154 protein-coding genes and 2 pseudogenes (1 of these 156 running past the window's edge) are annotated in these 216,511 nt (G+C 60.2%); 48 read left to right on the top strand and 108 right to left on the bottom strand.

Features of this window, described 5'->3' with window-relative positions; all coding sequences use genetic code 11:
- Positions 1 to 124: 124 nt before the first annotated feature.
- Positions 125 to 880 carry a type I methionyl aminopeptidase gene (gene map / locus GNF76_RS08660; RefSeq protein ID WP_155582756.1) on the bottom strand — a complete coding sequence of 252 codons (756 nt, stop codon included), beginning with the start codon at positions 878 to 880 and terminating at the stop codon, positions 125 to 127.
- Complete coding sequence (locus GNF76_RS08655; protein ID WP_155582755.1) at positions 880 to 1,080, bottom strand: ParD-like family protein; 201 nt, start codon at positions 1,078 to 1,080, stop codon at positions 880 to 882. The genes map and GNF76_RS08655 overlap by 1 nt, the downstream gene beginning before the upstream one ends.
- Positions 1,081 to 1,349: 269 nt before the next feature.
- On the opposite strand from GNF76_RS08655, the gene ilvA reads away from it, so the two are divergent.
- Positions 1,350 to 2,381 carry a threonine ammonia-lyase, biosynthetic gene (ilvA, locus tag GNF76_RS08650; protein ID WP_155582754.1) on the top strand — a complete coding sequence of 344 codons (1,032 nt, stop codon included), beginning with the start codon at positions 1,350 to 1,352 and terminating at the stop codon, positions 2,379 to 2,381.
- 25 nt (positions 2,382 to 2,406) lie between these two features.
- Here ilvA and eco read toward each other — a convergent pair whose 3' ends face one another.
- Positions 2,407 to 2,889, bottom strand: coding sequence for a serine protease inhibitor ecotin (gene eco, locus GNF76_RS08645; RefSeq protein ID WP_155582753.1), 483 nt, complete (start codon positions 2,887 to 2,889; stop codon positions 2,407 to 2,409).
- A 230-nt stretch (positions 2,890 to 3,119) separates the two neighbouring features.
- Between eco and GNF76_RS08640 the strand changes: the two genes are divergently transcribed.
- Positions 3,120 to 3,389 carry a DUF1652 domain-containing protein gene (locus GNF76_RS08640; protein WP_155582752.1) on the top strand — a complete coding sequence of 90 codons (270 nt, stop codon included), beginning with the start codon at positions 3,120 to 3,122 and terminating at the stop codon, positions 3,387 to 3,389.
- 79 nt (positions 3,390 to 3,468) lie between these two features.
- On the opposite strand, the gene GNF76_RS08635 is transcribed toward GNF76_RS08640, so the two are convergent.
- The gene (locus tag GNF76_RS08635; protein ID WP_155582751.1) at positions 3,469 to 3,726 is read right to left on the bottom strand and encodes a DUF2790 domain-containing protein; all 258 of its coding nucleotides are present in this window, start codon (positions 3,724 to 3,726) and stop codon (positions 3,469 to 3,471) included.
- 306 nt (positions 3,727 to 4,032) lie between these two features.
- Here GNF76_RS08635 and aqpZ point away from each other — a divergent pair, with 306 nt between their 5' ends.
- A complete protein-coding gene (gene aqpZ, locus GNF76_RS08630; protein ID WP_178123235.1) occupies positions 4,033 to 4,716 on the top strand; it encodes an aquaporin Z in 684 nt (227 codons plus the stop codon).
- Positions 4,717 to 4,723: 7 nt separating this feature from the next.
- On the opposite strand, the gene GNF76_RS08625 is transcribed toward aqpZ, so the two are convergent.
- The 9 genes from GNF76_RS08625 to GNF76_RS08585 all read right to left on the bottom strand — a co-directional run bounded on the left by GNF76_RS08625 (position 4,724) and on the right by GNF76_RS08585 (position 15,651).
- Entirely contained in the window at positions 4,724 to 5,662 is a 939-nt protein-coding gene (locus GNF76_RS08625) for a carbohydrate kinase family protein (protein WP_155582749.1), read from the bottom strand.
- 12 nt (positions 5,663 to 5,674) lie between these two features.
- Positions 5,675 to 7,156 carry a xylulokinase gene (xylB, locus tag GNF76_RS08620; protein WP_155582748.1) on the bottom strand — a complete coding sequence of 494 codons (1,482 nt, stop codon included), beginning with the start codon at positions 7,154 to 7,156 and terminating at the stop codon, positions 5,675 to 5,677.
- Positions 7,157 to 7,305: 149 nt separating this feature from the next.
- Positions 7,306 to 8,787, bottom strand: a complete 1,482-nt coding sequence (locus GNF76_RS08615; RefSeq protein WP_155582747.1) for a mannitol dehydrogenase family protein — start codon at positions 8,785 to 8,787, stop codon at positions 7,306 to 7,308.
- Between the two features lie 18 nt (positions 8,788 to 8,805).
- On the bottom strand, positions 8,806 to 9,909 hold the full coding sequence (locus GNF76_RS08610; RefSeq protein ID WP_155582746.1) for an ABC transporter ATP-binding protein: 1,104 nt from the start codon (positions 9,907 to 9,909) through the stop codon (positions 8,806 to 8,808).
- Between the two features lie 37 nt (positions 9,910 to 9,946).
- Positions 9,947 to 10,777 carry a carbohydrate ABC transporter permease gene (locus tag GNF76_RS08605; RefSeq protein WP_003215312.1) on the bottom strand — a complete coding sequence of 277 codons (831 nt, stop codon included), beginning with the start codon at positions 10,775 to 10,777 and terminating at the stop codon, positions 9,947 to 9,949.
- Between the two features lie 10 nt (positions 10,778 to 10,787).
- Positions 10,788 to 11,714: a carbohydrate ABC transporter permease gene (locus GNF76_RS08600; protein WP_155582745.1), complete on the bottom strand. Its 927-nt coding sequence runs from the start codon at positions 11,712 to 11,714 to the stop codon at positions 10,788 to 10,790.
- Between the two features lie 178 nt (positions 11,715 to 11,892).
- A complete protein-coding gene (locus GNF76_RS08595; RefSeq protein ID WP_155582744.1) occupies positions 11,893 to 13,215 on the bottom strand; it encodes an ABC transporter substrate-binding protein in 1,323 nt (440 codons plus the stop codon).
- 161 nt (positions 13,216 to 13,376) lie between these two features.
- Positions 13,377 to 14,282: an AraC family transcriptional regulator gene (locus GNF76_RS08590; RefSeq protein WP_155582743.1), complete on the bottom strand. Its 906-nt coding sequence runs from the start codon at positions 14,280 to 14,282 to the stop codon at positions 13,377 to 13,379.
- 79 nt (positions 14,283 to 14,361) lie between these two features.
- Positions 14,362 to 15,651, bottom strand: coding sequence for a glycosyltransferase (locus GNF76_RS08585; RefSeq protein WP_155582742.1), 1,290 nt, complete (start codon positions 15,649 to 15,651; stop codon positions 14,362 to 14,364).
- Between the two features lie 181 nt (positions 15,652 to 15,832).
- Here GNF76_RS08585 and tpx point away from each other — a divergent pair, with 181 nt between their 5' ends.
- From tpx to GNF76_RS08550, 7 genes are all read left to right on the top strand, one after another.
- Positions 15,833 to 16,333, top strand: coding sequence for a thiol peroxidase (gene tpx / locus GNF76_RS08580; protein WP_155582741.1), 501 nt, complete (start codon positions 15,833 to 15,835; stop codon positions 16,331 to 16,333).
- Between the two features lie 232 nt (positions 16,334 to 16,565).
- Entirely contained in the window at positions 16,566 to 17,873 is a 1,308-nt protein-coding gene (locus tag GNF76_RS08575) for an MdtA/MuxA family multidrug efflux RND transporter periplasmic adaptor subunit (RefSeq protein ID WP_155582740.1), read from the top strand.
- Positions 17,870 to 20,971: an MdtB/MuxB family multidrug efflux RND transporter permease subunit gene (locus tag GNF76_RS08570; protein WP_155582739.1), complete on the top strand. Its 3,102-nt coding sequence runs from the start codon at positions 17,870 to 17,872 to the stop codon at positions 20,969 to 20,971. The genes GNF76_RS08575 and GNF76_RS08570 overlap by 4 nt, the downstream gene beginning before the upstream one ends.
- Entirely contained in the window at positions 20,968 to 24,075 is a 3,108-nt protein-coding gene (locus tag GNF76_RS08565) for an efflux RND transporter permease subunit (protein ID WP_155582738.1), read from the top strand. The genes GNF76_RS08570 and GNF76_RS08565 overlap by 4 nt, the downstream gene beginning before the upstream one ends.
- On the top strand, positions 24,072 to 25,667 hold the full coding sequence (locus GNF76_RS08560; RefSeq protein WP_281354890.1) for an efflux transporter outer membrane subunit: 1,596 nt from the start codon (positions 24,072 to 24,074) through the stop codon (positions 25,665 to 25,667). Before GNF76_RS08565 ends, GNF76_RS08560 begins: the two co-directional genes overlap by 4 nt.
- On the top strand, positions 25,631 to 27,718 hold the full coding sequence (locus tag GNF76_RS08555; RefSeq protein WP_155582737.1) for a putative bifunctional diguanylate cyclase/phosphodiesterase: 2,088 nt from the start codon (positions 25,631 to 25,633) through the stop codon (positions 27,716 to 27,718). Before GNF76_RS08560 ends, GNF76_RS08555 begins: the two co-directional genes overlap by 37 nt.
- 78 nt (positions 27,719 to 27,796) lie before the next feature.
- Positions 27,797 to 28,543, top strand: a complete 747-nt coding sequence (locus GNF76_RS08550; protein ID WP_155582736.1) for an SDR family oxidoreductase — start codon at positions 27,797 to 27,799, stop codon at positions 28,541 to 28,543.
- 48 nt (positions 28,544 to 28,591) lie between these two features.
- On the opposite strand, the gene mapR is transcribed toward GNF76_RS08550, so the two are convergent.
- Positions 28,592 to 30,001 carry a GntR family transcriptional regulator MpaR gene (gene mapR, locus GNF76_RS08545; protein ID WP_155582735.1) on the bottom strand — a complete coding sequence of 470 codons (1,410 nt, stop codon included), beginning with the start codon at positions 29,999 to 30,001 and terminating at the stop codon, positions 28,592 to 28,594.
- Between the two features lie 118 nt (positions 30,002 to 30,119).
- Positions 30,120 to 31,529, bottom strand: a complete 1,410-nt coding sequence (ccoG, locus tag GNF76_RS08540) for a cytochrome c oxidase accessory protein CcoG (protein WP_155582734.1) — start codon at positions 31,527 to 31,529, stop codon at positions 30,120 to 30,122.
- 403 nt (positions 31,530 to 31,932) lie between these two features.
- Between ccoG and GNF76_RS08535 the strand changes: the two genes are divergently transcribed.
- The 3 genes from GNF76_RS08535 (at position 31,933) to glgB (ending at position 39,620) form a co-directional block, all read left to right on the top strand.
- On the top strand, positions 31,933 to 33,933 hold the full coding sequence (locus tag GNF76_RS08535) for an alpha-1,4-glucan--maltose-1-phosphate maltosyltransferase (protein ID WP_155582733.1): 2,001 nt from the start codon (positions 31,933 to 31,935) through the stop codon (positions 33,931 to 33,933).
- A 111-nt stretch (positions 33,934 to 34,044) separates the two neighbouring features.
- The gene (gene treS / locus GNF76_RS08530) at positions 34,045 to 37,392 is read left to right on the top strand and encodes a maltose alpha-D-glucosyltransferase (protein WP_155582732.1); all 3,348 of its coding nucleotides are present in this window, start codon (positions 34,045 to 34,047) and stop codon (positions 37,390 to 37,392) included.
- A complete protein-coding gene (glgB, locus tag GNF76_RS08525) occupies positions 37,389 to 39,620 on the top strand; it encodes a 1,4-alpha-glucan branching protein GlgB (RefSeq protein WP_155582731.1) in 2,232 nt (743 codons plus the stop codon). The genes treS and glgB overlap by 4 nt, the downstream gene beginning before the upstream one ends.
- Before the next feature lie 48 nt (positions 39,621 to 39,668).
- Here glgB and GNF76_RS08520 read toward each other — a convergent pair whose 3' ends face one another.
- The 16 genes from GNF76_RS08520 to GNF76_RS08445 all read right to left on the bottom strand — a co-directional run bounded on the left by GNF76_RS08520 (position 39,669) and on the right by GNF76_RS08445 (position 59,447).
- Positions 39,669 to 40,430, bottom strand: coding sequence for a PIG-L deacetylase family protein (locus GNF76_RS08520; protein ID WP_155582730.1), 762 nt, complete (start codon positions 40,428 to 40,430; stop codon positions 39,669 to 39,671).
- 483 nt (positions 40,431 to 40,913) lie between these two features.
- Positions 40,914 to 43,094, bottom strand: a complete 2,181-nt coding sequence (gene glgX, locus GNF76_RS08515; protein WP_155582729.1) for a glycogen debranching protein GlgX — start codon at positions 43,092 to 43,094, stop codon at positions 40,914 to 40,916.
- A gap of 113 nt (positions 43,095 to 43,207) precedes the next feature.
- Positions 43,208 to 43,465 (bottom strand): DUF2934 domain-containing protein, encoded by a 258-nt coding sequence (locus GNF76_RS08510; protein ID WP_155582728.1) that lies wholly within the window; start codon positions 43,463 to 43,465, stop codon positions 43,208 to 43,210.
- 23 nt (positions 43,466 to 43,488) lie between these two features.
- Positions 43,489 to 46,257: a malto-oligosyltrehalose synthase gene (locus tag GNF76_RS08505; protein ID WP_155582727.1), complete on the bottom strand. Its 2,769-nt coding sequence runs from the start codon at positions 46,255 to 46,257 to the stop codon at positions 43,489 to 43,491.
- Positions 46,254 to 48,335, bottom strand: a complete 2,082-nt coding sequence (malQ, locus tag GNF76_RS08500; protein WP_155582726.1) for a 4-alpha-glucanotransferase — start codon at positions 48,333 to 48,335, stop codon at positions 46,254 to 46,256. The genes GNF76_RS08505 and malQ overlap by 4 nt, the downstream gene beginning before the upstream one ends.
- Entirely contained in the window at positions 48,332 to 50,080 is a 1,749-nt protein-coding gene (gene treZ / locus GNF76_RS08495; protein ID WP_155582725.1) for a malto-oligosyltrehalose trehalohydrolase, read from the bottom strand. The genes malQ and treZ overlap by 4 nt, the downstream gene beginning before the upstream one ends.
- An 18-nt stretch (positions 50,081 to 50,098) precedes the next feature.
- Positions 50,099 to 51,655 carry a glycogen synthase GlgA gene (gene glgA, locus GNF76_RS08490; RefSeq protein ID WP_155582724.1) on the bottom strand — a complete coding sequence of 519 codons (1,557 nt, stop codon included), beginning with the start codon at positions 51,653 to 51,655 and terminating at the stop codon, positions 50,099 to 50,101.
- 605 nt (positions 51,656 to 52,260) lie between these two features.
- Positions 52,261 to 53,214 carry a D-2-hydroxyacid dehydrogenase family protein gene (locus tag GNF76_RS08485; RefSeq protein WP_155582723.1) on the bottom strand — a complete coding sequence of 318 codons (954 nt, stop codon included), beginning with the start codon at positions 53,212 to 53,214 and terminating at the stop codon, positions 52,261 to 52,263.
- A gap of 25 nt (positions 53,215 to 53,239) precedes the next feature.
- Entirely contained in the window at positions 53,240 to 54,253 is a 1,014-nt protein-coding gene (locus GNF76_RS08480) for an alpha/beta fold hydrolase (protein WP_155582722.1), read from the bottom strand.
- Positions 54,254 to 54,319: 66 nt separating this feature from the next.
- Complete coding sequence (locus GNF76_RS08475; protein WP_155582721.1) at positions 54,320 to 54,751, bottom strand: YqaA family protein; 432 nt, start codon at positions 54,749 to 54,751, stop codon at positions 54,320 to 54,322.
- Positions 54,752 to 54,754: 3 nt separating this feature from the next.
- Positions 54,755 to 55,201: a DUF411 domain-containing protein gene (locus GNF76_RS08470; protein WP_155582720.1), complete on the bottom strand. Its 447-nt coding sequence runs from the start codon at positions 55,199 to 55,201 to the stop codon at positions 54,755 to 54,757.
- Positions 55,202 to 55,365: 164 nt separating this feature from the next.
- On the bottom strand, positions 55,366 to 55,821 hold the full coding sequence (locus GNF76_RS08465; protein ID WP_155582719.1) for an SRPBCC family protein: 456 nt from the start codon (positions 55,819 to 55,821) through the stop codon (positions 55,366 to 55,368).
- Positions 55,822 to 55,923: 102 nt separating this feature from the next.
- A complete protein-coding gene (locus GNF76_RS08460; protein WP_155582718.1) occupies positions 55,924 to 57,075 on the bottom strand; it encodes an acyl-CoA dehydrogenase family protein in 1,152 nt (383 codons plus the stop codon).
- A gap of 3 nt (positions 57,076 to 57,078) precedes the next feature.
- The gene (locus tag GNF76_RS08455) at positions 57,079 to 58,185 is read right to left on the bottom strand and encodes an enoyl-CoA hydratase/isomerase family protein (protein WP_155582717.1); all 1,107 of its coding nucleotides are present in this window, start codon (positions 58,183 to 58,185) and stop codon (positions 57,079 to 57,081) included.
- Between the two features lie 151 nt (positions 58,186 to 58,336).
- Entirely contained in the window at positions 58,337 to 59,050 is a 714-nt protein-coding gene (locus GNF76_RS08450) for an HPP family protein (protein ID WP_155582716.1), read from the bottom strand.
- 172 nt (positions 59,051 to 59,222) lie between these two features.
- Complete coding sequence (locus GNF76_RS08445) at positions 59,223 to 59,447, bottom strand: type VI secretion system contractile sheath small subunit (protein WP_343037809.1); 225 nt, start codon at positions 59,445 to 59,447, stop codon at positions 59,223 to 59,225.
- A gap of 541 nt (positions 59,448 to 59,988) precedes the next feature.
- Between GNF76_RS08445 and GNF76_RS08440 the strand changes: the two genes are divergently transcribed.
- Both GNF76_RS08440 and GNF76_RS08435 read left to right on the top strand, forming a co-directional pair.
- Complete coding sequence (locus tag GNF76_RS08440; protein WP_155582715.1) at positions 59,989 to 60,270, top strand: CopG family ribbon-helix-helix protein; 282 nt, start codon at positions 59,989 to 59,991, stop codon at positions 60,268 to 60,270.
- On the top strand, positions 60,261 to 60,536 hold the full coding sequence (locus tag GNF76_RS08435; RefSeq protein ID WP_155582714.1) for a type II toxin-antitoxin system RelE/ParE family toxin: 276 nt from the start codon (positions 60,261 to 60,263) through the stop codon (positions 60,534 to 60,536). Before GNF76_RS08440 ends, GNF76_RS08435 begins: the two co-directional genes overlap by 10 nt.
- Before the next feature lie 168 nt (positions 60,537 to 60,704).
- Here GNF76_RS08435 and GNF76_RS08430 read toward each other — a convergent pair whose 3' ends face one another.
- The 12 genes from GNF76_RS08430 to GNF76_RS08375 form a co-directional block, all read right to left on the bottom strand.
- The gene (locus GNF76_RS08430) at positions 60,705 to 62,327 is read right to left on the bottom strand and encodes a glycosyltransferase family 39 protein (protein ID WP_178123234.1); all 1,623 of its coding nucleotides are present in this window, start codon (positions 62,325 to 62,327) and stop codon (positions 60,705 to 60,707) included.
- A 3-nt stretch (positions 62,328 to 62,330) separates the two neighbouring features.
- Positions 62,331 to 63,710: a UDP-glucose dehydrogenase family protein gene (locus GNF76_RS08425; RefSeq protein WP_155582713.1), complete on the bottom strand. Its 1,380-nt coding sequence runs from the start codon at positions 63,708 to 63,710 to the stop codon at positions 62,331 to 62,333.
- The gene (gene arnF / locus GNF76_RS08420; protein ID WP_155582712.1) at positions 63,707 to 64,120 is read right to left on the bottom strand and encodes a 4-amino-4-deoxy-L-arabinose-phosphoundecaprenol flippase subunit ArnF; all 414 of its coding nucleotides are present in this window, start codon (positions 64,118 to 64,120) and stop codon (positions 63,707 to 63,709) included. The genes GNF76_RS08425 and arnF overlap by 4 nt, the downstream gene beginning before the upstream one ends.
- Positions 64,117 to 64,464: a 4-amino-4-deoxy-L-arabinose-phosphoundecaprenol flippase subunit ArnE gene (gene arnE / locus GNF76_RS08415; RefSeq protein WP_155582711.1), complete on the bottom strand. Its 348-nt coding sequence runs from the start codon at positions 64,462 to 64,464 to the stop codon at positions 64,117 to 64,119. The genes arnF and arnE overlap by 4 nt, the downstream gene beginning before the upstream one ends.
- Positions 64,461 to 66,116: a lipid IV(A) 4-amino-4-deoxy-L-arabinosyltransferase gene (arnT, locus tag GNF76_RS08410; RefSeq protein ID WP_155582710.1), complete on the bottom strand. Its 1,656-nt coding sequence runs from the start codon at positions 66,114 to 66,116 to the stop codon at positions 64,461 to 64,463. The genes arnE and arnT overlap by 4 nt, the downstream gene beginning before the upstream one ends.
- On the bottom strand, positions 66,113 to 66,997 hold the full coding sequence (gene arnD / locus GNF76_RS08405) for a 4-deoxy-4-formamido-L-arabinose-phosphoundecaprenol deformylase (protein ID WP_155582709.1): 885 nt from the start codon (positions 66,995 to 66,997) through the stop codon (positions 66,113 to 66,115). Before arnD ends, arnT begins: the two co-directional genes overlap by 4 nt.
- Positions 66,997 to 68,988, bottom strand: coding sequence for a bifunctional UDP-4-amino-4-deoxy-L-arabinose formyltransferase/UDP-glucuronic acid oxidase ArnA (arnA, locus tag GNF76_RS08400; protein ID WP_155582708.1), 1,992 nt, complete (start codon positions 68,986 to 68,988; stop codon positions 66,997 to 66,999). Before arnA ends, arnD begins: the two co-directional genes overlap by 1 nt.
- Positions 68,985 to 70,019, bottom strand: coding sequence for an undecaprenyl-phosphate 4-deoxy-4-formamido-L-arabinose transferase (arnC, locus tag GNF76_RS08395; RefSeq protein ID WP_155582707.1), 1,035 nt, complete (start codon positions 70,017 to 70,019; stop codon positions 68,985 to 68,987). The genes arnA and arnC overlap by 4 nt, the downstream gene beginning before the upstream one ends.
- A 397-nt stretch (positions 70,020 to 70,416) precedes the next feature.
- Positions 70,417 to 71,763, bottom strand: coding sequence for a coiled-coil domain-containing protein (locus tag GNF76_RS08390; RefSeq protein WP_155582706.1), 1,347 nt, complete (start codon positions 71,761 to 71,763; stop codon positions 70,417 to 70,419).
- Positions 71,760 to 78,035: an AAA domain-containing protein gene (locus tag GNF76_RS08385; RefSeq protein ID WP_155582705.1), complete on the bottom strand. Its 6,276-nt coding sequence runs from the start codon at positions 78,033 to 78,035 to the stop codon at positions 71,760 to 71,762. The genes GNF76_RS08390 and GNF76_RS08385 overlap by 4 nt, the downstream gene beginning before the upstream one ends.
- Complete coding sequence (locus GNF76_RS08380; protein WP_155582704.1) at positions 78,035 to 78,688, bottom strand: 4Fe-4S cluster-binding domain-containing protein; 654 nt, start codon at positions 78,686 to 78,688, stop codon at positions 78,035 to 78,037. Before GNF76_RS08380 ends, GNF76_RS08385 begins: the two co-directional genes overlap by 1 nt.
- Complete coding sequence (locus GNF76_RS08375; RefSeq protein ID WP_178123233.1) at positions 78,685 to 80,559, bottom strand: AAA family ATPase; 1,875 nt, start codon at positions 80,557 to 80,559, stop codon at positions 78,685 to 78,687. Before GNF76_RS08375 ends, GNF76_RS08380 begins: the two co-directional genes overlap by 4 nt.
- 82 nt (positions 80,560 to 80,641) lie before the next feature.
- Between GNF76_RS08375 and GNF76_RS08370 the strand changes: the two genes are divergently transcribed.
- Both GNF76_RS08370 and GNF76_RS08365 read left to right on the top strand, forming a co-directional pair.
- Positions 80,642 to 81,442: a M949_RS01915 family surface polysaccharide biosynthesis protein gene (locus tag GNF76_RS08370; RefSeq protein ID WP_155582702.1), complete on the top strand. Its 801-nt coding sequence runs from the start codon at positions 80,642 to 80,644 to the stop codon at positions 81,440 to 81,442.
- A 119-nt stretch (positions 81,443 to 81,561) separates the two neighbouring features.
- Positions 81,562 to 82,476 carry a site-specific integrase gene (locus GNF76_RS08365; protein ID WP_155582701.1) on the top strand — a complete coding sequence of 305 codons (915 nt, stop codon included), beginning with the start codon at positions 81,562 to 81,564 and terminating at the stop codon, positions 82,474 to 82,476.
- 168 nt (positions 82,477 to 82,644) lie between these two features.
- Here the strand turns inward: GNF76_RS08365 and GNF76_RS08360 are convergent, their stop codons facing one another.
- Positions 82,645 to 82,917 (bottom strand): DUF2790 domain-containing protein, encoded by a 273-nt coding sequence (locus GNF76_RS08360; protein ID WP_155582700.1) that lies wholly within the window; start codon positions 82,915 to 82,917, stop codon positions 82,645 to 82,647.
- 277 nt (positions 82,918 to 83,194) lie between these two features.
- Between GNF76_RS08360 and GNF76_RS08355 the strand changes: the two genes are divergently transcribed.
- The 11 genes from GNF76_RS08355 to GNF76_RS08305 all read left to right on the top strand — a co-directional run bounded on the left by GNF76_RS08355 (position 83,195) and on the right by GNF76_RS08305 (position 99,566).
- Positions 83,195 to 83,707 carry a sigma-70 family RNA polymerase sigma factor gene (locus GNF76_RS08355; RefSeq protein WP_155582699.1) on the top strand — a complete coding sequence of 171 codons (513 nt, stop codon included), beginning with the start codon at positions 83,195 to 83,197 and terminating at the stop codon, positions 83,705 to 83,707.
- Positions 83,704 to 84,648, top strand: coding sequence for a FecR domain-containing protein (locus tag GNF76_RS08350; RefSeq protein ID WP_155582698.1), 945 nt, complete (start codon positions 83,704 to 83,706; stop codon positions 84,646 to 84,648). The genes GNF76_RS08355 and GNF76_RS08350 overlap by 4 nt, the downstream gene beginning before the upstream one ends.
- A gap of 101 nt (positions 84,649 to 84,749) precedes the next feature.
- Positions 84,750 to 87,659 carry a TonB-dependent receptor gene (locus GNF76_RS08345; protein ID WP_155582697.1) on the top strand — a complete coding sequence of 970 codons (2,910 nt, stop codon included), beginning with the start codon at positions 84,750 to 84,752 and terminating at the stop codon, positions 87,657 to 87,659.
- 113 nt (positions 87,660 to 87,772) lie between these two features.
- Complete coding sequence (locus tag GNF76_RS08340; RefSeq protein WP_155582696.1) at positions 87,773 to 90,421, top strand: TonB-dependent receptor; 2,649 nt, start codon at positions 87,773 to 87,775, stop codon at positions 90,419 to 90,421.
- A gap of 103 nt (positions 90,422 to 90,524) precedes the next feature.
- Positions 90,525 to 92,375, top strand: a complete 1,851-nt coding sequence (locus GNF76_RS08335; RefSeq protein WP_155582695.1) for an extracellular solute-binding protein — start codon at positions 90,525 to 90,527, stop codon at positions 92,373 to 92,375.
- Complete coding sequence (locus GNF76_RS08330; protein ID WP_155582694.1) at positions 92,362 to 93,426, top strand: microcin C ABC transporter permease YejB; 1,065 nt, start codon at positions 92,362 to 92,364, stop codon at positions 93,424 to 93,426. Before GNF76_RS08335 ends, GNF76_RS08330 begins: the two co-directional genes overlap by 14 nt.
- A complete protein-coding gene (locus GNF76_RS08325; RefSeq protein ID WP_155582693.1) occupies positions 93,426 to 94,448 on the top strand; it encodes an ABC transporter permease in 1,023 nt (340 codons plus the stop codon). Before GNF76_RS08330 ends, GNF76_RS08325 begins: the two co-directional genes overlap by 1 nt.
- A gap of 1 nt (position 94,449) precedes the next feature.
- The gene (locus tag GNF76_RS08320) at positions 94,450 to 96,015 is read left to right on the top strand and encodes an ABC transporter ATP-binding protein (protein WP_155582692.1); all 1,566 of its coding nucleotides are present in this window, start codon (positions 94,450 to 94,452) and stop codon (positions 96,013 to 96,015) included.
- 231 nt (positions 96,016 to 96,246) lie between these two features.
- Positions 96,247 to 97,167, top strand: a complete 921-nt coding sequence (gene rbsK, locus GNF76_RS08315) for a ribokinase (RefSeq protein WP_155582691.1) — start codon at positions 96,247 to 96,249, stop codon at positions 97,165 to 97,167.
- Between the two features lie 27 nt (positions 97,168 to 97,194).
- Positions 97,195 to 98,523 (top strand): L-fucose:H+ symporter permease, encoded by a 1,329-nt coding sequence (fucP, locus tag GNF76_RS08310; protein WP_155582690.1) that lies wholly within the window; start codon positions 97,195 to 97,197, stop codon positions 98,521 to 98,523.
- Positions 98,520 to 99,566 carry an aldose 1-epimerase family protein gene (locus tag GNF76_RS08305; RefSeq protein ID WP_155582689.1) on the top strand — a complete coding sequence of 349 codons (1,047 nt, stop codon included), beginning with the start codon at positions 98,520 to 98,522 and terminating at the stop codon, positions 99,564 to 99,566. The genes fucP and GNF76_RS08305 overlap by 4 nt, the downstream gene beginning before the upstream one ends.
- Here GNF76_RS08305 and deoR read toward each other — a convergent pair.
- Positions 99,563 to 100,321, bottom strand: coding sequence for a DNA-binding transcriptional repressor DeoR (deoR, locus tag GNF76_RS08300; RefSeq protein ID WP_178123232.1), 759 nt, complete (start codon positions 100,319 to 100,321; stop codon positions 99,563 to 99,565). The two genes, GNF76_RS08305 and deoR, sit on opposite strands and share 4 nt — an antisense overlap.
- Positions 100,322 to 100,449: 128 nt before the next feature.
- Here deoR and deoC point away from each other — a divergent pair, with 128 nt between their 5' ends.
- The 5 genes from deoC (at position 100,450) to GNF76_RS08275 (ending at position 104,725) form a co-directional block, all read left to right on the top strand.
- Entirely contained in the window at positions 100,450 to 101,133 is a 684-nt protein-coding gene (gene deoC / locus GNF76_RS08295; RefSeq protein WP_155582687.1) for a deoxyribose-phosphate aldolase, read from the top strand.
- A gap of 122 nt (positions 101,134 to 101,255) precedes the next feature.
- Positions 101,256 to 101,864 (top strand): paraquat-inducible protein A, encoded by a 609-nt coding sequence (locus GNF76_RS08290; RefSeq protein WP_155582686.1) that lies wholly within the window; start codon positions 101,256 to 101,258, stop codon positions 101,862 to 101,864.
- Positions 101,861 to 102,475, top strand: a complete 615-nt coding sequence (locus GNF76_RS08285) for a paraquat-inducible protein A (protein ID WP_155582685.1) — start codon at positions 101,861 to 101,863, stop codon at positions 102,473 to 102,475. The genes GNF76_RS08290 and GNF76_RS08285 overlap by 4 nt, the downstream gene beginning before the upstream one ends.
- Entirely contained in the window at positions 102,468 to 104,132 is a 1,665-nt protein-coding gene (locus tag GNF76_RS08280) for a PqiB family protein (RefSeq protein ID WP_155582684.1), read from the top strand. The genes GNF76_RS08285 and GNF76_RS08280 overlap by 8 nt, the downstream gene beginning before the upstream one ends.
- A gap of 5 nt (positions 104,133 to 104,137) precedes the next feature.
- On the top strand, positions 104,138 to 104,725 hold the full coding sequence (locus GNF76_RS08275) for a PqiC family protein (protein ID WP_155582683.1): 588 nt from the start codon (positions 104,138 to 104,140) through the stop codon (positions 104,723 to 104,725).
- Between the two features lie 141 nt (positions 104,726 to 104,866).
- Here GNF76_RS08275 and GNF76_RS08270 read toward each other — a convergent pair whose 3' ends face one another.
- From GNF76_RS08270 to GNF76_RS08165, 22 genes are all read right to left on the bottom strand, one after another.
- On the bottom strand, positions 104,867 to 107,929 hold the full coding sequence (locus GNF76_RS08270; protein WP_155582682.1) for an efflux RND transporter permease subunit: 3,063 nt from the start codon (positions 107,927 to 107,929) through the stop codon (positions 104,867 to 104,869).
- Between the two features lie 8 nt (positions 107,930 to 107,937).
- Positions 107,938 to 109,122, bottom strand: coding sequence for an efflux RND transporter periplasmic adaptor subunit (locus GNF76_RS08265; protein WP_155582681.1), 1,185 nt, complete (start codon positions 109,120 to 109,122; stop codon positions 107,938 to 107,940).
- Between the two features lie 29 nt (positions 109,123 to 109,151).
- Positions 109,152 to 110,708: an efflux transporter outer membrane subunit gene (locus GNF76_RS08260; RefSeq protein ID WP_155582680.1), complete on the bottom strand. Its 1,557-nt coding sequence runs from the start codon at positions 110,706 to 110,708 to the stop codon at positions 109,152 to 109,154.
- Between the two features lie 288 nt (positions 110,709 to 110,996).
- Entirely contained in the window at positions 110,997 to 122,645 is an 11,649-nt protein-coding gene (locus GNF76_RS08255) for a LysM peptidoglycan-binding domain-containing protein (RefSeq protein WP_155582679.1), read from the bottom strand.
- Positions 122,642 to 126,175 (bottom strand): hypothetical protein, encoded by a 3,534-nt coding sequence (locus GNF76_RS08250; RefSeq protein WP_155582678.1) that lies wholly within the window; start codon positions 126,173 to 126,175, stop codon positions 122,642 to 122,644. Before GNF76_RS08250 ends, GNF76_RS08255 begins: the two co-directional genes overlap by 4 nt.
- Before the next feature lie 80 nt (positions 126,176 to 126,255).
- Positions 126,256 to 126,915 (bottom strand): hypothetical protein, encoded by a 660-nt coding sequence (locus GNF76_RS08245; protein ID WP_155582677.1) that lies wholly within the window; start codon positions 126,913 to 126,915, stop codon positions 126,256 to 126,258.
- Between the two features lie 649 nt (positions 126,916 to 127,564).
- Entirely contained in the window at positions 127,565 to 128,962 is a 1,398-nt protein-coding gene (gene abaF, locus GNF76_RS08240) for a fosfomycin efflux MFS transporter AbaF (RefSeq protein ID WP_155582676.1), read from the bottom strand.
- 70 nt (positions 128,963 to 129,032) lie between these two features.
- The gene (locus tag GNF76_RS08235) at positions 129,033 to 129,950 is read right to left on the bottom strand and encodes a dihydrodipicolinate synthase family protein (RefSeq protein WP_155582675.1); all 918 of its coding nucleotides are present in this window, start codon (positions 129,948 to 129,950) and stop codon (positions 129,033 to 129,035) included.
- A gap of 126 nt (positions 129,951 to 130,076) precedes the next feature.
- Entirely contained in the window at positions 130,077 to 131,105 is a 1,029-nt protein-coding gene (locus GNF76_RS08230; RefSeq protein WP_155582674.1) for a trans-3-hydroxy-L-proline dehydratase, read from the bottom strand.
- A 37-nt stretch (positions 131,106 to 131,142) separates the two neighbouring features.
- Positions 131,143 to 131,865, bottom strand: coding sequence for an amino acid ABC transporter ATP-binding protein (locus GNF76_RS08225; protein ID WP_155582673.1), 723 nt, complete (start codon positions 131,863 to 131,865; stop codon positions 131,143 to 131,145).
- Positions 131,858 to 132,508 carry an amino acid ABC transporter permease gene (locus GNF76_RS08220; protein ID WP_155582672.1) on the bottom strand — a complete coding sequence of 217 codons (651 nt, stop codon included), beginning with the start codon at positions 132,506 to 132,508 and terminating at the stop codon, positions 131,858 to 131,860. The genes GNF76_RS08225 and GNF76_RS08220 overlap by 8 nt, the downstream gene beginning before the upstream one ends.
- Positions 132,509 to 132,518: 10 nt before the next feature.
- Positions 132,519 to 133,184: an amino acid ABC transporter permease gene (locus tag GNF76_RS08215; RefSeq protein WP_155582671.1), complete on the bottom strand. Its 666-nt coding sequence runs from the start codon at positions 133,182 to 133,184 to the stop codon at positions 132,519 to 132,521.
- Entirely contained in the window at positions 133,177 to 134,955 is a 1,779-nt protein-coding gene (gene lhpI, locus GNF76_RS08210; protein WP_155582670.1) for a cis-3-hydroxy-L-proline dehydratase, read from the bottom strand. The genes GNF76_RS08215 and lhpI overlap by 8 nt, the downstream gene beginning before the upstream one ends.
- A gap of 10 nt (positions 134,956 to 134,965) precedes the next feature.
- Positions 134,966 to 135,784, bottom strand: coding sequence for an ABC transporter substrate-binding protein (locus tag GNF76_RS08205; RefSeq protein WP_155582669.1), 819 nt, complete (start codon positions 135,782 to 135,784; stop codon positions 134,966 to 134,968).
- A 249-nt stretch (positions 135,785 to 136,033) separates the two neighbouring features.
- Complete coding sequence (locus GNF76_RS08200; protein WP_178123231.1) at positions 136,034 to 136,705, bottom strand: FCD domain-containing protein; 672 nt, start codon at positions 136,703 to 136,705, stop codon at positions 136,034 to 136,036.
- 125 nt (positions 136,706 to 136,830) lie between these two features.
- On the bottom strand, positions 136,831 to 138,087 hold the full coding sequence (locus GNF76_RS08195) for a TIGR02270 family protein (RefSeq protein WP_155582668.1): 1,257 nt from the start codon (positions 138,085 to 138,087) through the stop codon (positions 136,831 to 136,833).
- Between the two features lie 23 nt (positions 138,088 to 138,110).
- Complete coding sequence (locus GNF76_RS08190) at positions 138,111 to 138,977, bottom strand: hypothetical protein (RefSeq protein ID WP_178123230.1); 867 nt, start codon at positions 138,975 to 138,977, stop codon at positions 138,111 to 138,113.
- Between the two features lie 2 nt (positions 138,978 to 138,979).
- Positions 138,980 to 139,891 (bottom strand): DUF4150 domain-containing protein, encoded by a 912-nt coding sequence (locus GNF76_RS08185; RefSeq protein WP_155582667.1) that lies wholly within the window; start codon positions 139,889 to 139,891, stop codon positions 138,980 to 138,982.
- Positions 139,888 to 140,736 (bottom strand): beta-ketoacyl synthase N-terminal-like domain-containing protein, encoded by an 849-nt coding sequence (locus tag GNF76_RS08180; protein WP_246211887.1) that lies wholly within the window; start codon positions 140,734 to 140,736, stop codon positions 139,888 to 139,890. Before GNF76_RS08180 ends, GNF76_RS08185 begins: the two co-directional genes overlap by 4 nt.
- A 212-nt stretch (positions 140,737 to 140,948) precedes the next feature.
- Positions 140,949 to 142,091, bottom strand: coding sequence for a DUF2169 family type VI secretion system accessory protein (locus tag GNF76_RS08175; protein ID WP_155582665.1), 1,143 nt, complete (start codon positions 142,089 to 142,091; stop codon positions 140,949 to 140,951).
- A 12-nt stretch (positions 142,092 to 142,103) separates the two neighbouring features.
- Positions 142,104 to 142,547: a DUF6484 domain-containing protein gene (locus GNF76_RS08170; protein WP_155582664.1), complete on the bottom strand. Its 444-nt coding sequence runs from the start codon at positions 142,545 to 142,547 to the stop codon at positions 142,104 to 142,106.
- Between the two features lie 16 nt (positions 142,548 to 142,563).
- Positions 142,564 to 144,741 (bottom strand): type VI secretion system Vgr family protein, encoded by a 2,178-nt coding sequence (locus GNF76_RS08165; protein WP_155582663.1) that lies wholly within the window; start codon positions 144,739 to 144,741, stop codon positions 142,564 to 142,566.
- A 325-nt stretch (positions 144,742 to 145,066) separates the two neighbouring features.
- Here GNF76_RS08165 and GNF76_RS08160 point away from each other — a divergent pair, with 325 nt between their 5' ends.
- Positions 145,067 to 145,393, top strand: coding sequence for an FKBP-type peptidyl-prolyl cis-trans isomerase (locus GNF76_RS08160; protein WP_155582662.1), 327 nt, complete (start codon positions 145,067 to 145,069; stop codon positions 145,391 to 145,393).
- Positions 145,394 to 145,664: 271 nt separating this feature from the next.
- On the opposite strand, the gene GNF76_RS08155 is transcribed toward GNF76_RS08160, so the two are convergent.
- Positions 145,665 to 146,141 carry a hypothetical protein gene (locus tag GNF76_RS08155; RefSeq protein ID WP_218585283.1) on the bottom strand — a complete coding sequence of 159 codons (477 nt, stop codon included), beginning with the start codon at positions 146,139 to 146,141 and terminating at the stop codon, positions 145,665 to 145,667.
- 384 nt (positions 146,142 to 146,525) lie between these two features.
- Between GNF76_RS08155 and GNF76_RS08150 the strand changes: the two genes are divergently transcribed.
- The 3 genes from GNF76_RS08150 to GNF76_RS08140 all read left to right on the top strand — a co-directional run bounded on the left by GNF76_RS08150 (position 146,526) and on the right by GNF76_RS08140 (position 149,539).
- Positions 146,526 to 146,948, top strand: a complete 423-nt coding sequence (locus GNF76_RS08150; protein ID WP_155582661.1) for a hypothetical protein — start codon at positions 146,526 to 146,528, stop codon at positions 146,946 to 146,948.
- Positions 146,949 to 147,090: 142 nt separating this feature from the next.
- Positions 147,091 to 147,471 (top strand): RidA family protein, encoded by a 381-nt coding sequence (locus GNF76_RS08145; protein ID WP_155582660.1) that lies wholly within the window; start codon positions 147,091 to 147,093, stop codon positions 147,469 to 147,471.
- A gap of 67 nt (positions 147,472 to 147,538) precedes the next feature.
- Positions 147,539 to 149,539 (top strand): peptidase U32 family protein, encoded by a 2,001-nt coding sequence (locus GNF76_RS08140; RefSeq protein WP_155582659.1) that lies wholly within the window; start codon positions 147,539 to 147,541, stop codon positions 149,537 to 149,539.
- An 18-nt stretch (positions 149,540 to 149,557) separates the two neighbouring features.
- Here the strand turns inward: GNF76_RS08140 and ptrR are convergent, their stop codons facing one another.
- Positions 149,558 to 150,436, bottom strand: a complete 879-nt coding sequence (gene ptrR, locus GNF76_RS08135) for a putrescine utilization regulator PtrR (RefSeq protein ID WP_155582658.1) — start codon at positions 150,434 to 150,436, stop codon at positions 149,558 to 149,560.
- A 101-nt stretch (positions 150,437 to 150,537) separates the two neighbouring features.
- Here ptrR and GNF76_RS08130 point away from each other — a divergent pair, with 101 nt between their 5' ends.
- Positions 150,538 to 151,920, top strand: a complete 1,383-nt coding sequence (locus tag GNF76_RS08130; protein WP_155582657.1) for an aldehyde dehydrogenase family protein — start codon at positions 150,538 to 150,540, stop codon at positions 151,918 to 151,920.
- Positions 151,921 to 151,986: 66 nt separating this feature from the next.
- On the opposite strand, the gene GNF76_RS08125 is transcribed toward GNF76_RS08130, so the two are convergent.
- From GNF76_RS08125 to GNF76_RS08085, 9 genes are all read right to left on the bottom strand, one after another.
- Positions 151,987 to 153,243, bottom strand: a complete 1,257-nt coding sequence (locus GNF76_RS08125) for a phospholipase D-like domain-containing protein (protein WP_155582656.1) — start codon at positions 153,241 to 153,243, stop codon at positions 151,987 to 151,989.
- Between the two features lie 64 nt (positions 153,244 to 153,307).
- Positions 153,308 to 154,792, bottom strand: coding sequence for a xylulokinase (gene xylB, locus GNF76_RS08120; protein ID WP_155582655.1), 1,485 nt, complete (start codon positions 154,790 to 154,792; stop codon positions 153,308 to 153,310).
- A 16-nt stretch (positions 154,793 to 154,808) separates the two neighbouring features.
- Positions 154,809 to 155,801: a LacI family DNA-binding transcriptional regulator gene (locus GNF76_RS08115; protein ID WP_178123229.1), complete on the bottom strand. Its 993-nt coding sequence runs from the start codon at positions 155,799 to 155,801 to the stop codon at positions 154,809 to 154,811.
- A 20-nt stretch (positions 155,802 to 155,821) separates the two neighbouring features.
- Positions 155,822 to 156,763 carry an ABC transporter substrate-binding protein gene (locus tag GNF76_RS08110; RefSeq protein WP_155582654.1) on the bottom strand — a complete coding sequence of 314 codons (942 nt, stop codon included), beginning with the start codon at positions 156,761 to 156,763 and terminating at the stop codon, positions 155,822 to 155,824.
- A 42-nt stretch (positions 156,764 to 156,805) separates the two neighbouring features.
- The gene (locus GNF76_RS08105) at positions 156,806 to 157,816 is read right to left on the bottom strand and encodes an ABC transporter permease subunit (RefSeq protein WP_246211886.1); all 1,011 of its coding nucleotides are present in this window, start codon (positions 157,814 to 157,816) and stop codon (positions 156,806 to 156,808) included.
- Positions 157,809 to 159,353 carry a sugar ABC transporter ATP-binding protein gene (locus GNF76_RS08100; protein WP_155582653.1) on the bottom strand — a complete coding sequence of 515 codons (1,545 nt, stop codon included), beginning with the start codon at positions 159,351 to 159,353 and terminating at the stop codon, positions 157,809 to 157,811. Before GNF76_RS08100 ends, GNF76_RS08105 begins: the two co-directional genes overlap by 8 nt.
- Before the next feature lie 178 nt (positions 159,354 to 159,531).
- Complete coding sequence (locus GNF76_RS29890) at positions 159,532 to 160,167, bottom strand: methyl-accepting chemotaxis protein (RefSeq protein WP_425502807.1); 636 nt, start codon at positions 160,165 to 160,167, stop codon at positions 159,532 to 159,534.
- A gap of 1,712 nt (positions 160,168 to 161,879) precedes the next feature.
- The gene (locus GNF76_RS08090; protein WP_155582651.1) at positions 161,880 to 164,228 is read right to left on the bottom strand and encodes a KAP family P-loop NTPase fold protein; all 2,349 of its coding nucleotides are present in this window, start codon (positions 164,226 to 164,228) and stop codon (positions 161,880 to 161,882) included.
- A gap of 94 nt (positions 164,229 to 164,322) precedes the next feature.
- Positions 164,323 to 165,318, bottom strand: coding sequence for a M14 family metallopeptidase (locus GNF76_RS08085; protein WP_155582650.1), 996 nt, complete (start codon positions 165,316 to 165,318; stop codon positions 164,323 to 164,325).
- Positions 165,319 to 165,407: 89 nt separating this feature from the next.
- On the opposite strand from GNF76_RS08085, the pseudogene GNF76_RS08080 reads away from it, so the two are divergent.
- Positions 165,408 to 165,947: pseudogene (locus GNF76_RS08080) on the top strand (TetR family transcriptional regulator C-terminal domain-containing protein); the annotation flags it as partial.
- On the opposite strand, the gene GNF76_RS29555 reads toward GNF76_RS08080, so the two are convergent.
- The 6 genes from GNF76_RS29555 to GNF76_RS29770 all read right to left on the bottom strand — a co-directional run bounded on the left by GNF76_RS29555 (position 165,903) and on the right by GNF76_RS29770 (position 171,492).
- On the bottom strand, positions 165,903 to 166,904 hold the full coding sequence (locus GNF76_RS29555) for a DMT family transporter (protein WP_155582648.1): 1,002 nt from the start codon (positions 166,902 to 166,904) through the stop codon (positions 165,903 to 165,905). The pseudogene GNF76_RS08080 and the gene GNF76_RS29555 sit on opposite strands and share 45 nt — an antisense overlap.
- Positions 166,901 to 167,599 (bottom strand): ABC transporter permease, encoded by a 699-nt coding sequence (locus GNF76_RS08070; RefSeq protein WP_155582647.1) that lies wholly within the window; start codon positions 167,597 to 167,599, stop codon positions 166,901 to 166,903. Before GNF76_RS08070 ends, GNF76_RS29555 begins: the two co-directional genes overlap by 4 nt.
- A gap of 5 nt (positions 167,600 to 167,604) precedes the next feature.
- Entirely contained in the window at positions 167,605 to 168,318 is a 714-nt protein-coding gene (locus tag GNF76_RS08065) for an ABC transporter permease (protein WP_155582646.1), read from the bottom strand.
- An 11-nt stretch (positions 168,319 to 168,329) separates the two neighbouring features.
- Positions 168,330 to 169,166, bottom strand: coding sequence for a transporter substrate-binding domain-containing protein (locus GNF76_RS08060; RefSeq protein ID WP_155582645.1), 837 nt, complete (start codon positions 169,164 to 169,166; stop codon positions 168,330 to 168,332).
- Between the two features lie 28 nt (positions 169,167 to 169,194).
- Positions 169,195 to 171,189, bottom strand: a complete 1,995-nt coding sequence (locus GNF76_RS29775) for an aminotransferase class I/II-fold pyridoxal phosphate-dependent enzyme (protein ID WP_155582644.1) — start codon at positions 171,187 to 171,189, stop codon at positions 169,195 to 169,197.
- Between the two features lie 168 nt (positions 171,190 to 171,357).
- Positions 171,358 to 171,492, bottom strand: coding sequence for a hypothetical protein (locus tag GNF76_RS29770; RefSeq protein WP_281354889.1), 135 nt, complete (start codon positions 171,490 to 171,492; stop codon positions 171,358 to 171,360).
- Positions 171,493 to 171,889: 397 nt separating this feature from the next.
- Between GNF76_RS29770 and GNF76_RS08050 the strand changes: the two genes are divergently transcribed.
- The 3 genes from GNF76_RS08050 (at position 171,890) to GNF76_RS08040 (ending at position 174,975) form a co-directional block, all read left to right on the top strand.
- Positions 171,890 to 173,299, top strand: a complete 1,410-nt coding sequence (locus tag GNF76_RS08050) for a circularly permuted type 2 ATP-grasp protein (RefSeq protein ID WP_155582643.1) — start codon at positions 171,890 to 171,892, stop codon at positions 173,297 to 173,299.
- A gap of 2 nt (positions 173,300 to 173,301) precedes the next feature.
- Positions 173,302 to 174,252: an alpha-E domain-containing protein gene (locus tag GNF76_RS08045; RefSeq protein WP_155582642.1), complete on the top strand. Its 951-nt coding sequence runs from the start codon at positions 173,302 to 173,304 to the stop codon at positions 174,250 to 174,252.
- Between the two features lie 294 nt (positions 174,253 to 174,546).
- Positions 174,547 to 174,975: a nuclear transport factor 2 family protein gene (locus tag GNF76_RS08040; protein ID WP_155582641.1), complete on the top strand. Its 429-nt coding sequence runs from the start codon at positions 174,547 to 174,549 to the stop codon at positions 174,973 to 174,975.
- Between the two features lie 3 nt (positions 174,976 to 174,978).
- Here the strand turns inward: GNF76_RS08040 and msrA are convergent, their stop codons facing one another.
- The 3 genes and pseudogenes from msrA to GNF76_RS29810 all read right to left on the bottom strand — a co-directional run.
- Positions 174,979 to 175,674 carry a peptide-methionine (S)-S-oxide reductase MsrA gene (gene msrA, locus GNF76_RS08035; RefSeq protein ID WP_155582640.1) on the bottom strand — a complete coding sequence of 232 codons (696 nt, stop codon included), beginning with the start codon at positions 175,672 to 175,674 and terminating at the stop codon, positions 174,979 to 174,981.
- A 15-nt stretch (positions 175,675 to 175,689) separates the two neighbouring features.
- Positions 175,690 to 177,432 (bottom strand): cytochrome c biogenesis protein DipZ, encoded by a 1,743-nt coding sequence (locus tag GNF76_RS08030; RefSeq protein WP_155582639.1) that lies wholly within the window; start codon positions 177,430 to 177,432, stop codon positions 175,690 to 175,692.
- Positions 177,433 to 177,461: 29 nt separating this feature from the next.
- Positions 177,462 to 177,553: pseudogene (locus GNF76_RS29810) on the bottom strand (peptide-methionine (R)-S-oxide reductase); the annotation flags it as partial.
- 197 nt (positions 177,554 to 177,750) lie between these two features.
- On the opposite strand from GNF76_RS29810, the gene GNF76_RS08020 reads away from it, so the two are divergent.
- Positions 177,751 to 178,461, top strand: coding sequence for a response regulator transcription factor (locus tag GNF76_RS08020; protein ID WP_155582638.1), 711 nt, complete (start codon positions 177,751 to 177,753; stop codon positions 178,459 to 178,461).
- Positions 178,458 to 179,954: a sensor histidine kinase gene (locus GNF76_RS08015; protein WP_246211885.1), complete on the top strand. Its 1,497-nt coding sequence runs from the start codon at positions 178,458 to 178,460 to the stop codon at positions 179,952 to 179,954. The genes GNF76_RS08020 and GNF76_RS08015 overlap by 4 nt, the downstream gene beginning before the upstream one ends.
- A 147-nt stretch (positions 179,955 to 180,101) precedes the next feature.
- Here the strand turns inward: GNF76_RS08015 and GNF76_RS08010 are convergent, their stop codons facing one another.
- Genes GNF76_RS08010 through GNF76_RS08000 form a run of 3 tightly spaced genes read right to left on the bottom strand, consistent with a single transcriptional unit; the run spans position 180,102 to position 185,056 of the window.
- Positions 180,102 to 181,097 carry an alpha/beta fold hydrolase gene (locus tag GNF76_RS08010; RefSeq protein WP_155582637.1) on the bottom strand — a complete coding sequence of 332 codons (996 nt, stop codon included), beginning with the start codon at positions 181,095 to 181,097 and terminating at the stop codon, positions 180,102 to 180,104.
- A gap of 57 nt (positions 181,098 to 181,154) precedes the next feature.
- On the bottom strand, positions 181,155 to 183,410 hold the full coding sequence (locus GNF76_RS08005; protein WP_155582636.1) for an ATP-dependent DNA helicase: 2,256 nt from the start codon (positions 183,408 to 183,410) through the stop codon (positions 181,155 to 181,157).
- A complete protein-coding gene (locus GNF76_RS08000) occupies positions 183,407 to 185,056 on the bottom strand; it encodes a VRR-NUC domain-containing protein (RefSeq protein ID WP_155582635.1) in 1,650 nt (549 codons plus the stop codon). Before GNF76_RS08000 ends, GNF76_RS08005 begins: the two co-directional genes overlap by 4 nt.
- A gap of 186 nt (positions 185,057 to 185,242) precedes the next feature.
- Between GNF76_RS08000 and GNF76_RS07995 the strand changes: the two genes are divergently transcribed.
- Positions 185,243 to 185,467, top strand: a complete 225-nt coding sequence (locus GNF76_RS07995; protein ID WP_155582634.1) for a YgdI/YgdR family lipoprotein — start codon at positions 185,243 to 185,245, stop codon at positions 185,465 to 185,467.
- 131 nt (positions 185,468 to 185,598) lie between these two features.
- Here GNF76_RS07995 and GNF76_RS07990 read toward each other — a convergent pair whose 3' ends face one another.
- From GNF76_RS07990 to GNF76_RS07945, 10 genes are all read right to left on the bottom strand, one after another.
- The gene (locus GNF76_RS07990) at positions 185,599 to 187,446 is read right to left on the bottom strand and encodes a polyurethane esterase (RefSeq protein ID WP_155582633.1); all 1,848 of its coding nucleotides are present in this window, start codon (positions 187,444 to 187,446) and stop codon (positions 185,599 to 185,601) included.
- 195 nt (positions 187,447 to 187,641) lie between these two features.
- Complete coding sequence (locus GNF76_RS07985) at positions 187,642 to 190,752, bottom strand: autotransporter domain-containing protein (protein ID WP_178123227.1); 3,111 nt, start codon at positions 190,750 to 190,752, stop codon at positions 187,642 to 187,644.
- Positions 190,753 to 190,855: 103 nt separating this feature from the next.
- Positions 190,856 to 193,813 (bottom strand): autotransporter serine peptidase EprS, encoded by a 2,958-nt coding sequence (gene eprS / locus GNF76_RS07980; protein ID WP_155582632.1) that lies wholly within the window; start codon positions 193,811 to 193,813, stop codon positions 190,856 to 190,858.
- A gap of 302 nt (positions 193,814 to 194,115) precedes the next feature.
- Positions 194,116 to 195,456 carry a TolC family outer membrane protein gene (locus tag GNF76_RS07975; RefSeq protein ID WP_155582631.1) on the bottom strand — a complete coding sequence of 447 codons (1,341 nt, stop codon included), beginning with the start codon at positions 195,454 to 195,456 and terminating at the stop codon, positions 194,116 to 194,118.
- Between the two features lie 2 nt (positions 195,457 to 195,458).
- Positions 195,459 to 196,793 (bottom strand): HlyD family type I secretion periplasmic adaptor subunit, encoded by a 1,335-nt coding sequence (locus GNF76_RS07970; protein WP_155582630.1) that lies wholly within the window; start codon positions 196,791 to 196,793, stop codon positions 195,459 to 195,461.
- Positions 196,790 to 198,544 carry a type I secretion system permease/ATPase gene (locus tag GNF76_RS07965; RefSeq protein ID WP_155582629.1) on the bottom strand — a complete coding sequence of 585 codons (1,755 nt, stop codon included), beginning with the start codon at positions 198,542 to 198,544 and terminating at the stop codon, positions 196,790 to 196,792. Before GNF76_RS07965 ends, GNF76_RS07970 begins: the two co-directional genes overlap by 4 nt.
- Positions 198,545 to 198,747: 203 nt before the next feature.
- Positions 198,748 to 199,116, bottom strand: coding sequence for a protease inhibitor Inh/omp19 family protein (locus GNF76_RS07960; RefSeq protein ID WP_155582628.1), 369 nt, complete (start codon positions 199,114 to 199,116; stop codon positions 198,748 to 198,750).
- A gap of 97 nt (positions 199,117 to 199,213) precedes the next feature.
- Entirely contained in the window at positions 199,214 to 200,662 is a 1,449-nt protein-coding gene (locus GNF76_RS07955) for a serralysin family metalloprotease (RefSeq protein WP_155582627.1), read from the bottom strand.
- A 431-nt stretch (positions 200,663 to 201,093) separates the two neighbouring features.
- Positions 201,094 to 202,194: a DmpA family aminopeptidase gene (locus GNF76_RS07950; RefSeq protein ID WP_155582626.1), complete on the bottom strand. Its 1,101-nt coding sequence runs from the start codon at positions 202,192 to 202,194 to the stop codon at positions 201,094 to 201,096.
- Between the two features lie 9 nt (positions 202,195 to 202,203).
- On the bottom strand, positions 202,204 to 203,568 hold the full coding sequence (locus GNF76_RS07945; protein ID WP_155582625.1) for an APC family permease: 1,365 nt from the start codon (positions 203,566 to 203,568) through the stop codon (positions 202,204 to 202,206).
- A gap of 199 nt (positions 203,569 to 203,767) precedes the next feature.
- Here GNF76_RS07945 and GNF76_RS07940 point away from each other — a divergent pair, with 199 nt between their 5' ends.
- Positions 203,768 to 204,562, top strand: a complete 795-nt coding sequence (locus GNF76_RS07940) for a helix-turn-helix transcriptional regulator (RefSeq protein ID WP_155582624.1) — start codon at positions 203,768 to 203,770, stop codon at positions 204,560 to 204,562.
- A gap of 260 nt (positions 204,563 to 204,822) precedes the next feature.
- Here GNF76_RS07940 and GNF76_RS07935 read toward each other — a convergent pair whose 3' ends face one another.
- From GNF76_RS07935 to GNF76_RS07920, 4 genes are read right to left on the bottom strand one after another with little or no spacing between them, the layout of a single operon-like run.
- Complete coding sequence (locus GNF76_RS07935) at positions 204,823 to 205,902, bottom strand: polyamine ABC transporter substrate-binding protein (protein ID WP_155582623.1); 1,080 nt, start codon at positions 205,900 to 205,902, stop codon at positions 204,823 to 204,825.
- A gap of 60 nt (positions 205,903 to 205,962) precedes the next feature.
- Positions 205,963 to 206,304: a cupin domain-containing protein gene (locus GNF76_RS07930; RefSeq protein WP_155582622.1), complete on the bottom strand. Its 342-nt coding sequence runs from the start codon at positions 206,302 to 206,304 to the stop codon at positions 205,963 to 205,965.
- 27 nt (positions 206,305 to 206,331) lie between these two features.
- Positions 206,332 to 207,738 carry an NAD(P)/FAD-dependent oxidoreductase gene (locus GNF76_RS07925; protein ID WP_155582621.1) on the bottom strand — a complete coding sequence of 469 codons (1,407 nt, stop codon included), beginning with the start codon at positions 207,736 to 207,738 and terminating at the stop codon, positions 206,332 to 206,334.
- Positions 207,739 to 207,786: 48 nt separating this feature from the next.
- On the bottom strand, positions 207,787 to 208,611 hold the full coding sequence (locus GNF76_RS07920; RefSeq protein ID WP_155582620.1) for a helix-turn-helix domain-containing protein: 825 nt from the start codon (positions 208,609 to 208,611) through the stop codon (positions 207,787 to 207,789).
- Positions 208,612 to 208,868: 257 nt separating this feature from the next.
- Between GNF76_RS07920 and GNF76_RS07915 the strand changes: the two genes are divergently transcribed.
- Positions 208,869 to 209,141, top strand: coding sequence for a DUF1652 domain-containing protein (locus GNF76_RS07915; RefSeq protein ID WP_155582619.1), 273 nt, complete (start codon positions 208,869 to 208,871; stop codon positions 209,139 to 209,141).
- Between the two features lie 6 nt (positions 209,142 to 209,147).
- Here GNF76_RS07915 and GNF76_RS07910 read toward each other — a convergent pair whose 3' ends face one another.
- Complete coding sequence (locus tag GNF76_RS07910) at positions 209,148 to 211,640, bottom strand: UvrD-helicase domain-containing protein (RefSeq protein WP_178123226.1); 2,493 nt, start codon at positions 211,638 to 211,640, stop codon at positions 209,148 to 209,150.
- Between the two features lie 227 nt (positions 211,641 to 211,867).
- Here GNF76_RS07910 and GNF76_RS07905 point away from each other — a divergent pair, with 227 nt between their 5' ends.
- Positions 211,868 to 212,563: a pirin family protein gene (locus GNF76_RS07905; RefSeq protein WP_155582618.1), complete on the top strand. Its 696-nt coding sequence runs from the start codon at positions 211,868 to 211,870 to the stop codon at positions 212,561 to 212,563.
- Positions 212,564 to 212,764: 201 nt separating this feature from the next.
- Here the strand turns inward: GNF76_RS07905 and pgm are convergent, their stop codons facing one another.
- The 3 genes from pgm to GNF76_RS07890 form a co-directional block, all read right to left on the bottom strand.
- Positions 212,765 to 214,408 (bottom strand): phosphoglucomutase (alpha-D-glucose-1,6-bisphosphate-dependent), encoded by a 1,644-nt coding sequence (gene pgm / locus GNF76_RS07900; protein WP_155582617.1) that lies wholly within the window; start codon positions 214,406 to 214,408, stop codon positions 212,765 to 212,767.
- Between the two features lie 117 nt (positions 214,409 to 214,525).
- Positions 214,526 to 215,929 (bottom strand): aminotransferase-like domain-containing protein, encoded by a 1,404-nt coding sequence (locus tag GNF76_RS07895; protein WP_155582616.1) that lies wholly within the window; start codon positions 215,927 to 215,929, stop codon positions 214,526 to 214,528.
- 36 nt (positions 215,930 to 215,965) lie between these two features.
- Positions 215,966 to 216,511 carry the 3' end of a hypothetical protein gene (locus tag GNF76_RS07890; RefSeq protein ID WP_246211884.1) on the bottom strand. Its footprint extends 876 nt past the window's final position, so only the last 546 of its 1,422 coding nucleotides appear in the window; the start codon falls outside the window, past its right edge; it ends in the stop codon at positions 215,966 to 215,968.

The raw sequence follows: 216,511 nt of genomic DNA, 5'->3' as shown, positions 1-216,511 counted from the left end.
TCAAACTGGATACACATCAATGTGGGAGCGGGCTTGCCCGCGATTGCGGTGGTTCAGTTAAAGATGTATTGACTGACACACCGCAATCGCGGGCAAGCCCGCTCCCACATTTGATGTGTATTGCCTAGGCGCTGGGTTGTAGGGTCAGCACTTCAAAACCATCAGCCGTCACTGCCACCGTATGCTCCCATTGCGCCGACAAACTGTTGTCCCGCGTCACCACCGTCCAGCCATCGTTCAAGCTGCGAACCTTGGCGCTGCCCTGGTTCAACATCGGTTCGATGGTAAACACCATGCCTTCACGCAGTGTCAGGCCAGTGCCCGGGCGGCCGAAGTGCAGGATTTGCGGCTCCTCGTGCATCTCCTTGCCGATGCCGTGCCCGCAGTATTCGCGGACCACGCTGTAGCCGTTGTTCTGAGCATGGGTCTGGATGGCATGACCGATATCCCCCAGGCGCGCGCCTGGTCGGACCTGGTGGATCCCGGCCCACATTGCCTCGAACGTCATCTCTACCAGGCGCCTGGCCTTGGGCGTGACGGTGCCGATCATGTACATCTTGCTGGAGTCGGCGATAAAGCCGCCTTTCTCAAGGGTGATGTCGATATTGACGATATCGCCGTCCTTGAGCACCGCCTTGGCATCCGGCATGCCATGGCACACCACTTCGTTGATGGAGGTGTTGATGCAGAAAGGGTAGTCGTACTGCCCCAGGCTAGCCGGGCGGGCTTGCAGCTCGCCACGGATGAAGGCTTCCACGGCGCTGTCCAGTTCCAGTGTGGACTGGCCGGCGCTGACAAAACCGTCGAGCATGGTGAACACCTTCGCCAGCAGGCGACCCGACTCACGCATCACGGCGAGCTGTTCGGCACTCTTGATCATCAACTGCGCCCCCGAATCAGGTCGGGCTTGTCCAGCAACAGCTTGTTGATCAGGTCGTTGTAGGCCAGGTGGGGATTGAGCTCAGCCAACAGGCCGATCTTGATCCAGAACTCGGCCTGGGCGTTGATGGAGCGGTCCATGGTGGCGCTGGCCAGGCGGACTTGTTCATGCAGTTGGTCGGTGATCTTGACGATGCCCATAAGCTTCACTGTGTCGTTTTATATACGAAGCGTATACGTTTCGTATGTCTCTCGTAAAGTCTTTGGGCCAACAACGCTTGGCCATTGACTTGCCACAGTCCTCCCGGTTAGTTTTGATTCATGACATTTCAAGCCTTCCGTTCCCAGCCAAGCATCATTATTACCGCCATTCCTCATTTGGCGGGATAGCGCACGGCTGTACCCAAACCCGCCCTAGAGGCGGGTTTTGTTTTTCCGTCTCCAGGGCCCTGCAAAGCCAGGAGACATCGATGAGCACTTGCCAGCCGCACACCCTGACCCAGACCTCTGACCTGGGACTGCTTGAGCACTACGTGAAAAAGATCCTGGCCGCGCCGGTCTACGACCTGGCGGTGCGGACTCCGTTGCAGGTGGCACCGGCGCTCTCGGCATTGCTCGGCAACCAAGTCCTGCTCAAGCGCGAAGACTTGCAGCCAACGTTTTCCTTCAAGATTCGCGGGGCCTACAACAAACTGGTACAGCTCACGGAGGCGCAAAAGGCGCGAGGTGTAGTGACCGCCTCGGCGGGCAATCATGCACAAGGCGTGGCACTGGCGGCGCGACAGTTGGGAATCAAGGCCACCATCGTCATGCCCTGTAGTACCCCGGAGCTGAAAGTGGTGGGGGTGCGCTCGCGGGGAGCCGAGGCGGTCCTGCACGGTGTCAGCTTTCCCTTTGCCTTGGCCCACGCATTGCAATTGGCCGAGGCGTCGGGTTGCACCTTTGTCTCTCCATTCGATGACCCGGACGTGATCGCAGGGCAAGGCACCGTGGCCATGGAGGTGTTGCGCCAGCAGCAAGGGCCGTTGGACGCGATCTTCGTGCCGGTGGGCGGTGGGGGCCTGATCGCCGGTATCGCCGCCTACGTCAAATACCTGCGGCCGCAAGTGCGCATCATCGGTGTCGAGCCTGAGGGTTCCAGTTGCCTGTTGGCCGCATTGCAAGCGGGTGAGCGCGTGGTATTACCGAGCGTCGACCCGTTTGCCGATGGCACGGCTGTCGCACAGGTTGGTGCCTACGGTTTTGAAATCTGCCGGCAGTACGTCGATGAGGTGATCACCGTCAGCAACGATCAACTGTGCAGCGCCATCAAACTGATCTACGACGACACCCGTTCCATCACCGAGCCTTCCGGTGCCTTGGCCGTGGCGGGAATCCGCAACTATGTGGCGCAAACCGGTCTCCAGGGCCAGACACTGGTGGCGATTAATTCCGGGGCCAATATCAACTTTGACAGTTTGCGTCACGTCGCCGAACGGGTGGCGGCGCAAGTAGTGTCGTGATAGCGGATTAATCGTTCAAGTCCACTTATTCGGCGACGGCGTTATTGACCGTGGCCGAGGCTGACCAGACCCGATAACGAACTTCGACATCTTTTGGTACATATACAACGATGGGCAACTTGCTGTTGTAGTTCAGCACAAAGCCATCACCGACCACCGGCACGAAGGCTTTTTGGGTCTTGCTGTCAGGGCAGCCCATCATCGTGCTCATGGGGCCGCTGACCTTCTCCAGTCGGTAAAAGGAATAGCCCCAGCCTTCGAGGTTTTTTTCCTCCAGCATGCCACCCAGACGCTGCAGGTTGCAGTCCACATCCAGGGTCTTGCCTGCGAGGATTTCGACCTTGAAGTCCGCTTCGTTGGTTTGCGCCGGCAGATGGATGACCTGGCGGACGAACCCCGCGTCTGCCTTGGGGTAGGGCGCGACATCTTCAAGTTTGGCCGCGTTGGCCTGGGCGCACAGGCCGGTCAATGCAAGGCCTGCGATAGAGAAACGAAGGGAGGAAATCATGATGCATCCTTGTAAGAATTTACGGATAGAACATTAGTACATGACAACAGCAGGGGTATTAGAACTTATATAAGTATCGTTGTCGCTTATGAGAAAAGGGTCCAACGGGTTTAGACGTAGCCGAGTAGGCTTCATGAATGAAGGCGCTTTCCAGGGTAGGCAAACCGCCTCAGGTCACTATCAAACGTTATAAAAACCCATTGGCAGTCTCAAAAAAGGAGAGGTTGGCCATGCTTTCGGATCTAGAGTTACGCAGCATTATTGAAGGAAGTTTCCTGCCTAAGCGTTGTGAGTGCATCAAGGCTGAGGACGCGTCGTTGACGGTCAAGGTCTATGACGAAAAGGACCGTGATCGCGTCGACCTGGAGGTGAAAGGCATTTGCATCGACAAACTCGATAGCAGCCGGGCCCTTTGCAACCTGATTACCGGGTTGCGTGAGGACCTCAAGCATCAACATGCACCGGCGCTTAAACGAGTAGGGGAGCGTCCCTGGCACTAGCTAAAGGGACGGCTGAGGTTGCGTCAACGATGAACTCAGGGCCTGGTAAATTCCAGGCCCACTGTTGTTTCACAGACCCTCAATTCTGAAAATCGCAGGCTTCTGACAGTTTGTGATAACTGACGTCTTCGACTTTCCCGGCCTTGTCCAGGAACTTCATGTCCGCCTTGATCACCTTGCATTCATTGGTCGGGGTTTCGTTCATTGAAATCACCTTGGCGATATTCAACGGCATGCCGTAGTGATAAGGCACTACCGGCGTGGTATCCGCCTGCGCCATCCCCGTTACAGCAGTCAGGGCAAGTGCACCACCGAGCATTAACGTACGCAGTTTCATGGTGTTTCTCCGCGAGTGTTCGGCCATCCATCAACGTGATGGAGGAGCGACCGCCCAAGGCACAGGAGCTGCGCGAGTGCGGTTGATTTCACTTTCTGCGTGGGGGATTAACCATAGATTAAGTCGGGCTTTGCTGACAAAACCTTCATCTCCGGTCAATACCGCACCCATCGCAAGGGCCCGCACTGCTGGTTTGGAAAACCATCGTGCATATCGGAAAGGTCTGATACGTAGAGGGCATTTACGTTGTTAACGTCCCTGCCGGGCCCTTCAGCGAGAGGGCATGGGCAATGCGTGGGGTTGACTGTGCAACAAAAAATCGCAGCAGAGTTTCTCGGAACCTTCTGGCTGACTTTCGGCGGGTGTGGCAGCGCTATTTTGGTGGCGGTGTTGCCTGCGTCAGGAATTGGTTATTTCAGCGTAGCCCTGGCGTTTGGCCTGGCGGTGTTGACGATGTCCTACGCAGTGGGCGGCATTTCCGGGGCGCATTTCAATCCGGCGGTGACCATTGGCCTATGGCTCGAACGAAGGGTTGCAGGGATTGATGTGCTGCCCTACATCATTGCTCAAGTGGCTGGTGCTGTAGTGGCGGCGGCTGTTCTGGCGCTGATTGCCAGTGGTCGACCGGGATTTGAAATGGGCGTGTTCGCGGCGAACGGTTATGGCCCGTTGAGCCTGGACCGCTACAGCCTGTTGGCGGCACTGGTGGTCGAAGTCGTGGCGACGCTTTTTTATGTCTTCATCTACATGCGGGTCACAGCACCGGGCGCACCGGTCGGGTTTGCGCCCATTGCCATGGGCCTGACGCTGATGCTGATCCATCTGGTGGCGACGCCTATCACCAACACGTCAATCAATCCGGCCCGCAGCACGGGGCCGGCGTTATTCGCCGGCACCGCCTACCTGTCACAGCTCTGGCTGTTCTGGTTGGCTCCGCTATTGGGTGGCGCACTGGGGGCCTGTCTGGCCGGGGCGCTCAAGGAGAAATAGGCAGGGTTCAGCCCAATTGATGTCGATACGGCAAGTCTGGCCCAGTCTTGCCACACGTCAGCGCCGCGGCACGGATGGCGAAGTTGAGCAGGCTGTCTATCTGCTCCCGGGAGAGGTTTTGCAACCCGTCGACCGAGTCCAATTGCTGCTCGGTCAACCAGGCAATCAATGCAGCCTGGAATGTGTCGCCGGCGCCTACCGTATCGGCCATCACTACCTTGACCGCCGGCGCCGACCAATTGCCGTATTGACGGCTGAATACTGTAGCGCCGGTACCTCCGCGCGTCAGGAACACCAATTGGCAACGGTGCTGCAACCAGCCTTGCAGGACGCTTTCGGGCGACTGGTCGGGATACAGCAGGTGCAGGTCCTCATCACTGACCTTGATCAGGTCGGCATGTTTGACCAGCTCGGCCACGCGCTGGCGCCACACTTCAATATTCGGCTCAGGGTTCAGGCGTACGTTGGGATCAAGGCTGATCAGGCGTTTGCCACTTTCCCGTCGGATCAGAGCCAGCAAAGTGTCGGCAATCGGTTGCACCACCAGGGAGAACGAGCCGATATGCAGGCCGCGAATGTCGGCGCCAAGGGGCGGCAAATGCTTCAGTTGCAATTGCCGATCCGCGCACCCTTCACCGCGAAAGCTGTACTGCGGTGAACCATTGGCGCCCACCGCGACCATCGCCAGGGTGGTGGGGGCGCTGAACTCCAGCAGGTAGTCCTCACGTACACCTTCGTCCTTGAGTACCTGCCGCAAGCGTCGTCCCAGGTAGTCATCGGACAACCCGGCAAACAGTCCGGCATCGATACCCAGGCGGCGCAGGCCCACCGCCACGTTGAACGGTGAGCCACCGGCAATGGCCTTGTAGTTGACCTTCGATGCCTGACCGCTGGCATCGTCCTCGCTGAAAAAATCAAACAGTGCTTCGCCACATACCAAATACATATTCGTTCGCTCTTAAAGGGATGCCACGTGCTCTTGATAGCGTTCATAGGCCAGCTGGTAGGCGTTGACGCTGGTTGCGTCCGGCAGGGTGCGGCTGGTCGGGTCGACGCTGACACAGCGCAGGCATAGCGCTGCCAGGCTTTCACCAGACTGGCTCCACGCTGCCTGGATCGCCGCGCCCAAGGCTGCGGCTTCGCTTTGTTCGGTACAGATGACCTCGGTGTTCATGATGTCGGCGACCATCTGTCGCCAGACGGGGCTTTTCGAGCCGCCGCCGATCAGGCGGATGCTCTGACTTTGCAGACCGGTCTCGCGCAGCAGGTCCAGGCCATACCGCAAGCCGAAGGTGGTGCCCTCGACCACTGCCCGACAGAGATTGGCGCGTGTCAGGTTGGTCATGGTCAACCCCAACAGGCTGCCGGTGGCGTGGGGCAGGGCAGGCACCCGTTCGCCATTGAGAAACGGCAGCATGCTCACGCCGTCAGCCCCGATGGGCGCTTGGGCGACCAGGGCATTGAAACGGGCCAGGTCGAGTTCGAACAGCTCGCGGATAACTCCGCTGGCGTTGGTCAGGTTCATGGTGCAGATCAGCGGCAGCCAACCGCCGCTGGACGAGCAAAACGTTGCCACCTCAGCCTGGGGGCTGACGTTGGGCTGATCATTGAAGGCATAGACGGTGCCGGATGAGCCCAAACTCATGGTGATCACCCCCGGGGCGATATTGCCGGTACCGATAGCGCCCATCATGTTGTCGCCACCGCCGCTGGAGACTTGGGCGTCAGGGTTGATCCCCAGGCGCTCGGCGATGGCCGGCAGGAGGGTGCCCACGCTTTCGTTAGCCTCGATCAACGTCGGCAACGCCGCTTCCAGGCGTCCATCCGGGTCGATATGACGCAGCAGCGGCAGGTCCCACTCACGGGTTCGTACGTTGAAATAGCCGGTGCCTGACGCGTCACCGTATTCCGCGCAGGCTCGGCCGGTGAGCCAGTAGTTGAGGTAATCATGGGGCAGCAGGATATGGGCGATGCGAGCGAAAACATCCGGGTGCTGTTCGCGGGTCCAGAGCAATTTTGACACAGTGTAGCCGGGTGCAATGGCCACGCCGAGGCGTTCCAGGGAGCCGCTTTCGCCGCCCAGATGCTGTAACAGGCGATCGTTTTCTGGCGTGGTTTCAGTGTCGCACCAGAGTTTGGCCGGGCGCAGGACCTTGCCTTGGTCATCCAGCAGCACCAAGCCGTGTTGCTGGCCGGACACGCCAATGGCGAGGATATCCTGGCCGTCGACCCCGGCCTGTTGCAAGGCGCGGTGGGTGGCCTCGGTAAAGGCGTCCAGCCACTCTTGGGTGTCCTGTTCACGGCGGCCGTTGGCGCCGCTGATCAGTGTGTGGCCGGCGGCGCCGAGGCCCAGGACCTTGCCGGTGGTTGCGTCGAGGACGATAGCCTTGGTGCCTTGGGTGCCGCAGTCGATGCCGAGGTAAAGGTTTTGCTGGGTCATGGTGGGTTGCTCAGCGCATTTATAGATATGGAATGCGGTCAATGTGGGAGCTGGCTTGCCTGCGATAGCGGCCATTCAGTCAGCAAATAGGTGACTGATACACCGATATCGCAGGCAAGCCAGCTCCCACAGTAGAAGGGCCGGTTCCGTCAGTGGAGATTGGCCAACAACCGCTCCAGTGTCTGGCTCACACCCACATCGCGCAAGCTCTCATAGCACCGCTCAAACGCTGCCACAAACGCCGGGGAGTTGGGAATGGCCGTACCAAAAATCTCTTCCACCCCCAGCAACCGTCGACTGAGTACCACTTCGTCAGTCACCAGTCCCTGGCAGAAATCGGCGCGGGGATCCGGAATCCGATAGATCACACCACTCTCATCCACCCCTTTCAAATACAGTGCCCAAGCCGCCACTACCAGCGCTGCACGCTCGGTCTCGCGCCCATCGGCGATCAACCGGTTGATGGTCGGCACGGTGAATTTGGGAAACTTCGACGAGCCATCGGAACACACCCGTTCCAACTGGTCGGCAATCGCCTGGTTGGAGAAGCGATCCACCAGCGTCTGTTTGTACTCAGTCAGGTCTATACCCGGTACCGGTGCCAGATTCGGGGTCACGTCGAGGTCCATGTAAGCCCGCATATAGGCCACGAACAGCGGGTCGTTCATGGTCTCGTGGACAAAGCGATACCCCTTGAGAAACCCCAGGTAGGTCAAGGCCAGGTGACTGCCATTGAGCAACCCGATCTTCATCTCTTCGTAAGGGGTCACGTCGTCGGTGAATTGCACACCGACCTTTTCCCAGGCCGGCCGGCCATTGACGAACTTGTCTTCCAGCACCCACTGCACAAAAGGCTCGCACACCACCGGCCAGGCATCATCGATCCCATGGTCATCGTGCAATTGCAGGCGATGGGCGGTGCTGGTCATCGGTGTGATGCGGTCGACCATCGCGTTGGGGAAGGTGACATTGGCCTTGATCCAATCATGCAGATCGGTGTTGTTCAGTGCGGCGAAGGCCAGCAGGGCCTTGCGGGTAACAGCGCCGTTGTGGGGCAGGTTATCGCAGGACATCACCGTGAAGGCTGGAATGCCCGCAGCCCGACGCTGGGTCAGCGCCGCACAGATAAAACCGAACACGGTTTTCGGTGCGTTGGGGTGCGCCAGGTCATGCTGGATCTGCGGCAGGTGGGCCATGAACTCGCCGTTGCTGTCATCGATGCAGTAGCCGCCCTCGGTAATGGTCAGCGAGACAATGCGGATCTGCGGGCTGGCCAGCTTGTCGATCAGCACCTGGGCGCCGTCTTCGGCCAGCAGCATGTCACTGATGGCGCCAATCACCCGGACTTCAGTGTCGCGGGTATCGCCCAGTTCATACAGGGTGTAGAGATAATCCTGGCCGGCCAGGTCGTCCCGGGCCTTGCGGTCTTCCGCCCGCAGACCGACACCGCAGATGCTCCAGTCGAGGCCTTCGCCCAGGTTCATCAGCGCATCGGTGTAATACGCCTGATGGGCCCGGTGGAAACCACCGACGCCGATATGGGCAATGCCCTGGCGGGTATCGGCAATGGCGTAGGCCGGCAGTTGCACTTCAGGCGCCAGTTGCGTGAGGGTTTGCTTGTTCAGTTTCATTAAAAGGTTCTCGCGAAATCAGGCGGCAGCGCGCAGTGGACGGGCTACGGCCACGCCGTCGGCATCGAACAGGTGGCACTGGGTCGGGTCCAGGTGCAGGTGCAACGTCTCACCGTACTGGCTGGCCATGTCGCCACGGATACGCAGGGTCAACGGCTCGCCGTTCGAGGTGATGACGTGGCAGAAGGTGTCGCTGCCCAGGCGTTCGCCGACGTCGGCGGTGACGGTCAGGCTGGTGTCGCCGGGGGAGGCGATTTCCAGGTGTTCCGGGCGAATGCCCAGGGTCACTTCGCTGCCAACGCTCAAGGTCGCGTTGCTCAAGGGCAGGCTGATACGGGTGCCGGCGTCCAGTTGCACTTCGCAACCCTGGGCCTCAAGACGGGTGACCTTGCCTTTAAGGAAACCCATTTTCGGTGTGCCGAGGAAGCCTGCGACAAACAGATTCGCTGGCTGGTGATACAGCTCCAGCGGCGAGCCGACCTGTTCGATGCGGCCACTGTTAAGTACCACGACCTTGTCGGCCAGGGTCATGGCTTCAACCTGATCGTGGGTCACGTAGATCATGGTCGCTTGCAGTTCTTTATGCAGGCGCGACAGTTCCAGGCGCATCTGCACCCGCAGGGCGGCGTCGAGGTTGGACAGCGGTTCATCGAACAGGAAGATCTTCGGGTTGCGCACGATGGCACGACCGATGGCCACTCGCTGACGCTGGCCGCCCGACAGTTGCTTGGGCTTGCGCTCCAGCAACGGGCCCAGCTCCAGGATGCGTGCCGCTTCGCTGACTTTGCTTTCGACGATTTTTTTGTCGATACCTGCCAGGTCCAGGGCAAACGACATGTTTTTGCGCACGGTCATGTGCGGGTACAGGGCGTAGGTCTGGAACACCATCGCCAGGTCACGCTTGGCCGGAGTCACTTCGGTGATGTCGCGGCCATCCAGTTCGATGGTGCCGTCGGTGACTTCTTCCAGGCCGGCGATCAGCCGCAGCAGGGTGGATTTACCGCAGCCCGAGGGGCCGACGAAGACCACGAATTCCTTATCGTTCACTTCCAGGTCGATGCCCTTGATGATGGAAAAGCCTTCGAAGCCTTTTTGCAGATTCTTGATTTTCAGATTGGCCATGATGGGCCTCCGCTTTCAAAGAGTTAAATAGAGGCCGTTACTTCACGGCGCCGAAGGACAAACCGCGAACCAACTGCTTCTGGCTGATCCAGCCAAAGATCAGGATCGGCGCACAGGCCAGGGTCGACACGGCGGACAATTTGGCCCAGAACAAGCCTTCGGGGCTGGAGTAGGACGCGATCAACGCGGTCAACGGCGCGGCGTTGGAGGAGGTCAGGTTCAGCGACCAGAACGCCTCGTTCCAGCACAGGATCAATGACAGCAGCACCGTGGAAGCCAGGCCGCCCTTGGCAATCGGCAGCAGCACCCGGACCATTTCCTGCCACAGGGTGGCGCCGTCCAGGCGGGCGGCTTCGAGGATGTCCTTGGGGATGTCCTTGAAGTAGGTGTAAACCATCCAGACCACGATCGGCAGGTTGATCAGGGTGTAGATGATGATCAGCGCGATGCGCGTGTCCAGCAGGCCAAAGCTCTTGGCCAGCAGGTAGATCGGCATCAGCACACCGACTGGCGGCAGCATCTTGGTCGACAGCATCCACAACAGCGTGCCTTTGGTGCGTTTGGTCTCGTAGAAGGCCATGGAGTAGGCCGCCGGTACCGAAATCAGCAGGCACAAAGCCGTGGCACTGAAGGAAATCAGCACCGAGTTCCAGGCGTAGCTGAAGTAGTTGCTGCGCTCGTTGATGTGCAGGTAGTTCTCAAGGGTCGGGGTGAAGATGAACTGTGGCGGCGTGGCGAACGCGTCGATTTCGGTCTTGAAGCTGGTCAACACCATCCAGAAGATCGGGAAGAAGATCAGGATCGCGATAGCCCAGGCCAGGGTGCCGAGCAGCACGCTTTGCAGGCGGCGGGATTGTTGAAGCGTCATGGCGCGGCCCTCAAGGCTTGTCAGTCAGGTTTTTGCCGATCATCCGCACCAGGATGATCGCCGCGATATTGGCAATGACCACGGCGATCAAGCCGCCGGCCGACGCCATGCCCACATCGAACTGCACCAGCGCCTGGTTGTAGATCAGGTAGGCGAGGTTGGTCGAGGCGTAACCCGGACCGCCGTTGGTGGTGGTGAAAATCTCCGCGAACACCGACAGCAGGAAGATGGTTTCAATCATCACCACCACCGCAATGGGGCGCGCCAGGTGGGGCAGGGTCAGGTGCCAGAAGATCGCGATGGCGCCGGCACCGTCCAGGCGTGCGGCTTCTTTCTGTTCCTGGTCCAGGGACTGCATGGCGGTCATCAGGATCAGGATCGCGAAGGGCAGCCATTGCCACGACACGATGATGATGATCGACAGCAGCGGATAGTGGGCCAGCCAGTCCACCGGCTGGGCGCCAAATAACTTCCATACGGCTGCGAGAATCCCCGACACCGGATGGAAAATCAGGTTCTTCCAGATCAGCGCACCGACGGTGGGCATGATGAAGAACGGCGAAATCAGCAACACCCGCACCAGGCCTCGACCGAAAAACTCGCTGGCTTCCAGCAGGGCACTGATCAGTACGCCAAACACCACGCTGATCAGCAATACGCTGCCCACCAGCAACAGGGTATTGGTGGCACCGGGCAGGAAGCCTGAATCGGTAATGAAGTAGGTGAAGTTTTCCAGCCCCACGAATTGGTTTTCGCCGGGGTAAAGCAGGTTGTAGCGGATCAATGAAAAATACAGGGTCATGCCCAGTGGCACGATCATCCACAGCAGCAACAAGGCCACTGAGGGGCTGACGAGGAACCAGCCGGGGTTGATCAGGCGGCTTTTACGCGCCTTTTCCGGTTGAGCAGTTTGCACGTGGGCAGTGGAAGTATTCATGGTGATCAGAACCAGTTGGTGACAGGCAGAACGAGGGCCGGAGCGCGGTCAAATGTGGGAGCTGGCTTGCCTGCGATGCAATCGCCTCGGTGTCACTGACAGACCGAGTTGTCTGCATCGCGGGCAAGCCCGGCTCCCACATAAAGCGGGGCCCCACACTCAGTGGGATGAGCCCGTTTTACTTGGGATAACCCGCCCGTTTCATTTCGCGCTCGGTGGTGGTCTGCGCGGCGGCCAGGGCCTGGTCCACCGTTTGCTGGCCGGTCAGCGCACCCGAGAAGAACTTGCCCACTTGCGTACCAATCGCCTGGAATTCAGGAATGGTCACCAACTGGATACCGATATACGGCACGGGCTTGAGGGTAGGCTTGGTCGGGTCTGCGACTTTCAGCGATTCCAGCGTCACCTTGGCGAACGGCGCAGCCTTCATGTATTCATCGCTGTAGGTCGACTTGCGTGTGCCAGGCGGCACGTTGGCGACGCCATCGGTCTTGGCGACCAGGGCGCTGTATTCCTTGGAGGTAGCCCAGGCGCTGAACACCTTGGCGGCGTCCTTGGCCTTGGAGCTGGTTGGGATCGCCAGGGACCAGGAGTACAGCCACGAGGTGCCTTTATCCGTGACCTGATGCGGGGCGAAGGTGAAGCCGACATGCTCGGAAACCTTGCTCTGGGTCTTGTCGGTGACAAACGAGCCGGCAACGCTGGCATCCACCCAGATAGCACACTTGCCGCTGTTGAACAGCGCCAGGTTTTCGTTGAAGCCGTTGCTGGAAGTACCCGGCGGGCCGGATTTTTTCATGTTGTCGACGTAGAAGTTCAGCGCGTCTTTCCACTCAGGGCCGTTGAATTCCGGCTGCCACTTCTCATCGAACCAGCGCGCACCGTAGCCGTTGGCCAGGGTCGTGATCAGCGCCATGTTTTCACCCCAACCGGCTTTGCCTCGCAGACACAGGCCGTATTGTTCCTTGTCCTTGTTGGTAAGCTTTTCGGCGAATTCGCCGATCTGCGTCCAGGTCGGATGTTCAGGCATGCTCAGCCCCGCGTCCTTGAACAGGTCGGTGCGGTAATAGGTGATGGAGCTTTCGGCGTAAAACGGCAGGGCGTAGAGCGAGCCCTTGACCGAAAGGCCGTCACGCACGGAAGGGAACACATCGTCCAGGTCGTAGGACGCAGGCAGATCCTTCATCGGTTCCAGCCAGCCCTTGGCGCCCCAGAGTGCAGCTTCGTACATGCCAATGGTCAATACATCGAACTGTCCGCCTTGGGTGGCGATGTCGGTGGTCAGGCGTTGGCGCAGGACGTTTTCTTCGAGTACCACCCAGTTCAACTTGATCTCCGGGTGCTCGGCCTCGAAGGTTTTCGAGAGCTTTTGCATGCGGATCATGTCGCTGTTGTTCACGGTGGCAATGGTCAGGGTTTGCGCGCCAAGGCTGACGGCGCTGAGGGTCATGCATGCTGTGAAGCAAGTAGAGGCAAGCAGTGCTTTAGCTGTGAACTTCATCGCGCACTCCGTTTCTGCGCCCAAGGGCTACAGAAGGACAGTTATTGTTGTTGTGTCTTCCTAGGGCAACTGGAAGAGTGTGCGTTGATTACAGCCTTCAAATGGCGTGGTGACAAATCCTTGGGAGCACTGGGACTGATACTTTTTTGCACTGCCAACGCCTACGCGAGATTCTGCTCCGTCAATCGCTGTACCGCCAACCGCCGATAATGCGAAGGCGTCATGCCCTTGAGCTGCTGAAAGCGCCGATTGAAATTGGAGATATTGTTGAACCCCGATTCAAAACACACATCGGTCACCGCTTTATCGCCATCGGCCAGCAGCTCGCAGGATTTGCTGATCCGCAGCCGATTGACGAACTCAACAAAGGTGCGCCCGGTTGCCTGCTTGAACACCCGGGAGAAGTAGGTGGGCTTCATCCCCAGATACTCAGCCACTTCCTCCAGGGGCAATTCTCGTGCGTAGTGAGCAAAGATATAGTCCACCGCCCGGTTAGTGCGGTCGATGCTGTGTTCGTCGGCCAGTTGCGGCGTGGTTACGCCGGACAGCAACTGATAATCCTCACAGGCGCTGAGCACTTCCATCAGGATAAAGAAGTGCCCGAGGCGCGCCATGCCCCTGGCGTCCTCAATCTGTTGCATCAAGGTCATGGCCTGGGCGATGGTGCGTTTACAACGAAACTCAATACCGTACTGGGCCCGATCCAGCAGCGGGGCCAAGGTCTTGAGTTCGGTAAAAATATGACTGCCGCCTTCCAGCAACTCATCGGTGAAGTTCACTAACATGTCGCGCTTGGGCACCACTTCATCTTCCGCCACCTGGCTGATCCAGTTGTGGGGAAGGTTGGGGCCGGTGAGAAACAAGCTCTCCGGATAGAAGTTGCCGATGTAGTCGCCGATAAATACCTTGCCCGAGCTGGCAACGATCAAATGCAGCTCGTATTCCTTATGGAAATGCCAGCGCACCAACGGGCATGGGAAGCCATGTTGGCGATAGATGATGGACAAACCGTTGTGATCGTCCATCAACTCGTAGGAAGGATCGGTGATTCTCGCTGCTCGGGTCATGCTGCAGTCGCTTTATGGTGGTTGCAAAAAGAATAATGCCCCCTTTGCCTGCCACCTCGCCAGCGTCGGCTGTTTAAACTTAAACGCTGCGGTTCTTCGCCTCGATCCACTGCGCCATGTACTGGGTGCTTTTGTGCAGGTGATGGCGCAGCATGCTGCCGGTGAAGTTATTGCGTCGGTGTTCGGCCAACTGGCTGCGGCATTGCTCCAGGCGCTCGACCAGCGCCGGGCCATGGATTTCCTGGGCGTAGCGGCGAGCCAACAGGCGGCGGCCGTTTTCCTGGGCCCGGGCCCAGCCTTCCGGATCCTGATACAAGGCCACTGCCGCGGCCGCCAAGGCACTGGCACTCCGTTCGATCACGCCCGGCCATGGCTGGTCATCGCCCATGCCTTCGGCGCCGATCGGTGTCGTGACACTGGGCGTGCCACAGAGCATCGCGTCCACCAGCTTGCCCTTGATTCCAGCCCCAAAGCGCAACGGCGCCAGGCAGATACGTGCAGCGGTCATCACCTGCAGCGCATCTTCAGCCCAGTTCATCACATGAAACCCCTGGGCCGGGTTGTGCAACGCCGTGGCCTTGGGCGGGGTATAGGCCCCATAAACATGTAACTGCGCACCCGGCAGTTGCTGGCGGATCAACGGCCAGACGCTGTTCTTCATCCACAGCACGGCATCCCAGTTGGGGGCGTGGCGAAAGTTGCCGATACTCAGGAAGTGCGCTCGATCCTCAAACGGCGCGAAGGCAGCGGTCGGGGCTTCAACCATCAGCGGGCACCCGTGGAGGAGGGCGGCAGGCACCTTGAAGTGTTCGGTGAGCAACTGGATTTCCACCTCGGAGATCATCAGGCTGATGTCACAGCGATAAATGGCCGCGATCTCGCGTTTGGCCAAATCACTGTCCGCCATCAACTGAAACTCTTCGTCCAAAGCGTCACAAAACACAGCGCCAAAATCATCCGCTTCGGGCTTGCGTTTAAGGTACTCCTTGAGGCGCTGCTGACGGGCATCCCGCAGGCTTTGCAGGTCCGAGGTTTCCAGCACCCTTAACGCGTCAGGGCAGTGTTTTTCCACCCGCCAGCCGAACTGCTCTTCCATCATGAAACGGTCGAACAACACGATGTCCGGGGCCAGTGTGCGGATAAAATCGTCAAAGCTGCTGTTATTAAGCTCGATGGCGCATTCGTGAATGCCCAGCGACGGTAAGTCGGCCTTGTGCTCACCAAGGGTCGCCGGGCTGCTGAAGGTGATGTCCCAGCCTTGGTCCAGGAAGCTCTGCAGGATCTGCATCATATGGCCACCCGCTGCCGAGGAGCGGGGTTCTGGCCAGACATAACCAATAACCAGGACTTTGGTGGCGGGCTGATTCATCAGAAAGCGTTCCTTGATAGGGGCAGGCAAAAAGCGCCGCAATTAAACCACAGCGGCCCGGTCCTCGCCTTGCGTCATAGACCATGACAATTTGTGTTTGACCGTAGGTCCGCGCATTACTTTGTGTTTAACTTCGGCCTCTCGAATTCGTTCTAACAAAACCCATATGAGGAATCCGTCCATGGCTCAAGTCACCCTTAAAGGCAACCCTGTCCAAGTCAACGGCCAACTGCCACAAGCCGGTTCCAAGGCGCCAGCCTTTTCCCTGGTTGCCGGCGATCTGTCCGACGTCACCCTGGCCAGCTTTGCCGGCAAGCGCAAAGTGCTGAACATCTTCCCAAGCGTCGACACCCCGACCTGCGCCACCTCCGTGCGCAAGTTCAACACCCAGGCCAATGACGTGGCCAACACGGTTGTACTGTGCATCTCCGCTGACCTGCCATTCGCCCAGGCGCGCTTCTGCGGTGCCGAAGGCCTGGAAAACGTGAAGAACCTGTCGACCCTGCGTGGCAGCGAGTTCATCGAAAACTACGGCGTGGCCATCGCTGACGGTCCACTCAAGGGCCTGACCGCTCGTGCCGTTGTTGTGCTGGACGAAAATGACAAGGTGCTGCATAGCGAACTGGTCAAGGAAATTGCCGAAGAGCCAAACTACGAAGCGGCCCTGGCTGTTTTGAAGTAACGATTACTGCGCACGACTGTCGTTTTGCAGTAACACGTTTGATGCATGATTGCGGCCTGGCCTAGTCCAGGCCGTTTTTATTTACGGTTCAGCGGCTTAGCCAGGACACTGAAGTTTTAACTGTAAAAGTGAAAAGTTGTAAGTCCAAAGGTAAATAGCCGGTAAAGGCGCTTTTCTTACAGCGCTCCAGTGCTTATCTTTCAGCCTCCCAAAGAAGAAGCTCTCGCGCCCAATGGTTGATCAATCCATGCAATCCACCCCCCGCAACTCCCGCCGCTGGCTGTTCGGCTTGCTCGTTCTGTTGGTTATAGCCGGCCTGTGCTGGAAGTTCTGGCCGGCTAGCCATAAAGAAGGCGCCGAGCAGAAGCCTGCCGGCCGCACAGGAAAGTCGGGAATGATGCGCCCGGGCTTCGGCGGCTCGACCGGCCCGGTGCCGGTGCGCGTGTCGCCCGCAGTGCTGGGGGAGTTTCCGGTCTACTACAAAGCCTTGGGCACCGTGACGGCGTTGAACACCATCAACGTGCGCAGCCGCGTGGCGGGTGAGTTGGTCAAGATTGCCTTCGAGGAAGGGCAGATGGTCAAGGCCGGTGATCTGCTGGCAGAGATCGACCCACGCAGTTACCAGAACGCCTTGCTCCAGGCTCAAGGTACGCTGTTGCAGAACCAGGCCCAGTTGAAAAACGCCCAGGTCGACGTTCAGCGTTACCGCGACCTGTATGCGCAAGACAGTATTGCCAAGCAAACCCTGGACACTGCCGAAGCGTTGGTCCTGCAATACCAGGGCACGGTCAAGACCAACCAGGGCGCGGTGGATGACGCCAAGCTCAACCTCGACTTCACCAAGATCCGCGCGCCGATTTCCGGACGCGTAGGCCTGCGCCAACTGGACGTCGGCAACCTTGTCGCCGCCAATGACACCACAGCCCTGGCCGTGATCACCCAGACCCAGCCGATCAGCGTGGCCTTCACCCTGCCGGAAACCACCCTGGGCGTCGTGCTCGCGCGCTACCGTGGCGGCAACAAGCTGCCGGTGGAAGCGTGGGACCGTGGCGATGTCAAGCGTCAGGCCACTGGCGTGCTGCAAAGCCTGGACAACCAGATCGACGTGACCACCGGCACCCTGAAGTTCAAGGCGCGCTTCGATAACCAGGACCAGGTGCTGTTCCCTAATCAGTTCGTTAATGTGCACCTGCTGGCCGATACCCTGCATAACGTGGTGCTGGCACCTTCAGCGGCGATCCAGTTTGGTAACAGCGGCACCTTCGTCTATGCCCTCGACGGCGACAAGAAGGTCAAGATCCGCCCCTTGGTGATTGGTGACAGCGACGGTGAAAACACCGTGATCAAGGAAGGCCTGGCCGCTGGCGACCGGGTGGTGCTCGAAGGCACCGACCGCTTGAAGGACGGCAGCGATATCGAAGTGGTCAACGACAGCACTGAAGCCCCGACCACGCCGACTGAACACCTGCAGGGCCAACCGGCAGCCAAGGCACCGCAAGGCCCGGCTGATGCCGGCAAGGCGCAAAAGGGCGGCGCATGAACCTTTCGCGGCTGTTCATCCTTCGGCCGGTAGCCACTACCCTGAGCATGCTGGCTATTGTACTGGCCGGTGTGATCGCCTATCGCTTGCTGCCGGTTTCGGCCTTGCCTCAGGTCGACTACCCGACTATCCGGGTCATGACCCTGTACCCCGGCGCCAGCCCGGACGTAATGACCAGTGCCGTAACCGCGCCGCTGGAGCGCCAGTTCGGGCAGATGCCCGGCTTGACCCAGATGGCGTCCACCAGTTCCGGTGGTGCGTCGGTGTTGACCCTGCGCTTCAACCTCGACATCAACATGGATGTCGCCGAGCAACAAGTCCAGGCTGCGATCAACGCCGCCACCAACCTGCTGCCCAAGGATTTGCCGGCGCCGCCGGTGTACAACAAGGTCAACCCGGCGGACACCCCGGTGTTGACCCTGGCCATCACCTCGAAAACCATGCTGTTGCCCAAGCTCAATGACTTGGTCGACACCCGCATGGCGCAGAAAATCGCCCAGATCAGCGGCGTCGGCATGGTCAGCATCGCCGGTGGCCAGCGCCAGGCGGTGCGGATCAAGGTCAACCCCGAGGCCCTGGCGGCCAATGGCTTGAACCTGTCGGATGTGCGCACCTTGATCGGCGCGTCCAACGTCAACCAGCCCAAGGGCAACTTCGACGGCCCGACCCGGGTCTCGATGCTCGACGCCAACGACCAGTTGGTCTCGCCCCAGCAATACGCCGAGCTGATCCTGGCCTACAACAACGGCGCTCCTCTGCGCCTCAAGGATGTGGCGCAGATCGTCGATGGCGCCGAAAACGAACGCCTTGCCGCCTGGGCCAATGAAAATCAGGCCGTGCTGCTGAACATCCAGCGCCAGCCTGGAGCCAACGTGATTGAGGTGGTCGACCGGATCAAGGCTTTGCTGCCGAGCATTACCGACAACCTGCCGGCCGGCCTGGACGTGACGGTTCTCACTGACCGTACCCAGACTATTCGCGCCTCGGTCAAGGACGTCCAACACGAATTGCTGATCGCCATCGCCCTGGTAGTCATGGTGACGTTCCTGTTCCTGCGCCGTTTCAGCGCCACCCTCATTCCGTCCATCGCCGTGCCACTGTCGCTGGTGGGCACCTTTGGCGTGATGTACCTGGCCGGCTTCTCGGTCAACAACCTGACGTTGATGGCCCTGACCATCGCCACCGGTTTTGTGGTGGACGACGCTATCGTGATGCTGGAGAACATCTCGCGCTATATCGAGGAAGGCGAGACACCGCTGAATGCCGCGCTCAAGGGCGCCAAGCAGATCGGTTTCACCCTGATTTCCCTGACCCTGTCGCTGATTGCGGTACTCATTCCGCTGCTGTTCATGGCGGACGTGGTCGGGCGGTTGTTCCGCGAGTTCGCCATCACCCTGGCGGTGGCGATCCTGATTTCCCTGGTGGTGTCACTGACCCTGACGCCGATGATGTGCGCCCGTTTGCTCAAGCGCGAACCCAAGGAAGAAGAACAGGGCCGCTTCTACAAGGCCAGCGGCGCCTGGATCGACTGGCTGATCGAAGCCTACGGACGCAAGCTGCAATGGGTACTCAAGCACCAGCCACTGACCCTGTTCGTGGCCATCGCTACCCTGGGCTTGACGGTGGTGTTGTACCTGGTGGTGCCCAAGGGCTTTTTCCCGGTGCAGGACACCGGAGTGATCCAGGGTATTTCCGAAGCGCCGCAATCGATCTCTTTCGCTGCCATGAGCCAGCGCCAGCAAGAACTGGCGAAGGTGATCCTCGCGGATCCATCGGTGCAGAGCCTGTCGTCCTATATCGGTGTCGACGGCGATAACGCCACCCTCAACAGTGGCCGCTTGCTGATCAACCTCAAACCCCACAACCAGCGGGACTTGAGCGCGGCGCAGATCATCACCCGCCTGCAACCGGAGCTCGACAAACTGGTGGGGATCCGCCTGTTCATGCAGCCGGTGCAGGACCTGACCATCGAAGACCGCGTCAGTCGTACCCAGTACCAGTTCAGCATGTCCTCACCGGATGCCGAACTGCTGGCCCTGTGGAGCGGCAAGCTGGTGCATGCCCTCAGCCAGTTGCCGGAACTCACCGACGTGGCCAGCGACCTGCAAGACAAAGGCCTGCAGGTGTACCTGGTGATCGACCGTGACGCCGCCTCGCGCCTCGGCGTTTCGGTGTCGACCATCACCGATGCGCTGTACGATGCCTTTGGCCAGCGGCAGATTTCCACCATCTACACCCAGGCCAGCCAATACCGCGTGGTGTTGCAGGCCCAGTCCGGGGAAACCCTGGGGCCGGATGCGCTGAACCAGATCCATGTGAAGACCACTGACGGCGGCCAGGTGCGGCTGTCGAGCCTGGCTCACGTGGAACAGCGTCAGGCGCAGTTGGCGATTGCCCACATCGGTCAGTTCCCGGCGGTGATGATGTCATTCAACCTGGCGCCCGGCGTGGCGCTGGGCAAGGGCGTCGAGCTGATCAACCAGACCCAGAAAGACATCGGCATGCCGGTGGGCGTGCAGACCCAGTTCCAGGGCGCGGCCCAGGCATTCGAAGCGTCGCTGTCGAGCACCTTGCTGCTGATCCTCGCAGCGGTGGTGACCATGTACATCGTGCTGGGTGTGCTCTACGAGAGCTACATCCACCCGATCACCATTCTGTCGACCTTGCCATCGGCTGCGGTGGGTGCCTTGCTGGCGTTGCTGCTCAGCGGCAATGACCTGGGGATGATCGCGATTATCGGCATCATCCTGCTGATTGGTATCGTCAAGAAGAACGCGATCATGATGATCGACTTCGCCCTTGACGCCGAACGCAACCAGGGCCTGGACCCGCAAACGGCAATCTACCAAGCGGCGCTGTTGCGCTTCCGGCCGATCCTGATGACCACCCTGGCTGCATTGTTCGGTGCGGTGCCCTTGATGTTGGCCACTGGCTCCGGCGCAGAATTGCGCCAGCCTCTGGGTCTGGTGATGGTCGGCGGGTTGCTGCTGAGCCAAGTCCTGACGCTGTTCACTACCCCGGTGATCTACCTGTACTTCGACCGCCTGGGCCGTCGCTGGGGCAAACAGCCCGAGCGTCTGGAGCCGGTTGAGCCATGAACCTGTCCGGACCTTTCATACGCCGGCCGGTTGCCACGATGCTGCTGAGCCTGGCGATCATGCTGCTGGGGGGCGTCAGCTTCAATTTGCTGCCGGTGTCACCGCTGCCGCAAATCGACTTCCCGGTGATCGTCGTGCAAGCCAGCTTGCCCGGGGCCAGCCCCGAGGTGATGGCGTCCACGGTGGCTACGCCGCTGGAGCGATCCTTCGGCGCAATCGCCGGCATCACCACCATGAGCAGTTCGTCGAGCCAAGGCTCGACCCGGGTCATCCTGGCGTTTGATTCCGGACGGGATATCAACGGTGCCGCGCGGGAAGTGCAGGCTGCGATCAACGCCTCACGCAACCTGTTGCCCAGCGGCATGCGCAGCATGCCCACCTACAAGAAGATCAACCCGTCCCAGGCGCCGATCATGGTGCTGTCGCTGACATCGGACGTGCTGAAGAAGGGTGAGCTCTACGACCTGGCTTCGACCATCCTCTCCCAAAGCTTGTCCCAGGTACCGGGTGTCGGTGAAGTACAGATCGGCGGCAGCTCCCTGCCGGCGGTGCGTATCGAGCTGGAGCCCAAGGCCCTCGACCAATACGGCGTGGCCCTGGATGACGTACGTAATACGATCGCCAACGCCAACGTGCGCAGGCCCAAAGGTTCCCTGGAAGACAGCCAGCGCAACTGGCAGATCCAGGCCAACGACCAGTTGGAAAAGGCCAAGGACTACGAGCCGCTGTTGATTCGTTACCAGAATGGCGCGGCCTTGCGCCTCAGCGATGTGGCGAAGATCAGCGATGGCGTTGAAGACCGCTATAACAGCGGTTTCTTCAACAACGATTCGGCGGTGCTGTTGGTGATCAACCGCCAATCCGGCGCCAACATCATCGAGACCGTCAAGCAGATCAAGGCGCAGTTGCCGGCCTTGCAGGCGGTGTTGCCGTCCAGCGTCAAGTTGAACCTGGCCATGGACCGCTCGCCGGTGATCACCGCCACTTTGCACGAAGCCGAGATGACCCTGCTGATCGCCGTGGCCCTGGTGATTCTGGTGGTCTACCTGTTCCTCGGTAACTTCCGGGCCTCATTGATTCCGACGCTGGCGGTGCCGGTGTCGCTGGTGGGCACTTTCGCGGTGATGTACCTGTTCGGTTTTTCGCTGAACAACCTGTCGCTGATGGCACTGATCCTCGCCACCGGCCTGGTGGTGGACGATGCCATTGTGGTGCTGGAGAACATTTCCCGGCATATCGATGACGGTATTTCGCCGATGAAGGCGGCTTACCTGGGGGCCAAGGAAGTCGGCTTCACCTTGCTGTCGATGAACGTGTCGCTGGTGGCGGTGTTCCTGTCGATCCTGTTCATGGGCGGGATCGTCACGAGCCTGTTCCGCGAGTTTTCCATCACCCTGGCGGCGGCGATCATCGTCTCGCTGATTGTCTCGCTGACCCTGACGCCGATGCTCTGCGCCCGCTGGCTCAAGCCCCACATCAAGGGCGAAGAAACCGGCTTGCAGCGCTGGAGCGAGAAAGTCAATGACCGCATGGTCGCCGGTTATGCCCGTAGCCTGGACTGGGTGCTGCGGCATCGGCGCCTGACCCTGCTCAGCCTGCTGGTGACGGTAGGCGTCAATATCGCGCTGTACGTGGTGGTGCCGAAAACCTTCATGCCGCAGCAGGACACCGGCCAACTGATCGGTTTTGTCCGGGGCGATGACGGCCTGTCGTTCAGCGTCATGCAGCCGAAAATGGAGATCTTCCGCAAAGCCGTGCTGCAAGACCCCGCGGTGGAAAGCGTGGCCGGGTTTATCGGTGGCAACAGTGGCACCAATAACGCGGTGATGCTGGTGCGGCTCAAGCCCATCAGCGAGCGCAAGATTTCTGCCCAGGCGGTGATCGAGCGCATGCGCAAGACCGTGCCACTGGTGCCCGGCGGCCGCCTGATGCTGATGGCCGACCAAGACCTGCAATTTGGCGGTGGCCGCGACCAGACGACCTCGCAATACTCCTACATCCTGCAAAGCGGCGATCTGGCGGCCCTGCGCCTGTGGTACCCGAAAGTGGTTGCCGCGCTGCGTGAGCTGCCGGAGTTGACCGCGATCGACGCCCGCGAAGGCCGTGGTGCGCAACAGGTGACGCTGGTGGTCGACCGCGACCAGGCCAAGCGCCTGGGCGTGGACATGAACATGGTCACGGCGGTATTGAACAACGCCTACAGCCAGCGGCAGATTTCCACCATCTATGACAGCCTCAACCAGTATCAGGTGGTGATGGAGGTCAATCCGAAGTACGCCCAGGACCCGATCACCCTGAATCAGGTGCAGGTCATCACGTCCACCGGCGCGCGGATTCCGCTGTCGGCCATTGCTCACTATGAAAATAGCCTCGCGGACGACCGGGTCAGCCATGAAGGCCAGTTTGCTTCCGAGAACATCGCGTTCGACATGTCCCCCGGGGTAACGGTAGAGCAGGGCACCGCCGCCATCGAACGGGCGATTGCCAAGGTCGGTCTGCCGGAAGACGTGATCGCCAAGATGGCCGGCACCGCAGACGCCTTCGCGGCGACCCAGAAAAGCCAGCCGTTCATGATCCTCGGCGCACTGGTGGCGGTGTACCTGGTGCTGGGGATTCTCTATGAGAGTTACATCCACCCCTTGACCATCCTGTCGACCTTGCCATCTGCCGGGGTCGGCGCCTTGCTGTCGATCTACGTGCTGGGGGGCGAGTTCAGCCTGATCTCGCTGTTGGGGCTGTTCCTGCTGATCGGGGTGGTGAAGAAAAACGCCATCCTGATGATCGACCTGGCGCTGCAACTGGAGCGCAAGGAAGGCATGGATCCACTGGAGTCGATTCGCAGCGCCTGTCTGTTACGGCTGCGGCCGATCCTGATGACCACCCTGGCGGCGATCCTCGGTGCCGTGCCGCTGCTGATCAGCAGCGCCGAAGGCGCGGAAATGCGCCAGCCCCTGGGCCTGACGATTATCGGTGGCTTGGTGTTCAGCCAGATCCTGACCCTTTACACCACGCCTGTGGTTTACCTTTATCTCGACCGCCTACGCCACCGTTTCAACGGCTGGCGCGGGGTGCGTACCGATGCTGCCTTGGACACTGCGCTATGACCGATTCAACGTTTCCTACTGTCCAGCGTCTGGCCATGCCCCGCGGCTCCAAGCTCCTGAGCCTGGTGCTCTGCGGGGTGATGCTCAGCGCCTGCGCCGTCGGCCCGGACTATAAGCGTCCGCAACTGACCGAGCCGGCCCAGTACAAAGAGGCCCAGGGCTGGCGTCAGGCAGCACCCAGCGATTCCCTGGCCCGTGGCGCCTGGTGGGAGCTGTACGGCGACAAGCAACTCAATGAACTGGTAGATAAGCTCAACACTGCCAACCAGACCGTGGCCCAGGCTGAAGCGCGCTTTCGCCAGGCCCAGGCGCTGGTGCGCAGTTCCCGTGGGGCGTTTTTCCCAAGCGTTGACCTGAGTGTCGGGAAAACCCGTGCCAGCCAGGGTACCGGCAGCAGTAACTCTGGGCTGAGTACCTCCAGCAGTGGTATCCGTGACACCCTCAATGCCCAGTTGGGCGTCAGTTGGGAAGCGGACATCTGGGGCAAGTTGCGTCGCGGCCTGGAAGCCAATGAAGCCAGTGCTGAAGCCAGCGCGGCAGATTTGGCGGCCATGCGCTTGAGCCAGCAGTCGGAGCTGGTACAGGACTATCTGCAATTGCGGGTCATGGATGAACAGACCCGCTTGCTGCAAGCCACGGTGGATACCTACCAGCGCTCCTTGCAGATGACCGAAAACCAATACCGCGCCGGTGTGTCGGGTAAAGACGCAATCGCCCAGGCCCAGACTCAGCTGAAAAGCACCCAGGCCAGCATGATCGACCTGATCTGGCAGCGGGCTCAGTTGGAAAATGCCATCGCGGTGTTGGTCGGTGTGCCACCGGCCAACTTCAACCTGGCGGTGAGCAAGGATATTCCGGCGCTGCCACAGATTCCGGTCAGCCTGCCATCACAGTTGCTCGAGCGTCGTCCAGACATTGCCTCGGCGGAGCGGGCCGTCATCGCGGCCAACGCCAATATCGGCGTGGCGAAAACAGCGTATTACCCGGACCTGACCTTGAGCATGGCAGGTGGCTATTCCAGCAGCACGTACGCCGACTGGATCAGCCTGCCCAACCGTTTCTGGTCGGTGGGGCCGAAACTGGCCATGACGCTGTTTGACGGCGGCCAGCGCTCGGCGGAAGTTGATCGCGCCGAAGCGTCCTACGATGAAACTGTGGCCAAGTACCGCCAGACCGTGCTCGATGGTTTCCGCGAAGTGGAAAACTACATGGTTCAGCTCAAGGTCCTGGAGGACGAGGCCGGCGTTACCAATGAGGCCCTGGAAGCCGCGCGGGAATCCTTGCGTCTGACCCAGAACCAATACAAGGCCGGGTTGATTGCCTACCTTGATGTGGTCGTTGTCCAGGCAACCGCCTTGAGCAACGAACGTACTGCCCTGACATTGCTGCAAACACGGCTGGTAGCCAGTGTGCAACTGATCGCGGCACTCGGCAGCGGCTACAAGGGTAGTGGCCTTCTGATAATTTTTCGGTGTCCGAGAATTATTCTCGCTACAATCGCGGACTTTTCCACCCGGCACGGATGCCGTTCGGCCCTCTGGCCACGAGAAGTCCCATGCTCACCGGTAGTTATTCCCCCGTCCTGGTCTTGATCTCGCTGTTTGTCGCGATCCTCGCTTCCTATACCGCACTGGATTTGACTGGGCGTATCGCCACGTCAAAGGGCCGTGCCGTGTACCTCTGGATGAGCGGCGGAGCCCTGGCCATGGGGATCGGCGTCTGGTCCATGCACTTTATCGGGATGTTGGCGTTCCGCTTACCCATCAACCTGGGTTATGACATCGGTATCACGTTCCTGTCGCTGCTGATTGCCGTGTTCTCCTGCGGGTTTGCCTTGTGGCTGGTCAGCCAACCGCGCCTGCCGGCCTGGCAACTGGCGTTTGGTGCGCTGATCATGGGGGGTGGCATCAGCGCCATGCACTACACCGGCATGGCCGCCATGCGCATGACACCGGGCATCGACTACGACCCCACCTTATTTGGCGCATCCTTGCTGATTGCCGTCGGTGCTTCGGCCGCCGCGTTGTGGATCGCCTTCAACCTGCGGCGCAATACGCCTTATGTACGCCTGGCCCGAGGCGGAGCGGCGATTGTCATGGGCGTGGCGATTGTCGGTATGCATTACACCGGCATGGCCGCCGCACGGTTTGCCGATGGCAGTTTCTGTGGCGCCGCGCTGGACGGCCTGAGCGGCAAGGGTCTGGATAATCTGGTGCTGGTTACCAGTCTGGCAGTGTTGACCATCGCACTGCTGACGTCGTTGCTGGATGCTCGCCTGGAAGCGCGCACCGCCGTGCTCGCGGACTCCTTGAGCCTGGCCAATCAGGAACTGACTCACCTGGCCTTGCATGACACCTTGACCGGTCTACCCAATCGAGGTCTGCTTGCCGACCGCATTCAACAGGCCATGCAGGTGGTGACGGAGCAGGGCGGCTGTTTTGCCCTGATGTTTATCGACCTGGATGGTTTCAAGCCCGTCAACGATGCCTTTGGCCATCACATGGGCGATCAGTTGTTGCGCGAAGTGGGCCTGCGCCTGCGGGAAGACCTGCGTAGCCAGGACACCTTGGCCAGAATCGGCGGTGACGAGTTCGTGTTGCTGGTGCAATTGACTCAAGCCGATGACGCGATGCGCCTGGCCGAACGTCAGGTGGGGTTGATCAATCAGGTATTTCACGTTGCCGAACATGAGTTGAAAATCTCTGCCAGCGTGGGCATCGCCATGTTCCCGGGCAACGGCGCTACACCGCAGGAACTGCTGATGAACGCAGACGCCGCGATGTATCACGCCAAAGGCATGGGCAAGAATGGCTACAGCTTTTTCGATGTCTCGATGAACACCAACGCCCGCAAGCAACTGCAGTTGCTCCAGGACTTGCGCAATGCCCTGGAGCAAGGGCAGTTCCAGCTCTATTACCAGCCTAAGTTCGACGCCGGCACGGGGCGACCAGTAGGCGCTGAAGCGCTGTTACGCTGGGAGCACCCGCAACAAGGCTTGTTGATGCCAGACAAATTCATTGAATTGGCGGAAAAAACCGGGCTGATCATTCCCATTGGTGAATGGGTACTCAATGAAGCGTGTCGCCAGATGCAAGTCTGGTACGCCCAGGGTTATCGGGATTGGCGCATTGCCGTGAACCTGTCGGCGTTGCAGTTTTGCCATGCAGGGCTGGTCAAGAGCGTCGCCAGCGCTCTGGAGCGTCATCAGTTACCGGCCAACAGCCTGACCCTGGAAATTACCGAAACCACCGCCATGAGCGACGCCGATGCGAGCATGACGGTGCTGCAGAAGCTCTCGGACATGGGCGTCGACCTGTCCATCGATGATTTTGGTACGGGTTACTCCAGCTTGATGTACCTCAAGCGCCTGCCGGCCAATGAGTTGAAAATCGACCGTGGTTTTGTCCGCGACCTGGAGCATGACAGCGATGACGCCGCCATCGTCTCGGCCATTGTTGCCCTGGGCCAGGCCCTGGGGCTGCGGATTGTGGCGGAAGGCGTTGAGACCGATGTGCAGCAGAGTTTCCTGACACGCTTGGGCTGTGACTCTCTGCAAGGTTACTTGCTGGGGCATCCGATGCCCGCGGATGGCTTTATGGTGGATATCCAGCAGGCCGAACTGAAGCGAGTGATCGGTCCATGACGTGAGTCCATGCAAAACCCGTCCGTCAAAGGTATTCTTGGATCCAACCGTTTTCAGGTGAACCAGGAGACAGCACGCATGGACAAAGTCGTCATCATCACCGGTGGCAGTCGTGGGATCGGTGCCGCCACGGCGTTGTTGGCTGCCCGTCAGGGCTATCGCATCTGCATCAACTTTCAGTCTGACGAAGACGCTGCTCAACAGGTGCTGGATCAAGTCCGCGCCCTCGGTGCCCAGGCTATTGCCGTGCGCGCCGATGTCAGCATCGAGGACGAAGTGATCAGCCTGTTCAACCGCGTCGATGCCGAGCTGGGCCGGGTCACGGCGCTGGTGAACAACGCCGGCACCGTGGGGCACAAATCGCGGGTCGATGAAATGTCCGAATTTCGCATCCTGAAGATTCTCAAGACCAATGTATTGGGGCCTATCCTGTGCGCCAAGCATGCCGTGCTGCGCATGTCGCCCAAACATGGCGGGCAGGGTGGCAGCATCGTCAATGTTTCATCCGCTGCTGCGCGTATCGGTGCGCCAGGAGAATATGTGGACTATGCGGCGTCGAAAGGCGCGCTGGATACCTTCACCATCGGCCTTTCCAAGGAAGTGGCCGGTGAGGGGATCCGTGTCAACGGCGTGCGTCCCGGCTTCATTTTCACCGAATTCCACGCCCTGAGTGGCGACCCTGATCGAGTCAGCAAGCTTGAGCCCGGTATTCCCATGGCCCGTGGCGGGCGGGCGGAGGAAGTGGCGGAGGGGATTATCTGGTTGCTGTCGGACAAGGCGTCCTATGCCACCGGGACCTTTATCGACCTGGCCGGCGGTCGCTAGTGACGAATACCGTGCGGTAAGACGCCAAGCGTCTCACCGCACGCCCGCTCAGAACGAGCGCACAATCTTGCCCAAGGTCTCCATGGCCTTTTCACACGTCTCATCCCATGGACTGCCATAGTTCAAACGGATGCAGTTCCTGAACCGCTGTGTCGGCGAAAAAATTGGCCCCGGGGCGATGCTGATGCCCTGGGCCAATGCCATCTGGAACAACTTCAACGAGTCCATCTGCTCCGGCAACTCCAGCCACAGGAAATAGCCGCCTGCCGGCTGGCTGACCCGGGTCTGCGCCGGGAAGTAGCGGGCGATGGCCGCGAGCATGGCGCTTTGTTGCTCTTCCAGGGCATAGCGCAACTTGCGCAGGTGCCGGTCATAGCCGCCATGTTGCAGGTAGTCGGCAATCGCCGCCTGGGCCGGCATTGAGGCACACAGCGAGGTCATCAATTTCAATCGCTCGATTTTCTGTGCATAACGCCCGGCGGCGACCCAGCCGATGCGGTAGCCGGGGGCCAGGCTTTTGGCGAAGGAACCGCAGTGCATTACCAGGCCTTCGGTGTCGAAGGCCTTGGCCGGTTTTGGCGCCTGCTGGCCGTAATACAGCTCTGCGTAGACGTCATCCTCGATCAGCGGCACCTGATGGCTGCGCAACAGCTCCACCAACTCCTGTTTCTTGGCCTCGGGCATGGTGGCGCCCATGGGATTCTGGAAACTGGTCATGCACCAGCAGGCCTTGATCGGGTAACGCTCCAGGCTTTGGGCCAGCACCTTCAGGTCGATACCGTCCCGTGGGTGTACGGGGATTTCCACGGCCTTGAGCTTGAGACGCTCCAGCACTTGCAGGCTGGCGTAAAACGCCGGGGCTTCGATGGCCACCAGATCGCCAGGTTCGGTCACGGCTTGCAGGCACAGGTTCAGCGCTTCGAGGGCGCCATTGGTGATCAGTAGTTCTTCCATGGGCAACATCAGCCCGCCAACCATGTAGCGCAGGGCGATTTGCCGGCGCAGTTGCGGGTTGCCCGGCGACAGGTCGGTGACCACCATACGCGGGTCCATTTCCCGGCTGGCGCTGGCCAGGGAGCGGGCCAGACGCTGCAGCGGGAACAGTGTCGGGCTGGGGAAGGCCGAGCCGAACGGTACGGTTTGCGGGTCCTTGATCGAATCCAGCACCGAGAACACCAATTCGCTGACATCCACTTCGGTGGACTCATGCACGTGTTCACTGACGGCCGGCTCTGAAAACGGACTCGGTGCGTGGGTGTTGACGAAATACCCGGAGCGGGGACGTGCGCGGATCAGGCCTCGGCGCTCCAGCAGGTAGTACGCCTGGAATACGGTGGACGGGCTCACGCCATAGGTCTGGCTGGCATAACGCACCGACGGCACGCGCTGGCCGGGGCCGAGGACGCCGGAGCGGATCAGTTCTGCGATGTCGTCGGCGAATTTTTCGTAGCGTTTCATCGGGGGCCTAGTGTGTTAAGTACATTGTGTCGCCGCTGCCGAGGTACGAGGCTGCGATGCGTGTCCGTAGGACCGCCGCTCCCACATTTGATTTTCGGTGTTTCTGACATTGTATTTCTCAGCGATTCAACGGCGCCACAAACCGGCTATCCGCCACACTATGAATGCCTGGCTCATCGACATCCGACACCTTGAAACGGATGGTCTGGGAGCTGCTGCCCGGTTTATCCGCCGTCATCGCCACCGACACCGGTACATCCGTAATCTCCCCGGGCGCCAGGCTGATTTCGGTCTTGCCCTGCAACTGGAAGCCATCACCGTCCACCAACGCCAGGCGATAATCCTGACGCTGCTGGGTCTTGTTGATGACCTTGAGGCTGTAGATGTTCTCGATCAACCCTTCACTGTTCTCACGAAACATCCCACGGTCTTTGGTCACGTCCAGCGACACCATCGGCCGCTCTACCAACGCCACCCCTAACGCGCCAATCATCACCAGCAGCACGGCACTGTAGCCGATCAGCCGTGGCCTGAGCAGGTGCGTCTTGCCGCCTTGCAGTTGATGTTCAGAGGTGTAGCTCACCAGGCCACGGGCGTAGCCCATTTTGTCCATGATCGAGTCACAGGCATCGATACAGGCGGCGCAGCCAATGCATTCCATCTGCAAACCGTCGCGGATGTCGATGCCGGTAGGGCAGACCTGCACGCACAACTGGCAGTCGATGCAATCGCCCAGGCCAACTTCAGCGGGCTTCACGTCACGCTTACGTGGGCCACGGTGCTCACCGCGAGCCACATCGTAGGAAATGGTCAGCGTGTCTTTGTCGAACATCACGCTCTGGAACCGCGCATACGGGCACATGTGCATGCACACCGCTTCGCGCAGCCACCCGGCGTTGAGGTAAGTAGCCCCGGTGAAAAACAGCACCCAGAACAGGCTGACACCGCCCATTTGCCAGGTCAGCAGTTCCTCGGCCAAAGGACGGATAGGGGTGAAGTAACCGACAAAGGTCAGCCCCGTCAGGAGGCTGATCGCCAGCCACATCGTGTGCTTGGCCGAACGCCTGATCAGCTTGTTCAGCCCCCAGGGCGCGGCCTGCAGCTTGATGCGCTGGTTGCGCTCGCCCTCGGTGACTTTTTCACACCACATGAACAACCAGGTGAATGAGCTTTGCGGGCAGGTGTAGCCACACCAGACCCGTCCGGCAAACACGGTGATCGCAAACAAGCCGAAGGCACAGATGATCAACAACGCCGACAGCAGGATGAAATCCTGAGGCCAGAAGGTTGCACCGAAGATGTGGAATTTGCTCTCGGCCAGGTCCCATAACACCGCCTGCCGACCACCCCAGTTCAGCCACACGGTGCCGAAGAACGCCAGGAACAGAAACCCAGCACCGCTGAGACGCAAGGTACGAAACAGCCCGGTGAAGCTGCGGGTGTGGATCAGGCTGTTACTGGGTTTGGCCTTCTTCTGTTGAGCAGGCTCGAATGTTTCAACTAATCGGACGGGGATTCTCTCGCTCATGGTCTTTCGCTCATCAGCCTCCATCAGGCGGATGAACTATGCCCGGCGATCTGTTTGCATAACAGACTCAGGTATTGCGATAAAAAGCGGATCAGATGGGCTGCTGAGCCGCGCCTGCGACAATGTGCTGCACCCCATCTCTCTGGGGCTTGCGGCTGTATCAGAGCGCTCTGCGGCGTGCTGACACAGATCAATCAAATCACCGAATCACCCGTGTGGCCTCCTTTATGCTTTGCTGTATCGGTGGGCAACCGCTGGGTGGATTTGCCTCCCCGCTCGACGGCGGCCTATCCACCTGAACTTTTCAGCGGGCATCAGGCTCGGAACTTAAAGGGTCCGCTTCAGGATGGACCTTTGCGTATCAAGCACAAGAGCGTCCATGGGGCGTAGGGGGACATGCTCGATGACTGCTGAATCACCGACGACGCAAGACGAATCAACGCCAGTGTTACCACTGTCCCAGGCACTGTTGCTGCCCAGGATTGCCATTGAAAGCACCACCCCGGTGATTGACGGCGGCGAGTTCGCTGTAAAGGCCGTGGTGGGGCAGCGCATCCACGTCAGCAGCAAGGTATTTGCTGACGGTCACGACAAGCTCGCAGTACTGGTGCGTTGGCGGCCATTGAGCGAAGAGAATTGGCACAGCGTGGCTATGATCGATGTCGGCAACAATGGTTGGGAGAGCGCATTTACGGTCAACGCCCAAGGCCCTCATCAATTTTGTATCGAGTCCTGGGTCGATCACTTCGCCAGCTTTTGCTACGAACTGGGCAAGAAGCATGAGGCCGGCGTGCCGGTCAGCCTTGAACTGCAGGAAGGTCGCAGCCAGGTGCTGCAAGCTGCCGAACGCAGTGAAAATGCATTGCGCGACCGCTTGATACAGTTGCACCACCAGCTCTCAGGGTTGCTGGAAACCGAACAAGTGGCGATGTTTATGCACGAAGAGAGTGCACGCCTGATGGCCCAGGCCGATCATCGACCGTATTTGAGCATCAGCCCGGTGTACCCGATTGATGTGGAGCGCCAGGCTGCGCAATTTGCCAGCTGGTACGAGCTGTTTCCCCGCTCGATCACTGACGATCCGGCTCGTCACGGCACCTTCAACGATGTGCACTCACGCTTGTCGATGATCCATGACATGGGCTTCGACGTACTGTACTTCCCGCCGATCCATCCCATCGGCCGCCGCCACCGCAAGGGCAAGAACAATGCCCTGACGGCCGGGCCCGATGATCCGGGCAGCCCTTACGCCATTGGCAGCGAGGAGGGCGGTCACGACGCCCTTCACTCGCAGTTGGGTACCCGCGAAGACTTCCGGCGCCTGGTGCAGGCCGCCGCCGATCACGGCCTGGAAATCGCTCTGGACTTCGCTATCCAGTGCTCCCAGGACCACCCCTGGCTTGTGCAGCACCCTGGCTGGTTCAACTGGCGCCCCGACGGCAGCATCAAATACGCCGAGAATCCACCGAAGAAATACCAGGACATCGTCAACGTCGACTTCTATGCCGCTGATGCTATTCCAGGCCTGTGGGTCGAGCTGCGGGACATCGTGGTGGGCTGGGTCCTGGAGGGCGTCAAGACCTTTCGGGTCGACAACCCGCACACCAAGCCGCTGCCGTTTTGGCAATGGTTGATCAGCGATGTCCGGGCCAAACACCCGGACGTGATCTTCCTCGCCGAGGCCTTTACCTCCCCGGCGATGATGGCGCGCCTGGGCAAGGTCGGTTACTCCCAGAGCTACACCTATTTCACCTGGCGCAACACCAAGGCCGAGCTGACCGAATACCTGACGCAGTTGAACGAGTCGCCCTGGCGCGAATGCTTTCGCCCCAACTTCTTCGTCAACACGCCGGATATCAACCCAGGGTTTCTCCATGGGTCTGGCCGCGCGGGTTTTTTGATTCGTGCCGCCCTGGCCACTATGGGGTCGGGGCTGTGGGGCATGTATTCGGGCTTCGAATTGTGCGAAGCCGCCGCGATACCCGGCAAGGAAGAATACCTGGACTCGGAGAAGTACGAGATCCGCCCGCGGGACTTCAACGCGCCCGGCAACATCATCGCCGAGATCGCCCAATTCAACCGGATCCGCCGACAGAACCCGGCCCTGCACAGTCACCTGGGCTTGAAGCTCTACAACGCCTGGAACGACAACATCCTGTACTTCGGCAAGCGCAGTGAGGACGGCAATAACTTCATTCTGGTGGCCGTCAGCCTCGATCCGTTCAACGCCCAGGAAGCCCATTTTGAATTGCCGCTGTGGGAGATGGGCCTGCCGGACGACGCCCAGACCCAGGGCGAAGACATGATGAACGGCCACCGCTGGACCTGGTACGGCAAGACCCAGTGGATGCGGATCGAGCCGTGGCACCAGCCGTTCGGGATTTGGCGGATCAGCGTTTCCTGACCGGACCCTGATCTCCAACACACCGGAGATCAAATGTGGGAGCAGGCAAGCCAGCTCCCACATTGATTGTGGTTGTTCAGGCAGATTTTTTGAATTCTCCAGGAGTATCCAATGGCGAAGAAACCCAAGGCTGCCACCTTTATCAAAGACCCGCTCTGGTACAAGGATGCGGTGATTTATCAGGTTCACGTCAAATCCTATTTCGACTCCAATAACGACGGCATCGGTGACTTTCCCGGGCTGATCGCCAAGCTCGACTACATCGCCGACCTGGGCGTGAACACCATCTGGCTGCTGCCGTTCTACCCCTCGCCACGCCGCGATGATGGCTATGACATTGCCGAATACCGTGGCGTGCACAGCGATTACGGAACCATGGCCGACGCCAGGCGTTTTATCGCCGAGGCCCATAAACGCGGGCTGCGGGTCATTACTGAACTGGTGATCAACCACACCTCCGACCAGCACCCGTGGTTTCAGCGCGCGCGCAAGGCCAAGCCAGGTTCCAAGGCCCGGGATTTCTACGTCTGGTCCGATGATGACCAGAAGTATGACGGCACCCGCATCATCTTTCTCGACACCGAAAAATCCAACTGGACCTGGGACCCGGTCGCCGGCCAGTACTTCTGGCACCGTTTCTATTCCCACCAGCCGGACCTGAACTTCGACAACCCGCAGGTCATGAAAGCTGTGCTGTCAGTGATGCGTTACTGGCTGGACATGGGCATCGACGGCCTGCGCCTGGATGCCATTCCCTACCTGATCGAGCGTGACGGCACCAACAACGAAAACCTGCCGGAAACCCATGACGTCCTCAAGCAGATCCGCGCTGAAATCGACGCCAACTACCCGGATCGCATGCTCCTGGCCGAAGCCAACCAATGGCCGGAAGACACGCAGCTGTATTTCGGCGACACGCAGGGCGATGACGGCGATGAATGCCACATGGCCTTTCACTTTCCGCTGATGCCGCGCATGTACATGGCCCTGGCTCAGGAAGATCGCTTCCCGATCACCGATATCCTGCGTCAGACTCCGGAGATCCCCGCCAATTGCCAATGGGCGATCTTCCTGCGCAACCACGATGAACTGACCCTGGAGATGGTCACCGACAAAGAACGCGACTACCTGTGGAATTACTACGCGGCCGACCGTCGCGCGCGGATCAACCTGGGTATTCGTCGTCGCTTGGCACCACTGATGGAGCGCGACCGCCGTCGCGTCGAACTGCTCAACAGCCTGCTGCTGTCGATGCCGGGCACGCCCACCTTGTATTACGGCGATGAAATCGGCATGGGTGACAACATCTACCTCGGCGACCGCGACGGTGTGCGCACGCCCATGCAATGGTCCATCGACCGCAACGGCGGCTTCTCGCGCGCCGACCCGGCGAGTCTGGTACTGCCGCCGATCATGGACCCGCTCTACGGCTATCAGTCAGTCAACGTCGAAACCCAGGCCCAGGACCCGCACTCGCTGCTGAACTGGACCCGGCGCATGCTGGCAATCCGTAAACAGTCCAAGGCATTCGGTCGTGGCAGTCTGAAAATGCTCTCGCCGACCAACCGGAGAATCCTGGCCTATACCCGTGAATACACCGGCGATGATGGCAAGCAGGAAATCATCCTTTGTGTGGCCAACGTCTCACGCAGCGCCCAGGCCGCGGAGCTGGACCTCTCGGCGTTTGCCGGTATGGTCCCGGTGGAGATGCTCGGCGGCAATGCCTTCCCACCCATTGGCCAGCTGACTTTCCTGCTGACCCTGGCGCCGTATGGCTTCTACTGGTTTGTGCTAGCCGCGGAAAACCAGATGCCGAGCTGGCATGTGGAGCCGGCGCAAAGCATTCCGGACTTCACCACCCTGGTGCTGAAAAAGCGCATGGAAGAATTGCTCGAAGCGCCATGTCGCACCACCCTGGAGCAAACCTCGCTTCCGGCCTGGCTGCCCAAGCGCCGCTGGTTCGCCAACAAGGACTCGGTTATCGACGGCGTACACATTGCCTACGGTGTGCGCTTTGGCGACCCGCAGCACCCGGTGTTGCTCAGCGAGATCGAAGTCACCACGGGCGGGCAGGTCAGTCGTTACCAACTGCCGTTCGGCTTCCTGGCCGAAGAGCAGTACACCAGCGCCTTGCCGCAACAACTGGCACTGGCCCGGGTACGCCGGGTGCGCCAGGTGGGCCTGGTGACCGACGCCTTCAGCCTCGACACCTACATCCGCGCGGTGATCCATGGCCTGCAAGCCACGACGGTGCTGCACTCCACCGACGGCGACATTCGCTTCGAGCCCACGGCGCAACTGGCCCAACTGGAACTCACTGACGAATCGGAAGTGCGCTACCTGGCCGCCGAGCAGTCCAACAGCTCCGTGGTGGTGGGCGGTAGTCTGGTGCTCAAGCTGATTCGCAAAGTCAGCGCGGGTGTGCATCCCGAACTGGAGATGGGCGCTTACCTGACCGCCGCCGGTTACGAGCATATTTCGCCGCTGCTGGGCTCGGTGATTCGTCGCGATGCCGAAGGCGAGGACAGTTTGCTGATGATTGCCCAGGGTTACCTGAGTAACCAGGGCGACGCCTGGGGGTGGACCCAGAACAACCTGGAACGGGCGATTCGCGATGAGTTGGCCGAGGCGATTTCCGAACAGGAACAGCACTACAACGCCCTCGGCGAACTGGCGGATTTCGCCGGTTTGCTTGGCCAGCGCCTGGGGGAGATGCATCAGGTGCTGGCGGCGCCCCCCCCCCATAAAGAGTTCAAGCCCGAGGTCACTTCCCTCAAGGACAGTCAGGGTTGGGCCAAGCAGGTCGGCGCACAAGTTGACCGCGCGCTGCAGTTGCTCAAGCACCATCAGAGCCACTTGAGCGCTGCTGATCAAGCGCTGGTCGGTGCTTTGCTCGACCAGAAAAAAGCCATCACCGGTCACGTCCAGGCGCTGGCCAAGGCCACGGTCGGTGGCTTGCGAATTCGCGTGCATGGCGACTTGCACCTGGGCCAGGTGCTGGTGGTCAAGGGCGATGCCTACCTGATCGACTTTGAAGGCGAACCCGCGCGACCACTCCATGAGCGGCGTGGCAAACACAGCCCGTACAAGGATGTAAGTGGCGTGTTACGGTCGTTTGATTACGCCGCCGCCATGGCCCTGAATGTGCAAGGGGTAGATCACTCGGCTGAAGCCCATGCGGCACGGCAACGGGTAGCTGATCGTTACCTGCATGAAGCGCGGCAGGCATTTATCCAAGCCTACCATGAGGCCACGGCTACAATGGCCCATGACTGGCAGGATGCCAAAGGCCAGGACGCCGCGCTGATGCTGTTCAGTCTTGAGAAAGCCGCGTACGAAGTGGCCTACGAAGCGGAAAATCGCCCGACCTGGCTGCCGGTGCCATTGCAAGGTTTGCACGGGCTGCTCAACGGGCTAAAACCTGTATCCAACAGTGCACGCGGTGGGGAGACGTCATGAGTTTTACACACAAAGAACCGCTGCAACCCAAGTTGACGACGATGCCTGCCTCCAAGGATATCGAAGCGCTGGTACGGGCCGAACATCCTGATCCATTCTCGATGCTCGGCCCTCACGATGACGAGGCAGACGGTCAGTTTATCCGCGCCTATTTGCCCGAAGCCCTGAGTGTTCAGGTACTGGCTCGAGACGGTGGAGAACAGATCGGCGACCTGGGTGCGACACACGTACCGGGATTGTTCGTCGGTCACTTCACCACGCGCCAGGGCTATTTGTTGAAGATCCAATGGGCGGGCGGTGAACAGATCACCGAAGATCCCTACAGCTTCGGCCAGTTGCTCGGGGAGATGGACCTTTACCTGTTTGCCGAAGGCAATCACCGTGACCTGAGCAGTTGCCTCGGTGCCCAGGTGATGAGCGTTGACGGTGTACAGGGCGTGCGCTTTGCGGTGTGGGCGCCGAATGCCAAGCGGGTTTCGGTGGTAGGCGACTTCAACATTTGGGACGGTCGGCGGCACCCGATGCGCCTGCGTCATCCCTCAGGCGTCTGGGAGGTTTTCATCCCGCGTCTGCAACCCGGTGCGGCCTACAAATACGAGATTCTTGGGGCCAGTGGCATCTTGCCGCTCAAGGCCGACCCGATGGCCCTGGCCACTCAGTTGCCGCCGGACACCGCGTCAAAAGTCGCCTCACCCCTGCAAGTGGACTGGCAGGACCACGCGTGGATGCAAGCCCGTAGCAAACGGCAAACGCCCAGCGCGCCCTTGTCCATCTACGAGCTGCATGCCGGCTCCTGGCAGTGTGAGCTGGATGAAGTCGGTGAAGTCTTGCGCCAGTACACCTGGCGTGAGTTGGCAGAGCGGTTGATTCCGTATGTGCAGCAGTTGGGGTTTACCCATATCGAACTGATGCCGATCATGGAGCATCCATTCGGTGGTTCCTGGGGCTATCAGGCGCTTTCGCAATTCGCCCCCAGTGCGCGCTTCGGTTCGCCGGAGGATTTCGCGTTCTTCGTCAACGCCTGCCACCAGGCGGATATCGGTGTGATTCTGGATTGGGTGCCCGCACATTTTCCTACCGACGCCCACGGTCTGGCGCAATTCGACGGCACCGCGCTGTACGAATATGGCAACCCGCTGGAAGGCTTTCATCAGGATTGGGACACACTGATCTACAACCTGGGGCGCACTGAAGTCCACGGCTTTATGCTGGCCTCGGCGTTGCACTGGCTCAAGCATTTCCATATTGACGGCCTGCGGGTGGATGCCGTGGCGTCAATGCTGTACCGCGACTATTCACGCAAGGCCGGTGAATGGGTACCGAACCGCCATGGCGGTCGGGAAAACCTGGAAGCCATCGACTTCCTGCGTCACCTCAATGACGTGGTAGCCCTTGAGGCGCCCGGTGCGCTGGTGATTGCCGAGGAGTCCACGGCCTGGCCCGGGGTCAGCCAAAGTACCCAGCAAGGCGGCCTGGGGTTCAACTACAAGTGGAACATGGGCTGGATGCATGATTCGCTGCACTACATCCAGCAGGATCCGGTCTACCGCGCCCATCATCACAATGAGCTGAGCTTCGGCCTGGTCTACGCCTGGTCCGAGCGTTTTATCCTGCCGATTTCCCACGATGAAGTGGTTCACGGCAAGCACTCGTTGATCGACAAGATGCCCGGCGATCGCTGGCAGAAATTCGCCAACCTGCGGGCCTACCTGAGTTTCATGTGGATGCATCCCGGCAAGAAGTTGTTGTTCATGGGCTGTGAATTTGGTCAATGGCGGGAATGGAATCACGATCAACAGCTCGATTGGTACCTGCTGCAATACCCGGAGCACCGGGGTGTGCAAAAGCTGGTGGGCGACCTCAATCGCCTGTACCGCGAAGAGCCGGCCCTGCACGATCAGGACGACGTGCCTCAGGGCTTCCAGTGGCTGATCGGCGATGATGCCATCAACAGCGTCTACGCCTGGCTGCGCTGGAGCAGGGAAGGCCGGCCGGTGTTGGTGGTGGCCAACTTCACGCCGGTGCCACGTCAGGATTACAAGGTCGGCGTACCGTTTGCCGGGCAGTGGAGCGAGGCGATCAATAGCGACTCCGCCACCTATGCCGGGTCCAACTATGGCAACGGTGGCGGGGTATTTACCGAGGATGAGCCGCAACATGGGCAGCCGGTATCGTTGTCGCTGAACCTGCCGCCTCTGGGGGTGCTGATTCTACGGCCGCAGGGCTGAAGCGGCCCCTCAACCCGGCGCCGGCGTTGGGTTGAGGGCTTTCACGGGCTACAAGAAAACAATCTCATACGGCTCTCGCATCCGCTCCAGCAGCACCTGCGCCATCATGGGGGGCAGGCCGATCTCCGGATCCCCCGCCAACTGGCTGGCATAGGCATGGGCAGCATGCAGCTTGCGTGCGACGCTCCAGGTGTCGAGGCGAATCTTGCGTGCCTGCCGCCAGGGGATGTTGATGGCTTCGCGGGCGGGCCAATGCCAGGCCCAGATCGGCAGTTCGTGCAGACGGGCACCTACCAGCAGGCAGGCCTTGGCGGCGGCGCGACCAACAGCGTCGTGATCGTCGTTGCCATCAGAGCGCCAAGTGGTGAACACCACATCACCGGGTTGCAGGTAGCGGGCAATGAATTGGCTCAGTTGCTGCTCCCGAGCCGGCAGCGCGTTATCGGTAAAACCACCGCGAATCCACTTCAGGCTGTGCAGGGGCACGCCCAGGCGTCGCAGCGCTTCGACGCTTTCCTGGGGGCGAACCACGCTCAAGCGTTTGACCGGCCAGACGTTGGAGCCCGGATGGCTGGCACTGCCGTCGGTTACGGAGATCAGTTGCAGGGAGTAATCGAGGGTGCTCAACAATTGCAGTAAACCGCCACAGGCCAGCACTTCATCGCCGGGGTGCGGGGCAATGACCACCACGCGTGTGCCGGGGGGCACCAGGGTGGTCGGATTGATAGCAGGGATTTGCGCCAGTTGCGGCGCACTGTTCCATATTTGCGCAGGGCCACGGCGGCCTTCAACTAAGGGGGCGGGCTTCATGGGTATCACGTCCTTGTTCTGGTAATGCCTGGTCGTACCCCGTTGACGGGACGACTCTTTTTGGTAGCGCGAGAACCGGGTTCGCAGGAACCGTCAACCTGACCCTCGCACCGCGCCGACGCTCCAACCTTGGATTGCCGTGCGAAGAGTATTGATCATAGTCAACGATTCGTCGCGTTTAGGGCGTTGAATCTCGCTATTTTTTACGAGGCCAGCATCAGATGCGTCAAAAATAGTTACTGCCGTTCAGTTAAGGAATGGAGATCCGGCAACCGAAGCAAATTCAGTGTGGGAGTTGTCGAGCCCCAGCGAGGCTACGATGGCGTCGGTACAGCAAACATTGATGTTGCCTGACCCGCCGCCATCGTAGCCTCGCTGGGGCTCGACAACTCCCACAGTTGATCTTTGTAGTCTTGAGCAGTGCGTTCGCTTAACTGAACGGCATTAGGGCCTGTCCCCTCGCCACAGGTTCAGTGCTCGCTCTTAACTATCGGCATTACCCAACCGGCTCTCATTTTCATGCTGCAGTTCAAACAGCAGCAACGAGCGTGCAGTCACCGCGTACTCGTGCCCGAAATCGAAGCGCTCCTGGCCGTGCACTGCTGGCTGATTGGTATCAAGCATGCACGTCCAGAAGCCGCCATCGGGTACTGGCGGCAGACGGAAATTGACCGTGTCGTGGTGGGCGTTCACCACCAGTAGCAAGGTGGCGTCAGCCCCTGGGCGGCGGATGCCGGTTTCCTGGGCTCGGCCATCCATCAACATGCCCAGGCAACGGCCATGGCTGTCTTGCCATTTATCGGTGGTCATTTCATTGCCATCGGGGGCCAGCCAGGTCACGTCTTTGACGCCGATGTCTTCGTTGTAGTCGCCCACCAGGAACCGCCCGCGCCGCAGAATCGGATAGGCCAGGCGCAGCTTGATCAGACGTTTGACGAACTTGAGCAGAGCCTTGCCATCGTCATCCAGGTCCCAGTTGACCCAACCGATCTCGCTGTCCTGGCAATAGGCGTTGTTGTTGCCGTGCTGAGTGCGGGCGAACTCATCCCCGGCTACCAGCATCGGCGTGCCTTGGGCCAACAGCAGAGTGGCGAAGAAGTTACGCATCTGACGCAGGCGCAGGGCATTGATTTGAGGATCGTCGGTGGGGCCTTCGACGCCGTGGTTCCATGACAGGTTGTTATTGCTGCCGTCCTGATTGTTCTCGTCGTTGGCTTCGTTGTGCTTATCGTTGTAGGACACCAGGTCGTGCAGGGTGAAACCGTCGTGGGCGGTGATGAAGTTCACCGAACTGTAAGGCCGCCGTCCACGGTGGTTGAACATCTCGCCCGAGGCGGTCATACGCCCGGCGAAGTCGGCGAGCTGGCCATCATCGCCTTTCCAGAAGGCCCGCACGGTGTCGCGGAAGCGGTCGTTCCATTCCACCCAACCGGGTGGGAAGTTGCCCACTTGATAGCCACCGGGGCCGATGTCCCAGGGCTCGGCAATCATCTTCACCTGGCGCAGCACCGGGTCCTGGCGGCAGGCAACGAGGAAGCTGTGGCGTTCGTCGAAACCGTCGTGGTAACGGCCGAGAATGGTCGCCAGGTCGAAGCGGAATCCATCCACGTGCATTTCCGTCGCCCAATAACGCAAGGAGTCGGTAACCATTTGCAGCACGCAAGGATGGCTCAGGTCCAACGTGTTGCCGGTGCCGGAGTCGTTGATATAGAAGCGTTTGTCATCGGGCATCAGCCGGTAGTACGACGCGTTGTCGATGCCACGCATGGACAGCGTCGGGCCTTGTTCATTGCCTTCGGCAGTGTGGTTGTAGACCACGTCGAGGATCACTTCCAGCTTGGCTTCATGCAGGTGCGCGACCATCTCCTTGAACTCGGCGATCTTGCCGCTGGCCAGGTAGCGCGGGTCCGGTGCGAAGAAGGCAATGCTGTTATAGCCCCAGTAGTTGGTCATGCCTTTTTGCAGCAGGTGCTGGTCGTTGACGAAGGCGTGTACCGGCAGCAACTCGACCGACGACACGCCCAACTGGCGGATGTGTTTGAGCACATCGTCGACCATCAGCCCGGCGCAGGTTCCGCGCACGTCTTCGGGGACCGAAGGATGACGCATGGTGATGCCGCGCAAGTGGGTCTCGTAAATGATTGTGCGGTCCCACGGGGTGCGCACCGGTTGATCGTGGCCCCAGGTGTGCGCCGGGTCGATGACCTTGCACTTGGGGACGAAGGGCGCGCTGTCGCGTTCGTCAAAACTGAGATCGGCGTCGGGGTGGCCGATGGTGTAGCCGAACAGCGCTTCGGACCATTTGAGTGCGCCCACCAGTTGTTTGGCATAGGGATCGATCAGTAGCTTGTTGTGGTTGAAGCGGTGACCATTAGCCGGATCGTAGGGGCCGTACACGCGGTAGCCGTAGATCAGCCCGGGATGAGCATCGGGCAGGTAGCCGTGGAAGGTCTCGTCGGTGTATTCCGGCAGCTCGATGCGTTCGAGTTCTACCTCGCCGCTGTCGTCGAAGATACACAGTTCCACCTGGGTGGCGTTGGCCGAGAACAGGGCGAAATTGACCCCCAGACCGTCCCAGGTCGCGCCAAGGGGGAAGGGCAAACCTTCACGAATCCGCGACGGCTCGTTGTCGAACGTCGGTTTGGCTGGGTCAGGCTTGCTCATGTGGGTGCTCCTGCAATGGTTTTTTCAGGCCGAACGGGGCTGTGCTGAAAAGTGCTCAGTTGAAAGTGTTCATGAGTGACCCGGCAGAAGCGGACTTCTGCTGGGGTACGTGATCAGTTGGCGGGCTTGCGCGGGGCCTTGGGCTTAGGCTTGGCCGCGGACTTTTCCACCGCCGCAGCTTTCGCTGGCGCAGCAGGTTTGGGCTTGGCCTTGGGTTTTGCGGCGGCCTTGGGCTTGCTCGGCGTCAGCGCCTCGGCTTCCGCCAGCTTGCGCGCCATCTCCCAATGGCGGGCTTCTTGCCCTTCGGGTTTGCCTTCGGACTCCCAGATCTGATACGCGAATTCGCGAACGCGTTTGTCTTCGGTACTCATCGCATTGCTCCTCAGAGAAAATTTCAGCTTTCTTGATGATCAGGATTGATAAAGACGTTGACCGGGCAACCCCCCAAGGCAGTACTGATCGTCAGCTCCTTGTTGGGTGTGACTGCGCCTGTCTGGAAAAGTCCCTTCCAGTTTTGCGTTGGTGCGGCGAACGGTAATGTGACCCGGGTATCGCCCCAAATCTGCGCGTTGACCTGCGGATAAACACCGTTATCAAGCAGGTGAAAGGGCCAGCGCGGTACCACCACTAACAAGCGCGTACCCTGATATTCGCGGCAGAAAGCGACCACCCGATCGGCGTGTTCGCCCACCACGTCCAGGGGCTCATAGCTGCCCAGCCGGAACACCTGCGGATGTTCCCTGCGCAGGTTCAGCACCTGGGCGACAAGCGCCTGCTTAATGCGCCCATCACGCCAGTGCAACATCAGTTCGCCGATGTCGGTCGGCGATTCCAGTGCTTGTTGCCGGGCACTGAAATCCACCGCACGCCGGTTGTCCGGATCCACCAGGCTGAAGTCCCAGAACTCATTCCCCTGATACACATCCGGCACCCCCGGCACGGTGAGGCGAAGCAAGGATTGCGCCAGGCCATTCAGCGCGCCCGCCGGGGCGATGGCTTGGACGGCAGCGGCGAGGGCCGTGCGCAACGGCAGGCCTTGCTCGTCGAGTATTAGCCGCGAGAGGAACGCTTGCACACCGTGCTCGTACAGCTCGTTCGGCGCGCTCCAACTGCTGTGCAGCTTGGCTTCGCGCAGGGCCTTTTGTTGCCACTGCCATAGACGCTGGTGATAGTTGCCCAGCGCCTTGGTGTCATCACTGCGCAGGTCCAGCGGCCAACTGCCCAGCAGCACTTGATAGAGGATCAGTTCATCGCCCGCCGAGGGCGTGCTGGCATCACTGCGCAGGAACACGGCCAGGCTACGCCAGTGTTCCACCTGTTTGGCATACCAGTCGGCGCATTCACTGAGTACCGCCAGGCGTGCACGGGTGTCTTCGCCGCGCTTGTGGTCATGGGTGGCGCTGGCCAGCAGGTTGTCGGGAAACGTGCGCAGACGCTGTTGGTTGGCGGCATGGAACTCGGTCAGGGGCGCGCTGAATTGTGCGGTGCTGAAGCCGACATCGTTGCGTGACAGCAACACTGCCGAGCGATAGAGCGCGGTGTCTTCCACCGCTTTGGCCGCCGTCGGGGAGGTCAGTTGCTGGAAGCGCACGCAGGCGTGCTTGAGGATCTTGCGCTCACGGCCCAACGGCCGGTTGCGCCAAGGCTCGCCGCCGAGCCATTGCTCCAGGTAATCGAGCACCGGCCAGTCGGCTTCGCCCAAGGTGCTGCGGGCACCGGCCAGGGCCTGCTGGAAAAACACATCGTCTTGTTCGCTGCGGCCACGGGCGCTGATATAGGTGCGATACACCGGGAAGTGCACGATCAGTTCCTCCAGGGCGCGGCGGATCGCGCCCAGGGTCAGGTCGCGACTCATCACATCGTCACGGGCCACTTGCAGCAGGGCCTGGGCGACGCTTTCAAAGTCACCGGCGAGGGAACCATGGAGGATTTGCTGGCGGGCCAGCCAGGCTTCCTCGATAAAGGCCGACGGGCGTTCGGTATAGCGGGTCCACAGCTCGGCCAGAGGTGCACAACCTGCGGGGTCGTGTTGCAGCAATGACAGCTGGTTCATGAATTCGTAGCCGGTGGTGCCGTCCACCTGCCAGTCTTCGCGCAGGGCTTCGCCTTCACCGAGGATTTTTTCGACGAAGATCGGCAGGTGCCGTCCTTCTGACAGTGAGTCCACCCGACGTCGCAACTTGCGGCAGTAACCTCCAGGGTCGGCCAAACCGTCGATATGGTCGATGCGCAGGCCGTCCACCAGCCCCTCGCTGATCAGCTGGAAGATTTTGCCGTGGGTGGCTTCGAACACCGCACTGCGCTCCACCCGCAGGCCGCCCAGCTCATTGACGTCGAAGAAGCGCCGCCAGTTGATGTCATCTGCCGCCGTGCGCCAGCTGGCCAGGCGGTAGCTTTGTTGCTCCAGCAGGTGATGCAGGCGCGCGAAGCCGTCTGGCTGGCGGGAGTCGTAGAGGCTGAGGTTGTGTTGGATGGCGGCGAAAGTAGCGGGATCTTGTGCCCGTTCAACCAATTGCTGTTTCAGCGCCACGGCCTGGAGGTAGGCGTCCGGATGGTAGGCGAGGCTGCTGAAGTCGTCGGCCAGGGCCTTGAGGGGCGTGTGAGGGCGCAGGATGTCGCCATAGTCGCTGGGGTTGATCGGGAAACGGTGTTCGTAATGCTTGATGAAAAAGCTGCCTTGCTGGGGGTCAGCGCGTAACGCAATGCTGCCGGTTTGCAGCGCTTCACCGTAGTCACTGCCCAGGAAGGGCATCAGTAACTGGCCCTTGAGCAGCGGGTCCGGCGAATGCCACTGGATGTCGAAGAATTCGCTGTAAGGGCTCAAGCGTCCCCACTCCAGCAGGTCCAGCCACCAAGGATTATCGGCGCCGCCCACCGCCATATGGTTGGAGACGATATCGAGGATCAGCCCCATGTCGTGCTCACGCAACGCCGCCACGAGCCGCCGCAAAGCCGCTTCGCCGCCCAGTTCCGGGTTGACGCTGGTGGGGTCGACCACATCGTAGCCGTGCAGGGAGCCGGCGCGAGCGCTGAGCAGCGGCGAGGCATACAGGTGGCTGATGCCTAGCCGGGCAAAGTAGGGCACCCACGGCACTGCGTCATCCAGGGTGAACCCTTGATGAAATTGCAGACGCTGGGTCGCCCTGAGGGTCGACACTTTCATCGGTCACGCTCATGGGCCTGAAGGCGGGCTACCGCCAGCAATTCCAGGCGTCGGGCGGCGTTTTCGTCGTTGAGCAAGGTGCTGGCGTTTCCCGGAAACCGGCGGCGCCAATTCGGGTGAGTGTCGGTGGTGCCCGGGAGGTTGGCCTGTTCTTCTACGCCCAGGGCGTCTTCCAGGGGCAGCAGCACCAGCGGTGCGCGGGTGTGGCCCAGGTAACGGATACTGGCGTCGAGGACGTGGTCGGTTTCGTTACGGATTTCATCGCGAAAGTTCTGCGGGTCCTGGCTCAAGGCCTGGCGCAGTGCCTGGCGTTCCCGCAGGCGATGTTCGCTCCAGTGCTCCACGGTCGGCCCATCAATCAATCCCAGCTGTATGTTCCAGTCGATGTCGCGGCTGTGCCACCAGCCATTGAGGGTGGGCAAGTCATGGGTGCTGGTGGTCGCCAGGGCATTGTCGGGCCAGTCGAGGATCGGCTTGAAATGGCCGTGTTCCTGTTCGAACAACAGCACGCGCATGCCGAGAATCGAGCGGGCGATGAGTTTTTCCCGCAGGCCATCGGGCACCGTGCCCAAGTCTTCGCCCAGCACGATGGCCTGGTGGCGGCTCGACTCCAGGGCCAACAGCCGCAGCAGATCATCCACCGGGTAATACAGGTAGGCACCTTCCCGAGGCGAGGCGCCCATGGGAATCACCCACAGCCGTTGCAGGCCCATCACATGGTCGATGCGCAAGCCGCCGGCATGGGCGAAATTGGCCCGCAGCATTTCGATAAACGCCCGGAAGCCGTTGCGCTGGAGGCCTTCGGGGGAGAACGCGGAAATGCCCCAGCCCTGGCCGGCTCGGTTGAGAATGTCTGGTGGGGCACCCACGGTGAGGTCGGCGAGCAATTCGTCCTGGCGACTCCAGGCCTGGCTGCCGCCGCCATCGGCGCCCACCGCCAGGTCGGCGATAAGACCAACGCCCATGCCACTGCCACGGGCCGCTTGTTGGGCACGTTCCAGGCACCGTGCGATCAACCATTGGCTGAACGCGAAGAAGCCGATTTCCTGCGCGTTGTCCTCGGCAAACTGCACCAGCGCCGGGTTGCTTGGGTCGCGCCAGGCCTCGGGCCAGTGCCGCCAGTCGAGGCTTTCGCCGTTGGCAGCGCGTTCAGCCTGCACGGCTTCAAAGCGGCAGTGGTTTTCCAGGGCTTCGCCACCGGCCTCACGGAAACTCAGGAAGTCGGCGTGTTGCGGGTGATTGCCCTGGCGGAAATCGTCGTACAGCGCTCGCAGCAAGCGTTGTTTGGCTTTGGCGGCGGCAGGCCAGTCGATCAGGCGCAGTTGCTCCAGCGCCCGGCGTTCATCGGCCAGGCCGCAGGCGTCGATGGTGTCCTGTACCAGCCGATCACCGAGGATGCAGCCGGGGGAAGCATAAAGACTGTTGAGGAACAGGCGGCTGGAAGGCGAGTAAGGGCTGTAGCGCTCGGTGTCGGTGCTGAACATCGCGTGCATCGGGCTGATTGCCAAGGCGTCGGCACCACGTTCAGCGGCGGCGCGGGCCAGGTGCTCCAGGGCTTGGGTGTCGCCAAAGCCGCCGTCGCCACTGCGGCGCAAGGCATAGAGCTGGGCGCTCAAGCCCCAGGCGCGGGCGGGTTGACTGTCCACGGCCTCGTCAACGCGGTAGCAATGCGTCGGGGCGACCGCCAACGTGAAATGCTGGTCGGCGATCTGCACCTGCTGGTAACCCACCGGAATCGATCCCGGCAGAGTGGCGCTGGCGTCCAGGCTGAGGTCCAGCACGCTGCCATCTTCCAGGTGGACCTGGCATGGCGTACCGGGCGTGAAAAAGTGCGCCAGGTCCAACCCGGCGCCGTTATCGACGGTCATCAGCGGTGGCAAGTGCTTGTCTTGCTGCACACGCTCAAGGTCTCGCAGGCTGGCCTCGATGGCGGCATCGCTGTCGGCCGGATGGCCCAGGCCTTTAAGCACGGCGCGCAGAGCGTCGGCGTTGACGTGTTGGGGGCGGCCGTTGGCGTCGATCCAGTCGACGGCCAGGCCCGCTCGACTGGCGAGTAGTTCCAATTGCGCTTCGCTCAAGGGTGCTCTCCAGTAGGGGATAGGCTGACGCGGGCGCTGAAGGGCGCCAGGGTCTGGTCGGTATTGGCCGGGGTCACGAAAAGGGTGCGACCGGCTGCCGGGTGGTCAAAGGTGGCGGCACTCAAGTTCAGGTCGATTTGCAGCAGGCTACCGTTGCCCAGCCGCCAGCGGGCAGACACCGCACCGTTACCGAGTACTTGAGCGCCCATCGTCTCGCTGCCAGGCAGATGCGGCACGATGTGCTGATGACGCAGGCTCAGTAGTTGTCGATAGAACGGCGTGTTGCCGCACTCCGCCAGGCTGGGCACCGATCGGCGGAACGTGGCCAGGGCGTTGGGGTCCGGGATGTGCTTGCGCCGCTCGGGGTCGGCAAAGGCGGCAAACTCGGCAAACTCGTTGCGCCGCCCCTCACGTACCGCCTCAGCCAATTCACCGTGGTGGTCGGTAAAGAACAGAAAAGGTTCTTCGGCATTGACTTCATCGCCCATGAACATCAGCGGGATCATGGGCGACAGCAGCAACAAAGTGGTCGCGGCCTTTAAGGCTTCAGGCGAGCAGAGTTGATGCAGGCGTTCGCCGAGGGCTCGGTTGCCGATCTGGTCATGGTTTTGCAGGAACAGTACAAAAGCGCTCGGCGGCAAGTGCCCGCTGGGTTCGCCACGCTCGCGGCCATGGCGGGTGGTGTGGCCCTGGTAGATGAAGCCTTCACTCAGGCAACGGGCCAGTTTGCCGGTGAGGTCTTGTGCAAAATCGGCGTAGTAGGCGTCGGTTTCGCCGGTCAGCAACACGTGCAAGGCGTTGTGCCCGTCGTCGTTCCACTGCGCATCAAAACCTTGTTCCAGGAGGCTGGCCTGGTTGAATTCGTTTTCCAGTACCAGCCAGGTGTGGCGTCCCGGGTCCACCTGTTGGCGCACTCGTTGGGCCAGCGCCTGGAGAAAGTCGGGATCGTTGATGGCGTGGACGGCATCCAGGCGCAGGCCGTCAAAGCGGTAGTCCAGTAGCCACATCAGGGCATTGTCGATAAAAAAGTCCCGAACTTGCCGGCGACGAAAGTCGATGCCGGCGCCCCAGGGCGTGTGGGTGTCTTCACGAAAAAAGCCCTTGGCGTATTGGCCGAGGTAGTTGCCGTCGGGGCCGAAGTGGTTGTAGACCACATCGAGGATCACCGCGAGGCCGTGATGATGGGCGCTGTCGATCAGTTGTTTCAATTGCTCGGGAGCACCATAGCTTGCGTGCGGAGCGTAGGGCAGGACCCCGTCATACCCCCAATTGCGCTCGCCGGGGAATTGCGCCAGAGGCATCAATTCGATCGCCGTGATACCTAACTCCGCCAGGCGCGGCAGTTGCCGTTCGACTTCGGCATAGCCTCCCAGCGCGCCGACATGCAGCTCATAAATCACCGCTTCGTGCCATGGCCGGCCGCGCCAGGCGCTGTGGCGCCAGTGATAGGCCAGGGGATCGACCACCACGCTGCAACCATGGACATCCGTGGCTTGGGCCCGGGACGCCGGGTCGGGAACCTCTCGTTCACCGTCGATGTTGTAGCGGTAGCGAGTCCCCGCCGGGCAGCGCAGTTGCACCACGAACCAGCCATCTGCCTGGGACAGCATGGCCACTGACTTGCCTTCTTCTTCAAACTCAACGCTTACGTAAAGCGCATCGGGCGCCCACAAGGCGAAACGGGTGTGTTCCGCGTCCAGCATGATTGCGCCGTGGGGCCGGGCTTCCAAAGTCCGTAACGGCATCTATGCAGACCTCTTTGACTACTTCGCCGATTTTCCCAGCGCTTTCGCCACCAGTTGCTCGTAAAGTTCGGCGTAGGGTTCCACCGCCTGGCACCAGTTGAACGGTGCAGCCATGGCCCGGCAACGCATGGCGTTGAGCAGGCCCGGGAAGGCGAAGACCTTGAACGCACGGCTCAAGGCTGCCTCGTAACTCTCGACCGTAGATTCATCGAACAGGAAGCCGGTGATGCCATCCTCGATGGTGTCCGCCAGGCCGCCGGTATTACGGGCGACCGGCAACGAGCCGAAGCGCTGGGCATACATCTGGCTCAAGCCACAGGGTTCATAGCGCGATGGCATCAACAGAAAGTCGCTGCCGGCGAACATGCGGCGCGCGTCGGTTTCATTGAAGCCGATCCGCACACCGACCTGCCCGGGAAAGCGCAAGGCGAGGGCGCGCATGGCCTGTTCTTCTTCTGGCTCACCCCGACCGATGATCGCGATCTGGCCGCCGGATTCGACGATAAAGCTGGCCACCGCTTCGGTCAGGTCCAGGCCTTTCTGGTAGACCAGTCGCGAAACCACGGCGAACAGTGGGCCGGTGGAGTCGTGCAGGCCGAACAAGTTGCGTACATGGGCCGCGTTGACCGCCTTGCCTTCCCAATCACCGATGTTGAACGGGTGGGTCAGGTGCGGGTCGGTGGACGCTTCCCAGCTCTCATCAATACCGTTGGGAATACCGCTAAGCAACCCTTGCTGGGTCTTGCTGGCCAGGAAACCGTCCAGGCCGCAGCCGAATTCCGGGGTGGTGATTTCCCGGGCGTAGGTGGCACTGACTGTAGTGATGTGGCTGGAATAGGCCATGCCGGCTTTCAGGAACGACAACTTGCCGTAGAACTCCATGCCTTCCTGTTGCAGGGCATGTTCGGGGATACCCAACTCCGGGCACGAGGCCAGGCTGACCACGCCCTGGTAGGCCAGGTTATGAATGGTGAACAGCGTGGGCGTGCGTGAACCACGCCAGTGCATATAGGCGGGTGCCAGGCCGGCTGGCCAGTCGTGGGCGTGCACCAGGTCCGGGCACCAGTGGATCTGCGCCAGGTTGGCGGCGATGTCGGCAGCCGCCAGGCCCAGGCGGGCGAAGCGGATATGGTTGTCCGGCCAATCGCGGCCGTTGTTGGCGCCGTAGGGAGTGCCTTCGCGCTCATACAGTTCGGGGCAGATCAGCACATAGATGACCAGGCCGTCCTTGAGGTCCATGCGCCCGATCTTGCACGGCGGCAACGCCGCATGGCCGCCCAGCTCGCCGATGATGTGAATGGGATTGTCACTGTCCAGCACCTGCGGGTAACCGGGGATCAGTACGCGTACATCGTGAAGATGGGCCATGGCCCGGGGCAGGGCGGCGGAGACGTCACCCAGGCCGCCGGTTTTCACCAGATCAGCCAGTTCCGACGTTACAAACAGGACTTTCTTGCGGTTAGGGTTCTGGGTGGAGACCGGCCGTACCGTGTTGGGAATGTCCGCCAATGAAGTCGGCCCGCCAACCGGCTGACTGAAACGCTCTCCCTGAGTATCTACGGCAGCACTGATCATAGTTCTCTCCCATTTTATTGGTCGGTTAATGGCTTGCTGCCATCAACGAGGGTTGACCGCATCCTGCGGTCAGGCGCACAAGCGCTACACAGACTGGCAAGCCTTATGCCAGTTGCGCTGGAGTCTTGATTTGAATGGATAGACGGGCATTCGGCGTAAACCGGCTGCGCTCGCCTTACCTTAAACCTGACCTGCGGCAGAGTTCGAAAGTTTCGATTTTTTGCGGGGCTTTTGTTTTGATTGGGACCCATCAGTCATGAGTCTAGGCCAGATCCCAGAGCCTGTAAGGCGTGTTGGAGGTTTTTGTAGGACAAAATTTTTTTCATGTGGGGAAATCAGTGGCGAGCGGGGCGGTTAGCTTGATTGCTTGCCAAAGAAACCCTGCGCTTCATTTAAGGGCCAGAGGGGGCACAGGTTATGTGCGACTGGGAGGTTGTCCGGCCGCGACGCACAATTATGGTGCGCTGGAGCGCATCGTTCAGGCCGGAGCAAGAGGCATGTTGGAGTTAATGTGATTTATCAAGAGTAAGTAACTTTTAAAAAACAATTAGATAGGCCGATTTTATAAAGTGAATTATCAATAGTTCTATAAAGTGTTATTGGGCTCAGCCCAGAACCCGGATGGGCGCACCGCTGGCCCAAGACTGGATATCTTCAATCATCTGGGCATAGAACTGCCGGTAGTTCTGCTCGCTGACATAACCCACATGCGGTGTCGCCAATACATTGGCCAGTTGTCGAAACGGATGATCGACCGGCAACGGCTCCTGATCAAAGACATCCAACGCGGCGCCCGCCAATCGCCCGCTGACCAGTGCAGCGATCAAGGCCGTTTCATCAACAATAGGCCCGCGCGCGGTATTGATCAGTTGCGCCGTGGGTTTCATCCAACTCAGGGCCTGGGCATCTACCAGCCCACGGCTGCGATCACTGAGCACCAGGTGAATCGACAGCACATCGGCCTGCTCGAACAGCTCGCGCTTGCTGACCCAGTCCACACCCGACTCGGCCGCGCGTTCAGGCGTGAGGTTCTCGCTCCAGGCAATGACCCGCATTCCGAATACCTTGCCGAACTGGGCAATACGCTGGCCAATGCTGCCCAGCCCGAGAATACCGAGGGTCTTGCCATACAAGTCACTGCCCAGGCCTTGTTGCCACTCTCCGTCGCGTAGCGAGTTGGCTTCAGCCAACAGGTTACGGGTGGAGGCCATAATCAATGCCCAGGTCAGCTCGGGAGCGGCGTGCTTGTAACTGTCGGTGCCGCAGACCTGAATACCCAAGGCCTTGGCCGCCGGGATATCCACCGCAGCGTTGCGCATGCCGCCGGTGACCAGCAGCTTCAGATTGGGCAAGCCCCGCAGCAGGGCCTGATCAAACGTGCTGCGCTCGCGCATCAGGCAAATCACGTCGAACGTCTGTAAACGCTCGACCATCGTGGCGGTATCTGCCGGATAGTCATGAAGAAAACTGACTTGGCCCACGGCCTCGAGCACCGACCAATCCACCACGTCGCTGGCAACGTTCTGCCAATCATCAATCACTGCGATCCGTACCGACATTCAATAGAACCTCAATAGAGTGGATTCAAAGGGCATTGAGCCCCTGCAACAGCGCCTTGTGAAACTGCGCTGGCTCTTCCATCTGCGGTGCATGGCCCAGCCCCGGGAACTCCACCAAGGTGGCATGGGGAATGAGCCCGGCGATTTGTTTGCCCAGGACTGCGTAATGGCCAATCTTCGCCTTGACCGCCGGTGGTGCGATATCACTGCCGATGGCCGTGGTGTCGGATGTACCGATCAGCAGCAGGGTTGGCATCTGCAAATCCTTGAATTCGTAGAACACCGGCTGAGTGAAGATCATGTCGTAAATCAGCGCCGAGTTCCACGCAACCTGAGTATGGCCCGGGCCTTTGTTCAGGCCGGCGAGCATGTCCACCCAGCGGTCGAACTCGGGCTTCCAGTTCCCGGCGTAATAGGTGTTGCGCTCGTAGGTGCGGATACCGTCGGCCGTCAGCTTCAGCTCGCGCTCGTACCATTGGTCAACGCTGCGATAGGGCACGCCAAGGGCTTTCCAGTCTTCCAGGCCGATGGGATTGACCAGGGCCAGTTGCTCGGTTTGTGTTGGATAGAGCAGGGCGTAGCGGGTAGCCAGCATCCCGCCGGTGGAATGACCCAGCAGGGTGACTTTCTGGATACCGAGCTTTTCCAGCAGTTGGTGAGTGTTGATCGCCAGTTGCTGGAAACTGTACTGATAATGGTCCGGCTTGCTGGAGGTACAAAAACCGATCTGATCCGGGGCGATGACTCGGTAGCCAGCATCGCTCAACGACTTGATCGACGCCTCCCAGGTCGCGCCGCAGAAGTTCTTGCCGTGCATCAACACGATGCTGCGGCCGTTCGCCTTGCCCTTGGCCGGCACGTCCATATAACCCATTTGCAGGCTTTTGCCTTGGGATTGAAAGCTGAAGTGCTCGACGGGATAAGGGTATTCGAAGCCTTGCAGTTCGGGGCCGTAGGCCGGGCCTTCCGTGGCGGCGAAGGCGGGAAGGGCAGCGCTGGCTAACAGGCCGACGAGACAGAACGATCGGGATAACATCATAAGGAAGCTCCGAAAAGAGTGTCCGGATGCTGTGGTGGGGGGATTAAGCGAAAATTAAAGCAGGGCTCAAATCCATTGCAGCGTGAGACCTATCAATACGCCATAACGCGTCGCTTTAGCCAGGGTTACCAGCAATAAAAAACGCCACAATGGCTCCCGCATCACGCCGGCTACCAGCGTGAGCGGATCACCAATTACCGGCACCCAACTAAGCAGCAGCGTCCAGTGTCCCCAGCGCTGGTAATGGGCACCGGCCTTCTCCAGCTGTGTTGCGCTGACCGGAAACCAGCGGCGCTCCTTGAAGTGCTCAACCGAACGCCCCAGCAGCCAGTTCACCACCGAACCCAGCACGTTGCCGAACGTTGCGATGACCAGCAGCAGCCACAGGCTGTAATGCCCGCTGAGCAGCAGGCCCACCAGCACGGCTTCCGACTGCAGTGGCAACAGCGTTGCTGCCCCGAACGCGGCGAAAAATAGTCCCAGGTAACCCGCCAGCATCAATCAGTATGCCGGGTAATCGGCGACCACTACGTCTTTGCCCTCACGGGTCAGGCCGATGACCTGATAGGCGTCGCTCCTGCCGTCGACTTCCATGCCCGGCGAGCCCATGGGCATGCCAGGCGCCGCGACACCCAGCAGGTCGTCGCGTTTGCGCAGCGCCAACACCTGCTCGGCAGGTACGTGGCCTTCAACAAACTTGCCGTCGATCACAGCGGTATGGCAAGAGGCCAGACGCGGAGCAACGCCGAGGCGTTGTTTGACTTCGCTCATATTGGCTTCGACATGGTCATTGACCTTAAAACCGTTGCTTTGCAGGTGGGTGATCCACTTTTTGCAGCAGCCGCAGTTCGCATCACGGTGCACATCGATCGGGATCAATTCGGCGGCCTGGGCCAGTGTGCTCATGAATAAGGCTGACAGCAGGGTCAGGCGGAGGGTGGCTTTCATCAGTCATCTCATCAGGCGCGGGGCAATAGGCAGGCATTCTCCCTGCTTTTGACAAGCAAGTTTTTCCGTTGTGTTTCGAAATTATACGAAGGCTCGACAACTCTGAAACGTTGGAACTTAACGTCCAGAGCTGTCGACAAGTTGAGGGGCAGATGACGATTTTGTCAGATGGAGGGCGTTTCCAGGCGCTGTTTGAGCTGGTCCAGGGCCTTATTCGATAGCTCGACGATGCGCTCATGCAGGGTCGTGAGTTGTAACTCTGTTTCATAGGAAAGGACACGCCTGAACAGCGTGCCGCCGCCCTGTTCCTGTAAGAGGTAGTGAATACAGCCATCCACTGCCTGGGAGGTGAAAGCTGTCTTGAACTCCCTGGGGCGTGAGGCGACTTGCACGCGGTAGCTCATGGGCATGCGCACGCCCAACAGGTCGATGATTTCAGTGAAGCGATGGCCAGCGGGCAATGAACCACTGACACCCGTCTCGGCACTCAGTGACGTCGGATGCCACTCATGCCAGCGATCCGGTTGGGTCACGTAGTCGTAGACGTCTTCGATGGGGGCCTGGATATAACGTTCCTGAGTGATCCGCTCAAGGCGGATCGGGTGCTCAATAGCATGCATGACACACCTCCTGTGTGGCGAGACTGGGCACTAGGATCTGTCAGAATAGTCGTACTCCCGAACAACGCACGGGAGTCTCCAGGGTATTTCTCAGCGGACCTCTTACAACTGATAGTTCTTTAACTCTCTGGCAATCACCATCCGCTGAATCTCGCTGGTTCCTTCATAAATCTGGGTAATTCGTGCATCCCGGTAGTAACGCTCCACCGGATAATCTTCCAGATAGCCATATCCGCCATGAATCTGCATCGCCGACGAGCAGACTTTTTCTGCCATTTCCGAAGCGAACAACTTGGCCTGTGAGGCTTCCGACAGGCAGGGTTTACCGGCACTGCGCAGTCGTGCCGCATGCAGGATCAGCAAGCGCGCGGCGTTCAGGCGGGTTTGCATGTCGGCCAGCAGATTGGCCACGCTCTGGTGCTCGATAATGGCCTTGTCGAACTGGACACGGTCTCGGGCGTAGGCGAGTGCCGCTTCAAACGCCGCGCGCGCGATGCCCAGGGCTTGGGCGGCAATCCCGATACGGCCGCCTTCCAGGTTGGACAGGGCGATGGCCAGGCCCTTGCCGCGCTCTCCCAGCAGGTTGGCTTCAGGCACTGTGCATTGATTGAGGGTAACGGCGCAGGTATCCGAGGCGCGGATGCCCATTTTGTGCTCCGTGCGGTCCACCACGAAGCCCGGGGTGTTGGTGGGCACCAGGAACGCGGAGAGGCCTTTCTTGCCCAGCTCCGGGTCGGTGACCGCAAACACGATGGCCAGCTTGGCCCGTTTGCCGTTGCTGACAAATTGCTTGGCGCCGTTGATCACCCATTGGCCGTCCTTGAGTTCGGCGCGGGTGCGCAGGTTATGGGCTTCGGAACCCGCCTGGGGCTCGGTCAGGCAGAAGCAGCCGATGGCTTGCCCGCTGGCCAGGTCCGCCAGCCAGGTTTGTTTCTGCTCTGTTGAGCCGTAGTTAAGGATTGGCCCGCAACCCACTGAATTGTGGATACTCATCAGTGCGCCGGTAGCACCATCGCCCGCAGAGATCTCCTCCACGGCCAGTGCATAGGCCACGTAGTCGACGTAGGTCCCGCCCCATTCTTCGGGGACAACCATGCCCAACAGGCCCAGCTCACCCATCTTCGACACCAGGGTATCGTCAATCCAGCCGGCTTTTTCCCAGGCCTGGGCATAAGGCGCGATTTCGCCACGGGCAAAGTCTCGGGCCATGTCGCGGATCATGACTTGTTCTTCAGTCAGTTCAATATCTTGCATGGCTTAGTTCCCGTTCTGGTCGAAGGCGCTGAAGAAGCTTTCGACATGGGCGGCGTCCAGCGCCTGGAGTGTCGGTGGGTTCCAGCGTGGGGTTTTGTCCTTGTCGATCAGCAGCGCGCGTATGCCTTCGATAAGGTCGCCCCGGTCAAACCACTGGCGGTCCAGATGCAGCTCCAGTGCGAAGCAGTTTTCCAGGGGCAGGTGACGCCCGCGCCGAAGCATTTCCAAAGTGACAGCCATGGCCAGAGGGGAGCGGGTTTGCATCAATCTGGCGGTGCTCAGTGCCCATTCATGGCTGTCGGCAACGGTGACTTGTTGCAGCTGTTCAACGATGCTGGGGACATCAGGCAGGGCAAAAAAATGATCAATAGACGGGCGCAGCAGTGCCAGCGGAGCATCGGGCAGTTGCTGTACGGCGAGTTTGGCCAGGAGACCCTGCAAGTCCTTGAGGGGAGAACCCTGCCATTTCAGATGATCGAGTTTGTGGTCCAGGTCAACCAGCCTGGCGCTGTCCAGGTACCAGTCCGCCAATCCACAGTACAACGCATCGGCGGCGCGGATCTGAGCGCCGGTCACGCCCAGGTAGGTCCCCAGTTCACCAGGGATGCGCGACAGGAAGTAACTGCCACCGACATCCGGGAAATAACCGATGGCCACTTCCGGCATCGCCAGGCGGCTACGCTCAGTGACTAACCGCAAGTCCGCGCCTTGCACCAGGCCCATCCCGCCGCCCAGGACAAAACCGTCCATCAGTGCCAGTACGGGCTTGCGGTAGTGATGAATCATCAGGTCGAGGGCGTATTCCTCGACGAAGAAGTCTTCATGCAGGCTGTCACCGCTTTTGTAGCTGTCGTACAACGAGCGAATGTCGCCGCCCGCGCAGAAGGCTTTCTCACCGGCGCCCCGCAGTACAACCGCATGCACCTTTGGGTCATCGGCCCAGGTTCGCAAATGCCTGGCAAGGCTGCGGACCATATCCAGTGTAATGGCGTTCAGGCCAACGGGACGATTGAGGGTCAGGTGACCAATATGGTTGCGGACCTCGGCCAGGACGTCGTCCTGAAGAATCCCGGGGCGGCGAGTTGCCTCGGATGGAACCTGAGCAGTCATCTCTAACTCCCTGCTTTTATTGTTCTTTATCAAGATGTTCGCGGACGAACTATCTCGCGATCGTACCAGTGCAAATTTGCCAAGTACAACGCTGAAATGTGCAGGTCAGGTGTGCATTTTTGCAGTGCCCGCCGTACCGGTTTTTTCCGGGCTAACGGTGCTCAGGCGCACCTGCCAGTACGGCGCTGATGCTTCTGCGGCGGGCATGACGTTCACTGGCCTGGATCAATTGTTCCAATTCCTGTGGCGTGACGTCAAAGAACTGCTCCATCTCTGCCAGTGCCTGTTTCAGGTCGTCGGCGCAGATGGCAGGGTTTTGCGCCGAGGTGGAGACGAAGGCTTGCGCAGCGGGTTCAGCCACGCCTTTAGGGTAGCGGGTACGGGTCAAATTGTTATAGGCGAGGGCTGTCAGCAGTAACGTACTGGCGCCGAACATGACAGGGCCGATTTCCCGCCATTGCAAGGCGATGGTTGCGGGATCCGCCAGTACCAGGGTCAACGCCAGCGCTCCGGCCGGCGGATGCAGGCAGCGCAGCCAGCACATCAGGATCAGCGCCATGCCGGCTGCCAGACAAGCACTGCCCAGTGTTCGGCCCAGGACCTGTGCCACCAGCAGCGCAGTCACACCTGCGCATAAATAGCTGCCGATGATCGACCAAGGCTGGGCCAGCGCCCCGGACGATACGGCAAACAGCAGCACCGCCGAAGCCCCAAGGGGCCCCACCAGGTGCAAGGCGACATCCATGCCAAACACCTGGGCACAGACCCAGACACTGAACAGGGTGCCCAATGCCATGCCCAGGGCGGCACGACTCCATTCGGCGGGACGGGTGTTGATAGCAGCGGGTAACCAGCGAGCAAGCATTAAAAGACGATCCAGACGGTAATAAAAAGCGGGCAAAAAGAAGGGCTCATCTGGTTTCCCGGAAAGCCCTTCGAAAGTTCCTGCATTTGGGGGAGGAACCAGCGCAGTGTGCCGATCTGATCGATACCTCGCCAATGCATATTAATGCAGGTTGAATACAGTAATTTTGCAGTTAATTCGTTCGGGTAAGAGAGCTGTCGGGCTTTCCCAGGACCCGGTCATCGGTGTCAGCGTTGAACAGCCGCTCAAGAAGGTTTTCACGCCAGCCAGGCTCATTGGCCAACGGTCCCTTCAGCGCGACCAGCGCATCACGCAGCTCCATCAAGCGGTCCATGTCCGGAACGGGGATCGGCAAGTAGCCTGCGCGGGCAGGGTCAGGCGGTTGCTTATCAGCCACGAACTATTCCTCTGATCAGCATCGGTATGTGGAGTGGCCAGGCGGCAGGTGCCAATTAAATAGATGCAGTGGAAGAAGAGTCTACAAGTGGGATCCAAATGCAGGAAGAGGGGGGCTTACGGGCGATTACGGATAGATGCGTAGGAGTATTCCCGGGCTTGCCACCACTGGATGCAAGAAGGGGAACCCGCAGAATTCGGAAAAATCGCGCTCACCGTACTTAACCCCATTTCGGGCGCCGTCTGAACCTGCCGAGCCACCCACTCAATACCTGACGGCAGGGCTTGACGACTCAGGCTTATTAACTATGATTATGTTTGAATCGTAGAGGTGCCTGGAAAAAAGATGAAGCGCGGATATATGTGTGGCTAAACAAACCATACTCCTGCTCCAGGCTAATGCAGGGTGTCCCATTACCCTGTTTTTGGGCCATGCCTGCCTCTGAAATTGATAGGCAACGGTCTATGACGCTTGCGAACGCCGCACCCGTTTGGCGCCCGCGTTCACACAAATAGCATTTCACAGCGTTGGAGTAATGATCATGGCTACTACCGCCAAGACCCGATCCGTCACGGCTCACGTCCCTGTGCAACTGGCTGAGAAGGTCGATTTGATGGCAGAGCGTCTGGAACGCTCCAAAAACTGGATCGTCAAGCAGGCTCTGTCCGCCTGGATAGACCAGGAAGAAGAGCGTAGTCGCCTGACCCATGAGGCCTTGGCCGATGTTGACGCGGGTCGGGTGATTGACCACCAAGCTGTCCAGGCCTGGGCTGATAGCCTCAGCACCGACACTCCGCTGCCGGTACCGCGCGGATGGAGTTGAAGTGGACAAGCAGGGCGCTTTGCGACATTGCCCGGCTTTACGAGTTTCTTGCGTCGGTGAATCAGCCCGCCGCCGCACGAACAGTGCAGCAACTCACAGCCGCGCCTTCCACGCTGCTGGCTAACCCGCGTATTGGCGAACGGTTGGAAGAGTTCGATCCACGTGATGTGCGTCGAATTCAGATCGGCCACTACGAGCTACGTTACGAAATTCAGGGCTCCACCCTCTATCTACTGCGCCTGTGGCACACACGCGAAGATCGATAATGCATGGGTTGGACAAGGCCTGCCGTGTCAATGTCCTAAATTTCCTTCATTTCGGCGTACCGCAGAGCCCGAGGATCAGCCCCTGTGACTGATCGAAAAACCTCAACGTACGGTTTTTATGAATTCGGCGGGCTCCCTCAGAAGATCCAGTGACGACAGGCAATGGCATTAAGGCTGGGAAGCCTTGACCAGATGCACAAGCACATAAGGGTTCTTGTCAAACTGCCCAATCAGCACCGGAGACAACGAACGCAGGCGCGGATCGGTCAAGGCTTCAAAGTCAGCCTGACTCATCACCAACCAGGCGGGTGCCTGTATCGGCGCCAGATCGCCAGGCTGCTGGGTAAACAGCGGCACTCGGTCACAATCAAGGTTAACCATGAACTTGATCGCTTTCGCGTCTTTGCCCAACGCATGCAGCACGATTGGCGCCGGTTGCTCCTTGATCAGCGTATGCGCCTGAACCGTAAAGGTGCGAGTGTCATACAGACTGCGCTGCAGCGGCTCGACCATCACGATATAGGTGGCCCATACCGCCAGCACCGCAGCGAAGGCCGGGCCCAGGTAGCGCAGGCGCTGCTTGAACAGCAACCCCAGGCTCAGGACCTGAAGCGCGATCAGTATCCCGAAGATCGGATTGAGGCTGCCCAAGTCCTTGGCGAAACGATTACGAGCCACGAACAGGCCCACGATCAGCAATCCCGGGATCAGCGTCCAGAGCCCCAGCATCAGGACTCGCAGACAGGCGAACAACCGTCCCCGAGTCACCTGGAACGGATACGCCGCAATGATCGCCGCCATGGGCAACATCGGCAGCACGTAGCGGGCTTTTTTCGCCTGCGGAACCGACAGGCCAATCATCACGATCAAACCGGCAGCGGCGCAATACAGCACCAGTTGCAGGGCAGGATCCACCGGACGACGACCACCCACCAGTATGGCAACCAGCACCAATATCGCCATGGGATAGGCCAGGGCATAGTTGCCCATGGAACTGGTGAAGTAATACAGCAACGGGCTCGCGCCTTCGGTGCCATCCATGCGGCCGAGGAACTGCATGCGGATGACTTCCTGCATGAACGGTTCACCGCCGCTGAGCTTGGCCAGCAAGAGCAAGAGGCCGATACACGCCACCAGCAACGCCAGGGCCAACAGGCCGAAGGTGAACAGTTGGCGCCACTGCCGATTGATCAGGTAATAGCTGCAGAGCATGCCCGTCGGAATCACCAGGCCGATGGGGCCCCGAATCGCAAACCCCAGAATCACCAGCAGCAATAGCCAGTGCAGACGTTTGCTGGCACCGAAGTGATCATGGGCATAACCCAGGTAAAACACGGTCAGGGCCACGGCGGCCAGCATCTGGTCGAGCGACACCGCACGGGTTTCGCTGATGAAGGTACTGCTGAGCAATAGCAATGCAACGCTCAGCAACGCCCAGCGCTGGGAGTAGGGCGCCGTCAGCCGGTAGATCAGTATCACGATCACGGCCGAAGCGATTGCTGTCGGCAACCACGCGGTGAAGCTGGTTACTTCACCCAACGGCAGTGACAGTAACCAGACCAGCAGAGTCGAAGTCGCCGAGTAGTCGGCATAGGGCTGCCCATAGGTGGTGGGGAAAAACCCCGGCCCATGGCGCAGCATTTCCTGGGCGAAGAGCACGAAGCGTGAATCAAAGCCGATGATCGCCTGGTGCCAATTGCCGGCCACAAACAGGACCAACGCCAGGAGCCCCAGCCCCAGCGAGTGTCGGCGAATTGTCGGACTGAGCAGGGGCTGGAGAGCTTTATCCACGTTTTACGCTTCCTTGACCGCAGATACCCATTGTTGTTGAGGAATAGGCAGGTTGCACGAGTCGCCACGGCCCATCGGGAAGTACTGGAAGCCTTTACGCGCCAGACGTTCGCCGTCGTACAGGTTGCGCCCGTCGAAGATCACCGGCGTCTTGAGGCGTTCGTGAATCAAGTCGAAATCCGGCGCCTTGAATTGCTGCCACTCGGTGCAGACGATCAAGGCGTCGGAACCGCTCAAGGTCGATTCCGGCGTGCCCATCAGCATCAGGCGTGGGTCATCACCGTACAAACGCTGGGTTTCCTGCATCGCTTCCGGGTCAAACGCCCGCACAGTGGCGCCGGCCGCCCACAGGGCTTCCATCAGCACCCGGCTGGGCGCGTCGCGCATGTCGTCGGTGTTGGGCTTGAACGCCAGACCCCACAGGGCGAAGGTCTTGCCGCGCAGTTCGCCCTTGAAGAAGGCGTTGACGCGCTCGAACAGCTTGCTCTTCTGCCGCTGGTTGATGGCCTCGACCGCTTCCAGCAGGTCGCTGGAGCAGTTGGCTTCCTTGGCACTGTGGATCAGCGCGCGCATGTCTTTGGGGAAGCACGAGCCGCCATAGCCGCAGCCCGGGTAGATAAAGTGGTAACCAATGCGCGTGTCGGCACCGATGCCCAGGCGTACGGCTTCGATGTCGGCACCCAGGTGTTCGGCCAGTTCGGCGATCTGGTTGATAAAGCTGATCTTGGTGGCCAGCATGCAGTTGGCGGCGTACTTGGTCAGCTCGGCGCTGCGCAGGTCCATGAAGATGATGCGGTCATGGTTGCGGTTGAACGGCGCATACAGTTCGCGCATCACGTCGCGCACTTCTTCGCGCTCGCAACCGATGACGATACGGTCTGGACGGCGGCAGTCGGCGACAGCCGAACCTTCCTTGAGGAATTCCGGGTTGGAGACGATATCGAACTCAAGGCTGCGCCCGGCCGCGTGCAGGGCTTTTTCCATATGCGCACGCAGGGTGTCGCCGGTGCCGACGGGCACGGTTGATTTTTCCACCAGGATGACGGGTGCGACGCGGTGACGGGCGACGGCATCACCCACCGACAGCACGTATTTCAGGTCTGCCGAACCGTCTTCATCCGAAGGCGTACCCACGGCAATGAACAGCACTTCACCATGTTCGACGGCCAGTTTCTCGTCATAGGTGAAGTGCAGGCGCTTGCTCTCCAGGTTTTCCTTGACCATGGCGGCAAGCCCTGGCTCGAAAATGCTCACGTGGCCTTGCTGCAGCAGCTTGACCTTTTTCTCGTCAACATCCATGCAGATGACATCGTGACCAACTTCGGCCAGTACGGTGGCTTGTACCAGACCGACGTAACCACTACCAAATACACTGATTTTCATGGGGCATTCCTGGGACTTGTGGTGCTAGCACGACGAGAGTTGATAGTCAGGACACCGAGAATGACCAAGGCCACCCCCGCTGTTTTAGAAAATGAAAAGTGTTCGTTGAAGACCGGCAGGCTGGCCGCCAGCAGGTACACCAGCGCATAACTGATGCTCAGCAGCGAATAGGCACGGCCCAGGGGCAGATCCCGCAGGGCGCCCAGCCAGCAGAGCATCGACAGGGCATAGGCGATGATCGCCAGGATCACCACCCCCAGTGCGCCGAGGTCGATGGAGCCGCTGTTGAGGGCATTCAGCCATTCGGTGGGCAACGGAAGGCGGGTCATGCTCCAGCGCATGCCCAACTGGGCACCGCTGACCAACGCGACGCTACCCAGTGCCAGGGCAAAACCGCGACCCCGGCTCATACCTGGCGCCCCAGCAACACGACGCCGGCAATCACCAGGGCTACGCCCAGCCAGTGCCGACCGTCAATCTGTTCATGAAAGACAAAGCGCGCCACCAGGGTCACCAGCACGAAGTTCAGGCTGAGCATGGGGTAGGCGACGCCGACTTCCAGGCGTTGCAACACCAGTAGCCAGACCAGCAAACCCAGGCCGAGGCAAACCAGTGCCGACCACAGCCACAGGGAGCGCAGTTTGGGGGCCCAACCGTCGGGCTGATCACGCCAGCTCTCGACGGCAAACTTCTGGGATACCTGGCCCATACAGGTCAACAGGCAGGCCGTCAGTAACAGGAGCAGAGAGGTCATGGCGCGCTCTGCGGGAAAAACAGGATCACGAGATTGCCTTGCTCGTAGCGCTTGCCATCCTGGGGCAGCAAGTCGACTTCGCGCTGCTCATCGTCACCCTTGACCCGCATCACTACACCCACCGGGCCTTGTTTGCGGGCATCCGTCATCCATTGCTGGACTTCGGCGATGTCGATCTTGCGATAGGCGGTATCCGGGAAGGCAATGCCGTACTTCACTTCGCCGACAGTGTTGTAGAGCATGATTTGTGGGTAGGCCAGACGCCAGGACAAGGCGGAGGCGGCCCCCAGATCGTTGCTCAGCAGGTGCTTGGCCTGCTTGAGTTCCGGGATGTGATCAATGATGAACTGGTCGGGAGTCTTGTTATAGACCACCGAGTGAGGCAGCGCGGCCGGGACCAATGCCACCAGCAGCCAAGTGCCTACCACCGGTGCAGCCCACAGGCGCAACGGGCGTGCCGCTTGCAGCAGGTTGGCGATGATCCAGCCGAACAGGAACACGAACACCAGCACCAGGCTCAGCAGCTCTTCGTTGTGTTCGTACACCGGCTTCTTCAGTTGGAACCAGGTCAGGGCCAGCAACGCCAGCACCCCGAGGGCCAGGTTCAGCCAACCATTGATACGCAGCACACGACTGCGAGCCTGGGCCAGCTTGTCCGCGAGGGTATTGCCCATCAACAAGGCCAGGGGCAGCAGGCACGGCATGATGTAAGACGGCAGTTTGCCTTTGGCCAGGCTGAAGAACGCCAGGGGCATCAACAACCAGAGCAGCAGGAACGCGGTTTTCTGCGTACGTTTTTCCTGCCACGCCTGTTTCAGGGTCGACGGCAGCAGGGCCATCCACGGCAGACAGAAGGCAACCAGCAGCGGCAGGTAATACCAGAACGGTTCTGCGTGCTGAGCGTCGTCGCCGGCAAAGCGCTGGATGTGCTCGTGCCAGAAAAAGAAGTTCCAGTAATCCGGCTCCTGGGCATGCACGGCCAGCGCCCACGGCAGGCTTACGACAATCGCCACCACCACGGCCACCAAGCCATAGCCCAGCAACTCACGAAAGCGCTTTTGCCAGATTGCGTAGGGCAGGGCGATCAGTACCGGCAGCAACCAGGCCAGGAAACCCTTGGTCATGAACCCCATGCCACAGGCAAAGCCCAGCAAGGCCCAGGACCACAATTTGCCCCGACGTGTCGTGCTGTCGAAACAGAACCACAAGGCGGCGCCTGTCAGGTTGACCCAGAAGGTGAATTGCGGATCCAGGTTGGCATAGCCACCCAGCAACGCCACGCTGACAAAGCTCATGTACAGCACGGCGCTGGTCAGGCTCTTGCGCGGGTCGTTCCACAACCGCCGGGCGACGAAGTACACCAGCAGGATGCTCAAGCCGGTGCTCAAGGCCGAGGCGAAGCGCACACCGAACAGGTTCTGGCCAAAAATCGCCTGGCCCAGCGCGATCATCCAGTAGCCGGCGGCCGGTTTTTCGAAGTAGCGGATGCCCATGAAGTGCGGTGACGCCCACTTGCCGGTCAGCAGCATTTCCTGGCTGATTTGCGCATAGCGGGTTTCGTCGGGAATCCACAGGCCATGGGTGGCCAGCGGCAGCAGGTAGAACACACCAAAGGCCAACAGAAGCAGGGGCAGGGCCCAGCGGCGAATCATGCCTGTTGTACTCCCAGCCAGCCCTCACGGCCGTTCAATGCACCACGCACCAACTGTTGCTGGGGCAGGGTGGCAAGGTCGGCGGGCAACAGGTTACCCAAGGGTTGGAAGTTGATGCCGCGCTGTCCGGCCTGGGCCAGCAACTGACGAAATTCATTGGCCATCAGAATCCCTTCTACTTCTGCGTGGATCGTATAGACGTTCAATTTCGACTCGGTAAACCGGTCGAGGATGTAGGCATTGAAATCTTTGGCGGCCACCACCGGCCCGACGATTTCGTCGAAGGTCGGCAGGTCCACCGGAATTTGTGGGGTGCCCGCGCTGCCATCGGCCAGGGTTGGCCGAAACAGGCTGTCACCACGGCAATCACTGTTGTAGCGGAAATTGAAACCTTGCTTGGCTTGCACCACGCGCTCATCGGCACGCCAGCCGGCGGCCGCCGAGCAGTCCACGCGATCGCCCAGAATGTCGCTCAAGGTGTCGACGCCACGGCGAATCTGCTCGATCAATTGGGCATCGCTCCAGCGCCCGGTGTTGGCTTGCCAGCCGTGGTGATCCCAGGCGTGCAGGCCCACTTCATGGCCGGCCGCCTTGGCCTGGCGCATCAGATGCCCCAGGTCACGGCCAATGGGTTTGCCTGGCCAGGCGGTGCCGGCCAGCAAAATGTCCCAGCCATACAAACCGGCTGCATTGGAGCGCAACATCTTCCACAGAAACTGCGGGCGGATCAGGCGCCACAAGTGGCGCCCCATGTTGTCCGGCCCGACGCTGAAGAAAAACGTCGCCTTGATTCCGGCTTCATCGAGCAGTTCCAACAACTTCGGCACCCCATCACGGGTGCCTCGGTAGGTGTCGACGTCAATGCGTAGACCTGCCTGCATCAGCGCTTGTCCGCGATTTCGAGCATGGCTTCACGCAGGAAGAAATCCAGGGTGTTGCCGATGGTTTCGCTCATTTCCACGGTTGGCGCCCAGTCCAGCAGGCGCTTGGCGTTTTCGATGCTTGGCTTGCGGTGTGCCACGTCCTGGTAACCGGTGCCGTAGAACGCCTTGCTTTCCACGTCGCGGAAACCGGCGAACGGAGGGAAGTTGGCGCGCAGCGGGTGAGCTTCGAACTGACGCAGCAGCTCTTCGCCCAACTGGCGGATGCTGGCTTCGTTGTCCGGGTTACCGATGTTGATGACCTGACCGTTGCAGACGTCATTGTCGTTGTCGATGATCCGCGCCAGCGCTTCGATACCGTCGGCGATGTCGGTGAAGCAGCGTTTCTGCTCGCCACCGTCGAACAGGCGGATCGGCGTACCTTCCACCAGGTTCAGGATCAACTGGGTAATGGCACGGGAGCTGCCGATACGCGCCGAGTCCAGACGGTCCAGGCGTGGGCCCATCCAGTTGAACGGACGGAACAGGGTGAAGTTCAGGCCCTTGGCACCGTAAGCCCAGATCACGCGGTCCAGCAGTTGCTTGGAGACCGAGTAGATCCAGCGCTGCTTGTTGATCGGGCCGACCACCAGGTTGGAGGTGTCTTCGTCGAAGTTCTCGTCCTGGCACATGCCATAGACTTCGGAAGTCGACGGGAAGATCACGCGCTTGTTGTACTTGACGCAGTAGCGAACCAGTTTCAGGTTCTCTTCGAAGTCCAGCTCGAACACGCGCAGCGGGTTACGGGTGTATTCGATCGGGGTCGCGATGGCTACCAGCGGCAGCACCACGTCGCACTTCTTGATGTGGTATTCGATCCACTCGGAGTGAATGCTGATATCGCCTTCCACGTAGTGGAAGTTCGGGTGGCTGCGCAGGCGCTCGATGGCGTCGGAGCCGATGTCCAGGCCGTAGACTTCGTAACGGTCGTCACGCAGCAGGCGCTCGGACAGGTGGTTACCGATAAAACCGTTGACGCCCAGGATCAGTACGCGGGTACGACGTGGCTTGCGACCCGACTCGGCGCCGCGCAGGACGGAACCGTCCACCAGGCCCAGTTCATCGGCCAGGGAGGGGCCGGCCAGGTACAGGCCGTTTTCGTTGCGTTGACCGAAGGTGATCACCAGCGAGTCTTCACCGCAGGCGATACGCAGCGGGTCGACGCTGATCACACGGCCAGGGGCCTGGCCTTCGTTGCCTTTGACAACTTCGGCGCTCCAGACGATCAGCTTGTGCTCGCCCACGGCGCAGAATGCACCCGGGTACGGTTGGGTAACGGCACGAACCAGGTTGAACAGCTCTTCAGCCGGTTTTTTCCACTCAAGCTTGCCGTCGGCAGCGGTGCGGCGACCGAAGTAGGTGGCTTTGCTTTCGTCCTGGGCGGTTTCCGCCAACTTGCCTTGGGCCAGTTGTGGCAGCGCATCACGCAGCAGGTTGCTGGCGGCTTCACGCAATTTGGCGTGCAGGGTCAGGCCGGTGTCGGTGCGCTCAATGGCGACTTTCTGCTGAGCCAGGATCGCGCCGGCATCGGCACGCTTGACCATACGGTGCAGGGTCACGCCGGTTTCGGTTTCGCCCTTGACCAGTACCCAGTTGGCCGGTGCGCGGCCACGGTATGTCGGCAGCAAGGAGCCGTGCAGGTTGAACGCGCCTTTACTCGCGGTGGCCAACAGGGCCTCGCTCAGCAGGTTGCGGTAATAGAAGGAGAAGATGTACTCAGGGTTCAGCTTGGCAATGCGCTCGATCCACAGCGGGTGGTTGGCGTCTTCCGGTGCGTGTACCGGGATGCCATTGCGTGCGCACAGTTGTGCGACAGAACCGTAGAAGTTGTTTTCCTTGGGGTCATCGGCATGGGTAAACACGGCGGCGATGTCGTAACCCGCGTTGAGCAGGGCTTCAATGCCTGCACAGCCAATATCGTGGTAGGCGAAGACAACAGCTTTTGGATTCATGACGAAACCTGATCGGAAGGAGAAGTGGAAGTATGAGAGGTGCTCAGGCCGTCGACAATGACGGTAGGAGCGGGTGCTGCCGGTTGGTTGCGCAGCACTTTTTCAATAAAGAACCGTGGACGTGCGCGCACGTCACTGTACATGCGGCCCAGGTATTCACCCAGAAGGCCCATGCCGATGAACTGGCCGCCGGTAAACACGAACAATACGGCGAACAGTACGAAGGTACCGTCGCCCGCCCAGCCGGCACCGAAGGCCAGGCGCATCACGATCAGCGCAAAGGCAAAGAGCATGCCCAGGGCCGCGAGGCTGAAACCCACGATGCTCAGCAGGCGCAATGGCGTGGTGGTCATGCAGGTCAGCAGGTCGAACATCAGGCTGATCAGGCGCATCGGGCTGTATTTGGACTCGCCGTGTTCACGCTCGGCGTGATGCACCAGGATTTCCGTGGTGTGGCGGGCGAAGCTGTTGGCCAGGATCGGGATAAAGGTGCTGCGCTCGCGGCAGGCCAGCATCGCGTCGACGATGGTGCGGCGGTAAGCGCGCAGCATGCAGCCGTAGTCACTCATGGCCACGCCGGTGGAGCGCTGCACAGCCAGGTTGATCAGGCGCGAAGGCCAGCGGCGGAAGGCCGAGTCCTGGCGGTTGTTGCGCACGGTGGCGACCACGTCATAGCCCAGGGCCGCTTGCTCCACCAGCCGCGGGATTTCTTCCGGCGGGTTTTGCAGGTCGGCGTCGAGGGTAATCACCACGTCGCCGCGGCAGTGCTCGAAGCCCGCCATGATGGCGGCGTGTTGGCCGTAGTTACGGTTGAGGATCACCGCCACCACGTTGCTGTCGGGTTCGGCGGCAGCGTCTTCCAGCAGTTGGGCGGACGTGTCACGGCTACCGTCATCCACCAGGATGATTTCGTATTCATAAGCCAACTGCTTGCAAGCCGCGCTGGTGCGCCGCAGCAGTTCAGGCAGGCTCTGTTCTTCGTTGTAGACCGGGATAACGATCGACACGCAATGAATTGGGTAGGGTTTCAAAGATTCATTACCTCGGGTTTAGAGCAAGTTAGAGCTTGAGAACAAGGGCAATCAACAGGCATGGCTCACCCATGTTGATTAAACATCGAGAGGGTTCATGGCGATCATGGAGGGTTCCTGGTGGGGCTGGTAACGCCTTCCGTGAGTACCAAGAGTAAAGCTGAAAAAACTCAAAGGTAAAGCTGAATCAACAGGTTAGTCCTCAAAATGCGGTTGTTTCTCAAAAACTGCGGCCAAGATTAAGCTCAAAAATGTATAACGAATATGAAACGCAGATGAAAAACTCGTTTATTTTGCGAGTAGACAGCTAGTGTTCAGCTAAACCAGCACTAGATTGGCAAACGAGAACCTTTTCACACTGTAAGTCTTCCTTGTGAATGCCGTGTTGCAGTCTGGGTTAGAGCGTTCTGCGCTGTGCAACTTCTCGTTGTACTAAGGCTGCATCCAACGCAACGACCTTGAGCGGTACCTCTCCCACGGCCAGCGCCCGCTCGATACTCAGGTCGTCGCCCCGGGAGGCCAGCAGCGCCTGCAGTCGCTGGAACTCGCCGCACCAGATTGTCTCGATGTCGCGGTCCCGGCGGGCATCATGATCGGCACCGAGGGCCACGGCGCGCACTTGCAGGCGGCCACTTTCGGCATTGCCGCCAACTTCCACGCCCACTCCCGGTGTCGCCGTTTTGCGCAACACTACGCGACCTTCGTTGGCCCACGCCGTGGCCATGCCCTCGCGCACTTCATAACCCAGGCTGCCCAAACCCTCCAGCACGGCCTGACGCCGGGCCAGTGCTGCGCGTTGGCGCAGTTCAAGGGCAATCTGCGCCTGGCACTGCTCCGTCAGTTGAGCAAGGGTGGCCAGGTCCATAGTGGTTTCGCTGGCGACCACCTGATTCAACAGTTCAGCGCTGCCCGCTGTGCTCAAGGTCTCGACTTCTGCCGCCAGCAACTGCAACTGTTCAAAGGCCTGGCGTCGCTGTTGCTGTGCCAGGGTAGCCTGGGCCAAGTCCAATACCAGGCTGTCCAGCAGCAAGTTGCGTGGGTTTTCGCGGGTTTCGGTTTCCAGGCGGCTCAGTTGCAGCAGGAAAGGCGCAGCAATTGCCGGGCCGTCCAGGGTTTGCAGGCGGGCGATATGTTGATCGATCCGCTCCAGCCGTGGGTCGCGTACGGCTTTTCGCGTCTGGTCGGCCAGCCACTGGCTGAACTGAACTACAGGCTCGCCGGTTTTCAGCTGCTGGGCCAATTGCCGTTGGCGCTCAGTCAGTTGTTCGGTCTGAGGCGCGGCATTCAGCAGGGCAAACCCCTGGGCCAACAAGGCCTGGGCTTGGCCCACGAGCTTGCCGGCGCCTACTGCGTGCAATTGGTCGAGCAGGGCAGGTGCTGCGTTCTTGCCTTCCAGGGCCTTGACCAGCGTTGCGGCGCTTTCCTGCAGGTTGCGTTGCTGTTGACGAAGGTTAATGGCTTTGTTCACCGCTAGCTCTTCACGCTGAGTCATATCACGGGACAAGAACTCGATTTCAATCGGCACACGTTTTTGCAGCTCCAGCAACTGGTCGTCAGCGAGTAACTGGCTCAGTTGGTCACGTCGGGCGCGGGTGGCCACGCACTCACTGTCGCTCAACTCGCCGATCTTCAGCCCCTGGGCTTCCCAGCGAGCCACGGCCTTTTCCAGGCGATGCAGATGCCCTTGGCAAATCGCGATGATTTCTTCGCGGGTGACGATCCGTACCACTTTAGGGCCACTCATTGTGCAGGCTCCACGTCCAGCAGCGGTTCAACCGGCTGCACGACCTTGAGGGCTTGTTCTATCGCCGCCTTGAGCAGGGACTTCTCCCCCTCGACGTCCTGGTACCAGCCCTGGGACGAAACCCGGTGAATATGCGGGATTGCCCGGCGCAGAACCGACGGGCGCCAGATCTCCCGGGAGCGTGCCTTGGCCAACAGCGCATGTCGTGGAGTGTCGCATTCGATACCCAAGGCGTAGAGCCCGGTTTGCGGGTTCTCAATGGCAAAATCCAGGCCGAAAGCATCGCCTTCATTGGCGGGCGCGGCAATCCAGCCGAGGGTTTGCACGTACGCGGCCACGGCCTGAGTGAAGCCGTCGCCCAGGATTGCCTGCTGCTTGCGGGTTTGTGTGCGCTCCGTCAGCAGACGGCCCAGCACACTGTGGCTGGTGTCGAACTCGCCGGCGGAGAGGGCACGGGCGTATTCCAGGTAGCCTTGCAGGTAATCCCGCGGGCTGGCCGGTGGGCGCTGGGTGCTGAGCATGTCCGAGATATCACCAATCGGCATCGAGGTGATCATGACCACCTTCTTGCGCGCCCGGGTTACTGCCACGTTCAAGCGCCGTTCGCCGCCGGTCTGCCCCAGCACCCCGAAGTTGCGGCGGAAGGTGCCCTGAGTGTTACGGCCGAAGGTCGAGGAAAAGACGATGATGTCGCGCTCATCTCCCTGTACGTTCTCGACGTTCTTGACGAACACCGACATGTCTTCACCGTCTTCGCTGCGCTCGCGTTCCTGGCTGTAGGCGGCACGGAAGGCTTCATCCTGCTCGGCGCGCAGTTCCAGACGCTCCTCGATCAAGTCTGCCTGCTTGCGGTTGAAGGTCACGACGCCTACCGACGGGCGTTCGGCATACGGTTTGAGCCACAACTGGGCCAAGTGATCGACGACGCGCTCGGCTTCTTGCTCGTTGGTCTGGTTCTGGTATACGCCGTCGACGCGGATCAGCTCCAGGGGCTTGATGCTGAGGATGTTGGCCTGCGGGTGACGTACCGGAATGCTCAGGCGGTTACCGTAGAACGAGGCGTTGGAGAAGCCGATGAGTTCGCGGTAGGCCGAGCGATAGTGAATCTGCAAGGTGGTGGCCGGCAACGAACTGCGGGCCAATTGCAGCAGGTCCGGGCAGTCTTTGATTTCCCGGCGGTTCCAGGTGTCTTCAAAGGCTTCGCGTTGTTCTTCATCGGCCTGGTCTTCGGGCATGTCGCCGTCGAACATCTCGGCTTCGTCGCTTTCAATACGGCTGGAGAAAAACGCGGTGGGCGGCATTTGTTTCTCGTCACCACTGACCACCGTAACGCGACCGCGATACAACGTCGGCAAGGCGAACTCCACCGGCATCTGCGAGGCTTCATCGTAGATCACGGTGTCGAACAACCCGGCTTTCAAGGGCAGGACGCGGCTGGCCACGTCCGGGTTCATCAACCACACCGGGCGTACGCTCATCAGGCCGAGGTTGGCCCCCAGCTCGATAAACTCGCGCAAACGCCGGGAGCGCTTGCCGGTGAGGCGGGTAACGTCTTCCCATTCCTTGCGTGTGCCGAGACGGCTGAGGTCGATGCCCTCGCTGAGCAACTGGCGGTTGAGCCCACGCATCTGGGTGTCGGCCTCGGCGAGGCTGGTGATTTTGTCCTGGGTTTCGCTTTGCTCGAGCATCAACTCGGGGTTTTGCTGTTCCAGGTTGCGCTTCCAGCCCAGGCGCGCTTCGCGGTTGAGCAGGCGGCGGATCACCGCGTCCAGTTGCTCCAGTGGATAACCTTCAAGTGCCTGCTGGTACTCACGCAGCAAGGCAAACAGCGCCTTGTCAGCCTCGGTCAACTGCCCGGCGCGGGCGCGGAACTGTTGGTAGGCGCTGACGTGGGGCAGGGCCTCGGCCAAAGGGTTGAGCGCCAACAGGTTGCTTTGATTGCGCTCGACGGCGTGTTGCAGCGTTTGCACCAGGCCAGCGTCCAACCAGTCGGCCAGGCGCTTGAGGGTTTCCAGGCTGTTCTGGCGCGCGTTGTGGCGGATGAAGGCAGCGTCGTATTGGGCCAGCAGGGTTTCGAAGGACTGGCGCTCGCCGGTTAATACGGCAGCGTCTACCTGATCAGCACGAGGCGCTTGGCGCAGGCCGTCGGCAAGGCTGCGCACTTCGTTCAGGCGATTGAGGTCGGTGATGCTTTGGCGATGCAGCTCCGGACCACTGTCGGTGGCGATGGCCGGCAGCCCCAGCTGTTGATGCAGTTTTTGCAGCTCGGCCCGCAACGGGCGCCATTGGCTTTCCAACTGCGCGGCGGCCAACAGGACCGGCAAGCGCTCGTCGCCGGCCACATCGCCGGATTCGCTGATAAAACCCAGCAGTTTGCGGCGCCGCACAAAACGCACGGGGCTCAGGCGGGCCAGCCAGGAGGTGCCCTTGATCACGCTGGTCGCGTTGTTTTGCAGCGTATGCAACTCGGCGCTGGCCAGCGCGGACAACGGCGGGGACAAGGTTGGGCTGTACTGATCGACGGTGCATTGCTGCAACTGGCGCTCAAGCCCGGCGACTTCCTGGATCAGGCTTTCGCCCTGGTTGTCGGCACGGAACAGCGGCAGCCAGCGAGCCAGCAGTTGTCGTAGCTCATCATTCAGGGCAAGCAGCGTTTGCACATGGCTGTCGAGCCAGGCGCGATAAGGCGCTGGGTCGTCGACCTCAAACGGTGCAGGGTGGGCTTGCAGAACGTCCAAGCGTGCGGTTTCACAGGCGGCGAAGCGCTGGAAGCTGTCGTCGAACGCAGCCAAAGTGGCCTTGTCCGTGGGGAATGCCTGCAACTGGGCCAGCGGGCTACCTTCGTAACGGGCCGGCAACCAGAAGCGGGCCAAAGGCGCACAGTTTTCTTCCAGGCGCGTCAGGTCGGTGATGTCCAGGGCCGTGAGGCGTTGGCGCAGGGCCGGAATCTCCAGCGGCGGTTCACCGCGCTCCAGTTCGATCAATTCACCGATCAGGCTGCGATAGCTCAAGCCGCTGTGCTCATCGACCTTGTGCAGGCTTTGATGGAAACGGTCCAGTTCACCTTCCAGCGCCTCGATGCGCGCGGCCAGGCGTTCGCGCTGGCGCTGCCAGGGCTGGGTGATCAATTCGGTCTTGAACAGTGTTTCCAATTGCTCGCGCACCCCGCGAATCACCGGCTCACGGTCGCGGTTGACGTCGTTGAGCATGACGATGCGGTTGCTCAAACCCTCGGCCACCAGGCGCTTGTGCACCACTTCCAGGGCCGCGTGCTTCTGGCAGACGATCAACAGGCTGCGTTGGCGGCCAATGGCGTCGGCGACCATATTGACGATGGTCTGGCTCTTGCCGGTGCCGGGCGGGCCTTCCACCAGCAAGCCGGGGGCCATGCGCGCTTGCAGTACGGCGGCTTCCTGGGATGGGTCGCTGGCGACGGTGAAGAAGCGCTGCAACTCCGGCACGTGTTCCTGATCCGGCGCTTCAGTGCTGCTGCCATTGAGGCGCAGCGCGGTTTCCAGGCCGGTGCCGCCGGGTGGCAGGGCCTTGAGCTGGCGCAGGTCTTCGCCAATCGCTTGCCCCATAAAGGTCACGTGGAAGAACACTGCCGCACAGGCCAGTTCATCCTGATACGCCACCACTTCGGTGCCCACCGGGGGCAGGGCGCCCAGCACCCGGGCGCGGCTGGTCGCGAGCATGCCAAAGGCATCCATCACATCGGCGGCTTTCAGCGACGAGCGGCCCAGCACTTCATCGGCGGCCTGGCGCCAGGCTTTGCAGCCGTCGATGCCAAGCATGCCTTCCAGGGCCGGGTTGAGGCGCACTTCTTCGCGCTCACTGTCGAACACCAGCGACACCTGGCCACGGCTGCCCACTTCCAGCTGCAGCTTCACCGGCCATAACAGCAACGGTGCAATGCGCGTGCGGGTGGTGCCGCGCGGGTCGCGGGTCAACAAGAACGGGAAGCCCAGGTACAGGCCGTCGATGCCGGTGTCGCGCTTGTACAGCGAGCTTTGCCGACTGAGGCTGTTAAGGCGCTGCTCCAGGCCGGGATTGTCGGCAAAGATCGCCGCGTCCAGCGGCACCGACTGGGCATTGCGTTGCAGCAGGTGATCGAGCAAGGCTGCCGCCGGGCGGCGCTCGCTGTGCAACTCCTGCAGGTCAACCCGGGCAGTGGTCTTGCCAATGCTCATGCGCACCAGCGGCCCGCGCATCACCGCGCTGGAGACCTTTTTCTCGAAGAAATCGAGGATCTGCGCCACATAGTGCTGTTTTTGCGGCTCCAGCCATTGCTCGGCCGGTACCGCCAGCAACACCAGTGCGCGGGCCAGGGGCATGCGTCGTTCCAGACGAAACTGTTCCGCCCATTCGTCCACGGCCGGCACGCCGCAGCGGGCAAAACCGGTGATGCGTTCATCCACCTGGCGATAGATGTCCTGGCGTGGCAACGCCAGTAAGGCTCGAGCGGCGTCCTGATCAAACAGCAGCACCTCGACGTCTCTGGCGAGGCCCGCAGCCTCTTCGAGAATGCCGTCCACGGAGCGGAACTGGCCGATAGCAGCGCTCAGCAGCACGATCAGGTCTTCTTCGCTGATCAGGCGACGGTCGGACAAGGACAGCAATCCGGCATGATCGCTGTCCGGCAGCAGGCGCTGGCGTTCTTCCCATTGCGCGGCGAGGCGTGCCCGGGAGGTGGAGAGCAGGTAGATGCGCAGTTGTTCTTCGTCCAGTTCAATGCTTTGGTGCAGCGCCCGTTGACGCACCTGCTCGGCGCGATTTTTCAGGCGCGACAGCCAGTTTTCGCCGCTGTCGCTGACCAATTGGCCAAGGCGCTCCAGCAGGTCCGGCGCGGGGCCGGTGATCAGTCGGTAGCCTTCCAGTGGATGTTCCAGCAACCAGCCCGGGGTGACGATTTCGCCGCGCTGGATCAGTGGCATTTCCGGGTTCAGCAGTTTCAGCGCGAGCATCAGCCGCACGTCATCTTCGAGGCCATCGTGCTGGGCCACCTGACGCAGGCCCGCCAGCAGCTTGGGTGACAGCCCGACCTGTTCGGCCCAGGTCACAATCACCCCACGCAGCAAGTGATCCAGCGCTTGCGGCCAGTGTTCGGTTTCAGCTGCGGCGAGGGCAAACAGCGCCGGCTTGCGCAAGCGCCGCGTACCGAGGGCAATGGTTGCGCCTTCGACGTCATCCTGTTCGGCGACATGGGACGCCGGGGCGGTCACGTCCTCACCGGCCAACCACGCCTGGACTTGCGGCCACTGCCAGCGTTGATGGCGGTCACGGGCCAGCAGCCCGCGCAACAGCAGGTCGAGGCGCGGATCGAGGTCTTCCGGCAACGGCACGCCGCTGGCCAGCACATGAATCAGGTAAGCGTTGGGATTGATCCCGGCAAAACACGCGCCTTGGGTCAACTGCTCCAACAGGATCATCCCCAGGCTCCACCAGTCGGACGCGGCGGCGACGCCACCGGCGATGGCTTCGGGGGCCATGTAGCGGCTGGTTTCCAGGGGCGAGACGATGTCCAGGTCGAACTCGGATAAGCGCGCCGAACCAAAGCCGCTGATCACCAGGTCCAGCGGTTCGCGGCTGCGCACCAGCAACGTGCCCGGGCGCAAGTCTCGGTGGCGCAGGCCGGCTTCGCTGAAGGCGTGCAGGGCCTGGCCCAGCTCACGCACGATATGTTCGACGGCGGTCAGATCGGTGACGATGATGCCCAGCTCGGACAGGGTGCCGCCGGTGAGCTCTTCGGCAATTTCATAGGCGCGCTCGTCCCAGCGACCGGTGGCGATGATCTCTGGCACATGTTCGCGGGGCAGGCGACGCAGTACTTCGTAGACAGCGGGGTCGGGTTCGGAGCCGGCACGGTACAAGGTCAGCACCGCCTGATAGCCGTCGCTGACCTGCTCGCCCTGGTAGCGCTCACGTATGCCATCGGTGCTGCTGATCTGGCGCAACAGGCGCCAGCCGTCGATCAGGGTTTCGCTGCTGGTGGTTTCAACCGGCACCTCTTCGACTGGCGCGTCCGTGGCTGGCTCGGCGTCGCAGACCATGCACATCAGGTCGCCGGCATCCATCGAGTGACCATTGCGGCACTGCAAGGCGGTTTGTTGCTCGGCCACCTCCACGGTTACCACTGGCTGCGGGCGCCAGCCGGCTTGCTGGATGGCCACGCTGGACAAGTCCCAGCCACAGGGCTGGTCGTGGACGCTGCCTTCGCAGAACAGTTCGGCCAGGGAGCGTTCGGTCTGGCAGTTGGGGCAAAAACGTATCATTAAGGCAATTCCGGTAAACGGCGGCGTGAAGTGTGGGCGCTGGTCTGGAGCTGGTGACCCTGGGACTGCAACAGGTCGCGCAAGCGCAACACATCATCGCGTCCCGGGATTCCAGCCATCCAGATGCTGCCATCGTCATCGAACATCAAATCCAGAGCCCGGTCGCTGGCATTCAGCGGGCGTTCATAACCCGCGAAGCGCTGGCGGCCCAGCTCGCTTAAAAGTATCAGGCGTTGGTTGTCGCTGCCCCGCAGGACCAGGGTTTGCGGCTGTTGTTGCTCAAAGGGGTCGCAGATCAAGGCGTCGATCAAACCGTCGGCCTGGGCCAGCCAAGGCTCAAGCTGTTCCCGGGGATGGCCGCTGTACACCAGGATATCGACGTGGGTGCGTTGACGCAGGCCGGCAAGCAAGGCCAGCAGGGCGTCGGGCTGGTCGAAGGGTTCGCCACCGGAAACGGTGATGCCGTCGGCCTGTTCCAGCCACGGCGCCAAATCCGCCAGCAGTGTCTCCAATTCGATCGCGTGTTTGCCCGGTCCCCAGGTGTCGGCAGAAATACAGCCGGGACAGCGGATGCTGCAGCCCTGAAACCAGATGCCCAGGCGATTACCCGGCCCCAACGTGGTGACCGGAAAATGCACCCGGGACAGTTTCAACGACGCTCCAGGGACAACCCCTGGCTGTCGAGTCGGGTCAAACTGAAGTGCTCACCGGGTTGTGCATCCTGATCGAACAGGGCACGGGCCAATGGGTTGAGCAGGTGCGCTTCCAACTGGTTGCGAATCCCGCGGCCACCGTTGGACAGGTCGTGCAGGCACACTTCGCGCAAGGCTTGCAGGGCGCTGTCGGCCAAGTCGATATGCAGTTCCTGAGCGGCCAGGTCGCCCAAGGTGGCGCTGACCATCTGGGTAAAGATCTGCTCGGCCACGTCAGGGCGAATGAAGTCGAAGACGATGATGTTCTCGCCGATACGGTTGAGGATCTCCGGGCGGTTGAGCACCAGCTTGAAGTAGCGCTCGATCTCGCTCAGGACCTTGCCTTGCACCTGGTCGTAGGCATCGCCGGGCAACACGTTGGCGACCCGTTCGCCGTTCTCGCCCTGGCGATAGATGCCGAGGTTGGAGGTAAACACGATCAAAGCTTCGGAAAAGTACACCCGATCACCACGGCCGGAGGTCAGCACGCCGTCGTCGAGGATCTGCAGGAACTTGTCGAGGATGCGCGGGTGGGCTTTCTCGATTTCATCGAACAGCACCACGCTGAAGGGTTTTTCGCGGATGGCGTTGGTCAACTCACCGCCCACGTCATAGCCGACATAGCCGGGCGGGGCGCCGATCAGGCGTTGGTCGGCATGTTCGGCGCTGAATTCCGACATGTCGAAGCGGATATAGGCGCCTTCGTCACCAAACAGCAGGCTGGTGATGGTCTTGGCCAGTTCGGTCTTGCCCACGCCGGTGGGGCCGGCGAGGAACGCCACGCCACGGGGGCGGTTGCCCTTGCGGCTGGCACCGACACCGGTCATGGCGCGCTTGACGATGTCCAGCATATGGGTCACGGCGTGGGTCTGGCCCTTGACCCGTTGGCGGATAAAATCGTCGGCTTGGCGAATGCGCTGGCGGTCGATCTTCAACCACGGGTCTTCGGTAACGCCGACCTTGTAGCGGCGCACCGCATCGGCGATGCGCTCCATGGCCACGGCTTCGACCCGGGCCAGTTGGGCGATGGCATTGAGGTCCAGCAGCAACAGGCCTTCGGTGTTTTCGACAAAGGCTTTGGCGGCTTGCTCCTGGGCTTCAGGGGTGGCCTGCTGGGCGCCGGGCAACCCCCGCAACAGAGCCGGGGCCAAGGCCTGGCGGGCTTGCAAGTCGGGTTTTGACACTGGGATGTGGCGCAGGCGCGGGTTGTCTACCAGCAGCCAGTCCGGCAAGTCGCCTTCCTTTTCCACCACCCACAACACGCTATTAAAGAAGGGTTTGCGTTGCTCGCCGGCGGGTCGGCTGGTGGCTTGATGGGACAGCACCAGAGCTTGGGTGAAAAGCTGGTGTTCCGCCGCGGTCAACGAATCGTTGCGTACCACCAGGCGGGAGGCGAAGTCGATGATCAGGGCAACAGGTTCGCCCGCGCGGGTAATCAGACGCTGCAGGGTGGCGCTCAGCAAGTCGATGCCGGCTGGGGCGTGACCGTCTACCGGCGTCAGGCCCAGTTCACGCAGCAGGGTCTGGCCGCTGGCGGGATCGGTGCCCGGGGCATCCAACACACTGAAACCGGCCAGCGGGTCCCAGATCAGCACTTGGCTGAAACCACCTTGAAGCAGTGCGTCCCGCAGGTTGAGGTTGAAACTCTGGGCGGTAATCACCCCTGGCGCGACCTCGCTGGCTTGCAGGTCGCGGACATTGCCGGAGAGCACAAACTGGCTTTTGAGGGGCAAAAAACGCAGCAGGTCGCGCAGCCAGCGCGGCTTTTCGAAGGCGGCAGTCCGTGGCATTGAAAAAAACTCGTCGTAGGAAGCAGGATCGGACATTAGCATAGGGCCGATTTTGCTGACGAATCTTCTCTCCATTGTCCTGCAAGTGTCGGTAAAGTAAGCCATCTCCCGCCTGGATAAACGAATGAACAGCGTGCAACGGTTACGTGGCCAATTACGGCCGGCCCTGATGGTGATGTGGATGACGGTGGCCTGTGCCACCACCGTGTGGGCCGATGACCGAGTGGCGCTGACGCCGCTGGACCAACTGCCAGACGGTGTCGAGCTGCGCGGCAAGCAGGTGGGCGCTTATACCTGGACCGATCGGCAAGGCAAAAATCTGTTGGTGCTGGGCGAACAAACCAGCGAACGCGACGACGATGGCACGCAATCGGCCTTCGTCTATGCCGCCCAGTACTTGCTTGATGGCGGCCGACCCAAGCGAGTATGGATGCTCTACGACGACGTCCAGCGCTGTGAGTTTGATGCGGGCGTGCACTTCAACCCGCAGGCGACCCAAGTCACCGACCTGCTGGGGGACGGTGTCACCCAGGCCACCGTCGGCTATTCCCGCACCTGTACCAGTGATGTCAGCCCCAATGAGTTCAAGCTGATCATGCACGTGGGCAAGACGCAGCGGTACCGCTTGCGCGGCGTTGATCGCTATGGCGCCAGCTGGTGGGATGAAGATGCCGGAGCGCTCCAGGGCATGCCGCTGCCCAAGGATTGCAGCGCGGCAGGGCAACAGGCGCTGGTCAGCCAGTTCAAGGAGCAGGGCACCGAGCTGCCCTTGCCCGGGTGTTATGGCGATGAGGACGATTTCGCCAAGGCGCCCCAGCCGTACCTGGACTTTATGCGTCAGCAATGGTTTGCGCTGATGGCCAAGCAAGACACTACCTGGAGCCAGACCCAGGAGCCCTCTGACGATCAACCGGACGATCAGTAATAAGCCCATGGTTTGGCGGGCGCGCAAAACCTGCGTTAGACTCAGCGCTCGCCAAACCACTAAATATATCGATTAAACAATTGCTTAGTCGCTGTATTTAATCCAAAGGCTGATCTACCTTGACTGAGTCTACCCGTAACCCGTTGACCCTCTACCTCACCCGTCTGGCCCCCTCAAGCCAACTGACCATGCGCTACGTGCTGCAAGATGCCGCCGACCGTCTGGGCTTTGAAGAGGTCAACCTGGAAGACATCCCCTGGCACTTGCTGCAACCCGAGCAGGTCATGGCCCTGGTGGCTGTGCTGCGAGAGGACGGTTATGCGCCCAATACCTCATCGTTGTATGTCAACGCGGTGCGCGGGGTGATGAATGAAGCCTGGCGCATGAGCTTGATCAGCCAGGACCACTTATTGAAGATGCGCTCGGTCAAGGCCGCGCCCGGTACGCGTCTGAGTCAGGGTCGCAACCTGCGGCGCTCACTGATTCGCGAACTGATGGACGTCTGCGCCGCCGACCCACGCCCCCAAGGCCTGCGGGACGCGGCAGTCATCGGGATTCTGTACGGTTCCGGGATGCGCAAGTCGGAGTCGGTCAACCTTGACCTGGCCCAGATCAACTTTGACGAACGCAGCCTGCGGGTGATCGGCAAGGGTAACAAGGAGTTGATCAAGTACGCTCCGGCCTGGGCCTTTGCCAAACTGCAGGCTTGGCTGGCGTTTCGTCGCGAACAGCTCAAAGACGGGGAGCAGGACGATGGCTTTCTGTTCAATCGCATCCGCCGGGGCAGCCACATCACCCGGGAACGCATCACCAAACACGCGATTTACTACATCGCCCGCCAGCGCGGGCAGCAGGTGGGAGTGAAGATCATGCCCCACGATTTTCGGCGCTCGTTTATCACTCGGGTGATTGAAGAGCACGACTTGTCCATTGCCCAGAAGTTGGCGCACCACACTAATATTCAGACCACGGCCAGTTATGACGTACGCGATGATAATGAGCGGCGCATGGCGGTGGATCGGTTTGATCTTTGATCGGGTGGCCCCTTTTGCTTTTCTGTGGGAGCTGGCTTGCCTGCGATGGCATCGCCTCGGTCTTACTGAAAAACCGAGTCGTTTGCATCGCAGGCAAACCAGCTCCCCCACAGGGGAACAGTGTTCGCTTCAGAGAATGGGTCGGCTACCAGGCCGCCTCGGCCCCCATCAACCATGCTGACAAGCATCCCCCAACCGCACATAGTCCAACTCGTGCCGTACGCCATGACTGTCAACGTAGACCATATGCCCTTTGACCGGCCCGCACTCTTTCGATGACTCACTGCTATCACGCACCACCTTGGCAATGTCCAGGTCCAGGGAAGAATCATCGGCGTCGCTGGCCTGAGCAGTCGCGCTGGCGTTGGCTGCGGGCACTTCTCCCTGGGCCATGGCCAGGGTGCTGAACACACTCAGCAGGGCAACGAATAAGTAACGCATGACAACCTCCATCACCACGCCTGTGGCGATTTGACTGTGGTTGCCATTCTATAAAGCGGCCACCGAGAGGCTGAACGAGTGCGCGGCAATACTGTTTATCAGCCAAAACGATAAGCCCGCTTTCTTATATCTATTTTATAGCTATCTCATACTTTTTATTACTTCCAAAGCTGATCATCTCTGCTGCAAAGTCGCCCCTTCGACCCTGAGCTCGTTTCGAGCCAGCGCTAATAGACGATTTCTGAGACCGGTGAGATGTCTCGTAAGGGAGCAAGGCATGGGTGTCCAACAGCCCCCCAGTCACGTGTTGATTGGGCAAATGTTCCAAAAGGATTATCAGTGGTTGTGCGGTTCCGTCAGCCGTACGCTGGGCTGTCATCACAGTGCTCAGGACATTGCTTCGGAAACCTTCCTGCGGGTGTTGTCGCTGCCGGATCCGACGGCCATCCGCGAGCCCCGGGCATTGTTGACCACCATCGCCAGGCGCCTGGTGTACGAAGGCTGGCGCCGGCAAGACCTGGAACGTGCCTACCTCGAAAGCCTGGCCCATTCGCCTGCGCCGGTACATCCCTCTCCGGAGGAGCGGGCGCTGGTTATTGAGGCGTTACTCGCGCTAGACCGGCTGCTGGATGGCCTGTCAGCCAAAGCCAAGGCGGCGTTTCTTTACCACCAACTGGACGGCTTGACCTACAGCCAGATTGGCGAACGCTTGCAGGTGTCTACCAGCCGGGTGCAGCAATACATGGCCGATGCATTCAAGCGCTGTTACCAAGTGATGGCCCAGCCATGAGGCTATCGCGCCCCGATGATGCCGTGGTGGATGAAGCTGCGCTGTGGATGGCGTTGTTGCAGTCGGAACACGTGACGGACCAGGAACGCGAGGCATTCGAGACCTGGTGCGGGGCTGATGTCCGCCATCAACAGGTCATTGATCAAATGAGCGGGGGCTTGAGGTTGCTGCGCACCAACGCCTTGCGCCGGGTGCCAAGCCAGAGCGTCTTGCACAGCGTGAACGCGCCCTCGAGCCGACGGCGCTTTGTCGTTGGCAGTCTGGTGGTGGCGTTGGCAGCGGTGCTACTGGGACGCCGCGAGGGTTGGCCAGGGGCTTTCGGTGAACTGTACACCGGCACGGGCGAGCGTAAGCCATTTACGCTGGAAGATGGCAGCCACCTGACGCTGAACGCTCGCAGCCGCGTGATCAACCTGTTCGACGCCCGCCAGCGGTTGCTGGAACTGCGTGCAGGGGAATTATGGGTGGACGTGGCCAAGGAGGCGGCGCGGCCCTTCGTGGTACAGACCGAGCACGGTCTGATCCGCGCCCTGGGTACGCAATTTCTGGTACAGCACGGCGAAGACTCCACCCGTTTGGTGATGCTGCATTCGCGGGCCGAAGTGCTCACGCGCGGGGGCGTCCGGCAAGTGGTCGAGGCTGGCCAGAGTGTGTGCTTCGATGCACACGATATTCTTGCCACGCAAGGCACCAAAGGCGATGAAAATGCCTGGACCCAGGGCCGCCTTGAAGTGCATGACCGTACCTTGGCCGAAGTGATCGACCGCCTGGGCAACTATCGCCAGGGGATCCTGCGCCTGAGTCCGCAGGTGGCCGGGTTGCGCCTGAGCGGTATTTATCCGCTGGATGACACCGACCGCACCTTGCTGTTGCTCCAGCATTCGTTGCCGATCCGCGTGACGTATCACAGTGCGTATTGGGTCAGCATCGACCCTCGTTGACCGAGTTATAACGCCATAACTTCTTGGCCTATCGGTAGCCCTATAAAAACCATTCGGCCGCTGCTCATTCCCTGTAGACGCACTTAACAGGGAGGCCCTCGATGCACGCATTCAAACAACAATTACCCCGGCTGACGCTGGCCGCAGTCCTGGCGATGGGGATCTGTCCGCCACTGGTTCTGGCCCAGGAACCTGCCCAAAAGGTCTTCACCTTTGATATCGCCAGCGGCCCGCTGGACGAGGTGCTGCTGGATATCTCACGTCAGACAGGGGTAATGATTTCCTTCAGCCAACCCCTGGTGCAAGGCAAGCGCAGTGGCGCCATTCGCGGTGCGCTGGACAGTCAGCAGGCAGTGGACAAGGCGCTGCAGGGCAGTGGCTTGCAAGTGGATGACAGCGAACAGGGGCTGACGGTGCGTGCCGCCCCCATCAAGAGCAATGACAGCCCGCCCGTGCAGACAAGCGCCGACTACCGCATGGAAAAAGTCACGGTGACCGGTTCGCGCATCGCTCGCGCGCAAACCGACGGCGCGACCCCGGTGAACGTGATCACCCATGAAGAAATGGAAGCCAAGGGTTATCGCAACGTTTACGACGCGCTGGCCAGCCAGACGCAAAACACCGGCATGAGCCAGGGCGAAGACTACGGCAACACCTGGCAACCCGCTGCCAGCGCGCTGAACCTGCGGGGCCTGGGGCCCAACCACACGTTGGTGTTGATCAATGGCCGGCGTGTGGCCGATTACCCGACGCCCTACGACGGCAAGGTCAACTTCACTAACCTGGCGAATATTCCTTCGGCGATCATCGACCGCATCGAAATCCTCAGCAGCGGTGCCTCGGCGGTCTACGGCTCGGATGCAATTGCCGGGGTGGTCAACATCATCCTGAAGAATAAGATCAGCGGCATCGACGTCAATCTCAAGGGCGGCACCACGGAGCGGGGCGGCGGTGACAATCAGCGCCTGCAACTCAGTGGCGGCGGCAGTTGGGGGGACTTTGACGGGTTGTTCGGCCTGGAGTTGACCCAGCGCGACCCGATCTGGGCCAGCGATCGCGGGTTCATGAAGGGCGGCGCGCCCCTGGCTGATGTGGGTTATCGTCGCGATTTAAGCAGCGGTCATTACCTGGGACCTGGCTGCGGCGGCTATCAGGGCGTGTTCGGCAACAAACTGGTCAACGGCGGTGGTCGCTGCCGTACCGACCAGGTCTACAACGACTACTGGACGATCCAGACGCAAAAGGAAAACTACGACGGCTACACCCGTGGCACCTGGCATTTCAGCGACAGCGGCCAGGTATTCGCCGACCTGATGTATGGCCTGGACCATATCCAGAACAACACCCGCGGCCCGACCTTTACCTCGCCGGACTTCATCAACCAGAACACCGGCAAGCTGGAGCGTTGGTACCGGCGTTTCGGCGAAGAAGAAATCGGCGGGCGCAGCACCAACAACAGCAAATGGACCGACACCTCATGGACCGGCACCCTTGGCCTGTCGGACAAGATCGCTGACAGCAGTTGGGGCTACGAGTTGGCGGCCAACCGTTCGGTGTATCGCAGCGTGCGCACCAGCCGCTACACGCCGCTGTCGAGCATTCGCGACTTTTACCTGGGGCCGCAAGTGGGCCAGCAGGATGGCCATCCGGTGTTTGCGCCGGACCCGGCTCGGCTGGACCGCGCCTTGACCCCTGAGGAGTGGCAGCAGTTTCGCACCAACCAGACCCAGACCAGCCGTTCGGTGTCGCAGAACTACACCGCGTCCCTCAATGGTGAACTGTTCGACCTTCCCGCTGGCCCCGTCGGGTTTGCCGGGGTACTGGAGTCGGGTAAACAGGAATACCGTGTCGACCCGGACGGTGGCCTCAATGACGGCGAGTTCTATGGCCTTGCCCCGGCACAAAGTTCGGGAGGCTCACGCAAGCGTTACGCAGCGGGTGCAGAGTTCAGTATTCCGGTCACCGACACCTTGCTGGCGACCACCGCCGGGCGCTGGGACCAATACAAATTCAGCGGCCGCACCGAACAACAGACCACCTATAACCTGGGCCTGGAGTGGCGCCCGGTGAACAGCCTGCTGGTGCGTGGCAGCTACGGCACCAGTTTCCGCGCACCGGACCTCAACTACATCTACCAGTCCGACAGCAACGGCTACTACCCGTCGCAGATCGACTACTACGGTTGCAGCAAGGGCGTGGACGGCGCCTGTGACAAGGGCATCGTCAACTACACCCAGAGTGGCAGCAGCGACCTGAAGTCCGAACGTGGCAAATCCTGGACCTATGGCTTCGTGTGGTCGCCTTCGCGCAATTTCGACTTCTCTGCTGATTACTGGCGCGTACAGATCGACGATCTACTGACCAACGTTGACGAAAACCGCCTGCTGCAAGATGAAAACGCCTGCCGCAGTGGCCAGCAGGACATCAACTCGGCCAGTTGCCAGGCGACCCTGGCACGCATTGACCGTAATCCGGGCAACGCGGCGGTGGATCCCAACAAGTTGCAGCGGGTGCGGGTCAATGCGATCAACGCGGCCAGCCAGCGGGTCAGCGGGTTGGACTTCAAGAGCAATATTCGCTGGGGTGCGGGGCGTTACGGCGCCTTCAATGCCGGGCTGGGCTACACCCTGGTGCTGTCCAGCTTCTACAAGGAGTCGGACGACGCGCCGACCCAGGATTGGCGCAGTTCGCGGACCGTGTTCGACTGGCGCAGCAAGGACAACGCCAGCTTGACCTGGGACTACGAGAAGACCACTGCCACCATTTCCGGTATCCGTTATGGCAGCGTCACCAATGCGGCAGGCGATGGGCGTTTGTCGCCGTGGACCGTGTTTAACGCCAGCGCTCGTTACCAACTGAGTGACCGGGCGAGTGTAGGGCTGACGGTGAATAACCTGTTGAACCAGATCAAGCATGACGATTCGGCGGGATGGCCGAATTATCCGACGGGTAACTATGACCCGTATGGGCGGCAGTGGTGGCTGGATGTGAGTTATCACTTTGGGGGGTGAGGGTCAGTCTCAAGCAAACACATAAGCTAAGCACCCAACGGTCTAATCCCCACCCTATAAAAACCCCACGCCCAACGCACATCCCTGCATAACCACACCGCAGGGATGTCGCGATGACACGATTCAGACCACTTGAAGCACCACTGGGCATGGCTTTGCTGCTGGCCATCAATGCCATGCCCGCGCTGGCCGACGACACCTCAGGCACCGAACCCCAATTACAGCGAGTGGAAGTCACCGGCACCGCCATCCGCCGCGCCGATGCCGAAACGGCTGTACCCGTGACCATCCTGCGTGTCGAGCAACTGCGTGAGCAGGGCGTCACCACCACCGAAGAACTGATCAACCGCATTTCCGCCAACCAATCCTCGGTCGGTTCAGGGCGTTCCGTGGGTTCCAGCAGCGGTGGCGCATCCTTTGCCGACCTGCGGGGGATCGGCGCGAACAAAACCCTGGTGCTACTCAATGGCAGGCGTTTGGGCAACAACGCCGTCAGCAATTCCAACGGCTCCGGGGTGGACCTGAACACCATTCCTTTCGCCGCCATCGACCGGGTAGAAGTGCTGCGTGACGGCGCCTCGGCGCTATACGGCACCGATGCCATCGGCGGGGTGATCAACTTCATCACCAAGAAAAGTGTGACCGGCGGCCAGCTCTCCACCGGTTACGACACGCCCACTCACAGCGGTGGTGGTGACAGCCATAACTTCAGCGGCAGCTATGGTTTTGGCGACCTGGAAGACGACCGCTTCAACGTGTTCGGCGTGGTCAGCTACGACAAACAAACCCGCCTGGCCGCCAAGGATCGCGACTACACCTACAACTACCAGCCCGGGCGTGGCCTGGATTACACCTCGGGGACAGCGGCACCGGCCAACTGGAGCCAGGGTCGCAACGCTACCAACCCTTTAGCCGGTTCCGGCTGCAACTCGCCGGGGTTGTTATCGCGCAACGGCATCTGCCGTCAGAGCCTGTGGAACTACCTGGACCTGGTGCCGGAAACCGAAAAGACCTCGGCCTTTGCCAAAGCCACCGGCAAGCTCGCCGATGATCACTCGGTCAGCCTGGAGTATTTCTGGGCCCGCAATGAAAACCGCACGCAAATCGGCCCGGGCACCTTGATGGGCAATCAGGTCAACCCTGGTACGCCGTTCTATCCTGGCAACGGTATTACGCCGGGGCCCAGCGGTTTTACCCTCGATCCGACACAACCGGTCGACGTGAACTGGCGCGAAACCGACGCCGGCGCCCGCAAGCACGAAGATGACAACGTCAGCCAGCGCCTGTTGCTGAGCTTCGATGGCACTGCCGCCGGCTGGGACTACAACGTCGGTGCCTCGTATAACCAGAACAAAGTGGTGCAAACCATTCTCGACGGCTATGTGAACGACCAGTCCATCAGCCAGGGGATTGCCAACGGCGTGATCAACCCGTTCGGCCCGCAGACCGAAGCGGGCAGGGCGCTACTGGCATCCAGCCGCGTTGACGGCGACTACGCAACCGCTGTGGGCCGGGTCAAGGCCATAGACGGACGCGTCAGCCGGGAAATCGGCGACTGGTTTGGCGCAGGTCCCTCGGCCCTGGCGTTGGGCGGTGAATACCGCAAGGAAGATTTCCACCAGGACTTCGCCCAGTTTGCCGAAACCGTGCAAAGCCTGGGTGTCGACCCGAATGGCGCGGTTCACGGTAATCGCAGCATCTCGGCGCAATACGCCGAGGTCAATGTGCCGGTGCTCGACAGCCTGGAACTGTCCGCCGCCGTACGCCACGACAAATACAGCGATTTTGGCAACACCACCAACCCGAAATACTCGTTCCGCTTCCAGCCGTTCAAGGAGTTGGTAGTACGCGGCGCCTACAGCGAAGGCTTCCGCGCACCGTCACTGTATGAGTTGTACAACCCGACCTACACCAGCTACACCGTGGCCAATTACAACGACCCACGGATGTGCCCCGGTGGTAACCCGGCCAACGGTGGCCTGGCCAACCGTGACTGCGCCCAGCAGTTCCGTCGGCAAACCGGCGGCAATGGCAGCCTGAGCCCGGAAACCGCGCGCAACGTCACCTTCGGCTTCGTCTATCAACCCATCGAGCGCCTGACCGCCGGGCTGGACTTCTGGTGGATCACCATCGCCAACCAGATCGCCGAGTTTCCTGAGTCATCGGTATTTGAAGACCCGGACCAGTACGCCGGCCGCCTGATTCGCAAGGCCGATGGTTCCATTGATCACATCGTCACCGGCCTGGCCAACCTGGGTAAAACCAAGACCAATGGCGTCGACGTGAATTTCGACTATCGCTTTCCGAGTACCGCCTTTGGTGATTTCGGCCTCGGCCTGCAAGGCACCTACGTCAACCAATACAAATATCAGCAGGAGCTCAAGGGCGAATACATCGACAAGCTCGGTGATTTCCGTGGCGGCGAGTTCTCCACGGCAGGCGCCGTGGCGCGCTGGCGCCATAGCCTGACCGGCACCTGGAACTACGGGCCACTGGGCGCAAGCCTGACCAACCGCTACACCAGCGGTTACCACGACTCCGACCGTGACACCCACGACTCCGTCGGTTCCTACAACGTCTGGGACCTGGCCGGCACCTACACCTGGCGCAAGACCCTGGCCTTCACCCTCGGCGTGAAGAACCTGTTTGACCGCGAGCCGCCGTTCAGCAACCAGACCTACACCTTCCAGAGCGGCTACGACCCGAAATACGCCGACCCGTTCGGACGGATTCTCTATACCCGGCTCAGCTACAACTTCTGATTTTAAGAAGCAATGGATCTAAGACCCACCCTATAAAAAATGCCGGCCCGCTGCACATACCTATAAGTGCAGCGGATCGGCGCCTTGCATGAGGATCAACCCGATGCTCCGCCGATTAACCACCCTGGCGCTGTGCTTTTGGTTAAGCCCGGCCGTCTACGCCACGCCGCAATCGGCGCTGACGGTGTACGGCGATGCGCCCAAATACGGGCCCGGCTTTACCCACCTGGACTACGCCAACCCGAATGCACCCAAGGGCGGCAGCCTGAGCCGCTCATCCCTGGAAAGTGGCCAGTACGACCATATTCTCCCGTATATCGACAAGGGCACCGGCGTGGCCGAGATCGATGGCTGGCTGTACTCGCCACTGGCCTATCGCTCGTTTGACGAGCCTTACAGCGTCTACGGCCTGGTGGCCCAGCAGATGGAGCTGGCACCGGACCGCAGTTGGTTGCGCTTCTACCTCAATCCTGCGGCACGTTTTGACGATGGCAGCCCGATCACCGCCGAAGATGTGCGCTACACCTTCGAGCTGTTGACCACCCAAGGCAGCCTGCAATATCGCGTGCAGTTCGCGGACGTGGCCGAGGTGATCGTGGAGTCGCCGACGCAAGTGCGCTTCGTGTTCAAGAACAACGAGAGCCGAACCCTGCCGCTGGACCTGGCGACTTTGCCGGTGCTATCGGAACACTGGTGGCGCAACCGCAACTTCGCCGACGGTGGTGGTTTTGAAGCGCCGCTGGGCAGCGGGCCGTATCGGATCAGCCAGGTGGATGCCGGGCGCAGCGTGCACTTCGAACGGGTCAGGGATTGGTGGGCCAAGGACCTGCCGGTGACACGTGGCCTCTATAACTTCGATCGCCTGAGCGTCGAGTTTTTTGCCGACACCAGTGTCTCCCAGCAAGTGCTCAAGGCCGGCGCCTTTGACTACAACCGCGAGTTCTCCGCCACGGCCTACACCATCGGATACGACGGCCCCGCCTTGAGTGACGGCCGCCTGGTGCGTGAACACCTGGCACCTGGCGCAGCACGCGGGTCACAGGGGTTTGTGTTCAACCTGAAAAAACCGTTGTTCCAGGATCGCCGTGTACGTCAAGCCATTGCCTTGCTGTGGGATTTTGAATGGAGCAACCGGCAGATGATGCGCGGCATGTACCTGCGCCAACGCAGTTTTTTCTCCCACAGTGAACTGTCGGCCACCCAATTGCCGGACGCCGAAGAGCTGAAAATCCTCGAGCCCTGGCGCGGGAAAATTCCCGATGAAGTCTTCACCCAAGTGTTCCAGCCGCCCCATACCGATGGCAGCGGCAATATTCGCGGCCTGCAGTTGCAAGCACTGAAGTTGCTGAAAGAGGCGGGCTGGAAACCCCAGGGCGATCAGTTGGTTAACGCTGAGGGCCAAGCACTGCACTTCACCTTCCTCAATGGCCAGAAAGGCTTCGAACGCTTGCTGCTGCCGTTCAAGCGCAACCTGGCGCAGATTGGTATCGGCTTCGATATTCGCCAGGTGGACACCGCGCAATACGCCAACCGGGTCCGCAGCCGTGACTACGACATGATCGTCAATGCCTACCCGGTCTCTCAGGCGCCAGGGCGCGAGATGTTCAATTATTTTGCCGGCGAAAGTGCCGATGACCCGGGCTCGAACAACTACATGACCCTGCGCGACCCGGCCGTGGATGCCTTGCTCACCGGGCTGATCCAGGCCGACAGTCGCACGACGATGTTGCATTACGCCCATGCGTTGGATCGCGTATTGCAGTGGGGTTACTACTGGATCCCCAACTACTATCCGCCGGGCATTTCCACCGTGTGGTGGAACCGTTTCGGCCGCCCGAAAGTGGCGCCGCTGTATGACGCCGGCCTGGAAACCTGGTGGGAAATCAGCCCCAGCGCCTTGACCCAGAGCCAACTGCAAAAACGCACCGGAGATTATTCCCATGTGGGGTTATAGCTTGCGGCGCTTGCTGCTGATTGTGCCGACGTTGCTGTGCATTCTGCTGGTCAACTTCGTGATTGTGCAGGCCGCCCCCGGTGGCCCGGTGGAGCAGGCCATCGCGCGCTTGCAGGGCATTGGTGTGAGCGGTGCGGTGGGGGGCGGGCATGTCGAGACCGTGGGCGGCGAGTCCCGTGCCACGCGCGGCCTGGACCCGAAACTGCTGGCCGATATCGAGCGCCAGTACGGCTTCGATAAACCACCGGGGGAGCGCCTGTGGCTGATGCTCAAGCAGTATGCGCGGCTGGATTTCGGCTCGAGTTTCTTTCGCGGCGCCAAGGTCACCGACCTGATCCTGCAAAAGTTGCCGGTGACCTTGTCACTTGGCTTATGGGCCACGCTGATCACCTACCTGGTGTCGATTCCCCTGGGGATTCGCAAGGCCGTGCATAACGGCACGGCTTTCGATGTGTGGAGCAACGCGGCGATCATCATTGGCTATGCGCTGCCGGGTTTTCTGTTTGCGTTGTTATTGATCATCACCTTTGGCGGCGGTTCGGCCCTGGACTGGTTTCCCGTGCGCGGGCTGGTCTCGGAAAACTTCGCCCAGCTGTCGCCGTGGGGCAAGGCTGTGGACTACTTCTGGCACTTGGTGTTGCCGGTCAGCGCGCTGGTGATTGGCGGGTTTGCGACCCTGACCCTGCTGACCAAAAACAGCTTCCTCGGTGAGATCTCCCGGCAATACGTGGTAACCGCACGGGCCAAGGGCCTCAGCGAGCACCAGGTGTTGTACGGTCATGTGTTTCGCAACGCGATGCTGCTGGTGGTGGCGGGGTTGCCCCAGGCGCTGGTGACGGTGTTTTTTGGCGGCTCGTTGTTGATCGAGGTGATTTTCTCCCTCGACGGCCTTGGACGCATGAGCTACGAAGCGGCCGTCGCCCGGGATTACCCCGTGGTATTCGGCTCGCTGTTCATCTTCACCCTGTTTGGCCTGCTGATAAAACTGCTGGGGGACCTGTGTTACACCCTGGTGGACCCGCGTATCGATTTCTCCCAGAGGGCTGCCTGATGTTGACCTTGTCTCCCTTGGGCCGTCGCCGCTGGGCGCGTTTCAAGACCCATCGCCGTGGCTGGTGGTCGCTGTGGCTGTTTCTTGGCGTGTTTGCCCTGAGCCTCGGCGGCGAGCTGGTGGCCAATGACAAACCGCTGCTGGTGTCGTATCAGGACCAGTGGTTCTTTCCCGCCTTCAAGCGCTATGTCGAACAGGATTTTGGCGGTGAGCTGCCGTTTCAACCGGATTACCGCAGTGCCCAGGTCAAACAACTGATCGAAGGGCAGGGTGGCTGGATGCTGTTCCCGCCGATAGCCTTCGGTTTCGACACCGCCAACTTTGACCTGACACAACCGGCGCCCAGCCCGCCAAGCGGCGAGAACTGGCTGGGGACTGACGACCAGGCTCGGGACGTGTTGGCGAGGGTGATTTTCGGCACGCGTATTTCGCTGCTGTTCGCCCTCGCATTGACGGCGGTCAGTGCCGTGATTGGCATCGCCGCAGGCGCGCTGCAAGGCTATTACGGCGGTTGGATCGACTTGCTCGGGCAGCGCTTGCTGGAGGTCTGGTCGGGGCTGCCGGTGTTGTACCTGCTGATCATTCTGTCGGGCTTTGTCGAGCCCAATTTCTGGTGGCTGCTGGGCATCATGGCGCTGTTTTCCTGGCTCAGCCTGGTGGACGTGGTGCGCGCCGAGTTCCTGCGCAGCCGTGGCCTGGAGTACGTCAAGGCGGCCCGGGCGTTGGGCGTGGGCGATGCTCAGGTGATGTGGCGGCATATTCTGCCCAATGCCATGAGCGCGACCTTGACCTACCTGCCGTTCATCCTCACCGGGGCGATTGCCACCTTGTCGGCCCTGGATTTCCTGGGCTTTGGCATGCCCGCCGGCAGCGCGTCACTGGGCGAGTTGATCAGCCAGGGGAAAAACAACCTGCAAGCACCCTGGCTGGGACTGACGGCGTTTTGTGTGCTGGCACTGATTCTGTCGTTGCTGGTGTTTATCGGCGAGGCCTGCCGTGATGCGTTCGATCCGAGAACCTGAAATGACCGAGAGCCTGATGGAACTGCGCAACCTGCGGGTGGCGTTCAATGGCAGTGAAGTGGTGCACGGCATCGACCTGGATATTCGTCCCGGCGAGTGCCTGGCATTGGTGGGAGAGTCCGGCTCCGGTAAATCGGTGACGGCTCATAGCATTCTGCAGTTACTTGAGCCCTCTACCAGCCGCATCCAGGGCAGCATTCGCTATGCCGGTGAAGAGCTGCTGGGTGCCTCACCCCAACGTCTGCGGCAACTGCGGGGTAACCGCATTGCGATGATCTTCCAGGAGCCGATGAACTCCCTCAATCCGCTGCACACGGTGGAGCGGCAACTCGGCGAGACCCTGGCCGTGCACAAGGGACTGGCGGGCGATGCGGCGCGGCGACGGATCATCGAGCTGCTGGACCTGGTGGGGATTGCCCAGGGCAAAAACCGCTTGAAGGCCTACCCACACCAACTCTCCGGCGGGCAACGCCAGCGGGTGATGATCGCCATGGCCCTGGCCTGTGAGCCACAGCTGTTGATCGCCGATGAACCCACCACAGCGCTGGATGTGACGGTGCAGCGCAAGATTCTGGTGCTGCTCAAGCGTTTGCAATTGCGCCTGGGCATGGCGTTGCTGATCATCAGCCATGACCTGAATCTGGTGCGCAGCCTCGCCCAGCGGGTAGCCGTGATGCGCGGCGGAGTGATCGTTGAGCAGGCGTCTTGCGAGGCATTGTTCAGTGCGCCGCAACATCCTTACAGCGTCGAGTTGCTTAACGCCGAGCCGGGAGGCTGCGCAGTGCCTGAAGGCGACGGCGAGACACTGCTGGCGGTCAGGGACTTGAGCGTGCGGTTTGCCCTCAAGGGCAGTTGGTTGCGCACGTCGTATCTACAGGCGGTAAACCGTGTCGACTTCAGCCTGCAACGAGGCAAGACCCTGGGCATTGTCGGTGAGTCTGGCTCAGGTAAATCTACCCTTGGCCAGGCGATCCTGCGGTTGGTGGATGCCCGTGGCAGCATCGAGTTTCAGGGGCAAGCGCTGGAACGTTTGAACGGCAAGGCACTGCGGCCGCTACGCAAGCGCATGCAGGTGGTGTTCCAGGACCCGTTCGGCAGCCTCAGCCCGCGCTTGAGTGTGGAGCAGATCATCGCCGAAGGCTTGCTGGTGCACAGCGACTTGAATGCCCGGCAGCGTGAACAGGCCGTGATCGAGGTGCTGGGGGAGGTGGGCCTTGATCCGGCGACCCGGCATCGCTACCCCCACGAGTTTTCCGGTGGGCAGCGGCAACGCATCGCCATCGCCAGGGCGCTCGTGCTCAAGCCGGAACTGATCCTGCTGGATGAGCCCACCTCAGCCCTGGATCGCACCGTGCAGCGACAGATCGTCGATTTGTTGCGACGCTTGCAGGCGCAACACGGCCTGACTTATCTGTTTATCAGCCACGACCTGGCGGTAGTCCGGGCGCTGGCCCATGACTTGATCGTGCTCAAGGATGGCCAGGTGGTGGAGCAGGGGCCCGCAAACACCCTGTTTGAATCCCCACAGCATCCCTATACCCAAGAACTACTGGCCGCCTCGTTCTAAAAATCCCCCCAACCTGTAGCCGCTGCCGAGGCACGAGGCTGCGATGCGGTTCGCAGAACCGCCTTTGGGGGCCGCTGCGCAACCCATCGCAGCCTCGTGCCTCGGCAGCGGCCACACCTTTGATCAGCGCTCGTCAAAAATAGATTGAATAATCACACATAATGTTATTTAAATAACAAAACAACAGCGCCACGACCTGCCCGGTCGTGCTCGCAACAAGGTGGGATAGCAATGAGCAAGATCGCAGTCATCGGCAGCAATATGGTGGATCTGATCACCTACATCGACCGTATGCCGGCCCAGGGTGAAACCCTGGAAGCGCCGGGCTTTGCTCTCGGGTGTGGCGGCAAGGGCGCCAATCAGGCGGTGGCTGCAGCCAAGCTGGGGGGCGATGTGCTGATGCTGAGCAAAGTCGGCGACGATATGTTTGCCGACAACACGCTGGCCAATTTCCAGCGGTTTGGCATCGATACCCGCTATGTACAACGGGTGCCGGGTGTCTCCAGCGGCGTGGCGCCGATCTTCGTCCAGGCCGACTCTCACAACAGCATTCTGATCGTCAAAGGTGCCAACGCCCATTTGTTGCCGGCAGATATTGACGCGGCGGCCGCCGACCTGCGTGATTGCTCGCTGATCGTGCTGCAACTGGAGATCAACCTGGCCACGGTCTACTACGCCATCGAGTTTGGCCGCCAGCACGGCATTCCCGTACTGCTCAATCCGGCGCCGGCGTTGTCGGGCTTGAGTGCCGAGCACTTGGCACAGTTGGATTTCCTGGTGCCCAACGAGTCGGAACTGGCGCTGATTACCGGGCAGAACGTCGACTCTCCAGACTCGGCCCGCACGGCAGCCCGAACCCTGGTGGCCAGCGGTATTCGCCACGTCATCGTCACCCTCGGCCAGGAAGGCGCGCTGTATGTAGGGGAGGAGGGTGAGTTCAAGATCAATGGCCTACAGGTTGCAGCCCGGGATACCACCGGCGCCGGAGATGCCTTCATCGGTTGCTTCATCCAGCACTGGACCCACGACGGCGATATTCGCCGGGCAATGGAGCAGGCCGTGGCCTATTCCGCCTGCTCGGTCACAGCCCTCGGCACCCAGACGTCCTACCCCGATCGCAAGGCCTTCGCGCGCTTCCAGCAACAGCGGTAACACCTTCAATCCAGCCGGAGAACAATAATGAACAAACCTGCGCTGCAACAGACACCCGACGGCTTCTACCTGAATCGCACACCCTGGTTCGCCTTTATCCTGCTCTGCAGTATTTTCGCGTTGTGGGCGGCGGCCGCGAGCATGAACGACGTGCTGATCGCTCACTTCAAAAAGGCCTTCCTGCTCAGCGATTTTCAGACCGCCTTCGTGCAGTCGGCGTTCTACCTGGGCTACTTTTTCGTGGCGATTCCGGCGGCCATGGTGGTGCGGCGGTTCAGCTACAAAAGCACCATCCTGATCGGTTTGTTGCTGTACATGCTGGGTTGCCTGTTGTTCTTCCCGGCGGCATCCACGGCCAAGTACGGCATGTTCCTGCTGGCGCTGTTTGTGATTGCCGCCGGCCTGTCGTTCCTGGAAACCGCCTGCAATACCTACTCGACCTTGATGGGCCCACGGGAAACCGGGACCCGGCGTTTGAACATCTCCCAGACCTTTCACCCGTTTGGCGCCATGGCCGGGGTGTACGTCGGCAGCTTTGTGATGTTCAAGGACACCGACGCCACCACCGATCAACTCAAGCAGATGAGCGTTTCGGATGCAGCGGTCCAGCAACTGCAAATGATCCAGTCCACGCTGTTGCCGTACAAATGGATGATCGCAGTGCTGGTGCTGATGTTCATCCTGATTGCCTTCACCCGTTTCCCGGCCTGCAAAGGCAACCAGAAAGACGATGGCAAGCGCAGCAGCGTGCGCCAGAGTCTTGCACGGCTGTGGCGTAATCCGCGTTTTACCTTTGGCGTGTTGGCGCAGTTTCTCTACGTCGGCGCCCAAGTGGGCGTGTGGAGCTTCACTATTCGCCTGGCGATGCAAATGGGCGGCATGAACGAGCGCAGTGCTTCGTGGTTCCTGCTGACCACCTTTGCCGCGTACTTCGTCGGCAAGATGATTGCCAACCTGTTGATGCGCCGGTTGCATCCGGCCAAGGTCCTGGCGATCTACGGTGTGCTGTGCATTGTGCTGCTGGCCTACACGATCCTGGTGCCGAATATCTCGGCGGTGTATGCGGCGGTGGGCGTGAGCATATTCCTCGGGCCGTGCTGGCCGACCATCTATGGCCTGACGATTGATGGCTTGGGTGAGGACACCGGTGTTGGCGGCTCGCTGCTGGTGATGAGTATTGTCGGCGGCGGGGTGATTCCAATCTTCCAGGGCCTGCTGTCGGATGCCAGCGGCGGCAATATGCAACTGGCCTATAGCGTGCCGTTGCTGTGCTTTATCGTGATAGTGATGTATGCCCTCAAGTGCCTGCGCCAGTCGGACAAACTGCCGGCAGGTGCCGCGGCGGAGGCCTCATGAGTACACGTATCCCGCTGTATCGGGCGCTGTTTGGCGAACAGGAAAAGACCTTGCTGCAGTCGGCGGATTTCAAGGTCAGCGCCTGGGCCTATCCATCCGGCGTCCTGGCCCTGAGCCTGGAAAACAGCCGAGGGCGGCTGGTGGTGTTGCCGTATCAGGGGCAGATGATCTGGTCAGCCGTGTTCGACGGCTGTGATCTGACCATGACCAACCTGTTCGACCAGCCACGGCCGAGCCCCACGGTGATCGGCACGTATGGTTGCTTCATGTTCCACAGTGGCCTGCTGCGCAACGGCTGTCCGGCACCCGCGGATGATCATGCCTTGCATGGCGAGATGCCGTGCGCACCGATGGACACGGCCTGGCTGGAAATCGACGACGGCTGGCTGCGCCTGGGCGGGGAGTATGAATACGCCCAGGGCTTTGGTGATCGCTACCGGGCTCGCCCCAGCGTTACCTTGCGCAGCGGATCGGGGCTGTTTGATATCGCCATGGACGTGACCAACCTGGCCGGCAAGCCCATGGACCTTATGTACATGGCCCACATGAACTATGCCTACGTCGACGGCGGGCGTTTCGTCGAACCGTTAGACATGGAAAGCCTGCGCTTGCGCAGCAGCGTACCGGATCACGTCAAGCCGACACCGGCCTGGAGCGCGTATATGGCGCAATTGGCTGTGTATCCGGAGCAGTTGACGCAACTGGATCAGCCCGCGCTGTATGACCCGGAGATTGTGTTCTTCTTCGATGGCGTGGGCACCGATGCGCTGGGGCAGGCGCATTTTCTACTGGATCATCCCGGCGGCGAAGCGTTCTACACGCGCTATCGGCCTGAGCAGTTCTCACATGCGGCGCGCTGGATCCTGCATAACCCGGATCAGCAAGTGGCGGCGTTTGTGCTGCCATCGACGTGTGAGCCAGAGGGTTACAACGCGGAAAAGGCCAAGGGCAATGTGCGAACCCTGGCGGCCGGCGCCAGCGCTGCGTTCAGCGTGACCACCGGCTATTTGAGCGTCCGGGAGCGGCAAGCCTTGCTGGGTTAAACCAGCAACTGCGCGCCGCTGGTTTCGATGGCATCTTTGTAGGCGCGGGGGATTTTCTTGTCGCTGACCACATACTGGAAGTCCTCCAGCGTGGCGAAGTGAGCGGTGCGCACAGTGTCGAACTTGCTGAAGTCGGCCAGCAGTACCCGCTGCTGGGCTTGGCGCAGAACCTTTTGCTTGACCTGCACTTCGTTGAAGTTAAAACAGGTCACGCCGAATGCCTGGCTGATACCGGCGGCGGAAACAAACGCCCAGGTCAGCCGTACGCTGTCGAGGATGCTGCTGTCGGCGGTGCTTTCGAACACCTGGTTCTGGCGGTGAAAGGTGCCGCCGCACATCACGATGTGGCAATTGGGTTTGTTGTACAGCTTGAGCAACACGTTCAGTGAACTGCACACCGCCGTGAACTCCAGCTCGTCAGGCAGGAAGTCAATGACAAAGGGCGTGGTGGTGCCGCAGTCGAAAAATACCGTGTCACCGGGCTGGATCAGCCGGGCGGCCAGTTTGCCGATGCGGCGTTTTTCCTCGACGTGACGGGTGTCCTGGTCGGCCACGCGGTAGTCACCGGCCTCACTGCCAACCCGAGTGATATAGCCGCCCAACAGCCGCAGATGATCGCTGAAGTGGTTCAGGTCGCGGCGCAGGGTCATCTCGGAAACATCCAGCAGGGCCGCCATTTCCCGCAGGTGAATGGCGTTCTGGTTCTGCAGGGCTTGCTGGATAAGCTTGAGTCGCTCGGCTTTTTTACTGTCCACGGGCATTCCAGGGCTTGATTGTTTGTGTTGTATAAGTAACATTATATGTGAATATTGTAACGCATTTGTGCGGTCACCCGATACGGCGACGCATGACCATTGGCAACATACAGGCAAGGGCACGCTAAATGAAGAATCTTCAACCTGCAGCATTGGCCAGCTACATCGATCACACCTTGTTGGCGCCAGATGCCTCTCGGCAGCAGATTCGCACGTTGTGTGAGGAGGCCCAGGAGCACGGCTTTTATTCGGTGTGCCTGAACTCGGCGCAGGTGCCTTATGCCGCGTCATGCCTGACCGGTGATGCAGTGGTGATTTGCGCGGTAGTCGGCTTCCCATTGGGTGCCGGCTTGAGCGATACCAAGGCCTTTGAAGCCGAGCGTGCGATAGCCGCCGGGGCAGGGGAGATCGACATGGTGCTCAACATTGGCTGGCTGAAAGAGGGTTTGCTGGACCTGGTACGTGACGATATTGCCCGGGTGCATCAAGCGTGTGGTGGTGTGCCCTTGAAGGTGATTCTGGAAACCTGCTTGCTCACCGATGAACAGAAGACCCAGGCCTGTGAAATTTGCCGGGAACTGGGGGTCGCGTTCGTCAAGACGTCTACCGGATTCAGCCGCAGCGGCGCGACGGTTGAAGATGTAGCGTTGATGCGCAAGGTGGTGGGCGCGGGGGTTGGGGTCAAGGCATCGGGAGGAGTACGGGATTATCCGACCGCGGTGGCGATGATCGAGGCGGGTGCTACGCGGCTGGGTAGCAGTTCGGGGGTTGCGATTGTGGCAGGGAATGCTGCGGCTGGCAGTGGGTACTGAACACCAGGCTCTAACACCGGTCAGTGCCCGGCTCGTGTCGTTACCGTCATATCTGGTAGCATACCTGCGACCTATTCGCATGTTACTTGCATACTTCGACACGATCCGCGCAAAAGAGCCTCATGAATAAACCTGACTGGATCATCTGCGAGCACTGCGACTCCGTTTACCAGCCCACACCGCTGGTGCGTGGGCAAAAGGCTTTTTGCCTGCGTTGTGGTGCGGTCCTCGATCGCGGCGGGCAGTTGAGCACCCAACAACTGCTGGCGCTTTCCATCTGCGCCGCGATTGTTTTCTGTTTCGCCAACGCATTCCCGGTGATGTCCATCAGCCTGCAAGGCTTGGGCAATGAGGCCACGTTGTGGCAGTCGGTGGAGGCGCTTGCCCAGGGGCGTATCAGTGTCATCGCCGCCGTGGCCGGCCTGACCATCATCCTCGCGCCCATGTTGCAAATCATCTTGTTGTGTTGGGTACTGAGTTTTGCGGTGGCGGGCGTCGCCGCACCCGGCTTCAAGGCCTGCATGCGCGCGCTGGAACACCTGCGCCCCTGGAGCATGCTGGAGGTCTGTCTGCTGGGCATCCTGGTGGCGATCATCAAGCTGGGGGGGATGCTCGATGTGCATCCTGGCCTCGGCCTGTGGGCACTGGCGATGCTGACGGTGCTGATCATCATCATTTCGGGCAAAGGCATTCGCCGCCTCTGGCATGACCTTGAAGGGGTCATTCCATGAGCCTGCCACCGTATGCCCGCGATCTCCAGCTGACGCTGTGCCATACCTGCGGCCAGGCCTGCACCGAGGGCAGCCACAACTGCCCACGCTGCAATTCAGTGGTGCATTGGCGCAAGCCACAAAGCCTGGCGCGCACCTGGGCGTTTCTGCTGGCCAGCCTGATTTTCTATATCCCCGCCAACCTGCTACCGGTGATGTACACCGACATGTTCGGCAATGGCAGTGAAAACACCATAATGAGCGGGGTGGTCGAGTTTTGGGAGGGCGGCTCCTGGGATATCGCCTTGTTGATTTTCATCGCCAGCATCGCGGTGCCGTGCCTGAAGTTTCTGGTACTGGGGACGCTGCTGATAACGTGCCAGCTGCGCAGCCGATGGGCCATGCGTGAGCGCTCCAAGCTGTACCGCCTGATCGAGGTGATCGGCTACTGGTCGATGCTGGATGTACTGGTGGTAGCACTGATCGCGGCCCTGGTGCAGTTCCGCTCGCTGAGCAGTATCGAGCCGCGCCTGGGTATCCTGTTTTTTGGTTTGGTTGTGGTACTGACGATGTTGGCTGCCATGAGTTTTGATCCCCGGCTTATCTGGGATGCAGAGGTTGAAGATGCCTGATCACCCACGTTCCACTCCTACACCTTCGAGCCCCGAGGTCCGGAGCCGACGGTTCAACGTTTCGCTGGTCTGGCTGGTGCCGATCGTGGCGGCCCTGATCGGCCTGTCGATGGTGGTGCACAAGGCCATGTCGGTGGGGCCGCAGATCGTCGTCACTTTTCTCACTGCCGAAGGGCTTGAGGCCAACAAGACGCAGGTCAAGTACAAGAACGTGGTGATCGGCAAGGTCACCTCGATTGCCTTGAGCGGCGACCGTGCCCACATCGATGCGACTATCGAGCTGGACCAGTCAGCCGCGGCGTTCACTAAGCGCGACACGCGTTTCTGGGTGGTGCGCCCGCGCATCGGCGCCGGCGGCGTGTCGGGGGTCGATACGCTGTTGTCAGGCGCTTTCATCGGCGCCGACCCGGGCGAGGCAAAGGACACCGAACACAACTTCGTTGGCCTGGAGAACCCTCCGGCCATTACCTATGGGCAGAAGGGCAAGCGTTTTACCCTGCACACCGCTGACCTGGGCTCGCTGGACATCGGCTCCGCGGTCTACTACCGACGCATTCAGGTCGGGCAGGTGGTGTCCTATCAGTTAGCCAGCGGCGGCAAGGGCGTGGACGTCGACATCTTCGTCAATGCCCCTAACGATCAGTATGTGCGCAAGGACAGCCGGTTCTGGAACGCCAGTGGTGTGGACGTCAGCCTTGGCGCCAACGGCCTGAAGGTGAACACTCAGTCGATGGCCTCTATCCTGGCCGGCGGCGTTGCCTTTATCGAGCCCAACTACAGCGTCGACAAGTCCCTGGCCGATGAGCGTGCTGAGTTCACCCTGTTCGATGACGTGGAAACCGCCTTGGCGCGCCCGGACGGCGATGGGCGCTATGTGCAGATGCGTTTCGACCAGTCCCTGCGCGGTCTTACCGTGAACTCGGCAGTCGAGTTCCTGGGCGTCAACGTGGGCCGTGTGGTCTCGGTGGACCTGGATTACGACGCCAAGGCTGAGACCTTTCCCACGATAATCGGGGCCGTCATCTATCCCAACCGCCTGGGTAAGGCATACGACAAATTGGCCCTGATGGGGGATGACGATGAGGTCAAAGGCGCGCACTTGATGGATCAGATGGTCAAGCACGGCCTGCGGGCCCAGGCCCGCAGTGCGAACCTGCTCACGGGGCAGTTGTACATTTCCATGAACTTTGTGCCCAACGCCAAGCCGGTCGCCTTTGACCTGACTGCACGGCCAATGCTCATCCCCACCGTGCCCGGCAGCCTGGACAAGGCGCAGGAGCAATTGCAGGCGTTTGTCGACAAGCTCAGCAAGATTCCGATCGACCAGATTGCCGACAACCTCAACGGTAGCCTCGGCCAGTTGAACAAGACCCTGGCGAACGTCAACGGGCAAGTGCTGCCAGAGATGCGTGACACCCTGGTGCAGACGCGCAAGACCCTGGCCACGGCCAACGACAGTTTTGCCGAAGACTCGCCACAGCGTCAGCAGTTGGGCCAGGCCATGGATGAAGTGCAACGCACAGCGCGCTCGGTGCGCGTGCTCACCGACTTCCTCGGACGCCACCCGGAAGCCTTGATTCGTGGCCGTCTCAAGGACGGCAAACCGGACGCCTATCAGCCGACGTCTTCAACCTCCCGTGAAATTGATCAGGAATGACCGCCATGACCCTTCGTTCCCTGGCCCTGCTGGCCACCCTGGGCCTGGCGGCCTGCAGCTCGGCACCGACCCATTACTACACCCTGGTGCCCACGGCGCCTGTACAGCGACAAGCCGTGACGGCGCCGGCCTTCCAGTTCGAGATGCTGGGCGTGCGCATGCCGGTCCAGGTCGACCAGCCACAGATGGTGGTACGCCAGAGCGCCGGTGGGCTGATGATCCTGGAGACCGAACGCTGGGGCGCCCCCCTTGCCGACGAGTTCCACGATGCCTTGGCCGGGCAACTGGAGTTGAAACTGGGGACGCGTAATTTGGCGGGGCTGCCCAAGGCTGCCGACAAGCCTGTGGTGTCGTTGCAGACGGACGTGCGTCGCTTTGATTCGTTGCCGGGGCAGTACGCCTTGATCGATGTGGTGTGGAGTTTGAGCCAGCGCAGCGAAGGTCAGAAACGCCGCAGCCTGACCTGCGCCAGCGTGATTCAGGAGCCAGCCGGCGTGAGCATGGATGCCCTGGTGCTGGCGCATCAGAAAGCCATTGGCCAACTGGCTGGCCAGATCGCCCGGGCGGCCAATAGCTGGGCTTGCCCAAACTAACGCTTTTGGGCGTTTGGTTGTCTGTAGCCGCTGCCGAGGTACGAGGCTGCGATGGGGTTGGGCGGCATTCCGACGTAGCGGCCCCCGGCGGCGGTCCTGCGGCCCGCATCGCAGCCTCGTACCTCGGCAGCGGCTACAGAGTTACCTTGCAGGCTGCTCGTCAAGCTCTGGCTGTTCCTGCTCCTTGTGGTGAGTCTCGCCAATAAACATGTACATGGCCGGTACCATGAACAGCGTCAGCAAGGTGCCGATCGACAGGCCGGCGAAGATCACCAGGCCCATGTCATGACGCCCCGCGGCACCGGCACCGCTAGCCCAAACCAGGGGCACCACGCCCAACACCATGGCCGCCGTCGTCATCAGGATCGGGCGCAGACGCACCGCAGCGGCTTCCTCAATCGCTTCACGTTTGCTGTGACCGGCACGCTGCAGTTCATTGGCGAACTGGACGATCAAAATCCCGTGCTTGGTGATCAGCCCGAGCAGCGTCACCAGACCCACTTGCGTGTACACGTTGATGGACGCGAACCCCATGGTGATGAAGGCCAGTGCGCCAAAGAGCGCGGGGGGCACCGAGAACAGGATGACCACCGGGTCTCGGAAACTCTCGAACTGGAAGGCAAGGGCCAGGTAGACGATCAGGATCGAGAACAGCAGCAAGCCGACGAACCCACCTGATTCCTGCATAAACTGACGCGACTCTCCCGAGAAGTCAGAGGTGTATCCCGACGGGGCAACGTTATTCAGAATCGTCTCCAGTTTCGTCAGCAGCTCGCCCTGGGACACGCCGCTGACACCTGACAGCGTGGCCGAGTTGAGCTGTTGGAAGTGGTTGATCGATTCCGGCTGGGTGGAGGTCTCGATGTGCGCCACCGTGCGTGCGGGAATCATCGCGCCTGAGGGGGTGCGAATGTAGTAGTCGAGGACTTGTTCCGGGTTGAGGCGGTCAACCTGCAGCACCTGGGGAATCACTTTGTAGGAACGCCCGGCCGTCGAGAAGTAGTTCACGTAGTTACCACCCAGCGCCGCTGACAGTGCCGCGCCGACATCCGCCTGGGTCATGCCCAGCGCTGCGATTTTCTCCCGGTCAACCACCAACTTGGCTTGCGGTTTGTCGAGTTTCAGATCCATGTCGGAGAACCAGAACAGCTGTTGCTTTTGCGCTTCGGCCATTACGGCTTGGGCCACATCATTCAAGTTGTCGATTGAATCGGTGGTGGTAATCACAAACTGCACCGGCAGGCCTTGCGCACCCGGCAGCGACGGCAGTGGAAAGGCCGCAATCGTCGCGCCGGGCACTTGGTTCCATTGCTGCTGGAGCTGCTTGATCAGGTCAGCTTGCGATCGGCTCCGATCCCCCCACGACTTGAGCAACACCCCGCCCAGGCCTTGATTGAGTGCCGGCAGCCCCGTCAATTGGAACATCTGTGCGTACTCAGGCTCTTTTTTAGCGATCTGGAAGGCCTGGTCGGCGATCCTTTCCATTTGCTGGGGCGAGGCGGTCGGAGGGCCTTTGATCTGCATGAACACCAGACCCTGGTCCTCGGTCGGCGACAGTTCGCTTTTGGCGGTCATGCCGCTGGCGGCCACCAGTAGGAACAGGATAAAGCCAAAGGTCACCAGCACCGGCCAGACGTTCAAGCCTGCGGACAACACCCGATGGTAACGACCACGCAACCAGTCGAAATACTGATCGAGCCGACGGGCAAAGCGGCCTTCCTCCTGACCTGACTTGAACAGCTTCGACGTCATCATCGGCGAAAGGGTCAACGCCACGACGGCCGATACGGTCACCGCACCGGCCAACGAGAAACAGAACTCCTTGAACAGCGCGCCTGTGAGGCCGCTGCGCAGGCCGATAGGCACGTACGCGGCAATCAGCACCACGGTCATCGCGATAATCGGGCCGCCCAACTCTCGCGCCGCAACCAACGCGGCCTCCAGTACGCCTTTACCTTCTTCCTTGATATGCCGGTCAACGTTCTCGACCACGATAATCGCGTCGTCGACCACCAGCCCAATCGCCAGCACCAGCGCGAGCAAGGTCAGCAAATTGATGGAGTAACCCAGCAAATACATGATGAAGAACGTCCCGACCAGCGACAGCGGGATCGCCACCAAGGGCACAATCACTGCGCGGAACGAGCCGAGGAACAGGTAGATGACCACCGAGACAATCACCATGGCTTCTACCAGGGTCTTCACCACCTCGTAAATCGAGGTGTTGATGAACTCGGTGGAGTCGTAGACGATCTCGCCGCGCACCCCCGCCGGCAGTTGGGACTGCAGCTCGGGGAAGGCTTTGCGTACGTTATCGGCGACGGTCAGGATATTCGCATTGGGCGCAGCCTTGATGCCGATGAACACCGAGCGCTTGCCGGAAAACGCCACACTGCTGTCGTAGCTTTCCGCGCCCAGAGTGACTGTCGCCACGTCCTCCAGGTACACCAGTGCGTCGCCTTTCTGCTTGATCACCAGCCGCTTGAACTCATCCACCGTGTGCAAGTCGGTGCCGGCGGTCAAATCCACCGTGACCATTTGCCCTCGGGTCGAGCCGACTGCCGACAGGTAGTTGTTGTTGGCCAGCGCCGTGGAAACGTCCTGCGCCGAGACGTTATGCGCCGCCAGCTTGTCCGGATCCAGCCAGGCACGCAACGCGAACTGGCGCCCGCCGAGAATCTCGGCGGTTTGCACACCCTGGATCGAATCCAGCTTGGGCTTGACCACCCGCACCAGGTAGTCGGTGATGTTGTTGGTGGGCAGTGTGTCGCTGTAGAAACCCAGGTACATGGCGTCCGTGGTTTGCCCGACCGCTACGGTGAGGACCGGCTCCTGGGTTTGGGCCGGCAACTGGTTCTTGACCGAGTTGACTTGCGTATTGATCTCGGTCAGCGCTTTGCTGGCGTCGTAGTTGAGCCGCAATGTCGCGGTAATGGTCGACACGCTGGTAATGCTTGAAGACGACAGGTAATCGATACCTTGCGCCTGAGCGATGGCCGATTCCAGCGGCTGAGTGATAAAGCCGGCAACCGTGGACGCGTCTGCACCGTAGTAGGTGGTGGTGATGGTGACGACCGTATTTTCAGTACGTGGCCACTGGTTGACCGGCAATTCGAAAATCGAGCGCAGCCCCAGAATCAAGATGAACAGCGAGACGACGATGGCCCAGACCGGTCGCTGGATGAAGGTATCGGTAAGTTTCATGAGACACCTTAGTGTTCTTGAGGAGTCGGGGCGGCGTCGTTCAAGGGGGCGGCATGGTTATCAATCTTCACCGGCGAACCGTTCTTGAGCTTCATCTGCCCACTGGTGATCACCTGGTCGCCTTCTTTCACGCCGGACAGGATCGCAACCTGATCACCCCGGGTCGGCCCGGTCTTGATGAATGTTTGCGCCGCCGTCAGCACGTCTTCACCTTTGTCGTTCTTCGTCGTCGCGGCAATGAATACGGTGGTCCCGTAGGGGTTGTAGGTGACCGATGTCTGTGGAACGGTGAGGTAGCGCTGCGTCGCGCCAGACTGCACCACGGCGCGGGCAAACATGCCCGGCACCAGGCTTTGCTTGGGGTTCTCGACGGTGGCTTCTACCGTGACGTTACGTGTGGTCGAATCGAACTGGGTATCGACGGTAGTGATCTTGCCGGCGAAGGTCTGATTGGACAGGCCGTCCGCCGTCACCGAGACCGCCTGGCCGATGCTGATCGACTCTAGTTGGGCCTGGGGCACGGTGAAGTCGATGTAGATCGGATCGAAGGTTTGCAGCGTGGCGATTTTGTCACCGGGGTTGAGGTATTGGCCGGGGTTGACGCTGGTAATCCCGATGCGCCCGGCAAACGGTGCGCGAATGGCTTTTTTCTCCACCAGCGCCCGCTGTTGCTCGGCGGCCGCGAGTTTGGCTTTCAGGTCGGCGCTGTCCGTATCCACTTGCGCTTGGGACACGGCGTTCACCGCCAGTTGGGCCTTGTCGCGCTTGAGGACGATAACCGCCAGATCGGCCGTGGCCTCAAGTGAATGCAGTTGGGCGATGTCCGAGTCGGCATTCAACTGGACGAGGAGGGCCTGGGCCGGCACCTGCTGCCCGGGCTTAAAGCCCAGGGTACGCACGATGCCGCCTACCTCCGTGGTGACGTCGACCCCACGCACCGCTTTCATCGACCCTACGGCGGAAACACTGGGCTGCCAGTCGGAGAACTGCGCGGGCATGGCCGTGACCACGGCCGCGGGCAGCGGGACTTTGGCTTGTGCGATCAGCGCCGAGATCTGGGTGAACTTGACCCCGACGATGATCGCGACGATCACCAGCACCACCACCATCATGAGCAGCATTGGCCGCCACAGGCGACGCTTGGGGGCCGTCGGCTGTGGGGGCAGGGGAGAGTCGGTGTTGACGTCAGCCATGGGTGTTCTCACTGTTGAAAGGGTTCAATTCAGTTGAGTTGCGACGTATCGGCAGCGGCATCCGTTCTGTGGGCCGGCATGACCTCGCGCCAGGAAGGCAGGCCGAAACGGTCAGGCTTGCCCGCCGTGGCAGGATCGACATCGGTGCGGTTCCACCAGCCGCCGCCCAGCGCCTGGAAGAGCGCCGCGGTGTCACTGTAACGGGCGGCCTGTGCCTGGACGCGTGTGACCACGGTGTTTTGATAGGTCTGTTGGGCTGTCAGCAAATTGATGTACGCCACGGCACCGAGCCGGAACTGTGCCTGTACCAGGGCCAGGCTCGCTTGAGCAGAACGTTCGGCGGCCACCTGCTGATTGAGCGCGTCGGCATCGGACTCCAGCGCCCGCAGCGCGTTGGCCACATCCTGGAAGGCAGCCACTACGGTGCTGCGGTAACGGGCTGCCGACTCGTCATAAGCCGCTACGGCGGCGCGCTTGCGGTGTTCCAGCGCCCCGGCGTCAAAGATGGGTTGGGTGATCGAGCCCGCAAGGCTCCAGACCCCGCTGCCGGATGAAAACAGCTTGGTCCCGCTTGCCACCGTGGAGCCCAGGGAGCCGGTGATGCTGAACTGCGGCAACTGATTGGCGATGGCTACCCCAATGTTGGCACTGGCCTGATGCAGCTGCGCTTGTGCGGAACGCACATCGGGGCGCTGACCTACGATTGCCGAGGGCAGGCTGACCGGCAGTTCTTCCGGTAGATGCAGGGAAGCCAGAACGAAACGTTCGCCCTGGTCCTGATTGGGAAACCGACCGAGGTAGGCCATCAACTGGTTACGGGTCTGTGCCAGCTGTTTTTGCAGGGGCGGCAAGGTGGCGCGCGTTTGTGCCAGCGCTGTCTCTTGAGTGAGTACATTGGTGTCGCCAATGGCCCCCAGTCGCCGTTGGGCTTGTAGAACGTCAAGTTGGTCGCTCTGCAGGCGAATGATTTCCTCGGTGGCCGCTATTTGATCGCGCACCGACGCCAGGCTCACGGCGGTATTGACCACATTGGAGGTCAGCGTGAGGTACGTGGCCTCCAGCTGGAAGCGCTCGTACTCGGCCTGTGCCGTGGATGACTCGATCTGGCGGCGGGTGCCGCCGAACACGTCCGGGGCATAGGAAACGCTCAGTGAGGCTGAGTTCACGGTCAGAATCGGTGACGACGGAGTGCCCGTACTGACCCCCGATACCTTCTCTCGGGTTTTCGACGCCGAGCCGCTCACCGAGGGAAACAGCGAGGCCTGGTCGGCATACACCAGTTCGTTGGCCTGGCGCAGCGCCGCTTGGGCCGCGCTCACATCCGGGTTGGCCCGCAGCGCCTCCTCGACCAGGGCATTGAGTGCCGGTGAGCGGAACAGCGTCCACCATTGCCCGGGAATATCCATCCCGGCAACCAGACGCTGTGCCGTACCGCCGGCGGCCACATCCGCCGAGGCGGTAATGGGCAGTTTTTCCTGTGAGTAGTCGGCGCCGGCAGGAACATCGGGGCGGGTAAAGTTCGGCCCAACAGTACACCCCGCGAGTACAGCAAGACACAGTAGGCTGACCGGAACATGCTCTTTCATATTTACTCTAATTAATCAGTTAGTTAACTTCTTTGTTGAGTAGTGAAAGCAGGGGGCATTGGCCGGTCCTCCATAAAGAGAGGAAGTGGCAGCTGGGGTCAGGCCGGATGGATGCATGGATTGAACGTTAATTCATGAGTGGGTTAATCGCCAATAGAGGAAATGTTGCCCAACCGACCTTTTGCAGGGCTTAGCACTATTTTGCCCTCCCTCAACGTGCTGAAGGCGTTTGAGGGGAGGGCGCCGGCACGAGTGGAGGCCACACGTTGGTCCGTTTTCGGTCGTCGGTCACGGATGATCGCTCCAGTGGCTGTAGTCCAGCGTCAGTTGTTCCAATACCAGTAATGGCATTGGCGGCAGACCCGCGCCTTGGGTACTGGTCATGATGGTCAAGTTGAAGATCAACGTACCGTTGGGCTTTGGATTGTAGGCGTTCCACCAGGCATAGATGCCGTCCCGAAGCACCGCGATCAGTTGTTGCTGTGTCAGCACGCCCTGTGCGGACGACGTCGCGTGCAAGGCGGCCTGTTCCGGCTGCATCGCGGTCGGCGGCAGGAAAGAGATCGGCACCGGCAGCGTACCGACGATAGGCAGCGAACTGTTGAGCGAGATCGCATAAGCGGTTGAGACTTGAATGGTCTGCGGGCCGGCAGGGGCTTTGGCGAACAGTACCGTGAACAGGTTGGTCAGTTGGTCCGCAAATGTCCGGGCCACCGGGGTGTTGCCGCCGAATGATGCGACATCGATCGCATCGGGAATGTCGATGGTCGGCCGTAGCGCGGCAGGGAATGCCACCGACGCGGTCTGATAAACGAAGGGATCTACCGTGGTGCGTCCGTGGATCAGATCCTGGTTGCGTTCGATATAGCCGCAGGTGAGCGCGCTTTGCGCCGACAGGATGTTGAGGCCCGGCAACAGCACGGTTCGCTTCGCGATCGCCTGGCCAATCGCGTCGGTCAGATACCCCTGTGCCGTGGTGTAGCAGTAGCCAAGATCGAAATCCGGCGGCGGCGCCTGTTGTTCGGTCACGTAGCCGCTGATGTTGATCGACGGTGTATCGATCCCTTCGGGCGGCAGGGGCCTGAGCTGGGTCAGCAACGCGATGACGTTGTTGCCGTTGTCGTTGGGATTGATCTTATCGGTGCGCGATTCCGAAATGACGTAGGTGTAGGGCAGTTGCCCGCGCTGCGCAACGACGGCAAGGGCACGCGTGGCAAAGGCGTCCTTCGGTGGCGGGAGGAACAGCGCAAGTGTGCTCGATACGTTCTGCACCAGTTGTACGAAGGCACCCAGCGCTATTGCGGCCTTGGCGACATCATCCGCACTGGATTGCTGGGTAATGCCCGCGAGCGTCCCCGTCAGGTCGGCCTGCACCTGCGGATACACGGTAATGAACTCAAACAGATCAGGTACCGGATCGGCGGTCACCGCAAAATTCGCCAGCGCCGGATCGGGAATATTGAACGTCGTGGTGAAGTGGGTCTGGTCCTGCGGATAGTGGAAGCTTTCCGAGTAGGTGAAGCTGTAGCCCCACTGCATGGCCTCGACGATGTTCTCCCAGTCGATCGGCTTGCGCAGCGGCGTAATAATGGCGTCTTGGGAAACCATTGAGGGCGGCGCAGGGAAAATCCGCAGCGGCAAGGGCACCTTGAACGGGCCAAGATGCACATCCAGCGGCAAGTTGACCGCATCGTGATCGGGTTGCGTGACGAACGATAGCCACGAAGAGGCTTTGTAGTGCTCGATATTGGGTAATTGCCCGATCTGGTGCTCGATTTGGCTGCCGTGGTAGGTCAGGTCGAGCGTGACCACGCTCTTGACGGCGCCTTGTGAGTCTTTTGGATCCTTGGTGGCGGTGACCAGAAAGGTCAGCGGCGTGGTGGATGTGTCCTCAGTGGTGCTGAGCGCGACCTTGGCGGCGGTCAGGCTGACACCGGGGTCGGAGTTCGGGCCGGTCAGCAGTGTGCCGTAAAGCTGCGGCGTTTCCTGCTCCAGCGCAGTGTTGATCCTGGCGGTGACGGTGGCGGCGAATTGCACGACGGCATTGGTCGAGTAGACATTCGACAATGCGATCAGCGCCTGCTGCTTGAACGCTTCCTGGGCGGCATCAGTCTGGCGCTTGGTCGGGGCCTCGTCGGTGAAGAAGGCAATCACCAGGTGGGACAACGATGTCGCCAGTTGTTCCTTGATGTCGCGCAGTTGTTTCTGCAGCGTGTTGCTGCGGTCGACTAGCGCCACTGGCGCAAGGTATTCCGGCGAAAAGATCGTATCGACTGCCGCGAGATAGTCGCGCATCCAGCCGTCGACATCGACGGCGGTGACCGGCCGGTTGCCGCTCGGCGTGGTGAAGTCGATGCCCTTGCCGCTGACGTAATTGTAGTAAGCCACTAATGGCCGCGATTGCAGCGTGTTGTAAAGGGGCTTGGGAGCAAAAATCAGCGGATCGATCGTGTTGGCGACCCGGTAGCTGATCCCTTGGTCTGGTGCGAGGCCGAGCCTCACCAACCAGAGCGGCTTTGTCGCACCCGCCTGCATGGCCTGGGCGCGATCGGCGCCGCTGGCAAGCTTGCAGGCCCAGGCGCCCGGCTGCGTCAGGCACGCTTCGAGCTGGCCGGCAAACCAGGTAAGGCTGTAGGTACCGTCGGCGGCCTTGACCTGATGTGGCATGAGTGCCGTGGTCGCGCTCACGAACCCCGGGGTGTCGGCGAATGCTGGGTCGACCAGCGTCTTAGGCCGTGACAGCGTAAAGGTCGTCGTAAGCTCGAACAGTTGCTCGGGGTTCATGTCCGCGAGCGTGAACGCCATGCCGATCGGATGGTCGGCGGGCGCCGGGAACGTTGTATCACCACCGCTGCGTGCGACCAGGAACGGATAGAGGCCGCCCTGGCCAAACAGCCACGTCATCAAACCTTCGCGCGTCGCTGCGCTGAGTGTGAGGTCGGTCGCGGGTAACAAGCTGGTGGCCAGCGCCAGCGTGACCGCCGGGACCGGATTGTTTTTCGGGCCCAGGGTCTGGCTGAGCTGCTGGTACATCAGGTTATAGACATGCAACGCCTGCGTGGCATTAACCTGCCACCCCGGCGGATTGGTCTGTGGCGACGGGTCGTTCGGGTCTGGCGAATAGCCACTTGGATCGAAGTGCAGCCCGAGGCTAATGGTCAGTCCGCTGTTGTCCTGCACGCTGTAGTCCACGCTGACACTGGGCCATCGCCCAAGCCCGACCAGAGCATCGACATAGTTGAGCGGCAACGGCGAACGGTTGCGCGTCGGGCTACCGTCCGGGTTGTTTCCGATGTCGCTTTTTGCCGTATTGCCGAACGCATCGACCCAGCCGAGATCGAGCTGCGCGAGGCCACCGACGCCCATGTAGGGACTCTTTGACGGATCGGGCAGGCTCGCAAGCGTGTTTTGCGAATTCGGCTTGGCGTTTTGTGCCGCAGGAATTGCGCGCTGAAAATTCCACGGCAGCGCGTCGCTATTCAGTGCAGCGGCCATCGGCGTCCGGGTGCGGTCGGCCGCGAGATGGGCGGGTGGGTCGTCGCTGTGGCTGATCGGCAACCCGGGATTGGTCTGCTTGAACCAGGCATTGTCGAACAGGCGATAGCCCAGCAGTACGATCTGGTTCTGCATATAAAGCCGGGCAAAGGTCGCATCGGTCGGCGGTGGGACCGGTTTGGGCACGTCGCGGCTGGCCGCAAGCGCGATGCATCCGGCCGGCACCGTTGAGGAATGCGACATCGGACCGCCGGGGACGGTCAGGTCCTGGACGGCAAGCAGGCCAACCCTCTCGGCATTGTCAGCAGCGATCTCGGAGACATTGCTGCCGTAATACGCGGCGATCGAGGACAGCGTGGTGCCGCCTGCGCTGGTGCCCACAGTGAGCTGCAGGATCGGCAGCCGCAACACCGTATCGAGCGCAAGTGGCGTGTTCCAGGTGGTGATCTGCGGGTTGGCGGCCTGCAGCATCGCCAGTGTCGTCGCAAAATAGCTGGCGATGGTGTTGGGGTCACCGCCAGGCTGACCTGCGTTGACCTGATAGACGCCACGGGCGAGCGTCAGCGGTGTCGCCGCCAACCTTGCGTTGGGATTAGCCTCGGCGAGTGCGACCGGATCCATGTAGTAGCGGTAGGCGAAAGCGGCGAGACTGTCCGTTGCCAACGGCTGGTACGTGGTCTGGGTTGCCGCCGATTTGGCATACACCGCCGATTTCGTCGCATCGAAGGAGTCGCCGGTCGCCATGCAATTGATGAAGCCGCCGACGAGATCTTGCTGGCTCGCATCGTTTGGCTTGGCTTGCATCACCAGCAGCGTGAGGCTTGCTTCGCCCTTGTCGTTGAAGATACGGCTCGGGAAACCATTGCCGGCGGCACTCTCGAAGTAATACAGATAGTAGCCACCCGAACGGGTAATGCTGCACTCCCACAGGAGCTTGACGAAGTCGTAGGCGGTGTTGAGACAGCCCCCGGGTGGGGTGTCCTGCATGCGCTGTGCGGCGATTGCGTTGGGCGGGTTGGTCACCGTGCTCAGATTGGCCTGCAAAATACCGAGTGTGACCGTGGCGCTGTTGTCTGATTGCAGGCCAGTGGGCGTACCGGTGCTGGCGTCCGGCGAATACAGCAGGGTCAGGGACTGGATCGGGTCGCTATGCCCGCACAATTTCGCGAGCAGCCGTTCCAGCAAGACGATATCCGCCTCGCCGCTGCCGATCAGTTGGTAAGTGAAGGCGCCGGACGGAGAACCCGTGCTGGGCGGAATCTGCTTGATGGTAAGACCGACTTTGGTCGCCCAGCCGTGATAGTGCAGTTCGGTCTCGACGGTCTGTCCACTGCCTTCGTCATATTCGCCACGCATCGCTAGAGCGCAGGGTGGCGCGGCGCGATTTGCGTCGTCGAGATTAAGCAGCGTGGCCGGTAATCCCCACAGCCGCAGCGCCTGTACGCCGGTCGGCGGCGCACCGTAAGGCAACGTGACGCTGCCGGCACTCTGCCAATGGGTGAGCCCGGTGGTCGGCCATGTCGTAGGCTGATCGCGATAGACGGGGTCCGGGCCGACTGTCGTGCCGGGCGGGGAGACCACATACTGATTGCTGGCCACGAACGATTGCAGGGCCACCACTTTGAGCCAATTCTGGTCGTCGTTGGCCGTCGGGTTTTTCGGATCCTTCGGCGGCTTCAAGGTCATGGTCAGTTTGGGGCCACCGAATTTGACCCATGGCAGGTTGTCAGGCACCACCAGCGAGAAACTGAAGTCCTGTGTTGCCAACGGGGGCAGGGCGAACTGCTGGCCGGTCAATGAATAAAGGCCGCAGTCGGCGGCAGTACCACACAGCGAAGCAACGGTCTGTGTCAGGCCCGCAGTCGGCAGGCGCAGCCCATGCAGTGCGTAGCGCCCGGTCATGCCACTGATACGTGACAGCCCGTTGGTGCGTTTGATCTCATCGATCAATGCCCCGACCTTCAACTGCGCAAGGTGCGGCAGATCCAGCGTCGTCACCTTGACCTGCTCGAACGTGACGCCTGCGTTCGCGGCGATGCCGAGTGCGCGGACGGTCACACCGAAGCGCTGGGCAACACTGCCGGGCGTATCGGAATCCGTGGCCGCATAGGTGAAGTTGGGCAACGCCAGCGTCGCGAAGGTGGGGATCAGGCCGGCGTGCCCCAGCACACTGAGGTGATCCGGCGCGACCGTCGCGTGTTGCAGGAGATCCGTGAGCGCAACACCGAACTGTGCCGCGACACTGTTGAGGCTGTCGCGCGGCAGCACTATGTAGGTGGGTTTGTTCGGGTATTCAATCCCAAGGCCGGGTGTCAGAAGATTGATCGATGCTGCGTTGGCGATGGCCAGCGCGGTGCCCGAGAACAGGTTTTGATACGCCGAGGCGATTGCGTTGAAGGTGGCGTTTTCGCTTGCCTGGCTGCTGGCACCACCGGGCACCGTAAATGTCGCACGGGTTGTGATCAGATCTGCCTGGGTGAGAAGGGCAGGCGCCTGGGTGAACAGCTCGCTCAGTGTAGTGCCGGCCTTCGCCGCGATATCGTTAAGGCTGTCACCCGCTGCGACGGTGATCGGCTTGCCGTTGCAGGTAATGACGGCGTTGGCCAGGAGCAGGTTGGAGGTGGCTGCGTTAGCGGTGGCGAGCACCAGCGGCGTGAACAGGTTGTTGTAGTCGGCCGCAATCGAGGTAAAGGTGGCGTGCGCACCCGTCTGTGCTGCGGCACCGTAGACGAACACGCTCTGTTGGGCCGCGAACGCGTGAGCGGGATTGGCGTCGAACAGATCAGCAAGGCCAAATTCAGGGGCGCCCGCCAAATTGATCCAGTGCACCGCAGCACCGGCGCTTGCGCCGTAATTGGGCGGATCGGTAAGCGGATATTTGAACGACCGCAGCGCATCGCGCGCGGCTTCGATCATTTGTTGGCCAATCAGACGGAAATAATCCGAGAACACGAAGCTTGCTACCGACATACCTGCGTCCGCCACGGCGGCGAGGGACTTTTTCTTCGCCGTCTCCTTCTCGACCTGCACGGTAAGGTCATCGAAATAGGTGCGCAGCATCTCGATATAGGTGCTGCTGGCGCTGTTGAAATTGGCGAAGGCATAGCTCAGTGGCGGCGTGGTGCCATAGCCCGGCACGTCGAGCACCAGCTTCGGCGCCACCGGGAACGGCGCGGCGTTGAAGGTACCGCTGCTCGGCAGGCTGATGTTCAGGGCAAACTGGTTGGTCATGAAGCTATCGGCATCGTCGGCCGAGATCGGCATTGCACCGGTGGGATTGGTCAGCGCCGTCAGCAGCGCACTGAGATCGTCCGGTGACACCACGACGCTGTTGATGGCGTCGACGCTGTAAAAGCCTTGTTTCTGCGGCTGTGCCGCGGCGACGATCCAGCGCAGTATCTGCTGCGCCAGCAGGTCGAACGAGGTGTCGGTGTCCGTTGGTTTGCGCGGTACTGTCGGGTCGCTCGACGCGATGGCGAGCATGTTGACATAGCAGACCTTCTGATCGCTCGCCTGCGCCGCCGCATCGCCGGAAACGGTCAGCGCAGGCCCCCAGTAACCGGTGAGCGCGACCTGGGTCATTGGCGCGAGGTTGTCCCAGTAGAATTTCACGTCGGCATTCGATGCCAACATGACGCGGCGCAGCTCATTTGCGGCGCTGAGCCGGCTCCGATGCCTGGCCGTCAGCTGGGCTGGACGGGAATCGGCGGTTACATGCCACGGCGCGTTCTTGTTGGGGTTCTGGATCGTGAAGGTCTCCTTGATGGTCATCGAAAAGGAGAAGTGGATCGTGATCGAGAATATGCCCAGATCAATGCTGAGCGAGGCGGTGACGTCGACCGATGCAATCAGCGAAATAGGAATGTCGTGGTAGCTGATGTAGGTGATCTGGGCCATCACTTTGATTGTGATGCTGACCGACGCCTTGATGATCACGAAATCGACGCTGCCATACAGCCCGCCAATGATGCCGAAGGTACCGTCGAGTTCGAAGTAATAGCCGTTCTGCAGTTGGGCAGGGGTCGCGGGCAGGTTGGTGTTACCGGGATACGGGCAGAATTTGGCGATGACACCCTGGATGATGCCGAACACCGTGAGCGAGAAACCGGCCTTCAAAATGCCGTAATCGACGTCCTTTCCGATGCCGATGGTGACGCCGAAACCGAAGATGATCACCGGATCGAAGCGTCCGTTGTCGATGCTCGGAACCTGGGTCGCGGTGTCGTGGCTCAGCTTGCCGAAATAGAACCCGGCGGCGCCCAGTACCGGAATACCCGGCGGAATAATCCCCTGCACCATGAAGGAACGACTGAAGTCCTGGTTCCAGGGGAAACCGAAATCAACCTTGAAGTCGCCGTTGGTATAGATGTCGAGTGCGATCATCGGCAACGTCAGCGAATAGGCGCCGACATCGAACTTGCGCATCCTGTCGGGCAGCGTCAGGTTGATCTGGTAGACGCCGATGGTGTCGCTGATTCGCCGGTACAGCACCTCGAATACAAGACCGCCAAGCACTTTGGCGGGCGGACCGGCCAGCGCGATGCGCGCGCCATAGAGGTTCGGGTCGTTGAAGATAATCGACAGGTTCACCACGTAGTCTGGCGTGGGATCGTCGTCGAGCCGGATCAGCGCACGCCCATTGTCCGGCTTTTCCTCATCCTTGATCTTCATCACGCCGAAATCGGCGCCCACCAGCCACGAATTGTTGGGGTTGAATCTAACGTTGCCGTTAGGTCCTGCGACCGGTGCGCCATCGGCGTCAAGATTGCGCAGCGCCTTGATCACGGCCTCGACGGTGGTGAACGGCTCTGTGCTGGTGACTTCGACATGCTGGCCGAGTGCGAGCAGCCGAAGGTCGAGGAGCTCGTTGCCGCCGCCCGGAGGCGCCGGTGTTTCGTCGGGATTGGTCGCATTCCAGCTCGGTGCTTCGGTGGTCCAAGGGAACGTGCCGTCGAGCGTAACCTGCACCAGGGGTTTTTGGCTCGACCCGTCGTAATTGACCGTGATGCCATTGATGCTACAAAAGCCAAGGTCGATAGAGCCGATGGCTACGTCGAAGCCGATCGCCTTGGTGGTGAAGTTGAAGGTGAGCTGAAAGTCATCAAGGGGAACCGAGTCCAGCAGATTCCAGGGCGCGCCGAGGCCGTAGCGGCTGCCGGTGGCAAACGAGATGAAGTCCTCAATGAGGCCGCCCAGCGTTACGCCGCTCAGCTTACCCTTGGCAACCCATTGCTCCTCGTCGTTTTTCGCGATCTCGGCATGGAAGGCGCCCCAATCGATGGTGTAGGTGGACTTGCCCTCGCCGAAGACACAGGCGAGGTCGATCTTCATCAGGCTCCACTGACTCCAGGTGACCGTGGCGGCCAGGTTGCCCGAATAGGGTGAACCCTCCTGTGCCGGATCGTAGGAAAGCTCCATGCTCGCCGAGACCGTCAGCGACGACATGAACGGCAGCGACCACGGCTCTGCGGTTTTGCCGGCGATTGAATAGGCGTGAGTTGACGGTGTGGTGGTAAAGCTGATGCCGTTGATGCCGTAGTCCTGCGGCGCGTTAAAATTGATCAGATATTTAGCGATCAATGCGAGCAGCGAAAGCTGTTGGTCGTCGGAAGTTTGTTGCGCGGAAAACTTCCAACCGGCGTCTTTACCCAGATAGTCGGCGGTCAGCGCCAGCGTCAGCATGTTTTTCGGATCGTTCGGCAGCAAGGTAACCGAACCCGTCAACTGGCCGGTGGTTTCACCGCCAGTACGGTTGGCCATCAGGCCGATATCCTTGAGTTCGAGCAGCGCCAGGTCGTTGCTCGGGACTTTCCATTCGAACCCGAGCTGGCAGGTCAGCAGGAAGTCGCCGGTCTTCTGCACGCCGCTCAACGAGAATTGAGTGATCGCCGGTTGCGACGGCGGATCAATCGTGATTCCTGGGACAAACATCCCGATCAGGTCGGTGAGCTTGATTTCGCCGGTTGTGAGCTGTGCCTCGTAGGTCAGCTCGGGGGCAGTCACGCTGACCGAGACTTGCGCTGCGTCGGGGTCGGTCTTATTACCGATCCGGAAGTTGCCGCCGATGTTGGCCTTGAGGGCGTTTTCGCTGCCGGGTACCGGCAGCGAGATTCCGATAACGATATCTTCCAGCGTCAAGTTGGGCAGGAGTTCCCAGCCGGCGTTCGGGCCGGCAGGCTTCCAGGCGAGCTCGAAGAAGAAATACTCGATACTGAAAGACAGTGGGCTGCCGCTGGTCTGGGTTGCGAACTCGACATGCGTCAGTTCCAGTTGGGTAATGATGCTCAGCGGCGGCGGTAGCGAGGCGACCAGGTTTACGCCACCGGCCACCTGGAACAGTTTTGTGATACTCGGCGGTGAGACGAAATCCCCGGCGAACAGCAGCGCGCCATTGTTCGGCGGCAGCACCGCGTAGAAATCGATATCAGCGCCGAGCAGCCGCCCCCCGACCTTGCCGGCTACCACAAGGTCGGCATCGACTACGGTGAATTCGATGAAGGGCCCGCCGAATCCGATCCACGGCACGCCGTCCGGCCGCCAGGCGACTTCGCCGGTGTAGCGGCATGTCAGGCTGACGACGCCGTCGGGCGCAGTGAAGTCGGCCTGGAGCGCAGCGACCACGCCGGAGCCGAACATCGCGGTGGTGCCGGTCACTGTTACCTGGGTGATGTCGCCGCTGCTCGGGTCTCTGGTGACCGCCGTATTGTCGGTGACAAAGGTGCCGAATTTCTCCTCCAGCGTCGCGATGAACGTCGCAATCTGGCTCGACGCATCGAGCTGGTCGAGAAACACAACGGGCTTGCCGTCCTGGACCGCGGTCGAAAATGCCGTGTAGATCGAATCCAGGGTATCGCCGTCATCGGCTTCGGCCCTGGCGCCGCGCAATCGCGCCGCTTGCTTGCCGTTGATGATGTAGTTCGTAAAGCACAGGCTGAGGTTGAACTTGTCTTCGACCGGATTGCGATAGAACGTGCGCATACCCGCAAAGTAGTCGGTGTATTTGGGCGTGTGGCGATTGGCGATGAAGTCACGCACGATCGTGATCGGACCAGGTTGCGTCAGTGGCCATTCAATAAATCCGGTCGCAATCTGATCGGCGATGTTTTGCAGCTCGGCCCCGACCGCAGAGCCGCCGTGCACCGACAATATGTCCCCGGGATATTGCTCGGTCCCTCGGCTGGATGGGCGATTGACGTGGAAATACGGACTGCCGATATTGAGACTGAGGTTGGCGCTGTTCTGCCCCTCGAAGACCGTCGGCAGCGTCGCTGCACAGAACGCATAGTTGAAAACATCCGGCGATATCGTCTTATCCTTTCGCGCCAGCTGGACGAACAAAACCTTGTTGCTGTCTTGCGTCAGCAGCCAGTTGGCAACCTTGGCCTGCAAGGTAGCCAGGTAATTGTGATCAAGGGGATCGTAAATCAGGAAGTCAAAACGCTTGCCTGCGTCCAGCGGCTTGAAGGCCTGTTGGCGTGCCGCAGTCGCCGTGGCGAAGACCTCATCGGACGCCAAGCCTGATGTGTTAGCAAGCATCCCCGCTATTTGCGTCAGTCCGAATTGCGAATTGTCGAGCGGTGCATCGTAGACATCGAGGTTGACCACAATGGCGGGCTTACCCGATTGCTGTTGCGCCGCCAACGTTGCCGCCAGCACGAAGGTCAGGCGCTGGTCGGCGCTATTGAGTTCGCATTTGGCGGGATAACGGATGCTGTAGATCGGTTGGAAGTCGAACTGCTTCAACTGCGGCGCATCGGTCAGCCATTGAATGATCAGGGCCTGCTGGCTGTCTGCATACTTGCTCCAGTCCGGTGCCGTGATCGGCTGAACATAGGCACGCTCGACGAACATGTGATAACCGAGCACATACTGGTTATCAAGAATGACGTAGGGGTACTTGTTATCGATAAACTGCAGTTGATTGTCGGCTGCCCAACGGTACGGCTGGAGCCTGAGGAAATAGGTGACATTGAGTGCCGCTGCGTAATGATCGTCCGGGTCGGCGCCACCGGTAAATCCGAGATTGACCTGGGCTGCCGGCGGTTGTGCCTGGTTGTAGTGAAAAAACTCGATCGTCGCCTGATAAAAGGCGTATTGGCTGGCGCCTTTCTCCACCTTTTCGGGCAACAGCAGCAGCATCTTTTGGAGCGTAACGTCATACGACGCGAAACCCGCACTGTCATCGATATAGACTTGGATTGTTCCGCCGTAGTTGTAGCCGGCAGGGTCGTCGGTGACCGGCTGGCACAGCCGGCGAATGAGGTTCGCGCTGGAGGCCTGGTGCCCCATGCCGGTGGTGCCGGCAATATAGAAGCGAATGGTTTCGTTGCTGCCACCGTTGAGATAGGTTCGAAACGCCTTGATGCCGGCCTGGCCGCGCGTCATCCGCGCGCCGGACAGGACATCGTACCAAGCTGAAAGTAAAAAGCCCGGAAAGCTCATGACGTTCTCCCTGTCGGCAGCATTGATTGCCTTTGCGCGTCGTTCTGTTTCTCCTTGTCCTTGTCCTGGTTGTACACCGCGTACCAGCCCAGCGCACCGGGCTGGCCGTTGGCGTCGGGATTGCCGAAGCAGGCGAAGCTGATGGCGCCGTTCGGCGGGATTTTCAGCAGGCCCAAAAACTTCAGCGCGATGTCACTCAACCACAGCACCCAGTAGCGCTTCGTGCTGCTATCGTCGGGCGGCGCGTAGGTGAGCCGGATGTCGCCGATCGACAGTTGCAGCACACCTTCGAGGCTCAGGAGCTTGCTCTTGGCGGTGACGCCCGGCAGCCGCAACCCGGCCATGACATTGAGTGCGGCCAACTCGCCGGAGGGCGCCGCACCACCCGGCGCCCACGCCGCAAGCATGCCCGCATTAAGCCCGACATTGCTTGCCAGTGCGCCGACGCTGCCCAGATCAACGCCGAACTGCAGTGCGTACCAGGGACCGCCGGCGACGCCGGAGAGCGGCGCGTTGGTTGGCATGTTGAGGTAGTTCAGCGATCCGGGATCGGTCTGCGAACTCGCATCGCTGGAGTCGTCTCCGCTCAGCAGTCCTTTGAGCGAAAGCGCGAAATCGGTGTAGAGGCTGCCTTTGCGCGGGGTAGAGCGCGAGGGGTCGAAGGTGATCGTCGAAACGTCGAAGTTGAACACCCAAGGTGCCGTGCCGCTATCGAGGTCGATCGATAACCCGCTGAAACTCAGGCCTTGACGCGCCGCAGTTAGATCGTCAGCGGTCGAGCCGAAGCTGAACAGGTCGAAGGTAAACGGCACAAGCGTCGTGGAATCGACTGCCTCCAGCAGCGTGTAATCGAAAAACCCCCAGAGGTCGAAGCTCAGGCTGGTGGGGCCAACGGTATTGAATTGCGCCTTGGTGATTTCGACCTTGTTGAGGGTGGCACTGTCGAGGAAAAACAGATTGTCGTCGATGCTGTCGAGCATGAAGGTGCCGACCCCGCCATTTTGCTGATAGGCGCCCTTGAGCATGATGGTGTTGTAGATGTTGGTGTCATCGCCCATATGGCTGACGCTGTCGCCGAAGAAGGCGCCGAGTGTGAGCTGCGCGTAGCTGTCGAACGATTTGACTGCCGTATTCTTGAACAGCGCCTCCAGCGTCAGCAGCTTGAAATCGTATGGCGAGCTGGACGGTGGCAGAGGCTGCGGGTGGTTCTGGTCGAATTCCGGATCCACGTAGTAAACCAACTGGAAGATCGAGCTGGAATGGGTGATCGCAACCTTCGGATTGGCCTGGGTTCGGTCGATACCCACCGGCGTGATGGTGATACCAAAGTGATGGGCGAAGCACTGCGATTTGTCGATCACCGACAATAGGCCGGAAAGATTGCTCGGCAGGTCCGTCAACGATGCCTTGAGGACCAGGATGCCGGTCCAGTTATCGTCGTTGATGATCGATTTGAAGTGATCGAAATACGGACTGGTCTGATCCTGTGCCTCCTGGATATAGGTCGCGATCCACTGGGCCAGGATGACGGTCTCGGTCGGGTCGATGCCCGGTACCGAGAAGTCCTCGCGCTGGGTCCAGACATCGGGCTTGGCGACCAGATCAACCAGCTTGCCCTTGCAACCCTTGATGATCAGGATGTTGTTGTAGTCGTTGTAGACGTTGGACTGCCCGACATTGGCGCTGATTTGCCAGCCCTGAATCGACATGGTGTTGTAGAAAGCCGGCGTGCCGTCCGGGGCAGGGGGCTTGGCTCCGGCTGACGTCGGAGTGAGCGTGCCGAGGTGGGTTGCATTGGCCGCGACCAGGAACAGGTCGGCGGTTTGCAGCGCCTGCTGCAGTTTGGGCGGCGGATTGTTGAACGCCATCCACATCGGTTCGGCGTCGTTATTGACCCCCAGCAGCACCGAGTTCCAATGGCCGGCGGCCTGGTCGAGTTCGGCAAGCAGGCCCGCAGGCGTGGTGACCCAGTCGGCATTGCCGTCTGCCGCTACGGCATCCAGCATGCGCAACGCACGCCGCGGTTGCGAGACGCCGGGCGCGCCGATCAAGGTGCGACGTGTCGCCGCCGCCGCGAACTGTTCAATCCCGCCGATTTCATACTCGCTAAAGTTTACGCCGCCGCTTTCAAGCGGTACCAGCCCGTACGGCATCATCGGAAAAGGATCGGGCCGGGTCAGCGCGTAGCCGGGGTCGACAAAACCGAGCAGTGCTTCGTTCGAGGGCGCCACTACCTTGTCGAAGCCAAACAGCGGCGAGCCCTTGGGCTGGGCGCTGTATTGACTTGCATCGCCCTGCGGTCCAGGGATCACAGTCGCCCACGCAGTGCGATAGCTGTCGTTCATCTTGGGAGCATTGGGGTCGACCGGAATCCCAAGCGATGACGATGTCGGCGGCGGATACGAAGTGGCGAATGCCTTGCAATACGCCGTGAAGCGCAGCCGATTGCCCGCTGCCGGGTTCGCCGTGGTACCGGCGGTAAAGCTCAGCGTCTCGGTGGGTGTCAGCCCGCACAGCATGTGCGACGACGCGCCGTCTTTCGGCGCCGCGAGCATCATGATGAAGTCGCCTTGGGGGCCGAAACTGTAGTCCGGCGGGTTCGGCGTATTGGGATTGCCGGTGGCGATAACCAGCTTGGCGGCCTGCTCATCGCCCTGCGGTTGGGTAATGGGCTGCAGGTGGATGATGTCATTGAAGGTGGTGCGAAATCCGGAGACCAGCACGGCTGCCGGATCGGTAAAGGCGAAGTAGGTCCGATCTGCAATCCTGGCGCCGGTCTTCGCATCGACGCGCGCATTCGTCGGGTCACAGGTATCAATCGAGACCGCAAAGCCGAGCATGTCGGCCCCATCGGGGGCGGAGCCGTCGGCAAGCGGATACCACTGCGAATGCACCGGTTTTGCTGAAACCCCGGTGTCATAGAGCAATTGAAATCCCCAGCGCAGGCGGGTGTAGAGTTCGTCGCGCTTGATCGCGGTGGTGAACTGGAGAGTGCCCGCCGAAGGGCCGGAAAATGCCAGCGTAGCCGACGCAATGATCGCGCTTTGCGGAGCACCATCACCGAAGAAACGAAGATTATTCGACGTCGGCGTGAACGTCATAACGCCGCTGGCGGCGTCCAGCGATACGGCGCAGCCGCTGGTGATATACAAATACAGTCGGTTGTTGACGAGTTGCGCTGACAATTGAGCGTTGACGTACAGGTTGGCGCTGTTGTTGATCCCGAGCAGGTTCACATTGGCTGCGTTGATTTGGGTGGGATCGAGCAGCCAGCCGATCGCCATCGGGCCGCCGGAATAGTTGGCCAGCGCGCCGGTGACGGCGACAACGAGGTCGGCTGCGGCTGCATTGATATCGAGGCCAGGTGCCGTGGCGAACAGAAAGGCCCCGGGACCGGTCATTGCCTGGTCGAGCGGTATCGGCTGTGTTGGGGGAGCCTGACCGGTTGGCGGCCAGCAATACGCTACCCAGACGTTATCGACTGGAGCAGCAAAAAGATGCGGTGACGACGTAGGATTAAACTCAAGCATCGCTCATTCCTTGTGCGAAACGTGGTACCGCAAAATTTCAGACGGGCCGAAGTCATACCGGCCCGTCTTGGCGCTTGAGATCAGGTCGAGAAGTTAAACGAGGCAGCCAACGTGGTCTGCTTGGGGCCCATGAAATAGCCGATGCAATACGAGGTGCCACGCAGCAGCGTCACCGGAAGCCCGATTTGCGAGGTGGCGTTGTTGTTGCCGATGGCCACCTTAGAGAGCGGGGTAACCGTGTAGGAGGGCGCCGAACCCTGCCAGATACCGAGCCACTGGCCCGCCGATTGCGGCTGGTTTCCGACCGGAGTGTCGTAGCTTACCAATACGACGTCGGGCTGGATCCCGCCCGGCGGTACCGATATCGAGGTCTGAAACGTGGTGTTTGGCCCCATGCCCGCTGGGACCAATACCCAGGAGCAGATTTGCGTCACATCCGGGCCGGTTGCATAACCGATGATGTAGGGTTTGTTCTGAACCTGCAGGCCACTGAAGTCCATGCTGCCACTTTGCGAGTTGGTCGGCACAGCTTGGGAGGCTTGGGGTTTTTGATTGTATGGGATAGCAGCGTCGGCCTGATAGAGAAAGACCGTGTTGGAGCAGGTGCTTGGCTGATTGCCGGGCATGGTGTTGTAGACGACTATGATGTCGGTTCCGGTGACCGAGGGCGCGTCAACCGTGGTTCCGGTCGAAGTCGACGTCACCAAGCTCAGTTTCGATACGGCGTGTTTAGTTGTCATCTGGCACGTTCCTCCATGATTAGAAATGTCAGCACTGGAGAGGTTAGCCACTACAACGAAACTTGCATTATTTATTTTTTGCTCAGTACTTTATTGATTTTTTGTTGTTTTAAATGGCCGCATAATAGCCGTTAGGACTAAAGGATCTAAAACAATCCGCAGGATTACCAAGCTGTTTTCGGGGTGTTCGCCACCGGCGATATAAACACTTAACTACGGTTTACCTGTGTCTAATGGAACACCACTCGAAAGTGGTGCGCCGATCTTGCCGTCGAAGCTCTGGGGCAGCCTGTCATGGAGGCCCCGGTTAAAGTAACGTTACGTAGAGTATTCTGTTTTCAAGAGGTCTCGGAGGCACAAAACATAAATAGTCGCGGGCAAAAAAACCTGAGTCGCAAGTTAATCCGTCATCTTGTTTTTATAACGAATGACTGTAAATAAGACGCACGCGTGTGGAGTACATTTATTTGCGATTCGGGGAGGAGGGCAATCAGGTACCTCATCCGTATCGGACTGGTGGTCGATGGCGGTATGACGCAGATTTGACATTATGTAGGCACGAAGCTGTTCAGTTTCACTTATCTCCGGCCATCCAGTAACGCCCTGAAAACCAACACCCCCCAAAAAAGTTGCACAAATCTCCTTGCGCTCAGGTCAACGACTCACCCCGGCGTGTGACGATGGGTTGGGCGTTATCCAGAGCGGCAATCCGTGCGGCGGACTCGGCATCGACCTGGTGCAGCGACTTGCCGCGGGTTTCTCGCGCCAGGCCGACAGCGGCAATGGAGATCAGGGCGGCGCCGACCAGATACCAGGCGATAGGTGTGGAGCTGTGGTACTTGTTCAGCAGTGTGAGGGCGATCAATGGCGCTAGGGAGCCGGCGAAGATTGGCGCGACCTGGTAACACAGGGACAGCGCGGTGTAGCGCACATGGGTCGGGAACATTTCGGCCATCAGCGCCGAATAGGGTGCGTAGGTCATCGACTCAATCGCCAGGCCCAGGGTGATTGCCCCGATGATCAGCCAGTTGTTGCCGGTGTCCATCATCGGGAATCCGATGAAGCCCCAGAACGCGGTAAGGATCGCCCCGGTCAAGTACACCGGTTTACGTCCGACCAGGTCCGACAGATAGCCCATCAGCGGGATCAGGAAGAAGTGCAGCAAGTGCGCGCCGAACATCAGGAACAGAATCTCGGTGGTGTCCTTGTGCACCACTAACTTCAGGTAGGTAATCGAAAAGGTTACAACCGTGTAGTAAAGGATGTTCTCGGCAAACCTTGCCCCGATTCCGACCAGCACCGCACGCCAGTGATGGCGCAGTACTTCGATCACCCCCAGCTGTTGTTGCTTGTTTTGCGCCTGACGCGCCTGGGCTTCTTTGAAGATCGGCGCGTCGTCGACGCTGGTGCGAATCCAGTAGCCAATCAGTACCACCACCGCCGAGAACCAGAACGCGACGCGCCAGCCCCAGGCCAGGAATTGCTGCTCTGACAAGTTCGATGACAACAGCAGCAACGCGATGGTCGCCACCAGGTTACCGGCCGGCACGCCGGCTTGCGGCCAACTGGCCCAGAAGCCCCGGCGATTGTCCGGGCAGTGTTCGGACACCAGCAGAATCGCGCCACCCCATTCGCCGCCGAAGGCGAAGCCCTGGATCAGCCGCAGCAACACCAATAACACTGGCGCCGCATAGCCGATGGTGTCGAAACCGGGCAAACAGCCCATCAGGAACGTGGTGATGCCGACTACCACCAGGCTTAGTTGCAGCAGCCGTTTACGGCCAAATTTGTCACCGTAGTGACCGAACACCAAGCCACCCAATGGGCGTGCGAGGAAGCCAACCGCATACAGGGCGAAGGCGGCGAGGATGCCGTCAATCGGGCTGTCGGTCTGACGGAAAAACAATTGGCCAAAGACCAGTGCCGAGGCGGTGCCGTAGAGGAAGAATTCATACCATTCGGCGACGGTGCCGGCCATGGCGGCCGCCACGACACGCTTGAGTCCCGAAGGTGTAGTTGCGCGAGAGGTGCTGTGAGGATTGGACATGCTGACGTTTCCTGTAGAGACGCAGAGACAGGCAGCCGGGCGGGTGTTTAAGGACCCACCCGGCAATCACTCAAAGACCGACGTCCGGCAATAGCGGGCGATTGGCCAAAGCCTTGGCCATGATTTGCTCGACGTAGGCACGATCGGCGTCCGGCAGTGCCAGGCGGGGCGGACGGGTCAGCGCGCTGCCGCGACCAGCGATGGCCTCGCACAGCTTGATGCACTGCACCAGGTCGGCGCGGGCGTCGAGGTGCAGGATTGGCATCAGCCATTCATAGATCGGCATGGCTTCGGCAAAGCGTCCGGCCTTGGCCAGGCGGAAAATGGTTTCGCCTTCTTTCGGGAACACGTTGGACATGCCCGACACCCAGCCTTCAGCGCCCACGGCGATGCTCTCCAGCACCACGTCATCAAGGCCGGCAAACAGCACGAAACGGTCACCCACCTCATTGCGCACGTCGATGAAGCGGCGGGTGTCGCCCGACGAATCCTTGAAACACACCACGTTGTCGCAGTCGGCCAGGGAAATCAGGATGTCCGGGGTCACGTCGTTTTTGTAGATCGGCGGGTTGTTGTAGACCATCAGCGGCACGTCGGCGTTTTTTGCGACGTAGCGGTAATGCTCGGCGGTTTCGAACGGCTTCGAACCATAGACCAGCGCGGGCATCAGCATGACACCGTCGACGCCAGCCCGGCGCACAGCGTTAGCGACCTTGGCCGCTTGCACACTGGTGAACTCGGCCACGCCGCAGATGACCGGCACACGACCACGAGCAGCGTCGACCGCGACCTCAGTCACAGCGATTTTTTCTTCGGCGGTCAGCGAAGTGTTTTCCCCTACCGAGCCGCATACCACCAGGCCCGACACACCGTCGCGGATCACGTTGGAAATCACCTGGTGGGTTTTATCCAGGTTGATGGAGAAATCATCGTTGAATTGAGTGGTCACCGCAGGGAAGACGCCACTCCAGTTAATACGCTTGCTCATTGTTACCTCCAGTGGATTTATTGTATTTCGTATACGATATTAATAATGAAAGAAATAGGCCAGTGTTTTTCCAGGGTTAAAGGGGGTTTTATCAGCCGTTGGTCGGGGTGTTCAGGGCGTCAGCGTTCAGGCCCCGGGCCAGGTGTCTGAGAGGCGATAGCCTTGCGGCCATGGATCGCCGGGATCGAGCAGCCATTGATGGGTGCCGGTGATCCAGGCCCGGCCGGAAATGCATGGGTAGATGGCAGGGCGGCCGGCTACGTCAGTCAGTGAGTCAATGCGACAGTGGAACTCGGAGCCGATGATCGAACGACCGATAAAGCGCTCCCCGACCTGCATCAACCCCTTGGCCTGCAAGACCGCCATGCGTGCCGAGCAGCCCGTGCCCGTCGGCGAGCGGTCGATCTTGCCCGGCTGAATCACGACCGCATTGGCGCCGGTGGCGATGCCGTTCTCATGAACGACCGGCGCGGCTATCTGGCAAAAGGAAATGTGCGACCACTCAGGGTTCAGTGGATGTACAAAGCCCAATTGCTCGTTGGCTGCACGGGTGATTTTCAGCCCGACACTCACCAGATCGGCGGCCTCATCGGGGCTGATTGCAAAGCCCAACGCCTTGGCATCGGCGATCACAAAGCTGTCGCCGCCATAGGCGGTATCGACTTTGAGCGAGCCAACCCCTGCCACTTCGACAAACGCGTCGAGGCGATCGGCAAAGGATGGCACGTTTTTGACTTCCACCCGTTCGACCTTGCCGTTGCGACAATTGGCTACGACCTCGATCAGGCCGCCGGGTGCTTCAAGCACTAGCCGGGTTTGCGGTTCGGTCATCGGCACAATACCGGTGTCGAGCAACACGGTGGCCACGCACAATGAATTGGAACCGGACATGGGCGGCGTATCCGCCGGTTCCATGATGATCCAGGCCATCTGCGCCCGAGGGTCCTTGGCCGGCACTAGCAGGTTGACGTGGCGGAACACCCCACCACGTGGCTCATTGAGCACGAAGTTGCGCAGGGTTTCATCCCTGGCAATCCAGCGCGATTGTTCCCACACTGTAGCGCCGGGCGGAGGTGCAACACCGCCGACAATCACATCGCCGACTTCACCTTCGGCGTGGCAGCTAACGACATGAATGACTTTCGATGAGCGCATGGTCTGCTCCTTATTTCACCCGTCAGGGGTTTATCAGTTATCTCACTGATTTAAGAAAGTCTGCGGTTTCGGCGTGCACCGGGCTGCCGATGACCTGGTCGGGCGAGCCGATCTCATGGACCAGGCCGTTGCGAAAGAACGCCACGCGGTCGGACACGTCCCGCGCAAAGCGAATTTCGTGAGTCACCAGCACCATGGTCATGCCGTCTTCGGCGAGCATGCGCATCGTGTCCAGCACTTCGCCGACCAGTTGCGGGTCGAGGGCCGAGGTGGCTTCGTCGAACAGCATGTAGTCCGGTGACATGGCCAGAGCCCGGGCAATAGCCATTCGCTGTTGCTGGCCACCAGAAAGTTTGCCGGGGAACACCTTGAGCTTGTCACCCAGGCCGACGTGAGTCAGTTGCTGCACCGCCAGTTCCTCGGCCTCGGCCGTGCTTTTGCCCAGCACCTTGCGCGGCGCCAGCATCACGTTTTCCAGGACGGTCAGGTGCGGGAAGGCGTTCCATTGCTGGAACACGATGCCGATCTTCTGCCGCAGGCGATTGAGGTCGGTAGCATGATGGTGTACTTCGACCCCATCCACCCGGATGCTGCCTTTCTGGATGGGCTCCAGGCCATTGATGCACATCAGCAGGGTCGATTTGCCCGAGCCGGACCCGCCGATAATGGACACCACTTCGCCCTTGTTCACCGTCAGGCTGACCCCTTTGACCACATCCAGGTTTCCGAAGGATTTATGTACGTTGTCGATCTCAATCATTTTCTTGCCACCTTCTTTCCAGACGAGCGCCGAGGCGTGCGACCACCAGGCTCATGACGTAGTAGATAAGGCCCGCGATGCATAGCACCAGCAACGGTTCCTGAATGCGTGTGACGATGGTTTGCGAGGCGCGCAGCAGTTCGACAATGCCGATCCACATCACCAGCGCGGTGTCTTTCATGACGCCGAGCACCAGGTTCAACCAGCCGGGGAAGGCCACACGCGTGGCCATCGGCAGGACGATCCAGCGCAGGTCCTGGAAGAAACTCATGCCTAGCGAACGACCGGCCCGGCGCAGAGTCAGCGGGACCGACAGCACACCGCCGCGCACGATCTCGGTGAAGTACGCCGCGGCGTAAACCCCGAGCACGATGCAACCCACCGTGAACGCGCTGATGTTCAGGCCAACGATGCTCTTGAGTGAATTGAACAGCACGAACTGGATCAGCAGCGGTACGCTGCGAAACACATCCAGTACCCAGGCCAGTGGCAGGCTGGCCCGTGGCAGCAAGGCGCGCAGCAGGCCGAACAACAGCCCCGCGAACGTACCGAGCAAAATTGCCCAGCAGGTCAGTTGCAGGGTGATCCAGGCGCCGCTGAGCAGGAACAGCAGATCGTTCCAGGAAAAACTCGTGGATAACATAGTCACGTCCTCAGTAACGGAACAACCGCCAGGCCATCAGCCGGGCCGTCGCGACGATCGCCTTGGCAATCAGGTAATACAGCACGGCGGCAATGGTGAAATATTCGAAAGTGCGGAACGTCTTGACGTTGTAGTCCTGAGTGACGCCGGTGAGGTCATTGTTGAGTCCGACGATCACTCCCAGCGATGTCATCAATACCGCCCAGACCATCTGGTTGCTCAGTGGATAGAACACGATTCGCAACAGCTGCGGGACAATGATCATCCGGTAGGCTTGAAAGGCACTCATGCCCAGCGAGCGCGCGGCACGCACTTGCGTGGCTGGCACCGCCTTGAGCCCGCCGCGGAAGTTTTCCGCGAGATAGCCGGCGTTGTTAAAGGTGATCCCGGCGAGCAGGGCGAGCCAGGAACTGACGTGCAAGCCCAGTGAACCCAGGCCGAAGTACAGAACGTAGATCTGGAACAGCGACGGGGTGTTACGCGCAATCGACACCCAGCCGTTACCCACACCGCGCAGCAGCGGGTGCCTGGCTTCGCGCATGACCGTCAGGGCCAGGGCGATCAGTACCCCGAAAATCATCGACAACGCGGCTGTCTCGAAGGTGACCCAGGCGCCGGCGAGCATGTCCGGCAAGGCACGCAGGGTCGCACGCCATTGGAAGGTGTAATCAAACATGCACGGGGCTCTCCATCAGCAAGGCAGGTTGCAGCCAGGTCGGCAATCGCCCACTGGCACTGGCGCTGCAAGCGGTATCGACGCATTCAGTGAGGCTGGTGAAGTGCACCTGTCGTCCCACCAGGCCGGGGGCGTAATGCGCGTACTTGCCCGAGTTGGTCATCAAGGTGGTGGCGGTTGGCGGGATCACCGGCTCGCCGAGCATGCACCAGCAGGTGTCGGTCACCAGGGTGGCGCCGAAGGCTTCAATCACGGCGATATGCCCGGCTGCACGGGCCTGTTCCAGCACGGCCCGACCGCAGGTGATAGCCAGCACCACCTCAGGGTGTTTGTGCCGGCCACGACACAAGCGTGCCAGGTGGGCGAACTCACTGAGGGAAAAGTGCGGGTTGCCTAGAGAAACCACATCCACGTGGCTTTCACGAGCGCTGTTGAGTTCACGCCAACTGAGCAGCAAGTCCTTCAGCTCGATGGTTTCCACTGGCACCTGGGCGTCCGGTTCCAGCACCTGTGCCGGGTCGAGTGCTTCGGGTGTCACCCCGGCGATATGGAACAACGGCGCGGCCGATGTGGTGGCGAATGCGGCGCCGAAGGCTTTCAGGTCGTCCAAGCCTGGCTGGTGCGGCTTCAGCCCGAGCACCAACGGAATCCGGCTGCCCGCGAGGGCGCCAATGTGGTAACCGAGCAATGGGTAGAACGCATCATCGAGTTCAGCCAATACCGGTATTTCAACCAGCAGGCGGGCCTTGCGCTGGGCGTCCAGATGGCAGCCGATCAGGGGTGCACGGCCGGTGAGGGCGATGCAGATATCCAAGTAATCCGGGTATTTCAGGGTGCGTGCGCCGAGCACACTGTTGGCGTAGACCACCGCGTTGGACTCAGCCCAGACAATCTGCTCGCCGGCCTTCGGTGCGCTGTCGAGCAAGTAAGGGGCACAGGTGAAACTGAGCTGCGCGCCCATTGCCATATAGGCATCACCCAAGGCACTGGCGGGCTCGCCAAGCGCCGGGGCGACGCCCAATTCACGCCAGCGGCGCTGGTCAACGGAAATGGCGTTGAGGGTGGTGGGCACCCGTACCTGTGCGCCCCACTGCACCAGTTGCTCGGCAAAACGCAGGCTCGCGGGGCCGGTGTAAATGCAACCGTCAATGTGTGCCTGCGTGACATCCAACAGACAATGGGCGCCTTGTAGTTCGGCCATGCGCAGCACGATCTGCATCGCCATCTGTGGGGCTTTACCTTGCTTGCCATCAAGCAGTGAACGGTCGAACTCGGTGAGCTCGATCAAGGCACCAGCTTCGTTTATCGGCAGCGGCGTCTCGGCGGCCTGCCAGGCATCGGCGGGCACGTGATCGAACACCACCAGCGAGGCGCCTTCGACGCGGGCGAAGGCTTGGCCGCGCAAGGCGGCGAAAGCCTCCTTGCCGATGCACAGCACCGGCAAGGAACGCTCAAAAATGAGCTGTGCCACGAGCACGCCCAGGGTCAAGATCTCATCGGCTTCGGCCAGTACCAAAGCGGCCGGTGCATGACCGTTGCTGATCAGTTCCATCAGCACACTGCTGCCGGTACACGAACCACGACCACTGGGAATGGCCAGGATACGCCCAGCCAAGTGCTCGCCGCTGAGGGGATGGTGACGATCAATGACCTCACCCGTGCAAGGGTCGACTCCGCCCCAGAAGCTCAGCCCGACATCGGCAAACAGCAAGGCTCCCTGGGCGGCGCCCGAAATCAGGCTGCGGCCGGTCAGAGCAATAGACCTAGGCATGCAGGACACCTCAGTAGTAGACCTTTGGCACGGTCAGATCGGTCGGCGGGATCTCGGTGCCTACCCATTTGACGAACAGCTCTTTATAACGACCGCTGCGCACCTGCTGATTGACGAACAGGTTCAGGTAGTTGATCAGGCCGTATTCGTTGCGTTTGGCACCCAGGGACACATAGTCGATGGTGTAAGGCGCGTTACCGGCGATTTTCAGATTCGGGTATTTGCCCGACTTGACCGTTGCGGCGGCCACGGTGTTGGTGACCACGGTGGCGTCGATGTGTCCCTGGGCCACCGCCAGCAGCGTATCGTTTTGTGACTGGTAGGCGCGGAAGGTACCCGTGCCCCACTTTTTCACATCGTTTTCCAGGGCGATGGCTTCAAAGGTGCCGCTGGTATCGCCCAGCGCTTTGCCTTTGATGTCGTCGAAGCTGTTGATGCCGGTATTGTCACGGGTCAGCACGACCATCTGGAACGCGAAGTAGGGCACAGAGAGGCCGACGGTCTTGGCCCGTTCGAGGGTGTCGGATGTCGAGGCGACGATCACGTCAGCGCGCCCGGAGATCAGCGCTGGAATGCGGTCCGGGAACGGTGTTTCCACCACTTCGGCCTCGACCCCGAGAATCTTCGCCAGATCGTTGCAGTAGTCCACGTCGAAACCGGCTGGTTGATTGCTGGCATCGCGAAACCCCATGGGCGGGAAGTCCAGGGTCACAGCACAGCGCAGCTTGCCCGAACCGATAATGTCATCGAGCTTGTCGGCGTGCGCGGTAGCGATAAAAGAGGTACTGAGAACAGCGCTGAGCGCTACGGCAAATGCGGGGTTTTTCATAGAAGCCTCGTCATTGGGAAGTGCTGACAGATAACGTATAGAGGATTTCGTATACGATATTAGTCGCTAGCAATGGACGTGCCGAGTTTGCTTTTCTTGTGTCGAATGTTTACCAGCCCTTGAATCAGACCGACCCAGCGGTCGTCAGCGAGGCAACGGCGCCATGGCGCCTGTCAGGGAGGTGTTACGGAAGGGAGCACAGCAGGGGCAGGGCGCCCCTTAACGGAACATTCTAAGCCGCTGAAGTGATCAGTGGCTGTGGGGCAGGTGCTCGAACAGCGTCTTGCAGACGCCGGCGATGTGTTCGTCGAGTAATTTCACCGCCAGGTCTGTATCGCCGGCACGACAGGCGGCGAGGATTTCCCGGTGTTCGTGATCAGCCCGCTCCTTGCCGGCCGAAAGGCTCATCTGCATGCGCAGGTAGCGCTCCAGCTTGTCGTTGACCGAGCGGATCAGGCCGACCAGAAACGGCCGCTGCGCCGGTTCGTAGAGGCAAGCGTGCAGTTCCCAGTTGAGCTCGGCCCAGCGTCCCACGTCATCCTCGCCGATGAACTCCTGGCAGATGCGTTCGGCACGGGCGAAGGTTTCTTCGGTCATGTTCGGAATGGCCAGGCGCAGTACCTTGTCCTCGAGCAGCATGCGCACCTCGAACATCTGCGCGAGTTCTGCATCGGAAACCCGGGTGACCATTGCCCCGCGATTGCGCTGGAACAGCACCAGGCCTTCGGCCTCCAGGCGCTTGAGGGCTTCGCGCACGGGAATCTTGCTGACGTTGAACTGACGAGCGACATCGTCCTGGCGAATCGGCTCGTCTTCGGCGAAATGCCCGGCGACGATGGCGTCACGCAGATGGCGGGTGATGATTTCCGAGGTCGAAGGCGAATTGCCAAGGTCGGGAGCGTTGAGTTTTGTCAGGGTCACGGTGGTGATCGTTCAGAATGATTTGCAGATATGGTATACGAATTTCCCCAAGTCTTCCTTCCAACGCACCGCGCCAGCGGTCAGTCGAATGAGCCTTGTTGAGGGTGATCGCCTAGCGGGATCAGCTAACTGTGGCGTTCGGCGTCCCCCAGCAGCCTCTTTTGCCGCCAAGCCGGTGCACTGGTAGGGAAAAGCACTTCGTCTGGCCGAAAACGGGCAATCCCGCAGGCAGCGGCAATCCGCTGGCGTTGCTGGCCTTGGGCAAGTATTTGTCGAAAACTGCTTTCGCTCTGGCGCAGGCCCAGCGTATAGGCGATACCCGCCTGGAAATGGCCACCATGGGCCTGCCACCAGGCGGCGATCCGTCGTGGGTCTGGCCAGGGCAGATTTTCATCGGGGTCCATGTCGATATTGGCGTCCTCAGGGTCGTCGTTCGGGCCAGCATCGAAATCCGGCAGATCCTGCAATTCCAGATTGAGCAATGCCAGGTCAGCGCCGCTAATCAGGCTGAAGGCTTCGCCGGCGACGCGAGCATAAGGCAAGTCGCTCATCTGCTGGATCAGCCAGGGTACGTTGGCTGGGTCGCCCAGCAGGCCAATGGCCTGGATGCCGCTACGCCGCTGCTCGGTGTGCTGTGTCATCAGGCGTATCCAAGGGATGCTGTGTTCACGAGGTTGCCAGGCCAACACCACGCAGAGCGCAGGGTACTGAAACTCGCCCGGTTGCTCGGCGAACGGGCGTAATGGCTCCAGGGCTTGCTCATCACCCATCTGTGCCGTGGCCCAATTGGCCCAGAAGCGCGTGGCGGGGTCCGTGTGCAGACGATGGGCACCAAGGGCCAGCATCAGGTCGCGTCGACGCAATTCGCCGGCAGTGCGGGCGGCCCGTGCCAGTACGTTTGGATCGGCACGGGACAGTTCGGTCAGCAGGGATGGGCCAGGATCCTGGCGATGCATACCGCAGGCGGCCAAACCGAGGCGGCGGAACAGCGGTTCGGAGGAGGCGAGCAGGCGCTCGATCCAGGGCGCTACCCGCTGCCAGTCGAGCCAGCCCAAAGCCATCAAATAACCCTGTTCGGTTTGCGCCGCACGTCTCAAGTGCTCGCTGAGTTGCGACAACGCTTGCGCATTGTTCCCCTCAACGGCCAGCACCACACTGGCGAACATCTCGCCGACAGTGTGCGGGCCGAGCTGGGCCAGCAGGAGTTCCAGGCCGCTTGAGCCGGCGATGCGCAGGCCGTCGAGATGGGCGTCGATGCGTTCGTCCAACTTGCCGAGATCATCCAGGTTGTAATGGGGGCCGCGCACCGCGTAATGGTGCAGAAGGATGAGGAAGCAAGCTTCTTCGGCGTGTTGGTCGAGCATGGATGGGATTGGGACCATGATGTCTCTGTCGTGCTCGTGTGTTACGCAACCCGGTTGCCAAAGAAGTAACGCTCACCGGCTTCAAAGGGCTGGGGAGCGGCCATGTATTGATCGAGAACAGCGGCGGCATTGAGGGGTTGAAACTCGCCGTTTTTTCCATAGAAGCTGGAACAATCAACACCGGAGTAGACCTCGAATTTACGTCTCCAGAGCAGGAAGTTGCTCCAATCCATCCAGTCGTCAGGGTCTTTGGGGATCAGGGATTTTCGCATGAGCCAGACCTGTCTGTTCATATCAACGGGCAGGCCGCTCAGGATCGAGCATCTATCGTTCCCACAGGTGTTCTTCAACTGGCCCAGGCGCGAATCGATAGCTGCTCGGTATTCGATTGGGCTCAGGTTGTGACCGTAGAACTCAGGCTCGTCTTCCAGGGGATCCAGCAGGTTTGACAGGTTCGCTTCTATGGCTTCTTGATCCGCTCGACGCTCAAGCGCGCGCCAAGCTTCAACCATGAAAGGTACCAGCCACAGAACCCCCGACCACTGAGCGGCCAGACTGGCTTCAATACGCAGGTAGTCGGGGCCTTCGATCAGGAGTTCGGCAAGGAAGTCCAGGTCGGCATCAAGCCCCGTATCAGCTGTCAGCCCCAGGCAAGCCGATACCAATGTCGGCGCGCTGTCTTCGTCGAGAATAAACTTTCTCAATTGGGAAGCATGGCGGTAGTCACCCTGTTTTGCACTTTCCATGACCGCCGCCAATGCCATCCAGGGGTCGTTGCTCAGCCATCCACCAGGCGCCAAGACTTCTTTAGGCGCGGCGCTGGAGTAGTGGTATCCACGTCCTTTCCAATAGAAACAGCCCTGGAGGAAGTCGGGTCTGAGGGAGTACTTGTAAGGGGAAGTGTTCATCGTCAGGACCCTCGGAAGCTACTGGCGCGTTTTTCTTGAAGTGCGCTCAATTCGGTTTCGAGCTTGGCACATTTACGACCGGTAGGCGCGAGGTTTCCCTGTCCGGCAGGGCAACCCCCGGCGGCCTTAGGCACTCGGTGGGCAACAGGTTCTCCCTGTTTCACGCCTTTCCACTCCATATAACCTGGTCGATTCATTGCCCAGTCATTTTCGATGTTCTTTTTCTCCCGGATCTCGGTTTTATAGTATTTATTGCATCCTCCCGGTTTTTTTCCGGCGGGTGGCAACAGGTGTTTGCACTTGGGGCTTTTACGAACTTTGGCGAGTAGGGCCCCGTTCTCGGGGCTTTGCGCCGTGTCGTAGAACTCACCTTCCGACATATATTCCCCGTTTGCCTGAGCTTTGCTATGGGCCGCGCCGCCACAACATTCACACTTGTGTTTGCCCGGCACCTTGGAGTCTTGCTGCACCGGGGCATATTTGGCGGTATTAACCATGGGGACCGCTGCATTAGCCGCAGGGCTGGCGTGGTTTGAGGTGGTGAGATCGGTATGTCGGTCTACGTTCTGGCCTTCGAAAAGCACATCCATGGACCATGAAACAAAATAGGTCTTGCCGGTGATGACGTGAGTGATAACACCAGCGCCTTGGCTTCTGGTTGCCGCTTCATCCCCCAAGGGTGAGGTTTTGTAAAATGAGCGGTTCTTTAACATGATCTCTTTGTTTTCGATCTTTACCGTCTTACTGCCTTGCTGCATGTCCTTGGAATATGAAGTGTCGGGATAAGGTACCGGGATCGGGCCTGCCGGAGGGGGAGGAGGGGTTAAACAAACATCCGGGAACGCCGCAATGACCTTGCCGCCACCGGCTTTGCAGGCAATCTCATCGCCATTTGCATAGACATCGCAGCTCATAGAATGCCCTCGGAATGGTTGATCCCACGCACGACAGCAACGGCTCGCGCGCCGTCCAAAGCACTGCTCAAGCAGATCGCGTTTTTTCCGGGTGCATAGCCTTTGCGAAAAGCCTGATCCGCGAGGATCCATTGGGCGATTCCGGCAACCGCTCCGGTGTCACCAATGGCTTCTGCCCAATGCCAAAGGGGTTGATCCTCTTTGCGCACGGTGCGCAAAAGCCGGGCCTCCATCAAGGGGATTTCCTTGAACCCGTACTGTTCTCCTGTGACATCGGACAGGCGCAAATCAATCTGGTGAAAACCCAGCTGTGCCTCCGTCAGTGCCGTGCGAGCGGCTGTTGTCAGCCCACCTGCGCGCAGCGGCTTGCACGATAAAAGCGGGGCATCCTCTTGGCCAATGCCAAGGCCTGATATCTCCAGGCAGGTGCCAGGTTGCCGGCTTGCCTGGATCAGCACGGCCGCAGCCCCTTCGCCAGGAAACAAGCCGTCACCGTGGGTGCTGGTTTTCAATCGGCGATGGTTATCCAGCCACTGAAGTGTCGAAGCATTGAGCAAGGAGTCAACTCCACCCACCAGGCAGGCGGGCGCCCGTGTTTCGTAGATTAATCGACGGGCTTCATGCAGAGCCTGTATGCCAGCAACCTGTCCGGAAGGGATGATCCTGGATTGGCTGGGGTGGAAATGTAGGCCCAGCTTGGCAGATACGTCTTGTATGACGCTCTGGGCCAGCGCCCTGATGTTGACGCCGGGACGCTCCGGCTCAGCCAGGCACAGGAGAAAAGGAACGGCTGTCCAGTCCAGTGGTGGCGCGCCCTGGATGAGTTCAGCCAGGGCCTGAGTCATGAGTTCAGCCAGACGCACTGAGGCTGGGAGCGCCAAGTCAATCGTGGCTACCACCGCGCCAATGATAGGTTCGCAAGCATTGTCCAAAAAGGGCAGTTCTTGCAGGGCTGAAAGCCCGGCCCGTTTGGCCGCGCAGGCACTGGGCACGGACAAGCCAACGGGGCAAACCATGCCCATGCCGGTCATGAACAGGGACTGAGGGTGCATAGGCCTCACAGCTCCTCGTCAGACGGCGGGTAGGCTTCTTTTGTCCATTCGATGAGTTGCTCCAATGACGTGAAGCAGTACTTTGCGCGCATGCGTTCTTCGCTGGCCTTGGCCTTTTCGAACTGATCGGCGGTTTGCCCGACGATGACTTTGGCGACTTCCCTGATGTTGCGTCCAAGCGGCGAAGAAGCTCGCCATGTCAGCATCACTCGATTCGCGTCAGGTTCAAGCAGGACCGTATCGACAACCGCAGCCAATTCCCGGATCGTGTCATCGTGAAAAATCATGAGCACCGCCAGTTTCAGGTTTGCCGGAAGCTTGAATGTCGACAGACCTTTAGCGCTGAGATTGAGCAGTGCGACTTCTTCACCGCCTTGGGGATAGTCAATGTGCTGATCCTCCGGCGCACACTGGAAATAGCGCAAATCAAAATCCTCTGGAAGGAATGGAAATTGGTGATCAAGCCACGCTTGATCATAAGTGCCGGCCCACTGGATGCGCTGCTGCCAGGCTCGACCGATCGGGCCAAATGCCATCGGTTTGTAATTCCCGTTGGGCGTGGTGATCGGCCTGTCCAGTTGTTCGGTATTCGGCAGCGGCAGGCCATTGATCACCAGCGGATCTGCCCCTGGGTGAAACCCGACGCCAGCGTGGTTCCAGGGGTACCACTGATGTTTTGTCGAGTCGGCCTGGGTCCGATCCACTCCACCAAAAGCCTGTGCGTAGGTAATGGGCAGGCTTGTGAAGGGCGCCGGTCTGCTGATGGCGCATGAGAAGGCACCAGCCTCATAGACCCGTGGCCCAACGACTTTGAAGGCTTTGACAAGCGTCGCTATTTTCAGCGCCACCGTCACCTCGGTGGCGGGTTCACCATGGGGAGCGTAACAGTGCCCATTCAACAGGACATCGCAACGTGGCTTGTGCAGGGCAAATTCGTTTTCGTAGAGCGCAGCCGACTCTCCAGGTTCACCTGGGAAGACATCGGCCATGATCAGCGGGACCTGTTGTTCGAGCAGTCGAAGGTCATGCCGGGGATGATCAGGTATTCCATAAGTGCCTTTTGCCACCACCACCAGCCATTCGCGACCGATTTTATCGGTTGCGGTCGTGTAGCCACCGATGAGGCGGGTCTTGTTCATCAATTCCATGGCGTTACGGCCTCAATTGATCTGCACTGAACCACCCTTGACGCGGTTCACCCCGGATGAACGACTCGATAGGTAGGTCCCACGGATTAGCACCTTGCCCTCACGCGTGAGGGTAATGCTGGCCTTGCCGCAGCGCAGGACGATTTCCCGCTCGGCGGTGAACTCCAAGCGCTCGCCATCCAGATGGGCGATAGCCGGGGGCGTGGTTTCCAGCCGCTGGATGCGACCGATCACCAGTGGCCGGCCGGGGTCGCCAGCCTCGAACATCAGCGCGACCTGGGCGCCGATGTCCTCGCGGTTGAGGACGGTGGTGGTGCGTGCGGCGAGCCCCGTGTCTCCTGGGCAACCGGGAAAAGCCACCACCGGGGCGTCCACCTTGGGCACATCCAGCAACAGACCAATCACAACGCCATCCAGGCGTACAGGGGTGGAGGAGGCTGGGGATTCGACGGTCATAACGCACGCTCCATGGCTAGTTCTGCAAAATTTTCTGGCCTTTGACGACCACGTTCCGGTTGGCCTTGATGTGGATGGCGCCAGAACCGTCGAGGGTGATGTTCTTGCCGCTGATCACGATGGTGCCGTCCTTCTTCAGGGTGATGCTGGCATCACCCGTGGTCAGGCTGATGGAGTCGCCGGCGGTGAGGGCGAAATGCTTGCCAACGTCCAGGCTGTCGTTCTGCTTGATATTCGTGCTGCGGTTCTGGCCAACGTCGCGGGATTCGTTCTGGCCGATCTGGGTGCTCTGGTTGCCGTTGATCTCGATACCTTCGTTGCCTTTGACCGTTTCGTTACGGTTGCCGGTAATGTCGATGGTTTCGTTGCCGCCAACGTCCTCGGTACGGTTGCTGGCAATGCTGATCTTTTCGTTGGCGCCGACCTTTTCCGTACGGTTCGCCCCGATGGTGATGGTTTCGTTGCTGCCCACTTGCTCAGTGCGATTGACGCCGATGGTGATTTTCTCGTTGTTGCCCACATCCTCGGTACGGTTCACACCGATGGAGATGGTTTCGTTGTTGCCCACGGTTTCCTTGCGGTCGTGTTTGACGTGCACGGTTTCGTCGTTGTCGATGGTCTTGCGGCGGTCATGGCCAACCCAATGAGTCTCGTCGTTCTCAACCTCGATGTCCTGGTTCTTCTCGGCATGAATAAACAGTTGCTCCGCGCCTTTCTTGTCCTCCATGCGGATTTCATTGAAGTTGGCCGGTGAGCCGTCCTTGCTTGAACGGCTTTTCACCCCACTTTGGGTGGCATTGGCCGGCAGCTTGTAGGGCACAGTCTGTTCAGCGTTATAGACGCGCCCGGTAATGATCGGTCGATCCGGGTCGCCCTCAAGGAAACTGACAATCACCTCCTGACCGATCCGTGGGATCTGCACCGCCCCCCAGTTCTTACCGGCCCAGGCCTGGGACACGCGAATCCAGCAGGAGCTGTTTTCATTGGATTGGTCATGGCGATCCCAGTGGAAATGCACCTTGACCCGGCCGTACTGGTCGGTCCATATCTCTTCACCACCAGGCCCCACCACCACGGCGGTCTGCGGCCCGCGAACAATGGGCATGGGCGTCAGGGGGAGGGGACGGAAGGCCTGGCTGGCATCCATGCAATCCAGCTCGCTGGTGAACTGCTCGGCCAGCTCCAGCGGCCCACTTTCATAGAGTTCCTGGCGGATCTGATAGCGTGCGACCACCACCAGGTATTCGCGGTTCTGATCGGCCCGGTCGTAGCCTGTCAGCGTGAACAAATGACCAGAACCCAGCCCACGAGTACAGCCGCGCAACTGCACCCGTTCGAACTGACTATGAATGGCTTCGATGCGGGTCCGCGCATAGTGTTCGCCATCGTTGCTCTGCAAGTACTCACCTGGGTAATCGTAGAGCGGATGGTCGCCGTTGCTGTGGTTGCGCGGCACGCTGGAGCGCACCTCAAGGCTGGCACGGGGCCGCTGGAAGTCATAGTCATTCAGTGCCAGCGAACCGGGTTGTACTTCCCGTGCCAGTTGCCAATCGTAAAAATGGTCGCGTTCGCGCGTTTGCCGATCGGGGGGGAAGAAGGGCACCGAGGCGTAGTCTGCCGCCGTGGAATGGGCACCATAGGCGTCGGCCAACACCAGGACATGGCGAGCCTTTTCATGGCGGAAGTAGTAATAGATGCCTTCCTGCTCCATCAACCGGCTGACGAAGTCGAAACTGGTTTCGCGGTACTGCACGCAATATTCCCACTCGCGGTAGCTGCCGCTCAGGCTGTCTTCGAAATCAGAGAAGCCGAGGTCGCGGAACACCTGCTTGATGATGTCCGGCACCGTATGATTCTGGAAAATCCGGCAATCTGAAGTCCGCGTGAGCAACCAGAACCAGGGCCGCAGGCTGACACGGTAACCCGCGAACTGGCCGTGACCGGTCAGTTGCCGGCAGCTGCCGACAATGCCGTGAAAGTAGCGTTGGCTCCCACCGTAGAGCTCCAGGGCCAGCCCCATCGGTTTGCCCAGCAACTGGTCGAATTTGATCGCCCGGTCTTCGGAGGTAAGGTCCAACTCATAATGAAATAAACGCCCAAGCTCTTCACTGCCTTCCATGCTTTGCAGCAACAGAACATCGCCGCCAAGGGGGCTGTCGACCTGTACCCAACGGGTGTTTTGCGTTATTGCCATAAATTGCCTTCCAAGGTGGCATAGCACCTAGAGTTTTAGCGTATCTGGCCGCAGAATCAAATGCTCGGTTGCGATTTAAAGGTGGGACAGGAGGGTTCAGGACTGATCTGAGGGAGATGCGTCGAGACGAATCTGTTACGGGCTGGGAGATCATCAGGCTCCGGTGGGAATACGATCTAATCAGCTTGTAATAAGTAACAAAACGATCTTAAAAACTGTCATTTTTAACAGTTTAAACGTCAGCGCCTATCAGAAATCATGGAGGTGGATTGTGCACCACGGGCTGCGATGCACAGATTCACTGTCCTTCATGGAGGTATGAGAAATGGGCGTCACTGTAACAACGACATTGCCTGGCGATGGGGTTAATTATCCGAAACAAGGGGATACGGTTACCATTCATTACATCGGCTGCCTCGAAAATGGTAATAAGTTTGACTCGAGCCGTGATAGAGGCACTCCATTCAAGTTCAAAATTGACGTAGGCCAAGTCATTCGTGGGTGGGATAAGGGGATTCCTCAAATGAGTCTTGGCGAGAGAAGTACGCTGATAATCACTGGAGATTACGCCTATGGAGCAAGAGGAGTTGCAGGGCTGATACCGCCAAATGCGACACTCGTGTTTGATGTGCAACTGCTTCAGATCAATTGATAGTTGTCGAGCCTCATCATGGTGAACACGAAGCCTGGATCAGTTTCATCGGCAGCCACCTGATTCAATGACTCGCCATGAACACGGAGTACATGGCCCGTTGAAAGAGTGGACGTCAGAAGTAGGTTTGCCGAATCAGTGGCTTAGGTGGCTCATGAACATCTATGACATGATCTTTAATTTAACATAATATACATTATGCGAACCGCCATATACGGACGTGGGAGCGTCTGGTCAGATTTGGAGCCAGCTCACTGGCTCCTCGGAACAGTCACGAAAATGAAGAAACCTTTTGAGCCTCAAAATTACCACTCTTCAAAATGGGCTCCAGATAATCCTGGTATTCCTGCCATGTACTGAACACCTCAACCTCGACAGACGGAGCCTCTGGCTTGCCAGTGAGCTTGGCCAAGAAAACCCCACCGCCATGAATCAGTGCCTGACGAACCTTTTCGCCTAGGGCATGACGTGACAACAAGTAACCCAGCGCAGCAAGGCCCAACACTGAACCCTTCTGTGCAGCGGAAGCTTTGAGTAAAGGATCGACCGGGGCGTCAGACAGGAGCAGCATTAAAGCTTTCAAATGGTCGCCATCGGTATCAAAACCATCGGCAATCTCGTTGCCCATACGTACAGCATCAGCAGCACGAGACTTAGGGATCTCATTTTCATGAGCGAAGGCACCATACGACGTCAGTATGATCGACCCAACAGATGGAGGGTTTTTCGGGTAGTGGCGGTTTTGCATAATATAGCCTCCTTGAAATTTGCCTGCCGATCATAGCTGGTTTCGGCAAATAGCCCGCCTAGATCGGGGCTCAAATTAGCGTGAAAGTCTGCCTCTTAGTTTTGATAATTATGACAAAAACATATAACTAAACTAAATAACTGTTTAGTTTAGTTATATTTGTGGCGATGCCGGAAGTTGTTGGAATCACTCATTCGCCCTCTTCTCGTCTTACAGAGCAGGTAGGAAACCTCCCAAAAGACGGTAAGGGTCATGAATCAGGGTCAAGATCAAGGGTAATCGAGGTAACGTCAGCCTTGGTAATCAAACGTTTGAGATCAGAGGATCTGCTCACCATAAGTAGCACTTGAGCTTACTTTTTAGACAGTTAGATAGGGGGATATATTGAAAATCATACATTTTACTCTGATGTCTCTTTTTTCCTTGTCTGCCAATGCACAGACTATTTCCATGGCGGAAAAGCTCACTGCGTTGAGTCTGGATAAAGCGGTTAATCGCAGCTCTCCGGAAGTGAAGCGCACGCAGGCTGCACTTACTCGAGGTCTCACCGTATGCAATATTGAGAAAGAGGAGAAACTTGCCAATATTGCATGGTCTATCACCGAGAAAATTCGTGCCGAAGGCCAGCATGCGGAGACCACGGATATCATTGAAGGGCTCAATGCTGTGCTTTCAGGTGCAAGGGCGAAGCAGAACTGCACTGAGCTTCTGTCGCTGTATGCGGCAAACCGTATCCTGGGCAGTACGCACTCGGATGCTGTGATAGGTGCCCGTAGAATGTACCGCTCAACCGGAGTTGTTGACTGAGTACATAGAGCCGCTTGTTGTAACGGGTGCAAAAGAAACGAAGTTCATTTACCTCACGCCAGCGCGCTGATTCTTCGTGCCCGGCATCCAGTATGATCCGATTTCTAGCAGCCCCCTGCCCCCTCCAACCAAGAGATTTTACATGGCAAACCAAGACCTCACCTTCACCCCCGACCTCGACCCGGACTCCATCTCCAGCGACGTTATCGGCTTCAACGGCATCCTCGTCTCCACCCAAATACCTACACGCGCGGACGGCAGCCTGGAACTGGGCGACATCACCCTGCAAAGCGAATGCACCCTGCAAGCCCTCAAAGTGGCGTTGGAACGTGCCGGCAGTTCCATCGACCGGGTCATGCACCTGACCATCTATCTGACCGACATGGCCGACCGCGCCGCCTTCAACGAAGTCTACAAACGCTACTTCGCCAAGCCCTGGCCGGTACGCGCGGCGGTTGGCGTTGCGGCGCTGGCGGTGGAAGGCATGCGCGTGGAAGTCACGGCGATGGCGGCCAAAGGCTGAACAGGTGCCGGTCAGGCAATTCACGGCTACAATGCGCACCTCCGTGACAAGCCTGACTAAAAAAACTATGTCCCTGCCCAAGCATCACCTGGAATTGCTCAGCCCTGCCCGTGACGTGGCCATTGCCCGTGAAGCCATCCTGCATGGTGCCGATGCCGTGTACATCGGTGGCCCGAGCTTCGGCGCCCGCCACAACGCCAGTAACGAGGTGAGTGATATCGCCCAATTGGTGGAGTTCGCCCGTCGCTATCATGCCCGGGTGTTCACCACCATTAACACCATCCTCCACGACAACGAGCTGGAGCCGGCCCGCAAGCTGATCCACCAGTTGTATGACGCCGGCGTTGATGCGCTGATCGTCCAGGACCTGGGAGTGATGGAGCTGGACATCCCGCCGATCGAGCTGCACGCCAGCACCCAGACCGACATCCGTACCCTGGGCCGGGCGAAGTTCCTCGACCAGGCGGGGTTCTCCCAACTGGTACTGGCCCGCGAGCTGAACCTGCAGGAGATCCGCGCGATTGCCGACGAAACCGACGCAGCCATCGAGTTCTTCATCCATGGTGCGTTGTGCGTGGCGTTCTCCGGCCAGTGCAACATCTCCCACGCCCAGAATGGCCGCAGCGCCAACCGTGGCGACTGCTCCCAGGCCTGCCGCCTGCCCTACACCCTCAAGGATGACCAGGGCCGCGTCGTCGCCTTCGAGAAGCACCTGCTGTCGATGAAAGACAACAACCAGAGCGCCAACTTGCGTGCACTGGTGGAAGCAGGCGTGCGCTCGTTCAAGATCGAGGGTCGCTACAAGGACATGGGCTATGTGAAGAACATTACCGCCTATTACCGCCAGCGCCTGGACGAAATTCTTGAAGATCGCCCGGACCTCGCCCGCGCGTCCAGCGGCCGTACTGCACACTTCTTCTTGCCCGACCCGGAAAAAACCTTCCACCGAGGCAGCACCGACTACTTCGTCAGCGATCGCAAGATCGACATCGGCGCCTTTGACACCCCAACCTTCACCGGCTTGCCGGTAGGTGTGGTAGAGAAAGCCGGCAAGCGTGACCTGCTGGTGGTGACCCACGAGCCGCTGTCCAACGGCGACGGGCTGAATGTGCTGATCAAGCGTGAAGTCGTCGGGTTCCGTGCCAACATCGCCGAGCCTAAAGGCGAGTTCGACGAGGACGGTGAAAAACGCTACCGCTACCGTGTCGAGCCCAACGAGATGCCGGCCGGGCTCCACAGCCTGCGACCGAATCACCCGCTGAACCGCAACCTGGATCACAACTGGCAGCAGGCCTTGCTCAAGACTTCCGCCGAGCGCCGGATTGGCCTGTCCTGGGTCGCTCGCCTGCGCGAAGACCGTCTGGAACTGACCGCCACCAGCGAGGAAGGCATTAGCGCCAGCGTCGCCCTGGACGGTCCGTTCGGCGTGGCCAACAAGCCGGAACAGGCCCTGGAGCAACTGCACGACCTGCTGGGGCAACTGGGCACCACTCAGTACCACGCCACGGCTATCGAACTGGATGCACCGCAGGCCTTCTTCATCCCTAACTCACAACTCAAGGCCTTGCGCCGTGAAGTGATCGAAGCGCTGACGGTTGCCCGCATCCAGGCCCACCCACGGGGTGGCCGCAAAGCCGAGACCACGCCACCGCCGGTGTACCCGGAAGCCCACTTGTCGTTCCTGGCCAACGTCTACAACCAGAAGGCCCGGGAGTTCTATCACCGTCACGGGGTCAAGCTGATCGATGCGGCCTTCGAGGCCCATGAAGAAACCGGCGAAGTGCCGGTGATGATCACCAAGCACTGCCTGCGTTTCTCCTTCAACCTGTGCCCCAAACAGGCCAAAGGTGTCACTGGCGTACGCACCAAGGTCGCGCCGATGCAGTTGATCCACGGTGATGAAGTGCTGACGCTGAAGTTCGACTGCAAGCCGTGCGAGATGCACGTGGTGGGCAAGATCAAGGGGCATATCCTTGGCCTTCCGTTGCCGGGTAGCGGCGTGCAGCAGGTCGTGGGCCACATCAGCCCGGCCGACCTGCTCAAGACCATTCCTCGCGGCACCCACTGAAAGACGGGCGCAGGCTGATCAGGCCTGCGCCCTTACCAACCCCTGCTCCTCCAGCAACCGCACCAGCATGGTCAAGCTCTGGGACACCGTGCCCCGGCGCCAGATCAGCCACGTCTGCAAAAAGCGCAAGTTGTCCGACAGCGGCCACACACTCACTGCCGTAAACCCCGGCATGCTCTCCAGCATGCTGCGGGGCATCAATGCCAACCCGGCGCCAGCACTGACGCAGGCGAGCATGCCGTGGTACGACTCCATCTCGAAGATCTTGCCGGGCACCGCGCCATCCTGGGTGAACCAACCCTCGAAGTGGTGCCGATAGGAGCAATTAGGCCGAAAGGTGTACAGGCTCTCACCGCCGACATCCTGCCCGCGGGAGATAGGCGGATGGTGCAGCGGTGCGATGATGACCATTTCTTCCTCAAACACCGGGACGCCTTCCAGCGCCGGGTGCAGCACGGGGCCGTCGACGAACGCGGCGGTCAGGTGCCCGGCGAGCACGCCGTCGATCATGGTGCCGGATGGGCCTGTGGCCAGGGCCAGTTCGACCCTGGGGTGCTTTTGGTTGTAGGCGGCCAGCAGCGCAGGAATCCGCACGGCGGCGGTGCTTTCCAGGGAACCGAGGGAGAACGGTCCCTGGGGCTCATCGCCGGCGACGGTCATACGCGCTTCTTGTACCAGTTCCAGGATACGCCGGGCATAGCCAAGAAAACTCCAGCCGGCCGGCGACAGACGCAGGCGGCTCTTCTCGCGAATAAACAGGTCCACGCCCAGGTCCTGTTCCAATTGTTTGATACGGGTGGTGAGGTTTGACGGCACCCGGTGAATCAACTGGGCAGCGGCGCTGATGCTGCCCTGCTCCGCCACCGCCTTGAAGATTTCCAGCTGGACCAGATCCAAGTCATTCTCCAATCGTGAATGAAAGGCTTAGTATTATTCAGTTTCCGGAAAAGCAACAGCGCCGTAACCTGAGCCCATTCTTCACTGAGCAGGACGGTGCCATGACTCCCCTTCCCCACGCTGTTTCCATCAACCCCGCCAACGGTGAAACGCTGGGCCAGTACCCTTTTGAAACCCAGGCCCAGCTGGACGCGGCGTTGACACGAGCCACCGTTGGCTTTGCCGCCTGGCGTCGGATCCCCGTGGAACATCGTGCGCAAAAACTGCTCGACCTGGCCCGGGTGCTGCGCGACAGCCTCACGCCCATGGCACAGATGATCACCCTCGAAATGGGCAAACCCATCACCCAGGCCCGCGCCGAAATTGAAAAATGTGCCCAGCTCTGCGAGTGGTACGCCGCAAACGGTCCGGCAATGTTGCTGGCCGAGCCCGTGCAGGTGGACAACGGCCACGCCCGTATCGAATACCGCCCGCTGGGACCGATCCTGGCCGTGATGCCGTGGAACTTCCCGGTCTGGCAAGTGCTGCGCGGCGCGGTACCCACGCTACTCGCGGGTAACACCTACGTGCTCAAGCATGCGCCAAACGTGATGGGCTGCGCCTACCTGCTGCGGGATGCGTTCCAGCGTGCAGGATTTGCCGAAGGCCTGTTCGAGGTGATCAACGTTGACCAGGACGGCGTCTCCAACGCCATCGCTGACCCGCGAATTGCCGCCGTGACCCTCACTGGCAGCGTGCGTGCCGGCATGGCGATTGGTGCCCAGGCCGGTGCAGCCTTGAAGAAGTGCGTGCTGGAACTGGGCGGCTCCGATCCGTTTATCGTGCTTAATGACGCTGACCTCGACGTCGCAGTCCAGGCGGCGGTGATTGGTCGCTACCAGAACACTGGCCAGGTATGCGCCGCTGCCAAGCGCCTGATCGTCGAACAGGGAGTAGTGGAAGCCTTCACCGCTCGTTTTGTCGCGGCAACCCGCCAATTGGTCATCGGTAACCCGCAGTCCGCCGAAACTTACGTCGGGCCCATGGCGCGTTTCGACCTGCGTGATGAGCTGGATCAACAAGTCCAGGCCACCCTGGCCGAAGGCGCCACCTTGCTGCTGGGCGGCAACAAGGTGGACGGTGCCGGGAATTACTATCAGCCGACCGTGTTGGGGGATGTCACCGACCAGATGACTTCCTTCAAGCAGGAACTGTTTGGCCCGGTGGCGTCAATCATCACGGCCCGTGACGCCGAGCACGCCCTGGCGCTCGCCAATGACAGCGAGTTTGGCCTGGCGTCGACGATCTTCACGGCCAACCTTGAACAGGCACAACACATCGCCGACCAATTGGAAACCGGCGGTGTGTTTATCAATGGTTATTGCGCCTCGGACCCACGGGTGGCCTTCGGCGGCGTAAAGAAAAGCGGGTTCGGTCGAGAGCTGTCACATTTCGGCGTACGCGAATTCTGCAATGCGCAGACGGTGTGGCTCGACCGGCACTGATAGATGCTGTTGATTCATCCTCAGGTGACTGGATGAACACGCCGTCACCTGAGAAAAAACCATTGTTCAGTCAGGCGAGTCCGTCACTTGCAGCGCAAGACTATTCTTGCCCAGCTCGACCAGTCTTACGTAGTGCGTAGAGTCATCGCGGCCAAAAAAAGCGTCTGCCCGGTGGCCAGCCAATCGGTCTTCGAATTTGAAAGGTATCGTGATATTGCGTTTGATATCCGCGCAGAAGCTGACAGCGTGTGTGTCGATCCAGTCAATGGCCGCGCGACACTCCTTCAAGGGTCGTCTGACACCCGTGATTTTTGCCGGCAGGTTCGTGGAGTACCGGGTGAGCGTTGAACTGTTGTACGTCATAAACACATGACACAACGCTTGCTCAGCGGCGTTAAACACGGTGACTCGCAAGTTGGCTGCACCCTGTGTTGACTGCTGGGCGACATCCGACGAATCAACCCTCGCCGTCCACTCAGGCCGCTTGCGAATATCGCCTGCGTCGAGGAGTAGCCGATCTCCGACAAACGAATAGACGGTACTGTTTACCCTTACCCAGCCGATTTTCCCTTCCTTGGAAATACACAAGTAACGGTGTTGGGGCACCAGGAAATGTTTCGTTCCTTTGATGGACCACTCCAATAGTTTCTGGCCTTTAAGGGAATACAGATCCTCTGGCCTGCTCTCGTCATACGGCCGATGGACGAGGCCGACAGTGCACGGACGAGGGTTTGATTGCGGCTTTTTCCCCAGTGCCGACATCACTTGGCGACCGACCTCCCGAGCTTTCTGCGGGCCTTTCTTTCTTGCCGAAACCAGTTGCTTTTCGGCTTGATCGACATCGTTTTTCAATTTTTCATAGCGCGCCGAAAAACTGTCTGCCTTCTGTTTTACCAACTCCAAATACTCAGGCGTGATCTTCTCGGCCGTCGCCTCCAGTTTCGAGACAATCGAACGAGCTCGAGTGTTCATTCCACTAAACAGGAAGCTGACCTCTTTGCTCCGGGTATTCCCATTATCCGTAAAGTTCTGGCTGCCCACCGTGATGAACGACCCATCGGCGATAATCATCTTGGCATGCAGGTTGGGAACCGAATAAACCTCGAACTTCGCCTCCATAAGCGCTTTTATCGTGCAATAACAGGAGGAACCGAACGCGAGTACCTGCACATTCAACAGTGTGAATACTTTCGCGCTCTTGCCGAGCTTTGCTATGCCTAAAGCGACGTCCCCTGTCAGGTAGGGGGAAAATATTTTCAGGTCGACTGTGTTGTTTTTCAGTTTGCCCGTGATCAGCGGCACAATATTTTCAGTAAATTCCAATGCCCGTCATCCTTGTCAGTATCGCCTCGGTTTGTGCGGCGGCAGAGTATCAGACGTTAGGGTTTCACTCATGCAACGCCTGCGCCGCCGTCAACAATCCCTTGAAGTTGCGATAGCGAGCCTGCAATCCTGGCCGTTGTGCAGCATCCGGAACAAAACGCACCTTGACCGGAATGCCCGCCGACAACAGTTCGGCGCCGAGCCCCATGGCTTGAAACCCCAGCTTCGCCGCACCAATGCACGCACTCAGTTCACTGCCCTGCAAGGTATAGATCTCCCGATCGAGGATGTTGGCCAGCAATTGCGCCCAATACGCACTGCGGGCACCACCGCCCACCAGGGCGCAGGCCTGTACGGTTGCGCCGGCGGACTCCACCGCATGCAACGCATCCAGCAACCCGAACCCGACCCCTTCCATCACCGCATAACCGAGCATCGCCGGGGTGCAGTCGTGGCCCAGGTTCATGAAACCGCCGCGCAACAAGGGATCGTTGTGAGGCGTTCGCTCACCGGCCAGGTACGGCAAAAACAATGGGCTGGACAGCGGCACCGGATGCCCGATCGGCAACGTTGCCTGTACCTGATCCAACAACGCCGGTTCATCGGTGAACCCCGTCAGCCGTGTCACCCAGCGCAAACAACTGGCCCCCGCCAACATGGCACCCATGGTGTACCAACGATTGGGCAACGCATGGCAAAAACTGTGCACGGCACTGGCAGGATTGCCGGCCGCATGGTCGGTAATGGCGACGATCGCGGCGCTGGTGCCCAAGGTGATAAACCCGTCACCGGCATTGATTGCGCCAATACCGACCGCTGCCACCGGGTTGTCCCCTCCTCCCCCGGCGATCACCAGGTCGGGTGGCAAACCCAGTTGCGCTGCTGTCGTATGGTTCAAGCGCGCGCTGGCGGCGCCACCTTCCACCAACGAAGGCATGTGCGACAGTTTTAGCCCTGTGGCACGCAGCATTGGCTCGAACCAGCAACGGTTGGCCACGTCCAGCCACAAGGTACCGGCCGCATCGGAAACATCGCTGATGCGCTCGCCGCTCAAGCGCAGGCGCAGGTAATCCTTGGGTGACAACACACAGTCGATGGCGTTGAACACCTCTGGCTCATGCTGCTGCATCCATAGCAACTTGGGCGCTGTCAGCCCCGCCATTGGCAAACTGCCGGTGACCTCGGCAAAGTCTGGGTAATCACGCCCCAGGGCTTGAGCCTGGGCCACCGCCCGAGAGTCATCCCAGAGGATCGCCGGGTACAACACGCGGTTGTCATCCCCCAGCAATACCGCGCCATGCATCTGCCCCGACAGGCCCATGCAGCACACACGGGAGAAAGCCTCGGGCTGCTCAAGGCGCAATTGATCCAACGCACTCAGGCAAGCCTGCCACCAGTCTTGCGGATCCTGCTCGGACCAGCCGCTGTGCCGCCGCGATACCGTCAACCGGGCACCGGCATGGGCCAGGACGCTGCCGCGCTCATCCAGCAAGATAGCTTTGAGTTCCGAAGTGCCGAGGTCGATTCCGAGGGAAACAGGGCTGCTCATACCAATGCTTTTCCGATCAAGGACAGCCACATGAATGGCGAATCCGCAAAGTGGGGGCCAGGCGTACGCTGTGTTTTTTACGTTTGGGCGAGGCCATGCGCTCCAGCAGCAAACTGACCGCGTGTGCACCCAGTTCCTGGAAGGGCTGGGCAATCAAGGTCAGGCGCGGCACAAAGAAATCTGCCCAGTCAAAGTCATCGAAACCCACCAGCGCCATTTGGCCTGGGACCTCGATCCCGGCATCGCGCAATGCGTGCATCGCGCCGAGGGTCATCAGGTTGTTGCCGGCCATGATTGCCGTGGGTGGCGATGGCAGCGCCAGTAACTGCCGGGTGGCCTGCCGCGCGGGTTCGCTGTCGGAGCCGCCATTGACCAGCAATCCCGGATCGAGGGGCAAACCTGCTGCCTGTAACGCGGCCTGATAGCCCAACACTCGCTCGTCAGTGGTGCCTAGCCCTGCGCGCCCGGCGACGAAGCCGATACGTCGATGCCCATGCTCGATCAGGTGCGTGACCAGCGCCTGAGTGGACTGGGTGTTCTCCACCCCGACCTGATCAAACCTGTCGTCGACCATACGGTCCACCAGCACCGCCGCGATCGCGTTGGCTTGCAGATACGCCAAAGCCCGCGACCCGCTGGCCGGCGCCAGAATGATGCCGTCCACCCGTCGATGATGCAGCGCCGTGATTACCCGCAGCTCCTGCTCGGGGTCGTCATGGGTGTCGACGAACAGCATCATGAAGCCATGCTTGGCGCATTCGGTTTCAATCGCGTGCACGGTTTCGCTGAAGTAATGGTTGGAGAGCGCCGAGATCGCTACGCCAATGGTGTTGGTGGTCGACCGTGCCAGCGAGCGGGCCAGGGTGTTGGGGATGTAACCCAGTGCCTGGATCGCCCGTTGCACCGCCTGCACCGTGTCCGGGCTGACCTTGCGCGTGCCATTCAACACATGGGACACCGTCGACGTCGACACGCCGGCGATCTTCGCCACATCATCCATGGTTGCCACGTTGCTCTCCCCTTACTGCATCAATGTTTGCTCGACCAACCGCTGTAGGTTGCGACGTTATCGCGGGTGATCAGCTTTGGCGTGAGCAGGGTAACCGCTTCAGCCGGGGGTTTGTCATTGAGAATATCGTTGCCGACGTTCACCGCGGTCTGGGCCATGGCCCACGGGTCCTGGCTGGATGAAGCCTGGATCGACGATTCGGTTTTCAGGGCGTTCTCGATGTCCGGTGCGCCGTCCACGGAAGTAATGATGATGCCGCTGCGTTTCAACTGGCGGGCGGCCAGGTCGCTGCCGATGGCTTGCGGGTCGTTGATAGCGAACAGTCCGTCGATTTTCGGGAAGCGCGTCAGGTAGCCCTGCATCACGTTCAGCCCGCCCTCACGGGAGCCCTTGCCGTCCTGGTCATCGGACAGCACCTTGATATCCGGTGCGCCAGCCAGCGCCGCTTTACAGCCCTTGACCCGGTCAGTCACCGCCGTCACTTGCGGGCCGTTCTGGATGATCACATTGCCCTTGCCCGCCAGTTTGTCGACGATGAACTGGCAGGCCAGCTTGCCGGCCTCGACGTTATCGGTCTGCACCGTGGCATTCACGCCCTTGGCATCGACGTCCACCGCCACCACCACAATCCCGGCGTCCCGGGCTTTCTTGATCGCGGAGGCCATTGCCGAGGGGTCGACGGCATTCAACAGAATCAGGTCGACCTTGGACGAAATGAAGTTATCGATCTGCGAGAACTGTTTGCTCAGGTCGTAATCAGCCGAGACCGAGGTGACTTTGACCGCCGGGTTCAGCTCCTTGGCCCGCGCCGTGGCACCGTCGGCCAGGGTCACGAAATACGGGTTGCCCAATGATCCCATGCTGATACCCAGGGCTTTCAGTTCACGGGCCTGTACGGCTTGGGCCATCAGCACGGCCAGGCTCAAGGAGGCGACAACAGGAAAGATGCGTTTGAAGTTCATGATGGCTCTCTTATGATTGTTGTTGAGAACAGCATTGAGAAATCAGGTCCGCACACCGGACTGGCGATAACGGTCCAGCGCCACTGCGCCAATGATCACGATGCCCTTGATGATGTACTGCCAGATGTCCGACACCCCAAGCAGCACCAGGCCATTGGTCAGCACCGCAATGATCAGCGCACCAATCAGGGTGCCGCCGATGGTGCCGACACCACCGGTAAAGCTGGTGCCGCCAAGGATCACCGCTGCAATCGCATCCAGCTCATAGGATTGGCCCAATTGCAGGCCGTTGGCCGCGAACAGTCGCGAGGCGCTCATCACTGCGCCCAAGCCGGCCAAGGCACCGGACATGGCATAGACGAACAGCAGCACTTTCCACACCTTGATCCCGGACAGCCGCGCCGCTTCCGGGTTACCGCCCACGGAGTAGATCTGCACCCCCATCACCGTACGCCGCAGGATGAACCACGACAGCCCGATAACGGCCACGGCGATCACCACCAGCCAGGGCACGCCGAGGATCGAATCGTTGCCGATAAAGGCAAACGGCAGGTCCGGGTTGAACACGGTCTTGTCGTCGGCCAGCAACCGCGCCAGGCCACGCATCGCGGTGAGCGCACCGAGGGTGACGATAAACGGCGGCAGCCGCATGAAGGCGATCAACCCGCCGTTGACCAGGCCCAGTAACAGGCCGAAGCCAACCCCGGCGAAAATCCCCAACATGCCGTACTGCGGCGACATTGACGCTTGCAGCGCAACCACCGCAGACGCCGCGAGAATCGCCCCCACCGACAGGTCGATGCCGGCGGTGAGAATCACAAAGGTCATGCCCGCCGCCAGCACCACATTCACCGAGGCCTGCTGGGTGATGATCGACAGGTTCTGCACCGTCAGGAAGTTCTCACTGGCCAGGGCAAAACCCACCAGCAACAGCACCAACACCGGCAGCATGCCCACGGTGCGCATCAGGTCTCGAATACGCTCGCGCTTGTTGACCGTTGCAGGCGTGTCCAGGCTCATCGCATTGCTCTCCATCTTGTTGGGATTAGCCATGGGCGGCCACCTGCTCGCCACCGGTGGCGAGGTCGATAATGCGTTCCTGGGAGATTTCATGGCCGGACGCCCCGCCCACTTCGGCCACCAACTGCCCCTCGCGCATGATCAGCACGCGGTCGCAGGTACCGATGATTTCCGGCAGCTCGCTGGAGATCACCACGATGCCGACGCCGGCCTTCGCCAGTTGATTGATGATCCGATAGATTTCCGACTTGGAGCCGATGTCCACGCCTCGGGTGGGCTCGTCGAGGATCAGCACATGGGGCTTGACCTCCAGCAAGCGTGCCAGCAGCACTTTTTGTTGATTACCTCCCGACAAGGCGCCGACATTGACCTTGCCCGAGGCGACGCGGATCGACAGCGACTTGATAGCGTCAGTGGCCCGCTGCGCGCCGTGGCCTCGGTCCAGCACCCCGCCCGCATGGGCATCCGGCACACAGGCGCAGACGTTGATGTTGTCGGCCACGCTCATGTCGAGGAACAGTCCCTGGGCCTTTCGATCTTCGGTGAGGTAGACGACGCCGGCCCGGATCGCATCCGCCGGATTGCGCAGTTGCGTCACGGTCTTGCCCACCACTTCCAGGGTGCCGGAGGTACGCGGGTCGGCGGCAAAAATCAGGCGTGCCAATTCGGTCCGTCCGGCGCCCACCAGGCCGGCGATGCCCAGCACTTCGCCGGCGTGCACGTCGAAGCTGCACTGGCGCACGCGTTTGCCGTCGGCCATGTCGCGCACCCGCATCACCACGGCGCCGGGGTCGTAAGGCGCGTGTTCTTTCTTGTAGAACCCGGAAAGGTCGCGGCCCACCATCATTTTCACCAGCACCTCGGCGGACAGCACGTCCCGGGCCAGTTCACCAACGTATTCGCCGTCACGCAGCACCGACACGCGGTCCGACAGTTCATAGATCTCGGCCATGCGATGGCTGATGTAGATGATCGCCAGGCCTTGGCTGCGCAGGTGTTTGATCAAGGCGAACAGCCGGTCCGTCTCGCGGGACGACAACGGCGTGGTGGGTTCGTCCATCACCAGGATTTTGGCGTGGGCATGCAGGGCGCGGGCGATTTCCACCAGTTGGCGCTCGGCAATCGACAGCGTGCTGATTCGGGTTGACGGTTTGAACCCGGCCCCCAGCCGCGCCAGTACTTCAATACAACCGGCCTCCATACCCTTGCGGTCGATGGTCCAGCCACGGCGCAGTTCACGGCCCAGGTAGATGTTCTCGGCCACGCTCAGGTTCGGGCACAGGCTCAATTCCTGATAGATCACGGCGATGCCAAGGGCTTTGGCGGTGCCAGGGGTGTAACGGGCGACAGGCTGGCCTTCGATGCGGATTTCGCCGCCATCATCGGCCTGGTAGGCACCGGAGAGGATTTTCATCAGGGTCGACTTGCCGGCGCCGTTCTCACCCATCAAGGCGTGGATTTCGCCGGGGAAGACTTTCAGACCGACGTTTTTGAGCACTCGCAGGCCGTTGAAGGTCTTGGAGATGGCGCGCATTTCAAGCAGTGGAACTGCAGTGGTTTCAAGGTGCATGAGGACCCCGATATTTTTATTGTTGTACCTGGGCCATCACCGATAACGCTGTACCGGGTGACCTGATCGGAGTTGACTCTAATCAGATAAATTTACTTACGCAAGCGCTTGCGTGTGCCTTTTATCGGTTGATGAAACGTTTCATCACCTATCAAAAAAGATAAGCACACACAATCACTCAGGCCACTGCCCCACTCACCTCAAACAACCCCACCAGCTTCTGCAATTTATTGGCATTGACCCGCACCGTCTCTGCGCTGGTCTGCAACACCCCTACCGTCAGGCGCATTTGCTCGGAAGAATGACTGACTTGTTTGATGGTCTTGCCGTAGTCGAGGCTGCGGGCGTTGAGCTGTTGGATGATGCTGAACATGCTTTCCACCGCTTGATGCAGGTGGACGTTTTCCGAAGAGGCCTCCTCCGCCAGGCGCAGGCTGTCATCGACATTGGTCACGCCGTTTTCCATGAAACTCACGGCCTGCCGGGTTTCGCCTTGCAGGCCTTCCACCATATGCCGAATGTCTTCGGCAGCTTTTGATGTCCGCGAGGCCAGGCTCCGCACTTCATCGGCCACCACGGCAAAACCGCGCCCGTGTTCCCCGGCTCGCGCGGCTTCAATGGCGGCGTTGAGGGCCAACAGGTTGGTCTGGTTGGTGATGTCGCTGATCAACCCGGTGATGTTGCTGATCTGCGCCATGCAGTTGTCCAGGCGCTGCACACTTTCCGAGGAGCGCTGCACCACGTCACGAATCGACTGGGTGCCGACCTGCACCGCGAGAAACTGCTCCCGGGCGCGGCTGACCACTTCGTCCATGGCTTGCTTCATTTGTTCGGCGCTGACCGAAGCTTGCTGGATTTCCCCCAGTTGCTCTTCGACGATAATCATCATGCGGTGGGTAGCGTCGGCTACTTCATGGGACATCAGCCCGGCTTCCTGGCTGCGACCCAACATTGTCTGGTTGGTATGGCCCACGCTATGGCTGGCTTTGACCACCTGCCCTACCACCGAGTCCAGGCGGTCGATGAAACTGTTGATCCAACGGCTCATGTCGCCAGTCTCGTCATTGACCATGCGCCCACTGTCCAGGCGTTGGCGCAGGTTGCCTTCGCCTTCGGCAATGGTACGAATCACGTCGGTCATTTCATTGAGCCGCGCAGCCAGCCGCCGGGGTCCCAAACGGCTGAACAACACGGCCGCCACCAACATGCTCAAGACTTCACAAGCATCCATCCAGGGCTGAGGCAGGCCGCTGTAGTGCTGGACGACGAAGTTGCAGGCAAACAGCCCGCTCATGGTCACCAGGTAGGGTTTCATCAGGCCATGGCTCAGGGAACGACGGCGATAGACCTCTTCCAGATCGGCTTCGCACATCATTCCCCAGCGGTCCGGTGAGCCGGGCAGTTCAAAGGTCACGCCCTTGCCCACCACCGGAATGTGGCGGTAGTCCGAGTAGCCGGGATAGGTGACAAACAGGTTCGAACCCTTGCGAATGGTTTCCCGTACACCGGGGTGCAGTTGTTGGGTGGCGGGATCGATAAAGCGCAGTTCCAGCTCGGTATGACGCTGGATTTGCACGGTTTTCCAGGGCGTGTGCACACCGCTCTTGAGGTTCTCGCCATGGGTGAAGGCGCCGTCTTCGAAGCGTGAGCGTGACAGGGCGACGCCGGGCTGGATGGCCGGATCGAAGCGCGACTGCACCATAAACAGGTAGTTGTCACCAGACTCGGGGAAAATATGCCCGGCTTCGCGCTGGATCAGATCACCCAGAATATCGTTGGGCACCCGCCCGCAGACGCAACCCAACACCCGCCCCTCGCTGATCAGCGGCTGGTAGAACATCAGCGTGACTTCATCGTGAAAACGCGAGGATGACGGGCCGATCTGCAAGGTCAGCGGGTCGCTGTAGGGGCCGTGCAGAAACGGTGCTTTCAGGCCGGCGGCCAGGGCTTTCGGATTGAGGGCGTGGCCGCCGGGCGGGTTCCAGGTTGACGCCAGCACCTTGCCGGCGGGATCGGTGATAAACAGTTCGGAGAAATCGCTGGCCTGGCGCAGCTTGTCCTGCAACAGGCTGTTGTCGCTCAACTGGCTGTCACGGGTAATGGCCGTGGCCAGCTCGGCCAGGTGCTCCCATTGTTCGCGGGTCCAGGTTTGCAGGAGCTTGACCCGGGTGTCGGCAATGGCTTCGAAGGTCTGTTCCATGACCGGGTAGATAGAGCGATTAACCCGGCAGGACCAGCCCATGGCGAACTTGCCGGTCTTGCCCAGCCAGGGCAGCCAGGCCTTCTCGGCGGAGGATAACTGCATGGTGCTGCTCGACAGGTTCATGGCGCACTCCGGGAGTGATGTCTAATTGCCATAATCCAAGGCAATTAGTGCGCCAGCCAGCCAACCTGGCTCCGATTACTTGCCACCCGCTCTTTTAGCGTGGGCTTGGGACGACATAAAACGGTGCAAAATCAAGAAAAGGCACCAAGATATGACGATGAAATGCCTTCGGGTATTCACGCGATCAAGCCTCGGATGCCTTATGACTCCTGCAAGACCGGGGACAGCCACTCTTCCAGGAAGCCGCCGGATATCAAGTAATCTCTTTGTTTCACCAGAACCTGTGGGCGCCGGCTGCCACGACCTACCGCTAATACGCTGTTCCATGCGTTCGGTACGAGCCGGGCGAGGATGTCCTGCAGCGCATCGTTGTCTTCAGTACCGTAAGTTTGCATCTGTTGCCAGCGCAGCCTTTCAAGATAGCTGATGACATTCGCGGTAAAAATCAACTGCTGGGAATGCTCCAGGCTGGAGATATCGAAAGCTTCACACAGTGCTTTCAGGCCTTCTTCTGCATAAAGCGGCGAGCTCAGTTCGGTCAGCCGGAGTCGCCTCATCTGGTTTTTCTCACTGGTGTCGGTATAGGCCTTCTCTATCGCGCCCTGAAGACTGAAACACAACAGAATATCCTTAACTGCAGCAGCATCCATTAAGGCGCAGATCGCCTCAAACAACACCAACGTTCGTGCTCTGACCGAACCGATATTCTTTTTCGACTCTTGACGAATAGCTTGACCGTAATCACACACCAGGACCGGCGACTCACATTTTTTGGCAGCTTCTTGCACCAACTGGTCAATACAACACAGCAATGCCTCATTCTCCAGTTCGCCTTCGCTCTCGTGAGCTTTCGTGGCAAAAACCGCAGCTTCGCGCCACAGGGAGAAACGTTCGGAAACTATCTGGATAACAGGCACCTCACACCTGCACCACAGGTACTCCAACAACTGCAAATGGCTCTGCGCTTGCCGGACCAGCCGGTCATGGATATTGCGGTCCCCTTCCCGCGCGGCGTTGGCGATGGCTTCGGAACAACACAGCATTGAAGTAACAAACAGTCGTCTCGCCACATTGTCGGCCGCGTCATGGGATGCCTCGGTGCCCCGTTTCAAGAGAGCGTTTACCAATCTGTCGTCGGGAGCGAGCAGCCATTGCTCAAGAAAGGCCGCGTACTCACGTAGCGTGATGCTCGGCTCTTTGGTCAGAAGATCCGTTTCGTATTTGATTCGCTGCTTAAAATCGTGCTGACGTAGCATCTGTAGCGCCAGGACCTTGTTTTCCAATGACTGATAGCCTGGCGCTTTTTCGCCCAGTTTCTTATCAAAGGACAGTGCGACAGCGGCTTTAACAGCAGCAGCCCGTTGCTCACGCGTTACGTTGTCAAACGTCATCTGAACCGCTATCTGCTCCCTGCCAAGTAACTGGCTGTTCACCACCTCAAAGGTCTTGGGCGCTTCATGCTTGAGGATCGTCTGCAGGACAATAGCCTTCCAGTTCAACTCTCCGGCGTCGTGACGTAGAGCGGCAGTTTTCAACAGTGCCAGCTCACGAACGATCACTTTGGCCAACCGCGGGTTGGAAGGGAGCCAGCGGATCACATCTTCAACAGCTTCTTGCGGAATAAAGGCGCAATGGGCCTCAAAAAGAGTGCGTCCCATCGCCTGCTTCTCCTGCTCCGTTGGATCGGGCAGGGTCAATTGCAGGTCGATGATCTTCTCCAGAAAGCGTCGGGCGTCTTTGCCATAGATTGGCGAATAGCCGCCAAGGGCTGCCGAAATGACGTCCAGATCGAAGGCCAGCACAAACGCAAATTTTGGCCAGTCAAGCAACTCCCGAAGCGCAAGCATGGTCTTGGGGATAATCGTCGGGTCGGCTCGATCCAGGTCATCGATGAATACCACGACCCGATACCCATTTAGCTCATGTTGCAGGCGGGCCAGATCCTTTTTGTTGAAAGCGCTCCATGCCGTTACCTTGTCCAGGGTTTTGCGCAGCGCGGCCACAGTACCGGTGCTCACTGGTTCACCTGTTGACCCGAAGCTGGCGGCCACTGCCGCCCAGAGCGTCTTGATGACGCTCAGCACGCGCTGGAAGAGACGCTTGCCTAGACGAAAAAACGTCGGATAGGCTTTTTTCTGAGTGGGAAGTTGATCCAGCAACGCGTTATAGAACTGTTTGATTACCCCGTCTTCACCCGCTGCGTTCCAGGCCGAAAAGCGCACGATCACCACTTTGGTGCTGTCGAGTTCTGACGAGATTCGTTGATTTTGCTCTTTGATTTGCGTCTCTATGAAATTGAGAACGCTGGTTTTGCCTGCCCCCCACTTTCCATAAAGGGCAATTCTGATTGACCAGTCATCCGAGGTGTTTTCAATGGCTCTTAACACTGACTTTGAGAGAGACCAACGGTTGAGCTCATCCTCATCTCTGCCTGACGCTGGCGCGTCGTAACCGCCAGTGCTGGAGACGGGAACGGTATAGGCGTCATTGAGCACATCGAGATAGGCTAGAAACGGGTGATGAAGATAACTATAAATGTGACCCAGCATGAATGGCCCTTAGGCTTGCGTTGGTTCCCTTGGCAGGGGATGGCGATCGGCCACCCTACCTCGGGTGCAGCCACCAGGCAAGCCATCGTCAGCCTCAAGGATCCAATGTTCCACCACTCCAGTTCTCCGACAAACGACTGCCGGTAAACTTCGCCACCACCGAGCCCTGGGACACCAGGCGCTCCCGATGCCGGGTCACCAGGCGCCCGGTTTGCGCGGCATGCATCACGACCTCAGAGCCCGGATCGCCGGGGCGCCGGATAATCCTGGCAAAACGCTCGCCCTCCTCGACCTCATCACCCAAGGCTTTTTCAAACACCAGCACCCCCGCACAGGGCGCGAGAACGGTCTCCATGCAGCCCATGTCCACGACCTGCCCAAGCCACTCGGAAATAACCGCAGCCTCGTCGATTACCCCGCTCACGCAGAGCCAGGCCCAAAGACCGTCGGCGTCCTGTTGTGCCAGCGCGTCGCTCACATCTGCCTGGCCGCGCAGTTCAATGGTTGCCGCCAAGCGTGGGTCGGCATGGGCAATGATGGTTTCCTCAAAAGATCCATCGCCGCCCTCGTCCCAGACAATCACCAGGTCTACCTTCAACGCCGCCGCCAACGCCAAGCCGTCGGGCCAGAAGTTGCGATGGAGGTAGAGATACGGCAAGGCCTCGTCATCAGTGTGCAGGTCCAGCACCAGATCGGCATCGCCGGCCAGTTGCACCAGGCTCTTTTGCCAGTGCGCGAGGTTGCTGGCCGGCCGTTCCATCGCCAGTGAATGGTCGAAAGCGCGGTTGAAATTCTGCCCGGTAGCGTCGTGAAAACGCCCCAGCAACCGCCCCTGGCGAAACTGGCCGATACCGAACGGGTTGGCCTGGGGCACGACCGTCACGCTGCCCCTGAGCCGCCCTTGGTCCTGGCACGCCTGCAAACGAGGCAGCAGTTGATGCAACACCAGCATCCCGGCGATTTCATCGGCGTGTACCCCGGCTTGCAGGTGCACCTTCGGTCCACTGCCGTCGCCTTCGAAGCGCCAGGCGCCAATCTGCAGCGTGTTGCCCGAGTCTCCGGTCACTTGCCAGGAAATGTCTTTTGCCATGCCGCGCCCTCCTCTCATCATTTGCGGGTAGAGATTGAACATCCGTTCAACTAACCTGATTGCTCTGGTATTTCATCAAGGCCACTGCCGTGACTGTCGACCCTCCTAAATTGCGCCGTGCCGACCCCGACGAGCGCCGCGACTTGCTGATCGCCGCCACCCTCACCAGCCTGGCCCGGGATGGCCACGCCGGGATTTCCGTGCGGCGCATTGCGGCTGAAGCCGGAGTTTCCGTGGGGTTGCTCAATCACCATTTCGGCAGCATCAACGCCTTGATTGCCGAGACCTATCACAAACTGGCCAGCGAGCTGACCGCAGTCCTGTTGCAGGAAGTCGAGCAGGCCCAAGGTGCTGGCGCACGACTGGATGCCTTTCTGGCGGGTTCGTTTTCCTCGCGGGTCATGGACCCCAAGCTGCTCGGTGTATGGGTGGTGTTCTGGAGCCTGATTCGCCACTCGCCTCACGTGAATGATTCCCATGAAAAAAGCTACCGCGCCTACCTTGAACTGATCCGCCAACTGCTGGACGACCTTGCCGCCGCTGAAGGTTTGGTGATCCACGACACTCGCCTGGCGGCCATCGGTCTATCGGCGATGCTCGACGGACTCTGGCTCGAGGGATGTCTCAACCCCGACACCTTCAGCCCCGCCAACGGGTTGCACATCTGTCGCTGCTGGGTACAGGGGCTGCGTCACGGCGCATTCGGCGCCGACCACGTCCTGTGACGCCGGATGCCGGGCGCTGAGCATGGCCAGCGTGCCGCTGACGGCAATCAGCACGGCACCGATGATCAACGAGACGTCCATCGAGGTGTCCCAGATCAGGCTCGACAGCAGGAACGCCCAGATCAACCCGGTGTATTCGAACGGCGCCAGCAAGGTCGCAGTGGCGCGGCGGAAGCTGGCAAACAGCAGGAACTGACCCATGCCGCCCACCAACCCCGCGACCAACATGCCCAACCAGGCCGGCGTGGGTGATGGCGTGTGGGTCCAGGGCAGCGTCACGGCCATGCACAGCACAAACACGACGTTGGTGATCAGCATCTGTTCCAGCACCGAGGTACCGGGGTCAACCTGGCGCAGTTGGATATAGGTAAAGGCCCAGCACAACGCCGCCGCCAATGTCAGCGCGATCGGCAGCGGATCGACCATGTGGCTGGGCCGGCAGGCAATCACCACCCCGACAAAACCGATGATCAGCGAGATCCACTGCCCACGGCTGGCGCGTTCCTTGAGAATCAACGCGGCCAGCAGCGTGACCATGATCGGCGCGGAAAAATACAGGGTAGTCATCTCTGCCAGGGTCAGGTCCTTGGCGGCGGTGTAGTACAACAACCACGCCAGCAACGACAGCAACCCACGCACGACCAACAGTTTGCGGCTGCCGGATTGCCAGGCGCGGCGCAACAAGCCCAGGCGCCCGGCAATCACACACGCAACCACCACCACGAGGCTGCGCCAGAACAGAATGGTGAACACCGAATAGTCGGCCACCAACCACTTGATCGCGGCGTCCTGCAACGCCAGGAAGGCGTAGGCCAGGGAACACAGGGCAATCCCTTGTACAGAGCGGTCGGCGTTGCTCATCCCACGGACCTGCGCAACGGTGTGCCGCGCCGTTCAGCAACGGCATACACCGCCTCGATCAGGAAGGTCAGGCACAGGTAAACCCCGGCCACCAGCAGCAGCGGCTGGTAGATCTGCAAGGTCTGGGCACGCACCACGTTGGCGGCGCCCAACAGGTCGACCACTGCAATGGTCGACGCCAGGGCGGTGGACTTGAGCAGCATCACCGTCTCCCCTGCCAAGGTCGGCAACAACAGGCGCATGGCCCGCGGTAAACGCACCCGCAACAGCGCCTGGCGTGGGGTCATGCCGAAGGCCGAAGCGGCCTCCATTTCACCCTTGGGCACCGCCAGCAGGCCACCGCGAATCACTTCCCCCACATAAGCACCTACCGACAACACCAGGGCAAAGACGATGTACCAATAGCCGTCCCGCAGGAATGGCCAGAGGAAACTGCCACGTATCAGTGGGAACTGGGCGAACAGGCTCCCCAAGCCGTAGTAAAAAATATAAATCTGGATCAGCAACGGCGTACCTCGCAACGCACTGGTGTAGACCACGGCACAGCGGGCCAGCCACTTGCGCCGGGACAAACGAGCCAGCGCCACCAGCACCGCCAGGGCAAAGCCCAGCACCGCAGACACCACCAGCAGCGACAAGGTGGTCTGCAGGCCTTTGCCGATCAGCCCTGCGTAATACATTATCCAATCAGGCATGGGGTTCACTCGACCACGGGCATCCAGCGACGAATACGTCGCTCCAGGCGCCCGGACAGGTAGTTGGAGGCCAGCGTCACCAGGTAATACAGCGCGGCGGCCGTGAGGTAGAACAACAGGTAATGCCGGGTCGAACCCGCCGCCTGCTTGGCGGTGTACAGCAGCTCATTGGTGCCGACCACGCTGATCAGCGCACTGTCCTTGATCAGGTTGATCCACAGGTTGGACATGCCGGCCAAGGCGTAGGGCGCCATGATCGGCAATGTCACCCGACGGAACAGGCCAAAACCACTCAAGCCAAAAGCCCGCGCGGCTTCGATCTGGCCGTGTGGAATCGCCAGAATCGCCGCGCGAAAAATCTCCGAGGCATACGCGCCCTGCACCAGCCCCAGCACCAGAATCGCCACCAGCGGCCCGCTGATGTTGACCTGGGCAAAACCCAGCCACAGCATCAGCGCGTTGAGCCCCATGGAGCCTGCGTAATACAGCAGCAGGATCAGCAGCAACTCGGGCACCGCCCGAAATACCGTGGTGTAACCGCGCATCACCAAGGCAATCGGGCGTGGCGCGCTGAGCTTGGCGCAGGCCACCACCAGGCCGATCAGCAGCCCGACCACAAAGGATCCGGCCGAGATCTGCAGGGTCATCCATAACCCTTTGAGCAGCGCGTTACCCCACCCTTGATCACTGAAGTTGAGTAGATCGAACATCGCCGGCATTTCAGGCTTCCTTACTGGGCGTAGGGGCTGTCGCAGACGTTGCTCACGTAGGGCGGTGTATCCGATCGTTTGCAGGGGCTGACAGACAGGCCGAAGTATTTCTCGGACAGGTCAGCGTAGTCCTTGCTCACCAGCAACTCGCCGATGGCCTTGTCCAGCCGGGCTTTAAGTTCGGTGTCTTCCTTGCGCAGGCCGGCACCGACGCCGCGGCCGATAATCGGGTCGTACGGCACACTGGCAATGTGGGCCAGGTCCTTGGCTTCCGGGGTTTTCACCATCATCGCGATGGCGGTGTCATCAGCCATCATGTAGTCAATGCGCCCGGCAATCAGGTCAGCGTTGGCTGATTCCTGGGTGTCGTAATACTTGAGGTCGGCGATGTTCTCGTAGTACTTCTTCAGGTAGTTGGCGCTGACGGTTGAGATCTGCACACCGATCAACTTGCCCTTGAGGCCCGCCGGGGAGATTTCCACTTCGGCGCCCTTGGGCCCGGCCACACCCAGCAGCGAGTCATAGTAGGCACGGCTGAAGGCGATCTGCTTTTCACGCTCGTCGGTGACTGACATCGAGGAGAAAATCACGTCGATCTTCTTCGCCAGCAACGAAGGAATGATCCCGTCCCACGCCACTTCCTTGATCTGACAGTCGGCTTTCATGCCTTCACAGAGCTTGTGGATCAGGTCCACCTCAAAACCCGACCATTGGCCGTTGCCGCCCTTCACGGTGAACGGTGGGTAAGGTTCTGCCGCCACCGCAAACACGATAGGCTTCTCCCCTGCCAGCGCCGTCCCGGCCGCCAACATCAACACCGCACTGCTCAACCACTTTGCCAGTCGTTTGGAAGTCATGATCTTGCCCCGTCTTTTTATTATGGAGTTAGCGAGTTTGATGCGCGTTGACGAACTGTCGGCAACGCTCACTGCGTGGATCGATAAACACCGCGTCCGGCGAGCCGGTTTCCTCGATCAGGCCTTGGTGCAGAAACGCGACTTTGCTGGAGACATCCCGGGCGAACGCCATTTCGTGGGTCACCAGGATCATGGTGCGGCCCTCTTCGGCCAGGGAGCGAATCACCCGTAGCACTTCGCCCACCAGTTCCGGGTCGAGCGCCGAAGTGGGTTCGTCGAACAGCATGACTTTGGGGCGCATGGCCAGGGCACGGGCGATGGCGACGCGCTGTTGCTGGCCGCCGGAGAGAAAGGCCGGGTATTCGTTACGCTTGGCGGCCAGGCCCACACGGTCGAGCAAGGCTTCAGCCCGTTCGATAGCTTCGGCACGGCTTTCGCCCAGGACCTGGGTCGGTGCTTCGATCAGGTTCTCCAGCACGGTGCGATGGGGCCACAGGTTGAAGTTCTGGAAGACCATGCCCAGGGTCGAGCGAATCCGCACCAACTGCTTGGCGTCAGCCACCAATGGTGCGCCGGGGCGGCCGTAGTTGAGCTTGATGCTTTCACCGTCGACATGAATGCTGCCCTGGTCTGGCACTTCCAGCATATTGATGCAGCGCAGCAAGGTGCTTTTGCCCGAGCCACTGGCGCCGATCAGTGAGATCACCTCGCCTTCGTGGGCCGTCAGGGAAATGCCCTTGAGCACGTCGATGTTGCCGAAGCGTTTGTGCAGGTCGATGACTTCGATCATCTTGCGGGCTTCGGCAGGTTGTGGCGTGATGATCTTGGCCATCGGGGCCACCCGTGGTTCCCCCGCCAGCTTGCCGACAAACCGGGTGATACGCTGGCAGGCCTCGGTCAAGCGGGCTTCACCCAAGGTGAATGACAGCCGCACAAAGCCCTGGGCCGGTTCGCCGAACGCTGCGGCATCCAGCACCGATACGCCCGCTTCACGAAACAGCCGCCAGGCAAAGTCCAGGGAGCTGAGGCCGGTGTCACGCACATCCACCAGTACGAACATCCCGGCCTGGGGCGCTTGTACACGGATGCCCGGGCAACCGCTGAGCCCGTCCACCACTAAGTCACGGCGTCGGCGGTAGGTTTCGCGCATGCCCTGAGTGACGTGGTCATGAGCCAGCACCGCAGCCAGGGCGGCTTCCATGATAAATCCAGGCAAACCATAGAGCATGCTCAACACCAGGGTTTCGGCGTGGGCAACCATCGCTGGGGTGGCGATGATCCAGCCGATGCGCCAACCCGTCATGGCGTGCGACTTGGACAGGCTGCCAATCACGATGCAACGCTCGTCCATGCCCGGCAGCGCAGCCAGGCTGTGGTATTCACCGTCGAACACCAGGCTTTCGTAAACCTCGTCGACGACCACCCACAGGTCATGGGCGATGGCCAGGTCGGCAATCGCCTGGAGCTCGTCGCGGTTGAGTACGACGCCGGTGGGATTGTTCGGGTTGGAGAAGAAAATCGCCCGGGTCCGCGGCGTAATCGCGGCGGCCAGCAACTGCGGGTCAAGGCGAAAGCCTGACGCTGCCGAACACGGTACCCGCACCAACGTGGCGCCACTGGCCTTGAGCGTGGCTTCGTAGGTGACGTACATCGGATCCAGCACCAGCACTTCATCCCCGGCCTGCAACAGGCACAGCGAGGTGACGAAGAGCGCGTTCTGCGCCCCGGCAACGGTGATGACGTTTTCAGCACTCAGGGTACGGGCCAGGGAGCCGCTGTAGCGTGCCGCGATGGCTTCGCGCAGCGCCAGGCGGCCAGGAATTTCGGTGTAGTGGGTGTCGCCCTGGCGCAGGGCGTCGATGGCGGCATCGGTGATAAACGACGGTGTGGCGAAATCCGGATCACCCACACTGAGGATGATCACATCTTCACCCTTGCTGCTGGCTTCGAAGGCCGCGTGGTGAATGTCCCAGGCCGCAACGCCCTGTCCTGCAATTCGCTCAACGAAGGGTGAAAACCGCATGCCAGTGCCTCTCGTTCAATCAGAAAAAGCGCAAGCCCGACTGTCGCCAGCCGGGGGGTGCAGCCAACATAATTGAAACTGAACACTCGTTCAACGGTAAATTTCACGAGGTGTCGCTTACAGCTAAAACAGGTCGTTGTGGTGGGTTACCGCGTGCAGACACCGTAATCAGTGACTGCCCTCAGCGTCCCCCTCCTCGGGATCGATCAGAGGCACTTCAGCGTCGTCCATCAGCGAACCCGGGTCTTCGTTGCCTGGGTCGTTGATCTTCTCTTCCTCCTCTTCACTCTCTGTTGCACTCATGGCTAGCCTCCTGGGTTGTCCACCTGATAGAGAAAGCATAGGCCTCCAGCAGCTTCCAGCACACCCTCAACAGCCAGGCCGTTCGACAACGCACTGACTTGGCGCACCCACAGCGACGTTCACGCACCGAGACTGGGCGCCCACGGCCAAAAGCCCGCCGCCAGAGGGTTTTATCCGGCCAATCGCGGTTTAGGCACAGGCATTGCTTTACCCCTTCAATACCCTGTTGCCACTCGCCACTGAAGGAGCAATCGTTACCCCCCGACCCAGAGCCCACCCCAAAAGAAAGTAAGGACCAGGCCCAGTGGCACCATCAGCCACGGGCTCATAAAAAATGCGTTTTTAAAAGCGGCAGTGCCAACCCAGGTATCACCCCCGGCACTGACAAGGTACTGGAATGGCTCGATCTTTCTTTGATGAAATGAATGACGAACAAGGCGTTTGCCGTGCGCACTATCAGGAATTCTCCCGCTGGCTGGCCAATACGCCGCCGGAACTGCTGGCCCAGCGCCGCCGTGAAGCCGACCTGTTGTTTCACCGCGCCGGGATCACCTTCACCTTGTATGGCGATGAGCAAGACACCGAGCGCCTGATCCCCTTCGACATCATTCCCCGCAGCATCCCCGCCAGTGAGTGGAGCATCATCGAGCGCGGCTGCATCCAGCGGGTCAATGCGCTGAACATGTTCCTCGCTGACATCTACCACGACCAGCGCATCATCAAGGCCGGGATCATCCCCGCCGAACAAGTCCTGGCCAACGAGGGTTACCAGAAGGCCATGGTCGGCCTGGACCTGCACCGCGATATCTACTCGCACATCTCCGGCGTCGACCTGGTGCGCGACGGCGACGGCACTTATTACGTGCTCGAAGACAACCTGCGCACGCCCAGCGGTGTCAGCTACATGCTGGAAGACCGCAAGATGATGATGCGTCTGTTCCCGCAAGTGTTCGCCAAGCAGCGCATCGCACCGGTGGACCACTACCCCAATCTGCTGCTCAAGACCCTGAAAAGCGCCAGCCGCCTGGATAACCCCAACGTGGTGGTACTGACCCCCGGCCGCTTCAACAGCGCGTTCTTCGAGCATGCCTTCCTGGCCCGGGAAATGGGCGTTGAACTGGTGGAAGGCGCCGACCTGTTCGTCCACGACCTCAAAGTGTTCATGCGCACCACCGACGGCCCGAAAGCCGTAGACGTGATCTACCGGCGCATTGACGACGCGTTCCTCGACCCGCAGGCGTTCAATCCCGAGTCGATGCTCGGCGTACCGGGCCTTGTGGCCGCCTACTGCGCCGGTAATGTAGTGCTGGCCAATGCCATTGGCACTGGCGTCGCGGACGATAAATCGATCTACCCTTATGTGCCGCAGATGATCCGTTTCTACCTGGATGAAGAGCCGATCCTGCAAAACGTGCCGACCTTCCAGTGCCGCAAGCCTGAGGAGTTGTCCCACGTCCTGGCCAACCTGCAGGACCTGGTGGTCAAGGAAACCCAGGGTTCCGGCGGCTACGGCATGCTGGTGGGCCCCGCCTCCACCGCCGCTGAAATCGAGGACTTCCGCCAACGGATCAAGGCTCGACCCCATGCCTACATCGCCCAGCCGACCTTGAGCCTGTCCACCTGCCCGACCTTCGTCGAAAACGGCATTGCGCCCCGGCATATCGACCTGCGGCCCTTCGTGCTGTCGGGCAAGGAAACCCGCCTGGTGCCTGGAGGCTTGACCCGGGTGGCGCTGCGCGAAGGCTCATTGATCGTCAACTCGTCGCAAGGCGGCGGAACCAAGGACACCTGGGTGGTGGAGGGCTGAATATGCTGAGTAGAACCGCCGCAGATCTGTATTGGATGTCCCGTTACCTGGAGCGCGCCGAGAACCTGGCGCGCATGCTGGAAGTCAGTTATTCGTTGTCGTTGATGCCCCAGGCCGGGCGCAGCGACGGGCTGGATGAACTGGCGATGTCGTTGCTCAGCAGCGGCACCCTTGAGAGTTACCTGGAGCGCCACCAGCAACTGGATGCCGAACGCATGTTGCACTTCTTCGCCCTCGACGAAGAAAACCCGGCCAGTATCTACAACTGCCTGCGCGCCGCCCGCGGCAACGCCCACGCGGTGCGCGGGCGCATCACCGCCGACATGTGGGAAAACCTCAACGCCACCTGGCTGGAAATGCGCAGCATCGCCGGCGGCGGCCTGGCTCGCCATGGCATCAGCCACTTCTGTGAGTGGGTCAAGGAACGTTCGCACCTGTTCCGGGGCGCGACGTCCGGGACCATCATGCGCAACGACGCCTACCGGTTTATTCGCTTGGGGACGTTTGTCGAGCGCGCCGACAACACCCTGCGCCTGCTGGATGCACGGTATGAGATGTTTGGCGAGGAGTCGGAAGAAGTCAGCGACCTCTCGGCTCGCGGCTATTACCAATGGAGCGCCCTGCTCCGGGCCTTGTCGTCGTTCGAGGCCTATACCGAGCTGTACCCCAATGCGTTGAATGCCCGTTCGGTGTCGGAGTTGCTGCTGTTGCGCAGCGACGTGCCGCGTTCGCTGCATGCCTGCATCGAGGAGTTGAGCCATATTCTTGCGGATTTGCCGGGCAGTTACGGGCGCACGGCGCAACGCCTGGCGGCCGAGTTTGAGGCGCGGCTGAGGTATACAGGGATTGATGAGATTCTGGAGGCCGGGCTGCATAGCCGGCTGACGGAGTTTATCGACACCGTGCGGGAGTTGGCGCGGGCGATTCACAGTTCGTATCTGGAAGTTATCTGAAATGTGGGAGCGGCGGTGCGACGATTCGACTTGCTCGCGAACGCGGTTGTAGCCGCTGCCGAGGTACGAGGCTGCGATGCGTGTCCGCAGGACCGCCCTTGGGGCCGCTGCGCAGCCCATCGCAGCCTCGTACCTCGGCAGCGGCTACAGCATTCGCGAGCAAGCCCGCTCCCACATTGAACCGATGGCGCCTGGACTGTTTGTTCAAGGCATATAACTGTCAATTCGGATCATTGATCCGTCTTCAGTGCTGCTCTTATCGTGGTCGAGCTTTCATAAGAACAGGAACAGACCATGTCCGAACTCAGCTTGAACCTCCACGCCGCCCACAGCCTGCAACGCTGGCACGCCATGCTGGCCGCTGCCGATCTCAGCGCCTTGCCCGAATTGCTGGCTCCTGATGCCGTGTTCCGCTCGCCCATGGCCCATACGCCCTACCCCGGCGCTCCGGTGGTGGCGATGATCCTCAACACCGTGATCAAGGTCTTCGAAGACTTCACCTACCACCGCGAGCTTGCCACCGCCGATGGCCTGAGCGTGGTGCTGGAGTTCAGTGCCCGGGTCGGCGACAAACAGCTCAAGGGCATCGACCTGATCCGCTTCAACGAGCAAGGGCAGATCATCGAGTTTGAAGTGATGATCCGCCCCTTGAGTGGGTTGCAGGCTTTGGGCGAAGAGATGGGCCGACGCCTTGCGCCCTACCTGGCTAAAGCCAAGACCTGACGCTCACTGGTTTTTCACCAGTACCGGCTCTGCTCGATATTGCTCGGGGAACAGTTTTTTCAACTGGGCCACCTTGGGCAAATCGTTGATCACGATGTAGGGATAGGAAGGATTTTCCGTCAGGAAGTCCTGATGGTAGGACTCCGCCGGGTAGAACGCTTTGTCCCTCTCAATCCGGGTCACGATCGGTTTACCGAACGCCTGGGTGTTGTCCAATTGCGCGATGTAAGCCTGGGCGACTTTCTGTTGCTCGGCATTCTGGGCAAAGATCGCCGAGCGATACTGGGTGCCGCTGTCCGGGCCCTGGCGATTGAGTTCAGTGGGGTTATGGGCCACCGAAAAGAAAATCTGCAGCAGCTTGCCGTAGCTGACGGTGGCCGGGTCGTAGGTGACTGACACCGATTCCGCATGCCCGGTGTTGCCCTCGCTGACGGTGTCGTATTGAGCCGTGGTAGCTGCGCCGCCGTCATAGCCGGAGACGGCGTTTTTCACCCCTTGGACATGCTGGAATACCCCTTGCACACCCCAGAAACAGCCACCGGCGAACACCGCGGTTTGTAGACCGCTGGAGGTGGCCGGCATGTCCAGGGCTGGCGGCGCGATGACCACGGCGTCGTCGCTGGGGCCAAAGGAGAAGGCTGCACATTGACCCACGAAGGCTGCGACGGCGAGAACAGGCAAGTATTTGAAAAACCTCATGATGTTTTCTCCTGATCAGCCGAAGGTGAAGGCATACGCCGCGACGTGCGGGTCAAGAAACTCGATGGTGAATGTCCGGTCCTTGATCACCCCCGACTGGCGTACCAACTGGTACAAGCGCTGATCCGTCACCGTACCGCTGCCATCTGGCGCTACATCGGTACCGTGAGCGTCTCCCGGCGCCTGGCCATCAACCGTGACCTTGAATCCCACAGGCTTGCCATCCGCGCCCGGCCCCAGCACCAGGTGCAGGTCCCGGGCATGAAAGCGATAGACAATCCGCCCATGGGAGGCGGCCAGCGTGGCTTGCTGACCGCCGACGTTCCACTGGCCCTCCAGGGTCCAGTCATTGAGTGCCAGGTTGCCGGCCACCGGGTAATTCACCACCTTGTCGGTCGCCAACGTACCGGTAGACACAAAGTGCTCGGCCCGCTGAAAGCCCAGGTAGGTTTCCGGCGACTGCACTTCATTCATGTCCGGTGCCTGCTCCACACCCTTGGCATCCGCCTCGATCAAACCACCGGCGACCTGGGTCGCCCCGGCTTCGCGCAGCAGTTGCTGAATCACCCGCTCGGACTCGGCGTAATCACCCTCGCCAAAATGGTGATAGCGGATCTGGCCCTTGGCATCGGCAAAGTAGTGCGCCGGCCAATATTGGTTGTTGAACGCACGCCAGATCTTGTAGTTGTTATCGATCGCCACCGGGTAGCTGATCCCCAAATCCTTCATGGCCTTGGTGACGTTGTTCACGTCCCGCTCAAAGGCAAATTCCGGCGCGTGTACGCCAATCACCACCAACCCTTGATCACGGTACTTCTCGGCCCACGCCTTCACGTAAGGCAAGGTGCGCAAGCAGTTGATGCAGGAGTAAGTCCAGAAATCCACCAGCACCACTTTGCCTTTCAGCGCTTCGGCCGTCAGTGGCGGGGAATTGAGCCACTGCACGGCGCCATCCAGCGACGGCAGCGTGCCTTCCACCGGCAAGGTATCGCTGTGGTTGGCGGCCATCATCATCGCCCCGTTCTTCTGCGCAGGCGGCGCACTCAGTTGGTTGACCAGGCTTTGTTCCAGGCCACCGGTGGAAGCGCTCGACAACCGCGCCAGGATCCCGGTGTCCAGCCCCAGTGCAATCGCCGCCACGCCCGCGAGCATCAGCGCGCCCAAGCCACGACGCAACCACTCACCAGCGCCCAACGAGCGCTTCATCAGCCCGAAGACTTTACCGCCGACCAGCAGCGCCAGGGCCAGGGAGGTTGCAGCCCCGGCGGCGTAGGCCAGCAAGAGCAAGGTAGTGCCGATACTCGCGCCTTGCAGCGCGGCGCCCGTCAGCACCAGGCCCAGGATGGGGCCGGCGCACGGTGCCCACAACAGCCCGGTGGCCACGCCGATCAGAAACGAAGCGCCGGGACGCGGCTTGGCGTCGGCCCCGGCGGCTTCCGACAGGCGACTGCCGGCAGCCACCAGCGGCCGTGTCAGCCGTTCGGCCAGCCTTGGCAGCAGCAGCGTCAGCCCGAACAGTGCAACGAACAGCAACGCGAGCCAGCGCCCGTACTGATTGACTTGCACCACCCAACCGCCGCCCACCGCCGCCAGGGAGGCGACTACGGCGAAGGTCAGGGCCATCCCCGCCAATAGCGGCAAGCCACTGCGCAAAAACGGCTGCCCGGTGCGAGCGAAGACAAAAGGCAGAACCGGCAGGATGCACGGACTGACAATCGTCAGCACACCGCCCAGGTAAGCGAGAACCAGAAGCCACATGGTATGAACCCTTATAAGAAGACATCGAACTAAGCCGCAACAAACGTCATGGCCGCGCCGTTCATGCAATAGCGCAGGCCGGTACGAACACGTGGCCCTGATGACCACCGCAACGCCAGCAGCAACTGTCGACGTGAATACATGGGTTTCTCCTAGGGTGGTTTCACGTGTAGGAGCAAGCGTGTTCCTACAGTAGACAGGGTTAAGCCTACGCGCTGGCAGGTCGCAGAATCCTCACGCAGAGTTAAACAATTCGTGATAACTACACTGTTGCAAAACCCGCACAATGCGCGGACTGCCAACTCAAAGGCTTCTTCAATGGACCAGCCCAAACGCGTTCTCGTGGTCGAGGACGACGCTCATATCGCCGACTTGATCTGCCTGCACCTGCGGGACGAACAGTTCGAGGTCGTCCACAGCGCCGACGGCAACGAAGGCCTGCGCCTGCTGGAGCAAGGCGGCTGGGATGCCTTGATCCTTGACCTGATGTTGCCCGGTGTTGACGGCCTGGAGATTTGCCGTCGCGCCCGGGCCATGACGCGCTACACACCGATCATCATCACCAGCGCCCGCTCCAGTGAGCTGCACCGCATTCTTGGCCTGGAACTGGGCGCCGATGACTATCTGGCCAAACCATTTTCCTTTCCGGAGCTGGTGGCACGGGTCAAGGCCCTGTTACGCCGTGTCGAAGCCATGGCGCGCAACCTGAAAATGGATGCCGGCAGCCTCGACCTCGGCCCGTTGTTTATCAACCCGCTGACCCGCGACGCCAGCCTCGACGGCCAGCGTCTGGACCTCACGCCGCGGGAATTTGACCTGCTGTATTTCTTCGCGCGCCAGCCCGGCAAGGTGTTCTCGCGCATGGACCTGCTCAATGCGGTGTGGGGTTATAGCCACGAGGGCTATGAACACACGGTCAACACTCACATTAACCGGCTGCGAGCCAAGGTCGAGACCGACCCGGCCAACCCGGCGCGAATCCTCACCGTGTGGGGCCGCGGTTACAAATTTGCCGAGCCGCCGCCATGAGATTGACCCTGACCCAACGACTGTCCCTGGTGTTTGCCCTGTTGCTGCTGATCTGCAGCGGCACCTCGGCCTGGCTGCAGGTGCGCTCCAACCGCATGCATGAACTGGAAGTGGTGCAAGGCCTGTCCCGCGACCTGGCGACTCACATCGCGCGCGACACCCAACTGATGGATGCCGACGGCCTCAAGCCGGAGGCGGTGCGCAACCTGTTCAGCCAGTTGATGTTGGTCAACCCCAGTGTCGAGGTGTACTTACTGGATATCGACGGGCGCGTCGTCGGCAACGCCGCCCCCAGCGGCCACTTGCGCCGGGATCAGGTCAACCTGGAGCCGATCCGCCGCTTCCTCAGTGGTGCCATGTTGCCGATCCTCGGTGATGACCCGCGCAGTGTCGACGGCCTCAAGGTCTTCAGCGCCGCCCCGTTGCGAGTCAACGGCAAGCAGGCCGGTTATCTGTATGTGGTCCTGCTGGGCGAAGCTCACGACCTGTTCGATGCTCGGGATGCCACGAGCCTGGCACTGAACATCGCCCTGTGGTCTATCGCCCTGGTAGCGCTGCTGTGTTTGCTTGCCGGGTTGACCGCCTTCGCCTGGATCACCCGGCCGCTGCGCCAGTTGACCGAGAAAGTCGGTGAGTTCGATATCAACGGCGTCCCAAAAACCTCAACCGTCGTGACACCTGCCGTGTCCAGCCAGGACGAAATCGCCGTGCTGGATCAGGCCTTCATCCAGATGGAAAACCGCCTGGGCGAACAATGGCGCGCCCTCACCCACCAGGACCAGGAGCGTCGGGACATGGTGGCCAATATTTCCCATGACCTGCGCACGCCATTGGCGTCGTTGCATGGCTACCTGGAAACCTTGTCCCTCAAGGATGCCAGCCTGAGTCCTGAGGAGCGTCGACGCTATTTGGGGATTGCCCTGGACCAGAGCCGTAAGGTCGGCGGCCTGGCCCAGTCACTGCTGGAGCTGGTGCGGCTGGAACATGGATTTGTGCAGCCGGTGATCGAAGGGTTTTCACTGCCCGATCTGGTACAGGACATTTTCCAGAAATTCGAATTGACGGCACAAGCGCGCGGCGTCTCCCTTATCGCCAGCCTGCCGCCGGTGGTGCCTACGGTGTTTGCGGACCTGGGGCTGATTGAGCGAGTCCTGACCAACTTGCTGGATAATGCGTTGCGGCATACGCCGACCCGTGGCGATGTCGAGGTTATCCTGGCGCCCAAGGGTGATCGGGTCGAAGTGACCGTCAGCGACAGCGGACCGGGGATTGATGTCGAGTTGCGTGAGGGCTTGTTCCTGCGGGCGTTCACCATTGGTGGCGCCCGGCGGGATGGCGGGCTGGGATTGCGGATTGTGCATCGGATTCTGCAATTGCACGGGCAGACGATTGGTTTGGTCGATGTGCCTGGGCGCGGTGCAACGTTTATTTTTTGCCTGAGAACCAGCCCTTTCAAGGTCGTTGAAAAATCAGTCGCATCAGGCCTGGGATGAAGATCTAACCAGCGACGTGAAACCCTTGTGGGAGCTGTCGAGCTTTAGCGAGGCTGCGATAGCGGTGGGCCAGACACCCTCAATGTTGGCTGTGCCGGCGTCATCGCAGCCTCGCTAAAGCTCGACAGCTCCCACCGTTGATCTTCACTACTCTGAGCGGGGCGTTTCAAGCGTATTTGGCTGCGTTCTCAAAGACCTTGAAAGGGCTGTACCTAAGAACCCAAGCAACAGCGCGTTGACCTTCTGCCCTTGCTCGTTCTGAATCCAGTGACCGCAATTTTCCAGCACTGCCTGCTGTAGATTCGGTACCACCTCGGGCATACGCTTGAGCGTGTGCGCTTCAAGCACGCCCACCGGGTCGCGGTCGCCGATCAGAAACAGGGTCGGCTGTTGCACCTGCTTTCCGGCAAGGAACTCGGTGCGCTGCCAATTGCGCTCAAAGTTGCGATACCAGTTCAGCGGCCCGCGAAAGCCACCGGCAGCGAGGGTTTTCACGTACACCGCCAGGTCTTGCGGACTGCACCAATCCGGCAGCTTTCTCGGCAGCACAACGCCTTCGAGCAGCGTAGCGGTCACGGGTTTTTGCTGCAGGAATACGTCCTCGTCCTGCATGAACAGCCGCAAGGTGCGCTCGATATCCGCGCCCAATTCCCTTTCCGCCACGCCGGACTCCTGAAAGTACAGGATGTAGTTGAACCGATCGGCATACAGCTGCCGCATGATCTCGACGACCGGCCGCTTGGCCCGCCCGGCATAAGGCACCGACATCGTGACCAGCGAGGTAATGCGCACAGGCTCCAGCAACGCCAGGTGCCAGGCCACCACAGCGCCCCAGTCATGACCGACCATGACCACATCACGATGCCCGAACAGGTCCATGGCGCGCTGAATATCGGCGCATAAGGTCAACAGGTCATAGTCGGCGATGTCAGGCGGTGCACTGGTCTGCCCATAACCGCGCATCTCAGGAACAAACACCCGATACCCGGCGGCGGCCAGTGCGGGTATCTGTTCGCGCCATGAATGCCAGCACTCCGGGAAACCATGGAGCAACCATACCGGACGACCACGCTCGGGGCCTGCGATGTACAGGCTTAAATCAATGCCGTTGACCGCGACTTGCTGGTGCTGGATTTCGCTCATCACTCAATTCCTTACGTAGAGGGTTAACGTCCAGCGTCGAGCTGATGCGGCGAGGGCCTAGCCGATCCCCCACCAACGCGGCAACAGGTGCCTGACCCGTGACTCGCCGAAGCGATCATCGATCAACATTAGCACCCCGCGGTCCTGTTGGCTGCGGATCACCCTGCCCGCAGCTTGCACGACTTTCTGAATGCCGGGATAGAGGTAGGTGTAGTCATAACCACCACCGAAGATCGCGCCCATGCGCAGCTTCATCTGCTCGTTGACCGGGTTCAATTGTGGCAGGCCCAAGGTGGCGATAAAGGCGCCGATCAAGCGCGTACCCGGTAAGTCGATACCCTCACCAAACGCCCCACCCAGCACGGCAAAGCCAACGCCTTGGCTGTGCTGGGTGAACTGGTCGAGAAAACCCTGGCGCTCGGTTTCACTCATGCCACGAGATTGTTGCCATAACGGTATCCGCGGATACCGCTCGGCCATTAACTGGGCCACCTGTTGCAAATAATCGAAGCTGCTGAAGAACGCCAGGTAATTGCCGGGTTGCTGCGCAAACTGTGCGGCGATCAGCTCGACTATCGGCGCCAGAGAGGCCTGGCGATGGACAAAGCGGGTGGATATCTGGTCGACGATGCGTACCTGCAGTTGTTCGGCCTTGAACGGTGATTCAACGTCAATCCAGGCGGTGTCTGCCGGTAGCCCAAGCAAGTCGGCGTAGTAATGCCGGGGGCTCAAGGTGGCGGAAAACAGTACGCTGCTACGGGCCGCGGTCAAGCGTGGACGAATGAATTCGGCAGGCACCACGTTGCGCAGGCACAGTTGGGAAGAACTGCGCTTGCCGCTGAATTCGCGCTTGCTGATGTCGAAGATGAAGTGTTCGTTGAAGAGCTCCGCCACTTTGGAAAACTGCAGTGCTTCAAAGTAGAAGACTTGCAGGTCACCGTTGAGGCTTTCGGGATGCTCGTTGAAATAGTCACCCATGGCGCCGGTGCACAGGGCCAAGGCTTGCAGCAACTTGTCCGGTTTGTCGGCATAGGCCTGGTACGGCGCGATCTGCTCTTTGTGCAAGGCATTCCACTCGCGGTTCAAGCGCTGCAAGGGTTTCTTCAGCGGCTCTGGCGCACTGTCGCGCAAGCTCTTGAGGCTGTATTGGTCAAGACTTGCGCTGTACATCGAGCGCCCTCGCTCCACCAGGTTATGGGCTTCGTCCACCAACACCGCGACCCGCCACTGGTTGAGCTGCGCCAGGCCAAACAGCATGGCGCCGAAATCGAAGTAGTAGTTGTAGTCGGCAACCACCATGTCGGCCCAGCGCGCCATTTCCTGGCTCAGGTAATAAGGGCATACCTGGTGAGCGAGGGCCACTGCGCGCAGGTTGCGCTGATCGAGTAAACGTACCTTGGAGGCGGCTTCCCGAGCGGCCGGAAGGCGATCATAAAAACCCTTGGCCAGCGGGCAGGAATCGCCATGGCAAGCCTTGTCCAGGTGTTCGCAGGCTTTGTCCCGGGCTACCAGTTCAAGGACCCGCAGGGGAAGATCAGGGCGGCTGTCATACAAGACCTGCGATGCATCCAGCGCCAGCTTGCGGCCTGGGGTTTTCGCCGTGAGGAAAAACACCTTGTCCAGTTGTTGAGGGGCCAGGGCCTTGAGCATCGGGAAGAGAGTGCCGACGGTCTTGCCGATACCGGTGGGTGCCTGGGCCATCAGGCAACGCCCGGTGCTGACCGCCTTGTATACCGACTCGGCAAGGGCGCGTTGGCCGCAGCGAAATTCGGCATGGGGGAAAACCAAGGCTTGAGCCGCCGTGTTGCGGGCTTCTCGTTGACGCATCTCCTGCTCGGCCCAGTCAAGAAACAGCGCGCACTGTTGGTTGAAGAACTGCTCCAGATCGGTGGCCTGGAAGCGTTGATTCAAGAGCGTTTCCTGCTCGCCGACGATATCGAAGTACACCAACGCCAGGACAATCTCGGCCAGCCCCAGCTTTTGGCACATCAACCAGCCGTAGACCTTGACCTGAGCCCAATGCAATTGCCGGTGGTTGGCCGGTTGGGCGTCGAGGTCACCCCGGTAGGTTTTCACCTCTTCCAACTGGTTGCGGTCCGGATCGTAGCCGTCCGCCCTGCCCCGGACTTTCAACTGCCGGTATTCGCCCTCCAGCGCCACCTCGTTCTGGTAGTGGGCACTACGGCGCGAGGCCACGGTGCGATGGCCGACGATGCCTTCCTGAGCGCTGGGAGACGGGGTAAAGCGCAGGTCAAGATCGCCCACCTTGGCCGTGAATTCGCACAGCGCACGCACGGCCACGGTGTAGCTCAAGCCCCCTGCTCCGCCCAGCGCACGTAGCAAACCGTCACCGGCATTTGGTGCTCGCCGCAGAACTCCAGCCAGCGCAGTTGGTTGTCCTGCAAGCGATCGCCGGGGCCTTTGACCTCGATCATGCGGTAGGTCTTTTGTTCGGGCCAGAACTGGATCAGGTCCGGCATACCCGCGCGATTGGCGCGGATGTCCAGTAGCAAGCGCTCGAACCAATGGCGCAGATGCTCGGCGGGCAGGCAGTCGAGGGCCTGGTCGAGGAGTTCTTCAGTCAGCACGCTCCAGAACACGAACGGAGACTGGATGCCCCATTTCTCGGTGTAGCGCTGGCGGATGGTGGCTTTGTAGCGCTCATCCTGCAGTTCACCCAGGCAGGCGCTGAACAGCTCGATGCGCCGCTGATGAAAGTCCTCGCTGTGCAGGTCCACAGGGCCGCGTTGAAACGGGTGGAAGAACGACCCTGGCAACGGTGCGAAAATCGCCGGCCAACACAGCAGGCCAAACAGTGAGTTGATCAGGCTGTTCTCGACGTAATGCACGGGGGCGTCATGTTCACTCAAGTACGCCTGGACGCTGTACTCCACCGAGATCAGGGGCTCCGGGAGCGGCAGTTCAAGGTCCAGGCGCTGGATATCCCTGGCCTTGGGTTTGGGTTGTGCCGGCTCACCCAGTTTGCGTCTTAGCCTGGGCAAAACCCGTAACAGGTGTTGTTCTTCGGCAGCACTTTGCGGTGCCTGCTGCGCCTCGCACGCCAGTGCCAGTGCCTGGGAAAAGCGTTCCTGGCGTTCCAACACCCGAATCAACCGCGCCCGCGCTCCTGGGTAATCGCACCCTCGGTAAACGGCTTCGGCCAGGGTCAGTTCGGCCATGCGCTCGCAATGTTGGCCAACCTGGAACAACAGCTTGCCCCGGCGCTTTTCCAGCCAGGGATTGTCGGTGTCCAGGGTCGCGATCTGCTCCAGTACGGTGTTCAGCGCCTCCCCTGCTTCAAAGGCCTGTTGGCATTGATGCAGGAACAGGAACCCTTGAATGTCATCACGGCTACGCAGCCCACGGGATTGGGCACAGAACTCGACTTTTTCGTAGGTGTAGATTCCCAGATCCGCCAGTACGAACTCCGACCAGTCCTGGTACAGGTTGCCGAAAAACATTAGCCGCAGGCGGTCGCACAGGTCCATGACCGTAAGGCTGTAGAGCGCGTCGTCAACCTGTGGGCACCACTGCTGGAAGCTGCGGTTTTCAACGAACTGTGCCGCCAGCCCGGGTAACCAGTCGGTCTTCTTGCCCTTGGGTTGATCGATCCAGGGCTTGAACGTCGCCAGGACCTCGCCCTTGGGCAAGAGCGAGAACAGCTCTTCAAATGGCAGCAGGCCATGCGCATCCACCCAGCCCAGCGCCAGTAACGGCGCGACCGCTGTTTGCGTCGGGCCGATCTCGTCATAACTGAGCTTGCTCGCCCGGAAATGCACCCCCTTGCGCATCACCATGCGCACCAGCAGTGCCTGGGACACGTGCGGCAACCTGTCGAATTGCTGAATGAAATGCTGTTCGTCGTGGTCCAGCAAATCGGCATAACGCTGCCCCAACCAGTCGAGCACCTGTCGGAAGTTATGCAAGTAATAGAAGGGGTTTTCCAGGGGATTGGACATTCAGGACACTTGAAAAATACTGGTTATACATACAGATTGCCGTCTCCGAACCTCTGTTGCAATCAGTAATAGATCAGCGGCGCACGCAACTTTTCGCATAAAAGTGATCAGATGGTGGGCGATGGCGTAACATTTGTTTTCCGTAGCGGCTCAAGCGCGGGACTTTTGAAGAGTAAAGGTAAAGTTATGAACATGAAAAACTTGGGTCTGCCACTGGTTGCGTTCACTTTTCTGGTATTGGCCGGTTGCTCGACGCAGACCGTCGTGACCTTGCAGAACGGTACCCAGTACCTGACCAAAGACACCCCGAACGCCAAGACTGCCGATGGTTTCTATGAGTTCACCGATATCGCCGGCAAGCGTGTGCGGGTCAAGGCTGCGGATGTGGCGACAGTCATCAAGGAAAAGTGATCCGCTACCAACACAGGTTAAGTGTGGGAGCGGGCGTGCTCGCGATACAGGCACCTCGGCATGTCAGATACACCGAGGTGAAGCTATCGCAGGCAAGCCAGCTCCCACATTGACCGCGTTCCAACCTCTGATCAGCTAATGACGATCCCGTCCGCCGACAGGCTGTTAAGCCCTACCCCCACCAGCGTCACCGAATCCCCACCAAAGCTGAGCACCGTATCGGCCCCCACCGCTTTGGCATGCTCGTGGAAGTCGTACTGCCCGTTTACCCCGTCCACGCCCATGAACACCAGTTTGTCCGTCGCCTGGTAACCGATGATCTTGTCCTGGCCAAACTGGCCAGTGAACAGGAAGGTATTCTTTCCGCCACCCGACTCCATCAGGTCATTGCCGGCCCCTCCCACGAACACATCGTTGCCCTTGCCGCCGATCAAGTGATCATTGCCGTCCAGGCCAAACAACCAGTCACCGCCCGCGTGGGCCTTGAGCACGTTGTCGCCGGCATCGCCCTTGACCGATGAGGCATAGGCGGTGAGGTCCTTGCCTGCCAGCAGGCCTTTGTCGGTGACGCTGTGGGTGACGTCCTTGTTGAAGAAAAACAGGTAGCTTTCCTTGCTCACCAGCGCACCGATGTCCTGGGTCATGCTGATGCCGCCATGGCTGTCGCGGATGTACAGGGTGCCGGCACCATCGTTGGCCACATCGACGTTTTTCAACGACTGCTGCAAGTCCAGGGTGTTGTAGCCAGAGCCACCGAGGATGATGTTATAGCCGCCACTGTCGCGGAAGGTGTCGTTGCCGGCGCGCCCTTCCAGGTAATCATTGCCACTGCCGCCCTGGATCAGGTCAGCGCCATCGCTGCCGATGATAAAGGTACTGCCCTTGTGAGCTTCGGCATTGCGGTTGAGGTCCTGTACCCAGGTGTTGGCCTTCGCCGGATCCGACAGGTTGGCGACGACAATCGTCGAATCCCGGGTGGTCAGGTCGTAGAACTTGGACTCCAGGATGCGCGTCATGCCATCACCGTAACCCGTCGGCAGGTGCGTCACCCAGGTCGGGAGATTGAGGATGGAAAACGGCAGCACATTCCACAGCGCCGACGCATAGTAATCGTTGAAACTGACGATGTTATCGGCAGTCGATTCGTGGGGCGTGTCATGTACCCCAAGGGACGACAGGTTGAACGACGAGCCATCCAGGGCGCGGTACACCGGGTCCTGTTCATAGCCGATGTTCAGCACCTTGTCGCTGGGGCTTTGCGTGGGTGAAGCGTAAGCCAGGTAGTTGGCGTCCTTGTAGAACCCCGACCATTTATCGTTGCTCAAGTCGGCCATGCTGTTGACTGCAATCCCCCCAAGGCTATGGCCGCTGACCAACACGTCCTTGCCTGTCAGGCCCTGGCTACCGGCGTAGGCCGCCACGTCCTTGAGCAAGGTGCCGAAGGCTTCACCCGAGTAGTTTTTCGCATAGTCCTTGGGCCCGAAGGCTGATAGCAGGTCGTTGATCAGGTCACCGATGGAGTCGGTGATCAATGTCTCTCGTGGCCCCGATGTGCCGCGAAAGGCAATGCCGATTTCCAGCAGCTTCCCGGTATCATCGTATTTGCCCAGCACCTCCGCCTGCGCGGTGGTGTAGCCCGCTTTTTCGCCAAAGAACGTCCCGCGGGAGTCGACCTTGCCGTCATAGCCCAGGGTGCTGGCGCTGATCGGCGTCCAACCGGCCTTTTGCACCGCGTCGAGGGCGGCCTTTTCCGAGTCGGGGTTCCAGGGAATCCCCGGGATCACGCCCTGGGAGTTGGTGCTGCCGATCAGCGCCTGCACCAGGGTGGCGGGTAGTCCAAGGCCCAGGCCGTTTTGTTGATAACCAACGGCAAAGCCGTTGTCCAGGTTGTGGTAGGAATACAACGTGATCGCCATGGCATCGGCGAACAGTGCTTTGGAGTCCTCGGTCCCGAGGTTTTTGTAATCATAGACACCCATGGTATTGCCTCTCTTTTGTTGGAGTTTTCGAGAAAGCTAAAACTGCATAGATCTACTGTTGAAAAAACTCGAGGCTGTGAAGATTAAATGTGGGAGCCGTCGAGCCCCAGCGAGGCCGCGATGGCGTCGTCACGGCCGGACCGCTTTCGCAGCCTCGCCAGGGCTCGACAACTCCTACAGGTCAGAGATCCAGGATCAGAACGCCCAATCCAGGCTCAACCCCACCCCGTGGATTTTCTCCCGGCTGGCCAACAGGCCGTTGTAGTCAAAATTCACCCGTGCATCCTTGGTCAGCGCCAGGCTGACCCGAGCCCCTACCAATGCCGCATCACGCACCATCGGCGAGCTCTCTACCGAGAACGCCGTGCTGTTTGATGCAAAGGCCAGGTGCCGCTCGGAGTCGGTACCGCTCAGGTTGTGCTGCCAACCCAATGTGCCAGACACCTCCAACTGCTGGTGATCGGTCACGTTGAAGGTTTTCAGCGCCCGCACACCCAGGGTGCTCAACACCACGTCACGGTTGTCATCCCCGCCTTTGAGCGCGGCAGCATCACCTTTCTCGGTGAAACCATCCGTATCCAGATGCACGTAAGCCAGGTTGGCGAACGGTTCCAGGGCCAACGGTTGCAGGTTCAGGCGATAGGCGGCTTCGGTGAACACTTGCGTGGTGTGCGCATCGACCTTGGCTTTCTGCTTGCCGGACACTTCGCCGTATTGCAGCTCGCGTTTCACATCCGCACGGTGCCAGCTGTAAGTCGCACCACCGGTCAGGCGCAAGGCACCGATTTCGTGCCCGGCGTAGGCGCCGAGGTGGTAGCTGTCCACCGACGCCCGGGAGTGGGTGCCATCGCCCATGTTCAGCGACGTGTCGCTGTACCCCCCCACCAGACCGATTCGGGTGTTTTCATCCAGCGCACCGTCTACACCCGCCAGCATGCCGCCGATGGACGTGGTGTAGCCCGCCGTCTCACTGCCGCTGTTGGTCTTGCCCCATGCACCCAGCGCCTTGACCCAGACGTTGCCGCGGGTGTCGATGGTTTGGGTGGAGGTGCCCATTTCGCCTTGCTGCAAGCGTTCACCCACGGCGTCGCGCAGGTAGCGGCTGTCATTGATCAGCGCGGTTTCCAGGGCTGGGTAGATCTCGCCAGTCAACTGTTGAAAGGCCCCTTGGGCCGAGGCGGCGTTGGGCGCCATCAGCAGGCTTTCATAGACACCATTGCCCGCCCCCAATTGCTCGGCAGCCGCCGCCACTGAACGTTGGTTGTCGGTGGCAGCGACGCTGGCGAAGCTGTTGCCATTGCGGCCCACATTCAACTGCACGCCGTTGGCGGCGTAATTGAGCGTGCCACCCAGAAACAGGTAGTTAGGCAACACCGAACCGAAGCTGCCGGTCACGCCGCCAGCGGCCTGGAGAATGTTGTATTGACGACCGATCAAGCTCTGGGCCTGAGTCTGGCTAAGCAAGGTCGGGCTGTTTTCCAGGGCCAACGTCACCGTACCGCCGTTGAGGGTAGCCTTGCCGCCCGCGACGATGCGATCACTGCTGGTGGACGACAGCTCCACGGCATAGGTCGAACCGGCATCGAAGCTGACATCCCCGGCCACGTTCAACGTACCGATGGAGTTGCCCGGTGCCACAGTGCCGCCGCTTTTTGCCGCCAGCGAGCCGATATGACCGGAGCCGCCGACAACACCACTGCCGCTGACGATGACGTCGGAGGTGACCGAGCCATTGATCGCCAACAGGCCTTGTTTGACCAGCGTCGGGCCGCTGTAAGTGTTGGTGCCTGTCAGCACCAGGGCACCGATCCCTTGCTTGGTCAAACCGCCATGGCCGGAGATGTTGTTGCTCCACACGTCCAGGCCGCAATGCACGTCATTGCACACCCGTTGGGTCGGCTTGCCGGCGTCCACCACCGCACCGATCCCCGGCAAGTCTGCGACAAACTGGCCACTGCCGTAGGCACCCTCAATGCGAAACTCGGCTGGAATATCTTCGGCGGTGATAAACATCCCCGGGCCGTTGACTGCCTTGCCCAGGTTGATCATGCCCCAGCCGTACAGCGAGTCGATGCCAGGAGCACCGAGGTCAGTGGCGGTGGTTTTCAGAATCGTGGAGATCTGGTCGGCGCTCATGTACTGGAAGCGCTCCATCAGCACTGCCGCAGCACCGGCCACATGAGGCGCCGCCATGGAGGTGCCATTTTTATTTTCCCACTCCTGCTTCATGTTCTCTAACGTGGTGCCGTTGAACACCGAACTGTAGATTTTGGTGCCGGGTGCCGAGACGCAGAAGCTGGCCGCATAACCGCAACGGGTGGAAAAGGTGCTGATCACATAAGGATCGCTGCTGGCCGTGTTGGGGTTCTGTTGCAAGGCCGCCACCGACAGCCAGTTGGGTGCGATGTCCGGCACAAAATACGCCAGGCCCGACATGGCATCCGGGTTGTTGCGGTTGTAGTCGTTGCCGGCAGCGAAGATGGTCAGCACGCCACTGCGGGCCGTGTCGATAGCGCCTTGGTAAGCGCCGCCGGCAATGGTGCCAAGGATCGGCCGGATATTGTTGAACTGTGCCTGGGCTTCCTTGACCGTGAAGTTGGGGTAGGCTGGATCCTTGCCACCCTTGGCGTACTGATCGCCGATACCGATGCCCCAACTGTTGTTGACGATCCGCGCACCGCTGGCCACCAGGGCATCCCAGCCCGCTTTGTACACCGCGCCGTCGTTACCGAGGATGATCCCGTCTTCAGGGCCTGGGTCGCCGTTTTCGGCGCTGATGATCTGGGCGTTGAACGCTACGCCATGCATCGGGCCACCGTCACGGTTACCCGCCGCGATGCCGCCGACGTGAGTGCCGTGGTTGCCCAGTTTTCCATTGGAACCCAACGAAGGCGTGCCGTCATAACGGAAAGCATCGCCGGCCTTCACCGGGATATACGGGTCGGTGTATTGGCGAATGCCTTCAGTGACAATCGTCACCACCTTGTTCTGGCTATTGAACTCCGGATGCTGGGCATACACCGGCTGGTCGAAAATCCCCAGCTTGACGCCCTTGCCGGTGTAGCCGGCGGCATAGGCTGCATCGGCATGCACCGCGCCCAGGCCCCAATCGGCCTTGAACTCATTACTGCGCCAACTGGCAGCATCGCCCAGTTTTCCGGTTTCGACGTAGGGTGCGGCCTGGGCGGTACCCAGGCTTGCCAGGCAACACAGCAGCGCGCCGTATGGCACGCAGCTCAGGGCCTTGAGCGGGTAGCCCGGGCCTGTTGACGGGGCGGTGTGTAACCCTCGGTTTTTTACGTTCACGGTGACCTTCCTTAGTTTTTATTGCATTTGTGGTGAATCACTTCTCTTTCGAACACCCTGTGCCTCGGCAGCGGCTACAGGCTTTACGGGGTTGCAGGGCACATCAGAACTGCCAGTTCAGGCTCAGCCCCACGCCCTGATTCTTCTCCCGGCCACCCAATTGACCGTTGTAATCCAGGTTGACCCGCGTGGTTTTGCTCAACGCCAGGCTTGCCTGTACGCCCACCAGTGCGGCATCGCGCAGCAATGGCGAACTTTCAACGGCGAACGACGGACCACCTGCAACAAACGCCAGGTGCTCTTCAGACTCGACGGCACTCAAACTGTGCTGCCAGCCCAACGAGCCGGACACGTCCAGTTGCTGATGGTCATTGAGGTTGAAGGTTTTCAAGGCACGCAGGCCCAGGGTGCTCAGTACCGCGTCGCGGCTATCACTGCCGCGCTCAAGGGCGGCGGCATCGCCTTTTTCGTGGAAGCTGTCGCTGTCCAGATGCACATAAGCCAGGTTGGCGAAGGGTTCCAGGGCCAGGGCTTGCAGGTTCAAGCGGTAGGCGGCTTCGGTGAAGAGTTGCGCGCTGCGGGCGTCCAGTTTGGTCTTCTGTTTGCCGCTGACTTCGCCGTACTGCAAGTCACGTTTGACGTCGCCGCGATGCCAGCTGTAGGCGCCGCCGACGCTCAAGCGCCAGTTGCCCAACTCGTGCCCGGCATAAGCGCCGAGGTGATAGCTGTCGATGGACGCCGACGAATGTGTGCCGCTGCCCATGCTCAGGGAGCTGTCGCTGTAGCCCGCCACCAGGCCGATGCGTGTCTGTTCATCCAGCGCACCGTCGACACCCGCGAGCATGCCGCCGATGGAGCTGGTATAGCCGGCGGTTTCGCTGCGGCTGTCGGTCTTGCCCCAGGCACCTAGGGCCTTGACCCAGACGTTGCTCTCACCCGTTACCGGCGTATGGCGCAAGCGCTCGCCCACCGCATCCCGCAGGTGACGACTGTCATTGATCAGTACCGCACCGATTGCCGGGTAGATTTCCCCGGACAACTGCTGGAAGCCCTGCTGCGCCGACGCCACCGAGTCCGAGCGCAGCACGCTTTCATACACCGGGTTGCCCGCGCCCAATTGCTCGGCAGCCGCAGCCACATTGCGCTGATTGCGGGTCGCGCCGACGCTGGCGAAACTGGCACCGTTACGACCGATGTCCAGTTGCACGGCATTCGCGGCGTAATTGAGGGTGCCGCCGATGAACAGGTAATTGGGCAGTACCGCACCAAACTGCCCTTGTATCCCGCCGGCGGCCTGGAGGATGTCGTATTGCCGGCCGACCAGGCTTTGGGCTTCAGTCTGGCTGAGCGAGGTCGGGCTATTTTCCAGGGCCAGGGTCACCGTGCCGCCGCCCAGGACGGCCTTGCCACCGGCGACAATGCGGTCGCTGCTGGTCGGCGTCAGTTCCACCGCATAGGTGGAGCCAGCCGCGAGGTTGACGTCACCGGCGACCTGCAAGGTGCCTACCGAGTTACCCGGTGCCACGGTGCCGCCGCTGTTGGCGGTCAGCGAGGCGATACGCCCGGAGCCGCCCAGAGTACCGCTGTCATTGACGGTGACCGCCGACGTCAGCGAGCCATTCACCGCCAGCAATCCACCGTTGACGGTGGTGGTACCGCGATAGGTGTTGTCGCCGGTCAGCACCAGCGTGCCCGCTCCCGACTTGATCAGGCTGCCCTGGTAAATCCGCTGGGCGGCAGCGGCGTCCCGTGCACTGCCGACGGCGTAATCGGTCTTGTCCTGCTGGCTGGCATTGGCAGCGACGCCATTTTCCCAGCCCTTATCCTTCAAGGTCTGCTGCCAGGCCGTGTGTTCGGCACTGTCTTCGGTTTGGCGCTGAATCAGCGCCTTGTCGGAGATCGCGTTGCTCCACACATCGCCCTGCCCGGCCGCCAGGGTGTAATCCGTCGGCCCCAGCAGTTGCCCAGGCCCGTGCATCGCCCGGCCGAGGTCTGGCACACCCCAACCGACCTTGGTGCTCGGCGCATCGGTGATCGAGCCGTCCAGCTGCGTGGCGGTGGTCAGCAGCACCTGCAAGGCCTGCTCGTTGTTCATATACGGGTAGCGCTCCATCACCAGCGCCAGCGCGCCCGTGGCATGGGGTGCCGACATCGAGGTGCCGGACTTGACCCCATAACCGCCATCGGGAATGGTGCTGTTGATCAGCGCGCCCGGCGTGGAAATACACCAGTACTTGGCGATGCCGCACTGGTTGTATTTCTGGTTATTGGTTTTGTCTAGGCCCGACACCGCCAACCAGTGACCTTCCAGTTCCGGCTGAAAATACGGCAATGCCGAGCGCACGCTGGCATTCGCGTAGCCGCTGTTGCCGGCGCTGAACACGTTGATCACGCCCGCCTTGGCCACGTCGGCGGCGGAATCCAGCCAGGTCCCCTGGTTGTAGTGCTGGGCATACGCGGCATGCAGGTCGCCCAACGTCTGGTAGCTCACATCCTTGGGCTGGCTGCCCCAACTGTTGTTGATTGCCCGCACGCCTGAATCCACCAGGGCGCTGTACACCGCCTTGAAGTACTTGGGGTCTGGGGTCGGGCCAAACAGAAAGCTGTCGTTGGCGTTGGTGTTGCCGACGTAGATCTGCGCGTTGTACGCCACGCCGTGCATGCCGACGCCGTCACGGGCCGCGCCCATGGTGCCGGTGACGTGGGTGCCATGGGAATCGTTGTTGGGGTTGAGTGCGCCGGTGGTGCTGAACGGGTTGCCATTGACGTAAGTGCCCGTGGCGGTGACGGCGTGATAACGGTCCTTCGACGCTTCAGGATGGTTGGGGTCAAAGCCCGAGTCCAGGGCGCCGATCTTCACCCCGCTGCCGGTGATGCCGGCAGCGTAGGCTTCGTCAGCCTTCATGCGACCCAGGCCCCAGTCGCTCTGGAACTCGGCGGAGCGCCAACTGGCGGGGTTACCCAACTGACCGGTCTCGGCGTACTGCGCATTTGCCGCAACGGACAACAGCAGCAAGGAGCCTGCGGTCAAGGGTTTGAAGCGACGTGGTTGGATGATCATGAAAAGTCCTTGTTTTCTTATTGTTGAAACACGCTGTGTTACTGGGTTTGTCCTGTGGCAGGCTGCCGTTCAGTTAAGCAATAGCGATCTAACAAACGAAATGAATCCAATGTGGGAGCTGTCGAGCTTTAGCGAGGCTGCAAAGGCATCAGCACTGCAAGCATTGATGTTGGCTGGCCCACCGCTATCGCAGCCTCGCTAAAGCTCGACAGCTCCCACCTTTGATCTTCGCTGTGTGGAGCATTGTGTTCGCTTAACTGACCGGTATTAGGGCAAACCCACCCGGCACAAAATTTCCCTCGTTATTTCCCTGCCATCGGCCCAAACGCCTCATCCACCTTGGCCAAATCGGTATCCCGCAGGTTGCCGGCGTAGTAATGCAATTTGGTCCAGGCCATCAGGTAGTCGTAACGGGCCTGGGCCAGGTCGCGACGGGTGCTGTACAGCTGCTGTTCGGCGTTGAGCGCATCGAGGTTGACCCGCTCGCCGCCCAGAATGCTTTGCTTGGTGGAGACCACCAGGGCCTCGGCCGACACCAGGGCTTTTTGATAGGCCTTGAGCTTGCTCACCCCCGACAGGCAAGCGCTGAACTGGCGGCGCAGTTCGATCAGGGTTTCCCGGGTCTTGCCTTCCAGCTCGTACTCCGCCTGTTCCATGGCGCGACTGGCCTGGCGGGTCGAGGCCGATACGCCGCCACCGGCATAGATCGGCACGCTGATTTCCACGCCGATGGTGTTGGTGTCATAGCGCTGGTTGTAGGTGTTGCCGGTGTCCGACTCCTGTCGCCGGGAGGTGGCGTAAGCCGTCACCCGTGGCAAGTGCCCGGCGCGGTTACGTTCCACTTCATAGCGCGCCACTTCCAGGGACTGGCGCTGGGAGGCCAGCGTCGGGTTATTGGTCAGTGCCAGTTCATGCCAGGTGTCGTAGTTGGCCGGGGCCAGGGTGAAGGTGGCGAAACCTTCGTTGAGCGGCGCAAGGTCGGTGATATTGACGCTGGGCATACCAATCAGTGCACCCAGCTCGCGCAACGAAGCGTCCTGTTCATCCAGTGCCTGAATTTCCTCGGCGGTGGCCAACTCATAACGCGACTCGGCTTCGAGGATATCGGTGCGGGTCCCCTCGCCTTGCTTGAACAGGTGTTCGTTCTGCTGGAACTGCTGCTCGAATGCCTTCTTCTTGGCCCGGGCAATGTCGATCTGGTCCTGGGCAAACAACGCCTGGGTGTAATAGCTCAGCACCCGTACCAACAACGCTTGGCTCTTGTCGCGAAAGCTTTCATCGGCGAACAACGCCTGGGCTATGCCCTTGCGGTAGTTGGCATAGGCTTCGTAATCGAACAGCGGCTGTTGCAGGGTGAAGGTGGAGCCGTAACTGTTGTAGTTGCGGTTGTCGCGATAGCTGCCACCACGGTTGTCGGGCAACGTGGCTTCGGAGTTATTGCGACCCTTGTTGTAGTTGTAGGACAGGCGCGGCAACAGGCCGGCGCGGCCGATGGTACGGTTTTCCAAGCCGGCGTCGCGCTCCTTGATGGCGCCGAGAAACACCGGATCGTTACGCAAGGCTTGTTCGTAGACATCGAAGGGACCCATGGCCGCCTGGGCAGTACCGCACACCAGAAACAGGGAAATGAACACTGACTTCATGCTCATTCCTCAGTCAACGCGGAGCCGGCGCGATCCAGCAGCGGCTTGAACAGATAGTTGAGCAGTGAACGCTCACCGGTGCGCACGAACATCTCTGCCGGCATCCCCGGCTTGATCACCAGCCCGTGGAGCTTTTCCAGGGCGCCGTCACTGACGGTGGTACGCAGCACGTAGTACGGCGCACCGGTTTTCTCGTCGAGCATCTGGTCGGCGGAAATCAGGCTGACCTCCCCCGGCACCCGTGGTGTACGGCTTTGGTTGAAGGCCGTGAACAGAATGTCCACCGGCAGGTGGGTGCCGACCTTGTCCACCAGGTGCACCGGCAGATGGCCTTCCACTTCCAGGCGCGTGCCCTGAGGCACGATCTCCAGCAGGGTTTCACCGGCGCGCACCACGGCGCCTTCGGTATGCACCCCAAGGTTGACCGCAATGCCGTCAGCCGGAGCGTTGATTTCGCTGTGCTGCAAGTCAAACCCGGCGGAGGTCAATTGCTGCTCCAGGGTCAGGCTGCGCAGTTGTGCGTCGGCCAATTGGCTGCGCACTTCCTTTTGATATTCCTCGACGTGCTGTTGCAGCTTGAGTTTCGATTCGAGGATGCCCTGCTCCACTCGCCCGCTTTCCCCGGTGTTCTGCGCCAGGTCCTGTTGCACCTGAGACAGCTGGCGCTGGTACTCCATCAGCCGGTTGCGCGGGATATAGCCGTTGTCGGCCAAGGGTTGCAGGTTGCTCAGTTGATCGCGCAGGGATTGTGCCTGGGCTGTCAGGTCGCTGCGGGCACGGCGCATGCCGCTCAGTTGCGAAGTGGCGCCTTCGATACTGGCGCGGATCCCCGCCTGCTCCCGGGCAAAGGCTTCGCGGCGGCTGCTGAACAGTTGGCGTTGGCCTTCCAGCACCAGGGCCAGGGCCGGATCAGGGTTGCCGCTCAGTTCGGCGGGAAAGCTGATGCTGGTACGGTTGTCACGCTCGCTCTGCCAGCGGGCAACGCTGGCCCAGGCCATGCGGTACTGGGCCTGCAGGGATTGCACATCGGCCTGGCTTTGCGTCTGGTCGAGGCGAAACAGCGGTTGCCCCTGTTTCACCAACTCGCCTTCACGCACCAGGATCCGGCTGACCACGCCGGGGCTCAGGGTTTGCACCGCTTTGCGTTTACCGGAAACCACCACCGTGCCCTGCACCGGAATGCCTTGATCCAGGGGCGCCAGGCTGGCCCAGAGGAAAAAGCCACCGGCGCCGACCACCGTCAGCAGCCAGCCCATCCGAGAGAAAAACCGCGCGTCGCGCTCAGGGTGTGTCTGCTCATAGTCGTGATTGATTTGAATGCTGTTGTCGATGCTCATGCGCCTGGGTTCCTTCCGGCTTGATACTGACGGCTGAGGCTGACCCCGGCCTTTTCACGCGGCGCTTCTTGTTGCTGACCGGACAATGCACGCAGCACCTCCTGGCTTGGACCGAACGCCTGCAAGCGCCCTTCGTTGAGCACCAGCAACTTGTCGGCCTGGGCCAGGGCCGAGGAACGGTGCGTCACCAGGATCACACTGCTGCCCTGAGCCTTCATCTGCACGATGGCACTGGCCAAGGCGGCTTCGCCGACGGTGTCGAGGTTGGAGTTGGGTTCATCAAGCACGATCAATCGAGGATTGCCGTAGAGCGCCCGGGCCAGGGCCACTCGTTGTTTCTGACCGCCGGACAGGCCGCTACCGTCGTCGCCCAGCACGGTGTCGTATCCATGGGGCAAGCGCAGGATCAGTTCGTGCACGCCAGCCTGCTCGGCGGCCCGCACCACAAGCTCCGGATCAGCTTCGCGAAAACGCGCGATGTTGTCGGCAATGCTGCCGCTGAACAGTTCGATGTCTTGCGGCAGGTAACCGATATGCGGGCCGAGATCGTCGCGGTCCCAGCGGTGGATGTCTGCACCGTCCAGGCGCACAGTGCCCGCCAGGGTTGGCCAGACGCCCACCAACACACGAGCCAGCGTCGATTTACCCGAACCGGAAGCACCCAGCACGCCCAACACTTCTCCAGCCGCCAGGCCGAAGCTGACTTGATGCAAGGTCGCCATGCGCCGCCCCGGAGGGCCGGCCGTGACCTGCTCGAAACTCACCTGCCCCTTGGGCGCCGGCAAGACCATCTGCTCACCTTCCGGTGGAAACTCCTGCAACAGGCCATCCAGGCGTTGATAGGCCAGCTTGGCCGAACTCCATTGCTTCCACACGGCAATCAATTGATCGATAGGGCTCAATACCCGGCCCATCAGAATGGAGCCGGCGATCATCATCCCGGCGGTCATGTCACCCTTGATCACCAGCAGCGCGCCCAATCCCAGCACCAAAGACTGCAGGCACAGCCGTAATGATTTGCTCAGGGAACTGATGATCGAACCGGTGTCACTGGCCTTGTTCTGCAACCCCAGAAACCGCGAGTGCACCTGGAACCAGCGTTTGCGCAAGGCGCCGAGCATGCCCATGGCCTGGATGGTTTCAGCGTTGTGCAGGTGGCTGGTCGCCAGTTGCGTCGACTGCTGGGAATAGCCGCTGGCTTCCCCCAACGGCTTTTTCGTCAGGTATTCGTTGAGGCACGCCAGGGCAATCAGCAGCACCGCACCGGCGGTGGCCAATACGCCGAGCCAGACGTTGAACAGGAAGATCACAAACAGGTAGATCGGGAACCACGGTGCGTCAAAGAACGCGAACAACGCAGGTCCCGTGATGAATTGGCGCATGTGGGTCAAGTCCCCCAGGGACTGCCCGGCGTGTCCTTCGCCCCGCTTCAGGTTGCGCTCGAACGCTGCCTTGTACACCCGCAGGTTGAAGCGCCGCTCCAACTGGCTGCCGATGCGGATCACGATAAAGCTGCGGATCACTTCCAGCACGCCGATAAAGGCGAAGAAGCCCACCACCATCAGGGTCAACATGACCAGGGTGGTTTCGTTCTGGGAGGACAGGACGCGGTCGTAAACTTGCAGCATGTAAATCGAGGGCACCAGCATCAGCACATTGATCAATGCGGTGAAGCAACCAATGCTGATCAGAATACTTTTGTAATCGCCCAGCGCTTTGAACAGTGGTGCAACGGGAGTGGTCTTCGCCATGTTGCTTAATTTCCCTGAGCTGAAATGCGCACAATAGTTTGCCGGGCGACCCGGTGAGGGGCGGGCAAACTATCAAGACCCTTGTGGGGCGTTAAAAGTGACAGACAAACCAATAGTCGGGTGCTCTACGCACTCTTTTTAATCCGCCGAGGCGACGGACATTGGTTATAACGATATAACTCGAAAATCATTTAGTCGCACAATTAAGGTGCACGCCTTAGTACAACTGTTTCTCCAGACTTAGTCCGGACTTCGTATTCGCCTTCTTTCACGCGGTTCAAGTGACTAATGCCCGTGCCTTCGGCATTCATCAACCAGATTCCGTCGGGTGTAGGTGACCAACTTGAGGGTGTATCGCCCAGCCAACGGCTGGCGCATTCCACGTCACCGCCCAGGGCGCTGGCGTTTTCAATCAGGTCCAGCGGGCAAACCTGGTCTTGCTGGTGCAACTCCCAGTGCCCCGCCAGTTGTGCGGGGCTGGGTAAAATCAAACTGCTGGCCATGGCTGTGGCTCCTGCCGACATAAGCAACCCCAGGAAAACCCGGCGGGCTGCGGTGTGATATCTGTTCATGGGCGCTTCCTTTCATGCTCCGGCACCATCGCTCGTTTGTAGGACGGATGCAAGGGCAGAGAGCGGCGCGCGCGCACCGCTCTCCTTTACGCCTGAATCAGGCCACGATGTCGTTGACGGCTGCCTGGCCTACGGTAGTGACGAGGAAATCCGCCACGCCATGCCCGGAGAAGTCCACTGCCAGCGTGCCCAGGTTGGTACCTGAGGCATAGCTGAGCACCGCGTCGCCTGCATGACCGGTGAACGAATTCACGAAGGTCAGGCCCGCGCCTTTGGTGATACCGGTCAGGTCGATCTTGTCCGAACCCGAGGTGAAGTCCAGGATCTGATCCGCCGCACCCGGCTTGGAATCGGAGCTGGCACCGAACACAAAGGTGTCCGAACCCGCACCGCCCCACAGCTTGTCCGCCCCGCCACCACCGAAGATGATGTCGTTACCGGCACCGCCTTTGAGGGTGTTGGCCGCAGCGTTACCGATCAGCAGATCGTTGCCGGAGCCGCCGATGGCGTTCTCGATGGTCACACCCTTGGCAATGGAAACGTTGCCAACCAGGCCACCAACGTCTGAGAACGAGGTCTCATTGAGGTTGATTTTCTGGTTTTGAGTGAAGCCAGAGAAGTCCAGGGTGTCGTTGCCGCCACCGTCCCATACCGAGAACACCAGTTTGTCGGAGTTCGAGGTGGCGCTGAGGAAATCACGCCCGGTATTGGAGTTGAAGCCGTAGGTGGTGTCACCCGAACGGGTTGCGTAGTTGGCACCATAGAGCTTCTGGATCGCCGCGATGTCATCGATCAGCGGACCCGACGAGTAAGCCTCTACGCCGCCTTTGGTGAAGTTCTGGCTGGTGTTGCTCTCGCTCCAGTAACTCATGACACTGTAGCCACGTGAGTCTTGTCCGTAATCCGCATCCTTGTAGGATGGGTTGCCAGTCCCGGCGTTGTAATCGCCGGGGTGGGACAGGCCCAGGGTATGGCCAATTTCGTGGGTCAGTGTCTGACGACCGTAGTTGTTCAGGTCCGGCGTCTTGTTCGGTGTGTAGCTGCTATTGGTCAGGTACCAGGAGGTGCCATCAAGGCCACTCTCGTTGTACTTCTCGTTGGTACCCGGCAGATAGGCAAACGCTGCCGCGCCATCCTGGCCACTGCTGTAGTTACCAAACGTCATATGGAAGTCACCGCCCGAGGCTTTCTCGGTAAAGGTGACCTTGGCGACATCCGCCCAGGATTGCATGGCCAGTACGGCCTGTGCTTTCTGCTGGGTGTTGAACTGGCTGAACCCGGAGATACCATGATGGTTCATGGTCGCCGTGGAAGCCGAGGTCAGGAAGGTATAGGTAAGGTCGATCTTGCCGTTGCCGTCGACATCCCGGTATACCCCACCTTCGCGCAACAGGTGGTCAGCTGCCTGGTCGACAGAAAACGAGGGCTTGCCATTGACCGTGAGGTTGCCGCCACGGTCATACTGATGGCTAAAGCTATCAATTTGCGTATAGGCGCTACTTGCTTGAGCCGCCGATACAATAGCTTTGTCTTTTACTTTTGACATAAACGTACTTCCTTGTTTGCAAGTGGAACAGTTTTTGTCCGATAGAGACCATCTCTGGCGAGATCGTCCTATCACTCGCCTCTTATGAAGGCGGTAGAAAAACTGACACAATTCGAAATCAATCGTCCAGCACTTTTTTCACGACAAAAATGCGCTGGATCAACAACTCCTGCAAACACGGGAAAATAACTCTGAATATTCCTTTGTCTTGAGCCTCCATTGGGCCAAACAGGTGCAAACCAATATTTAAATATTAAATACTACTAAAGCTTTAAGTGTTAAGCAGCTCACATTCAGCGACTAAATGGATCCAATATATTGTTTGGGTGCACTAAGAAAGTGCCACCGTGTCATTAGAAAGATTAAAGAGCCACTACTTTTAATAGTATTGACAGCTTGTCCCCTATTACGGGGACAAACTGAACACATGCTTAGTGAGTACGCCAACCTGTTGCGCGCAACGCCCCCAGCAATGTCTGCCCATCGAGCCCTGGCACCAGAACACCCTCCTCGGTATCCATGTCCTCCCCGGCGAGGATCGCATTAACGATCGCCTCCTCCACGGCCTCGGCAGCCGCACTGAACAGCGGAGAAATGTGATCGTTATTGACCATCGCCAGCGGCGTGCTGAACGGCAGGTTCTTGCGCCCATAATCCGCAGGCGGCAAATCCTGGTTGCCGGTGGCGAACGCGAGGAACAGGTCACCACTGGAATCCTCGGTGCCGCCACCCGTGCGGGCAATACCGATGGACGCCCGTTGCGCCAACCGCTGGCACTGATGCGGCAGCAATGGCGCGTCGGTGGCCAGGATCACCACGATCGAGCCCATGCCAGGTGTACCGCGCTCGGCAAACGGTGAAGGAATCTCCATCAAGTGACGACCCACCGGATAGCCATCCACGCGCAACTCCTGACGCTTGCCGTGGTTGGCCTGGACCAGCACACCCACGGTCCAGCCGCCCTGCTCTGTCGATAGCCGACGCGACGCCGTGCCGATACCGCCCTTGAACTCATGGCAGATCATCCCTGTACCGCCGCCGACTGCCCCCTCCTGTACCGGGCCTGATACAGCACCAGCCAAGGCTTCGCGCACATGCTCGGGGCCGACATGCTGGCCCCAGATGTCGTTGAGCAAGCCGTCATAGGTTTCCATCACCACCGGCATGCACCAATACACCGCAGGGTCCGCCAGCTTTTCTCGCTCCAGCGCAATCAAGGTGTCGCGCACGATGCCGAGGCTGTGGGTATTGGTGATTGCCAGTGGCGTGGTCAGCAAGCCCGACTCGCTGATCCATTCCAGACCGGTGGCGTCGCCGTTGCCATTGAGCACGTGGTAGCCGGCAAAGCACGGTTGTTGCCGGGCTTCACCCGATCGAGGCTGGATCACCGTCACGCCGGTGCGGACCTGTTTGCCATCGATACGGGTCTTGAGGGTGCTGTGGCCAACCCGAACGCCGGGGACGTCGGTGATAGCATTCAATTCACCGGGCGTGCCCAGCCCCAACGTGATGCCCAATTGACGTGCGCGCATAACCACTCCTTACAGTTTCTGGAACGCCGGACTCAACCGGCCGCTGATGCAATACAAAATCACCGACAGTGCCAACAAGCCGATAATGATCATGATGTCCCGGGCCGAAGCCTCAAGGATCAAGGTAAACAATAGATAGCCGGCCCCCAGCACCGCCAGCAACGCCGGCAGCGGCCACAGTGGCATGCGATAAGGATGCTCGCGATCACGCAACAGCACCCGACTCATCAGCGCGCTCAAGGCCACCATCAGGTACACCAGCATGATCAGCAGCACGCTGAAGGACGTCAGGTCCGCCAGGTTGGAGCTGAAACTGAGCAACGCCGACGGAATCGCCAGGAACAGCGTAGCCAGCCACGGGGAGTCCCAGCGCGGATGAATGCGGGTGAACAGTTTATTGATGGCGGGCGTCCACAAGGCGTCGCGGCCACTGCTGAACACCACCCGGCCAATCTGGATGACGATGGCGACGATGGCATTGAACACCGACAGGAAAATCCCGGCGCTCACCAGCCGTGACAAGGTCTCATTGCCGTGGCTGGTCAACAGGTAACCGATAGGATCGGGGCTGCTGATCATTGCACTGAGGGAAGGCGCGCCAATCAACAGCGCGGTGATCGGTACCAGCTCGATCACCACCACCAACCCCAGGGACCACAGCACCGCCTTGTGCACGCCCTTGCCGCCACACTTCATGTCTTCGGCCAACAGCACCGCCGGGCCGTAACCATTGAACGAGAACAGACCAATACCCACCGCGCCAATCACCAGCGCCCAAGGCGCCAGGTGCAGCACGCCGTTTTCGACAATTTGCGGTTGGAACAACACGCTGGCCGGCTGCACCGGGTTGCCGAAGCCGATCACCACGATCACCAGCAAGGCGGCCACTTCCAGCAGCAAACAAGTGCCAGTGATCCAGGCGTTAAGCTTGATATTGAGAATGCCCAAGGCGTAGCTGCAGACCACGATCACCAGGGCCACGGTTTGCGAGTCGAATTTAGTGCCCAGGGCGTTGTTGAGATAGGTCGCGGCGCCGGTGGCCAGCACCGGCGGGATAAACAGCAACATCACCAGCACCGTGAGGAAGGTTGCGTAGCCGGCCATGCCGCCGAACACACGCTTGGCGTAAACGTATTCACCCCCGGCGCTGTTATGGGCACGGCCCAGCTCTGCGTAACAGAAGGCGAACATCAGCGCGAGCACCGCCGCCATCACGAACGCCAGGAACACCCCACTGCCGGCCTGCTGGATGGCAAACGGCGCGATCACGAATACGGAACTGGCCGGAGTCACCGCCGAGACGGTAATCGCGACAACGTCGAACACGCTCAAGGTGGGTTTCAATACGCCGTCGGGCGCGGGAGAAGCACTCATATCGTTATCCTCGTAGTTATTCTTGGTTTGAGGCAGAAACGAAAAGGGATAAGCAGTGCGGGATATGCTTCCCGCTGGCTGTCAGCGAATCTAGACCCTGTGTTCCACGCGGCCAATTCCCCTATTGGAGTACTCCCCTTGACGGGAACCGGCAAAAGCCGAAACCTTGCGCAATCTTTTCGCCGTCGGAGCACCGTACATGAGCCTGTTCAGGGAAGTCGGCATGCACACTGGACTGGGTCGAACCGTGGCGCAGCTCGGAACCGAACGCTTCTGGAAGCAGTTGATCCTGCTGTTGCACCAGTGCCTGCCGTTCGATAATGCCCTGGCGATTTTCTACCCCCTTGAGGGCGTGCCCCAGGCACTGGAAGAATACGACGCCCAACCCAGCAACAAGCCCACACCGATGCTGATTTATCTCAATGGTCTGTACTTGATCGACCCGTTTTTCCAGGCGTGTCGGGACGGCTACGCCAACGGTGTGTACCACCTTGAAGAAGTGGCGCCGGATCACTTTCGCCAGAGCGAATACTTCCTCAGCTACTTTCACGACAACGTGCTGGAAGACGAGATGCAGTTCATTCTGCAACTGCCGGGCAGCGGAACCCTGTCCCTGTCCCTGGGCATGCAGCGGCTGTTTACCCCGGATGAAACAGGCCTGATGACCACCCTGTCTGCCTGGGTGTTGCCGTTGATGCAGCAGCATTGGCAACAAAGCACCCAACGGGCGCCGGCACCGGACGCCATGGCCAGCCAGATTCGTGATGCATTGAGTCAATTTGGCAGCGGTGTGCTGTCGGAGCGCGAGCTGGAAATTGCTCGTCTGGTATTGCGCGGGTTTTCTTCCAAGGCCATGGCCGAGCGCCTGAGCATCTCACCGGACACGGTCAAGGTTCATCGCCGGCACCTGTATGCCAAGCTGGATATCTCGTCACAGCCGGAGTTGTTTGCGTTGTTTATCCAGTCGTTGGGGCATGACCTGGAGAATCCGTAGCGCAAAAAAGAGACGCAGCGCGCCTAGTGCCGATCATTTAAGCGAACGCAGGGCCTCGAGACAGAGAAAATCAGAGGTGGGAGTTGTCGAGCCCCGGCGAGGCTACGATAGCGGTGGGTCAGGCAACGTCAATGTTGGCTGTGCCGACGTCATCGCAGCCTCGCTAAAGCTCGACAACTCCCACACAGGATTGCGTTCGTTTACCTGACCCTCATTCCGTCACTGACGGGTATTGCACAGTGCGTCCGAAATAACACTAATTAGCGCCCTGTACGAATCGTGTTCCACACCCGCGTGCGAATCCGGTCGATGTTCAGCGGCATTGCTTCCAGCGCAAACAACTTGCCCATCATTTCCGGGCTCGGGTAGACCTTGGTGTCGCTCTTGATTGCCGGGTCCACCAGGCTGTCGGCCGCAGCATTGCCGTTGGCGTAGTGCACATGGTTGGTGATGCTGGCCATCACGTCGGGGCGCAGCAGGTAGTTCATGAAGGCATAACCGGCCTTTTCATCCGGGGCGTCGGCGGGCATGGCCACCATGTCGAACCAGATGGCTGCGCCTTCCTTGGGAATGTTGTAGCCGATCTTCACGCCATTCCTGGCTTCGTTGGCGCGGCTTTCGGCTTGCAGGATGTCGCCGGAAAAGCCGACCGCTACGCAGATGTCGCCGTTGGCCAGGTCGCTGGTGTATTTCGAGGAGTGGAAGTAACTGACGTAAGGCCGCACCTTCATCAGCAGTGCTTCGGCTTTCTTGTAGTCCTCGGGGTTCTTGCTGTGGTGCGCCAAGCCCAGGTAGTTCAGCGCGGCCGGCAACAGTTCCGGGCCGTTGTCGAGGATAGCGACCCCGCACTTTTGCAGCTTTTGCATGTACTCGGGCTTGAAGATCAGGTCCCAGGAGTCCACCGGGGCACTGTCTCCCAGCACTGCCTTGACCTTGTCGATGTTGTAGCCAATGCCGGTGCTGCCCCACAGGTACGGGAAGCCGTGGGCATTGCCCGGGTCGTTGTTTTCCAGGGCCTTGAGCAGCACCGGATTGAGGTTTTTCCAGTTGGGTAACTGGCTCTTGTCGAGCTTCTTCAGCGCGCCACCCTGAATCTGCCGGGCCATGAAGTGGTTGGACGGAAACACCACGTCGTAGCCGGATTTGCCGGTCATCAACTTGCCGTCGAGGGTCTCGTTGCTGTCATAGACGTCGTAGGTGAAGGCGATGCCGGTTTCTTTCTGGAAGTTCTTTGTAGTGTCCGGGGCAATGTAGTCCGACCAGTTGTAGATTTTTACCGTTTCGGCGGCCTGGCTGAGGGAGGCCACCAGCAGCAAGGGCAACAGGACAATGGGCTTCATGGTTCGATTTCCTGGCGGTTATAGGGCTGTTTTTATGGCAGGCGATCAAGGATCAAAGGTTTACAGAATCAACACGTAGGTCTTGCGCACGGTTTCCTGGATGTCCCAGATACCGGTGCTGTTGGCGGGCAACATCAGTGCGTCGCCGGCTTCGATATGCAGGGTTTCGCCGTCGTCCGGGGTAAACGTGCAGCGGCCCTGGATGAAGTGGCAGAACTCCTGGGCCACGATTTGCCGGCGCCAGCGCCCGGGGGTGCATGCCCAGATGCCGGTTTCGACGCCATCGCTGCGCTCCACACTCAAGGTTGACGCCACGGCCACCGGAGTGCCCAGCGGCACGGCGACGGGGCCGGAATCCGGCAAGTGGGCGTTGAGGGTGTCTTTGAATTGAGTGATGCTCATGGTCATACCTGCAGTAATTGAAACGACTTAGTGCATGAAGCCTTCCATGAACCCCGCAACCCCGCTGGCCAAACGGCGGCGCCAGGGTGCGCTGTCGGGGTTGGCCAGGGTCTGGTCTTCGTGGACAAAGCTGCGGATGATCGCGTTGTAGCCCAGCCAGCGGCAGGGTTCCGGCTCCCAGGCCTTGAGGGCGTCCAGGGAGCCTTGAGGGATAACCCATGGCTGGCTGACCAACGACGTGTCGAGGCCCAGGATCATGTCCGCCAGCGTCCGGCCGCCGAGGTGGCTGGCCCCGACACCCTCACCGCCATAACCACCGGACAAGGCAATGCCCGTCGTGTGATCGCAGAGCATGTGCGGCCTGAAGCGTCGGGACATGCCCAGGTTGCCGCCCCAGGCGTGAGTGATGCGTACGTTCTTGAGTTGGGGAAACAGCTCGCCGAACAGATAGCGGCGCAGTTCCACTTCACTGTCGGTCAAGTCAAAGTTGTGCCGCAGCTTGCCGGCAAACTGATAGCCGCCACGGGCGCCGAACACCAGGCGGTTGTCCATCGTGCGCTGGCCATAAGTGACCTGGCGGCTGCTTTCGCCAAAGGCCTGGCCTCGGTTCAGGCCGATTTCGTCCCAGGTACTGGCGGGCAGCGGCTCAGTAGCGACAATCAGGCTTTGTACTGGCAATTGATAACGCCCCAAAGGCGCCAGGGTCGTGGCATAGCCCTCGACGGCCGGCACCACCCAGGAAGCACGGACCTTCGCCTTGTCGGTGCGCAGGCTACCGGACTGCCAGTGGGTCACCGGGCTGTTTTCGTAGATTTTGACCCCCATTTGCTCGACCACGCGCGCCAGGCCTCGTACCAGCTTGGCCGGGTGAATAGTCGCGACATGCGGGGCGTAAATGCCGCCGTAAGGCTTGGCGATACGAATCTGCTCGGCCAACTGTTGCGGGCTCAACCAGCGATAATCGTCTTCGGTGAGGCCTTGGGCATGCAGTTTTTTCAAGTATTGACGCAGGCTGACTTCCTGCTCGGGATAGCGGGCCGCGCAGTACAGCACTCCGCCCTTGCGGTAATCGCAGGCGATACCTTCGCGCTCGATCACCTGGGCCACTTCATCGGGGATGCCATGCAGCAAGTCGAACGAGGCGCGGCGTTGTTCGGGGGACAATCCCGCCAGCAAGCTGTCTTCTCCCAGCAGATTGCCCATCAACCAGCCACCGTTGCGGCCCGAAGCGCCAAAGCCGGCGGTTTGCGCCTCGATGATGGCGATCTTCAGTTCAGGGGCCTGGCGCTTGAGGTAATAGGCAGTCCACAGCCCGGTATAACCGGCACCGATGATGACCACGTTGACGTCCAGGTCCTGCTCCAGCGACGGTCGAGCCACCAGCGGCTCATCCAACTGGTCCATCCATAAACTGATAGTGCGCCACGCCGGCATACCCAACTCCACCACCCAAAATCGATGGCGTGATCCTAGTGCCTGACCTCAGTAAGCGTCTTGCGCGCGTGCACGCAGGGAAATTTGTTTGACGTAGGCCTTGGGCGACAAGCCTGTGTGCTGACGAAAACAGCTGTAGAAGGCCGACAGGGAATTGAAACCGGCGGCAAAGGCCAGCTCATCGATGCGAATCGGCGGCGTGGCCTTGTCCAGCGTCGCGAGCAAATGCTGTAAGCGCGCCTGGTTGACGTAGCGGTAAAAGCTCTGCCCCAGCACCTGATTCAACAGGTAGGAAATCTGGTTGCGGCTGTAGCCGCACTCCTTGGCCACCTGTTGCAGGTCGAGTTCCGGATCCAGATAGGGTTGTTGATGCTGGAAGTACTGCTGCAAGTCGTTGGCCAGGTAACTCAACTGCTGGGGCGACAGGCCCAGGCGGCTGACGGTCGGGCGCAGCGCCTGGGAGCGGGTACGGCTGGTGGGTTGCTCATGCACCAGTGAGGCATATTCATTGACTCGCCAGATCAGGCCGTCGCGCACGGTGATCGCTTCACTGGTGCGAAACGACACCAGGCCCTGACTGCCCCGCAAGGTGATGCGGTATTGAATGAATGCTGTGTCGCCGTCGACACGGATGCGGTCACTGTGCTCAATCGCTTCATCGGGGCCGCGGGGCATGCTGGCGTGCAGGTACTCGCGCAGCTCGTCAAAACCCACCACGCGGTTCTGAAAGAAATCGTGGTACTGGATTGCCGGGTGGTAGTACGCCATCACCCCTTCCAGGTCCCGTCGCTTCCAGCATAGGTGATGACGCAGGACGATCTCGCCGGTGGCCTGGGTCTGCTGGGAGTCATCGTCTGGGGCGATGTCGGGCATAAAATGCTCTGGGGCTGGCAAACCCCGGAGCTTGCCGAACTTTTCCTGCGCCTTCAATGGTCAATTGACAGTTCTGACTAATGGCCTATCGCCCAAAGTTCTGTGGGATATGACGCACATCAAATGAGTGGATGACAACCGCCGAACGGAGCTAAAAAACTGCCCATGGTGTTGCGAACGAATGCTATTTTAAGTTTTCAACGGCCCTGACCAGTGACGGTCATGGCGCCCCTGCCGCGAGCTAAAGGAAGCGCTCAATGAACAAGGTGGGCAACATGAACAAAGTGACGTTCCCCAACGCCTGCCAGCTGATGCGCTGGCATTTCCATCCAATGGGCTTTGAAGGGAGTATGGACACTCCTGCAAGCATGATTGCCAGGCTGTTTGACCGCGCCAGTGGCGAAACCCTGATCGCCATCGCCGGTATCCCCTGCTCCACGGTAATGAATGCGGCGGATGTGGAGCGGATTATCGAGGCCGTCGAAGACGAGCTGGAATCGTTTGTGCCGCCGCTGTCCCTGCGGGCTTAACATCAACTACAGGAGCGAGCCGCCTCGCTCCTGTGGCTTTGAGCCACGCTGATCATCAAAAAACGCTTTGCCCTGCGCAATACGATCCGACGCCTTCGGCACATTCACCCCTTGGGCGTCCTGCCCTTCGATGTACCAATAGCAATGGCTCACGGCCCGGGTAATGCCCACATAAGCCAGGCGCAATACTTCGTCCTTCTGCGCAGAATCGTACGCTTGGGCATCACCCTCTTTGCCCAATCCCGCCATGCGGTAGACCTGATTCTTATAGGGTGAACTCGTCAGGTGCTGGCAATCCCCAAGCAAGAACACGGCGTCCGCCTGCAGCCCTTTGGCGCTGTGATAGGTCAATTGCTTGAGCCGGCGCGCTGTGGGCGGCAAGCTCGAATCCAGATTAACTACTGACTGAATATGCTCTTGAATCAATAGCTTATCGCTACTTTTTCGATACAACATTAATATTGAATCGCCCTGTTGATAGTGCGCCAACAGCTCCCGGCCCAAGGCCGCATCATCGCGATCACGCACCACCACAGGTACCAGGGCCTTCGGCGCCCCGCTCGCCTTGGCCTTCTTGCCACTGATGGCCGGTGTGGCCCGTACGATATGCTCGGCGGCATCAATCACATGTTGGTGGCTGCGATAATTCTCCCCCAGCATCACCCGGGTCGTGGCCGGCGACGGGAACTCCTTGTTGAACTCCATGAAGTATTTGGGCGAGCTGCCGCGCCAGCCATAGATCGACTGCCAATCATCCCCTACGCACAACAGCGAAGAACACTGCGCGCCACGGCCCACATGCATCGCCGGACCACGGCTGCGGATCTCCCGCAGGCTGGCGCGCAGCCACGAGACGATCTGTGGTGACACGTCCTGGAATTCATCGATCATCAGGTGCGACATCGGCCGTAATAGCCCGTCACTGAGCAACTTCAGGTTTTCCGGGGTGTTTTCGCCAAACAACGAGAACATCCGGTTGTAGGTCATGATCGGCGGCGATTGGTCCAGCAGGTGATCTTCCAGGGCCTTCCAGAAGATGCTCAGGGCTTCAAAGAAGAAACGGTCAGGGTCGTCCTTGGCGAAGCTCATTTGCCCCACGGCGGTGGGTACATCCAGGCCCAGGTTCTCGATAAAGCCGGCTGCCGCGACAAAACTGTCCAGCAGCGGTGCCGACGCCAGTTCGCCCTTGACCTTGTAATCAAAGCCCGGTCCGGCGGTTGCGTCCCCTGCCAGACTGCTCAGCAAACGCTTTGACGACTCATAACTTTCAATCCATATCAATGGCTTGCGACAGAAAGCTTGAAACAACGTGCGTTTGACCGCCCACTCCGCACGCACCGACAGCTTGGAACCTGGACGGCTGATCCGGGCGTTCTCATGCGGATCGAAGCCCAATACCACCCAGGTATCCAGTTCGGCGATGTAACCATGGCAATGGAACTGCGCCCCGTTGATTTGCACCGTCTGCCGATTCGGCTCGATCCCCTTGATTGGCCAGGCGCCGGCACGAAACCACAAGTCTTCGATGGCATCGCAAAGCTCTTCATCGCGCTTGGCCGCCAGCTCGGTCACCGCTACCCGCTTCTGCACGTCCGGGTGGTCGCGCTCCAGCTCCTTGAGTTGCAGGGCATGGCGCGCCAGGGGCGCTATCAGCTCACGAAACCGCTCATGACGACCGTAGAGCCCGTGGTAACAGGCGTTCAGTTGTTGGCGCTGGGTGTCGTTGATGCGCAGTTCGAAGGGGTTACTGTCTACCTCATCAAACCCCGCTTCAGTGCGGGCATTGAGGTTTTCAAACGCTTGCAGCCGTTCAAAGCCTGGCAGGCTGCGGACCATCGGCAAGATACGCGAATGGAAGGTGCGCACCACCGCTTGTGCCTCTTTCATTCCAAGGGGTTGGCCCCACAGGCTGAGAATCTCCATGAGCTTATTGATGAAGTCTCTGCGCGACTCCCGGGTGAACGTCACCACGGTCATTGAACCCAGTTCAAAGCCCAGGTAGTGGGTGAGCAGCAGGATACGCAGCACCAACGAGGTGGACTTGCCCGCGCCGGCGCCGGCTATCACCGAAGTGGACGGCGTATCGCTGAAAATCATCTTCCATTGGGCAACGCTCGGTTGCGCATGGGCTGGCAGCAGGCGCGCCACATCGGCCTTGATGCGTTTTTTCAGCTCGGCAGTGAGGGGCAGGCGCCAATCATCAAACAGGTCATCGTCCACCCCCGGTGCACGGTGTTCATCTGGACGGAAGTCGCGAATCAGCAGAACTTGGCGGCCTTCCTCGAGGCCATCGATCTTGCCTTCCTGGTAGCCATACTCCACGCCTGCCGTGTGTCCACTGCGAAAGCCGTCTGCCTGGCCATGCAGCCAGGAGAAACGGTGTTGGGCACGCAGACGCGTCAGGCCGTGGCCGAAGAGTCGGGCGGCGAGTCGTTTCAACAGAGGCATTTCGGCCAGCGGCCGCAGTTCGGGCGGAAGATCGGGGGTGTGTTGCGGCACGCGGACTCCTGCGATGGGGCGGTAAAAGCGGAGGCCTATGGTCGCCGGAATCCTCCGCCAGTTCCAGCCAATTGCTTTGTGCTCATGCAGTTAGGCGATGAAGTGAAGATTAGGTCTAAGTAGTGGCATCTGCAAAACATCGAACTAACTGATGAGAATCAGGCAGTTTTTACGCTTTTTATCGATCTTGGCCTATTGGATGATGTTGTCATCAACAGGAGACGATCATGCTTGAACTTCGACCTTTCAATACCCTCGGCGGCGCCAACCACGGCTGGCTGGATGCCCATCACCACTTTTCATTCGCCGAGTACCACGAACCCAACCGCATGCACTGGGGCAACCTGCGGGTGTGGAACGACGACATCATTGCTCCGGGCACCGGTTTCCCGAAGCACCCGCACCGGGACATGGAGATCATCACCTATATCCGTGAAGGTGCCATCACCCACGAGGACAGCCTCGGCAACAAGGGCCGTACCGAAGCCGGTGACGTACAGGTGATGAGCGCGGGTACCGGTATCGCTCACAGCGAATACAACCTTGAAGCCACACCCACCAAGCTGTTTCAGATCTGGATCATTCCCAATGAAGCCGGCTCCGCGCCATCGTGGGGTGCCAAGCCGTTTCCAAAAGGCAATCGTGAGGGTTTTGTGACCTTGGCCAGCGGCAAAACCGGCGATACCGAAAGCCTGCGGATTCGGGCGGATGCGCGGTTGGTCGCGGCCAACCTGAAAGCCGGGGAAAGCGCCGAGTACCGGCTGGACAGCGGGCGCCGGGCGTATCTGGTGCCGGCTACGGGGGTCATTGAAGTCAATGGCTTGCGTGCGCAAGCTCGAGACGGTGTAGCGATTGAGGATGAGCAAGTGTTGCGGGTGACGGCGATTGAGGACAGCGAGATCGTGTTGGTCGACCTGGCCTGAGTCCAATCCAGAGAGGGTGGGGAATCAGCAATGCGCTTGAAATACCCGGTTCAGGGCAACTGTGGGAGTTGTCGAGCCCCAGCGAGGCTGCGATAGCGTCGGCACTGCCAGCCTTGATGTTGGCAGCTCCACCGCTATCGCAGCCTCGCTGGGGCTCGACAGCTCCCACAAGGGTTTCACTCTGATAGGTATGTTTTTCTATCAGGCAGTTATAGCCCCATCCACCAATACCTGTGCCTCTTCCACCAACCGCTTGAGGTGATCCTCGCCAACAAAGCTCTCGGCGTAGATCTTGTAGATATCCTCAGTACCCGATGGCCGCGCAGCAAACCAGCCGTTTTCGGTCATGACTTTCAACCCGCCAATCGCCTGGTTGTTACCCGGCGCATGGCTGAGGATCTGCTGAATGCTCTCCCCGGCCAGTTGCCTGGACGTCACCTGCTCAGGCGACAGCTTGCCCAGCAACGCTTTCTGCGCCGGCGTAGCCTTGGCATCAACCCGGATGGCAAACGGCTCGCCCAACGCGTCCGTCAGCCCACGGTAGATCTGGCTTGGGTCCTGGCCTTTACGAGAGGTCATCTCAGCGGCCAGCAAGGCCGGAATCAAACCGTCCTTGTCGGTGCTCCAAACGCTGCCATCCTTGCGCAGGAACGACGCACCCGCACTCTCTTCGCCACCAAACCCCAGGGATCCGTCGAACAAGCCGTCAGCAAACCACTTGAAGCCCACTGGCACCTCATACAAGCGTCGCCCCATGCGCTGGGTGACCCGATCGATCAAGCCGCTGCTGACCACGGTCTTGCCCACGGCCGCATCGGCGCGCCAGTCAGGACGGTTCTGGAACAGGTAGTCGATGGACACCGCCAAGTAGTTGTTCGGAGCCAGCAGGCCACCGGACGGCGTGACGATGCCATGGCGATCGTGGTCCGGATCGCAGGCAAACGCCACGTCATAGCGTTCCTTGAGTCCGATCAAGCCTTGCATGGCATAACTGGAGGACGGATCCATGCGGATCTGACCATCCCAGTCGACGCTCATGAAGCGGAAAGTCGCGTCAACTTCGGTGTTCACCACGTCCAGGTTCAGACGGTAGTGCTCGGCAATCGCCGGCCAGTAGCGCACGCCAGCGCCGCCCAGAGGATCAACACCCAGGCGCAGGCCAGCGCTGCGGATCGCGTCCATGTCGATGACGTTGATCAGGTCCGCCACATAACTGTTGAGGTAGTCATGGCGGTGAGTGGTGTCAGCCTTCAGTGCCTGCGCATGGGTAATACGCTTGACCCCGGCCAGCTTGTTAGCCAGCAACTCGTTGGCCTTGGCTTCGATCCATTTGGTGATGTGGGTATCGGCCGGGCCACCGTTGGGCGGGTTGTACTTGTAGCCACCGCTTTGCGGCGGGTTGTGGGATGGCGTGATGACAATACCGTCCGCCAGGCCGCTGGTGCGACCCCGGTTATAGCAAATGATGGCGTGAGAAATCGCCGGAGTCGGGGTGTATTCGTCGCCTTCGGCGAGCATCACATGCACACCATTGGCGGCCAGGACCTCCAGGGCGCTGGCGCCGGCCGGGGTCGACAAGGCGTGGGTGTCCAGGCCAACAAACAGCGGGCCATTGATGCCTTGGGCTTCGCGGTACAGGCAAATAGCCTGGCTGATGGCAAGCACATGCCATTCGTTGAAACTCAGGTCGAAGGAGCTACCACGGTGCCCGGAAGTACCAAAGGCCACGCGCTGGGTGGAGATCGCTGCATCAGGCTGGCCGGTGTAATAGGCCGTTACCAGTCGCGGGATGTCCACCAGCAACTGAGCTGGCGCCGGTTTGCCCGCAAAAGGACTGAGAGTCATGCATAAACCTCTGAAAGAGAAGGATTCGGAAAAAGTGCAGTTTACTGAGACTTGGACTACTACGCGATGATATCGATCCTACAACAACTAGCAAAACTTCTGGCACCCTCCTCCGAATCACTCAACCTGCGCCTGCTTTAACGCCTGGGCCAGCTCAATCAAGGCAAGGTCCAGGTTGTGTTGCCCGTCAAAGGTATGGCTCAACCGCAGGTGTTGTTGATGCAAACCGCTGACGCTGAACAACTCGCCCGGGGCAATGACTACCTGATGACCCAGCATATGCTGGAACACCTGACGCATGTCCACCGCTTGCCTCGAGGATAACCAGAAGGTCGCGCCGGCCACCGGCATTCGGTAGTTGACCCAATCCGTCAGGTGCTCGTCCAGGCGCGGCCTCATCAAGCTCGCCTGCTCTTTCAATAAGCGCCGTAACGCCTGCAGGTGTTGGTCAACTCGCCCGTTTTGATAGAGCCGGGCAAGGGCTCGCTGGCGGATCGAAGAGAGGCGAAATGCCCGCAGCAGAAACTGGCGCTGCAGCTCGGCACTCAAATATCGAGACAAGAGGTAGCCATAGGGCGCCTCCGGCCCGAGCACCTTCTCGAACGTGGAAAACACCATCAACCGTTCGGGGTTTGCCAGATCCCGCAGCGCAGTCACTGATTGTTCGAAGCCCAGCTCCCCCTCGGTATCGTTCTCCAGTAGCCAGCAACCGTACTGGTCCAGCAGGCGCACCACCTGCAAGCGTTCACCACCAGACATGACCGAGCCCGACGGCAGGCTGACCCTCGATGAGAGCAACGTCAGGTGCACCGACTCATTACGCAGCAGTTGCTCAAAGGCCGTCAGGTCCAGGCTGTCATGACAGTAGGGCAATTCAATGATGCCCACGCCAGACTCTTGCAACAGCCGCAGGATCGACCAATCGCAGGGCGACTCCACGACAACGGTGGCGCCCTTGAGGCCCAGCACTTCAATCAGAATTTCCAGGACGCCCCGCAGGTCGGCGCCAATGTAGACGTCATCCGCCTGCCAGCAACGGGTCGGTGACGAGGTGTAGCGCGCCGCCAGCGCGGCCCGCAGTTCCCAGACCCCGCAGGGCTGTGACCAGGGCTGTAAATGGCGTGGGTACTGGCGCACCAATTCGCGCTCCAGCAGCAGCAACGGGCCGTCCAGAGACAACTGCCGTGCCGGCTCGTCTACGCTCAGCACCAGCATGCCCGGGCGGCGGGTGCCAGCATACAATCGCTCCAGCAAATCGCCCCCCGTACACCCTGTTGGATGAGTGGGTATCGGCCAGGCGTAATAGCCAGACTTGGCGACCGAGTAGATCCTGCCCTCCTTCTCCAGCAAGGAATAGGCGTACTGCACCGTCGAGATCGATACGTTCAAACGCGCCGACAATTGCCGCAAGGAAGGCAACTTGACTCTGGCGTCGGTGCCGACCTCGTTGATCAGATTGATCATATAGCGATAGACCGCCTGGTAGGCGAAGTCCGTTTGCCGATCGCCCTTGAGGGTCATTGCCAGCCCCTTGCACACATCTGCAACGCCAACCGCTTAACACCCTGACTGCCGACAGTCCCGCGCCTCGTCAATGACCGGGGCCGGTGCTTCACGCCGCACCTCGGCAACAGTGCCAGGTCGCTTGCGATACAGATGGAGCACCAACGGCATCGGCAAGCCGCTGATGTGGGTGATCCAGTTCTGGAGCATATCGGCCACAGGCTTGCCTTGAAGTGCCTTGTGCAATTCAGGGAGCGCCACCAGCATGCCTGGGTGACATTGGCGCAAAAAGCTTTCAAGTCGCTCGCCGTGGTGGATAAAGGGCGAAAACAACAAGCAAATCAGTTGGCTTTCGTCCAGTCCAAAAAATTCCTGCGCATAGGTTGCCGACAGGATACGTCCGTCCTGGGTACCCGCTTGGGCGATCAGGTTTGCGGGGATATTTTTATGCGTCATGAACTGACGGGCTTCCTGCACGAAGCCATCGACGCCGGATGCGTAATCAAGCTCGCGCAAACTCTGGGCCTGTAGACCGCGCATGTGTGCCATCAACAGCGGGTTTGCGCAGGCTGGATTGCTGAAGTGAAAACCAAACTTGTC

The organism is Pseudomonas spelaei, from assembly GCF_009724245.1.
GTDB lineage: Bacteria > Pseudomonadota > Gammaproteobacteria > Pseudomonadales > Pseudomonadaceae > Aquipseudomonas > Aquipseudomonas spelaei.
Note: the sequence above shows the minus strand (reverse complement) of the source record. Positions and strands in the feature narration are given on the sequence as shown.

Bases quoted from the DNA above. Each gene is read 5' to 3' on its own strand.
- GNF76_RS08370 (WP_155582702.1), top strand. From the start codon at position 80,642: ATGAACAGCGTGCAACGGTTACGTGGCCAATTACGGCCGGCCCTGATG.
- GNF76_RS07955 (WP_155582627.1), bottom strand. From the start codon at position 200,662: ATGTCAAAAGTAAAAGACAAAGCTATTGTATCGGCGGCTCAAGCAAGT.
- GNF76_RS29890 (WP_425502807.1), bottom strand. From the start codon at position 160,167: ATGGACGAAGTGGTCAGCCGCGCCCGGGAGCAGTTTCTCGCGGTGCAG.
- GNF76_RS07905 (WP_155582618.1), top strand. From the start codon at position 211,868: ATGCTTGAACTTCGACCTTTCAATACCCTCGGCGGCGCCAACCACGGC.
- GNF76_RS08385 (WP_155582705.1), bottom strand. From the start codon at position 78,035: ATGATACGTTTTTGCCCCAACTGCCAGACCGAACGCTCCCTGGCCGAA.
- GNF76_RS08015 (WP_246211885.1), top strand. From the start codon at position 178,458: ATGAGATTGACCCTGACCCAACGACTGTCCCTGGTGTTTGCCCTGTTG.
- GNF76_RS08010 (WP_155582637.1), bottom strand. From the start codon at position 181,097: ATGAGCGAAATCCAGCACCAGCAAGTCGCGGTCAACGGCATTGATTTA.
- GNF76_RS08330 (WP_155582694.1), top strand. From the start codon at position 92,362: ATGTGGGGTTATAGCTTGCGGCGCTTGCTGCTGATTGTGCCGACGTTG.
- GNF76_RS08655 (WP_155582755.1), bottom strand. From the start codon at position 1,080: ATGGGCATCGTCAAGATCACCGACCAACTGCATGAACAAGTCCGCCTG.
- GNF76_RS08485 (WP_155582723.1), bottom strand. From the start codon at position 53,214: ATGTCGGTACGGATCGCAGTGATTGATGATTGGCAGAACGTTGCCAGC.
- GNF76_RS08045 (WP_155582642.1), top strand. From the start codon at position 173,302: ATGCTGAGTAGAACCGCCGCAGATCTGTATTGGATGTCCCGTTACCTG.
- GNF76_RS08195 (WP_155582668.1), bottom strand. From the start codon at position 138,087: ATGGTCCCAATCCCATCCATGCTCGACCAACACGCCGAAGAAGCTTGC.
- GNF76_RS07950 (WP_155582626.1), bottom strand. From the start codon at position 202,194: ATGCGCGCACGTCAATTGGGCATCACGTTGGGGCTGGGCACGCCCGGT.
- GNF76_RS08480 (WP_155582722.1), bottom strand. From the start codon at position 54,253: ATGATGTTATCCCGATCGTTCTGTCTCGTCGGCCTGTTAGCCAGCGCT.
- GNF76_RS08560 (WP_281354890.1), top strand. From the start codon at position 24,072: ATGACCGATTCAACGTTTCCTACTGTCCAGCGTCTGGCCATGCCCCGC.
- GNF76_RS08255 (WP_155582679.1), bottom strand. From the start codon at position 122,645: ATGAGCTTTCCGGGCTTTTTACTTTCAGCTTGGTACGATGTCCTGTCC.
- GNF76_RS08140 (WP_155582659.1), top strand. From the start codon at position 147,539: ATGTCCCTGCCCAAGCATCACCTGGAATTGCTCAGCCCTGCCCGTGAC.
- GNF76_RS08350 (WP_155582698.1), top strand. From the start codon at position 83,704: ATGAGGCTATCGCGCCCCGATGATGCCGTGGTGGATGAAGCTGCGCTG.
- glgA (WP_155582724.1), bottom strand. From the start codon at position 51,655: ATGATCAGTGCTGCCGTAGATACTCAGGGAGAGCGTTTCAGTCAGCCG.
- fucP (WP_155582690.1), top strand. From the start codon at position 97,195: ATGAACAAACCTGCGCTGCAACAGACACCCGACGGCTTCTACCTGAAT.
- GNF76_RS08635 (WP_155582751.1), bottom strand. From the start codon at position 3,726: ATGAAACTGCGTACGTTAATGCTCGGTGGTGCACTTGCCCTGACTGCT.
- arnT (WP_155582710.1), bottom strand. From the start codon at position 66,116: ATGATTCGCCGCTGGGCCCTGCCCCTGCTTCTGTTGGCCTTTGGTGTG.
- ccoG (WP_155582734.1), bottom strand. From the start codon at position 31,529: ATGAGCGAGAGAATCCCCGTCCGATTAGTTGAAACATTCGAGCCTGCT.
- xylB (WP_155582748.1), bottom strand. From the start codon at position 7,156: ATGACCCAGCAAAACCTTTACCTCGGCATCGACTGCGGCACCCAAGGC.
- GNF76_RS07940 (WP_155582624.1), top strand. From the start codon at position 203,768: ATGAGCCTGTTCAGGGAAGTCGGCATGCACACTGGACTGGGTCGAACC.
- GNF76_RS07990 (WP_155582633.1), bottom strand. From the start codon at position 187,446: ATGGGTGTCTATGATTACAAAAACCTCGGGACCGAGGACTCCAAAGCA.
- arnE (WP_155582711.1), bottom strand. From the start codon at position 64,464: ATGACCTCTCTGCTCCTGTTACTGACGGCCTGCCTGTTGACCTGTATG.
- GNF76_RS08565 (WP_155582738.1), top strand. From the start codon at position 20,968: ATGAACCTGTCCGGACCTTTCATACGCCGGCCGGTTGCCACGATGCTG.
- eprS (WP_155582632.1), bottom strand. From the start codon at position 193,813: ATGATCATCCAACCACGTCGCTTCAAACCCTTGACCGCAGGCTCCTTG.
- GNF76_RS08360 (WP_155582700.1), bottom strand. From the start codon at position 82,917: ATGCGTTACTTATTCGTTGCCCTGCTGAGTGTGTTCAGCACCCTGGCC.
- GNF76_RS08180 (WP_246211887.1), bottom strand. From the start codon at position 140,736: ATGACTCAGGCCCTGGCTGAACTCATCCAGGGCGCGCCACCACTGGAC.
- lhpI (WP_155582670.1), bottom strand. From the start codon at position 134,955: ATGCCTAGGTCTATTGCTCTGACCGGCCGCAGCCTGATTTCGGGCGCC.
- GNF76_RS08110 (WP_155582654.1), bottom strand. From the start codon at position 156,763: ATGAACTTCAAACGCATCTTTCCTGTTGTCGCCTCCTTGAGCCTGGCC.
- GNF76_RS08175 (WP_155582665.1), bottom strand. From the start codon at position 142,091: ATGGAATTGATGAACAAGACCCGCCTCATCGGTGGCTACACGACCGCA.
- GNF76_RS08285 (WP_155582685.1), top strand. From the start codon at position 101,861: ATGAGCCTGCCACCGTATGCCCGCGATCTCCAGCTGACGCTGTGCCAT.
- GNF76_RS08145 (WP_155582660.1), top strand. From the start codon at position 147,091: ATGGCAAACCAAGACCTCACCTTCACCCCCGACCTCGACCCGGACTCC.
- GNF76_RS08085 (WP_155582650.1), bottom strand. From the start codon at position 165,318: ATGGCAAAAGACATTTCCTGGCAAGTGACCGGAGACTCGGGCAACACG.
- GNF76_RS08245 (WP_155582677.1), bottom strand. From the start codon at position 126,915: ATGACAACTAAACACGCCGTATCGAAACTGAGCTTGGTGACGTCGACT.
- GNF76_RS08440 (WP_155582715.1), top strand. From the start codon at position 59,989: ATGGCTACTACCGCCAAGACCCGATCCGTCACGGCTCACGTCCCTGTG.
- GNF76_RS08390 (WP_155582706.1), bottom strand. From the start codon at position 71,763: ATGAGTGGCCCTAAAGTGGTACGGATCGTCACCCGCGAAGAAATCATC.
- GNF76_RS07965 (WP_155582629.1), bottom strand. From the start codon at position 198,544: ATGGCGAAGACCACTCCCGTTGCACCACTGTTCAAAGCGCTGGGCGAT.
- GNF76_RS08205 (WP_155582669.1), bottom strand. From the start codon at position 135,784: ATGAAAAACCCCGCATTTGCCGTAGCGCTCAGCGCTGTTCTCAGTACC.
- GNF76_RS08265 (WP_155582681.1), bottom strand. From the start codon at position 109,122: ATGGCTGACGTCAACACCGACTCTCCCCTGCCCCCACAGCCGACGGCC.
- GNF76_RS08070 (WP_155582647.1), bottom strand. From the start codon at position 167,599: ATGCCTGATTGGATAATGTATTACGCAGGGCTGATCGGCAAAGGCCTG.
- xylB (WP_155582655.1), bottom strand. From the start codon at position 154,792: ATGAGCAGCCCTGTTTCCCTCGGAATCGACCTCGGCACTTCGGAACTC.
- GNF76_RS08220 (WP_155582672.1), bottom strand. From the start codon at position 132,508: ATGTTATCCACGAGTTTTTCCTGGAACGATCTGCTGTTCCTGCTCAGC.
- arnF (WP_155582712.1), bottom strand. From the start codon at position 64,120: ATGAGCCGGGGTCGCGGTTTTGCCCTGGCACTGGGTAGCGTCGCGTTG.
- GNF76_RS08610 (WP_155582746.1), bottom strand. From the start codon at position 9,909: ATGGCCAATCTGAAAATCAAGAATCTGCAAAAAGGCTTCGAAGGCTTT.
- treS (WP_155582732.1), top strand. From the start codon at position 34,045: ATGGCGAAGAAACCCAAGGCTGCCACCTTTATCAAAGACCCGCTCTGG.
- GNF76_RS08165 (WP_155582663.1), bottom strand. From the start codon at position 144,741: ATGGCAATAACGCAAAACACCCGTTGGGTACAGGTCGACAGCCCCCTT.
- GNF76_RS08250 (WP_155582678.1), bottom strand. From the start codon at position 126,175: ATGCTTGAGTTTAATCCTACGTCGTCACCGCATCTTTTTGCTGCTCCA.
- GNF76_RS08230 (WP_155582674.1), bottom strand. From the start codon at position 131,105: ATGCGCTCATCGAAAGTCATTCATGTCGTTAGCTGCCACGCCGAAGGT.
- GNF76_RS08320 (WP_155582692.1), top strand. From the start codon at position 94,450: ATGACCGAGAGCCTGATGGAACTGCGCAACCTGCGGGTGGCGTTCAAT.
- ilvA (WP_155582754.1), top strand. From the start codon at position 1,350: ATGAGCACTTGCCAGCCGCACACCCTGACCCAGACCTCTGACCTGGGA.
- GNF76_RS08340 (WP_155582696.1), top strand. From the start codon at position 87,773: ATGACACGATTCAGACCACTTGAAGCACCACTGGGCATGGCTTTGCTG.
- GNF76_RS29775 (WP_155582644.1), bottom strand. From the start codon at position 171,189: ATGCGGTTTTCACCCTTCGTTGAGCGAATTGCAGGACAGGGCGTTGCG.
- GNF76_RS08235 (WP_155582675.1), bottom strand. From the start codon at position 129,950: ATGAGCAAGCGTATTAACTGGAGTGGCGTCTTCCCTGCGGTGACCACT.
- GNF76_RS08040 (WP_155582641.1), top strand. From the start codon at position 174,547: ATGTCCGAACTCAGCTTGAACCTCCACGCCGCCCACAGCCTGCAACGC.
- msrA (WP_155582640.1), bottom strand. From the start codon at position 175,674: ATGAGGTTTTTCAAATACTTGCCTGTTCTCGCCGTCGCAGCCTTCGTG.
- GNF76_RS08260 (WP_155582680.1), bottom strand. From the start codon at position 110,708: ATGAAAGAGCATGTTCCGGTCAGCCTACTGTGTCTTGCTGTACTCGCG.
- GNF76_RS08465 (WP_155582719.1), bottom strand. From the start codon at position 55,821: ATGCATGCTATTGAGCACCCGATCCGCCTTGAGCGGATCACTCAGGAA.
- GNF76_RS08625 (WP_155582749.1), bottom strand. From the start codon at position 5,662: ATGTATTTGGTATGTGGCGAAGCACTGTTTGATTTTTTCAGCGAGGAC.
- GNF76_RS08325 (WP_155582693.1), top strand. From the start codon at position 93,426: ATGTTGACCTTGTCTCCCTTGGGCCGTCGCCGCTGGGCGCGTTTCAAG.
- treZ (WP_155582725.1), bottom strand. From the start codon at position 50,080: ATGCCGTTACGGACTTTGGAAGCCCGGCCCCACGGCGCAATCATGCTG.
- GNF76_RS08275 (WP_155582683.1), top strand. From the start codon at position 104,138: ATGACCCTTCGTTCCCTGGCCCTGCTGGCCACCCTGGGCCTGGCGGCC.
- GNF76_RS07895 (WP_155582616.1), bottom strand. From the start codon at position 215,929: ATGACCCTCAAGGGCGATCGGCAAACGGACTTCGCCTACCAGGCGGTC.
- GNF76_RS08305 (WP_155582689.1), top strand. From the start codon at position 98,520: ATGAGTACACGTATCCCGCTGTATCGGGCGCTGTTTGGCGAACAGGAA.
- GNF76_RS08215 (WP_155582671.1), bottom strand. From the start codon at position 133,184: ATGTTTGATTACACCTTCCAATGGCGTGCGACCCTGCGTGCCTTGCCG.
- tpx (WP_155582741.1), top strand. From the start codon at position 15,833: ATGGCTCAAGTCACCCTTAAAGGCAACCCTGTCCAAGTCAACGGCCAA.
- GNF76_RS08355 (WP_155582699.1), top strand. From the start codon at position 83,195: ATGGGTGTCCAACAGCCCCCCAGTCACGTGTTGATTGGGCAAATGTTC.
- GNF76_RS07925 (WP_155582621.1), bottom strand. From the start codon at position 207,738: ATGCCGGCGTGGCGCACTATCAGTTTATGGATGGACCAGTTGGATGAG.
- GNF76_RS08600 (WP_155582745.1), bottom strand. From the start codon at position 11,714: ATGAATACTTCCACTGCCCACGTGCAAACTGCTCAACCGGAAAAGGCG.
- GNF76_RS07970 (WP_155582630.1), bottom strand. From the start codon at position 196,793: ATGAGCATCGACAACAGCATTCAAATCAATCACGACTATGAGCAGACA.
- GNF76_RS08170 (WP_155582664.1), bottom strand. From the start codon at position 142,547: ATGACCGTCGAATCCCCAGCCTCCTCCACCCCTGTACGCCTGGATGGC.
- GNF76_RS08615 (WP_155582747.1), bottom strand. From the start codon at position 8,787: ATGAAACTGAACAAGCAAACCCTCACGCAACTGGCGCCTGAAGTGCAA.
- GNF76_RS08225 (WP_155582673.1), bottom strand. From the start codon at position 131,865: ATGATTGAGATCGACAACGTACATAAATCCTTCGGAAACCTGGATGTG.
- GNF76_RS07975 (WP_155582631.1), bottom strand. From the start codon at position 195,456: ATGAAGTCAGTGTTCATTTCCCTGTTTCTGGTGTGCGGTACTGCCCAG.
- GNF76_RS07915 (WP_155582619.1), top strand. From the start codon at position 208,869: ATGAACAAGGTGGGCAACATGAACAAAGTGACGTTCCCCAACGCCTGC.
- GNF76_RS08550 (WP_155582736.1), top strand. From the start codon at position 27,797: ATGGACAAAGTCGTCATCATCACCGGTGGCAGTCGTGGGATCGGTGCC.
- GNF76_RS08290 (WP_155582686.1), top strand. From the start codon at position 101,256: ATGAATAAACCTGACTGGATCATCTGCGAGCACTGCGACTCCGTTTAC.
- glgX (WP_155582729.1), bottom strand. From the start codon at position 43,094: ATGAGCAAGCCTGACCCAGCCAAACCGACGTTCGACAACGAGCCGTCG.
- arnD (WP_155582709.1), bottom strand. From the start codon at position 66,997: ATGCAGGCAGGTCTACGCATTGACGTCGACACCTACCGAGGCACCCGT.
- deoC (WP_155582687.1), top strand. From the start codon at position 100,450: ATGAAGAATCTTCAACCTGCAGCATTGGCCAGCTACATCGATCACACC.
- GNF76_RS08575 (WP_155582740.1), top strand. From the start codon at position 16,566: ATGGTTGATCAATCCATGCAATCCACCCCCCGCAACTCCCGCCGCTGG.
- GNF76_RS08000 (WP_155582635.1), bottom strand. From the start codon at position 185,056: ATGTCCAATCCCCTGGAAAACCCCTTCTATTACTTGCATAACTTCCGA.
- GNF76_RS08470 (WP_155582720.1), bottom strand. From the start codon at position 55,201: ATGAAAGCCACCCTCCGCCTGACCCTGCTGTCAGCCTTATTCATGAGC.
- GNF76_RS08510 (WP_155582728.1), bottom strand. From the start codon at position 43,465: ATGAGTACCGAAGACAAACGCGTTCGCGAATTCGCGTATCAGATCTGG.
- GNF76_RS08605 (WP_003215312.1), bottom strand. From the start codon at position 10,777: ATGACGCTTCAACAATCCCGCCGCCTGCAAAGCGTGCTGCTCGGCACC.
- GNF76_RS08280 (WP_155582684.1), top strand. From the start codon at position 102,468: ATGCCTGATCACCCACGTTCCACTCCTACACCTTCGAGCCCCGAGGTC.
- GNF76_RS29770 (WP_281354889.1), bottom strand. From the start codon at position 171,492: ATGAGTGCAACAGAGAGTGAAGAGGAGGAAGAGAAGATCAACGACCCA.
- GNF76_RS08050 (WP_155582643.1), top strand. From the start codon at position 171,890: ATGGCTCGATCTTTCTTTGATGAAATGAATGACGAACAAGGCGTTTGC.
- GNF76_RS08595 (WP_155582744.1), bottom strand. From the start codon at position 13,215: ATGAAGTTCACAGCTAAAGCACTGCTTGCCTCTACTTGCTTCACAGCA.
- GNF76_RS08105 (WP_246211886.1), bottom strand. From the start codon at position 157,816: ATGGCTAATCCCAACAAGATGGAGAGCAATGCGATGAGCCTGGACACG.
- GNF76_RS08090 (WP_155582651.1), bottom strand. From the start codon at position 164,228: ATGCTGGGTCACATTTATAGTTATCTTCATCACCCGTTTCTAGCCTAT.
- GNF76_RS08555 (WP_155582737.1), top strand. From the start codon at position 25,631: ATGCTCACCGGTAGTTATTCCCCCGTCCTGGTCTTGATCTCGCTGTTT.
- GNF76_RS08190 (WP_178123230.1), bottom strand. From the start codon at position 138,977: ATGAACACTTCCCCTTACAAGTACTCCCTCAGACCCGACTTCCTCCAG.
- GNF76_RS08155 (WP_218585283.1), bottom strand. From the start codon at position 146,141: ATGCAAAACCGCCACTACCCGAAAAACCCTCCATCTGTTGGGTCGATC.
- GNF76_RS07920 (WP_155582620.1), bottom strand. From the start codon at position 208,611: ATGCCCGACATCGCCCCAGACGATGACTCCCAGCAGACCCAGGCCACC.
- GNF76_RS08100 (WP_155582653.1), bottom strand. From the start codon at position 159,353: ATGCACCTTGAAACCACTGCAGTTCCACTGCTTGAAATGCGCGCCATC.
- mapR (WP_155582735.1), bottom strand. From the start codon at position 30,001: ATGAAACGCTACGAAAAATTCGCCGACGACATCGCAGAACTGATCCGC.
- GNF76_RS08505 (WP_155582727.1), bottom strand. From the start codon at position 46,257: ATGAAAGTGTCGACCCTCAGGGCGACCCAGCGTCTGCAATTTCATCAA.
- GNF76_RS08270 (WP_155582682.1), bottom strand. From the start codon at position 107,929: ATGAAACTTACCGATACCTTCATCCAGCGACCGGTCTGGGCCATCGTC.
- map (WP_155582756.1), bottom strand. From the start codon at position 880: ATGATCAAGAGTGCCGAACAGCTCGCCGTGATGCGTGAGTCGGGTCGC.
- rbsK (WP_155582691.1), top strand. From the start codon at position 96,247: ATGAGCAAGATCGCAGTCATCGGCAGCAATATGGTGGATCTGATCACC.
- GNF76_RS07960 (WP_155582628.1), bottom strand. From the start codon at position 199,116: ATGAACAGATATCACACCGCAGCCCGCCGGGTTTTCCTGGGGTTGCTT.
- arnA (WP_155582708.1), bottom strand. From the start codon at position 68,988: ATGAATCCAAAAGCTGTTGTCTTCGCCTACCACGATATTGGCTGTGCA.
- abaF (WP_155582676.1), bottom strand. From the start codon at position 128,962: ATGTCCAATCCTCACAGCACCTCTCGCGCAACTACACCTTCGGGACTC.
- GNF76_RS08375 (WP_178123233.1), bottom strand. From the start codon at position 80,559: ATGCTAATGTCCGATCCTGCTTCCTACGACGAGTTTTTTTCAATGCCA.
- GNF76_RS08065 (WP_155582646.1), bottom strand. From the start codon at position 168,318: ATGCCGGCGATGTTCGATCTACTCAACTTCAGTGATCAAGGGTGGGGT.
- GNF76_RS08425 (WP_155582713.1), bottom strand. From the start codon at position 63,710: ATGAAAATCAGTGTATTTGGTAGTGGTTACGTCGGTCTGGTACAAGCC.
- GNF76_RS08030 (WP_155582639.1), bottom strand. From the start codon at position 177,432: ATGTGGCTTCTGGTTCTCGCTTACCTGGGCGGTGTGCTGACGATTGTC.
- GNF76_RS08640 (WP_155582752.1), top strand. From the start codon at position 3,120: ATGCTTTCGGATCTAGAGTTACGCAGCATTATTGAAGGAAGTTTCCTG.
- GNF76_RS08335 (WP_155582695.1), top strand. From the start codon at position 90,525: ATGCTCCGCCGATTAACCACCCTGGCGCTGTGCTTTTGGTTAAGCCCG.
- GNF76_RS08160 (WP_155582662.1), top strand. From the start codon at position 145,067: ATGGGCGTCACTGTAACAACGACATTGCCTGGCGATGGGGTTAATTAT.
- eco (WP_155582753.1), bottom strand. From the start codon at position 2,889: ATGATTTCCTCCCTTCGTTTCTCTATCGCAGGCCTTGCATTGACCGGC.
- GNF76_RS08590 (WP_155582743.1), bottom strand. From the start codon at position 14,282: ATGACCCGAGCAGCGAGAATCACCGATCCTTCCTACGAGTTGATGGAC.
- pgm (WP_155582617.1), bottom strand. From the start codon at position 214,408: ATGACTCTCAGTCCTTTTGCGGGCAAACCGGCGCCAGCTCAGTTGCTG.
- GNF76_RS08570 (WP_155582739.1), top strand. From the start codon at position 17,870: ATGAACCTTTCGCGGCTGTTCATCCTTCGGCCGGTAGCCACTACCCTG.
- GNF76_RS08435 (WP_155582714.1), top strand. From the start codon at position 60,261: ATGGAGTTGAAGTGGACAAGCAGGGCGCTTTGCGACATTGCCCGGCTT.
- GNF76_RS08475 (WP_155582721.1), bottom strand. From the start codon at position 54,751: ATGCTGGCGGGTTACCTGGGACTATTTTTCGCCGCGTTCGGGGCAGCA.
- GNF76_RS29555 (WP_155582648.1), bottom strand. From the start codon at position 166,904: ATGAGCAACGCCGACCGCTCTGTACAAGGGATTGCCCTGTGTTCCCTG.
- GNF76_RS08450 (WP_155582716.1), bottom strand. From the start codon at position 59,050: ATGCTTGCTCGCTGGTTACCCGCTGCTATCAACACCCGTCCCGCCGAA.
- GNF76_RS08455 (WP_155582717.1), bottom strand. From the start codon at position 58,185: ATGACTGCTCAGGTTCCATCCGAGGCAACTCGCCGCCCCGGGATTCTT.
- GNF76_RS08130 (WP_155582657.1), top strand. From the start codon at position 150,538: ATGACTCCCCTTCCCCACGCTGTTTCCATCAACCCCGCCAACGGTGAA.
- GNF76_RS08185 (WP_155582667.1), bottom strand. From the start codon at position 139,891: ATGAGCTGCGATGTCTATGCAAATGGCGATGAGATTGCCTGCAAAGCC.
- GNF76_RS07995 (WP_155582634.1), top strand. From the start codon at position 185,243: ATGAACATGAAAAACTTGGGTCTGCCACTGGTTGCGTTCACTTTTCTG.
- GNF76_RS08345 (WP_155582697.1), top strand. From the start codon at position 84,750: ATGCACGCATTCAAACAACAATTACCCCGGCTGACGCTGGCCGCAGTC.
- GNF76_RS08460 (WP_155582718.1), bottom strand. From the start codon at position 57,075: ATGCAAGATATTGAACTGACTGAAGAACAAGTCATGATCCGCGACATG.
- GNF76_RS07930 (WP_155582622.1), bottom strand. From the start codon at position 206,304: ATGAGCATCACTCAATTCAAAGACACCCTCAACGCCCACTTGCCGGAT.
- glgB (WP_155582731.1), top strand. From the start codon at position 37,389: ATGAGTTTTACACACAAAGAACCGCTGCAACCCAAGTTGACGACGATG.
- GNF76_RS08535 (WP_155582733.1), top strand. From the start codon at position 31,933: ATGACTGCTGAATCACCGACGACGCAAGACGAATCAACGCCAGTGTTA.
- GNF76_RS08585 (WP_155582742.1), bottom strand. From the start codon at position 15,651: ATGAATCAGCCCGCCACCAAAGTCCTGGTTATTGGTTATGTCTGGCCA.
- GNF76_RS08060 (WP_155582645.1), bottom strand. From the start codon at position 169,166: ATGACTTCCAAACGACTGGCAAAGTGGTTGAGCAGTGCGGTGTTGATG.
- GNF76_RS07935 (WP_155582623.1), bottom strand. From the start codon at position 205,902: ATGAAGCCCATTGTCCTGTTGCCCTTGCTGCTGGTGGCCTCCCTCAGC.
- GNF76_RS08520 (WP_155582730.1), bottom strand. From the start codon at position 40,430: ATGAAGCCCGCCCCCTTAGTTGAAGGCCGCCGTGGCCCTGCGCAAATA.
- GNF76_RS07945 (WP_155582625.1), bottom strand. From the start codon at position 203,568: ATGAGTGCTTCTCCCGCGCCCGACGGCGTATTGAAACCCACCTTGAGC.
- GNF76_RS08020 (WP_155582638.1), top strand. From the start codon at position 177,751: ATGGACCAGCCCAAACGCGTTCTCGTGGTCGAGGACGACGCTCATATC.